At 52.3% G+C, this 195000-nt stretch carries 190 protein-coding genes, 13 tRNA genes, 6 rRNA genes, 1 pseudogene, 1 riboswitch and 1 other annotated feature (2 of these 212 only partly in view); of the genes and pseudogenes, 178 read left to right on the top strand and 32 right to left on the bottom strand.

Annotated elements, in window-relative coordinates; all coding sequences use genetic code 11:
• The 10 genes from K2F33_RS04020 to pssA form a co-directional block, all read left to right on the top strand.
• Nucleotides 1–1208, top strand: a 23S ribosomal RNA gene (locus K2F33_RS04020); it begins 1722 nt to the left of the window's first position.
• Between the two features lie 59 nt (nucleotides 1209–1267).
• Nucleotides 1268–1384, top strand: a 5S ribosomal RNA gene (rrf, locus tag K2F33_RS04015).
• Between the two features lie 383 nt (nucleotides 1385–1767).
• Nucleotides 1768–2955, top strand: coding sequence for a GNAT family N-acetyltransferase (gene eis / locus K2F33_RS04010; protein ID WP_263881030.1), 1188 nt, complete (start codon nucleotides 1768–1770; stop codon nucleotides 2953–2955).
• 404 nt (nucleotides 2956–3359) lie between these two features.
• Nucleotides 3360–3821 (top strand): CtsR family transcriptional regulator, encoded by a 462-nt coding sequence (locus K2F33_RS04005; RefSeq protein ID WP_076176703.1) that lies wholly within the window; start codon nucleotides 3360–3362, stop codon nucleotides 3819–3821.
• Nucleotides 3822–3850: 29 nt separating this feature from the next.
• On the top strand, nucleotides 3851–4375 hold the full coding sequence (locus K2F33_RS04000; protein WP_263881029.1) for a protein-arginine kinase activator protein McsA: 525 nt from the start codon (nucleotides 3851–3853) through the stop codon (nucleotides 4373–4375).
• 28 nt (nucleotides 4376–4403) lie between these two features.
• Nucleotides 4404–5462, top strand: a complete 1059-nt coding sequence (locus K2F33_RS03995; protein WP_116234482.1) for a protein-arginine kinase McsB — start codon at nucleotides 4404–4406, stop codon at nucleotides 5460–5462.
• A 77-nt stretch (nucleotides 5463–5539) separates the two neighbouring features.
• On the top strand, nucleotides 5540–7990 hold the full coding sequence (gene clpC, locus K2F33_RS03990; protein WP_076176706.1) for an ATP-dependent protease ATP-binding subunit ClpC: 2451 nt from the start codon (nucleotides 5540–5542) through the stop codon (nucleotides 7988–7990).
• Between the two features lie 227 nt (nucleotides 7991–8217).
• Nucleotides 8218–9585 carry a DNA repair protein RadA gene (radA, locus tag K2F33_RS03985; protein WP_089549786.1) on the top strand — a complete coding sequence of 456 codons (1368 nt, stop codon included), beginning with the start codon at nucleotides 8218–8220 and terminating at the stop codon, nucleotides 9583–9585.
• A gap of 13 nt (nucleotides 9586–9598) precedes the next feature.
• Nucleotides 9599–10675, top strand: a complete 1077-nt coding sequence (disA, locus tag K2F33_RS03980) for a DNA integrity scanning diadenylate cyclase DisA (protein WP_076176708.1) — start codon at nucleotides 9599–9601, stop codon at nucleotides 10673–10675.
• Nucleotides 10676–10729: 54 nt separating this feature from the next.
• Nucleotides 10730–11461, top strand: a complete 732-nt coding sequence (gene pssA, locus K2F33_RS03975; RefSeq protein WP_076176709.1) for a CDP-diacylglycerol--serine O-phosphatidyltransferase — start codon at nucleotides 10730–10732, stop codon at nucleotides 11459–11461.
• A 106-nt stretch (nucleotides 11462–11567) separates the two neighbouring features.
• Here the strand turns inward: pssA and K2F33_RS03970 are convergent, their stop codons facing one another.
• The gene (locus K2F33_RS03970) at nucleotides 11568–11963 is read right to left on the bottom strand and encodes a nucleoside triphosphate pyrophosphohydrolase family protein (protein ID WP_076176710.1); all 396 of its coding nucleotides are present in this window, start codon (nucleotides 11961–11963) and stop codon (nucleotides 11568–11570) included.
• A 227-nt stretch (nucleotides 11964–12190) separates the two neighbouring features.
• Here K2F33_RS03970 and K2F33_RS03965 point away from each other — a divergent pair, with 227 nt between their 5' ends.
• The 59 genes from K2F33_RS03965 to rpsI all read left to right on the top strand — a co-directional run bounded on the left by K2F33_RS03965 (nucleotide 12191) and on the right by rpsI (nucleotide 56169).
• Nucleotides 12191–13267 carry a PIN/TRAM domain-containing protein gene (locus tag K2F33_RS03965; RefSeq protein ID WP_076176711.1) on the top strand — a complete coding sequence of 359 codons (1077 nt, stop codon included), beginning with the start codon at nucleotides 12191–12193 and terminating at the stop codon, nucleotides 13265–13267.
• A 54-nt stretch (nucleotides 13268–13321) separates the two neighbouring features.
• Nucleotides 13322–14032: a 2-C-methyl-D-erythritol 4-phosphate cytidylyltransferase gene (gene ispD, locus K2F33_RS03960; protein ID WP_412973993.1), complete on the top strand. Its 711-nt coding sequence runs from the start codon at nucleotides 13322–13324 to the stop codon at nucleotides 14030–14032.
• Nucleotides 14029–14517 carry a 2-C-methyl-D-erythritol 2,4-cyclodiphosphate synthase gene (gene ispF / locus K2F33_RS03955; RefSeq protein WP_105441910.1) on the top strand — a complete coding sequence of 163 codons (489 nt, stop codon included), beginning with the start codon at nucleotides 14029–14031 and terminating at the stop codon, nucleotides 14515–14517. The genes ispD and ispF overlap by 4 nt, the downstream gene beginning before the upstream one ends.
• A gap of 75 nt (nucleotides 14518–14592) precedes the next feature.
• A complete protein-coding gene (gene gltX / locus K2F33_RS03950) occupies nucleotides 14593–16053 on the top strand; it encodes a glutamate--tRNA ligase (protein ID WP_263881027.1) in 1461 nt (486 codons plus the stop codon).
• Nucleotides 16054–16655: 602 nt separating this feature from the next.
• Nucleotides 16656–17336: a serine O-acetyltransferase gene (gene cysE, locus K2F33_RS03945; RefSeq protein ID WP_116234485.1), complete on the top strand. Its 681-nt coding sequence runs from the start codon at nucleotides 16656–16658 to the stop codon at nucleotides 17334–17336.
• A 38-nt stretch (nucleotides 17337–17374) separates the two neighbouring features.
• Nucleotides 17375–18781 carry a cysteine--tRNA ligase gene (gene cysS, locus K2F33_RS03940; protein ID WP_263881026.1) on the top strand — a complete coding sequence of 469 codons (1407 nt, stop codon included), beginning with the start codon at nucleotides 17375–17377 and terminating at the stop codon, nucleotides 18779–18781.
• Nucleotides 18778–19242, top strand: a complete 465-nt coding sequence (locus K2F33_RS03935) for a Mini-ribonuclease 3 (protein ID WP_145030018.1) — start codon at nucleotides 18778–18780, stop codon at nucleotides 19240–19242. The genes cysS and K2F33_RS03935 overlap by 4 nt, the downstream gene beginning before the upstream one ends.
• A 43-nt stretch (nucleotides 19243–19285) precedes the next feature.
• Nucleotides 19286–20032, top strand: a complete 747-nt coding sequence (gene rlmB / locus K2F33_RS03930; RefSeq protein ID WP_089549793.1) for a 23S rRNA (guanosine(2251)-2'-O)-methyltransferase RlmB — start codon at nucleotides 19286–19288, stop codon at nucleotides 20030–20032.
• Between the two features lie 5 nt (nucleotides 20033–20037).
• Nucleotides 20038–20559: an NYN domain-containing protein gene (locus K2F33_RS03925; protein WP_076176718.1), complete on the top strand. Its 522-nt coding sequence runs from the start codon at nucleotides 20038–20040 to the stop codon at nucleotides 20557–20559.
• 161 nt (nucleotides 20560–20720) lie between these two features.
• Entirely contained in the window at nucleotides 20721–21365 is a 645-nt protein-coding gene (sigH, locus tag K2F33_RS03920; protein WP_076176719.1) for an RNA polymerase sporulation sigma factor SigH, read from the top strand.
• Nucleotides 21366–21769: 404 nt separating this feature from the next.
• Complete coding sequence (rpmG, locus tag K2F33_RS03915) at nucleotides 21770–21919, top strand: 50S ribosomal protein L33 (protein ID WP_076176720.1); 150 nt, start codon at nucleotides 21770–21772, stop codon at nucleotides 21917–21919.
• Between the two features lie 21 nt (nucleotides 21920–21940).
• Nucleotides 21941–22129 (top strand): preprotein translocase subunit SecE, encoded by a 189-nt coding sequence (secE, locus tag K2F33_RS03910; protein WP_076176721.1) that lies wholly within the window; start codon nucleotides 21941–21943, stop codon nucleotides 22127–22129.
• A 22-nt stretch (nucleotides 22130–22151) separates the two neighbouring features.
• The gene (gene nusG / locus K2F33_RS03905; RefSeq protein WP_076176722.1) at nucleotides 22152–22685 is read left to right on the top strand and encodes a transcription termination/antitermination protein NusG; all 534 of its coding nucleotides are present in this window, start codon (nucleotides 22152–22154) and stop codon (nucleotides 22683–22685) included.
• A 66-nt stretch (nucleotides 22686–22751) separates the two neighbouring features.
• Nucleotides 22752–23177, top strand: coding sequence for a 50S ribosomal protein L11 (rplK, locus tag K2F33_RS03900; protein WP_076176723.1), 426 nt, complete (start codon nucleotides 22752–22754; stop codon nucleotides 23175–23177).
• Between the two features lie 83 nt (nucleotides 23178–23260).
• The gene (rplA, locus tag K2F33_RS03895) at nucleotides 23261–23953 is read left to right on the top strand and encodes a 50S ribosomal protein L1 (protein ID WP_076176724.1); all 693 of its coding nucleotides are present in this window, start codon (nucleotides 23261–23263) and stop codon (nucleotides 23951–23953) included.
• Nucleotides 23954–24025: 72 nt separating this feature from the next.
• Nucleotides 24026–24182, top strand: a sequence feature (ribosomal protein L10 leader region).
• A gap of 112 nt (nucleotides 24183–24294) precedes the next feature.
• Nucleotides 24295–24798: a 50S ribosomal protein L10 gene (gene rplJ / locus K2F33_RS03890; protein ID WP_076176725.1), complete on the top strand. Its 504-nt coding sequence runs from the start codon at nucleotides 24295–24297 to the stop codon at nucleotides 24796–24798.
• 65 nt (nucleotides 24799–24863) lie between these two features.
• Complete coding sequence (gene rplL, locus K2F33_RS03885; RefSeq protein ID WP_076176726.1) at nucleotides 24864–25229, top strand: 50S ribosomal protein L7/L12; 366 nt, start codon at nucleotides 24864–24866, stop codon at nucleotides 25227–25229.
• Between the two features lie 136 nt (nucleotides 25230–25365).
• Nucleotides 25366–25971, top strand: coding sequence for a class I SAM-dependent methyltransferase (locus K2F33_RS03880; RefSeq protein WP_263882282.1), 606 nt, complete (start codon nucleotides 25366–25368; stop codon nucleotides 25969–25971).
• A gap of 357 nt (nucleotides 25972–26328) precedes the next feature.
• Entirely contained in the window at nucleotides 26329–29874 is a 3546-nt protein-coding gene (gene rpoB / locus K2F33_RS03875) for a DNA-directed RNA polymerase subunit beta (protein ID WP_263881025.1), read from the top strand.
• An 83-nt stretch (nucleotides 29875–29957) separates the two neighbouring features.
• Nucleotides 29958–33572, top strand: a complete 3615-nt coding sequence (gene rpoC, locus K2F33_RS03870) for a DNA-directed RNA polymerase subunit beta' (protein WP_263881024.1) — start codon at nucleotides 29958–29960, stop codon at nucleotides 33570–33572.
• A gap of 159 nt (nucleotides 33573–33731) precedes the next feature.
• Complete coding sequence (locus tag K2F33_RS03865) at nucleotides 33732–33983, top strand: ribosomal L7Ae/L30e/S12e/Gadd45 family protein (protein ID WP_076176730.1); 252 nt, start codon at nucleotides 33732–33734, stop codon at nucleotides 33981–33983.
• Between the two features lie 143 nt (nucleotides 33984–34126).
• Nucleotides 34127–34549: a 30S ribosomal protein S12 gene (gene rpsL, locus K2F33_RS03860; protein WP_076176731.1), complete on the top strand. Its 423-nt coding sequence runs from the start codon at nucleotides 34127–34129 to the stop codon at nucleotides 34547–34549.
• 44 nt (nucleotides 34550–34593) lie between these two features.
• Nucleotides 34594–35064, top strand: coding sequence for a 30S ribosomal protein S7 (gene rpsG, locus K2F33_RS03855; protein ID WP_076176732.1), 471 nt, complete (start codon nucleotides 34594–34596; stop codon nucleotides 35062–35064).
• A 48-nt stretch (nucleotides 35065–35112) separates the two neighbouring features.
• Entirely contained in the window at nucleotides 35113–37194 is a 2082-nt protein-coding gene (fusA, locus tag K2F33_RS03850) for an elongation factor G (protein ID WP_076176733.1), read from the top strand.
• A gap of 119 nt (nucleotides 37195–37313) precedes the next feature.
• Nucleotides 37314–38504 carry an elongation factor Tu gene (gene tuf, locus K2F33_RS03845; RefSeq protein ID WP_076176734.1) on the top strand — a complete coding sequence of 397 codons (1191 nt, stop codon included), beginning with the start codon at nucleotides 37314–37316 and terminating at the stop codon, nucleotides 38502–38504.
• Nucleotides 38505–38827: 323 nt separating this feature from the next.
• Nucleotides 38828–39136 (top strand): 30S ribosomal protein S10, encoded by a 309-nt coding sequence (gene rpsJ, locus K2F33_RS03840; protein WP_005544556.1) that lies wholly within the window; start codon nucleotides 38828–38830, stop codon nucleotides 39134–39136.
• A 36-nt stretch (nucleotides 39137–39172) separates the two neighbouring features.
• On the top strand, nucleotides 39173–39796 hold the full coding sequence (gene rplC, locus K2F33_RS03835) for a 50S ribosomal protein L3 (protein ID WP_076176735.1): 624 nt from the start codon (nucleotides 39173–39175) through the stop codon (nucleotides 39794–39796).
• A 26-nt stretch (nucleotides 39797–39822) separates the two neighbouring features.
• Entirely contained in the window at nucleotides 39823–40446 is a 624-nt protein-coding gene (rplD, locus tag K2F33_RS03830) for a 50S ribosomal protein L4 (RefSeq protein ID WP_076176736.1), read from the top strand.
• Nucleotides 40446–40739, top strand: coding sequence for a 50S ribosomal protein L23 (gene rplW / locus K2F33_RS03825; protein WP_076176737.1), 294 nt, complete (start codon nucleotides 40446–40448; stop codon nucleotides 40737–40739). Before rplD ends, rplW begins: the two co-directional genes overlap by 1 nt.
• A 12-nt stretch (nucleotides 40740–40751) precedes the next feature.
• Complete coding sequence (rplB, locus tag K2F33_RS03820; protein ID WP_076176738.1) at nucleotides 40752–41582, top strand: 50S ribosomal protein L2; 831 nt, start codon at nucleotides 40752–40754, stop codon at nucleotides 41580–41582.
• A gap of 70 nt (nucleotides 41583–41652) precedes the next feature.
• Nucleotides 41653–41931 carry a 30S ribosomal protein S19 gene (gene rpsS, locus K2F33_RS03815; protein WP_076176739.1) on the top strand — a complete coding sequence of 93 codons (279 nt, stop codon included), beginning with the start codon at nucleotides 41653–41655 and terminating at the stop codon, nucleotides 41929–41931.
• A gap of 35 nt (nucleotides 41932–41966) precedes the next feature.
• Entirely contained in the window at nucleotides 41967–42299 is a 333-nt protein-coding gene (rplV, locus tag K2F33_RS03810; protein WP_076176740.1) for a 50S ribosomal protein L22, read from the top strand.
• Between the two features lie 13 nt (nucleotides 42300–42312).
• On the top strand, nucleotides 42313–42978 hold the full coding sequence (gene rpsC / locus K2F33_RS03805; RefSeq protein ID WP_076176741.1) for a 30S ribosomal protein S3: 666 nt from the start codon (nucleotides 42313–42315) through the stop codon (nucleotides 42976–42978).
• 2 nt (nucleotides 42979–42980) lie between these two features.
• Nucleotides 42981–43415 (top strand): 50S ribosomal protein L16, encoded by a 435-nt coding sequence (rplP, locus tag K2F33_RS03800; protein ID WP_076176742.1) that lies wholly within the window; start codon nucleotides 42981–42983, stop codon nucleotides 43413–43415.
• A complete protein-coding gene (gene rpmC, locus K2F33_RS03795; RefSeq protein ID WP_076176743.1) occupies nucleotides 43405–43602 on the top strand; it encodes a 50S ribosomal protein L29 in 198 nt (65 codons plus the stop codon). Before rplP ends, rpmC begins: the two co-directional genes overlap by 11 nt.
• 44 nt (nucleotides 43603–43646) lie before the next feature.
• On the top strand, nucleotides 43647–43913 hold the full coding sequence (rpsQ, locus tag K2F33_RS03790) for a 30S ribosomal protein S17 (protein WP_025336666.1): 267 nt from the start codon (nucleotides 43647–43649) through the stop codon (nucleotides 43911–43913).
• A 36-nt stretch (nucleotides 43914–43949) separates the two neighbouring features.
• Nucleotides 43950–44318 (top strand): 50S ribosomal protein L14, encoded by a 369-nt coding sequence (gene rplN, locus K2F33_RS03785; RefSeq protein ID WP_076176744.1) that lies wholly within the window; start codon nucleotides 43950–43952, stop codon nucleotides 44316–44318.
• Nucleotides 44319–44394: 76 nt separating this feature from the next.
• Entirely contained in the window at nucleotides 44395–44748 is a 354-nt protein-coding gene (gene rplX, locus K2F33_RS03780) for a 50S ribosomal protein L24 (protein WP_076176745.1), read from the top strand.
• Between the two features lie 31 nt (nucleotides 44749–44779).
• The gene (gene rplE, locus K2F33_RS03775; RefSeq protein ID WP_076176746.1) at nucleotides 44780–45322 is read left to right on the top strand and encodes a 50S ribosomal protein L5; all 543 of its coding nucleotides are present in this window, start codon (nucleotides 44780–44782) and stop codon (nucleotides 45320–45322) included.
• Between the two features lie 46 nt (nucleotides 45323–45368).
• Nucleotides 45369–45554, top strand: coding sequence for a type Z 30S ribosomal protein S14 (locus K2F33_RS03770; protein WP_013312154.1), 186 nt, complete (start codon nucleotides 45369–45371; stop codon nucleotides 45552–45554).
• A gap of 33 nt (nucleotides 45555–45587) precedes the next feature.
• Nucleotides 45588–45986 carry a 30S ribosomal protein S8 gene (gene rpsH / locus K2F33_RS03765; RefSeq protein WP_076176747.1) on the top strand — a complete coding sequence of 133 codons (399 nt, stop codon included), beginning with the start codon at nucleotides 45588–45590 and terminating at the stop codon, nucleotides 45984–45986.
• Nucleotides 45987–46016: 30 nt separating this feature from the next.
• Entirely contained in the window at nucleotides 46017–46559 is a 543-nt protein-coding gene (gene rplF, locus K2F33_RS03760) for a 50S ribosomal protein L6 (RefSeq protein ID WP_076176748.1), read from the top strand.
• A gap of 84 nt (nucleotides 46560–46643) precedes the next feature.
• Nucleotides 46644–47012, top strand: coding sequence for a 50S ribosomal protein L18 (rplR, locus tag K2F33_RS03755; RefSeq protein WP_076176749.1), 369 nt, complete (start codon nucleotides 46644–46646; stop codon nucleotides 47010–47012).
• 26 nt (nucleotides 47013–47038) lie between these two features.
• On the top strand, nucleotides 47039–47536 hold the full coding sequence (gene rpsE, locus K2F33_RS03750; protein WP_076176750.1) for a 30S ribosomal protein S5: 498 nt from the start codon (nucleotides 47039–47041) through the stop codon (nucleotides 47534–47536).
• Between the two features lie 12 nt (nucleotides 47537–47548).
• Nucleotides 47549–47734 (top strand): 50S ribosomal protein L30, encoded by a 186-nt coding sequence (gene rpmD / locus K2F33_RS03745; protein WP_076176751.1) that lies wholly within the window; start codon nucleotides 47549–47551, stop codon nucleotides 47732–47734.
• Nucleotides 47735–47781: 47 nt separating this feature from the next.
• Nucleotides 47782–48222, top strand: a complete 441-nt coding sequence (gene rplO, locus K2F33_RS03740) for a 50S ribosomal protein L15 (RefSeq protein WP_076176752.1) — start codon at nucleotides 47782–47784, stop codon at nucleotides 48220–48222.
• Nucleotides 48222–49520, top strand: coding sequence for a preprotein translocase subunit SecY (secY, locus tag K2F33_RS03735; RefSeq protein WP_076176753.1), 1299 nt, complete (start codon nucleotides 48222–48224; stop codon nucleotides 49518–49520). Before rplO ends, secY begins: the two co-directional genes overlap by 1 nt.
• An 86-nt stretch (nucleotides 49521–49606) precedes the next feature.
• Nucleotides 49607–50251: an adenylate kinase gene (locus K2F33_RS03730; RefSeq protein WP_076176754.1), complete on the top strand. Its 645-nt coding sequence runs from the start codon at nucleotides 49607–49609 to the stop codon at nucleotides 50249–50251.
• Between the two features lie 5 nt (nucleotides 50252–50256).
• A complete protein-coding gene (map, locus tag K2F33_RS03725; RefSeq protein WP_094600163.1) occupies nucleotides 50257–51009 on the top strand; it encodes a type I methionyl aminopeptidase in 753 nt (250 codons plus the stop codon).
• A gap of 10 nt (nucleotides 51010–51019) precedes the next feature.
• Entirely contained in the window at nucleotides 51020–51328 is a 309-nt protein-coding gene (locus tag K2F33_RS03720) for a KOW domain-containing RNA-binding protein (protein ID WP_076176756.1), read from the top strand.
• Between the two features lie 2 nt (nucleotides 51329–51330).
• Nucleotides 51331–51546: a translation initiation factor IF-1 gene (infA, locus tag K2F33_RS03715; protein WP_017692098.1), complete on the top strand. Its 216-nt coding sequence runs from the start codon at nucleotides 51331–51333 to the stop codon at nucleotides 51544–51546.
• A 155-nt stretch (nucleotides 51547–51701) separates the two neighbouring features.
• Nucleotides 51702–51815 (top strand): 50S ribosomal protein L36, encoded by a 114-nt coding sequence (gene rpmJ / locus K2F33_RS03710; RefSeq protein ID WP_026688601.1) that lies wholly within the window; start codon nucleotides 51702–51704, stop codon nucleotides 51813–51815.
• Nucleotides 51816–51836: 21 nt separating this feature from the next.
• Complete coding sequence (gene rpsM, locus K2F33_RS03705) at nucleotides 51837–52205, top strand: 30S ribosomal protein S13 (protein WP_076176757.1); 369 nt, start codon at nucleotides 51837–51839, stop codon at nucleotides 52203–52205.
• Nucleotides 52206–52224: 19 nt separating this feature from the next.
• Nucleotides 52225–52620 (top strand): 30S ribosomal protein S11, encoded by a 396-nt coding sequence (rpsK, locus tag K2F33_RS03700; protein WP_009589209.1) that lies wholly within the window; start codon nucleotides 52225–52227, stop codon nucleotides 52618–52620.
• Between the two features lie 135 nt (nucleotides 52621–52755).
• A complete protein-coding gene (locus K2F33_RS03695; protein ID WP_076176758.1) occupies nucleotides 52756–53700 on the top strand; it encodes a DNA-directed RNA polymerase subunit alpha in 945 nt (314 codons plus the stop codon).
• Nucleotides 53701–53733: 33 nt separating this feature from the next.
• Entirely contained in the window at nucleotides 53734–54099 is a 366-nt protein-coding gene (gene rplQ, locus K2F33_RS03690) for a 50S ribosomal protein L17 (RefSeq protein ID WP_076176759.1), read from the top strand.
• 260 nt (nucleotides 54100–54359) lie between these two features.
• Nucleotides 54360–55184 (top strand): tRNA pseudouridine(38-40) synthase TruA, encoded by an 825-nt coding sequence (gene truA / locus K2F33_RS03685; RefSeq protein ID WP_076176760.1) that lies wholly within the window; start codon nucleotides 54360–54362, stop codon nucleotides 55182–55184.
• Nucleotides 55185–55319: 135 nt separating this feature from the next.
• A complete protein-coding gene (gene rplM, locus K2F33_RS03680; protein WP_089549798.1) occupies nucleotides 55320–55757 on the top strand; it encodes a 50S ribosomal protein L13 in 438 nt (145 codons plus the stop codon).
• Between the two features lie 19 nt (nucleotides 55758–55776).
• A complete protein-coding gene (gene rpsI, locus K2F33_RS03675) occupies nucleotides 55777–56169 on the top strand; it encodes a 30S ribosomal protein S9 (RefSeq protein WP_076176762.1) in 393 nt (130 codons plus the stop codon).
• A 108-nt stretch (nucleotides 56170–56277) separates the two neighbouring features.
• Here rpsI and K2F33_RS03670 read toward each other — a convergent pair whose 3' ends face one another.
• Complete coding sequence (locus K2F33_RS03670) at nucleotides 56278–56511, bottom strand: hypothetical protein (RefSeq protein ID WP_263881019.1); 234 nt, start codon at nucleotides 56509–56511, stop codon at nucleotides 56278–56280.
• A gap of 335 nt (nucleotides 56512–56846) precedes the next feature.
• Here K2F33_RS03670 and K2F33_RS03665 point away from each other — a divergent pair, with 335 nt between their 5' ends.
• From K2F33_RS03665 to K2F33_RS03645, 4 genes are all read left to right on the top strand, one after another.
• Nucleotides 56847–57539, top strand: a complete 693-nt coding sequence (locus K2F33_RS03665; RefSeq protein WP_076176764.1) for a phosphoadenylyl-sulfate reductase — start codon at nucleotides 56847–56849, stop codon at nucleotides 57537–57539.
• Between the two features lie 33 nt (nucleotides 57540–57572).
• On the top strand, nucleotides 57573–58742 hold the full coding sequence (gene sat, locus K2F33_RS03660; protein ID WP_263881017.1) for a sulfate adenylyltransferase: 1170 nt from the start codon (nucleotides 57573–57575) through the stop codon (nucleotides 58740–58742).
• 69 nt (nucleotides 58743–58811) lie between these two features.
• Nucleotides 58812–59579 carry an N-acetylmuramoyl-L-alanine amidase CwlD gene (gene cwlD, locus K2F33_RS03655; protein WP_089549801.1) on the top strand — a complete coding sequence of 256 codons (768 nt, stop codon included), beginning with the start codon at nucleotides 58812–58814 and terminating at the stop codon, nucleotides 59577–59579.
• 72 nt (nucleotides 59580–59651) lie between these two features.
• Nucleotides 59652–60755, top strand: a complete 1104-nt coding sequence (locus K2F33_RS03645; RefSeq protein ID WP_076176767.1) for an Mrp/NBP35 family ATP-binding protein — start codon at nucleotides 59652–59654, stop codon at nucleotides 60753–60755.
• A 58-nt stretch (nucleotides 60756–60813) separates the two neighbouring features.
• Here K2F33_RS03645 and gerD read toward each other — a convergent pair whose 3' ends face one another.
• Nucleotides 60814–61533, bottom strand: a complete 720-nt coding sequence (gene gerD, locus K2F33_RS03640; protein WP_263881016.1) for a spore germination lipoprotein GerD — start codon at nucleotides 61531–61533, stop codon at nucleotides 60814–60816.
• A gap of 127 nt (nucleotides 61534–61660) precedes the next feature.
• Here gerD and K2F33_RS03635 point away from each other — a divergent pair, with 127 nt between their 5' ends.
• Entirely contained in the window at nucleotides 61661–62251 is a 591-nt protein-coding gene (locus K2F33_RS03635; protein WP_076176769.1) for a KinB-signaling pathway activation protein, read from the top strand.
• Nucleotides 62252–62281: 30 nt separating this feature from the next.
• On the opposite strand, the gene pdaB is transcribed toward K2F33_RS03635, so the two are convergent.
• Nucleotides 62282–63088, bottom strand: coding sequence for a polysaccharide deacetylase family sporulation protein PdaB (gene pdaB / locus K2F33_RS03630; RefSeq protein ID WP_076176770.1), 807 nt, complete (start codon nucleotides 63086–63088; stop codon nucleotides 62282–62284).
• A gap of 217 nt (nucleotides 63089–63305) precedes the next feature.
• On the opposite strand from pdaB, the gene K2F33_RS03625 reads away from it, so the two are divergent.
• The 31 genes from K2F33_RS03625 (at nucleotide 63306) to K2F33_RS03475 (ending at nucleotide 90788) form a co-directional block, all read left to right on the top strand.
• On the top strand, nucleotides 63306–63878 hold the full coding sequence (locus K2F33_RS03625) for a stage II sporulation protein M (protein ID WP_263881014.1): 573 nt from the start codon (nucleotides 63306–63308) through the stop codon (nucleotides 63876–63878).
• Between the two features lie 120 nt (nucleotides 63879–63998).
• Nucleotides 63999–64229 (top strand): hypothetical protein, encoded by a 231-nt coding sequence (locus tag K2F33_RS03620; protein WP_076176772.1) that lies wholly within the window; start codon nucleotides 63999–64001, stop codon nucleotides 64227–64229.
• 303 nt (nucleotides 64230–64532) lie between these two features.
• Nucleotides 64533–66085, top strand: a 16S ribosomal RNA gene (locus K2F33_RS03615).
• A 109-nt stretch (nucleotides 66086–66194) separates the two neighbouring features.
• A 5S ribosomal RNA gene (rrf, locus tag K2F33_RS03610) occupies nucleotides 66195–66311 on the top strand.
• 45 nt (nucleotides 66312–66356) lie between these two features.
• Nucleotides 66357–66433: transfer RNA gene (locus K2F33_RS03605), tRNA-Ile, on the top strand.
• A gap of 44 nt (nucleotides 66434–66477) precedes the next feature.
• A tRNA-Ala gene (locus K2F33_RS03600) sits at nucleotides 66478–66553 on the top strand.
• A 190-nt stretch (nucleotides 66554–66743) separates the two neighbouring features.
• A 23S ribosomal RNA gene (locus K2F33_RS03595) occupies nucleotides 66744–69672 on the top strand.
• Nucleotides 69673–69731: 59 nt separating this feature from the next.
• A 5S ribosomal RNA gene (rrf, locus tag K2F33_RS03590) occupies nucleotides 69732–69848 on the top strand.
• The 16S, 23S and 5S rRNA genes sit together here with 13 tRNA genes alongside, the layout of an rRNA operon.
• Nucleotides 69849–69855: 7 nt before the next feature.
• Nucleotides 69856–69931 (top strand) — tRNA-Asn (locus tag K2F33_RS03585).
• A 3-nt stretch (nucleotides 69932–69934) separates the two neighbouring features.
• Nucleotides 69935–70010: transfer RNA gene (locus K2F33_RS03580), tRNA-Thr, on the top strand.
• A gap of 7 nt (nucleotides 70011–70017) precedes the next feature.
• A tRNA-Glu gene (locus K2F33_RS03575) sits at nucleotides 70018–70089 on the top strand.
• Between the two features lie 125 nt (nucleotides 70090–70214).
• Nucleotides 70215–70290: transfer RNA gene (locus K2F33_RS03570), tRNA-Val, on the top strand.
• A 51-nt stretch (nucleotides 70291–70341) separates the two neighbouring features.
• A tRNA-Gln gene (locus tag K2F33_RS03565) sits at nucleotides 70342–70416 on the top strand.
• 4 nt (nucleotides 70417–70420) lie between these two features.
• A tRNA-Lys gene (locus K2F33_RS03560) sits at nucleotides 70421–70496 on the top strand.
• An 18-nt stretch (nucleotides 70497–70514) separates the two neighbouring features.
• Nucleotides 70515–70598: transfer RNA gene (locus tag K2F33_RS03555), tRNA-Leu, on the top strand.
• A gap of 11 nt (nucleotides 70599–70609) precedes the next feature.
• Nucleotides 70610–70684: transfer RNA gene (locus K2F33_RS03550), tRNA-Gly, on the top strand.
• A gap of 3 nt (nucleotides 70685–70687) precedes the next feature.
• Nucleotides 70688–70764 (top strand) — tRNA-Arg (locus K2F33_RS03545).
• 23 nt (nucleotides 70765–70787) lie between these two features.
• Nucleotides 70788–70861, top strand: a tRNA-Pro gene (locus K2F33_RS03540).
• A gap of 56 nt (nucleotides 70862–70917) precedes the next feature.
• A tRNA-Gly gene (locus K2F33_RS03535) sits at nucleotides 70918–70991 on the top strand.
• Between the two features lie 1221 nt (nucleotides 70992–72212).
• On the top strand, nucleotides 72213–75008 hold the full coding sequence (gene ppc / locus K2F33_RS03530; RefSeq protein WP_076176258.1) for a phosphoenolpyruvate carboxylase: 2796 nt from the start codon (nucleotides 72213–72215) through the stop codon (nucleotides 75006–75008).
• Between the two features lie 188 nt (nucleotides 75009–75196).
• Nucleotides 75197–75763, top strand: coding sequence for an RNA polymerase sigma factor SigW (gene sigW, locus K2F33_RS03525; RefSeq protein WP_076176256.1), 567 nt, complete (start codon nucleotides 75197–75199; stop codon nucleotides 75761–75763).
• Between the two features lie 119 nt (nucleotides 75764–75882).
• Nucleotides 75883–76497: a zf-HC2 domain-containing protein gene (locus K2F33_RS03520; protein WP_076176254.1), complete on the top strand. Its 615-nt coding sequence runs from the start codon at nucleotides 75883–75885 to the stop codon at nucleotides 76495–76497.
• Nucleotides 76498–76696: 199 nt separating this feature from the next.
• Nucleotides 76697–77527: a diadenylate cyclase CdaA gene (cdaA, locus tag K2F33_RS03515; RefSeq protein ID WP_076176252.1), complete on the top strand. Its 831-nt coding sequence runs from the start codon at nucleotides 76697–76699 to the stop codon at nucleotides 77525–77527.
• A complete protein-coding gene (locus tag K2F33_RS03510; RefSeq protein WP_263881013.1) occupies nucleotides 77520–78953 on the top strand; it encodes a CdaR family protein in 1434 nt (477 codons plus the stop codon). The genes cdaA and K2F33_RS03510 overlap by 8 nt, the downstream gene beginning before the upstream one ends.
• Nucleotides 78954–79005: 52 nt before the next feature.
• Nucleotides 79006–80346: a phosphoglucosamine mutase gene (gene glmM / locus K2F33_RS03505; protein WP_089549804.1), complete on the top strand. Its 1341-nt coding sequence runs from the start codon at nucleotides 79006–79008 to the stop codon at nucleotides 80344–80346.
• Nucleotides 80347–80948: 602 nt separating this feature from the next.
• A complete protein-coding gene (gene glmS, locus K2F33_RS03500; protein ID WP_076176244.1) occupies nucleotides 80949–82781 on the top strand; it encodes a glutamine--fructose-6-phosphate transaminase (isomerizing) in 1833 nt (610 codons plus the stop codon).
• Between the two features lie 816 nt (nucleotides 82782–83597).
• Entirely contained in the window at nucleotides 83598–84497 is a 900-nt protein-coding gene (locus K2F33_RS03495) for a LysR family transcriptional regulator (RefSeq protein ID WP_263881012.1), read from the top strand.
• The gene (locus K2F33_RS03490; RefSeq protein WP_263881011.1) at nucleotides 84482–85345 is read left to right on the top strand and encodes a LysR family transcriptional regulator; all 864 of its coding nucleotides are present in this window, start codon (nucleotides 84482–84484) and stop codon (nucleotides 85343–85345) included. The genes K2F33_RS03495 and K2F33_RS03490 overlap by 16 nt, the downstream gene beginning before the upstream one ends.
• Before the next feature lie 256 nt (nucleotides 85346–85601).
• On the top strand, nucleotides 85602–87299 hold the full coding sequence (locus K2F33_RS03485) for a type 2 periplasmic-binding domain-containing protein (RefSeq protein ID WP_263881010.1): 1698 nt from the start codon (nucleotides 85602–85604) through the stop codon (nucleotides 87297–87299).
• A 35-nt stretch (nucleotides 87300–87334) separates the two neighbouring features.
• Entirely contained in the window at nucleotides 87335–89221 is a 1887-nt protein-coding gene (locus tag K2F33_RS03480; protein ID WP_318671990.1) for a sensor histidine kinase, read from the top strand.
• 7 nt (nucleotides 89222–89228) lie between these two features.
• Nucleotides 89229–90788 (top strand): response regulator, encoded by a 1560-nt coding sequence (locus K2F33_RS03475; RefSeq protein WP_263881008.1) that lies wholly within the window; start codon nucleotides 89229–89231, stop codon nucleotides 90786–90788.
• Nucleotides 90789–90880: 92 nt separating this feature from the next.
• Here K2F33_RS03475 and K2F33_RS03470 read toward each other — a convergent pair whose 3' ends face one another.
• Nucleotides 90881–91720 (bottom strand): alpha/beta fold hydrolase, encoded by an 840-nt coding sequence (locus tag K2F33_RS03470; RefSeq protein ID WP_263881007.1) that lies wholly within the window; start codon nucleotides 91718–91720, stop codon nucleotides 90881–90883.
• Nucleotides 91721–91753: 33 nt separating this feature from the next.
• The gene (locus K2F33_RS03465; RefSeq protein WP_145029765.1) at nucleotides 91754–92404 is read right to left on the bottom strand and encodes a hydrolase; all 651 of its coding nucleotides are present in this window, start codon (nucleotides 92402–92404) and stop codon (nucleotides 91754–91756) included.
• 289 nt (nucleotides 92405–92693) lie between these two features.
• On the opposite strand from K2F33_RS03465, the gene K2F33_RS03460 reads away from it, so the two are divergent.
• Both K2F33_RS03460 and K2F33_RS03455 read left to right on the top strand, forming a co-directional pair.
• The gene (locus tag K2F33_RS03460) at nucleotides 92694–92879 is read left to right on the top strand and encodes a XapX domain-containing protein (RefSeq protein WP_076176227.1); all 186 of its coding nucleotides are present in this window, start codon (nucleotides 92694–92696) and stop codon (nucleotides 92877–92879) included.
• 25 nt (nucleotides 92880–92904) lie between these two features.
• Nucleotides 92905–94737, top strand: coding sequence for an amidohydrolase (locus K2F33_RS03455; RefSeq protein ID WP_263881006.1), 1833 nt, complete (start codon nucleotides 92905–92907; stop codon nucleotides 94735–94737).
• Between the two features lie 126 nt (nucleotides 94738–94863).
• Here K2F33_RS03455 and K2F33_RS03450 read toward each other — a convergent pair whose 3' ends face one another.
• Entirely contained in the window at nucleotides 94864–96102 is a 1239-nt protein-coding gene (locus K2F33_RS03450; RefSeq protein ID WP_263881005.1) for an MFS transporter, read from the bottom strand.
• Nucleotides 96095–96523, bottom strand: a complete 429-nt coding sequence (locus K2F33_RS03445; RefSeq protein ID WP_089549813.1) for a hypothetical protein — start codon at nucleotides 96521–96523, stop codon at nucleotides 96095–96097. The genes K2F33_RS03450 and K2F33_RS03445 overlap by 8 nt, the downstream gene beginning before the upstream one ends.
• Nucleotides 96524–96882: 359 nt before the next feature.
• On the opposite strand from K2F33_RS03445, the gene K2F33_RS03440 reads away from it, so the two are divergent.
• Complete coding sequence (locus tag K2F33_RS03440; RefSeq protein ID WP_263882281.1) at nucleotides 96883–97833, top strand: ring-cleaving dioxygenase; 951 nt, start codon at nucleotides 96883–96885, stop codon at nucleotides 97831–97833.
• A 69-nt stretch (nucleotides 97834–97902) separates the two neighbouring features.
• Here the strand turns inward: K2F33_RS03440 and katA are convergent, their stop codons facing one another.
• Together katA and K2F33_RS03430 are read right to left on the bottom strand one after the other, a co-directional pair.
• On the bottom strand, nucleotides 97903–99360 hold the full coding sequence (katA, locus tag K2F33_RS03435; RefSeq protein WP_263882280.1) for a catalase KatA: 1458 nt from the start codon (nucleotides 99358–99360) through the stop codon (nucleotides 97903–97905).
• 298 nt (nucleotides 99361–99658) lie between these two features.
• Nucleotides 99659–100968 (bottom strand): annotated as a pseudogene (locus tag K2F33_RS03430) (MFS transporter).
• A gap of 302 nt (nucleotides 100969–101270) precedes the next feature.
• Between K2F33_RS03430 and K2F33_RS03425 the strand changes: the two are divergent.
• Nucleotides 101271–101624, top strand: coding sequence for a winged helix-turn-helix transcriptional regulator (locus K2F33_RS03425; protein WP_076176215.1), 354 nt, complete (start codon nucleotides 101271–101273; stop codon nucleotides 101622–101624).
• A 106-nt stretch (nucleotides 101625–101730) separates the two neighbouring features.
• Here the strand turns inward: K2F33_RS03425 and K2F33_RS03420 are convergent, their stop codons facing one another.
• From K2F33_RS03420 to K2F33_RS03410, 3 genes are all read right to left on the bottom strand, one after another.
• Nucleotides 101731–102828 (bottom strand): TFIIB-type zinc ribbon-containing protein, encoded by a 1098-nt coding sequence (locus tag K2F33_RS03420; protein ID WP_263881004.1) that lies wholly within the window; start codon nucleotides 102826–102828, stop codon nucleotides 101731–101733.
• A gap of 12 nt (nucleotides 102829–102840) precedes the next feature.
• The gene (locus tag K2F33_RS03415; RefSeq protein ID WP_076176211.1) at nucleotides 102841–103914 is read right to left on the bottom strand and encodes an SPFH domain-containing protein; all 1074 of its coding nucleotides are present in this window, start codon (nucleotides 103912–103914) and stop codon (nucleotides 102841–102843) included.
• Between the two features lie 226 nt (nucleotides 103915–104140).
• Nucleotides 104141–105283 carry a tyrosine-protein phosphatase gene (locus tag K2F33_RS03410; protein WP_263881003.1) on the bottom strand — a complete coding sequence of 381 codons (1143 nt, stop codon included), beginning with the start codon at nucleotides 105281–105283 and terminating at the stop codon, nucleotides 104141–104143.
• 276 nt (nucleotides 105284–105559) lie between these two features.
• Between K2F33_RS03410 and K2F33_RS03405 the strand changes: the two genes are divergently transcribed.
• Both K2F33_RS03405 and K2F33_RS03400 read left to right on the top strand, forming a co-directional pair.
• Nucleotides 105560–105913 (top strand): glyoxalase superfamily protein, encoded by a 354-nt coding sequence (locus tag K2F33_RS03405; protein ID WP_076176209.1) that lies wholly within the window; start codon nucleotides 105560–105562, stop codon nucleotides 105911–105913.
• Nucleotides 105914–105941: 28 nt separating this feature from the next.
• Nucleotides 105942–107660 (top strand): ABC transporter ATP-binding protein, encoded by a 1719-nt coding sequence (locus K2F33_RS03400; RefSeq protein ID WP_192717493.1) that lies wholly within the window; start codon nucleotides 105942–105944, stop codon nucleotides 107658–107660.
• Nucleotides 107661–107783: 123 nt separating this feature from the next.
• Here K2F33_RS03400 and K2F33_RS03395 read toward each other — a convergent pair whose 3' ends face one another.
• Nucleotides 107784–108212 carry a MarR family winged helix-turn-helix transcriptional regulator gene (locus K2F33_RS03395; protein ID WP_089549820.1) on the bottom strand — a complete coding sequence of 143 codons (429 nt, stop codon included), beginning with the start codon at nucleotides 108210–108212 and terminating at the stop codon, nucleotides 107784–107786.
• Nucleotides 108213–108386: 174 nt separating this feature from the next.
• Here K2F33_RS03395 and K2F33_RS03390 point away from each other — a divergent pair, with 174 nt between their 5' ends.
• Nucleotides 108387–109847 carry an MFS transporter gene (locus K2F33_RS03390; RefSeq protein WP_200634434.1) on the top strand — a complete coding sequence of 487 codons (1461 nt, stop codon included), beginning with the start codon at nucleotides 108387–108389 and terminating at the stop codon, nucleotides 109845–109847.
• Nucleotides 109848–109959: 112 nt separating this feature from the next.
• Here K2F33_RS03390 and K2F33_RS03385 read toward each other — a convergent pair whose 3' ends face one another.
• The gene (locus K2F33_RS03385; RefSeq protein WP_116234377.1) at nucleotides 109960–110820 is read right to left on the bottom strand and encodes a CPBP family intramembrane glutamic endopeptidase; all 861 of its coding nucleotides are present in this window, start codon (nucleotides 110818–110820) and stop codon (nucleotides 109960–109962) included.
• 203 nt (nucleotides 110821–111023) lie between these two features.
• Between K2F33_RS03385 and K2F33_RS03380 the strand changes: the two genes are divergently transcribed.
• The 4 genes from K2F33_RS03380 (at nucleotide 111024) to K2F33_RS03365 (ending at nucleotide 117697) form a co-directional block, all read left to right on the top strand.
• The gene (locus tag K2F33_RS03380; protein WP_263881001.1) at nucleotides 111024–111452 is read left to right on the top strand and encodes a DnaJ family domain-containing protein; all 429 of its coding nucleotides are present in this window, start codon (nucleotides 111024–111026) and stop codon (nucleotides 111450–111452) included.
• A 104-nt stretch (nucleotides 111453–111556) separates the two neighbouring features.
• Nucleotides 111557–112759, top strand: a complete 1203-nt coding sequence (locus K2F33_RS03375) for an MFS transporter (RefSeq protein WP_192717528.1) — start codon at nucleotides 111557–111559, stop codon at nucleotides 112757–112759.
• A 61-nt stretch (nucleotides 112760–112820) separates the two neighbouring features.
• A complete protein-coding gene (locus tag K2F33_RS03370; protein WP_263881000.1) occupies nucleotides 112821–114452 on the top strand; it encodes an SWIM zinc finger family protein in 1632 nt (543 codons plus the stop codon).
• Complete coding sequence (locus K2F33_RS03365; RefSeq protein WP_263880999.1) at nucleotides 114449–117697, top strand: DEAD/DEAH box helicase; 3249 nt, start codon at nucleotides 114449–114451, stop codon at nucleotides 117695–117697. Before K2F33_RS03370 ends, K2F33_RS03365 begins: the two co-directional genes overlap by 4 nt.
• A gap of 201 nt (nucleotides 117698–117898) precedes the next feature.
• Here the strand turns inward: K2F33_RS03365 and K2F33_RS03360 are convergent, their stop codons facing one another.
• Nucleotides 117899–118846, bottom strand: coding sequence for a DMT family transporter (locus K2F33_RS03360; RefSeq protein WP_263880998.1), 948 nt, complete (start codon nucleotides 118844–118846; stop codon nucleotides 117899–117901).
• 142 nt (nucleotides 118847–118988) lie between these two features.
• On the opposite strand from K2F33_RS03360, the gene K2F33_RS03355 reads away from it, so the two are divergent.
• Both K2F33_RS03355 and K2F33_RS03350 read left to right on the top strand, forming a co-directional pair.
• The gene (locus tag K2F33_RS03355) at nucleotides 118989–120329 is read left to right on the top strand and encodes an aminotransferase-like domain-containing protein (protein WP_076176191.1); all 1341 of its coding nucleotides are present in this window, start codon (nucleotides 118989–118991) and stop codon (nucleotides 120327–120329) included.
• 28 nt (nucleotides 120330–120357) lie between these two features.
• Nucleotides 120358–121080 (top strand): AAA family ATPase, encoded by a 723-nt coding sequence (locus K2F33_RS03350; protein WP_076176189.1) that lies wholly within the window; start codon nucleotides 120358–120360, stop codon nucleotides 121078–121080.
• Between the two features lie 79 nt (nucleotides 121081–121159).
• On the opposite strand, the gene K2F33_RS03345 is transcribed toward K2F33_RS03350, so the two are convergent.
• Nucleotides 121160–122083, bottom strand: coding sequence for a LysR family transcriptional regulator (locus K2F33_RS03345; RefSeq protein WP_263880997.1), 924 nt, complete (start codon nucleotides 122081–122083; stop codon nucleotides 121160–121162).
• Nucleotides 122084–122221: 138 nt separating this feature from the next.
• Here K2F33_RS03345 and K2F33_RS03340 point away from each other — a divergent pair, with 138 nt between their 5' ends.
• The 12 genes from K2F33_RS03340 to pruA all read left to right on the top strand — a co-directional run bounded on the left by K2F33_RS03340 (nucleotide 122222) and on the right by pruA (nucleotide 132655).
• Entirely contained in the window at nucleotides 122222–122605 is a 384-nt protein-coding gene (locus tag K2F33_RS03340; protein WP_263880995.1) for a tautomerase family protein, read from the top strand.
• A 67-nt stretch (nucleotides 122606–122672) separates the two neighbouring features.
• Nucleotides 122673–123413, top strand: coding sequence for an SDR family NAD(P)-dependent oxidoreductase (locus K2F33_RS03335; RefSeq protein ID WP_263880993.1), 741 nt, complete (start codon nucleotides 122673–122675; stop codon nucleotides 123411–123413).
• A gap of 310 nt (nucleotides 123414–123723) precedes the next feature.
• Nucleotides 123724–123927 carry a hypothetical protein gene (locus tag K2F33_RS03330; protein WP_263880992.1) on the top strand — a complete coding sequence of 68 codons (204 nt, stop codon included), beginning with the start codon at nucleotides 123724–123726 and terminating at the stop codon, nucleotides 123925–123927.
• Between the two features lie 378 nt (nucleotides 123928–124305).
• Nucleotides 124306–124869: a class I SAM-dependent methyltransferase gene (locus K2F33_RS03325; RefSeq protein ID WP_263880991.1), complete on the top strand. Its 564-nt coding sequence runs from the start codon at nucleotides 124306–124308 to the stop codon at nucleotides 124867–124869.
• 82 nt (nucleotides 124870–124951) lie between these two features.
• Entirely contained in the window at nucleotides 124952–125869 is a 918-nt protein-coding gene (locus K2F33_RS03320; RefSeq protein WP_076176177.1) for an aldo/keto reductase, read from the top strand.
• A gap of 54 nt (nucleotides 125870–125923) precedes the next feature.
• Nucleotides 125924–126520, top strand: coding sequence for a YdeI/OmpD-associated family protein (locus K2F33_RS03315; RefSeq protein ID WP_076176175.1), 597 nt, complete (start codon nucleotides 125924–125926; stop codon nucleotides 126518–126520).
• 212 nt (nucleotides 126521–126732) lie between these two features.
• Nucleotides 126733–127350 (top strand): hypothetical protein, encoded by a 618-nt coding sequence (locus K2F33_RS03310; RefSeq protein WP_076176173.1) that lies wholly within the window; start codon nucleotides 126733–126735, stop codon nucleotides 127348–127350.
• Nucleotides 127351–127491: 141 nt separating this feature from the next.
• Nucleotides 127492–127818, top strand: a complete 327-nt coding sequence (locus tag K2F33_RS03305) for a thioredoxin family protein (RefSeq protein WP_076176171.1) — start codon at nucleotides 127492–127494, stop codon at nucleotides 127816–127818.
• Nucleotides 127819–128020: 202 nt separating this feature from the next.
• On the top strand, nucleotides 128021–129226 hold the full coding sequence (rocD, locus tag K2F33_RS03300; protein WP_263880989.1) for an ornithine--oxo-acid transaminase: 1206 nt from the start codon (nucleotides 128021–128023) through the stop codon (nucleotides 129224–129226).
• Nucleotides 129227–129232: 6 nt separating this feature from the next.
• A complete protein-coding gene (gene rocF, locus K2F33_RS03295; RefSeq protein WP_145142458.1) occupies nucleotides 129233–130132 on the top strand; it encodes an arginase in 900 nt (299 codons plus the stop codon).
• An 18-nt stretch (nucleotides 130133–130150) separates the two neighbouring features.
• The gene (locus K2F33_RS03290) at nucleotides 130151–131065 is read left to right on the top strand and encodes a proline dehydrogenase family protein (protein ID WP_263880988.1); all 915 of its coding nucleotides are present in this window, start codon (nucleotides 130151–130153) and stop codon (nucleotides 131063–131065) included.
• 18 nt (nucleotides 131066–131083) lie between these two features.
• Nucleotides 131084–132655, top strand: a complete 1572-nt coding sequence (gene pruA / locus K2F33_RS03285; protein ID WP_263880987.1) for an L-glutamate gamma-semialdehyde dehydrogenase — start codon at nucleotides 131084–131086, stop codon at nucleotides 132653–132655.
• Between the two features lie 176 nt (nucleotides 132656–132831).
• On the opposite strand, the gene K2F33_RS03280 is transcribed toward pruA, so the two are convergent.
• Nucleotides 132832–133287: a MarR family winged helix-turn-helix transcriptional regulator gene (locus K2F33_RS03280; RefSeq protein ID WP_076176161.1), complete on the bottom strand. Its 456-nt coding sequence runs from the start codon at nucleotides 133285–133287 to the stop codon at nucleotides 132832–132834.
• 555 nt (nucleotides 133288–133842) lie between these two features.
• On the opposite strand from K2F33_RS03280, the gene K2F33_RS03275 reads away from it, so the two are divergent.
• From K2F33_RS03275 to K2F33_RS03245, 7 genes are all read left to right on the top strand, one after another.
• Complete coding sequence (locus K2F33_RS03275) at nucleotides 133843–134472, top strand: TetR/AcrR family transcriptional regulator (RefSeq protein ID WP_076176159.1); 630 nt, start codon at nucleotides 133843–133845, stop codon at nucleotides 134470–134472.
• A gap of 119 nt (nucleotides 134473–134591) precedes the next feature.
• A complete protein-coding gene (locus tag K2F33_RS03270) occupies nucleotides 134592–135182 on the top strand; it encodes a permease (RefSeq protein ID WP_263880986.1) in 591 nt (196 codons plus the stop codon).
• A gap of 209 nt (nucleotides 135183–135391) precedes the next feature.
• Nucleotides 135392–136687 carry a homocysteine synthase gene (locus tag K2F33_RS03265; RefSeq protein ID WP_076176155.1) on the top strand — a complete coding sequence of 432 codons (1296 nt, stop codon included), beginning with the start codon at nucleotides 135392–135394 and terminating at the stop codon, nucleotides 136685–136687.
• Nucleotides 136688–137025: 338 nt separating this feature from the next.
• The gene (locus K2F33_RS03260) at nucleotides 137026–138327 is read left to right on the top strand and encodes a putative PEP-binding protein (RefSeq protein ID WP_263880985.1); all 1302 of its coding nucleotides are present in this window, start codon (nucleotides 137026–137028) and stop codon (nucleotides 138325–138327) included.
• 356 nt (nucleotides 138328–138683) lie between these two features.
• Nucleotides 138684–140648, top strand: a complete 1965-nt coding sequence (locus K2F33_RS03255; protein ID WP_263880984.1) for a heavy metal translocating P-type ATPase — start codon at nucleotides 138684–138686, stop codon at nucleotides 140646–140648.
• Between the two features lie 280 nt (nucleotides 140649–140928).
• Nucleotides 140929–141870, top strand: a complete 942-nt coding sequence (gene trxB, locus K2F33_RS03250; protein WP_076176148.1) for a thioredoxin-disulfide reductase — start codon at nucleotides 140929–140931, stop codon at nucleotides 141868–141870.
• Nucleotides 141871–141955: 85 nt separating this feature from the next.
• Nucleotides 141956–142189, top strand: a complete 234-nt coding sequence (locus K2F33_RS03245; RefSeq protein ID WP_076176146.1) for a glutaredoxin family protein — start codon at nucleotides 141956–141958, stop codon at nucleotides 142187–142189.
• A 173-nt stretch (nucleotides 142190–142362) separates the two neighbouring features.
• Here the strand turns inward: K2F33_RS03245 and K2F33_RS03240 are convergent, their stop codons facing one another.
• The gene (locus K2F33_RS03240) at nucleotides 142363–142560 is read right to left on the bottom strand and encodes a hypothetical protein (RefSeq protein ID WP_076176143.1); all 198 of its coding nucleotides are present in this window, start codon (nucleotides 142558–142560) and stop codon (nucleotides 142363–142365) included.
• 269 nt (nucleotides 142561–142829) lie between these two features.
• Here K2F33_RS03240 and K2F33_RS03235 point away from each other — a divergent pair, with 269 nt between their 5' ends.
• Nucleotides 142830–143480 (top strand): bifunctional 4-hydroxy-2-oxoglutarate aldolase/2-dehydro-3-deoxy-phosphogluconate aldolase, encoded by a 651-nt coding sequence (locus tag K2F33_RS03235; RefSeq protein WP_244879524.1) that lies wholly within the window; start codon nucleotides 142830–142832, stop codon nucleotides 143478–143480.
• Between the two features lie 256 nt (nucleotides 143481–143736).
• Complete coding sequence (locus tag K2F33_RS03230; RefSeq protein ID WP_089549839.1) at nucleotides 143737–144879, top strand: transglutaminase domain-containing protein; 1143 nt, start codon at nucleotides 143737–143739, stop codon at nucleotides 144877–144879.
• 174 nt (nucleotides 144880–145053) lie between these two features.
• Here K2F33_RS03230 and K2F33_RS03225 read toward each other — a convergent pair whose 3' ends face one another.
• Nucleotides 145054–146511 carry an amino acid permease gene (locus K2F33_RS03225; RefSeq protein ID WP_076176136.1) on the bottom strand — a complete coding sequence of 486 codons (1458 nt, stop codon included), beginning with the start codon at nucleotides 146509–146511 and terminating at the stop codon, nucleotides 145054–145056.
• 130 nt (nucleotides 146512–146641) lie between these two features.
• Nucleotides 146642–146848: riboswitch (Lysine riboswitch) on the bottom strand.
• A gap of 130 nt (nucleotides 146849–146978) precedes the next feature.
• Entirely contained in the window at nucleotides 146979–148115 is a 1137-nt protein-coding gene (locus K2F33_RS03220; RefSeq protein WP_263880983.1) for a virulence factor, read from the bottom strand.
• Nucleotides 148116–148554: 439 nt separating this feature from the next.
• Here K2F33_RS03220 and K2F33_RS03215 point away from each other — a divergent pair, with 439 nt between their 5' ends.
• Nucleotides 148555–149538: an MBL fold metallo-hydrolase gene (locus tag K2F33_RS03215; RefSeq protein ID WP_263880982.1), complete on the top strand. Its 984-nt coding sequence runs from the start codon at nucleotides 148555–148557 to the stop codon at nucleotides 149536–149538.
• A gap of 391 nt (nucleotides 149539–149929) precedes the next feature.
• Nucleotides 149930–151555, top strand: coding sequence for an ABC-F family ATP-binding cassette domain-containing protein (locus tag K2F33_RS03210; RefSeq protein WP_076176130.1), 1626 nt, complete (start codon nucleotides 149930–149932; stop codon nucleotides 151553–151555).
• An 84-nt stretch (nucleotides 151556–151639) separates the two neighbouring features.
• Here the strand turns inward: K2F33_RS03210 and K2F33_RS03205 are convergent, their stop codons facing one another.
• Complete coding sequence (locus tag K2F33_RS03205; protein ID WP_076176128.1) at nucleotides 151640–151825, bottom strand: hypothetical protein; 186 nt, start codon at nucleotides 151823–151825, stop codon at nucleotides 151640–151642.
• A 185-nt stretch (nucleotides 151826–152010) separates the two neighbouring features.
• Here K2F33_RS03205 and K2F33_RS03200 point away from each other — a divergent pair, with 185 nt between their 5' ends.
• From K2F33_RS03200 to K2F33_RS03190, 3 genes are all read left to right on the top strand, one after another.
• Nucleotides 152011–152889 (top strand): cation diffusion facilitator family transporter, encoded by an 879-nt coding sequence (locus tag K2F33_RS03200; protein ID WP_212986093.1) that lies wholly within the window; start codon nucleotides 152011–152013, stop codon nucleotides 152887–152889.
• 292 nt (nucleotides 152890–153181) lie between these two features.
• Nucleotides 153182–155029 (top strand): PQQ-binding-like beta-propeller repeat protein, encoded by a 1848-nt coding sequence (locus K2F33_RS03195; RefSeq protein WP_263880981.1) that lies wholly within the window; start codon nucleotides 153182–153184, stop codon nucleotides 155027–155029.
• Between the two features lie 291 nt (nucleotides 155030–155320).
• A complete protein-coding gene (locus K2F33_RS03190; protein WP_076176121.1) occupies nucleotides 155321–156154 on the top strand; it encodes a C40 family peptidase in 834 nt (277 codons plus the stop codon).
• 176 nt (nucleotides 156155–156330) lie between these two features.
• Here K2F33_RS03190 and K2F33_RS03185 read toward each other — a convergent pair whose 3' ends face one another.
• A complete protein-coding gene (locus K2F33_RS03185) occupies nucleotides 156331–156717 on the bottom strand; it encodes a hypothetical protein (protein ID WP_163883003.1) in 387 nt (128 codons plus the stop codon).
• A 249-nt stretch (nucleotides 156718–156966) separates the two neighbouring features.
• Between K2F33_RS03185 and K2F33_RS03180 the strand changes: the two genes are divergently transcribed.
• Entirely contained in the window at nucleotides 156967–157539 is a 573-nt protein-coding gene (locus K2F33_RS03180) for a hypothetical protein (RefSeq protein WP_212986090.1), read from the top strand.
• Nucleotides 157540–157675: 136 nt separating this feature from the next.
• On the opposite strand, the gene K2F33_RS03175 is transcribed toward K2F33_RS03180, so the two are convergent.
• Nucleotides 157676–157840, bottom strand: a complete 165-nt coding sequence (locus K2F33_RS03175; protein WP_076176112.1) for a DUF1328 domain-containing protein — start codon at nucleotides 157838–157840, stop codon at nucleotides 157676–157678.
• Between the two features lie 245 nt (nucleotides 157841–158085).
• Between K2F33_RS03175 and K2F33_RS03170 the strand changes: the two genes are divergently transcribed.
• The 11 genes from K2F33_RS03170 (at nucleotide 158086) to K2F33_RS03120 (ending at nucleotide 170045) form a co-directional block, all read left to right on the top strand.
• Nucleotides 158086–158589, top strand: a complete 504-nt coding sequence (locus tag K2F33_RS03170) for a DUF948 domain-containing protein (RefSeq protein WP_076176265.1) — start codon at nucleotides 158086–158088, stop codon at nucleotides 158587–158589.
• Between the two features lie 48 nt (nucleotides 158590–158637).
• Nucleotides 158638–159150, top strand: coding sequence for a hypothetical protein (locus K2F33_RS03165; protein ID WP_263880979.1), 513 nt, complete (start codon nucleotides 158638–158640; stop codon nucleotides 159148–159150).
• 92 nt (nucleotides 159151–159242) lie between these two features.
• On the top strand, nucleotides 159243–159587 hold the full coding sequence (locus tag K2F33_RS03160; RefSeq protein WP_076176109.1) for a YflT domain-containing protein: 345 nt from the start codon (nucleotides 159243–159245) through the stop codon (nucleotides 159585–159587).
• A gap of 214 nt (nucleotides 159588–159801) precedes the next feature.
• A complete protein-coding gene (locus tag K2F33_RS03155; RefSeq protein ID WP_263880978.1) occupies nucleotides 159802–160971 on the top strand; it encodes a PP2C family protein-serine/threonine phosphatase in 1170 nt (389 codons plus the stop codon).
• Nucleotides 160968–164627, top strand: a complete 3660-nt coding sequence (locus K2F33_RS03150; protein ID WP_263880977.1) for a response regulator — start codon at nucleotides 160968–160970, stop codon at nucleotides 164625–164627. Before K2F33_RS03155 ends, K2F33_RS03150 begins: the two co-directional genes overlap by 4 nt.
• Nucleotides 164628–164700: 73 nt before the next feature.
• On the top strand, nucleotides 164701–165561 hold the full coding sequence (locus K2F33_RS03145) for a CheR family methyltransferase (RefSeq protein ID WP_076176101.1): 861 nt from the start codon (nucleotides 164701–164703) through the stop codon (nucleotides 165559–165561).
• Between the two features lie 17 nt (nucleotides 165562–165578).
• Nucleotides 165579–167255, top strand: a complete 1677-nt coding sequence (locus K2F33_RS03140) for a response regulator (protein WP_263880976.1) — start codon at nucleotides 165579–165581, stop codon at nucleotides 167253–167255.
• Between the two features lie 112 nt (nucleotides 167256–167367).
• Entirely contained in the window at nucleotides 167368–167706 is a 339-nt protein-coding gene (locus K2F33_RS03135) for an STAS domain-containing protein (RefSeq protein ID WP_076176095.1), read from the top strand.
• A gap of 18 nt (nucleotides 167707–167724) precedes the next feature.
• Nucleotides 167725–168177: an anti-sigma B factor RsbW gene (gene rsbW, locus K2F33_RS03130; RefSeq protein ID WP_076176092.1), complete on the top strand. Its 453-nt coding sequence runs from the start codon at nucleotides 167725–167727 to the stop codon at nucleotides 168175–168177.
• Nucleotides 168174–168944, top strand: coding sequence for a sigma-70 family RNA polymerase sigma factor (locus tag K2F33_RS03125; RefSeq protein ID WP_076176089.1), 771 nt, complete (start codon nucleotides 168174–168176; stop codon nucleotides 168942–168944). The genes rsbW and K2F33_RS03125 overlap by 4 nt, the downstream gene beginning before the upstream one ends.
• A gap of 132 nt (nucleotides 168945–169076) precedes the next feature.
• Entirely contained in the window at nucleotides 169077–170045 is a 969-nt protein-coding gene (locus tag K2F33_RS03120) for a magnesium transporter CorA family protein (protein ID WP_263880973.1), read from the top strand.
• A 134-nt stretch (nucleotides 170046–170179) separates the two neighbouring features.
• Here K2F33_RS03120 and K2F33_RS03115 read toward each other — a convergent pair whose 3' ends face one another.
• Nucleotides 170180–170533: a DoxX family protein gene (locus K2F33_RS03115; RefSeq protein WP_263880972.1), complete on the bottom strand. Its 354-nt coding sequence runs from the start codon at nucleotides 170531–170533 to the stop codon at nucleotides 170180–170182.
• Between the two features lie 149 nt (nucleotides 170534–170682).
• Between K2F33_RS03115 and K2F33_RS03110 the strand changes: the two genes are divergently transcribed.
• Entirely contained in the window at nucleotides 170683–171024 is a 342-nt protein-coding gene (locus tag K2F33_RS03110; RefSeq protein ID WP_263880971.1) for a winged helix-turn-helix transcriptional regulator, read from the top strand.
• 431 nt (nucleotides 171025–171455) lie between these two features.
• Here K2F33_RS03110 and K2F33_RS03105 read toward each other — a convergent pair whose 3' ends face one another.
• From K2F33_RS03105 to K2F33_RS03090, 4 genes are all read right to left on the bottom strand, one after another.
• On the bottom strand, nucleotides 171456–171761 hold the full coding sequence (locus tag K2F33_RS03105; RefSeq protein WP_208629396.1) for a helix-turn-helix domain-containing protein: 306 nt from the start codon (nucleotides 171759–171761) through the stop codon (nucleotides 171456–171458).
• 138 nt (nucleotides 171762–171899) lie between these two features.
• Nucleotides 171900–172226 (bottom strand): DUF5665 domain-containing protein, encoded by a 327-nt coding sequence (locus K2F33_RS03100; RefSeq protein ID WP_076176078.1) that lies wholly within the window; start codon nucleotides 172224–172226, stop codon nucleotides 171900–171902.
• Between the two features lie 102 nt (nucleotides 172227–172328).
• Complete coding sequence (locus K2F33_RS03095) at nucleotides 172329–172769, bottom strand: YtxH domain-containing protein (RefSeq protein ID WP_089549860.1); 441 nt, start codon at nucleotides 172767–172769, stop codon at nucleotides 172329–172331.
• A 38-nt stretch (nucleotides 172770–172807) separates the two neighbouring features.
• Nucleotides 172808–173065 carry a GlsB/YeaQ/YmgE family stress response membrane protein gene (locus K2F33_RS03090; protein ID WP_076176073.1) on the bottom strand — a complete coding sequence of 86 codons (258 nt, stop codon included), beginning with the start codon at nucleotides 173063–173065 and terminating at the stop codon, nucleotides 172808–172810.
• A 335-nt stretch (nucleotides 173066–173400) separates the two neighbouring features.
• On the opposite strand from K2F33_RS03090, the gene K2F33_RS03085 reads away from it, so the two are divergent.
• Both K2F33_RS03085 and K2F33_RS03080 read left to right on the top strand, forming a co-directional pair.
• Nucleotides 173401–174408 carry an asparaginase gene (locus tag K2F33_RS03085; RefSeq protein ID WP_089549861.1) on the top strand — a complete coding sequence of 336 codons (1008 nt, stop codon included), beginning with the start codon at nucleotides 173401–173403 and terminating at the stop codon, nucleotides 174406–174408.
• A 209-nt stretch (nucleotides 174409–174617) separates the two neighbouring features.
• The gene (locus K2F33_RS03080) at nucleotides 174618–175352 is read left to right on the top strand and encodes a pirin family protein (RefSeq protein ID WP_263880970.1); all 735 of its coding nucleotides are present in this window, start codon (nucleotides 174618–174620) and stop codon (nucleotides 175350–175352) included.
• Between the two features lie 98 nt (nucleotides 175353–175450).
• Here the strand turns inward: K2F33_RS03080 and K2F33_RS03075 are convergent, their stop codons facing one another.
• Nucleotides 175451–175675, bottom strand: coding sequence for a DUF1128 domain-containing protein (locus tag K2F33_RS03075; RefSeq protein ID WP_076176065.1), 225 nt, complete (start codon nucleotides 175673–175675; stop codon nucleotides 175451–175453).
• Nucleotides 175676–175848: 173 nt separating this feature from the next.
• On the opposite strand from K2F33_RS03075, the gene yyaC reads away from it, so the two are divergent.
• The 5 genes from yyaC (at nucleotide 175849) to K2F33_RS03050 (ending at nucleotide 181666) form a co-directional block, all read left to right on the top strand.
• The gene (gene yyaC, locus K2F33_RS03070) at nucleotides 175849–176427 is read left to right on the top strand and encodes a spore protease YyaC (RefSeq protein ID WP_116234421.1); all 579 of its coding nucleotides are present in this window, start codon (nucleotides 175849–175851) and stop codon (nucleotides 176425–176427) included.
• A gap of 92 nt (nucleotides 176428–176519) precedes the next feature.
• Nucleotides 176520–177314 (top strand): alpha/beta fold hydrolase, encoded by a 795-nt coding sequence (locus K2F33_RS03065; RefSeq protein WP_076176060.1) that lies wholly within the window; start codon nucleotides 176520–176522, stop codon nucleotides 177312–177314.
• Nucleotides 177315–177508: 194 nt separating this feature from the next.
• On the top strand, nucleotides 177509–178162 hold the full coding sequence (locus K2F33_RS03060; RefSeq protein ID WP_076176057.1) for a DUF6483 family protein: 654 nt from the start codon (nucleotides 177509–177511) through the stop codon (nucleotides 178160–178162).
• Between the two features lie 39 nt (nucleotides 178163–178201).
• The gene (locus tag K2F33_RS03055) at nucleotides 178202–179383 is read left to right on the top strand and encodes a class I SAM-dependent methyltransferase (protein ID WP_263880969.1); all 1182 of its coding nucleotides are present in this window, start codon (nucleotides 178202–178204) and stop codon (nucleotides 179381–179383) included.
• A gap of 186 nt (nucleotides 179384–179569) precedes the next feature.
• Nucleotides 179570–181666 (top strand): O-antigen ligase family protein, encoded by a 2097-nt coding sequence (locus K2F33_RS03050; protein WP_263880968.1) that lies wholly within the window; start codon nucleotides 179570–179572, stop codon nucleotides 181664–181666.
• Nucleotides 181667–181848: 182 nt separating this feature from the next.
• Here the strand turns inward: K2F33_RS03050 and K2F33_RS03045 are convergent, their stop codons facing one another.
• Nucleotides 181849–182160 (bottom strand): dehydrogenase, encoded by a 312-nt coding sequence (locus K2F33_RS03045; RefSeq protein ID WP_076176049.1) that lies wholly within the window; start codon nucleotides 182158–182160, stop codon nucleotides 181849–181851.
• A 148-nt stretch (nucleotides 182161–182308) separates the two neighbouring features.
• On the opposite strand from K2F33_RS03045, the gene K2F33_RS03040 reads away from it, so the two are divergent.
• The 13 genes from K2F33_RS03040 (at nucleotide 182309) to K2F33_RS02980 (ending at nucleotide 194331) form a co-directional block, all read left to right on the top strand.
• The gene (locus K2F33_RS03040) at nucleotides 182309–182923 is read left to right on the top strand and encodes an undecaprenyl phosphate transporter UptA (RefSeq protein ID WP_263880967.1); all 615 of its coding nucleotides are present in this window, start codon (nucleotides 182309–182311) and stop codon (nucleotides 182921–182923) included.
• The gene (locus tag K2F33_RS03035; RefSeq protein WP_089549864.1) at nucleotides 182923–183489 is read left to right on the top strand and encodes a thioredoxin family protein; all 567 of its coding nucleotides are present in this window, start codon (nucleotides 182923–182925) and stop codon (nucleotides 183487–183489) included. The genes K2F33_RS03040 and K2F33_RS03035 overlap by 1 nt, the downstream gene beginning before the upstream one ends.
• Nucleotides 183490–183498: 9 nt before the next feature.
• The gene (locus K2F33_RS03030) at nucleotides 183499–184125 is read left to right on the top strand and encodes an MBL fold metallo-hydrolase (RefSeq protein ID WP_076176043.1); all 627 of its coding nucleotides are present in this window, start codon (nucleotides 183499–183501) and stop codon (nucleotides 184123–184125) included.
• Nucleotides 184126–184406: 281 nt separating this feature from the next.
• On the top strand, nucleotides 184407–184790 hold the full coding sequence (locus tag K2F33_RS03025; protein WP_076176040.1) for an ATPase: 384 nt from the start codon (nucleotides 184407–184409) through the stop codon (nucleotides 184788–184790).
• 479 nt (nucleotides 184791–185269) lie between these two features.
• Nucleotides 185270–185557: an Asp-tRNA(Asn)/Glu-tRNA(Gln) amidotransferase subunit GatC gene (gene gatC, locus K2F33_RS03020; RefSeq protein ID WP_076176038.1), complete on the top strand. Its 288-nt coding sequence runs from the start codon at nucleotides 185270–185272 to the stop codon at nucleotides 185555–185557.
• 30 nt (nucleotides 185558–185587) lie between these two features.
• Nucleotides 185588–187045 (top strand): Asp-tRNA(Asn)/Glu-tRNA(Gln) amidotransferase subunit GatA, encoded by a 1458-nt coding sequence (gene gatA, locus K2F33_RS03015; protein WP_145949832.1) that lies wholly within the window; start codon nucleotides 185588–185590, stop codon nucleotides 187043–187045.
• A 33-nt stretch (nucleotides 187046–187078) separates the two neighbouring features.
• Complete coding sequence (gene gatB, locus K2F33_RS03010) at nucleotides 187079–188518, top strand: Asp-tRNA(Asn)/Glu-tRNA(Gln) amidotransferase subunit GatB (protein ID WP_263880966.1); 1440 nt, start codon at nucleotides 187079–187081, stop codon at nucleotides 188516–188518.
• Between the two features lie 96 nt (nucleotides 188519–188614).
• Nucleotides 188615–189085: a GNAT family N-acetyltransferase gene (locus tag K2F33_RS03005; protein WP_212986070.1), complete on the top strand. Its 471-nt coding sequence runs from the start codon at nucleotides 188615–188617 to the stop codon at nucleotides 189083–189085.
• A gap of 30 nt (nucleotides 189086–189115) precedes the next feature.
• On the top strand, nucleotides 189116–189829 hold the full coding sequence (locus K2F33_RS03000) for an MgtC/SapB family protein (protein ID WP_145029884.1): 714 nt from the start codon (nucleotides 189116–189118) through the stop codon (nucleotides 189827–189829).
• A 148-nt stretch (nucleotides 189830–189977) separates the two neighbouring features.
• On the top strand, nucleotides 189978–190613 hold the full coding sequence (locus tag K2F33_RS02995; protein WP_263880964.1) for a hypothetical protein: 636 nt from the start codon (nucleotides 189978–189980) through the stop codon (nucleotides 190611–190613).
• Between the two features lie 62 nt (nucleotides 190614–190675).
• Nucleotides 190676–191947 (top strand): DUF4097 family beta strand repeat-containing protein, encoded by a 1272-nt coding sequence (locus K2F33_RS02990; protein WP_263880963.1) that lies wholly within the window; start codon nucleotides 190676–190678, stop codon nucleotides 191945–191947.
• A gap of 123 nt (nucleotides 191948–192070) precedes the next feature.
• Complete coding sequence (gene perR, locus K2F33_RS02985; protein WP_076176019.1) at nucleotides 192071–192496, top strand: peroxide-responsive transcriptional repressor PerR; 426 nt, start codon at nucleotides 192071–192073, stop codon at nucleotides 192494–192496.
• A gap of 122 nt (nucleotides 192497–192618) precedes the next feature.
• Nucleotides 192619–194331, top strand: a complete 1713-nt coding sequence (locus K2F33_RS02980; protein ID WP_263880962.1) for a glycosyl hydrolase family 18 protein — start codon at nucleotides 192619–192621, stop codon at nucleotides 194329–194331.
• Between the two features lie 83 nt (nucleotides 194332–194414).
• On the opposite strand, the gene K2F33_RS02975 is transcribed toward K2F33_RS02980, so the two are convergent.
• Entirely contained in the window at nucleotides 194415–194807 is a 393-nt protein-coding gene (locus tag K2F33_RS02975) for a DUF2614 family zinc ribbon-containing protein (protein ID WP_076176014.1), read from the bottom strand.
• A gap of 122 nt (nucleotides 194808–194929) precedes the next feature.
• Between K2F33_RS02975 and K2F33_RS02970 the strand changes: the two genes are divergently transcribed.
• Nucleotides 194930–195000: the 5' end (the start) of a nucleotidyltransferase-like protein gene (locus K2F33_RS02970; protein WP_076176011.1), read on the top strand. It continues 808 nt past the right edge of the window; the window shows 71 of its 879 coding nt (coding positions 1–71); the start codon lies at nucleotides 194930–194932; its stop codon lies beyond the right edge, outside the window.

The raw sequence follows: 195000 nt of genomic DNA, 5'->3' as shown, positions 1-195000 counted from the left end.
GGCAAAATGACCCCGTAACTTCGGGAGAAGGGGTGCCCCGGTAGTGTGAATAGCACGAGGGGGCCGCAGTGAAAAGGCCCAAGCGACTGTTTAGCAAAAACACAGGTCTGTGCGAAGCCGCAAGGCGAAGTATACGGGCTGACGCCTGCCCGGTGCTGGAAGGTTAAGGGGAGCGGTTAGGGGTTTACCCCGAAGCTGTGAACCGAAGCCCCAGTAAACGGCGGCCGTAACTATAACGGTCCTAAGGTAGCGAAATTCCTTGTCAGGTAAATTCTGACCCGCACGAATGGCGTAACGACTTGGGCGCTGTCTCAACGAGAGATCCGGTGAAATTTTAATACCTGTGAAGATGCAGGTTACCCGCGACAAGACGGAAAGACCCCATGGAGCTTTACTGCAGCTTGATATTGGATTTGGGTACGATCTGTACAGGATAGGTGGGAGCCTTTGAAACCTGAGCGCCAGCTTGGGTGGAGGCGCCGTTGGGATACCACCCTGATCGTATCTAGGTTCTAACCTGGTACCGTGATCCGGTATGGGGACAGTGTCAGGTGGGCAGTTTGACTGGGGCGGTCGCCTCCTAAAGAGTAACGGAGGCGCCCCAAGGTTCCCTCAGAATGGTTGGAAATCATTCGAAGAGTGCAAAGGCAGAAGGGAGCTTGACTGCGAGACCTACAAGTCGAGCAGGGACGAAAGTCGGGCTTAGTGATCCGGTGGTACCGCATGGAAGGGCCATCGCTCAACGGATAAAAGCTACCCTGGGGATAACAGGCTTATCTCCCCCAAGAGTCCACATCGACGGGGAGGTTTGGCACCTCGATGTCGGCTCATCGCATCCTGGGGCTGAAGTAGGTCCCAAGGGTTGGGCTGTTCGCCCATTAAAGCGGTACGCGAGCTGGGTTCAGAACGTCGTGAGACAGTTCGGTCCCTATCTGTCGTGGGCGTAGGAAATTTGAGAGGAGCTGTCCTTAGTACGAGAGGACCGGGATGGACGTACCGCTGGTGCACCAGTTGTTCCGCCAGGAGCATGGCTGGGTAGCTACGTACGGACGGGATAAGCGCTGAAAGCATCTAAGCGTGAAGCCCCCCTCAAGATGAGATTTCCCAGTATGTAAGACCCCTTGTAGACGACGAGGTAGATAGGTTGGAGGTGGAAGTGCAGCAATGCATGGAGCTGACCAATACTAATCGGTCGAGGGCTTATCCAATAAATATAAAACACAGATTCGTTTCGTATCTAGTTTTCAAGTGATCAAACACTTGAACGTTTGGTGGCGATAGCGGAGGGGTTCCACGCGTACCCATCCCGAACACGACCGTTAAGCCCTCCAGCGCCGATGGTACTTGGACCGAAGGGTCCTGGGAGAGTAGGACGTTGCCAAGCGAAGGACCACTGTTGATAACATCGACAGTGGTTTTTTTGTTCCCCCGCTCCTGTTGATAAGGGGCTTTTTTCATCCACAGGCTCCAATGTTTTTAACATTTCTTCATCTTAATTATGCACAGATAACGTTTTCGACTCCCCGTTTCGCCAAAAAACCATCCACAAATACACAAAATGATCCCCATAACCCACAGATGATCCTGAATAACCACGACAAGATCCTATTCTTTATATAAGTTGTCCCCAGGTAAACAGGATAGATTGCAGGATGGATTGACTTTGCACACAGGTTTTGCCATACTCGTCTTTGAATTCAATGATTGTCAGGACGATGAGGGTCTGACTGAATTCGCAGGCACATCCTTAATAGGCGAGGTGGAAGCATGGAAATCCGGAATTTACGGGAAGATGAATTTGAGCAAAGCACTCGGCTAAGCGAATATGCTTTTCAATACAAGATGACTCCCGAGCGGAAGCAGCTGGCCAAAGAACGATTTAAACCTGAGCAGGTGTGGGGCATTTTTGACGAAGATGAGCAACTGGCGGCTAAGCTGGTGTTAATCCCGCTTACGGTATCGGTTCAAGGTGAGACTTTTCCTATGGGCGGGATTGCGAGCGTTTCCACATGGCCGGAGAACCGCCGGCAGGGTTATATTAAGCATCTGTTGACGCACGCGCTGCAGCAGATGAATGAGAACGGGCAGGTCTTTTCCATGCTGCATCCTTTTTCCTACCCGTTTTACCGGAAATACGGCTGGGAAATGTTCAGCGAGTACAAGAAATATGTCATTTCGACCGATAAATTGCCGGCAAAGGTCACCACTGAAGGTGCGGTTCGGCGGGATATCAAAGACGTGGATGTTCTGGATACGGTCTATGCTGCATTTTCCAAACGTTATAATGGATTGATGGTTCGGACGCGGGAATGGTGGACCCGTTCGGTACTGGACGAGGATGGGCATACCGCGGTATATTATTCGGCATCAGGTGCGCCGGAAGGATATGTTCTTTATAAGGTGGAAAACAAGGAGTTTACCATCGATGAACTCATTTATGTCACGGATGAGGCACGCCGTGCGCTATGGACTTATATCGCCAATCACGATTCAATGGTGACGCAGGTGATCGTCAATTTCATGCCGATGGATGACAGTCTTACATATCATTTGGCCGATCCACGGATTAACCAGGAAATTATCCCATATGGGATGGCCCGTGTCGTAAATATGAAGAAACTCGTCGAAACTTATCCTTTTACAGCCTCCGGTGAGGGGAGAACTGAGCGTCTAACTATTCAGCTGACGGATATGTATGCACCTTGGAATGAAGGCGTTTGGAGCTGGGCGTTCTCATCGGACGGAACCGTATCGGTCACCCCCCTGGATTCATCTCAAGAACAGCAGGAGGAGGTCCTTAGCTGCGACATCCAGGCACTGACCGTCCTGCTGACGGGGTTCAAACGGCCGGCTGAACTATACCAATCCGGGCGAATTGCAGGCAATCGGAAGGCAGTGAGCATATTGGAAGAGCGGATCCCCGCTCGACAGACCTTGTTTATGGATTTCTTTTAATTATGGAATAAAATACCATGCCGTACAATTCTTATGAGCTGGGATCCGGTCAGAATGATAGCCCTCTGCATACGTTGCAGGGGGTTATTTCGTATCGGTGCGGTATAAAAAGAAGGAGAACGTCAAAAATGAAGATACACCCTCTTGGCAAAACGTGAGAATATGTTATAATTTAGATCAAAGAAAGTCAAAGTCAACGTAAATTCAAATGTATGTTTGTTTACCGTTGAACTCACAATAGTGAATGCGCAAGGTTTAGATCAGTTATAACATATTCACCGGGTTAAGATCCAGATTCGAGCCCACGACCATTGGTTAAGTTTAAAGGAGATGGTTTGGGTATGCGAACGGACTAACGAATGACCATGAAGGTCTTGACGTTTTAACGTAATGGAGGATGAACAATGCGTAATATCTCTGATATTATTGAACAATATCTGAAGGGTATTCTGCATGATAGTCCCGAAGGAATGATTGAAATTCAGCGCAACGATCTGGCTGATCAGTTCTCATGCGTTCCATCCCAGATCAACTATGTGATCAGTACACGATTCACGCTGGAAAAAGGTTATCTTGTGGAAAGCAAGCGCGGTGGCGGAGGGTATATCCGGATTCAACGGATTGAACTCCCGCAATACTCGGCGCTTCATACGCATCTCCACCAAACGATTGGGGAACGCATCGATCAGAACGTGGCCGAAGGGCTGATCTATCAGTTGGAGGAGGCACGCATCCTTAGTAAGCGCGAAGCGAGCATTATGCGCGCTGCGATATCCAGAGAGTGCCTGATGATCAAGCTTCCTTACCGGGATGAGATACGTGCTCGGCTGATGAAGGCGATGCTGATTTCTTTGTTAGGCAAATAGGCTTACGGAGAAAAAGGAGGTACATCGGTATGCTTTGCGAAGAATGTGGTAAGAGGCCGGCGACTCTCCATTTTACCAAGATTGTGAATGGTGAGAAGACGGAGTTTCATTTTTGCGAATCCTGTGCCCGGGAGAAAGGGGAAATGATCCCCGGAACCTCTGGCGGATTTTCTATACACAGCCTGCTGTCTGGTCTCATGGACATTGACATGGCCGGCAAAGGAGCGGCAAGCAGCGCCAAGGCTGCTCAATCGCTGAGATGTGAAGAGTGCGGGATGACGTACTCGCAGTTTAGCAAGATCGGCCGGTTCGGCTGCAGCTCCTGTTATAAGTACTTCGGCAACCGCCTGGACCCTCTGCTCAAAAGAGTTCACGGCAGTACCGTACATGTCGGCAAGCTGCCCAAGAGAGGCGGCAGCAAAATTCAAGCCAAACGGAAAATCGACGGCTTGAAGCTCGAGCTTCAGCAGCGTATTCACGAAGAGGAATTCGAAGAGGCTGCGAAGCTGCGCGACCAGATCCGTAAGCTTGAGAAAGAATTGTCGGAACAGTAAAGTTCACTCGAAGGAGGAGGAATGCGTGATGCCAAATCTCCGGTTTACCGAGAAAGCGCTGAGCGATTGGATGCGCGGCCAAGCCGATGCTTCCGAAATCGTCATCAGCAGCCGGGTTCGGGTTGCGCGCAACCTGCAGCATCTTCCTTTTCCGCTATTGGCCACCCGCCAGCAGTCGGAGGAAGTGCTCAAACGTCTGACGGGTATTCCCAGTGATCACCTTCAGTCTTTTGGAACTTTTTATACCGTGGAGCTCGACCACATCGATCCGCTGGACAAAAGGGTGCTGGTAGAGAAGCATTTGATCAGCCCTAATTTGGCGAATGAATCCCAGAACGGCGCGGTCATCCTCAGTGAGGACGAATCGGTCAGCATTATGATTAACGAAGAGGACCATCTTCGCATTCAATGTCTATACCCCGGTTTTCAAATCCGCCAAGCCTGGGAGAAGGCCTCGAGCATTGACGATAAATTTGAGGAATATATCGATTACGCCTTTGACGATAAGCACGGGTACTTGACCAGCTGTCCAACCAATGTGGGCACAGGCCTGCGGGCTTCGGTCATGATGCACCTCCCGGCGCTGGTGATGACCCAGCAGATCAACCGGATTTTATCCGCTGTTTCACAAGTTGGGCTCACCGTTAGAGGAATTTACGGGGAAGGCAGCGAAGCAATAGGTAACCTGTTCCAAATCTCGAATCAGATTACCTTGGGACAGACCGAGAATGAAATCATCGACAACCTCCACAGCGTCGTGCTGCAGATTATCGAGCATGAGAAAAATGCACGCACGCGGCTTATGAACGATTCCAGACTCCGCATTACCGACCGCATCAAACGGTCCTATGGGATTTTATCCTACGCGGAAGTGATGGATTCGAAAGAGGCGGGGCAGCGTCTCTCTGACGTACGCCTTGGAGTTGACCTCGGGATTCTTGAGGGACCGTCTATTTCGGTGATGAATGAACTGAATGTGATGACCCAGCCGGGCTTCCTGCAGAAAACCTACGGTCACGAGATGAACACCGAAGAACGCGATATTTACCGGGCGAAGCTCATCCGGGAAACCCTCGGAAAGCGCTGAGCCTTTATGATATACAGTATTACGATGAAGGACGCAAGTGGAGAAGCGATGATAAAACTCATGGAGGTGCAGGAGATATGATGTTCGGAAGATTTACGGAACGTGCGCAGAAGGTGCTCGCATTGGCACAAGAGGAAGCGGTTCGTTTAGGGCATAACAACATTGGTACAGAGCATATTTTGCTCGGACTGATCCGGGAAGGGGACGGCATAGCCGCTAAAGCTTTAATCGGACTCGGACTTGGCCTTGAAAAAATCCAGGATGAAGTGGAAACGCTCATCGGACGGGGGCAGGAACAGCCGACGAATATCGCTTATACCCCTCGCGCCAAAAAGGTAATTGAGCTGTCCATGGACGAAGCGCGCAAATTGGGTCATACGTATGTGGGCACAGAGCATATCCTGCTCGGCCTCATCCGCGAAGGTGAAGGCGTGGCCGCCCGTGTGTTGAATAATCTCGGCATCAGCCTGAATAAGGCGCGCCAGCAAGTGCTGCAGCTGCTGGGCAGCAGCGAAGCTGTATCCAGCCATCACGGCAACCAATCCAACGTCAGCACGCCGACGCTCGACAGCCTGGCCCGTGACTTGACTGCGATTGCCAAGGAAGGCAACCTGGATCCGGTTATCGGACGCAGCAACGAGATCGAAAGAGTCATCCAGGTCCTCAGCCGCCGGACCAAAAACAATCCGGTGCTGATCGGTGAGCCGGGGGTTGGTAAAACCGCCATCGCCGAAGGCCTGGCGCAAAAAATCATCAACAACGAAATCCCGGAAACGCTGCGTGACAAACGCGTCATGACGCTGGACATGGGATCGGTTGTAGCCGGTACGAAATACCGCGGCGAGTTCGAGGACCGCTTGAAGAAAATCATGGATGAGATCCGCCAAGCGGGCAACATCATCCTCTTTATCGACGAGCTGCATACGCTGATCGGTGCCGGCGGCGCGGAAGGCGCCATCGACGCATCCAACATTCTGAAGCCGTCGCTTGCCCGCGGCGAGCTGCAGTGCATCGGTGCCACCACGCTGGATGAGTACCGCAAATATATCGAGAAAGACGCCGCTCTGGAGCGCCGTTTCCAACCGATCACGGTGGATCAGCCGTCTCCGGAAGAAGCGATTCAAATTCTGTTCGGCCTGCGCGACCGCTACGAAGCGCATCACCGCGTGAAAATTACGGATGAAGCGATCGTGGAAGCCGTGAAGCTGTCGGACCGCTACATTTCCGACCGGTTCCTGCCGGATAAAGCGATCGACCTGATCGACGAGGCGGGCTCCAAAGTAAGGCTTCACACGTACACCATTCCGCCGAATCTGAAGGAACTGGAAAGCCGGCTTGAAGATATCCGCAAGGAAAAAGATTCGGCCGTGCAAAGCCAGGAATTCGAGAAAGCGGCAGCCCTTCGCGATACGGAGCAGAAGATCCGCGAAGAGCTGGACGTTACAAAGAACCAATGGAAAGAAAAACAGGGCCGTACGGACTCCGAAGTGACGCCTGAGGATATCGCCCAGGTTGTGGCCAGCTGGACCGGCATTCCGGTCAGCAAGCTGAAGGAAGAAGAAACGGAACGCCTGCTGAATATGGAGACAATCCTGCACGAACGCGTTATCGGCCAGGAAGAAGCCGTCAAGGCGGTCAGCCGCGCGGTAAGACGTTCCCGTGCCGGTCTGAAGGATCCGAAGCGTCCGATTGGATCGTTCATCTTCCTTGGACCTACGGGTGTCGGTAAAACCGAGCTGGCCCGCGCTCTGGCCGAGGCGATGTTCGGTGACGAAAATGCGGTAGTCCGCATCGACATGTCCGAGTACATGGAGAAACACTCCACGTCCCGGCTGGTCGGAGCGCCTCCGGGATACGTCGGCTATGACGAAGGCGGCCAGCTGACTGAAAAAGTACGCCGCAAGCCGTACTCGGTCGTTCTGCTGGACGAAATCGAGAAGGCGCACCCTGAAGTGTTCAACATTCTGCTTCAAGTGCTGGAGGACGGCCGTCTGACCGACTCCAAGGGCCGTGTGGTGGACTTCCGCAACACGCTGATCATTCTGACCTCCAACGTCGGTGCGGAAGCGATCAAGCGGAACTCCACGATGGGCTTCACGGCAGCAGCTGACGCCGGGGCCGATTACAACAACATGAAGGATAAAGTGATGGGAGAGCTGAAGAAGAGCTTCCGTCCGGAGTTCCTGAACCGGATCGACGAAATCATCGTCTTCCACTCGCTCGAAGAGAAGCACATCGCCGAAATCGTGACGACGATGACCGAAGAGCTGCGTAAACGCCTGCGCGAATTCAATGTCGACTTTACCCTGACGGATAAAGCCAAGGCATTCCTCGCCAAAGAAGGCTACGACCCGGCATTCGGTGCCCGTCCGCTTCGCCGGGCGATCCAGAAGCATATCGAGGACCGTCTGTCGGAAGAATTGCTCACGGGCCATGTGTCCAAGGGCGACTCGCTGATTATCGATGAAGAGAACGGCGCGCTGACGGTCAGCAAAAACGAAAATGTATCGGCCAATACACAGTCGTAAATGAGCCGGTGACTTCATACGAAGCTTGAAACAACAAGGGATTGCCCCGCCGGTTTTTATGGACCCGGCGGGTCGGTCCCTTTTTTGTTTGTATCGCAGTGATAAATCAATGTAAAGTTTTTGGATAGACTTTACGATAAATCTTAATAAATGGTAAACTTAAAATAATGCCAAAATTCTGAGGTAACGACATAATTAGACAAATTGGCTGCAGCAAAGGAGAGAGCATGGCCAAATCGAAAACGAAATTTTACTGTACCGAGTGCGGCTATGAAGCTGCCAAGTGGTACGGAAAGTGTCCGGGCTGCCAGGCCTGGAACTCGATGGTAGAAGAAACGGAAAGCATCATCAAGACGCAGGGGATGAATTCCCCGCTTTTTCATAGTAAAGAAAAGCCGCTTTCGATCATAAATATAGAGAGCAGCCAGGAAGCAAGGGTGCTGACCGGGATCGGCGAGCTCAACCGCGTTCTGGGCGGCGGGATCGTTCCCGGATCGCTCATTCTTGTCGGGGGCGACCCGGGCATCGGCAAGTCGACCCTGCTCCTGCAAACGTCGCACGCCCTGACGCAGTCCGGCCTGCGCGTGCTGTACGTGTCCGGTGAGGAATCGGTCCGTCAGACCAAGCTCCGGGCGGATCGCCTCGGTGCCCTCTCGCCGGAACTGTACGTTCTGTGCGAGACGAATATGGATCTGATCGAAGAGGCGATCGAGAGTGTAAAGCCTCAGTTTCTGGTGATCGACTCCATCCAGACGGTCTACATTCCCGAGGTGACCAGCGCGCCGGGAAGCGTGGCGCAGGTCCGGGAATGTACGGCCCGGTTTATGCGGGTAGCCAAAGGGCTCGGCATCGCCACCGTCCTTGTGGGGCATGTTACAAAGGAAGGGGCCATCGCCGGACCGAGGCTGCTGGAGCATATGGTGGACTGTGTGCTTTATTTTGAAGGCGAGCGTCATCATACCTACCGGCTGTTAAGAGCCGTTAAGAACCGCTTTGGATCGACAAATGAGATCGGCATTTTTGAGATGAACGAGGTCGGGTTGGTCGAGGTGGGAAACCCGTCGGAGCTGTTTCTGTCCGAGCGCCCGCTCGGCGTGGCGGGGTCCACGGTCGTGGCCAGCATGGAGGGCACCAGACCCGTCCTGGTCGAACTTCAGGCCTTGATCTCTTCCACGCATTTTCCGTCACCCCGGCGCATGTGCACCGGGATCGACCATCACCGGATGGGACTGATCATTGCGGTGCTGGAGAAGCGGATGGGCATGTTCCTGCAGAATCAGGATGCGTACCTGAACGTGGCGGGGGGCGTCAAGCTGGACGAACCGGCGGTTGATCTGGCCATCGCCGTCAGCATCGCCTCCAGCTTTCGGGATATTCCGACAAAGCCGTATGACGTCATGTTCGGCGAAGTCGGCCTGACCGGCGAAGTCCGGGGCGTCTCCCGTGTGGAACAGCGCGTCCGGGAAGCGGAGAAGCTGGGGTTCAAGCGGATTATTTTACCGGAGAAAAGTTTGAAAGGATGGAGGCACCCCAAAGGTATTGAAATCATCGGAGTGAGTACCGTTGCAGATGCACTAGCGGTCGCGTTAGATTAGGGGGCAAATGAAGATGAAAGAACCGAGCCAATTGGAGAAAATGAACGATTTATTGAAGCTCGTGGCACCCGGCACGCCGTTTCGCGACGGCCTGGAAAACGTGCTGCGCGCCAAAACCGGGGGACTGCTGGTGGTCGGCTACAGTCCCGAAGTGATGGAGGTTGTGGACGGAGGCTTCTCCATCAACTGCGATTTCTCGCCCAACTACTTATATGAGCTGGCCAAGATGGACGGGGCCATCATTTTGAGCGAAGACCTGAAGCGGATTCTGTATGCCAATACCCAGCTGATTCCTGACTCGTCCATATCTTCGATCGAAACGGGGATTCGGCACCGGACGGCCGAGCGGGTCGCCAAACAGACCGGCAAGCTGGTCGTGTCGATTTCCCAGCGCCGGAACATCATTACCTTGTACCAAGGGACGCTCCGCTACGCGTTGAAAGAGATCGGCGTCATTCTAACCAAAGCCAACCAGGCGCTTCAGACACTGGAGAAGTACCGGGCGGTGCTGAACCAGTCGCTGACGAACCTGTCGGCTTCCGAATTCGAAGAGCTGGTCACCGTACCCGAAGTGGTCAACGTCATTCAGCGCGTGGAGATGGTTCTGCGCATCAAGATGGAAATCAAGCGATACATCAACGAGCTGGGGAACGAAGGGCGCCTGATCAGCATGCAGATGGAAGAGCTCGTGAGCAACATGGAGGAAGAAGCCTGGCTCCTGTACAAAGACTATGCCCGTGACGACAACGATGAGAAGATCCGCGAGATGATCGCCGGACTGAAACGGGCGACCGACGACGAGCTGCTCGATATCCACTATGTCGTCCGTCTGCTGGGATATCCGTTGTCGGCGGCAACCTCAGAAGAGTCTGTAGCACCCCGTGGTTACCGGATCCTCAATAAAATTCCACGTCTGCCGAACGTCATCATTCACAACCTGGTGGAACGCTTTGAACGGCTGCCGCATATCATGATGGCTACGATCGAAGAATTGGATGAAGTGGATGGAATTGGCGAAGTCAGAGCCCGCAATATTAAAGAGGGACTGAAACGCTTGCAGGAACAAGTATTCATTGACAGACAAATTTAAATGCCATACAATCAATGGATGACATGGGGGTACTACGATATTTGAGGTGAGAAAATGTTTACGAAATCAATTCCGAACATGTGTACCTTGGGTAACTTGTTTCTCGGAATGGTAGGGATTATGCTGGCCCTCGACAACAAGCTGAGCTTGGCGGCCATCATGATTATCATTGCAATGCTTCTCGACGGATTGGACGGCCGGGTGGCCCGGGCGCTCAATGCACAGAGTGAGTTGGGCAAGGAACTGGACTCCCTCTCGGATGTAATTTCCTTTGGTGTTGCACCCGCACTTATCATGTACATTTCTTGTTTCCACGATATGCATCATGCGCTGATCTGGACGGTAACCGCCGTATTTCCCATGTGCGGGGCGCTTCGGCTTGCCCGCTTCAACGTCCAATCAGGCAGCCCGGGCTACTTTATAGGTCTGCCTATACCGGCAGCGGGCGGTGTGCTTGCAACATTATCTTTGTTCCGTGATGATATTTCCGCCCCCTATATGATCATCGCCATGCTGCTGCTGTCATACCTGATGGTCAGCACGGTCCGGTATCCGAACTTCAAGAAAATCGGTTTTCCGAAGAAAGCGATGATGTACGCGCCGTTCGTCATCCTTGCCGGAGTTGCGGTCGCCGTTACGTTCCCGGATCAGCTCTCCAAGCTGATTTTCCTGCCGCTGGTGCTGTATGCCGCTTACGGTGTGAAGGAGAACGTGAGAAGGTTGTCGCGGAGACGCCGGCGCCATCGCGAGCAGTCCGATAAAGTGTTCAACGACCACTCCTCATAAACGACGTCCTGTTTAATAGAACGGGATGCAAAAATAAAAAGCATTTATTTCCTGCCCGGAGCAGCGAGATAAATGCTTTTTTTGATGTATAAAAAAATCTTGTCTTCTATGACATGTTAAACAGACCGAGGGTAGAGCATTTTTGCGATTCCTTCCGGACCACTTCATCCATATTGATATCGAGCAGATTGCACAGCGCCGACATATAGAACAGGTTTCGCCCCAGCTCGGTGCTGATCACCTCACGGCAGTTCTCGCACAGCTCCCCTTGGACATGGGTCCGTACCGTTTCCTTGGCTTCCTCGAGGTTCAGTCCCGGAGCAAAGGTTTGTTTGGTGGCATGAAGTTCAATACAGCCGCAATCGGTAATCGCTTTGGCGACGGACCGGTTCACGGAGGCACTGCTTTGTCCATTCTTTGACAATACATCCAGCAGACTGCGGTGACGGAGCAACAGTTCGGAAACCTGATCTTGAAAGTCTTGTAAACTTGGTGTGCCCATGTAACCTATTCACCTCTAACCTCTAGTTTTTTGAATTGAACTTATTATATTCCAGTCAATTCCCCATTTTCAACCAAAAACGAGACTTCTGTAGGATGGTACAAAAGAAAGGTTCAGCCGTCCAATAAAAATTGGAATATACAGGATTAGGTTGCTGCAAAATGGACCATACTGCTAATGAAATCTGCAACTATTAAAAATATGGATTTAAGGAGGTGAGGGAACTGATGCTGAGGAAATCGATCACGGCATTTGCCGGATTATGCGGGGCATGGATCGGGTACTCGCTGCATCATGCAGCAGGCTGGTCGTTCCCTGGAATTGGAATTGATGATTCGCTGTGGGGCAGCCTGATGTTCGCTGTGGTTGGCGCAATTTTATTTATGTTGATTGGTTCCCTGTGTGCTCAAGCTGTATCGTATCGTCTGCATTCGTTTATCGCTTCGTTCTCGAACACGCCGATGAATGAACTGGCGGCCGGAGCGTCGGGTCTGATCGGAGGACTGCTGCTGGCTCTATTAATCTACCCCAGCCTTGCCTGGATTGGACATGCCGGGGATTTGCTGGCTGTCGGCGTGACGTTTGTGTGCGGTTATATGGGACTTCGGATCGGCTTGGAAAAGAAAGAGGAGCTCGCTTCCCTGTGGACTTCCGGCAAATGGAGCCGGGGCGAGCTGCCGGAGGAACGCCGGATTGAGGAGCATAAAATTCTCGATACGAGCGTCATTATCGACGGCCGGATCGCGGACATCTGCAAAACCGGTTTTATCGAAGGAACGATCGTCATTCCCGAATTTGTACTGGAAGAGCTTCAGCATATCGCGGATTCCTCTGACCTCTTGAAGCGGAACCGCGGACGCAGAGGACTCGATATTTTGAACAAGATCCAGAAGGAACTGGACGTCAGGGTGCTGATCTATGAAGGGGATTTCGAAGAAATTTCCGAGGTGGACAGCAAGCTGGTGAAGCTCGCCAAGGTGCTGCAGGGCAAAGTGGTGACCAACGATTTTAACCTGAACAAGGTGTGCGAGCTGCAAGGCGTATCCGTACTGAACATTAACGATTTGGCCAACGCCGTGAAGCCGGTCGTCCTGCCGGGGGAAGAAATTATGGTGCAGGTGATCAAGGACGGCAAAGAGCATGGCCAGGGAGTGGCTTATCTCGACGACGGAACCATGATTGTGGTTGAAGGCGGACGCGACTATATAGGCAATATGATGGAAGTGCTGGTAACGAGCGTGCTGCAGACCTCCGCGGGGCGGATGATCTTCGCCAAACCGAAACTGTTGGAAAAAGCCCAGTAAACGCGGTATGATGGGGGTATACTCTTTTTCGGTCAGTTGTTGAGGAGGCTTTGCATCGACTTGGGCACAGAGAATCAGGTGGGCGTCATTGTGGTATCCGCGGGCCGCGGCTCCCGGATGGGGACGCAGGAAAGCAAGCAGTACCTTATGCTTGAAGACAAGCCCATCATTATGCATACGCTTGACATTTTTGAACAAATGCTGCTGGTGAAAGAAGTGGTCCTGGTCACCGGTGCGGACGATATTCCGCGCTGCGAGCAGTGGATCCGGAATTACGGACTTGGTAAAGTAACCAAGGTCATCGCCGGCGGAAGCGAAAGACAACAATCCGTATACAACGGCTTGATGGAAATCGGCACAGAATGGGTAATGGTTCATGACGGGGTTCGCCCGTTCGTGGAACCTGAACACATTGAGGCATGCTACCGGAAGGCGCTCCAGGAAGGAGCGGCCGTGCTGGCGGTGCCGGTGAAGGATACCATCAAGCAGGTGAACGATTCGGGGACGATTCTGGCGACCCCTGATCGCCGGAGTCTGTGGGCCATTCACACCCCACAGGCTTTTCGTCTTTCCGATTTGAAAAGGGCTCATGAACGCGCCGCAGCGGACGGCTTCACCGGCACCGACGACTCCATGCTCGTGGAGCGGCTGGGCATTCCCGTGGCCGTTGTGGAAGGCAGCTATACGAATATCAAAATTACGACGCCGGAAGATTTGGAGTACGCCGCATTTATGCAGAAACGCAAGGGAGAGAAAAAGGGATGATACGTGTAGGACAAGGGTTTGACGTTCACCAGCTGGTGGAGGGCAGGCCGTGCATCATTGGCGGAGTCACGATTCCGTATGAGAAGGGGCTGCTGGGACATTCCGACGCGGACGTGCTGCTGCATGCCGTCGCGGATGCGATTTTGGGTGCGCTTGCGCTGGGGGACATCGGCAAGCATTTTCCCGATACGGATCCGGAATTCAAGGACGCGGACAGTTTGAAGCTGCTGCTGCATGTATGGGGCCTCGCCAAGGAGCGGGGGTACCGCCTGGGCAACATCGATTCGACCATTATCGCCCAGCGTCCGAAAATGGCTCCTTATATTCCGCAGATGGCTGAAGTCATCGCCAAGGCGCTGGATGCCGACGTGACACAGGTCAATGTGAAGGCAACTACGACGGAGCAGCTCGGATTCACCGGTCGGGGAGAAGGCATTGCAGCCCAATCGGTTGTATGCTTGATCCAAGATGTGCTATCATCTTGAAGGATTTAAGCTGGAATAGGGTAAAGTATTTCTGAACGGACTTTATTGATCAATGATATGACGGAGGGGATCAGGATGAGCAAAGTGCGCGTACGTTATGCACCGAGTCCAACCGGACATTTACATATTGGCAATGCCAGAACGGCGCTGTTTAACTATTTGTATGCCCGTAACCAGGGCGGAGAGTTTATTATCCGAATCGAAGATACGGACGTGAAGCGGAATATCGAAGGCGGCGAAGAAAGCCAGCTGAAGTATTTGAAATGGCTTGGCATGGACTGGGACGAAAGCGTCGATGTGGGCGGGGCGTATGGCCCTTACCGCCAGACCGAACGTCTGGACATTTACAAGAAATACTGGCAGGACCTGCTGGACCGCGGCTTGGCTTACCGCTGCTATTGCACCGAGGAAGAGCTGGAGAAGGAACGGGAAGAGCAGATCGCCCGCGGCGAGACGCCGCGCTATTCCGGCAAGCACCGTGACTTGACGCCTGAGCAGTGTCAGGCATTCGAAGCGGAAGGCCGGGTGGCCAGCATTCGCTTCCGGGTACCGGATAATAAAACGTACACGTTCAACGATATGGTCAAAGGCACGATTTCTTTCAATACCCAGGACACCGGTGACTTTGTCATTGTGAAAAAGGACGGCATTCCGACGTACAACTTCGCGGTGGTGCTCGACGACCATCTGATGGAAATTTCCCACGTGCTGCGCGGGGAAGACCATATTTCCAACACGCCGCGCCAGCTGATGATCTACGAGGCGTTCGGCTGGGAGCCGCCGCTGTTTGGTCATATGACGCTGATCGTGAATGAGAACCACAAGAAGCTCAGCAAGCGGGATGAATCGATCATCCAGTTCATCGAGCAGTACGACCAGTTGGGTTACCTGCCGGAAGCGATGGTGAATTTTATCGCCCTGCTGGGCTGGTCTCCGGAAGGCGAAGAAGAGATTTACAGCAGAGAAGAGCTGATCAAGATCTTCAATCCGGACCGCCTGTCGAAGAGCCCGGCCGTGTTCGATCAGAACAAGCTGGCTCATCTGAACAATACGTACATTAAGAATGCCGATACCGACCGGATTACGGAGCTGGCGATTCCGCACTTGCAGCGGGCGAGCCGCCTGCCGGCTGAACTGGATGAGGAGCAGAAGGCATGGACGCGCAAGCTGGTCGCTCTCTATCAGGAACAGATGACAGCCGCATCGGATATTGTCGATCTGTCGGAGGTGTTCTTCCGCACTCATCTGGAAATCGATCAGGAAGCCCTGCCGGTGCTGGCTGAGGAGCAGGTACCTACCGTATTGTCGGCGCTGCTGGCGAGGATCGAAGCTTCGGAGGAGTATACCGCTTCGTATATTGCCGCGCTTATTAAAGAGGTTCAGAAGGAGACCGGCGTGAAAGGCAAGCAGCTCTTTATGCCGATCCGCGTCGCGCTGACCGGCCAGATGCATGGCCGCGATCTGAACGAGACGATCTTCCTGCTGGGCCGCGGACGCGTGATCGAGCGGCTGAAATCGCAAATTAAGGGAGCATAAGTGGATTCTTTCTTGTAATCACAGCATATTCTAACCCATAAGCTCCCTGAAACACTTCTTGTCAGTAAGACGACTTATCGGCTATAATTACAAGCAAAATCATTTCGGCCCCGCTGTTACAGGGAGTGCCGAATGATCCAATGTGCGATCAGCGAAGATCAGGAGAAGTACATTGATCACGCCATTGACAGAGAGGGTGACCGCAAGGGAGGCGCAAGTTTTCCTTCAGGCTGGAAGTTACCTATTGGCCGGCAGTGGAAATGCACCTGTGAGCTGCATGGATGAGCGGAGGAGGATCTCCCCCGTTAGACTGTGCCGGACGTCCGCCGTTATGAGGACAGAAAGTGGGGCTTTTCGTTTGCGATGCAGTCTGCCGGAATTACCGGCGGGCACGTCAGCAGCAAGGCCCAAGCAGAGTGGGACCGCGCGTATAACGTCTCTGCAGCATGATGCTGCAGGGGCGTTTTTTGTTGAAAGAATCTTCGCTGGGCGTGTTGGGCTTCGATGAACAAGCGTCGATGATCGCTTTTGTTGTCAGAACGAGAAGGGGTTGTGCCTCCACGAAACGATGGAGAACAGAAGAAGCAAAGAGGGGAACGGATATGTTCAAGCACATGAAATCGGATATCCAAACCGTATTCGAGAATGATCCGGCGGCCAGAAGTCTGTTCGAGGTCATTTTCACCTATTCCGGGCTGCATGCCATCTGGGCTCATCGGGTTGCGCATGCACTGTACAAACGCCGGTGGTTTACGCTGGCGCGCGTGATTTCCCAGGTCAGCCGCTTCATGACGGGGATCGAGATCCATCCCGGAGCGAAGATCGGCAAGCGCCTGTTCATCGACCATGGCATGGGTGTGGTCATCGGGGAGACCTGTGAGATCGGGGACGACGTCGTCATTTACCAGGGCGTTACCCTCGGGGGCACCGGGAAGGAAAAAGGCAAACGGCATCCGACCATCGGCAACAATGTCGTCATTGCGTCCGGCGCGAAAGTGCTGGGATCGTTTACGGTCGGCGACCAGTGCAACATCGGAGCCAACTCGGTCGTTCTGAAGGAAGTTCCCTCGAACAGCACGGTGGTGGGCATTCCGGGAAGAATCGTGAAGCAGGACGGGCGCCGGGTGGACCGTCTCAGCCATCAGCTGCCTGACCCGATCGTCGACTCGCTGCGCAGCATGCAGCAGGAGATCGAACAGCTTCGCGGTGAATTGGAAAGACTACAAACGGAAAACAACCGGCTGCAGCAGGAGGAAACCCCGGCTGGAGCACGTTCGAAATAAAGAAGCAGCGAATTTCATGGATGAAAGGAAATGTGGATATGTCCCTTCAAATTTATAATACGATGATCCGGGCGAAAGAAGAGTTTGTGGCGAAGCAGCCGGGAAAGGTGAACATGTACGTGTGCGGTCCGACCGTATACGACTACATTCATATCGGGAATGCGCGTCCGATGATCTTTTTCGACGTCGTTCGCGCGTATCTGGAGCAGATCGGCAACGAAGTCAATTACGTGGTGAACTTCACGGACGTGGACGACAAGCTGATCCGCAAGGCCGAGCAGATGAACAGCACCGTGCCGGTGGTGGCGGATACGTTTATTAAAGCGTACTACGAAGACCTCGACGGGCTGGGCATTCATAAGGCGACGATCAACCCGCGGGTGACGGAGAACATGGATAACATCATCGCCTTTATCAAGGAGCTGGAAGACGAAGGCTTCGCTTACGAAAAAGGTGGCGACGTCTTCTACCGGACCGGCAAATTTGCGGGGTATGGCAAGCTTTCGCATCAGAAGCTGGAGGAGCTGCAGTTCGGCATCCGGATCGGCGTCGACGAGCGGAAGGAAAGCCCGGAAGACTTCGTGCTTTGGAAGGCGGCGAAGCCGGGTGAGATTTTCTGGGCAAGCCCTTGGGGCGACGGCCGCCCTGGCTGGCACATCGAATGCTCGGCCATGGCCCGCCGCTACCTTGGCGACACGTTGGATATCCACGGAGGTGGACAGGACCTGCAGTTTCCGCATCACGAGTGCGAAATTGCACAGTCGGAAGCTTTGACCGGCAAGCCGCTGGCCAACTACTGGATGCATAACGGGTATATCAAGATCAATAACGAGAAAATGTCGAAATCGCTCGGAAACGGCATTTTGGTCAAAGATCTGCGGGCCCAATATAAAAAAGAAGCGATCCGCTACTTCATGCTGTCCACGCATTACCGCAACCCGCTCAACTTCAACAGCGAGACGATGGATCAGGCGATGAAGAGCGTGGAGCGGATCGCCAACGCCGTCACGAATATGAAGCACCGCCTGGATACGGTGGCTCCGGACGGAAACGGTCCGGTCCGCGAATCCGTGCAGCAGAAGCTGGATGCGATTCTCGCTTCCTACTATGAAAAAATGAACGATGATTTCAATACGCCGGATGCGATTACCTCCGTATTTGAATGGGTCAGTGAAGCCAACCTGCTGCTTCAGGAGCCTGTGGCGAACCCTGCTGAACTGAAGGCGATGCTGGCGGCTTTTGACGAATTGAACGCGGTGCTGCGGCTCTATTTCGAGGAAAAGGCCGAGCTTCTGGACGAGGAAGTGGAGCAGCTGATCGCCGAGCGTGCCGAAGCCCGGAAGAACAAAAACTGGGGCCGCGCGGATGAAATCCGCGACGAGCTCGCGGCCAAGGGAATTCTGCTGGAGGATACGGCGCAGGGCATGCGCTGGCGCCGCAAATGAGCGGGGCGGACGGCAACGAACTGCTGCCGGAAAGTGCGGGAAGCTGGATGTTCAGCTACCCGCCATCCAAGCCGGCCCGGCTGATTCCGCCAATCGTCTTGGCTTATATTGGCGATGCTATCTATGAGGTGGCCATCCGCCAATATTTGATTTCCAAGACGAACCTGCGGCCCAATCAGCTGCACCGTTCGGCGACCGGACTTGTCTCGGCCAAGGCCCAAAGCCGGATTGTCGGCGCGCTGGAGGAGATGCTGACTGAAGAGGAGCGCGACGTAGTCCGCCAAGGCCGCAACGCCAAGTCGGGCACCATTCCGAAAAATGCCGACGTGCTGGAATACCGGCATGCCACCGCGTTCGAGTCCCTGATCGGATACTTGTACTATACCGGGCAGTTCGAGCGCATGCAGGAGTTAATCGACACGGGGATCAAGTTCATAGAGCAGCAGCCCAAGAAGAAATAAGATGGCAGGCCATCACAGGCAATAAGAATCAGGAGGAAAATCGATGGAGGAAGAAATCATTGCCGGGAAGCATTCGGTCACCGAAGCGCTTCGATCCGGGCGGACGATCAATAAAATATGGATTGCGGAAAATGCCCAAAAGCATCTGACGCAGCCGATCATTTTCGAGGCCAAAAAGCTTGGCGTCGTTATTCAGCAGGTGGACAAGCGCAAGCTGGACCAGATGGCGCCGGGCATGCAGCATCAAGGGGTGGTCGCGCAGGCGGCGCCTTATGCCTACGCCGAAGTGGAGGACATCCTGCAGGCAGCGGAAGCCAAGGGGGAGGCGCCGTTCATCTTGCTGTTGGATGAGATCGAAGATCCGCACAACCTCGGCTCCATTCTCCGGACCGCGGACTGCACCGGCGTTCATGGGGTAATCGTGCCGAAACGCCGGTCGGCACAGGTTACCGCGACCGTGTCCAAGACGTCCGCCGGCGCCGCCGAATACGTCCCGGTCGCACGCGTAACGAACCTGGGGCAGACCATTGAGGAGCTGAAAGAGAGAGGAATTTGGGTCGTCGGTACCGACGTGTCGGCTTCCTCCGAGATGTACGACACGAATGTGTTTGACGGCCCCGTCGCCGTAGTCATCGGTAACGAAGGGAAAGGCATGGGCAGACTGATCCGCGAAAAATGCGATGTTTTGGTGAAACTCCCCATGAAAGGTCAAATCAACTCGCTTAACGCTTCCGTGGCCGCGGGAGTCGTGATGTACGAAGTTCTGCGCCGGCGCCGCACCCAAGGTTAGCCGGAATGGCGGCTTTGCGCGATGTGCTTCTGGTCGATGGCTATAACATGATCGGCGGATGGCCGTCCCTTGCAGAGCTGTCGCAGATCAGCATGCAGGAGGCCAGGGACGAGCTGCTGGCCAGGCTGGCCGATTACCAGGCTTTTTCCGGAAGAAAAGTGATCGCGGTATTTGACGCCTACCGGGTGCCGGGTCTGGGCAAATCCTTTTCGCAGAGCAAGGTCCAGGTTTACTTTACGAAGGAGAAGGAAACGGCGGACGAATGCATTGAGCGTCTTGTTGGAGAGCTGACCCGGCGGAGCAGGCAGATTTATGTGGCGACCAGCGATTTGATCGAACAGCATGTCATCTTCGCGCGGGGAGCGCTTCGCTTGTCCGCCCGGGAGCTGTTGATCGAAGTGGAGAACAGCGAGCAGATGATCCAGAAGCGGATCAAGGAAGATCAGGCCAGATCGACGCGCAATACGCTGGACAGCAAGCTGTCGCCGGACATCCGCGAAATCTTCGAACGATGGCGGCGGGAATAGCCAACTTTTGTATGAAATGACAAATTTGCAGCTCTTGACATTTTTGCTATCGCTGTTCTTTTTTGGATAATCCGTGGTTGACGGCTTGGAGAGCATCATTTATACTGTTCGTATATTTCACGAGTAACGGGTACCTTGCGTTGCAGCCGGGGGGTTTCTTGGTGAGCGTCGACCTTAAAGAGTTAATGTTATCTGATTATGATTACAAGACGGATGAGGACGTAGTCGAATATTTCCGCGAGGGTGACAGTGAAGCGCTGGAGTACTTGATTAACAAGTACCGGAATTTCGTGCGGGCCAAAGCCAGATCTTATTTTCTGATCGGCGCCGACCGCGAGGATATCATCCAGGAAGGCATGATCGGTTTATACAAATCGATCCGTGATTTCAGAGGGGACAAGCAGTCCTCGTTCAAGGCTTTTGCCGAGCTGTGCATTACGAGGCAGATCATTACGGCGATCAAGACCGCGACGAGACAGAAGCATATCCCGCTGAATTCTTACGTGTCGTTGGACAAGCCTATCTATGATGAGGACTCCGACCGTACGCTGCTTGACGTGATTTGCGGCTCGCAGGTATGCGATCCGGAAGAGCTGATTATTAACCAGGAAGAGTTCGTCGGACTCGAGGACAAGATGTCCGAGATTCTGAGCGACTTGGAGCGCAAAGTGCTGATGCTGTATTTGGACGGCCGCTCCTATCAGGAAATTGCGGTGGATTTGAAACGGCATGTGAAATCGATCGATAATGCTCTGCAGCGGGTCAAGCGCAAGCTGGAGAGATATTTGGAAGTTCGCGACAATTGAACAGACGCTAAGGTGAAGAAAGGCTCGTAAGGAGTCTTTTTTTATTCACTCGGAAGTGCCGAGGTTTAACCTCTGGACGAATGAATCATACTGGTAAATGAATGCAGGCGGCTTATGATGAGAAAAAAAGGCTTGAAACGACAGGGAATCGTGGTTTTTAAACGCGTATTGACAAGGCCATTCTTTCGTTGACATGGTTTGACCCTTGTGATAAAGTGTTTTAGGTAGGCCTAAATTCGCGTGTTTTAATGAATGGTAGAGCAAAGGCTTCGGCACGAGCTTAATCGTTCATTTCGCAGGAACGGTTTTTTTTCTTTTCAGCGATGAAAAGTTTAGGCTGTTTCCTACTAGGGATCAATATTGACTCTTCTGAAATAGAAGGACGTCTTCGGGAGGTGCACAGCATGCGGGTAATTATCACTTTGGCTTGTACGAATTGCAAACAAAGAAACTATACGACTACCAAAAACAAGCGAAATCACCCCGACCGCATGGAGATGAAGAAATTTTGCAAGTTTTGTAACGAGCAAACTCCTCATCGCGAAACCAGATAGTTTTTTGGAGGTGTAGTCGGCGTGAAAGGTTTCAAGTCTCTGTTTTCCTTTTTCTCTGAAAGCTGGGCGGAACTTAAAAAAGTTCGCTGGCCTAATCGTAAAGAGTTGACGAATTACACGCTTATCGTACTTGGCACCATTGCGATCGTCACGATTTATTTTTGGGTTCTAGATATCGGCATTTCCGCTGTGATCGAAGCGATTATTTAAGAAGGGTCCCGGGTGGCTTGATATGGAAAAAAGATGGTACGTAGTTCATACCTATTCTGGGTATGAGAATAAGGTCAAAGCCAATTTGGAAAAACGCGTTGAGTCCATGGGCATGGAAGACAAGATTTTCCGCGTTCTTGTTCCGATGGAAGAAGAAGTGGTAAACAAGGACGGCAAGAAAAAGGTCGTCATGAGAAAGGTTTACCCCGGATATGTCTTGGTGGAAATGATCCAGACTGACGATTCCTGGTACGTTGTACGCAATACGCCAGGGGTTACGGGATTTGTCGGTTCGACGGGTTCGGGTTCCAAGCCGACGCCTTTGCTTCCGGAAGAAGTGGAACAGATTCTGAAGCATATGGGTATGGAAGAGCCGAAGCCGAAGATCGAATTCGATATTAAAGAATCCGTACGTATCAAAGTTGGTCCTTTTGCGAATTTTGTTGGCTCGGTAGAAGAAATTCTCGTCGACAAGAGCAAGCTGAAGGTACACGTCAACATGTTTGGACGGGAAACCCCGCTTGAGCTGGATTATACTCAGGTGGAGAAGATATAATGTTCTTCAGGTTTCTTGTGGGAGGGCCTCGAGGCCCGCTAACCACTTTTGAAGGAGGTGTCTTACATGGCAAAGAAGGTAATCAAGGTTGTTAAACTGCAAATCCCTGCAGGTAAAGCGAATCCGGCGCCGCCAGTAGGTCCAGCATTGGGTCAAGCAGGTGTCAACATCATGGCATTCTGTAAAGAATTCAACGCTCGTACCGCTGATCAAGCTGGTCTGATCATTCCGGTTGAAATTTCGGTATTTGAGGATCGTTCCTTTACGTTCATTACCAAAACTCCACCGGCTGCAGTTCTGCTTCGCGTAGCTGCCAAAATCGAGAAGGGTTCCGGCGAACCTAACAAGAAGAAAGTCGCTACCGTTAAACGCAGCACTGTCCGTGAGATCGCTGAGCAAAAAATGCCTGACCTGAACGCAGCTTCCGTTGAAGCAGCTATGCGTATGGTTGAAGGTACTGCGCGCAGCATGGGTATCACAATCGAAGACTAATCCGGTTTTTCTTGCGACACCCGGCCTATGAGGCCGGCACATGTGGGAGGAATATCCGCTAAAACCACAAAGGAGGAACAAACATGGCTAAACATGGTAAGAAGTATGTTGAAGCTGCCAAGTTGATCGACAGCGAAGCAGTATACGAGCCAGCAGAAGCTGTAGAGCTTGTGAAAAAGGCTGCGACTGCCAAGTTCGACGAAACCGTTGAAGTTGCAGTTCGTTTGGGCGTTGACCCACGTAAACAAGACCAAGCCGTTCGTGGTGTTGTTGTCCTGCCTCATGGCACGGGTAAAACACAACGCGTATTGGTATTTGCGAAAGGTGACAAAGCGAAGGAAGCGGAAGCGGCTGGCGCAGATTTTGTTGGCGATCAAGACATGATCAACAAGATCCAACAAGGCTGGTTCGAATTCGACGTCTGCGTCGCTACACCTGATATGATGAGCGAAGTCGGTAAACTGGGTCGTCTGCTCGGTGGTAAAGGCCTTATGCCTAACCCTAAAGCAGGAACAGTTACGTTCGATGTTGCCAAGGCTGTTCAAGAAATCAAAGCCGGTAAAATCGAATACCGTCTGGACAAAGCAGGTCAAATTCACGCACCGATCGGTAAAGTATCTTTTGATGCGGCCAAACTGAATGAGAACCTCAAATCTCTCATCGACGCACTCAACCGTGCTAAACCAGCTGCTGCAAAAGGTGTTTATCTGAAGGGGATCGCCGTATCCTCGACGATGGGACCAAGCGCACGCGTGAATACAGCAACCTTTAAATAAGTTATCGTTGACTCGTTCTGAGTTATCTGTTACTATATAAAAGTTGTTGTTTAGGTCCTTGTGACCGACCACTAAAGTTGAATATGCTTACCGTAGACAGTAGGTGCCTAAGGGCTTAATTTCCTACCGAGGTGTTGTGATAGAATATATATGATTTTCCTGCGCTTTGCCCGGACAATCATCATTCATCAGGCCTTCGTAAATCTACGGAGGCTTTTTACTTGCCTATGAAATCGGAGAAGCCAAGAGTACTCAGACTCGAAGCGGACTCCGACGTAGATCGAACTGGCGGCCGGCAAGTCCGGCTGGACAGTCATTGAAACTTTCAGGAGGTGTAGACATTGGCAAACGCAAAAGTGATTCAAGCGAAACAAGAAGCTGTAGATGCGGTAACTGCGAAATTGCGCGAAAGTGCAACGACAGTAGTGGCCGACTACCGCGGATTGAACGTTGCCCAAGCTACCGAACTGCGTAAGCAGCTTCGCGAAGCGGGTGTTGAATTCCAAGTGTTGAAGAACACTTTGCTGCGCCGTGCGACTGCCGCTGCTGAGCTGACTGAACTGGACGAAGTATTGACCGGTCCAACAGCTATCGCATTCAGTGCAGAAGACGCCGTAGCACCAGCTAAAATCCTTAACGATTTTGCTAAGAAGAACGAAGCTTTGAAACTGAAAGGTGCCGTGGTTGAAGGCCGTGTAGTCGGCGTTGACCAAATCAAGGCGTTGGCAGAACTGCCATCCCGCGAAGGTCTCCTTTCCATGCTCCTCAGCGTGCTTCAAGCTCCAGTTCGCAACTTCGCGCTTGCAGTTAAGGCTGTGGCTGAGAAAGAAGAACAAGGAGCGTAAGCTTCCCGTTCTGACAGCTTAAAAGTAAACAAAAAATAATTTTATTATAAAATGGAGGTTCAACCATGAGTAAAGAGCAAATCTTGGAATCAATCAAAGGTATGACTGTTTTGGAACTGAACGACCTGGTTAAAGCAATCGAAGAAGAATTCGGCGTAACTGCTGCAGCTCCAGTAGCTGTAGTTGGCGGCGGCGCTGGCGCAGCTGAAGCTGCTGAGCAAACTGAATTCGACGTAATCCTGGCTAACGCTGGTGCTTCCAAAATCAACGTTATCAAAGCCGTTCGCGAAATCACAGGTCTTGGCTTGAAAGAAGCTAAAGAACTCGTTGACAACGCTCCAAAACCACTGAAAGAAAAAGTGGGTAAAGAAGAAGCTGAATCCGTTAAAGCTAAATTGGAAGAAGCAGGCGCTACTGTAGAAGTGAAGTAATTCCTTCTCAGTTGAAGCACATAGCAAACCCCTTGATCATTCAAGGGGTTTGTTTTTGTAAAACCGCATCCCTTGTGACTAAACGACTAGAACCAGGGGATCCTGTGTAATGAAACCAAGGATTCGGAGGGAAAGCATGTCACAGCATTACTATTCCAACCAGCCCGAAGCCGGACATGACCGGCGGAGTCTGGAAGAGCGACTGCGGGGTGCAGTCTACAAGTTCACGAGCGATGCCGGGGTGTTTTCCAAGAAGGGAATTGATTTTGGCAGCAAGGTACTGATCGAAGCGATGGATATTCCGCAGGGGGCCGAGGTTCTGGATGTGGGCTGCGGGTACGGTCCTATCGGACTGGTGGCGGCAAGACTGGCCGGGGATGGGCATGTGACGATGCTGGATGTGAACAGCCGTGCAGTGGAACTCGCCAAGGAAAACGCCAGGCTGAACGGAATTACGAACGTGACGATTCTGGAGAGCGATCTGCTGCAGCAGGTAGAAGGGAAAGCTTTCGATGTCATCCTGACCAATCCGCCGATTCGTGCGGGCAAGGAAACGGTGCATCGGATTTTCGAGCAGGCGAATGAGCATCTTCGTGAAGGTGGAACTTTGTGGATCGTGATTCAGAAGAAGCAGGGGGCACCATCGGCAAAGGCGAAGCTGGAGAGCTTGTTCGCACAGGTGGAGGAAGTCACCAAAGATAAAGGGTACCGGATTTTTAAGGCTACAAAATCTTTTCAATAATATGCAATAGGACTATTGACTTGAAAAATCATGTGTGATATTATTATAAAATGTCAGTATTAGGATAGGCTTCTTGTCTTTAGTTGGCTGAAATGTCAATAGTTTTTATGCGGAGATATGCATAAAATAGGGCATGTCCACGTATAATATGTACATTTTGGGCAAATCTACTGGATATGAAGTCACTTCTATGTTTAGAAGGCAAGACCATGGATAAGTTGCTCTTTGTTCGAAAGCATTCGGGTAAGGGCTTTTCTTTATTTGTGGATGAATCCTCTGCATGAATCCATTATAAGGTTCCAAACAGAGGTTCGCAATCAATTTTTAAAGTGAGTAGACATGAGGGGTGAGTTAAAGTTGGCAGGACATCTTGTTCAGTATGGTCGACGCACTCGGCGAAGTTATGCACGAATTAATGAAGTACTTGAGATTCCGAACCTGATCGAAATCCAACAGAAATCATATGAATGGTTTTTGGAGGAAGGATTGCGCGAAATGTTCCAGGATATCTCGCCAATTCAGGATTTTACGGGCAATTTGGTGCTGGAGTTCATCGACTACAGCCTGGGCGAACCCAAATACACCGTCGATGACGCGAAAGAGCGTGACGTGACGTATGCGGCGCCGCTTCGGGTGAAAGTACGGCTCATCAACAAAGAAACCGGAGAAGTCAAAGAACAGGAAGTATTCATGGGAGATTTCCCGCTGATGACGGAGACCGGTACATTTATTATCAACGGTGCAGAACGGGTCATTGTCAGCCAGTTGGTACGCTCTCCTAGCGTCTATTTCAGCACGAAAGTCGATAAAAACGGTAAGAAAACCTACACTGCAACAGTGATTCCAAACCGTGGTGCCTGGCTTGAACTGGAGACGGATGCAAAGGACATCATGTATGTCCGGATCGACCGTACCCGTAAAATCCCGGTTACTGTTTTGCTGCGGGCGCTTGGTTTCGGCAGCGACGCCGAAATTTTGGACCTGCTCGGCAACGACGAATACATCCGCAACACGCTGGACAAAGACAACACCGATTCCACGGAAAAAGCGCTCATCGAAATTTACGAACGCCTCCGTCCGGGCGAGCCGCCTACCCTCGACAATGCGAAGAGCTTGCTGGTAGCGCGCTTCTTTGATCCAAAGCGTTATGACCTGGCCAATGTCGGCCGCTATAAAATCAATAAAAAGTTGCATATCAAGAACCGTCTGTTCAACCAGCGTCTTGCTGAATCACTGATCGATACCGATACCGGTGAGATCATTGCCGAAGCCGGACAAATGGTGGACCGCCGTCTCCTTGACGAAATTCTGCCGCACCTGGAGAAGAATGTCGGACACAAGACGTACCATGTTGCCAATGGTGTGCTTGATGCCGATGACATTCCAATGCAGAGCATCGACGTATTCTCCCCGATCGAAGACGGCAAGGTCGTTAAAGTGATTGCGAACGGTAATATTGATAAATCGGTTAAACATATTACGCCTGCTGATATTATTTCCTCGATCAGCTACTTTATTAACCTGCTGCATGGCATCGGTGACACGGACGATATCGACCACCTTGGTAACCGTCGTCTGCGTTCGGTCGGTGAACTGCTGCAGAACCAGTTCCGTATCGGTCTGTCCCGTATGGAACGCGTCGTACGCGAAAGAATGTCCATCCAGGATGCGAATGTCATCACGCCGCAAGCCCTGATCAACATTCGACCGGTTATCGCGTCGATCAAAGAGTTCTTCGGAAGCTCCCAGCTGTCCCAGTTTATGGACCAGACCAACCCGCTTGCTGAACTGACGCACAAACGCCGTCTGTCTGCACTCGGACCCGGCGGTTTGACGCGTGAGCGCGCAGGCTTCGAAGTTCGTGACGTCCATCACAGTCACTACGGCCGGATGTGTCCAATCGAGACACCGGAAGGTCCGAACATCGGTTTGATCAACTCCTTGTCTACGTTCGCACGGATCAACGAATACGGCTTTATCGAAGCTCCGTACCGTTGGGTCGATCCGAAGACGGGGGTTGTAACCGACCAGATCGACTACCTGACAGCTGACGAGGAAGACAACTATGTGGTCGCACAGGCAAACGCGAAGCTGAATGAAGACGGCACGTTTGCGGAGGATATGGTTATCGTCCGTTACAACAAGCAGTCCGACAACATCTTGCCGATGCCGAGCGAACGCGTGGATTACATGGACGTTTCGCCGAAACAGGTCGTGTCGGTCGCGACGGCGCTCATTCCGTTCCTCGAGAACGATGACTCCAACCGCGCCCTGATGGGATCGAACATGCAGCGTCAGGCTGTGCCGCTTCTTGTGCCTAAAGCTCCGCTGGTTGGTACAGGAATGGAACACAAGTCTGCGAAGGATTCCGGGGTATGTATCGTTTCCAAATATGACGGTGTAGTTGAACGTTCTTCCGCCAACGAAATCTGGGTGCGCCGCATCGAGACCGTGGACGGCAAAGAAGTCAAAGGCGACATCGTTAAACATAAATTACACAAATTTATGCGTTCGAACCAAGGCACATGCATCAACCAGCGTCCGATCGTGAAGAGAGGCGACGTCATCAAGAAGGGCGACATCCTCGCGGACGGACCTTCGACGGAAATGGGTGAATTGGCTCTTGGACGTAACGTAGTCGTAGCATTCATGACCTGGGAAGGTTATAACTACGAGGATGCCATCCTCCTTAGCGAGAAGCTGGTGAAGGAAGATGTATACACTTCGATTCACATCGAGGAATACGAATCCGAAGCGCGCGACACCAAGCTCGGACCGGAAGAAATTACCCGCGATATTCCGAACGTCGGCGAGGAAGCTCTTAAGAACCTCGACGAACGCGGCATTATCCGGATCGGTGCCGAAATCAGCGCCGGCGACATTCTCGTCGGTAAAGTTACACCAAAAGGCGTAACGGAGCTGACGGCGGAAGAGCGCCTGCTGCACGCCATCTTCGGTGAGAAGGCGCGTGAAGTGCGCGATACCTCCCTGCGCGTACCGCATGGTAGTGACGGGATTATCGTGGACGTCAAAGTGTTTACCCGTGAGAACGGCGACGAGCTGCCTCCTGGTGTAAACCAACTGGTTCGGGTGTACATCGCTCAGAAGCGTAAAATTTCTGAAGGTGACAAAATGGCCGGACGTCACGGTAACAAAGGGGTCGTGGCCCGCATCCTGCCGGAAGAAGATATGCCGTTCCTGCCGGACGGTACGCCTGTACAGGTCGTACTGAACCCGCTGGGGGTACCTTCCCGGATGAACATCGGGCAGGTTCTGGAAGTCCACTTGGGCTTTGCAGCCATGCGTCTTGGTATTCATGTGGCTTCGCCGGTATTCGACGGTGCCAATGAATATGACGTATTTGACACCATGGAAGAAGCCGGCATGCAGCGCAACGGTAAGACGCGTCTGTACGACGGCCGCACGGGCGAGATGTTCGAACGTGAAGTTACCGTCGGCGTCATGCACATGATCAAGCTGGCCCACATGGTTGACGATAAAATCCATGCCCGTTCAACTGGACCATACTCGCTCGTTACGCAGCAGCCTCTGGGTGGTAAAGCCCAGTTCGGCGGACAGCGCTTCGGTGAGATGGAAGTTTGGGCGCTGGAAGCATACGGCGCCGCATATACACTGCAAGAGATCCTGACCGTCAAATCCGACGATGTGGTCGGCCGGGTGAAAACCTACGAGTCCATCGTTAAAGGCGAGAACGTTCCGGAACCGGGTGTTCCTGAATCGTTCAAGGTTCTGATCAAAGAGCTTCAATCCCTCGGTATGGATGTTAAGATCCTGAGCGGTGACGAGCAGGAGATCGAGATGAAAGAGCTCGATGATGAAGACGAGGCAGCCGGCGATAAGCTGAGCCTCAACCTGGAAGGCGAAGAAGTCGGAGTGGAATAAAGACCGTGTGAAGGCGGGCGGGAATACCGTCCGTCCTCATTCACGGTTCAAATCATTAGGACTAGGTTAAGGAGGGTTGCTCCTTGTTGGACGTTAACAATTTCGAATTCATGAAGATCGGGCTTGCATCCCCGGAGAAAATTCGTTCATGGTCCCGCGGAGAAGTGAAAAAGCCGGAAACCATCAATTACCGTACGCTCAAACCGGAGAAAGAAGGCCTGTTCTGCGAACGGATTTTTGGACCGCAAAAAGACTGGGAATGCCATTGCGGCAAATATAAGCGTGTCCGTTACAAAGGCGTAGTCTGCGATCGCTGCGGCGTAGAAGTTACCCGCGCGAAGGTGCGCCGCGAACGGATGGGTCATATTGAGCTGGCAGCTCCTGTATCCCATATCTGGTACTTTAAAGGCATTCCGAGCCGTATGGGTCTCGCTTTGGATATGTCGCCAAGATCTCTGGAAGAGATCATTTACTTTGCATCTTATGTAGTAACCGACCCTGGAGATACGCCTCTGGAGAAGAAACAGCTTCTGTCCGAGAAAGAATACCGCAGCTACCGTGAAAAATACGGCTATGGTTTCCAAGCGGGCATGGGTGCTGAAGCGATCAAGAAGCTGCTGCAGGATCTCGATATCGAAAAGGAACTCGAGTTTCTGAAGGAAGAGCTGCGTACGGCTCAAGGCCAACGCCGTAACCGTGCGATCAAGCGTCTGGAAGTCATCGAGGCTTTCCGCAACTCCGGCAACAAGCCAGAGTGGATGATCATGGACGTATTGCCGGTTATCCCTCCGGAACTGCGCCCGATGGTACAGCTGGACGGCGGACGTTTTGCAACGTCTGACCTGAACGACCTGTACCGCCGCGTGATCAACCGGAACAACCGCTTGAAGCGTCTGCTTGACCTGGGAGCTCCGGACATCATCGTGCAGAACGAAAAACGGATGCTGCAGGAAGCGGTTGACGCCCTGATCGACAACGGCCGCCGCGGCCGTCCGGTTACTGGACCAGGCAACCGTCCGCTGAAATCCCTCAGCCACATGCTGAAAGGTAAGCAAGGACGTTTCCGGCAAAACCTGCTCGGTAAACGCGTTGACTATTCCGGCCGTTCCGTTATCGTCGTTGGTCCGTACCTGAAAATGTATCAGTGCGGTCTGCCGAAGAAAATGGCGCTGGAACTGTTCAAACCGTTTGTCATGAAAGAACTTGTAAACAAGGGCCTCGCCCATAACATTAAGAGCGCCAAACGTAAGGTTGAGCGCGTGAGTCCGGAAGTCTGGGACGTTCTCGAAGAAGTCATTAAAGAGCATCCGGTTCTGCTGAACCGTGCCCCTACGCTTCACCGTCTCGGTATCCAGGCGTTTGAACCGATCCTGGTGGAAGGTCACGCCATCCGTCTGCATCCGCTCGTATGTACGGCTTACAACGCCGACTTCGACGGTGACCAGATGGCGGTTCACGTTCCGCTGTCCGCAGAGGCACAGGCCGAAGCCCGTATCCTCATGCTGGCATCCGGCAACATTTTGAACCCTAAAGACGGTAAACCTGTCGTAACTCCTTCGCAGGATATGGTTCTCGGGTCTTTCTATCTGACCATGGACAACAAGGAAGAGAAAGGTTCCGGCATGATTCTGAGCTCCGTGAACGAAGCCGTATCGGCTTACCAACGCGGAACCGCAGGTCTGCATGCACGGGTAGCCATTCCGGTTAAAGCGCTCGGCAAAACGAGTTTTACCGACAAGCAGCAGGACGCAATGCTCTTGACGACCGTCGGACGCATCATTTTCAACGAAATTTTCCCGAGCAGCTTCCCGTACATTAACGAAGCAACCCGCGACAATCTCTTCAACGGAACGCCGGAAAAATATTTCGTCTATGAAAAAGGCGCTGACATCCGCGAGCGCATGTACGACCTGCCTATAAGCAGCGCTGTTGGTAAAGAGTATCTGGGCCAAATCATTGCCCGCTGCTTCGAGATTTACCACACGACGGAAACTTCCGTTATTCTGGACAAAATCAAGCAGCTCGGCTTCACGTATTCGACGCGTGCCGGCGTAACCGTTGCGGTATCCGACGTTATCGTTCCTGATGAGAAACAGGCGATCCTGAAGGAATCCGACGAGAAGGTTGCAGTCGTTACGAACCAATACCGCCGCGGCTTGATTACGAACGAAGAACGGTACGACCGCGTTATCGATATTTGGTCCAAGGCGAAGGATGACATTACGGACATCCTGATGAAATCCATGGACCGCTTTAACTCCATCATGCTCATGGTTGATTCCAAAGCACGGGGTAACAAATCGCAGATTACTCAGCTCGGCGGCATGCGGGGTCTGATGGCGAACCCATCCGGCCGGATCATCGAACTCCCGATCAAGTCCAACTTCCGTGAAGGCCTGACCGTCCTCGAGTACTTCCTGTCGACGCACGGTGCCCGTAAAGGTCTGGCGGATACCGCGCTGCGTACAGCGGACTCCGGTTACCTGACACGCCGTCTGGTAGACGTTGCCCAGGACGTTATCGTCCGCGAAGAAGACTGCGGTACCGATAAAGGCTTTACCGTCAGCCGGATTCAGGATGGTAAAGAGGTTATCGAGGATCTGTATGACCGTATTGAAGGACGCTACTGCTTCGAGACGGTTCGTCATCCGGAAACCAACGAAATTCTGGTTAACCGCAACGAGCTGATCGATTCGGATAAAGCGAACCTGATCGTCAACTCCGGCGTAACAAAACTGCAAATCCGTTCGGTACTCAGCTGCCGTGCCCGTCACGGTGTGTGTAAGAAGTGCTACGGACGCAACCTGGCCACAGGCAAATTCGTGGAAATCGGGGAAGCTGTCGGCATCATCGCGGCGCAATCCATCGGTGAACCAGGAACCCAGCTTACCATGCGTACGTTCCATACCGGTGGTGTCGCAGGGGACGATATTACCCAAGGTCTTCCGCGTATTCAGGAACTTTTCGAAGCCCGGAATCCGAAAGGTCAAGCAACCATCAGTGAAATCGACGGCGTCGTGAAGGAAATCCGCGAAGCGAAAGACCGTCGTGAAATCGAAGTCCAAGGTGAAGCGGAAACGAAAGTGTACTCCGTTACCTACGGTTCCCGTCTGCGCGTAAGCGAAGGTCAGGAAATCGAAGCCGGCGACGAGCTGACAGACGGTTCCATCGACCCGAAAGAAATGCTGCGCATTAAAGGCATCCGCGGGGTGCAGAACTACATTCTGCAGGAAGTACAGCGCGTATACCGTAATCAGGGCGTAGAAATCAACGATAAGCACGTCGAAGTAATGATCAAGCAAATGCTGCGTAAAATCCGTATCGTCGATGCGGGAGATACACCGCTTCTTCCTGGATCATTCACCGACATTCATGAATATGAAGCAGCGAACAAAGAAGCAATCCTGTCCGGAAAAGAGCCTGCGGTGGCTAAACCGGTTCTGCTCGGTATCACCAAGGCTTCCCTGGAGACCGATTCCTTCTTGTCCGCGGCATCCTTCCAAGAGACGACACGCGTTCTTACCGATGCGGCGATCAAAGGCAAGGTTGACCAGCTGCTCGGCCTGAAAGAAAATGTCATCATCGGTAAATTGATCCCTGCAGGTACCGGTATGAACCGTTACCGCAGCGTCAAGTTCGATGATCCGAACGCCGAAAATCAGGACTCCAAAGAGCTTGAAACGGCAACAGTAGAGTAATAGACTGCTATACAGGCGGTTTTGCGCGGAGGCGGCATGAAAAAGGGCTGCTTCCGCGAAAACTTTCCTGAAACATTCTTGACATCGCCTAATGCAAGTGCTAATATAGCAAAGGTGCGTGAGTAGTTAAGTACCCCTGTGCTTTTGGAGGATATTAAAATGTCTAATGATAAAGGATTACAGGATGCTCATGTCAAGATCGGTGCCAAACAAACGATGAAACTCGTAGAATTGGGCCAAGCCGCCGAAGTGTTTGTGGCGGAAGATGCGGAACACCGGCTCGTTTCAAAGGTTGAAGCTCTTTGCAGTAAGCATGGAGTGAAGATCACCTATGTGGATACTATGCATCATTTGGGTAAAGCATGTGGAATTGAAGTGGGCGCAGCGATGGCTGCCATCGTTAAATCATAGGGTAAGGAACGTTTTTGTTGGAGAAATCAACAGAGTTCTTCCGGCAAAGACTTTTCATTTGTTCTTTTATGAACCGCCTGGGTCTGTGGACTTAAAAAGAGGTTTGTAATGAGGATAACTATTATGGGAAGGGGGTGGCTAACATGCCAACAATTAACCAGCTAGTTCGCAAAGGACGTCAAGCTAAGATCTACAAGTCGAAGTCCCCTGCATTGCAGAAAGGATACAACGCTCTGAAGCGTGAAGAGACAGGACTTAGCGCTCCTCAAAAACGTGGTGTCTGCACCCGTGTAGGTACAATGACTCCGAAAAAACCGAACTCCGCGCTTCGTAAATATGCCCGTGTTCGCTTGACGAACCGCATCGAGGTGACTGCTTACATTCCGGGGATCGGACACAACCTGCAAGAGCACAGCGTGGTATTGGTTCGCGGTGGACGGGTAAAAGACCTTCCAGGTGTACGTTACCATATCGTTCGCGGTGCGCTTGATACTGCAGGTGTGAACAACCGGATGCAAGCTCGTTCCAAATACGGCGCGAAACGTCCGAAAGCTAAAAAATCGTAATTGATTTCTATAAGAATTCAAAGACTTGAGAAAGGGGGATATCCATGCCACGCAAAGGTCCAGTTAGTAAGAGAGACGTATTGCCGGATCCGGTGTACAACAGCAAACTGGTTACACGCCTTATCAACCGCATCATGCTGGATGGTAAAAGAGGTGTTGCCCAAAGCATCCTTTACAATTCGTTCAACCTGATTCAAGAACGTACGGGTAAAGATCCTATGGAAGTGTTTGAAGCAGCTATCAAAAATATCATGCCAGTACTGGAAGTTAAAGCTCGCCGTGTCGGCGGTGCCAACTACCAGGTGCCGATTGAAGTAAAACCTGAAAGACGTACGTCTTTGGGATTACGTTGGCTCGTGAACTACTCCCGCAACCGCGGTGAGAAGACAATGGAAGAGCGTTTGGCGGCTGAGATCATCGACGCTTCCAACAACACAGGCGCTTCCGTTAAGAAACGCGAGGACACTCACAAAATGGCTGAAGCGAACAAAGCGTTTGCTCACTACCGCTGGTAGGATTCGGCTCAACAAATTACACTTCAATTTTGAAGGGAGACTATTTTCATGGCAAGAGAGTTCTCCTTGAAAAATACACGCAACATCGGGATCATGGCGCATATTGACGCTGGTAAAACGACCACCACAGAGCGGATCTTGTTCTACACAGGCCGTACGCACAAAATCGGTGAAGTTCACGAGGGTGCGGCTACAATGGACTGGATGGAGCAGGAACAGGAGCGCGGGATCACGATTACTTCCGCTGCGACGACCGCTTCGTGGAAAGGTCACCGCGTTAATATCATTGACACCCCAGGGCACGTTGACTTCACGGTTGAAGTTGAACGTTCCCTTCGTGTATTGGATGGGGCAGTAGGTGTTTTCAGTGCGAAAGAGGGCGTTGAGCCTCAGTCTGAAACCGTATGGAGACAGGCTGACCGCTACGGCGTTCCGCGGATCGCATATGTAAACAAAATGGATATTATCGGTGCCGACTATCTGAACGTCGTTAACGACATGCGCGATCGTCTGCAAGCGAACGCAGTAGCGATTCAATTGCCGATCGGTGCGGAGAACGACTTCGTGGGCATCATCGACCTGGTTGAGCAAAAAGCTCATATGTACAAAGACGACCTGGGTCAAAACATTGAGGTGGTCGACGTTCCGGCCGAGTTCCAAGACAAGGTTGAAGAACTTCGCGCTGAACTGATCGAAAAAGTCGCAGAACTCGACGAAGACCTGACAATGAAGTATCTGGAAGGTGAAGAAATCACCATTCCGGAACTGAAAGCAGCCCTCCGCAAAGGGGTTTGCGAAGTTAAGATCTTCCCGGTTATCTGTGGTTCCTCTTACCGCAACAAAGGGGTTCAGCTGATGCTGGACGCTGTTATCGATTATCTGCCTGCTCCAGTTGATGTACCTTCGATTCAAGGTCACCTTGAAGACGGTACGGAAGTTGAGCGTCATTCTTCCGATGAAGAACCGTTCGCGGCTCTGGCATTCAAAATCATGACCGACCCTTATGTTGGTAAATTGACGTTCTTCCGCGTATACTCTGGTATCCTTCAATCCGGTTCTTACGTATTGAACGCTACCAAAGGCAAACGCGAACGTATCGGACGTATCCTTCAGATGCACGCGAACAGCCGTCAAGAAATCAGCGAAGTTTACTCCGGTGACATCGCGGCTGCCGTAGGCTTGAAAGATACCGGTACGGGCGACACACTCTGCGACGAGAAAGCTCCGGTTATCCTGGAATCCATGAACTTCCCGGATCCGGTTATCGAAATCGCAGTTGAGCCTAAAACCAAAGCCGACCAAGACAAAATGGGCGTTGCTTTGGGCAAATTGACAGAAGAAGATCCTACGCTGCGTGCTCATACAGATGAAGAGACCGGCCAAACAATCTTGGCTGGTATGGGTGAGCTTCACCTCGACATCATCATTGACCGTATGCGTCGTGAATTCAAGGTAGAAACCAACGTGGGTAAACCACAGGTTGCATACCGTGAAACCTTCCGTCAAGCTGCACGCGTTGAGGGTAAATTCGTTCGTCAGTCCGGTGGTCGTGGTCAATACGGTCACGTCTGGGTTGAGTTCGAACCTCTCGAAGCAGGTACTGGCAGCCAGTTTGACAGCAAGATCGTCGGTGGCTCTGTACCAAGAGAATACATCCAGCCTGCACTGAATGGTATTGAAGAAGCCATGAAGAATGGTGTTCTTGCCGGCTTCCCGCTTGTAGACATCAAAGCTACAATCGTAGACGGTTCTTACCATGATGTCGACTCCAATGAGATGGCGTTTAAGATTGCCGGTTCCATGGCGCTTAAAGCGGCTAAAGACAAGTGTAAACCTGTCCTGCTCGAGCCAATCATGAAAGTCGAAGTTACGGTGCCTGAAGAATACATGGGCGACGTAATGGGTATGCTGAACTCCCGTCGCGGACGTATCGAAGGTATGGATAACCGTTCCGGCGCTCAGATCATCCGTGCGAAAGTGCCTCTTTCCGAAATGTTCGGATACTCGACGACACTTCGTTCCGGTACCCAAGGACGCGGCGTGTTCTCCATGGAACTCTCCCACTACGAAGAAGTTCCTAAGAACATTGCTGAAGAAATTGTTTCGAAGTCCAAAGGATCTGACGAGTAATATCTGCTTTTGAGTTTTAAACCCTGACCGGTACGATTACATCCAGAACTGCTTGCATAAACACCGGTCAGTTCAAACATAAAACCTATATTCAATCCATTTAAGGAGGAATTGTTCAAATGGCAAAGGCTAAGTTTGAACGTACTAAACCGCACGTTAACATCGGTACTATCGGTCACGTCGACCATGGTAAAACTACTCTGACTGCTGCTATCACGACTGTATTGTCCAAAACTTACGGTGGTGCTGCAGTAGCATTCGATCAAATCGACAAAGCTCCAGAAGAGCGCGAACGCGGTATCACAATCTCCACTGCACACGTGGAATACGAAACACCTAACCGTCACTATGCACACGTTGACTGCCCAGGGCACGCCGACTATGTTAAAAACATGATCACTGGTGCTGCTCAAATGGACGGAGCGATCCTGGTTGTATCCGCAGCTGACGGCCCAATGCCGCAAACTCGCGAACACATCCTGCTCTCCCGTCAGGTAGGCGTACCTTACATCGTCGTATTCCTGAACAAATGCGACATGGTTGAAGACGCTGAACTTCTTGAACTGGTTGAAATGGAAGTTCGTGACCTGCTGAACGAATATGAGTTCCCAGGCGACGACACTCCGATCATCCAAGGTTCTGCTCGTGAAGCTCTGCAAAACCCAGACGGCGAGTGGGCACAAAAAATCATCGAAATGTTCAACATCATCGATGAGTACATTCCTCTTCCAGAGCGCGACACTGACAAACCTTTCCTTATGCCAGTCGAGGACGTATTCTCCATCACTGGTCGTGGTACGGTTGCTACAGGCCGTGTAGAACGCGGAACGGTTAAAGTGGGCGACGAAGTTGAAATCGTTGGTATCGCTGAAGAAACTAAGAAATCCGTCGTTACAGGCGTTGAAATGTTCCGTAAATTGCTGGATTCCGCTCAAGCTGGTGACAACATCGGTGCCCTGCTTCGCGGTGTAGACCGTAACCAAATCGAGCGCGGTCAAGTACTTTGCAAACCAGCTTCCGTTAAACCGCATACTGAGTTCACTGCTCAAGTATACGTTTTGACTAAAGAAGAAGGTGGCCGTCACAAGCCTTTCTTCACTGGATACCGTCCACAGTTCTACTTCCGTACAACGGACGTAACTGGTGTGGTTAACCTTCCAGAAGGAACTGAAATGGTTATGCCTGGCGACAACATCACTGTATCCGTTCAACTGATCGCTCCAATCGCGATTGAAGAAGGAACGAAGTTCACGATCCGTGAAGGTGGACGTACAGTAGCTGCTGGTGCCATCGCAACAATCAGCAAATAATTAAAAGGCAAATTGCCTTCTATATAGCAACGATGTGCTGGAACGAGTAACGCTGTGTTGTAAACGCAAGAGATACAGAGGAATCCTCTCCTGGCGGGAGGATTCCTTTCTTTATATATAGGAAGAAAAGAACAACAACACCTTTTCATTAAAAGCTTGCATTATGCCCATTCTTTATATATAATAGTGAATGTTGTTCTGAGACGTTGCGATGATGTGAGAGGTTACTGACACACCCGGCCCCTTTGCCATGGAGCGGTGGGTTAGAAAATTTTCACGGAGTATGTCCGATACCAAATTGGGCGATAGAAGGAGGGACTAAAATGGCAAAGCAAAAAATTCGTATTCGTTTGAAAGCTTACGATCACAGAATTCTTGATCAATCCGCTGAGAAAATCGTTGAAACTGCAAAACGTTCGGGTGCTGGTGTATCTGGACCGATTCCGCTTCCAACTGAGAAACAAATCATTACTATTCTCCGTGCGGTACACAAGTATAAGGATTCTCGGGAGCAATTCGAAATGCGCACACACAAGCGTCTGATCGACATTGTTAACCCAACTCCACAAACTGTGGATGCTCTTATGCGCTTGGACCTGCCGTCCGGTGTAGATATCGAAATCAAATTGTAATTCGAAATGAATTAAGACGGGAAAAGAGGTGTCAACATGAAAGGTATCTTAGGAAAAAAACTCGGAATGACTCAAGTATTTACTCCAGAAGGTAATGTAATTCCTGTGACGGTTATCGAAGCAGGTCCTTGTGTTGTTCTGCAAAAGAAAGATCTTGAGAACGATGGCTACGAAGCTATTCAAATCGGTTTCGCCGATAAGAAGGAGAAGCGTGCAAACAAGCCAGAAGCAGGACATGCTAAAAAAGCTAACACTGCACCTAAGCGCTACGTTCGCGAAATTCGCGGTGTTGACCTCGGAGCTTTCGAGGTTGGCCAAGAACTGAAGGCGGATGTCTTCGCAGAAGGCGAATTTGTTGACGTAACCGGTACTTCCAAAGGTAAAGGCTTCCAAGGCGTTATCAAACGTTGGGGACAAAGCCGCGGACCAATGGCTCACGGCTCGCGTTACCATCGCAGACCGGGTTCCATGGGCTCGATCCAGGCTAACCGTGTTCCTAAAGGAAAGCGTCTGCCAGGTCACATGGGTAATGCTACGGTAACTGTACAAAAACTTGAAGTTGTTAGAGTGGACGTTGAACGCAACGTATTGCTCGTTAAAGGTGCTATTCCTGGACCTAAAAACAGCTTCGTTAAAATTAACGAAACGGTGAAGAAATAATCACCTAAGGAAAGGAGGAACACATAATGCCAAAAGTAACCCTGTTTAATGTCAGCGGTAGCGAAGTAGGAGAATTGGAACTGAACGATGCAGTATTTGGCGTAGAGCCAAACGTACACGTGATGAACCAAGCGGTATTGCTGCAAAGAGCATCTTTGCGTCGTGGTACACACAAAGTGAAGGGCCGTTCTGAAGTACGCGGCGGCGGACGTAAGCCTTGGAAACAAAAAGGAACCGGCCGTGCTCGTCAAGGTTCGATCCGTTCACCACAATGGAAGGGCGGCGGTACTGTATTCGGTCCAACACCACGCAGCTACTCGTTCAAGCTTCCTAAGAAAGTTCGTCGTCTGGCTATTAAATCTGCATTGTCTTCCAAAGTGATCGCTAACAATCTGATCGTCCTGGACCAACTCGCTCTGAACACGCCTAAAACAAAGGAATTCGCAGCGATCCTGAACAATCTGAAAGTAGAACGTAAGGCTCTGATCGTAGCTCCTGGCTATGATGATAATGTGGCTCTTTCCGCACGGAATATTCCTGGCGTGAAATTTGTTGCAGCAGACGGCATTAATGTTCTTGACGTACTTCTGTACGACAAACTGATCATTACGAAAGAAGCAGTTCAGAAGGTAGAGGAGGTGCTCGCGTAATGAAAGATCCTCGTGATATTATCAAACGTCCGGTGATCACTGAACGTACGGCTGAATACATGGGCGACTTGAAGTATGCCTTTGAAGTGGATATCCGTGCGAACAAGACCGAGATCAAACAAGCTGTTGAATCGATCTTTAAAGTGAAAGTAACGAATGTAAATACAATGCGCGTCCCTGCTAAGCCGAAACGTTATGGCCGCTACAACGGTTACACAACCGAGTGGAAAAAAGCCATCGTAACGCTGAGCAAAGACAGCAAAGCGCTCGAGTTTTTTGAATCTGTAGAGTAAGGAGGAAATCACGTGCCTATTAAAAAGTATAAGCCGACATCCCCGGCTAGACGTAACATGTCCGTGTCTACTTTTGAAGAGATCACGACAAATCAGCCGGAGAAATCGTTGCTTGCACCGCTCAGCAAAACAGCTGGCCGCAACAACCAAGGTAAAATTACGGTTCGTCACCACGGCGGCGGACACAAACGTAAATACCGCATCATCGACTTCAAACGTACGAAAGACGGCATACCAGGTACCGTTGCTACGATCGAGTATGACCCGAACCGTACTTCCAATATTGCTCTGATCCATTATGCAGACGGAGAGAAGCGTTACATCATCGCTCCTAAAGGTCTGAAAGTGGGAGACAAAATTGAATCTGGTCCAAACGCCGACATCAAAATCGGTAACGCACTTCCAATGGAGAACATTCCGGTGGGTACTGTTATCCACAACATCGAACTGCAGCCTGGCAAAGGCGGACAATTGGTTCGCGCAGCCGGTACCGAAGCTCAGCTTCTTGGTAAAGAAGATAAATACGTATCCGTACGTTTGTCTTCGGGCGAAGTTCGCAGACTGCTTAAAGTTTGCCGTGCTACAATCGGTTCCGTTGGTAACGAAGACCACGAGCTGATCAAAATCGGTAAAGCAGGCCGCAGCCGCTGGCTCGGACAACGTCCTGAAGTTCGCGGGGTAGTTATGAACCCTAACGATCACCCTCACGGTGGTGGTGAAGGCCGCGCTCCAATCGGACGTAAATCGCCAATGTCTCCATGGGGCAAACCAACCCTTGGTTACAAAACGCGTAAAAAAGGCAAAGCTTCTGACAAATATATCGTTCGCCGCCGCACAAAATAATGCACGCTGTGCATAACTTTGTGAAGTGCCGAAAGTAACGAGAAGATTGGATGAAGGGAGGATTTTATAGATGAGTCGCAGTTTGAAAAAAGGGCCTTTCATTGACGGGTACCTGCTGAAAAAAGTAGAAGTGATGAACGAATCGAACAAGAAGGCGGTTATCAAAACTTGGTCCCGTCGCTCTACGATTTTCCCACAATTTATCGGTCACACGTTCGGTGTATACGACGGACGCAAGCACGTTCCGGTATACGTAACGGAAGACATGGTAGGACACAAGTTGGGTGAATTCGCTCCGACACGTACCTACAAGGGTCATACGGACGATGACAAGAAAACAAGAAGATAATTTCGAAGCTCTTTGTTTGAGAGGAGGTAAAACAAATGGAAGCAAAAGCACATGCCAGATCTATTCGGATTGCTCCTCGTAAAGTCAAGCTCGTTGTTGACTTGATCCGCGGTAAGCAAGTTGGTGAGGCCATCGCCATTCTCCGCCACACTCCGAAATCGGCTTCCCTGGTTGTGGAGAAGCTGCTGAACTCAGCGATCGCCAATGCTGAGCATAACTACTCGATGGATATTAACAATTTGGTTGTGAGCCAGGTTTTCGTTAACCAAGGCCCAACAATGAAGAGATTCCGTCCACGCGCCATGGGTCGTGCGAGCCGGATCAATAAACGCACCAGCCACATTACTTTGGTGGTATCTGAAAAATAAGGAGGGATAACGTGTGGGCCAAAAGGTAAATCCAGTCGGACTCCGTATCGGGATCATCCGTGATTGGGAATCGAAATGGTATGCTGGCAAAGATTTCGGTAATCTTTTGCTGGAAGATGTCAAAATCCGTGAATACCTGAAAAATAAATTGAAGGATTCTGCTGTTTCTCGCATCGAAATCGAGAGAGCGGCAAATCGTGTGAACGTCACTATCCACACTGCGAAACCAGGCATGGTTATCGGTAAAGGTGGTTCCGAAGTTGAAGTACTTCGCAGCCAAGTTACGAAAATTGCAGGCGGTAAAAAAGTTCACATCAACATCTCTGAAATTAAGCAAGCTGACCTGGACGCAGTCCTGGTTGCAGAAAGCATTGCTCAGCAATTGGAACGCCGCGTTTCTTTCCGTCGTGCATTGAAACAAGCGATCCAAAGAACGATGCGTGCTGGCGCTAAAGGAATCAAAACTCAAGTGGGCGGACGTCTTGGCGGCGCCGAGATCGCTCGTTCGGAAGGCTACAGTGAAGGAACTGTTCCACTTCATACGCTTCGTGCTGACATCGACTACGGTACGGCTGAGGCACATACAACTTATGGCCGTCTCGGCGTAAAAGTATGGATCTATCGTGGAGAGGTTCTTCCTACGGCTAAGAAACAAGCTGCTCAGGAAGGAGGCAACTAATCATGTTGGTACCAAAACGTGTAAAACACCGCAAGCAACAACGCGGTCACATGAAGGGTATGGCAAAAGGCGGAACTGAACTGAACTTCGGTGAATTCGGTTTGCAAGCTCTGGAGCCAACTTGGATCACGAACCGTCAGATCGAAGCAGCGCGTATTGCGATGACGCGTTACATCAAGCGTGGCGGTAAAGTATGGATTAAGATTTTCCCTGACAAGCCGATCACTCAAAAACCTCTTGAGGTTCGTATGGGTAGCGGTAAAGGTAACGTTGAGAAATGGGTCGCAGTTGTCAAACCAGGCAAGATTATGTTTGAACTTGGAGGCGTGTCTGAGGAAATCGCTCGCGAAGCGATGCGTCTCGCCGCTCACAAGCTGCCGATCAAAACGAAGTTTGTGAAACGTGAAGAATTGGGTGGTGAAGCAAATGAAAGCTAATGATCTGCGTAACTTGACCACTGCAGAAATCGAGCAAAAGATTGCGGGCTTTAAAGAGGAACTCTTTAACCTCCGTTTTCAATTGGCTACCGGACAGCTTGATAACCCAACTCGGATCCGTGATGTACGCAAGGAAATAGCTCGTGCTAAAACCGTCATCCGTGAAAGAGAACTTGGGATTAGTTAATAGATCACAGCCGTGCTCGTCTGTAATCAGGAAGGAGGCTAACTATGAGCGAAGAACGCAATGCTCGTAAAGTGCAAATCGGTAAAGTTGTCAGTGACAAAATGGATAAAACCATTGTTGTAGCCGTTGAAACTTACAAAAAGCATGATCTCTACCACAAGCGCATTAAATACACGAAGAAATTTAAAGCGCATGATGAGAACAACACAGCACAAATCGGAGATACCGTTAAAATCATGGAAACTCGTCCACTCTCTAAAGACAAACGTTGGAGACTGGTAGAAGTCGTTGAAAAAGCGGTTATCATCTAAAGATAGAGTTAGTTTTTCCGAAAGGAGGAAATTTCAATGATTCAACCATTTACACGTCTTCAAGTAGCTGACAACTCTGGTGCGAAGGAACTGATGTGTATCCGCGTGCTGGGTGGTACGGGACGTCGTACAGCAGCCATCGGTGATTTGATCGTTTGCTCCGTCAAACAAGCAACACCAGGCGGCGTTGTCAAAAAAGGTGATGTTGTTAAAGCTGTTGTGGTTCGTACGAAGCGTTCTGTACGCCGCAAAGACGGATCTTACATCTCTTTTGACGAAAACGCAGCGGTTGTTGTTAAAGAAGACAAAAGCCCGCGCGGAACTCGTATTTTCGGACCAGTGGCTCGCGAACTTCGCGACAAAGATTTCATGAAAATCGTTTCCTTGGCACCGGAAGTAATCTAATAGCTGATTCCCGGACAGTGAGCTGTTACGGGATCCCGATAAATCGCTGACATGCAGTCATAGGAGGTGTAACAAAATGCCGAAAGTGAAAAAGGTTCTGGAATCGCACAGCAACAAACTGCACGTGAAGAAAGAAGATACGGTTATGGTCATCAGCGGTAAAGACAAAGGCAAAAAAGGCCGTGTCATCGCAGCGTATCCTCGTGAAAACCGTGTGCTTGTCGAAGGCGTGAACATGGTGAAGAAACACCAAAAGCCGAACCAATCCAACCCTCAAGGCGGAATCATCGAGCAGGAAGCACCGATCCATGTATCCAACGTGATGCATATCGATCCGAAGAGCGGCAAAGTAACCCGTATCGGTTACAAAACGCTGGATAACGGTAAAAAGGTCCGTGTTGCGAAGAAGTCCGGAGAGGTTATCGACTAATCGAATCGTTTAGAAAGGAGGTTCATAATTCATGGCAGCAAGAATGAAAGAACGTTTTTTGAATGAAGTTACTCCTGCTTTGATGCAGAAGTTCAGTTATTCTACGGTAATGCAGGTACCTAAAATCGAGAAGGTTGTCATCAACATGGGTGTGGGTGATGCCGTATCCAACTCGAAAGTACTGGATGCCGCAGTTAATGATATGCAGCTGATTGCTGGTCAAAAGCCGGTAATTACTCGTGCTAAAAAATCCATCGCCGGATTCAAACTGCGTGAGAATATGCCGATCGGTGTGAAGGTAACACTGCGCGGAGAGCGTATGTACTACTTCCTGGACAAATTGTTCAACGTTACCCTTCCACGTGTCCGTGACTTCCACGGCGTGTCTACCAAAGCATTTGATGGACGCGGCAACTACACGCTTGGCCTCAAGGAACAACTGATCTTCCCTGAGATCGAGTATGATAAAGTTGATAAAGTCCGTGGTATGGATATCGTTATCGTAACGACGGCTAAAACTGACGAAGAGTCCCGCGAGCTGCTCGCTCAATTGGGAATGCCTTTTGCGAAGTAATTCGCAAATCCATTTCTCCGAAAATTTTTAGGAGGTGTCAGGCTAAGTGGCAAAAACTTCGATGAAAGTAAAACAACAACGTACGCCTAAGTTTAAAGTGCGTGCTTATACACGCTGCGAACGTTGCGGTCGTCCACATTCGGTACTGCAAAAGTTCAAAATTTGCAGAATTTGTTTCCGTGAATTAGCTTATAAAGGCCAGATCCCTGGCGTGAAAAAAGCAAGCTGGTAAGAAGTTTACAATCGGGAAGGAGGTTCACACAAAATGACTATGTCTGATCCAATTGCAGATATGCTGACTCGTATTCGTAACGCCAACACTGTGCGTCACGAAACGGTTGAAATGCCTGCTTCGACGATGAAAAAACAAATCGCTGACATTTTGAAGCGTGAAGGTTTCATCCGTGATGCAGAATATATCGATGACAACAAACAAGGGATTATCCGTGTTTTCCTGAAATACGGTGCCAACAATGAACGCGTCATCTCCGGTTTGAAGAGAATCAGTAAACCAGGTCTGCGCGTGTACACGAAGAGCAACGAAATTCCTCGTGTCCTCGGCGGTTTGGGTATTGCGATTATCTCCACATCCAAGGGAGTTATGACCGACAAAGAAGCTCGTCAATCCAAAGCTGGCGGAGAAGTTGTCTGCTACGTTTGGTAATACACGTCACAGAACAAGGAGGTGCAACACATGTCCCGTATTGGTCGCAAACCAATCGCAGTACCAAGCGGTGTGGATATCACACTGAACAATTCCGTTATTACGGTTAAAGGACCGAAAGGATCTTTGACTCGTGAACTTCATAAAGACATGAAGGTAACGGTAGAAAACAACGAAATCGTCGTTGAGCGCCCATCCGACAACAAAGCGCATCGTTCGCTTCACGGCACAACCCGCAGCGTTGTCAACAATATGGTGAGCGGAGTAACTGAAGGCTTTTCGAAATCTCTGGAGTTGGTTGGGGTCGGATATCGTGCAAGCAAGTCTGGAGATAAGATCGTCCTGAACGTTGGTTACTCTCATCCGGTAGAAATCACTCCAGAACCAGGTATCGAGTTCGAAGTACCTGCAAATACGAAAATCATCGTTCGCGGTATCGATAAAGAGCGCGTAGGTGCATACGCCGCTAAAATCCGTTCCGTTCGCGAGCCTGAGCCTTACAAAGGTAAAGGGATTAAGTATGAAGGTGAGCGCATTATCCGTAAGGAAGGTAAAGCAGGTAAGAAGAAATAAGCAGTTATTTCTTAAGCCTTCTTTACCCCGTGCGTCTTAAAGTGAAGCTGTCATGGCAAAACTGAAAGGAGTGAAAGGGAAGACATGATTACAAAAGAGGATAAGAACAAAGCTCGTCTCAAACGTCATCTGCGTGTCCGCAAGAAGATCCAAGGTACTGCTGAACGCCCACGTTTGAACGTATTCCGTTCTTCTAAACATATCTACGCTCAACTGATCGACGACGTAGCTGGCGTAACCATCGTTTCTGCGTCTACAGTTGATAAAGAGCTTAGCGGTTCCGTGAAAAACGGCGGCAGCGTTGAGGCTGCTCGTCAAGTCGGCGAACTCGTTGCTAAGCGTGCAAAAGAAAAAGGTCATACTTCGATCGTATTCGACCGCGGAGGATACCTGTACCATGGACGGATTCAAGCTCTGGCTGACGCAGCTCGCGAAGCAGGCTTGGAATTCTAAGAATTTCTAAAAAGGAGGTAAACGACTTGCGTGTAGATCCTAACACTTTGGAACTGACTGAAAGAGTGGTTAATATTAACCGCGTTGCTAAAGTAGTAAAAGGCGGACGCCGTTTCAGCTTCAGCGCGCTGGTAGTTGTCGGTGACGGCAAAGGCTGGGTTGGTGCTGGTATCGGTAAAGCAGGCGAAGTTCCTGACGCCATCCGCAAAGGCATCGAAGATGCTAAGAAAAATCTGATTCACGTTCCTCTCGTTGGAACATCAATTCCTCACCTGGTCACTGGCCACTTTGGTGCTGGACGCGTTCTTTTGAAACCAGCGTCTGAAGGTACTGGAGTTATCGCCGGCGGTCCTGTGCGTGCCGTACTGGAGCTGGCAGGTGTAGGTGACATCTTGACAAAATCTTTGGGTTCTTCGAACTCCATGAACATGGTCAACGCGACTTTGGAGGGCTTGTCCCGTCTGAAGCGTGCTGAAGATGTAGCCAAATTGCGTGGCAAATCTGTCGAAGAGCTGCTCGGTTAAGGAGGGAATGTCATGGCTAAACTTCAAATTACCCTCGTCCGCAGTTTGATCGGCCGTCCTGAAACTCAGCGCACGACTGTAAAAACTCTCGGCTTGCGTAAATTAAATTCGACGGTGGTTCATAACGACAATCCTGCAATTCGCGGAATGATCAACAAAGTGAGCCACTTGGTATCTGTTACTGAAATTGAAGGTTAATCTTGCAACAAGATTAACCTAGAAATATTAAGGAGGTGCAACGAACGATGAAGTTACACGAACTTTCCTCAGCTGCTGGATCCCGCAAAGAACGCAAACGTGTTGGCCGTGGTACAAGTAGCGGTACTGGTAAAACATCTGGCCGTGGTCACAAAGGTCAAAACGCTCGTTCTGGCGGCGGTGTGCGTCCTGGCTTCGAAGGTGGGCAAAACCCATTGTATCGTCGTCTGCCGAAACGTGGATTTGTAAATCCTACGCGGAAAGAGTATGCGATCGTGAACATCGAGGAACTGAACAGCTTTGCAGAGGGTACTGAAGTAACTCCTGAGTTTTTGGTGGAAAGCGGCGTCGTGAAAAACACGAAGAGCGGCATCAAAATTCTTGGTAATGGCGAAGTAACCGTAAAATTGACTGTAAAAGCAAACAAGTTCTCTCAATCTGCGGTAGAGAAAATCGAGGCTGCCGGCGGTAAAACCGAGGTGATCTAATGTTTAAGACCCTGAAGAATATATGGCGGGTTGAGGACCTACGCAAGAGAATCTTGTTCACCTTGTTTGTACTGATCATTTACCGTATCGGTTCATTCGTTCCTGTTCCAGGCGTTGATAAAACGGTCCTGGAGCAAACGAATCAGCAGGGTAGCGAGTTGTTTGGTCTCTTAAACACGTTCTCGGGAGGAGCACTACATCAGTTCTCCATTTTTGCCCTCGGGATCGTGCCGTATATTACCTCGTCCATCATCGTGCAGTTGTTGTCGATGGATGTCGTCCCGAAACTTGCCGAATGGGCTAAACAAGGCGAGCACGGGAAGAAGAAATCGGCGCAATTGACACGCTATGGTACGATAGTATTGGGCCTGATTCAGTCGTTTGCGATGGCCATCGGTTTTAACCGGTTGTACGGTACGCAAATGATTCCTAACGCCACCTTCGTGGATTACCTGCTCGTTGCGATCGTATTGACCGCAGGTACGGCATTCCTGATGTGGCTTGGTGAACAAATTACTGAAAAAGGAATCGGAAATGGTATTTCCATTCTGATTTTTGCAGGGATTGTCGCTAACATCCCGATGTATATCCGGAGTACAGCGAGCTCCAACTTTATCCAAGATGGTCAGGTATTTATGAATACACTCAAGACGATCATCATACTTATTGTGATCGTGGCGATTATTGCGGGTGTTATCTACATCCAGCAAGCGATTCGTAAAATTCCTGTGCAGTACGCAAAACGTGTGGTAGGCAACAAAATGTATGGCGGACAGAATACGCACATTCCGCTCAAGATCAATGCTGCGGGCGTTATTCCAGTCATCTTCGCCGTATCCCTGCTGCAGTTCCCTACGATTATTGCGAGCTTCTGGTCAACTCATGCTTGGGCCCAATGGATCCAAACTAACTTGAGATATGACTACCCTCTTGGTATGGTACTGTATGTTCTGATGATCATTGGTTTCACTTTCTTCTACACATTCGTGCAGATGAATCCAAACCAAATGGCTGATAACATGAAGAAAAACGGTGGCTACATTCCTGGCATTCGTCCTGGTAAAGCGACTGAGAAGTACCTGACCCGCGTAATGTCCCGGTTAACGATGACCGGCGCCATCTTCCTGGCCGTTATTTCTCTGCTTCCGATCGGTTTCGGTACGCTTGCCGGTCTGCCGAACTCGGTGAAAATCGGGGGAACTTCACTGCTCATCGTCATCGGTGTGGCATTGGATACAATGAAGACCATCGAAAGTCAATTGATTAAGCGCCATTACAAAGGCTTTATCAATAAATAGTAATAGGTCCCGGTGAAGTCCATTGAACTTCCCGGTGCTTATTGCGTTGTTTCTTGTAACGGTAGTGTTTGGAGGGAGAGAGAAACGTGAACATACTATTCATGGGCCCTCCTGGGGCAGGTAAGGGAACACAGGCGGAAGTCATTGTCAATGAATTCGGCATTCCCCATATTTCGACAGGCGATGCATTTCGTTTGGCGATTAAACAGGGAACTCCCATCGGGAAGAAAGCCAAAGAATACATGGATCAAGGACTCCTGGTACCGGATGATGTAACGATCGGCATTGTTGAAGAACGTCTGCAGCAGTCCGATTGCGAAAAAGGTTTTTTATTGGACGGCTTTCCAAGAACCCTTTCGCAAGCGGAAGCGCTGGATGAAATTCTTAGCAGACTGAACACGAAGCTTGATCATGTCATCAACCTGAAAGTAGACCGCGACAAGCTGATGGCGCGCCTTACGGGACGCCGGATCTGCAAGAACTGCGGTGCAACTTATCATGTGATTTTCAACCCGCCAAAACAGGAAGGTGTATGTGATAAATGCGGAGGCGAACTGTATCAGCGCTCGGATGATAACGAAGAGAGCGTAGGTACCCGCCTGGACGAATATATCAACAAAACAGCACCGCTCCTTACGTTTTATGAGAACAAAGGTCTTTTGCGTCAGATCGATGGGGATCAGGAAATCGGTACGGTATCCGATGAAATCGTATCGGTACTGCGAGGTTAATTGTAATGATCATTTGTAAGTCCGAAACGGAACTTGGCTTTATGAGGGAGGCCGGACGGATCGTTGCGGAAACGCATCGCCTTATGGCCAAACACATCGAACCGGGGATCACTACCGGAGAACTTGATCGGATTGCAGACCACTACATTCGCAGTCAACATGCGCTGCCGTCTTTTAAAGGCTACAATGGTTTTCCTGCCAGCATTTGCGCTTCAGTCAATGATCAATTGGTGCACGGATTTCCCGGCAAACGCAAATTAAACGAAGGCGACATTATTACGCTAGACATCGGTGCGCAGTACCGTGGTTACCATGGAGACTCCGCTTGGACCTATCCTGTAGGGAGCATTTCGGAGGAAGCCCAGCGTCTGCTGGACGTCACCGAAAGGTCTTTATATGCAGGCTTAGAGCTTGTCAAACCTGATGTGCGCCTGTTTACGATCTCGCATGCCATTCAACGCGTGATTGAAGATGCCGGCTTCTCGGTTGTCCGGGAGTATGTCGGGCACGGTGTTGGGGCAGAACTGCATGAAGAACCACAAATTCCGAACTTTGGCACGCCGGACCGAGGGCCTCGGCTTAAACCCGGCATGGTATTGGCGATCGAACCGATGGTCAATGCCGGATCAAGGTATGTTAAGACGCTGGAAGACAACTGGACGGTCGTTACGGTTGACGGCTCCCTGTGTGCCCATTTCGAGCATACGGTGGCTGTGACGCCGGACGGCATGGAGATTTTCACAAAACTGGATGTGTAGGTGATCGTTCTTGAGCAATCAAAGCAGCCCGCAAATCGGTCAAATTGTGAAGATCCTGAAAGGCAAGGATGCCGGACAGCTCGCCGTGGTCGTATCCATAGCTGACAGCAGATTTGTGTATATAGCTGACGGGGACAAACGAAAGTTTGACCAGTGCAAGAAGAAGAATCTATTGCATCTGGAGCCCCAAAAGTTTATCAGCAGTGAGGTTGTTGACAGTTTAAAAGAAAGCGGTCGGGTCACAAACGGAAAGCTGCGTTATGCAGTGATGAAGTTTATGAAGTCCACCGAATCCCAAGCTGAAGAGAAAGGAGACTGACTGTGGCCAAAGAAGATGTTATTGAAGTGGAAGGCACGGTTCTTGAACCATTGCCGAATGCAACGTTCAAGGTCGAACTGGAGAACGGTCATCAGATTCTTGCCCATGTTTCCGGTAAGCTGCGGATGCACTTTATCCGTATTCTGACAGGCGACAAAGTGGTCGTTCAGTTATCGCCTTATGATCTAACCAAAGGTCGTATAACTTATCGTAAATAGCAATTCCGTTTCCTTTAGGGGAAACGTTCAGGATGTTAAACATCCCGTTTGCAGCAATTAACGTAGTGAACATTTTATCCGGACCTGGTCCGGTTGACTCCGAGTCATCCTACGAAGAGAGTTTTGCTTGGCAAAACTTTAGGGAGGTAATGAACATGAAGGTAAGACCTTCTGTAAAGCCTATGTGCGAAAAATGCAAAGTCATTCGTCGCAAAGGTACTGTAATGGTTATCTGTGAAAATCCGAAGCACAAACAAAAACAAGGTTAAGAGAAGGGGGTGTAGCGTAAAATGGCTCGTATAGCTGGTGTGGATTTGCCACGTGACAAACGCGTTGAGATCGCCTTGACTTATATTTTCGGAATCGGTAAAACGACTTCCCAGAAAATTCTGAGCGAAACAGGCATCAATCCGGACACTCGTGTTCGTGATTTGACGGAAGATGAAGTCAGCAAATTGCGTGAAACGATCGACAAAGGGGTTAAGGTTGAAGGTGACCTGCGTCGTGAAATTTCCTTAAATATTAAGCGTCTCGTTGAAATCGGATGCTATCGTGGTGTGCGTCATCGCCGCGGTTTGCCGGTTCGTGGACAACGTACTAAAACCAATGCTCGTACACGGAAAGGCCCTCGTCGTACTGTAGCGAACAAGAAGAAATAATAAGGGGGGATAAAAGACAATGGCTAAACCGAAAAAAGTCGTACGTACTAAACGTCGTGACCGTAAAAATATTGAATCTGGCGTGGCTCATATCCGTTCCACGTTCAACAATACGATCGTAACGATCACGGATCCTCACGGTAACGCAATTTCTTGGGCAAGCTCCGGCGGCCTCGGATTCAAAGGTTCCCGTAAATCCACTCCGTTTGCTGCGCAAATGGCTGCTGAAACAGCTGCCAAAGCTGCAATGGAACATGGTATGAAGGCAGTTGAGGTTATGGTTAAAGGTCCAGGTGCAGGCCGTGAAGCAGCGATTCGTTCTTTGCAAGCTGCTGGTCTGGAAGTCAACCTGATCAAAGACGTAACTCCAATTCCTCACAACGGTTGCCGCCCGCCAAAACGTCGTCGTGTCTAATTGATAGTCAACCTGGGAATGTGGTATAAAACCGGCACAATCTGCTAATAATGGTTGTTTAGGCATACTACATGGATACACTTGAACAAGGTGACAGTTTCATATAGGAGCGACGTTTGAAGGAGGGGTACTTGCGTGATTGAAATCGAAAAGCCGAAAATTGAGACCGTAGACGTCAGTGAAGACGGAGCCTATGGAAAATTTGTGGTAGAGCCGCTGGAACGAGGATATGGAACGACTCTGGGGAATTCACTTCGCCGGATTCTGCTCTCCTCGCTGCCTGGCGCGGCCGTTACATCTGTTCAGATTGACGGTGTGCTTCATGAATTCTCAACGGTTCCGGGCGTCATGGAAGACGTAACGGAAATTATTCTGAACCTGAAGGCTCTTTCCCTAAAAATTCATTCGGACGAAGAGAAAGTGTTCGAAATCGATGCTGAGGGTGAAGGGGTCGTGACGGCAGGAGACATCCGGGCGGACAGCGATGTGGAAATTCTTAATCCGGACCTGCATATTGCTACACTGGGTCCTGGATCGAGACTCCATATGCGTATTTTTGCTAACCGCGGTCGTGGCTATGTCCAAGCAGATAAGAATAAACGTGATGATCAACCCATTGGCGTCATCCCGGTCGATTCTATCTATACCCCGATTAGCCGCGTGAATTACGGCGTGGAGAATACGCGGGTTGGTCAAGTGACCAACTACGACAAATTGACGCTTGAAGTATGGACTGATGGCAGCATCAGACCAGAAGAGGCGGTTAGCCTCGGCGCCAAAATTTTGACCGAGCATTTGATGCTGTTCGTGGGTCTCACGGACGAAGCAAAAGATGCGGAAATCATGGTCGAAAAAGAAGAAGACAAAAAAGAAAAAGTGCTTGAGATGACAATCGAAGAGCTGGATCTCTCCGTACGTTCTTACAACTGTCTCAAACGTGCCGGTATCAATACGGTGCAAGAGCTGACCACGAAAACCGAAGAAGATATGATGAAAGTCCGCAACCTGGGCCGCAAATCTTTGGAGGAAGTTCAAGAGAAGCTCGAAGAGCTCGGTTTGGGACTCCGTACAGAAGAATAGCATCTTAGGATTGTTAGCGAAGGAGGGGAAAACATGGCATACCAAAAGTTGGGCCGCGATTCCAGCGCACGTAAAGCTTTGTTCCGTGACCTGGTAACCGACCTGTTCTTATACGAGCGTATCCAAACGACAGAAGCGAAAGCGAAAGAAGTTCGCACGATCGCTGAAAAGCTGATCACGAAAGCAAAGAAGGGTGACCTTCATGCCCGTCGCCAAGTGGCAGCATTCGTTCGTCGTGAAACGGTAGATGGGGAGCAAGACGCAATCCAAAAACTGTTCAGCGAGCTGGCTACACGTTACGCTGAGCGTCCAGGCGGATACACACGTATCCTGAAGCTCGGACCTCGTCGCGGTGATTCCGCGCCTATGGTTTATTTGGAACTGGTTGACCGCGCGTAAACTGATGAGGATGAGGAAAGGGTGGAAGGAATCCATGATTCTGATCAAACCCTTTTTTTCACTTCTAGGGACGTGTATAAGGAGCTCCTGAAGGGAGCTTCTTTTTCTGAAAAGAAGCAGCCGGTTCATCCGAGCCAGAATACAGGAACGGCTCCGCCGTGATATCGCGGTGGGGCCGTTTTTGTGTAAAAACGTACGAATGGATAGGATTCCCCGTTCATCGGGAAACCATGCGGTATCGGATTCAGGAGGTTTTAGAAATGCGCAACCTATGCATGAAGGTCAGTTATGACGGTACAGATTACTGCGGGTTCCAGACCCAGCCGGACGGCAGCACGGTCCAGGATGCCCTGGAGAAGGCGATCAAGCTGCTGACAGGGGAAGAGGTCAAGATTCATGCTTCCGGGCGTACAGACGCCGGCGTGCATGCTCGCGGCCAGGTGTTTAACTTCATCACCTCTTCCGATATTCCCGTCGAGCGCTGGTGCATCGCCCTCAACTCGAGGCTGCCCCAAGACATTATCGTCTGGGAGGCGGCGGAAGTTCCGCTGGAGTTCCACTCCAGAAGGTCGGCTAAACGGAAGACGTACCGGTATACCATCAATGCCAACCAGTTTCCGGATCTGTTCCAGAGACGAACCCAATTCCATCATCCCGTCAAGCTGGACATTGCGGCAATGGCGGAAGGATTGAAGCATCTGATCGGGACTCATGACTTTACTTCCTTTGCTTCGCGCCATTCTACGAAGCCTTCCCATATCCGGACGCTGTATGAGGCCGAGCTCGTGGTAGATGATTCCATGTGCCGTCCAGGGACTCGGGATCAGGGGCTAATTCATATCTACGTCACAGGGAGCGGCTTTCTTCAGCATATGGTCCGCATTATCGTGGGAACGCTGCTGGAGATCGGGAAAGGCCGCAAGAAGCCCGGAGATATGCCGGCGATCCTGGAAGCCAAAGACCGGTCCAAAGCGGGGCCTACAGCCGTCGCCAAGGGACTGATTTTATGGAACGTCGAGTATGAAGCGGCTGATGAAAATAATTTAAAATCAGCTTGCGATTTGCCTGGGTTTACTGTAAAATAAAAGTTGTGTTTTCTTAATGGCTTTCCCACAGCCCCAGTTAAGAGATTCACATTCCTAACATGAAAATTAGCTTTTTAACAATGACAATTGAACGAAGATAAATGATTTTCGGACGAAACCAAGGAGGAACTATTCATGCGTACGACCTATATGGCCAAGCCAAATGAAGTAGAGCGCAAATGGCACATCATTGATGCCGAAGGCAAAACGCTCGGACGTCTGGCGAGCGAAACTGCGGCCCTGATCCGCGGTAAACATAAGCCTCAATTCACCCCTCATGTTGACACAGGTGACTTCGTTGTCATCATCAACGCTGAGAAGGTTCACCTGACAGGCAAGAAGCTTCAAAACAAGAAATACTACCGTCACTCCCTGCATCCAGGTGGTTTGAAAGTGACAAACGCTCAGGATCTGCTGAACAGCAAGCCAGAACGTGTATTGGAATCCGCTGTTCACGGTATGCTTCCTAAAACCCGCATGGGCGAGAAAATGAAGCTGAGACTGAAAGTATACGCAGGTACTGAACATCCGCATGCAGCACAAAACCCAGAAGTTTACGAACTTCGCGGCTAATTAAAAGGAGGACAGTTTCATGGCACAAGTACAATACTATGGGACAGGTCGTCGTAAACATTCGGTAGCTCGTGTTCGCCTTGTACCGGGTGAAGGACGCATTGTCATCAATAAACGTGATATCAACGAATACTTCGGTTTGGAAACCCTCAAACTGATCGTAAAACAACCACTGACTTTGACTGAAACGCTGGGACAATACGACGTGCTCGTTATTGCCAACGGCGGCGGCATTTCCGGCCAAGCCGGAGCCATTCGCCACGGGATCTCCCGCGCTCTGCTGAAAGCAGATCCGGAATACCGTCCAGCTCTGAAAAAAGCAGGCTTCCTGACTCGTGACCCACGGATGAAAGAACGTAAAAAATACGGTCTCAAAGCCGCTCGTCGCGCGCCACAGTTCTCGAAACGTTAATATTTACTTTTATGTACAAATCGCCCTGGCCATTACTGGTCTAGGGCGATTTTTTGTTGTCTTTAACGTAAGGATCATACCGCTCTGCGTAAAGTACTCTCAGCTGTTTTATTGGCTCAGCACGTTAATCGCGTCGTCCAAATTATGAATATCCCCCACGGCCGACTTGTGAAATACCTCATTGTGACAGGTGGCGCATTCCACATGAATGTTGCAGTAGTCCAGGCCATCATCATTTTTACCGTCCGTCCACCATACATTGAACTGATTGGATAGCTGGCTGCAGGTTTCGCAAAATAGCGGTCCGCTCACATTTTTCAGTTGATGCGAAGATACGATCACCAAGAACACCCCTTCCCAATAATCTAGTGTATATAGCCCAATGTTGCTGTGGCCCGATGCCCTCTGTACACAGCGGCGTATACATCTTGTCAGCCCCAAATCCCTTTACCGGATTAGTATGTCATCCCCAAAAGTACGTTTATGCATAGGGGAATGCGAAGAAATTGCCATACGAGCCCCTTATTCAAAATCTTTATTCCAAAATGAAAAAAAATACGGCGAAAAGGAATTGACAACCAGCGGTTTTACTTTATACTTGTGATTAATCATATTATTTCAGTAGGGATTATAGTGAATTACAAACGATACTTTTATTCAGAATGGAGGCATCTGGTATGAATTTGCTCGAAAAAGAACAATGGATCCAGAAACAAGCCGAAGAAATGGAACATGCTACAGCTGAAGAATTGATCCGACTTGCGGTGGAGACATTCCCGAACATTACGTTTGCCTGCAGCTTTGGTGCGGAAGACGTCGTGCTCGTTGATATTTTGCAAAAGGTAAGCCCATCGACCGACATCTTTTACCTCGATACCGATTTCCACTTTAAAGAAACGTACGAAACCCGGGACCGTCTGGCCGCGAAGTATGGCATTGAGTTCGTAAGAGTATCGCCGAAGCTGACACCCGAAGAGCAGGCGGCTGCCCATGGCGAAGAGCTGTGGAAATCCGATCCTAACGCATGCTGCAACATCCGTAAGGTAGAGCCTTTGACCCGGATCTTGTCCCAGTACGACGCTTGGATTACCGGCATCCGCCGCGATCAGGCGCCTACCCGGGCTAACGCCAAGAAGGTGGAATACGACAACAAATTCGGACTTGTTAAATTCAATCCGCTGGCTGACTGGACTTCCGACGACGTATGGCACTACATTCGTGAAAACCAGGTATTCTACAACCCGCTTCACGATATGAACTTTCCGAGTATCGGATGCATGCACTGCACGCGTGCAGTTGCCCCTGGAGAAGATCCTCGTGCAGGACGCTGGGCAAACAGTGACAAAATTGAATGCGGACTTCATAAGTAATAAATAACGGACCAGAAGAAGGGGAGCGAAAAGATGACAGCGATTCAGCCTCACGGAGGTACCTTGATTAACCGTATTGCTGAAGGCCAGGCCAGAGAAGAGCTGCTGCAGGCTGCGGCCGGATTTAAACAGATTCCTGTGAATACTTGGACGATTTCGGATATCGATCTGATTGGCGTAGGCGCTTTTTCCCCGTTGACGGGTTTTATGAATGAGCAGGATTACCAGTCGGTCGTCGACCGCATGAGGCTGGCGGACGGCACGGTATGGAGCATTCCGATTACGCTGGCTGTGGACGATGAGAAGGCTGCGGAACTCACTGTAGGCGACAAGGCAGCCCTCGTAGGAGCCGAAGACGGGGTGGTGTATGCCGTCCTTGATATCGAGAGCATTTACAGCGTCGATCAGACCGCTGAAGCGACCAAGGTATTCAAGGCAAGCGATTCCGAGCATCCTGGCGTCAAGAAGCTGTTTGAGCGCCCGTCGAACTATGTGGGCGGAAGCATTCAGGTGCTGAACCGTCCGAAACCGGCGAAGTTTGGCGAGTTTTATTTTGATCCGGCGGAGACGCGCCGTATTTTTGCAGAGAAGGGATGGAAGAAAGTTGTTGGCTTCCAAACCCGCAACCCGGTTCATCGGGCCCACGAGTATATCCAGAAGAGTGCGCTTGAGATCGTCGACGCGCTGTTCCTGAACCCGCTCGTTGGTGAAACCAAGTCGGATGACGTTCCGGCCAACGTCCGGATGAAGAGTTATCTGGTCCTGCTCGAAAACTACTACCCGGCCGATCGTACGTTCCTTGGCGTGTTCCCGGCCGCTATGCGTTATGCCGGCCCGAGAGAAGCCATTTTCCATGCGATGGTCCGCAAAAATTACGGCTGCACCCATTTTATCGTCGGCCGCGACCATGCCGGCGTAGGCGACTACTACGGCACCTATGAAGCCCAGGAAATTTTCTCGAATTTCACGGCGGAAGAACTCGGCATTACCCCGCTGTTTTTCGAACACAGCTTCTTCTGCAAAAAGTGCGGCAATATGGCATCCAGCAAAACCTGCCCGCATCCGAAGGAAGATCATTTGACCTTGTCCGGTACGAAGGTACGCGGTCTTCTGCGGGACGGCGTCTGCCCGCCACCGGAATTTACCCGTCCTGAGGTCGCTAAGATTTTGATCGAAGGGATGTCCGCACAAGTATCTTCATAAAGTACTATTTGTCCACCTCGCCCCATATAGATGTGTAGAGTCGATATGGGGAACGGAGGTGGATTTTTTATGTCCAAGCAGGGACGAAAGAAACAGGTGCTGTGGATCCGGGTAAGCACGGTCAAAAAAGCGCTGATCGGCCTCTGCCTGCTGGTTGTTTTTATTGCGGTGGCCACATACCAAATACCTGCCGCAAAGACGACGGGTTCCTTGGGTCTGCCCCTGTCGGGGAAAGTAATCGCACTGGATGCCGGTCACGGCGGGCCGGACGGAGGTGCTGTCAGCAAGCAGGGCGTGATCGAAAAAGACATTAACCTGGCGATCGCCTTATATCTGCGCGACTATTTGCAGCAGGCGGGTGCGATCGTCGTGATGACGCGAGAAGGCGACTACGACCTGGCCGGCGATACGAGAGGGTACTCCAAACGCAAGACAGAGGATTTGAAGCAGCGGGCCAAGTTCATTGAGGACAAGCATGCGGATCTGTTTTTGAGCATTCACATGAACAGCTTTCCGTCGAACCGATACCGTGGCGCCCAGACGTTTTATTATCCGAATCATCCGGACAACGCAGGACTGGCTGCATTAATTCAGGATGAGATTAAGCGGAACCTCGAAAATACGGACAGGGTGGCCAAAACGGTGAATACGGTATATCTGCTTCAAGCGCTGAAGATGCCTTCGGCTCTGGTGGAGGTCGGCTTCCTGTCCCATCCGCAGGAGTCGGAGTTGCTCAGGGATGAGAGCTACCAGCGCAAGGTCGCCGCATCGGTCTACAAGGGGGTTCTCCGGTATTTGTCCGGCGAGAAGGCGAAAGTGTCGTCAGAAAATCCTTGAGAATGGTATAATAGCACCTGAGGCTTTAGATGGAACTTAAGATGAATACTATAAAGCAGAGGTGCTGCCAGCATGTTATCACGTGAGCAAGTGCAACAGCTATTACAGCCAATCGTCGAGCCTGTCACAGGGAAGAGCCTGATTGAGCTGCAAATGATAAGAGATATCGTTGTGAAGGAAAGCCGGATTTCATTGTCGGTCATCACTTTAGACAAGCGTGAGGATTACGCCAAGGCGCTTGAGAGTGACATCCGGGAACGGCTTGGGGACGCAGAGGGTGCGGAGATTCACATCCGGATGCGGGAAGCTAACGAGCTGGAACGCGAGAAAATATTAGGCGAGTCGGCGCGCATGCGCCAGGAGGACGAGGATAAGCTCGTCAAGGGACATGCCGCCGGGCTGGAGCACAACCAGCTGCTGCAGGATCCGAACGTCCATTTTATCGCGGTAGCAAGCGGTAAGGGCGGCGTCGGCAAATCGACGGTGACCGTCAACCTGGCTGCAGCTTTGGCCCGTATGGGCAAGCGCGTAGGGCTTATTGACGCCGACATTTACGGCTTCAGCGTGCCGGATATGATGGGGATTGAAGAGGGGCCGGTGGTAGAGGACAACACCATTATCCCTGTGGAGCGCTTTGGCGTGAAGGTGATGTCGATGGGCTTCTTTATCCGTGAGAACAACCCGGTCATTTGGCGCGGTCCGATGCTCGGCAAAATGCTGCACCAGTTTTTCAGCGACGTCGGTTGGGGACAGCTCGATTATATGCTGCTTGACTTGCCGCCGGGAACGGGCGATGTGGCCCTTGACGTTCATCAGATGCTGCCGCAGAGCAAGGAGATCATCGTCACGACACCGCACGCCACTGCTGCTTTCGTAGCCGCTCGTGCCGGAGCGATGGCGCTTCAGACCAATCATGACATTTTGGGCGTCGTCGAAAATATGGCTTATTACGAGTGCTCAGACTGCGGCAAGCGGGATTACGTATTCGGACGGGGCGGTGGCGGACAATTGGCGGAAACGCTTCACACGGAATTGCTGGCGCAGCTGCCGCTTGGAGCGCCGGACAACCATGTCTCCGAACCTGACTTCTCGCCGTCTGTATATAAGGCAGACACGCCGACGGGTCAGATCTACAGTCAATTGGCCGCATCGATTGTTGCCAAGTGCGAGCAATAAGCTACACATTTGCATCATCACACCAAAAAAGCCCCGATCGGGGCTTTTTTTAATGCCGTTAACTTCCTCCACCGCCGCCCTCGCCGTTTTCCTTGCTGCCGCCTTCACTGCTGCCTTGGTCCCCGCCTTCTTGACCTTTACTCCCGCCTTTCTTTTGCGATTTCTCGACTTTAGGCTGGAGTTCTTGAGTCACGACATCCTTCAGCATGTTCATGACTTCTATTCTGAACAACGGGTTCTGCATGGCTTCCTGCATGACGGTCATTGACTGCTTGCGGTATTCAGGGGACTTTGTAATATCCAGGAACATTTTCATGACTTCGGGTGACTTCATAATATCGGCGACGGCTTGCTGATAAGTAGGATCTTTGATCAACTGCATATGCAGCTGCTTGTTCTGCGAGCTGATGGCTTTGGCGAAGTCCCCGGCAAACTGGGGATCCGTCATGATTTTTTCGAACTCTTTCTTGTACTCCGGAGCGGTAATGGTGTCTTTGACGGCCGTCCGGATTTGCTCTCCGGCTTGAAGGGACATCATCTGCATACCGAGCCCCGAACCAGAACCGGAGCCGCTGCTGCCCGAACCGCTGCCGCCGCCCTTCAGGGCATCCTCAACGGCTTTCTTGCCTTCATCGCTCTTCAGGATATCGACAACCATCGTTTTCATCTCTTTATAATCGCTCTGGGGCGGGGCATAGCTCTGTTCCGATCCACAGCCTGTCAGAGCCGCGGAAATACCGAAAAAAAGCGCACATAAACCGATAACCGGCCACTTCATCTGTGTTGTCCTCCTTTGCTTCAGATCCTGTTTGTAGTATGGCATCCGAAAATTCGAAATATGTCGAGGCATGGATGGTTTTTTATTGTGAACGTTGGTAAAATAAAGTCTTGGGGGTGCAGAATATTTGAACTTAAAAAGATGGATGACATTATTTTGGAAAACGCTGCTTGCCGGCTCCATAGCGGCGATTGTGGCCGGGGTGCTGCTGCAGTTTGGAAGCGGTATAATTAAATTTAAGGGGCCAGCGGATTACTTGTTTTATCTGGTCATTTTATTCGGGTACGGCCTGATGGTCAGCGTCTATTCCCAGCTTGGCTTCTTCGCTTATATGATTTTGAATTACACAGCCATCGGAGTGTTCCCTAAGAAAGTATGGCAGTACATACAGCTTGTCCTCGCGGTTCTGGCGCTGCTTGAAGTCATGTTTTTCCGCTCCTTCGTCGGGAAGGAGAACAGCCAGATTTCCGACTTGGTTGTAGGCATATCGATCCTTGTCGTAGCCATTGTTGTAGCTTATTTTAAGGCGAAAGCGACCAATCCGACGGCTTGGATACCAACGATCTTCTTCATGACCGCGATCACGATCGTGGAGCTGGTGGGAGGACTCAAGATTGGCGTAAACAACGCTACCGTCTTTATTCTGGTTCCGCTGATCGTCTGCAATGCTTACCAAATTTTAATCCTTCATAAAGTGTTGAACGCAAAAAAGAGCTAAGATCCTTAGCTCTTTTTTCTCTGCTCATCATTACATGCCGGCTGCGTCATCAATGGCTTGCTGCATCGCCGCCTGATCGTGGATCTCTTTTCCCTTGGTATCCGCTTGGCTGAGCAGATCGGACACGGTTACGAATTCGTATCCCTGCTTGCGGAGCTCATCAATGATGACTGGCAGGGCCTCGTGGGTCTGCTTGACCGAGTCGCTCGCATGGAGAAGCACGATGTCCCCGGGGTGTGCCTTCGACACTACGCGGTTAACGATATTTTGCGCACCGATGTTTTTCCAGTCCTGGGAATCGGTATCCCACTGGATGACCTTATAATTAAGGCTGTCTGCGATCTTCAATACCCGCTTGTCAAAATCCCCGTTGGGGAGGCGGAGGAGATTGGGTTCCTTGCCGGTCAAATCGGTTAATATAGAATTGGCGGTGATCAGCTGCTTGCGAATTTCTTCGTCGCTCAGCGTGCTGTAATTCACGTGCTTGTGGCCGTGGCTTCCGATTTCAAACCCGCTGTTTTTGATGTCATTTACGATATCCGGATGGCTTTTTCCCCAAGGGGAGGATAAAAAGAAAGTAGCCTTCTGCACATTCTTGTCCTTCAGAACCTTCAGAATGGGCTCTGCCCGCTTTTCCCCCCAGCTGATATCAAACGTCAGGGCGATCACTTTCTTCTCGGTAGGGACGCTGTAAATGGCTGCTGGAGCCCCTTCAGAGAATACCGTGATGTTGTCGCTCTCGACATAGATGATACCGATGGCAAATACCGCTGCGGCCAGCACGAGAAACGTGCGTTTTATTTTCCTGCCATTCAGCACATAGAAAAATGAATTCATATGCTCGTAAGCTCCCCTTTCCGTACATCAGCATTTTGCGCTGTCGTCCGTTATAGCAGAGGGTTTTTATAAATAGGCTGTAATGATCCCCCGATAACGAATTTCAGGAAAAATGCTCATGTAAAGCTTGTTTACTTCAATGTATGCTCGTACTTGGGACTTATTACTATGAGGAGGTAATCGTTTGCTTCGTTTGAGTACATTTATAAGAGACTTGATGTCGATCAAAAAAACCTTGTTGTTTGCCGTATTGCTTTTTGCTGCCGGAGTGGCGGCCGGGTGGATCAGTACAGGGGCTTTGGCCGAACTGGTGAACCAGCAGCTAAGCGGGTTGAGGGAGGTCAGCGGTAATCTGCAGAACTCTAAGCATCCGCAGTGGAGCTTCTTCGGGTTTATTTTCCTCAATAACAGTATTAAAGGCGTACTGATCATTTACCTGGGTCTTCTGGCGGGAATACTGCCCGTGATGTTTCTGCTGGTTAACGGAATGGTTATAGGTTATTTGGTACATAGTTTAAGCGCCCAAGGAGAGAGTCTAGCCGATCTAGTGATCAGGGGGCTCCTGCCGCATGGAATTATTGAAATACCGGCGATTATCATCGCGTGTGCCTACGGCATCAGAATGGGAAGCTGGGTCATCCGCGGAATCAATCCGAGAAGGAGAGCGTGGGGCAGTCAAGGTGAGGGAGTGCTGCGCAAATCGGTTACAGCAGCCTTTTGGGTCGTCATTCTGCTGTTTGCTGCCGCAATTATTGAAAGCACAGTTACCTATGCCTTGATGCAGAATTAGTATTTTGTAAATTGCGATTCATAAATTTCCCAAAAGTTGTGCATAACAGTAAGACGATAAAACCATTTCCGTTCCGATTAGGACGTTCAGGTATAAATCTACAGGGGGGCCAGTTCTAATATGTTGGGTATGCTATTTAACGAGAAGGAATGTAAGGAATTAGATTATGTGCTGCGGAAGGAGCTGGACGAGATGCTGTTCGACTTAAGCGATCAGCGATTGGATCAGGATATCCGTAATGCCATTGCGAACCGCTACAAGACTGTTTTTCGGATGTATGCCCGATTCGCTCCGCAAAAGGAGCTTTCAAAGTATGCGCGTAACAGCAAGCTATCACAATTTAAACAATAATGCTTGACGGCATTGCCTATCTTATGATAAATTAATTTTCGCTTCAGTTTTGAGTTTTGAAACGAAGCACAGTGCTTTTGCAAGGTTGATAGAAAGTGGTAAAAAACTTTTTAAAAAAACTCTTGCAAAACACCGAGTGAGTATGATATATTATAAAAGTCGCCGCTGAGATGCGGTGATGAGAAACGAAAGAGATTTTGATCTTTGAAAACTGAACAACGAGTGAGTATAAACGCGATGGTCTTATGACCGGAGCGATTGAGATTAAATCAATCTCGTCAGATTCAAAATGAGCTACAAACTTTCTTGGAGAGTTTGATCCTGGCTCAGGACGAACGCTGGCGGCGTGCCTAATACATGCAAGTCGAGCGGACTTGATGGAGAGCTTGCTCTCCTGATGGTTAGCGGCGGACGGGTGAGTAACACGTAGGCAACCTGCCTGCAAGACCGGGATAACCCACGGAAACGTGAGCTAATACCGGATATCTCATTTCCTCTCCTGAGGGAATGATGAAAGACGGAGCAATCTGTCACTTGCGGATGGGCCTGCGGCGCATTAGCTAGTTGGTGAGGTAACGGCTCACCAAGGCGACGATGCGTAGCCGACCTGAGAGGGTGAACGGCCACACTGGGACTGAGACACGGCCCAGACTCCTACGGGAGGCAGCAGTAGGGAATCTTCCGCAATGGGCGAAAGCCTGACGGAGCAACGCCGCGTGAGTGATGAAGGTTTTCGGATCGTAAAGCTCTGTTGCCAGGGAAGAACGTCCGATAGAGTAACTGCTATCGGAGTGACGGTACCTGAGAAGAAAGCCCCGGCTAACTACGTGCCAGCAGCCGCGGTAATACGTAGGGGGCAAGCGTTGTCCGGAATTATTGGGCGTAAAGCGCGCGCAGGCGGTCATTTAAGTCTGGTGTTTAAGGCCAAGGCTCAACCTTGGTTCGCACTGGAAACTGGGTGACTTGAGTGCAGAAGAGGAGAGTGGAATTCCACGTGTAGCGGTGAAATGCGTAGATATGTGGAGGAACACCAGTGGCGAAGGCGACTCTCTGGGCTGTAACTGACGCTGAGGCGCGAAAGCGTGGGGAGCAAACAGGATTAGATACCCTGGTAGTCCACGCCGTAAACGATGAATGCTAGGTGTTAGGGGTTTCGATACCCTTGGTGCCGAAGTTAACACATTAAGCATTCCGCCTGGGGAGTACGGTCGCAAGACTGAAACTCAAAGGAATTGACGGGGACCCGCACAAGCAGTGGAGTATGTGGTTTAATTCGAAGCAACGCGAAGAACCTTACCAGGTCTTGACATCCCTCTGACCGGTCTAGAGATAGGCCTTTCCTTCGGGACGGAGGAGACAGGTGGTGCATGGTTGTCGTCAGCTCGTGTCGTGAGATGTTGGGTTAAGTCCCGCAACGAGCGCAACCCTTGATTTTAGTTGCCAGCACTTCGGGTGGGCACTCTAGAATGACTGCCGGTGACAAACCGGAGGAAGGCGGGGATGACGTCAAATCATCATGCCCCTTATGACCTGGGCTACACACGTACTACAATGGCCAGTACAACGGGAAGCGAAGTCGCGAGGTGGAGCCAATCCTATCAAAGCTGGTCTCAGTTCGGATTGCAGGCTGCAACTCGCCTGCATGAAGTCGGAATTGCTAGTAATCGCGGATCAGCATGCCGCGGTGAATACGTTCCCGGGTCTTGTACACACCGCCCGTCACACCACGAGAGTTTACAACACCCGAAGTCGGTGAGGTAACCGCGAGGAGCCAGCCGCCGAAGGTGGGGTAGATGATTGGGGTGAAGTCGTAACAAGGTAGCCGTATCGGAAGGTGCGGCTGGATCACCTCCTTTCTATGGAGAATCGCTTCCTGCGATGGAAGCATTCAAATACAAATCTAGCCGGTTGGCTAGTTACTCACTCGTTGGTCAGTTTTGAGAGAGCAAACCTCTTTCAAACGCGTTTGGTGGCGATAGCGGAGGGGTTCCACGCGTACCCATCCCGAACACGACCGTTAAGCCCTCCAGCGCCGATGGTACTTGGACCGAAGGGTCCTGGGAGAGTAGGACGTTGCCAAGCGCAAACCCTTATGGGTTTCAAATGAATAATTCCCATACACGATATGGGCCCTTAGCTCAGTTGGTTAGAGCGCACCCCTGATAAGGGTGAGGTCGGTGGTTCGAGTCCACTAGGGCCCACCATATAAACTTCATTCAAGTGTAAGTCACTTATTGGGGTTATTTATGGGGCTATAGCTCAGCTGGGAGAGCGCCTGCCTTGCAAGCAGGAGGTCAGCGGTTCGATCCCGCTTAGCTCCACCAAATATTTGATCCTTGAAAACTAGATAACGAAACGAATCTGCGTTTTAGAAATATCCTTTTAGCTGCTTGTGTCTTCATTGAAAGACCAAGAAGTAAAAAGTAGCAGACGAGTGTTTGGATTGGTGAGCGACTTTGGCTTTGCGCGCAGCGCAAAACAAGAGAGCGAAGCAAGTCAAACAGGAGTCATTATGGTTAAGCTACTAAGAGCACACGGAGGATGCCTAGGCGCTAGGAGCCGATGAAGGACGTGGCGAACAACGATACTGCCTCGGGGAGCTGTAAGCAAGCTTTGATCCGGGGATGTCCGAATGGGGAAACCCGGCTGATGTAATAGTCAGTCACTCATAACTGAATACATAGGTTATGGTGAGGCATACCAGGGGAACTGAAACATCTAAGTACCCTGAGGAAGAGAAAACAAGAGTGATTCCGTCAGTAGCGGCGAGCGAACGCGGAACAGCCTAAACCGGTCAGCTTGCTGGCCGGGGTTGTGGGACGTCTCACATGGAGTTACAAAGGAATTGGTTAGGCGAAGAGGTCTGGAAAGGCCCGGCATAGAAGGTAAAAGCCCTGTAGCCGAAAGTCAGTTCCCTCCGAGACGGATCCCGAGTAGTGCGGGGCACGTGAAACCCCGTATGAATCTGGCAGGACCATCTGCTAAGGCTAAATACTCCCTAGCGACCGATAGTGAAACAGTACCGTGAGGGAAAGGTGAAAAGCACCCCGGAAGGGGAGTGAAATAGAACCTGAAACCGTGTGCTTACAAGAAGTCAGAGCCCTGTTTATGGGTGATGGCGTGCCTTTTGTAGAATGAACCGGCGAGTTACGTTCCCGTGCAAGGTTAAGGTGAGAAGCCGGAGCCGCAGCGAAAGCGAGTCTGAATAGGGCGATTAAGTACGTGGACGTAGACCCGAAACCGTGTGATCTACCCCTGTCCAGGGTGAAGGTGCGGTAACACGCACTGGAGGCCCGAACCCACGAATGTTGAAAAATTCGGGGATGAGGTGGGGGTAGCGGAGAAATTCCAATCGAACTCGGAGATAGCTGGTTCTCCCCGAAATAGCTTTAGGGCTAGCCTCGGTGAATAGAGTCGTGGAGGTAGAGCACTGATTGGGTGCGGGGCCCGCAAGGGTTACCAAGCTCAGTCAAACTCCGAATGCCATTGACTTGTAACCGGGAGTCAGACAGTGAGTGCTAAGATCCATTGTCAAAAGGGAAACAGCCCAGACCATCAGCTAAGGTCCCCAAGTGTGTGTTAAGTGGGAAAGGATGTGGAGTTGCACAGACAACCAGGATGTTGGCTTAGAAGCAGCCACCATTGAAAGAGTGCGTAATAGCTCACTGGTCGAGTGACTCTGCGCCGAAAATGTAACGGGGCTAAACACACCACCGAAGCTATGGCTTGATGCTTTGCATCAGGGGTAGGGGAGCGTTGTATACAGCGTTGAAGGTATACCGTAAGGAGTGCTGGAGCGTATACAAGTGAGAATGCCGGTATGAGTAACGAAAAGATCAGTGAGAATCTGATCCGCCGAAAGCCCAAGGTTTCCTGAGGAAGGCTCGTCCGCTCAGGGTAAGTCGGGACCTAAGGTGAGGCCGACAGGCGTAATCGAAGGACAACAGGTTGAAATTCCTGTACCACCGTAAACCGTTATGAGTGATGGGGTGACGCAGGAGGGTAGTGACGCGAGCTGATGGATGCTCGTCCAAGCAGTGAGGCTGGTGTGTAGGCAAATCCGCACACTTTAAGGCTGGGCTGTGACGGGGAGGGAAAATTACAGTACCGAAGGTCATGATCTCACACTGCCAAGAAAAGCCTCTAACCAGGTGAAGGTGCCCGTACCGCAAACCGACACAGGTAGGCGAGAAGAGAATTCTAAGGCGCGCGGAAGAACTCTCGTTAAGGAACTCGGCAAAATGACCCCGTAACTTCGGGAGAAGGGGTGCCCCGGTAGTGTGAATAGCACGAGGGGGCCGCAGTGAAAAGGCCCAAGCGACTGTTTAGCAAAAACACAGGTCTGTGCGAAGCCGCAAGGCGAAGTATACGGGCTGACGCCTGCCCGGTGCTGGAAGGTTAAGGGGAGCGGTTAGGGGTTAAACCCGAAGCTGTGAACCGAAGCCCCAGTAAACGGCGGCCGTAACTATAACGGTCCTAAGGTAGCGAAATTCCTTGTCAGGTAAATTCTGACCCGCACGAATGGCGTAACGACTTGGGCGCTGTCTCAACGAGAGATCCGGTGAAATTTTAATACCTGTGAAGATGCAGGTTACCCGCGACAAGACGGAAAGACCCCATGGAGCTTTACTGCAGCTTGATATTGGATTTGGGTACGATCTGTACAGGATAGGTGGGAGCCTTTGAAACCTGAGCGCCAGCTTGGGTGGAGGCGCCGTTGGGATACCACCCTGATCGTATCTAGGTTCTAACCTGGTACCGTGATCCGGTATGGGGACAGTGTCAGGTGGGCAGTTTGACTGGGGCGGTCGCCTCCTAAAGAGTAACGGAGGCGCCCCAAGGTTCCCTCAGAATGGTTGGAAATCATTCGAAGAGTGCAAAGGCAGAAGGGAGCTTGACTGCGAGACCTACAAGTCGAGCAGGGACGAAAGTCGGGCTTAGTGATCCGGTGGTACCGCATGGAAGGGCCATCGCTCAACGGATAAAAGCTACCCTGGGGATAACAGGCTTATCTCCCCCAAGAGTCCACATCGACGGGGAGGTTTGGCACCTCGATGTCGGCTCATCGCATCCTGGGGCTGAAGTAGGTCCCAAGGGTTGGGCTGTTCGCCCATTAAAGCGGTACGCGAGCTGGGTTCAGAACGTCGTGAGACAGTTCGGTCCCTATCTGTCGTGGGCGTAGGAAATTTGAGAGGAGCTGTCCTTAGTACGAGAGGACCGGGATGGACGTACCGCTGGTGCACCAGTTGTTCCGCCAGGAGCATGGCTGGGTAGCTACGTACGGACGGGATAAGCGCTGAAAGCATCTAAGCGTGAAGCCCCCCTCAAGATGAGATTTCCCAGTATGTAAGACCCCTTGTAGACGACGAGGTAGATAGGTTGGAGGTGGAAGTGCAGCAATGCATGGAGCTGACCAATACTAATCGGTCGAGGGCTTATCCAATAAATATAAAATGTAGATTCGTTTCGTATCTAGTTTTCAGGTGATCAAACACTTGAACGTTTGGTGGCGATAGCGGAGGGGTTCCACGCGTACCCATCCCGAACACGACCGTTAAGCCCTCCAGCGCCGATGGTACTTGGACCGAAGGGTCCTGGGAGAGTAGGACGTTGCCAAGCGGTATATTCCCTGATAGCTCAGTTGGTAGAGCACTCGACTGTTAATCGAGTTGTCACAGGTTCGAGTCCTGTTCGGGGAGCCATTTGCTCTCATAGCTCAGTAGGTAGAGTGCATCCATGGTAAGGATGAGGTCACCGGTTCGATCCCGGTTGAGAGCTCCATATTTGTGGCCCGTTGGTCAAGGGGTTAAGACACCTCCCTTTCACGGAGGTAACATGGGTTCGAATCCCATACGGGTCACTTTCTTGTTTTGTTCCACATAAGGTTCGTCGGATGTACTTTCGTTGGGACAAGCTTTGCTGCCTTTAAACGAAGGAAAGATCCGGACGGGTCATCGTTTTTTTTAATGGGTACATAGTTTGCATGGAGGCTTAGCTCAGCTGGGAGAGCATCTGCCTTACAAGCAGAGGGTCGGGGGTTCGATCCCCTCAGCCTCCACCATTCATGATATGAAATACTTAAAATTGGGCAGACTATAGTTATTCGTAACTTTGGGGATTAGCCAAGCGGTAAGGCAACGGACTTTGACTCCGTCATGCATAGGTTCGAATCCTATATCCCCAGCCAGTGAGAGCCATTAGCTCAGTTGGTAGAGCACCTGACTTTTAATCAGGGTGTCGAAGGTTCGAGTCCTTCATGGCTCACCAGTTTTATTTACAGGTTTTGCGCGTGTGGCGGAATTGGCAGACGCACTAGACTTAGGATCTAGCGTCTTTGACGTGGGGGTTCAAGTCCCTCCACGCGCACCACTTTGTTTAATGCGGACGTGGCTCAGCGGTAGAGCATCGCCTTGCCAAGGCGAGGGTCGCGGGTTCGATTCCCGTCGTCCGCTCCATATGCGCCCTTAGCTCAGCTGGATAGAGCGTTTGACTACGAATCAAAAGGTCAGGAGTTCGAATCTCTTAGGGCGCGCCATTTAACTGTTTTACAATAGATATCGGGATGTAGCTCAGCTTGGTAGAGCACCTGGTTTGGGACCAGGGGGTCGCATGTTCGAATCGTGTCATCCCGATACGCATGCACAGCTTCGTGCAAGTCATGATTGTTTCAAGGCTTGCACGGAGATCTGCGGGTGTAGTTCAATGGTAGAACTTCAGCCTTCCAAGCTGATAGCGTGGGTTCGATTCCCATCACCCGCTCCATACATAAAACATAACGCCGAAAGGCGTTTTTTTGTTTAGAGCGGTTGTGTGGGAGAGAACCTACGCAGCGTGGGTACGACCGTCCGTGCAGGCTTCGCTGAAAGAACCCGCTCAGGACGCGCGTCAACATCCACCTCTGTGGCGGGCCAAAGGTCCGCTTTTTCATCGAGATGTTGAGTATTCCCATCACCCGCTCCATACATAAAACATAACGCCGAAAGGCGTTTTTTTGTTTAGAGCGGTTGTGTGGGAGAGAACCCACGCAGCGTGGGTACGACCGTCCGTGCCGGCTTCATTGAAGGAACCCGCTCAGGACGCGCGTCAACATCTACCTCTATGGCGGGCCGAAGGCACGCTTATTTAATCGAGATGTTGAGTATTCCAATCACCCGCTCCATACATAAAACATAACGCCGAAAGGCGTTTTTTTATTTTGAGCGGTTGTGTGGGAGAAAACCTACGCAGCGTGGGTACGACCGTCCGTGCCGTCTTCAATGAAGGAACCCGCTCAGGACGCGCGTCAAGATCTAACGTCAATGGCTGGCCGAAGGTCCGCTTTTAAATTTGAGATGCCTTGAAAGGGCTGTTAAGGGCTGTTATGCACGATTACTAGGTATCTCTCTAAGGGGTTTACCTGCTTGTCTCTATAACCGCCTTATTTGCCCCTCTAGCCCTTTTAAATGGAGGGTTAATACCCACAGCAATTGCATTCTTAAAAATTTTTACTATGCCTAGTTAAGCAAGCTATACACAATCTATTATTGGTTATGCCCATGATTTCTTTATATGTGTTCTATGTTGATCAATGAACTAGCAGTTATGTTAACAAGAGAGCATAGTTAAATCAGCTGCTGTAATGAAAAGGTCCAAAGAGATTTTCCGTTAAACTAACCTCATGTTAAATATTAACGAGATGATTTGTTTAATGAGTTAAGTTATGTGGTAAATAGTGGTTGAAGCATCTGGGCTATGCATAAATAAACTCAATGCGGTATTTTATTTAGAATGAAAACCGCTGTATTATTCACAACATCTGTTAAACCATATGTCAGGAATTAGGCATGACTGAATGAAAATACATATTTTACATCGTGTTTTTACGCGAAAATCTGCGCTTTATTTAATAAAAGTGCAGATTTTCGATGTGATTTATTGTATGATGTTAAGAAAGTATGAACAAAGAGAAAGCAATACAGACGGGATAGAGACGGGAGGAGTAGCATGACTGAACTTACGGTAACCGCGAACAAAAGCAATTCAAACAACTTGCTGCGGCGTGACGTGCGATTCTTGGGGAACATACTCGGGGAAGTGCTTGTCCATCAAGGGGGCAATGAACTCTTAGATATCGTTGAGAAGATCCGTGAAACAAGCAAATCTTTACGTTCTGTTTTTTTGCCTGAATTGTATGAAGAATTCAAAAAGATGGTTGAAACCCTTGAGCCGGATATTCGCCATCAGGTGATTCGCGCCTTTGCGATTTACTTCCAGCTTGTGAATATCGCCGAGCAAAATCATCGAATCCGCAGAAAACGGGACTATGAGCGCTCAGCTGGAGAAAGCGTTCAGCCCGATTCGATCGAGATGGCCATCAAGGAACTGAAAGAGCGGAACTTTACGGTCGAAGAAGTTCAGGACATTATTGAGAGCCTGTCCTTGGAACTGGTAATGACCGCCCATCCGACGGAAGCTATGCGCAGAGCGATTCTGGATATTCATAAACGGATTTCCGAAGATGTCATGCTGCTGGATAATCCGACTCTTACGTTCCGCGAGCGCGAACAGCTTCGGGAGAAGCTGCTGAACGAAGTCATTACGCTGTGGCAGACGGATGAGCTTAGAGCCCGTAAGCCTACGGTACTGGATGAGGTCCGGAACGGAATGTATTACTTCCATGAGACGCTGTTCCACGTACTGCCTGACGTCTATCAGGAATTGGAACGCTGCTTGACCAAGTATTATCCGGGACACCTCTGGCACGTACCTACGTACCTGAAATTCGGCTCATGGATCGGCGGCGACCGTGACGGTAACCCATCTGTGACGGCCGAAATCACTTCGCAGACGCTTCGTATGCAGCGCAAGCTGGCTATTCGGGAATATCAGCGCATTTTAGTTGAATATATGCAGTATTTGAGCTTCAGCACTTCCATAGTAGAAGTTTCCAAGGAACTTCAGGATTCCATTGAACGGGACCGTGCAAATGTAACCGTTACAAAAAGGGATATTTGGAACAATGCGAAGGAACCATACCGTATTAAACTGGTTTACATGATGGAGAAAATCGCGAACGTTCTGGACGACAGTAAAAAAGGAACAGCCGAGTCCTACGCGTCGCCAGCGGAGTTTATCGAAGACCTGAGCATTATTGACCGCAGTCTTCGCTTCCATTTTGCGGACTATGTAGCAGATACTTATATCAAGAAGCTGATTCGCCAGGTGGAGCTGTTTGGCTTCCATACGGCGGCGCTGGATATCCGTCAGCACAGCCAGGAACATGAGAATGCGATGAAAGAGGTCCTGGAGAAGAGCAACATTACGCCGGACTATGCAGCGCTTTCCGAAGAGGAGAAGATTGAGCTGCTCACGAAGCTGCTGAGCGAACCGAGACCGATCTCGTCGGTATATCAGGACTACAGCCCAAGTACTAAAGAGTGCCTGGATGTATTCCGGGTAGTCAAGGAAGCACAGCAGGATTACGGTAAGGATTGCATTACCAGCTACCTGATCAGTATGGCTGAAGGAGCCAGTGACATTATGGAAGTCATGGTCTTCGCCAAAGAAGTCGGGCTGTTCCGGCAACTTCCGGACGGTACCGTAGAATGTACATTGCAGGCGGTTCCGTTGTTCGAGACCATAGAGGACCTGCACGCCGCTCCGGAAATTATGAGACGGCTTTTCAAACTGCCGATTTATCGTCAGAGCATTACGGCCCGGAACGACCTTCAGGAAATTATGCTGGGTTACTCCGACAGCAACAAGGACGGCGGCGCGGTTACAGCCAACTGGGAACTGCGGGTAGCTCTGAAAGAGCTGACGGCTGTCGCCAGCGAGTTCGGCATCAAGCTGAAATTTTTCCACGGACGCGGCGGATCGTTGGGTCGCGGCGGCATGCCGCTGAACCGCAGCATTCTGGCTCAGCCGGCTTCTACCATCGGCGGAGGCATCAAGATCACCGAGCAGGGTGAGGTCATTTCCTCGCGCTATTCGCTGAAGGGCATTGCTTACCGCAGTTTGGAACAGGCAACATCGGCTCTGGTGACGGCAGCAATCAACGCACGTTCGCCGGAAGAGGATGACGTAAACGAAGCCCAATGGGATGAGATCGTGCGCGAGATGTCCGAGGTTTCCCGGAACAAGTACCAGGATCTGATCTTCCGTGATCCGGATTTCTTGGCATTCTTCAAGGAATCCACGCCGCTTCCTGAAGTCGGAGAGCTGAACATCGGTTCGCGTCCTTCCAAGCGGAAGAATACCGACCGTTTTGAAGATCTGCGTGCCATTCCGTGGGTGTTCTCGTGGACCCAAAGCCGCTACCTGCTTCCTGCATGGTACGCCGCGGGTACAGGCCTCCAGAGCTTCTATCAGAACAAGGAAGAGAATCTGAAGGTGATGCAGGAGATGTACGAAAAGTTCTCCTTCTTCACTTCATTGATCGATTCCCTTCAAATGGCGATCGCCAAGGCGGATATGGTCATTGCCAAGGAATACGCCGGCATGGCCCGCAACGATGAGGCACGCCGCCGTATCTTCGGACTGATTGAGGAAGAGTTCAAGCTGACGTCAGAGCTGATTTTGAAAATTACAGGACAAAAAGAAATTCTGGATAATGTGCCTGTCATTCAGGAATCGATCCGCCTCCGCAATCCTTATGTGGATCCGCTCAGCTATTTGCAGGTACAGCTGCTCAGCGAGCTCCGCGGACTGCGCGAACAGGATGAGGATAATGCAGAATTGCTGCGTGAGGTTCTGCTCACGATCAACGGCATTGCCTCGGGACTCCGGAACACAGGCTGATGATACGATTACTTCAATAAGCATCCCTGAAGCCAGAATAGGAAAGCTCTGTGCCTGAACCCCAGGTGCTGCGGCTTTCCTATTGTTCTGTTATACGGCTTGTCTTGCTTTTTAGAGAGACTTCATTTACGATTTGAATGGAAAAATAAATTGTTGTCGTACCCATCAGCAAGTCTGGGGGAATCTTGATGGAAAATATAGAAAACCGGCTGACAAAACTGGCTCTGAAAGGAGACCAGCGGGCGTTTGCCGAAATTGTGGAACTGTACAAGGACAAAATTTATCATTTGGCTTACAGGATGCTGAACAACCGCCACGAAGCGGAGGACGTCGTTCAGGAGACTTTTTTACGCGTATATAAAAATTTGGACAGGTATGACCAGAATCAGAAATTCTCCACATGGATTTACCGCATCGGAACCAATCTATGCATCGACCGGCTGAGGAAAAGGAAACCGACCTATTCCCTTGATGCTGAGATGAACGACCAGGAAGGTATGGACGGGTATTCGATGATTCCAAGCGATAACCGGACGCCTGAGAGCGAGACGCTGATCTCGGAGACGCAGCAGATCATTTACGAAGCGATCGAGAGCCTTCCGGCGAAGTATAAGTCGGTCATGGTCCTCCGGTATTTGCAGGATTTGTCCTTGCAGGAAATCAGCGATGTGCTGGGAATGCCCGTAACAACGATTAAAACGAGGGTGCACCGGGGTCGCGAATTTTTGCGCAAAAAATTAGAGCCCAAATTATAGAAAACGAGCTTCGGTTTTGAAACTTCTTCAGAACCTGTACGTATTACAAATGAAACTGACCTGTGCCCCTGAACCGGGGAGATTGAATACATTCATATTAATGAAAGGATTGGCTCAGAATGGATTGCAAATTAGCCGTCTCTTTAATGCATGATTATTTAGATGACGACTTGTCCAAGGAGCAGCAGTTGGAGCTTAAGACCCATATGCTGTCCTGCCCTGACTGTCGGATGCAGTTTAAAGAGCTGGAACAGACGGATATGCTGATGTACTCACTGACGCATCATACGCCGTCTGCATCTCTTGAGCTGACTGAGCGGATCATGAATTCTCTCCCGAAGCAGAAGAAGCAGCAGCTATGGCTTACATGGGTCAAGAGACATCCGGCCATTACAGCCGCGGCTATATTTGTCTTAGTGATGCTGTTTAGTACCGTGAGCTTCTGGGATCAGGATACCCAACTGGTGGTTAAAGGCAGTGATCTGGATCAAGTTGTCATTGAAGGGAACACGGTCATCGTGCCTGAAGGCAAGAGTATTGCGGGCAATTTGACGGTAGAAAATGGAAAGACTCAGATCTATGGTGACGTCCAAGGTAATTTGACGGTCATCGATGGATCGCTGTACCAAGCCTCAACCGCCCATATTTCGGGTCAGGTGAAGAGCATTGATCAGGCGATGGACTGGATATGGTATAAAATCACAAACATGTTCTCTGATGTCGCCTATCGTTAGTAAATCTTGATATTTGTGGATATTGGCGCCTCTTTGGGACAAAGCGGGCGTCTTTTTTGTTGGCAATATTTATAAATGATTCCAATTTGAAACCGCGGCCGCTTGCAACCTGAAGGTGTACGTTATAACCTAGGTAATATAGGGGAAATTAAATGACATAGAGACCCATCATCATGAAGGGGAGTATGGGGGCCTAAGTATGAGTTATTTTGCGGACTTAACGTGGAAAGAGTCCATTAAAGATATCATTGACATCGCCATCGTTACATATATCATTTATCAGGTCATTTTGCTTGTCAGGGGGACCCGGGCGGTTCAGCTGTTGAAAGGGATTTTGTTCCTGGTCATCATCTGGGCGCTCAGTACATGGTTTGATCTGTACACCCTTAAATGGCTTATGAACCAGATATTTAACTTTGGCATTTTGGCGATCTTTATCATCTTCCAACCGGAGCTTCGGAGGGCGCTGGAGCAGTTGGGGCGGGGCAAGCTGTTTGGCCGCTCATCGGCGGAAGATGAACAGCTCAATAAGCTGATCGGCGAAGTCATTAAGGCCGTGAACTATTTGGCGCGCAGAAAGATCGGAGCGTTAATCGTATTTGAACGGGAGACAGGTCTCAATGAATATACGGAGTCCGGGATTCCTATGCAGTCCATGGTGAGCTCCCAGCTGCTCATTAACATTTTTATACCGAATACACCTCTCCATGACGGTGCCGTGATCATTCAGAACCAGCAGATCGCCGCTGCCGCCTGCTATTTGCCGCTGTCCGAGAATCCTTTTATCAGCAAGGAGCTGGGCACCCGGCACCGGGCGGCCATCGGGATCAGTGAAGTAGGGGATGCGGTGTCCATCGTCGTATCGGAGGAAACCGGACAAATATCGTTGGCCATTAACGGTCAGGTCGTTCGTGATATTAAAGAAGAATCCTTAATATCGAAACTGTATGAAGAGCTCCGTCCAAATTCCTCTGCGAAAGAAAAACGTCCTGTTTTCTGGAAGCGGAAGGGGAATGATAATCATGAATAAGTGGATCAATAACAACAATATTTCGAAAGTGCTGGCGCTTGCCGTAAGTATTTTGCTCTGGAGCATGGTTCATTTGAACGATGTGACGCCTACTCCAACCGCTAAAATTGATTCACGGATCATTGATAATGTGAAGGTACAGGCTTTTGGACTGGATGAGAAGAAGTATATTCTGAGCGCCATGGACACGGATCAGGTTCAGCTTGAGGTCAAAGGAAAAAAGTCGGACCTGCTCTCGATGTACTCGGAAGATTATAAAGTAAGGCTGGACCTGAGCAAAGCCAAAGTAGGCACCAGCACGCTGCCGCTGACCGTAGACGTTCCTTCGGGAATTGAGGTGGTCAACGTTCAGCCGTCAACCGTGACTGTCAATATTGAAAAGAGGGATACATCCTCTTTCCCTGTATCGATCGTGACGAGCGGGGAGCCGGCAGCCGGATATCAGATGGGCAGCATTACGATGGAACCGGCTACAGTGTCTGTTACGCTGCCTGAAAGCGACCTGAAAAGGGTCGATAAGATTCAAGGATCGGTATCCATTGATGGAGAAGACGCAACGATTAAGGAAAAGCGGGTGAAGCTGACCGCGTTGGACAAGCAGGGGAAGGAAATTGAGGGGGCGGTAATTGAGCCGTCAACCATCTCCGTGGTCGTACCGATTACGCCGCCCTACAAAGAGGTGCCGATCGAACTGCACTATTCCGGCCAACTGCCTGACGGCCTCGTGATTTCCAAGGCTCAGCCAAGCGTGACTACCGTGAAGCTGTACGGTTCTCAAGATGCGCTTGCGGGAATAAAGTCCTATAATGACGTCGATGTGGATTTGGGGCAGATCAAGGAAGCGGGAACAATGGTACTTCCTGTGGACTTGACGCCGCCGCAGGGTTTTGAGAAAATCGAGCCGAGCTCTATGGAGGTTGAAATCACCACGGTGTCCAACTCTCAGCGGGTGATTGACGACATTCCGATTAAGATCAGCGGGGCCGGCTCTGACGTGCAGGCCGCGATCAAGAGCCCGGCAAGCGTCACCATGTCGCTTAAGCTGAGCGGCGCTCCTGGACTGCTGAACAGCCTGACAAAGGATGACATTCAGCTCATCGCCAGCGTTGGTAACCTGAAGCCCGGTACGCATCAGGTGAACCTGCAGGTGGTCCTCCCACGCTATGTTTCGCGGGTGGATCAGGGAAATGCGCTAACGGCGACCATAGAGATCAAAGATAATGCTGCAGCAACGTCGACCCAGCCGGACTCGAAGCCTGAAGATAACAGCAAGGGAACGACCGACAACGGCAATAAAGGAACAGGCGGCAATTCAGGTTCCGAGACGGATTCGACGAACGTGGATGAGACAGACAACAATGGAACGGCGGGTGACACCACGCCGCCGGAAGGGCAGGAGCCACAGACAGATACCGGCTCACCCTGATCTGAACGAACTCATATAGTAACTAGAGATGCACTCAAAAAGGAGATCAATTATGGGGAAATATTTTGGAACTGATGGAGTACGCGGTGTTGCCAATAAAGAACTGACGGCCGAAATGGCTTACAGCATTGGACGCTGCGGCGGTTATGTGTTGACCGGGGACGTGGAGAAACCTACGGTTGTCATTGGTATGGATACCCGGATTTCGGGAGTTATGCTGGAATCGGCACTGGTTGCGGGTCTGCTGTCCATCGGGGCGCATGTTATCCGTGTAGGTGTTGTATCTACGCCAGCAGTGGCGTATATTACACGGTTGTTAAAGGCGGACGCCGGCGTTATGATTTCGGCTTCCCACAATCCGGTCGAAGATAACGGCATTAAGTTCTTCGGCGGGGATGGCTTCAAGCTGTCCGACGAGACCGAACTGAAAATCGAAGAGTTGATGGACGCAGCCGAAGATACGCTTCCGCGTCCGATTGGCAAGGATCTGGGCAATGTTATTGTCGATAATGAATCGAAATATAAATATTTGGAGTATTTGAAAACGACGATTTCCCACAGCTTTGACGGGCTGAAGATCGTACTCGACTGTGCCAACGGCGCCGCTTACGAGCTGGCTCCTAAGCTGTTTGAGGAACTTGGCGCAGAGGTGGTTACGATCGGCACCGAGCCGAACGGGTTGAACATCAACGACCACTGCGGATCCACCCACCCGGAAAAGCTGAAAGAAGAAGTGCTGAAGGCCAAAGCCGACCTGGGTCTTGCCTTTGATGGAGACGCGGACCGTTTGATCGCGATTGACGATCAGGGCGAGGAAGTCGACGGCGATTTCATCCTCTGTATCTGCGGTGACGCTATGAACAAGCAGGGTAAGCTGAACAACGGCACGATCGTATCGACCGTCATGAGCAACATCGGTTTTTATAAGGCGACCGAGAAGCTGGAGCTGAAAACGGCCAAAACGGCTGTCGGCGACCGCTATGTGATGGAGGAAATGCGTAAAGGCGGCTATAACTTGGGCGGAGAGCAGTCCGGCCACGTTATTTTCCTGGACTACAATACGACCGGTGACGGCATTCTGACCGCGATCCAGCTGGTGGATACGATCCAGGCTTCGGGCAAGAAGCTGAGCGAGCTGAGAACGATGATGCGCAAGTACCCTCAGGTGTTGGTAAACGTACGGGTAGAGGACAAGAGCAAGTATGAAGGCAATGCAGCTATTAAGGATGCTATTCAAGCCGTTGAGGGGATCCTTGGGGATAACGGCCGGGTATTGGTTCGTCCTTCAGGCACGGAATCGCTGATCCGCGTCATGGCTGAAGGTCCTAATAAGGAGGACCTGGATCAGTATGTCTCCCAAATCGTCGATGTGGTGAAACGGGAACTAGTATAACAGGTAAATGTTGGCTTTTTCTATAAAATAAAGCATAAATGCCATAGGCCGGTGAGACTAGAATTGCGGTTTCATCGGCTTTTTTACAGGGTATATAACGGGGACTCCGATTTGGGGCTATCAGCCCGATTGCAAAACGGAGATGACATGAATATAATTAGTAAATGTCATTACGAAACAGAAAGCGAGGGTCGTGAGGTTAGCAACAATAGCGCCAGAACTTGGGCTTGCGCGGGGAAGAATCTGAAGGAGCACGACGCTTCGGATTCACGGCAGCATCAAGTTGACGAGGTGGAGGTGTTCGAAATGTTCGGCGGGGACCTCCCGGTGATACACCACAGCCGTAAACTCGAAACGGAAAATGAACGGGCGACCGTTCACACAACGTTTCCAGTGGGTGTTAGAAAATAGTGATCATTTTTCATGAGTGTGCGGGCAAGCGCATAAGAGATGCGGCGATGCTAGGATGTACATTCGTGAATGCACCTTGTATAACTGAATACAATGTTCGTTTTCCTGTACATTCTGGCACCATGCTGCACCTTTATGCTCCCGTACGCTTCTAAAACCCAATTTGAAGAAGTGAACGGAGGATATTAACTATGTGTGGTATTGTCGGATATATTGGTAAAAAGGATACGCAAGCGGTATTGATCGAGGGTCTGAAGAAGCTGGAGTACCGCGGGTACGATTCTGCGGGTATTGCCGTGTTCACCAACCAGGGATTGCAAATTGCCAAGGCTCAAGGACGTTTGGCTAATCTGGAGTCCAAGCTGGAAGGGACACCGCTGGTGGGAAGTGCCGGCATCGGGCATACGCGCTGGGCTACTCATGGCAAGCCATCGGACGTAAACTCTCATCCGCATACGGACAACAGCCATAAATTTTCGGTCGTGCATAACGGCATTGTCGAAAATTATCTGGAGCTGAAGGATGAGCTGATCAGCCAGGGACATCATTTCGTGTCGGAAACTGATACGGAAGTGATTTCCCATCTGATTGCCCGCGAATACGACGGCGATATTGTCAAAGCGGTTCAGAAGGCCATCGGTTATATGCGCGGCGCCTTTGCCCTCGGTGTATTGACCGAGTACGAACCGGATAAACTCGTGGCTGTGCGTCAAGCAAGCCCGCTGATTATCGGGATTGGCGAAGGAGAGAACTTCATCGGATCGGATATTCCGGCAATTCTTCAATATACGCGTAAAGTATATATTTTGAATGACGGTGAGATGGCCGTATTGACGCAGGATTCTGTCGAATTGATGACCATTGAGGGGAATTTTATTTCTCGGGAAATGATTCATGTCGACTGGGATGCAGTGACGGCGGAAAAAGGCGGCTTTGAGCACTTCATGCTGAAAGAGATCCACGAGCAGCCGAAAGCATATCGCGACACGATGCGCGGACGGATCGACGAGTCGGGTAAAAAGGTTGTTCTGCCGGAGCTGAAGCTGACGGCCGATCAGATCAAAAATATCCGCAACATTCAAATCATTGCCTGCGGTACAGCATACCATGCAGGTCTCGTGGGACGCAGCGCGATTGAATCGCTGGTACGCATTCCGGTAGAGACGGACGTAGCGTCGGAATACCGTTACCGCTCTCCAATCGTAACGCCGGAGACGCTGGTCATCGTTGTCAGCCAATCCGGTGAAACGGCGGATACGCTCGCTGCGATGCGTGAAGCCAAAGCAAACGGAGCACACGTACTGGCCATCACCAACGTGGTGGGCAGCTCGATCGCCCGTGACGCCGACGACGTCATCGTGACGCTGGCCGGGCCGGAGATTGCTGTAGCATCCACTAAGGCGTATACTTCGCAGCTGATCGCGTTCTATCTGCTGGCGCTGTACCTCGCCGAGGTTCGCGGCACGCAGACGCCGGAAGCGGTGGCTCAGATCGTAGCCGCTATGCAGGCTCTGCCGGAGCAGGTGGAGAGCATGCTGGCCAAGCCGGATGCCATTAAAGCCTATGCAGAGCATATTTCCAAGCATGAGCACTTATTCTTTATCGGTCGCGGACTGGACTACGCGGTAGCGCAGGAAGGTTCGCTGAAATTGAAAGAAATCTCTTATATTCACTCTGAAGCGTACGCTGCGGGTGAACTGAAGCACGGTACGCTGGCGCTGATCGAGGAAGGCATTCCGGTTATTGCCCTGGCAACCCAGGAAGCCGTTCTGGAGAAAACGGTCAGCAACATCAAGGAAGTGAATGCACGCGGCGCGGACATCATGGCGATTACCCATGAAGAAAATGTCGCAGGTTTGCTGAAGTCGGTTGACCAGGCGTTTGCGATTCCGAAGACGCTGCCGCTGCTGACGCCGGCTCTGTCGGTTGTGCCGCTGCAGCTGCTGTCCTACTACGCATCGCTTGCCAGAGGCAACGACGTCGACAAGCCGCGGAATTTGGCGAAAAGCGTAACGGTGGAGTAAGGGGAGTAAAAGGATTGTCGACAACACGACCGACAATTTCTGTCTGGTGACATTAAAGTGAGTGCTAGACATTATTGTTGAGCCGTTACACCAGTATTTTTGCAATAGAGTTGGTGTCTCGACATCTTAAGATTATAGCTGAACAAAGCAAAGTTAATGGCTTCGTCCCTTGTTGGGGGCGAAGCCATTAGTTGTTTTAGAGAGTGTGACAACTCGCCATAGACAGGCTGATTTAAGCTCAAGGTCCAAGAGCGCCGATTTGGTGTAGCTTTTGTGCTGTGGCCAACAAAGTAATAAAAGTAACGGAATGATATTGGTTGTAACTTCTTAACTAAGTACAAAGGAGCCCGGAGTATTAAACTGGGCTCCTTTGTTGTTTCAAGGAAATCAAGGATATAAAGTAAAAAAACACTGTGTTTCGGAGGCTATCTCAGGGCCTATGTTACCTCTCAAGGGGCTTTTAACGCTTTCGAAGGAAACGGTGTGCCATTGACACCAAATGATCCTCTTAAGAGCCCTAAACTGGGCTTACGGCCAGCCTAAGATTTTATTATACCTTTCGGGGTTCCCCGGCCACCAACCCTAAAATCTAGTAACCTTCACCTGAAATGTAGCGGATATATTACATGATAGTTTCCTTCATATAATGTTTATTACAGAGAAGTTCAGCAATTACCACGATCACGCTCATGACCACCAGCGGATGAGCACTTCATACGGTAAGCAATAAGTAAGAGTACTGATCAGCAAGGATGGTGTCCGGAAAATCGCCAGGTTAAGAAACCGAAGAACAAATTAACAAAGGGGGGATACATTGTGGAATTACGTCAGCTTGAATATTTTATTCAAGTTTGCAAATCTGGAAGTTTGACCAAAGCTAAAGAAGAATTAGGTGTGACTCAGCCTACACTAAGTCAGCAAATTCGGGTTTTGGAAGATGAGTATAATATTCAATTGTTCGATCGGGTAAGTAGAGGAGTTGAGGTAACGGAAGCGGGAAAAATTCTCTTGAATAAGGGCAATGCCATTATGAATCTTCTTGAAGAAGCGCGAAATGAAATCGTTGGCCGAATCAACAAATCCAGAGAAACCATTTCTATTGGATGTTGTCCTGCTGAACTTGAATATCTTGCTCCTTACTTCATGAGATTTCATCAAAAGTACCCGAATATTTTATTAAAAATTATCGATGCAGAGGATGCCGAAAATAAGGTTTTGGAGCAAAGGGTGGACATTGGGATCACTGCATATCCAGTTTCGGATACTTCACTCATTTCGACTCATTTGTATAGACAAGAAATGGCGCTATTGATTCACTCAGAACATGCTTTGGCTAATAAATCTTCGATTCCTTTTCGATTTTTGAAGCAAATGAACTCGATCATGTTCCGAGAACAAAACAAATCATTGCTTGATATGTATTGTTTCTCAAGTGGGTTTGCCTTAAAGTCGAGCATAGAAACGTCCTCCACTTCAGTATTGATTCACTGGGTTCGTCATGGACTTGGAGCAGCTATTATACCCATATCTTTGCTTGAGAGCCTCAGGGATGATTCTTTGCGTATTGTCAAATTAGAAGGCCATATACCTCGTTGGGATATATCTCTTGTATATCTTCATTCCGTTACGATGAGGCCCATGGCACGTCTATTCATTCAAGAGATGGATTCCTATGTAAGAGAGGTTGAGGTGAATCTTCCATGTTCAGGCAATTAGAATGTTTCATTCAAATCTGCAAAGCAGGAAGCTTTACTAAGGCTGCAGAAGTGTTAATGATTTCTCAACCTACTTTAAGCCAACAAATCCGCTTTTTAGAGGTAGAAGTTGGAACCCCTTTGTTTCAGAGAGTTGGCAGAGGCGTAAAGATTACAGCTGACGGGGAAATACTTTACGAGAAAGCTCTTTCCGTCATGAGGCTCATTGAAGAATCGAAGAAAGAAACTCATGAGTTACGCTATGCTCGGGCAAATCAACTTTCGATAGGCATTTCTCCAGTGGACTTTAATGGTTTAATCCCCCGTTTTTTGAAATTCCATGAACAGTATCCTGACATTACAATAAAATTTGCCAGTACAGAAAATACATCACAGCAATTATTGAATCGTAGTATCGATATTGGCATTGCCGACAAATATGATCCAAACAAAGAAATTCATGCGATGCACCTGTATAAAGAAGAACAAGCATTGGTCGTTTATGCGGATCATCCATGGGCAGATCGAACCTTTATTTCTTTTCAAGAGCTAGAAAATTTAGAATCTTCCTTATTTGTTGGCGATAAAAGTTTAATCGAGCATCTTCATACATTCAGCGAGAAAATGAACAAATCTTTACAATCGAAATTTGAGTCCACTTCGACGGCTATTCTTCTTTCTATGGTACTGCAAAAGTTGGGGGTAGCTATTTTGCCTGTTTCATTAATTGAAACATTTTCTGGGCAGCATCTGAAAATGATTCGTTTCGTAGATCTAACGCCTGTACGTGAGATGAAGCTTATTTTTAAAAAGGATCATCACCATAATCCTTCTGTTCAGAAATGTATCGATTTTTTTCTGGAATCATAGATAAGGGAACTACAACATCATAGCTAATGAATGCGAGCCTAGACGAAGGAATATTTCCTGTCTTGCTCGCTTATTCGCGTTAGTCGGTATAGGAAATATCCCAAATATAGTAACCCTGCTTATCCGGTTAGACTCTTTCCTTTACCTGCTATAACCTTTATACTAGCAATACATTAAGGATTCTGAACGGAAATTGTCTGTTTTTGTGGAAATATATTAAATGATGGGATATTAAAGGCCGAAGGGGAATTTTTGAATGGGGAAAATGCGTAAACCGGCAATGCTGTTACTGGCTCTGATGATGTGTTGGACTTTGGCGTCTTGTTCCGGGAGCACGGACACATCGAGCAATGGCGCTGCTGATGATACGATTTTCAACGACAGTCTTAAAAAGGCAGATGCTTCTCAAACGAAGCTATCTCCAAATGAGCCCGCTTGGAAGCTGGATACGACACCAATAACGTTTGACTGGTATATCAATTTCGATTGGTTCACCGGTAAGTGGGGGGGCAACGTCGTTTCCGATTATATAACGAAGAAAACGGGTGTCAGTTTGAACTTTATTGTGCCTGCTGGAGACGCCGGGGAGAAGCTCAACACGATGATGTCAGCAAGGTCGCTCCCTGACTTCATCACGCTAGGCTCCTACGAGGATTCCGTGCAGAAGATGATCAATGGAGATATGGTGCTTCCATTAAATGAGCTGGCGGAACAATACGATCCTTATTTCTTTAAAGCTGCTGACCCAGAGAAGCTTAACTGGTACACACAGGCTGACGGGGATGTGTACAGCTACCCGAATGCATCTTCATCGCCTGCGGATTATCAAAAATACGGGAAGCTTTTTACGTCTAATCAGACCTTCGTTGTTCGGAAAGACATGTATGAAGCCCTCGGAGAGCCGGATATGAGCACACCGGAAGGGTTTCTCGGCGCGCTGAAGGCTGCGAAGGAAAAGTTTCCGGAAGTAGACGGCAAGCCGCTCATCCCGATTGGCCTTCATGAATTTACGGAAACCGGCAACTATTCGCTGGAAGATTATCTTCAGAACTTCCTAGCCATTCCGAAGCAGAAAAACGGCAAATTGTACGACCGTCGAAGCGACCCGACCTATTTGAAATGGCTGAAGATGTTTCGCCAAGCGAATGAGGACGGACTGATGCCGACAGATGTTTTTCTTGATGAGAAACGAGTGGAAAAGGACGAAAAAATATCGCAAGGGCGTTATTTTGCCATGCTGTATCAGTGGTCCGATTTTTCAGAGATTAATCAGGCGCTGTATCAGAAGGACCCGAATAAGGTCTATATCGCGATTGACGGTCCGGCGAACGATGCGCATGATGCGCCAACCCTTGCAGGAAACGGCATCTCCGGATGGACCGTGACGCTCATCTCGAAGAACGTCAAAGACAAGAAGAGGGCCATCGCCTTCCTCAGCTATTTGCTCAGCGAAGAGGGAAACAAGGACCTGTTCTTAGGAGAGAAGGGCGTTACCTACGATACGATTGACGGCAAAGATCAGTTCCTGCCGGAGGTCATGCAACTGCTTAATACCGATCGCCAAGCGTTCGATAGCAAATATGGCGGTTCTTATATGTACTGGATGCTAATGGATACGAACATGAATCTAGCATGGATGACGGGGATGGATGCCGAGCCTTCCAAACAAATTGCCGATTGGACTAGGGGCAAGACGGTTAGCACAAGCGAGTTCGAAAACCTGGACCCGGACCCGACAACGAAGGAAGGTATTGCGGTAGGCAAAAATACGCGGCTCTGGGCGGAGACGCTGCCGAAGCTGCTGATGTCGAAATCGAATGCCGAATTCGACCGACTGTTCGCCGAATTCATGAAAGCCACTACCGAGGATCCCGAGTATGAAGCCATCGCAGCAAGCCGCCAGGCGGCTTATGAACGAAATGTACAGAAGCTGAAGTCGTCGCTTAATCAATAGTTCGATAGAGGAAGCAGCAGGATGTGAAATAGGGAATGGGATTCGCGGCAATCCGTTGGTTATTGAAGATACGTGCATTTACGTTTAACCTTTCGCTTCAAGTCAAACTGATTTTGTCCTTTATATTCGTTATTTTTATACCGGTTGTTTTATTCTCTTGGTATACACTTAATGAAGAGTCCGCCAAGGCAATGAAGGAATTGTTGGAGAACAATAAGAATGTGCTGGAAGTAGAGAAGATCAACATTGAGAATAACGTAGAGCTGATGGGATGGACGGGTCAGCTTGCGTTATCCAATCGGGAAATGAATAATTATCTGCAAATCGAACAATTCCAGGATACGGCGCAAGTTCTTCATATAAAGAAGGACGTGGTCAACAGCTTTCAATATTTTCTGTTTAACAATCCGCGAATCGCGAATGTCCGGCTATTCACGGATAACCGCTATGTGAATGAGATTTGGCCGGTTATCCTGCAGGAATCGCGCATTCAGAGCAAGCCTTGGCATGATGACGTGATGAAGCAAGGCGGTTTACCCTGGTGGGAGATACAGGAGAACGTCGGCCTCACCGGTATGCCTTCCGAACAAATGCCGAACGAGCCCTTCATGACGTACTTACAGGAATTCAAGTATCCGGACAATACTACCCATAACGGGATTCTAGAGATATCGATGCAGTTATCCGATTTCTTCTCCCAAACGTTCAGCAGTGTACAAGATAAAAACTCCCAGCTGATCGTAGTCGCAAGGAACGGACAAGTTTTCAGCTTAAAGGATTCGTCCGTGTTCAAGCAGAACGGCGCGGAGGAATTGATAAGCAGCATAAAGCTGACGAGCCATACGGATTACGAGACGGTGCGGTTCAAGGTTAATGGACATTCCTACTTGGCTTTACAGAGCTACATCCCATCGATTGACGTACATCTGGTCAATATGGCTAGTCTTGAGGAAACCATGGAAGGCATTAACCATTCGAGGGTTCGTTATATCGTGCTCGTTTCATTACTGGCGGCATTTCTCGTTCTGCTGTCTTACTCGATGCAAGCGATCATTTTGCGCAGGCTTAAGGCATTAAGGGAATCGATGCAGCAGGTGAGAAACGGCAACTTCAACGTCGAGCTGCCGCCGATTACCGGTACCGATGAGGTAGGAGAGCTGGGCTTTCATTACCGTAAGCTCATTCTGAAAATTAACGAGCTCATTCAAGACCAGGCAGCTCGGCAGGCGGCAGGCAAAGAAGCTGAGCTTCGGGCGCTGAAGAACCAGATCGATTCCCATTTCCTCTACAATACGCTGGAGAACGTCAAGATGCTGGCGGAGATTGAAGGGCAGTATCTTATATCGGACATCATGACCTCGTTAGGTGGTATGATGCGGTATTCGATGGAATGGAGGCAGGATCACGTGATGCTCAGCGATGAGATCCAGCAGGTCCAGCATTATGTATCCGTCATGAACATCCGTTATGATGGCAGACTTGATCTCCAATTGTCTATTGAACCGGAATGCCTCAAGCAGGAATCGCTTAAAATGTCGCTGCAGCCCGTAGTCGAGAATGCAATCAAGCATGGGATGAGCCGCATGCATTCCAAGGACGGAAATCTTCTCATTACGATCTCTGCCGTCCGGCGTGATCAAGCTTGTGTCATAGAGATTACGGACAGCGGCCGCGGCATACCGGATGAAACGCTGGGCTTGTTGAATCAAATGTTGCGAATGGAAGAGCATGCTTATCAGGAGGTCCGGCAATTATTCGTTCGTAAGGAGAACGAGGACGGTAATGGAATCGGTCTGCGGAATGTGGACCAACGTTTAGTGATGAGCTATGGGGTGGAATATGGGATTCGGATCGAAAGTCAGGAAGGAAGCTATACACGCATAATCATGACTTTGCCGTACCGGGTCATGGGAGGGGGATAGGACATCTATGATTAGCTTGCTGATCGTCGACGACGAGAAGATCATTCGGAGGGGCTTGCAATCAGTCATTGAGAGGCAGTTCCCCGATCTGTTTAAATATCGATTTGCCGAGAATGGAGAAGAGGCGCTGGAGCTGCTGCGCCAGGAGCCTGCGGATATTATGTTTACAGATATCCGAATGCCCATTATGGATGGGATCGAACTGCTCGACCAACTGCAAGACCATCCGGTTAAACCCGAGGTTGTACTGCTGTCTGGCTATAATGACTTCGTATATGCGCAGAAAGGTATCCGCTTTGCTGTGAAGGATTATCTCGTAAAGCCCGTGATTCGGGAGGAGCTGTTTGCCGTCCTGGAGCGATTAATGCTGGATATAAAGAAAAGAGAAGAGCGAGCAGACCAGGCGGGCGAAGATGCCAGCCTTTTTGCTGCCGAGCTGGTTACGCTGCATTTAACCCAGAAGGATGTGGATGATGCGATCACACCGAACAAGCTGAGGCAGGCCGGCTTAAGCTGGTTGGATGCAGGATATACACTGGGCTTGGTTACGCAACGTGGTGGAAGTTCACAGCCAAGCAGTACGGATGCAGCTACTTTCAGGAATCAAATCGCTGAGCTGTTACAAGGGCATATGAATTGGATGCTGACGCGTGATGGAAAAGGCGGAACGATTATGATAGCAAGCGATCCCGATATGTTCTACCGGTTGGCGGAACAGTGGGGGTTAAGTGAGTATGAGACACAGCTGCGAATTGCGATTAGTGATTCCGTTCAAGGGATTGAGCAGATAAGGTGGGCATACAGTCAGGCGAAGCAAACTATGAAATACGGGATTCTGCTTCCAGATCTCGATGTGCTGGATTACGCTGGCATAAGTGATCGCAATGAGCGGTATGTCGTCCCTATGGAGTTGATTGGGCGGATATTGAATCTCCTTGGAATGGGACGCGGGGATGAAATCAAACAACTTCTGGATCAAATCCTCGATGTTCGCATCATTAGCAGCAGTGAAATCGGCTATCTGGAACGTATTAGTCAGCTGCTGAACGAGGAGCTGTTCGATAAGTTGTTCCGCATCTACGGGCTTAAGGTATTCGGTCTATTAATGAAGTACGCTCCTGTTGGTCACATCGGAAATTTCGATCGATTTGAGGATTATTACCAATCCGTCGAACAGCTTCTCGATCGTCTGGATCGGTTCATCCAAGATCGGAAAGAGCAGGTGCCAACGGAACAAAATACGATGCAAAAAGTACTCACCTACCTGCAGACGCATTATGCCGACAATTTAAACATGGCGGTGGTGTCCAACCATTTCTCACTCAATTACTCGTATTTCAGCCAAGCCTTCCAAGAATTTACCGGTGAGAGCTTCTCGAACTATGTTCGCCGGTTAAGGCTGGATAAGGCGAAGGAACTTCTGGTGCACTCCGATTTGAAGGTGTACGAAATCAGCGATCAAGTTGGATTCGAAAATGTGAAGCATTTTACGAGAATATTCAAGGATACCGAAGGCATCACAGCGCTGGAATTTCGAAGCCAGCGGAGACGGTTTGAAACCGAGTGATGAGAAAAGACTAAAACACAAATGACCCATAAGAGGGTCTTTTTTTTTTGTGAAAAAGCATCCTCTCATGGGTCAAAGTTCACACCTTTCAATCATTCAGCATTCAGAAAGTTAATTAAAGCTGTATTGAATTCTTCAGGGTGAGTCGCGTTTAGACCATGAGGTCCCCCTTCGATGACGACGAGCTGACTACCTGGAACCGTTTCGTGGGAAAGTTGACCGCTGACTTCAAGCGACACAATTGCATCGGAATCCCCATGGATAACAAGCAGTGGGATATTAAATTTTGCCAAATCGCCACGGAAATCCGTCCGGCCGAAAGCCTCAACACAATCCAGCGTCCCTTTTGGCGAAGCAGAAGAAGCAATTTCAAGGTTGTAATGGCGGAAAGATTCGCTAACCAGATCGGTTCGATCCCCTGCTTTAAAGAAATTGTGAGTGAAGTTGTCAAGGAAGGCGACACGGTCTTTTTTCAAACCGTCTAGGAAGCCTTGAATCGTGGCTTCATCCAGACCACCTTCCGGATGCTCGGCAGACTTGTAAAAGAACGGTGGAACCGCAGCGGCCAGCACGGCTTTTTTGACACGGCTTGTTCCGTATGTACCGATGTAACGGGCTACCTCTCCGCCACCCATCGAGAATCCGACCAGCGTTACATCCTTAAGGTCCAGCTGTTCGATAAGCTTATGAAGATCCGCTGCAAACGTATCATAGTCATATCCGTTCCACGGTTGGGAGGATTGCCCGAATCCACGGCGGTCATAGGTAATCACGCGGTAACCTGCATTGATGAGCGCTGGAACCTGATTCTCCCAAGAGCGTCCGCTCAGCGGCCAACCATGAATCAGAATGACAGGTTTGCCTGCGCCAACATCCTCAAAATTCAACTGAATAGGGTGCCCATTTTCTTCTCCGACTAATAATTTTGGCATGTTTCATTCTCCTCTGTTTTTTAATGATGATGATTAGTTGTGGCTCCCGCCCTCGTGGCCGCCAAACATCGTTTGGGCATATACAATGCCCGCGCCATAAGCACCGGTGTGCTCCTTAGCGATCGACATCACGGCGTCATAGGTTTCCTGGCGAGCCCAATCGCGTTGGTACTCAAGCATAACAGAAACCCAGGTAACGGGGATGGCTCCTGCTTGGATCATGCGTTGAACGGCCATGTTATGCGCTTCCGCAGTCGTCCCGCCTGAAGCATCCGTTACAATGTACACTTCATATCCGTCTTTAATAGCTCCAATAACAGGAAAGGCAAGGCAAACCTCCGTCCAGAGCGCTGCCATGACCAGCTTTTTACGGCCTGTTTTCTTCACGGCTTGTACCAGGTTGTCGTCTTCCCAAGAGTTCATTGTTGTACGGTCGATCGGTACCTGATCTGGAAATACCTCTTGAATTTGCGGATGAATCGGGCCTGAGAATGATTCTGCAGCCACCGTTGTAAGAATGGTGGGCACATTAAAGACTTTCCCGGTTTTGGCCAACCCAACCGTGTTGTTAATGATGGTTTGACGATCCGCGCTTTGAACACCAAAGATCATTTGAGGCTGATGGTCAATAAGAATAATTGCAGAGTTTTCAGCCGTCAGTAAATCTGTCTTGTCATTAAACATAGAGGATCCTACCTCCTAGATTTTGGTTGCAACAGGGCCCGATCCGTTGGAGTTTCTGCTGCATGTATTCAGTCTATGGAAATACCAATGTGCAAACAATCTTCAGTTTTCTATATTTTTCATAGGAAAATCCTATATACTTCGAAAGTTCTATAAGGAATATACATAAGCAATTCCTATGGCTGTTATAGAAAAAGCCATATTGTTAGTAAAAATGTCGACTTTTAGACTTATGGATAAAGGCAGTCTAGCAAGAACATCACAATTCGTATTAAAGGAGGTATTGACTATGAGCACAGGTTCTATAGGTTCTATGGCCTTAGCTCTTGCCGCAGGTATTGTCATTGGCGTTGTTTTTCAATCGCTTAAGATCCCGTCGCCAGCACCGCCTTTTTTAGGACTGCTCGGTCTCGCCGGAATGTTTGTAGGCCAGCGGTTGATCCCGTGGATCCAGCAATGGCTAAACCACAAATAATGCAATCTAAAAGGAGAGCGGAATCATGTCTAGAAAAACGAAAGATGTTGAGGCCAGTCTAGTCATTCACAATGCCAGCATCGTAACGATGGACGATGTAAATCCTACCGCATCGGCAGTTGCCGTTAAGGACGGCCAGTTTCTGGCTGTGGGTGATGATGCCGAAATCATGAAATATGTCGGATCCTCCACGCAGGTTGTCAACGCCAACAAACGAATGTTGATACCGGGCTTAAACGATTCACATATTCATCTCATTCGCGGTGGTCTCAACTATAACCTTGAACTTCGCTGGGATGGAGTGCCATCCGTAGCGGATGCATTGCGAATGCTGAAAAAGCAGGTTGATCGTACACCAGCACCTCATTGGGTCCGTGTTGTAGGCGGATGGACGGAGTTCCAATTCATCGAACGCCGGATGCCAACTCTGGATGAAATCAATCGAATTGCTCCGGAAACCCCCGTTTTTATTCTTAATCTTTACCGCCAAGCCTTTTTGAATAAAGCTGCCTTACGGGTAATAGGGTATACGAAGGATACGCCTAATCCGCCAGGCGGAGAAATCCAAAGGGACAGCCGGGGCAATCCAACAGGAATGCTCATCGCCAGGCCTAATGCAACGATATTGTACGCCACCTTAGCTAAAGGGCCAAAGCTTTCTTATGAGGACCAAATGAATTCAACCCGACTCTTTATGAGGGAATTGAATCGATTTGGTGTGACAAGCGTGATCGACGCTGGAGGGGGCTTTCAGAACTATCCCGATGACTATCAGGTGTTTGAGGAACTGGATAGACGTGGAGAAATTACGGTTCGCACGGCGTATAATTTATTCACCCAGCATCCCAAAAATGAATTAAACGATTTTAAAGCATGGACCGCTTCATCGCAGCCGTACACGGGCAGTTCTTATTATCGTCATAACGGTGCAGGTGAAATGCTTGTGTACAGCGCAGCAGACTTTGAGGATTTTGTTGAGCCTCGCCCGGAGCTTCCAGCTGTACTCGAAGATGAACTCTTTGAAGTTACCCAACATCTCGTTCAACAACGTTGGCCGTTTCGTCTTCATGCCACTTATGGAGAATCCATAACACGTTTTCTCGATGTTTTTGAACGCGTCAACAAAGAGGTGCCGTTCAAAGACTTGCGCTGGATTTTGGATCATGCCGAAACGATTCATGAGAAGGATTTGGAGCGGGTCGTCGAATTAGGAGGTTCGATCGCGGTTCAAAGCCGAATGGCTTTCCAGGGGGAATATTTTGTCGAAAGATATGGGGCAAAAGCAGCGGAGAATGCTCCTCCGATAACCAAGATGATGAAGTCCGGACTGCGCGTTGGTGTGGGAACGGATGCCACCAGAGTAGCAAGCTATAATCCTTGGGTGGCCTTATATTGGCTAGTGACGGGCAAAACACTGGGAGGATTAAGCCTGTATCCTGCTTCTAATCGTGTAGAGAGACACCAAGCGCTTCGGATGTATACGACGGGGAATGCATGGTTTTCAAAGGAAGAAGATGTGAAAGGGCAGATCAAACCGGGTCAATATGCTGATTTTACGATCCTTTCCGATAATTTCTTTCATGTCTCGGAAGAAGCAATTAAAAAAATTGAATCTGTCTTTACCGTCGTAGGTGGTAAGATCGTCTACGGTACCAGCGAATTTCAGTCTTTGTCGCCTCCAGCTCCAAAAGCCAGCCCAGACTGGTCTCCGCATAATGTCTTTGGCGGCTATTACAAGGGGCCGGAATATGGAGGTGGTGGATCAGGTGCCCATAACCCTAAACAGGTCCATCTTCATCATAAGTGTAACCATCATCACGGCAGCGGTTTCTGCGACTTGGATTGCTTTGTCTTCTAAAAGTAAACAAACCTAAGGTGATCCTAGTCAGACAAAAGGTACAGTCCCCTCATTGAAAATGGGGGACTGTACCTTTTGATTTAGAAGACTTTATCAGCAGCCCCGATCAAAACAGGAGTCATCTTTTCAATGATACTCAACGTTAGTTTGATTGGGTGGATGGATTGGGGTGGCGGCGGTTTCCTTTTTCTCCAAGCGAATGAAGAATGGGACAATCGTGCTTAGCAGCAGTAATCCGGCCAACACCTCGAAAGTGAACACATGACCTTTGATGCCGGTCAGATAAACCGAGACGATGGGGCCAAGTGAGGCTCCGATAAATAGCATAAACATATGGAAAGAAAGAGCGCTAGCCCGTAACTCTCCAGCTAAAGTGCCTATTAGAGACAACAAGGCGGGAAGAGCCATAGCTATGCCAGCTGCAAAAACAATACTCGCCAAGATTAAAAACGCAAGGTTCTCCCAGGCGCCTACCAGACCTAGGCCAATACCGGCCAAGATCAGACCGCAACATAGTACATTTTTTACGCCAAACCTAGCAACGAGCTTTCCATCAAACGGGGAAACGAGCATGCCGATGATACCGGCTGCGCGAACCCATAAGATTTCCTGGTGGCTCAGACTGAAGGGAGCGCTGCTTAGATAACTTCCAAGCGTAGAGAAAAAACCGACGAGTGCAATAAAGAGAGTTGAGGAAATGATGTAACAGAAGGGCAGGCTTTTTTTCTTGAAAATACCGCCAATGCGCTTTAACGGAGTAAAGAAATTGCCCTCCGGCTTCTGGATGATATCTTTGGGTATGCATAAGGTAATCAGAAAAAACGAAATAAAATACACGATGCCAAGGATGTAAAATACATATCTCCAGCTTAGTTCCAATATGACGGTGCTGCTATAGATCTGTCCAACGATACTGGCCATCAAAAAGGCGGTGCTTATAAATCCGAGGATCGTTACCCTTTTTTTCGTTGGGAACATCTCTATTGCGTAGGCTAACACAGAAGGGGGAAACATGGATGCTGCCAATCCTTGGATAACCCTCAGCACAATAAGCCACTGAAACTCATGGACCGTTCCAATAAAAGGGGTTGATACCGCGAGCAGGCATAATCCGGATATCATCATTCTTTTCCGTCCGTAGCGGTCGGAAAGCCCCCCGAACAGGAGTCCTCCGCCGGCAAAAGCAAATGAAAAGGCGCTTCCTGCCCAAGCTGCTTTGGAAGATGAAATCTGGAATACGTCCTCAAATAAGGGAAACAGGGGGATCGTTAAATATAGGGATGAGACGACAATTAATGAGCACCAGAATAGAATCAGGGTCGTAAGGTTATAACGTGGTGCCGCTTGCTTTGCTGGATTAATCAATCGTGATTCCCCTTTCTTCTGCAGGCGTCCCTTTTGTTACAGCTGCATTGGTTTCCTTCACATTTAAAAACACGTTGACAGCAAAAACAAGAATGCCGCTTCCGGCAACGGATTCACCTATACGTTTAATCGTGGATAACCATTCCTGATCATAGCCGTTTGCAATAAAGGACAGAGAGACTAACATGATTGGCAAACCTATGCCCTGCAACCAAAAGTGCCATTGGGCCAGACGGGACGCTGCGGCTTTGGGAAAGCGCAGATAAGTAAATCCGCAAAGGGCCAAAGTTGCCCATCCGAAAAGGTTGGTGTGGGCATGAACGCTAGTCAATGCAAAATTCAATGTTGCGCCCATGTAGATTCCAATGCCAATACCGAGAACAATATAAATAACAGCCATTTTTAAAAAACGTACTCCCATCCAAACTCTCCTTTGTATTTTACGAGATTCATTCTCCAGTCAAGGAGTTCTATAGATATTGAATTCCAAGAACCGGATATGTAACACAATCGTATAAACGGATGTTCGCACGATCAATATCGATATTTCTATGTCTCATATAGCTTTTTCTTATAATCATCGCAACGGCTTGGGAAAACCCTCGCCTTATTCGTAATGGGTTTTTCGTACAAAAGATATAGTAAATTCGCTATGCAAGTATAGAAATAATGGAATGGTTCGCTGCTGCTCTTTTCTCTATGATTTGAATCAGGAGTACTTTTCAGTTATTAGCAGGATCGAAAATACCTAACAGAAGGAGTCTGGGAAGGATGGGGAATATCATACAGAAAACGGCAGGCATCCATCATATTACTTGTTTCGTGAAGGACGCGCAGAGAAATGTAGATTTTTATGCTGGAGTTCTAGGTCTTCGTCTTGTAAAAAAAACAATTAACTTTGACGCACCCGAGGTATACCATTTGTACTTCGGCAATGAAAAAGGCAGCCCCGGAACGATAATGACGTTCTTCCCGCACGAACTTTCCCGCAAGGGCCGCATAGGAGGAGGACAAGTAGGTACAACAACGTACGTAGTACCCATAGGCGCAATTGATTTTTGGAAAGCACGCCTCACGGCGTTCGATATTTCCTTCACGGAAAGCACCCGTTTTTCTGAAAACTATATCGAATTTTCAGATCTTGACGGTCTGCAGTTAGAAATTGTTGAACGGGAAGACGGAGCGCTCAATACGTGGTCATTCGGAGGTATCCCGGCGGATAAGGCGATCAAAGGATTTGGGGGCGCCGTGCTATACAGTGTTGCATCCACCAAGACAATGCAGGTACTTGAGGACGTTTTAGGTCTTGAAAGGGTAGGGCAGGATGGCGACTTTATTCGCTATAAGGCTGAAGGGGACATCGGCAACCTCATTGATGTGAATGCGGAGCCCATGGACTGGGGGATCCCAGGTAGCGGCACCGTTCACCATATCGCGTGGCGAGCCAAGGATTTTGAAGACCATGATGCCTGGAGAAGCCATGTGGAAAGCAGCGGTTTACAGCCTACACCGATTATTGACCGGCAGTATTTTCATGCGATCTATTTTCGTGAACAAGGCGGCATTTTGTTTGAAATTGCGACGGATCCGCCAGGTTTCGCAAATGATGAGCCTGAAGATCATCTAGGCGAGGCCATCATGCTTCCTTCATGGTATGAAGACAGCCGCGCTGAAATTGAAAAGAACCTGCCACCTATTCAAGTGCGCGAATTGAAGTCAATCAAGCAATGAAACACCCATTTGATAACGTAAAAAGAGCAGTTACACAGGCTATGATAAGCTGTGATAACTGCTTTTTGTTTAATAGGATAAAGTCTCCATATCTCTTAAACCAAGCCCCGTAGCAACCGCATTTCCCCATTCAGGATCGGCTTTATAAAAATGGGCGATTTGACGAAGTTTGATTTCATCCTTTTCAACCGGTTTCATGGCATTCACAATATTATTTACCAAGCGCCCTCGTTCTTCTGCACTAAGTAACCGATACAAGTCACCAGGTTGAGTGTAATGGTCATGATGGTCATAAGGGACACTGTCGGCTGAACCGGATACCTCAAACGTAGCTGCCTTGTATGCTGCAGATTCAGTCGCCCCGTTGTAACTATTCGGTTCATAATACATTGAACTTCCTCCGTTGCGATCATAACGCATTTGACCGTCACGCTGGTTATTATTCACTTCGATAACAGGTTTATTAATAGGAAGCGTGTTATGATTTGTTCCGACCCGATAGCGGTGTGCATCGGCATAGGCGAATAAACGGCCTTGAAGCATTTTATCCGGAGAAGCTTCAATACCGGGTACGAAGGCTCCAGGAGAGAAAGTTGCTTGTTCGACTTCAGCGAAATAATTCTGCGGATTACGATCGAGGACCATACGTCCAACCTCGATAAGAGGGTAGTCTTTTTGCGACCACACTTTGGTTACATCAAATGGGTCGAATCGATAAGTATTTGCATCTTCAAGCGGCATGATTTGAACATACAACTTCCACGCGGGGAAGTCTCCTTTTTCTATAGCTTGAAACAAATCCTCAATGTGATAATCCGGATTTTCGCCGGCCAGTTTAACAGCTAGTTCGACATCCAGATTTTTAACACCCTGTTCCGTTTTGAAATGGTATTTTACCCAAACGCCTTGCCCATCTGCATTGACCCACTTAAACGTATGGCTTCCATAACCGTGCATATGACGTAAAGTAGCAGGGATACCGCGATCAGACATCAAGATGGATACTTGATGCAAGGACTCGGGAGACAATGACCAGAAATCCCATACCGCGTTTGGATTTTTTAGGTGGGTTTGAGGATGCCGTTTCTGAGTATGGATAAAATCCGGGAATTTAATGGCATCTCTTATGAAGAAGACAGGCGTATTATTTCCTACTAAGTCATAGTTCCCTTCTGCGGTGTAAAACTTGACGGCAAATCCACGAGGGTCACGCACGGTATCTGCAGAGCCAAGTTCGCCTGCAACCGTCGAGAAGCGGATAAATAAGGGCGTGCGTTTACCAACCTCGGATAAAAAGTCGGCTTTGGTATATGAGGACACATCGTGGGTTACTTCAAAATATCCGTGTGCACCGGCACCTTTGGCATGAACAACCCGCTCAGGGACACGTTCACGATTGAAATGGGCCAGCTTTTCAAGAAGATGGACATCTTGAATGAGTGTTGGACCCCGAGAGCCGGCAGTCATAGAATTCTGGTTATCTCCAACCGGGGCTCCCCAACTTGTCGTTAATTGGCCATGCTTGATTTCCAATTTAAATACCCCCAATATGTAAAATTAGTACATTAGGAACATCTTATTATCCATTTTGTATTTTGATCAATATCGGTCTATCTATATTTGACATAGTTATCGTTTATATCTTTTTAGAAGTCAGTGTAAGAAGAGGTGAAGAAGCTGAATTCCCCGCAGATATGAGAAATCCCCATGACAGATATTGACAAAGGCTTATTGATAGATACGAGTGGGAGGATTTAAGCTGTTACTACATAGATAAGCAGACAAATGAGAGGTCCGTCCTGCGATGCAGGGCGGACCGTTATTTTTAGCTGTTTACATATTTTTCTGCTGAGCGTTTACGAAGGCCGAGGGCGGTAATGCCAATCCCGAGAAGGGAAGCGGCAATCGGAACCATCATCGCTGTGTGGTAGCCGTCGAGCAGGGCTTGCGGGGATTTGTCCAAACCTGTAGCGCCAATCTGCACAGCGGTCACGACCGCCAAACCGAGTGCGGCGCCAAACTGGAAGGAGGTATTCAATAAACCGCTGGCGAGCCCCTGCTCTTCTTCCGCTATTCCGTCCGTGGCGGCGATGGTTAAAGGTCCGTAAGTCAGCGAAAAGGCGAGGCCCGTCAGGATCATCGTCGGGAACATCGCTGCATAGGTCCAGTCCAAACCGATAGGAAGAAAAAGGGCGTAGGCTAATGCAGCGAGGCAGAACCCGCCGAAAATCACCGGAATATTGCCGAAACGGTTTACCAGCTTGGGGGTCAGGGTAGGTGCGAGTATGGAATCGACACCGACGGCGAGCAGGGCAAGACCCGTTTCTAGAGATGACCAGCCGCGCAGTTCTTGGAGGTAGAGCACCGTCACGAATTGGAACCCGAAAAAAGAACCGGCAAACAACATGGCACCCAGGTTCGCCCGCACGAGTGAGCTGGCAGAAAATATGCCAAGGCGTACCAAGGGGGAAGCCGAGCGTCGTTCGATCGTTGCGAAGAGACCAAAAAGCAGGGCACTGCAGGCCAGGATTCCGGCGGTCCAGCTCCAGCCCAGGTTGGAGGATTCCACGACACCGTAAACCAGAAGCAGCATGGCCGCCGTGACGCTGACTGCTCCGGCCAGATCGAAGCCTTTGGAGGAGGCCTCCGGCCGACCAGAGGCCGGTATGAGGCGAATCGCGGCTAGAAGAATCACGAATGCCAATAGAACCGGACCAAAGAAAACCCAACGCCAGTTAATCTCACTTAAGATGCCGCCGACCACAAGACCGAGTGAAAACCCGGCGGCCGCTGTCCCGGCATAAACGAGCAAGGCCTTGTTACGTGCAGTCCCCTCCGCAAAGCTTGTCGTGATGATGGATAAGCCGGCCGGAGTCATGAACGCTGCACTAATGCCTGTAACAAACCGGGCGGTGATCAGCATCCAGCCTTCGGTCGATAATCCGCCTAACCCGGAGAAAGCAAAGAAAACCGTGAGCCATAGCAGAAACATTTTTCGGCGCCCGAACAGTCGGCTGCCCGGCCTCCCAGCAGCATGAAGCCGCCATACCCCAATACATAGGCGCTGACTACCCATTGCAGCGAACCGGTCGACATGCCCAGTTCAGCACGGATCGAGGGCAGAGCCACGCCCATCATCGACACGTCGATCCCTTCCAGAAAAATTGCGCCGCACAAAACGAACAATAAGCCCCAGGAAAGCTTGCCGGAACTTTGAGACGTTTGACCGTTTGCCTTCATTCGATATGTCCTCCTCATTATGAATAATCATCCATTTTCGGAACCGGCTCGATCGGGTCTGCCGATTTCCTTATTGGCACAAGGAGATTATGTATCATATAATCGAGGAACAGAAGTACGCACTTTTTTGTGTCATTTTCACCAAAAGGTAATATAGGAACCAAAAAGTACCTATTTTGATCGGGGGAAAAAGTGCCATGAAAACGAGTATGCCGCAAGCTTTTAATATACCGATAGAAGCGACCCTGGAAGTCATCGGGGGGAAATGGAAAACGCTCATTTTATGCCATTTAACCTATGGAGCGAAACGAACGAGCGAGCTGAAAAAGTTGACCCCGGGCATCACGCAAAAAATGCTGACTCAGCAGCTTAGAGAGTTGGAGGAGGATGGGGTCATCATCCGGACGGTATACAACCAGGTCCCGCCGAAAGTCGTTTACGAATTGAGCGAGCTGGGCCAATCCCTTCGGCCGGTCATCGATGTGATGTGCCAGTGGGGAGAGCGGTACATCCAGGGATCAACCGAGAACCAGGCAAGCTCGAACATGTGACGTAAGCCGCGGGGAAACTAAAAAAAGAGCTCAGCAACCAGGCTGAACTCTTTTTTAATTCTATTTTATGATTGGCGAATGTTATGAATCCGACCAACAGGCACATTTAGGATTGATAAAAATACAAAATAATGGCGGCGGCCACAAGCACGCAGAAAAGGGTGAAAAACGTAATTTTCCATCCGCTGCGCGGGACCTTGCCGCTGATGCTGCCCGTCTCTCCGTTGACCATATACCGATAAACCTTCTCCTTGTACGTGTAAGAGGCATTCCAAAGCGGCAGCAGGATATGCTTGTAGGTCCGCTCGGAGTATTGGGTATCGATGCTGAGGTTGCGCAGTTCGTCCCCGCCGATTTGCCGGCGTATCGAATCTTCCAGGCTGTCGTCCATCCGGGATACCGCGTCGCTCCAACCCTCACGCAAGGGCACGGTATACCTTTCGGCCACAAAACCGCTTAAATATTCAGGCTTGTATGGTCGGAGGTCCTCTAGGCTGAAATCGTCAAACTGCTCCATCAGGCGGGTGTCGTGCTGTTTGGAAGCAGGAACAAGCACATCGTTAAAAAATCGATCGTAGGAGCCGGATGTCCAGTGCCACACGGTGTACCGAACCTGCTCCTCGTACGTCTCTGTTTTCCCGTCAACCGTCCGGGTACGCGTCTCAGTGCGGTAATGATAGGTACCAACTTCTGCCGAATAGTCGGAATCGGTTTGGGCATCAAAGGTCCAGAAGGGGACATAAATGCCGGAAACATTCGAGCGGGTCTGCTGCTTTTTGAAGGCGCCCGGCACGAACCATTTTTTCTTCTTCCACTTCAGGAACAGGGCGTTCGCCTCATCCTTCGAGATGTGAAAGGGGATGATGGATTCGGGCCGTATGCTGTCCGGATCCCCTTGGGGCAGGACCTTGGGGGAGCCGCAAAAGGCGCATAGAGCCGCCGTCTGCGCGGCAGGAAGGAGCATCTGGGCCCCGCAGTTCTCGCATTGCACCGCCTGCTGCTCGGTCCCCCAGTCTTTCAAGGCCTGATCTTGTTCATCCGCAAAATCCAGCTCATATTCGGTAGGCTCGGACGGATAACGGGGCTGTTCAATGGGAGCCAGGCTTCCGCAATACGTGCATTTCATCTGCTGGGTTTCGGTATCAAAAATCATTTGCGCCCCGCAGCCCGAGCAGGGGAAGCGGATCGGTGCTTCGACGGACATAAGCGCTCTCCTCTACACTTTATTGCCGCAGCTCGGACAGAACTTCATCGTGCTGCTCAAGCTGCCCCCACACTCCGTGCAAAATTTTTTCTCCGGCCGCGGCGTACCGCATTCCGGGCAAAATTTCTCGGAGGGTTTGAGCCCGTGTCCGCATTGGGCGCAGGGCTCGGTATCAACGGGGGACGCCGGATGGGCAGGAGCGGCAGGCTGGGGCTCTACAGCATCCGCCGAAGGCTTCATCGCTTGATTGAACATTTGCCCCATGGCCATGCCCGCCCCGAGGCTTGCCCCGGCGCCAGCAAGCCCGCTGTCGGGATTGTTGGCTGCATCGCGAAGCGATTCGGCGGCCTGAAACTTCATGTACTGATCGAGATTGCCGGCAATGCTCATGGATGACTTCCGGTCGATCATTTTTTCGACTTCTTCCGGTAAGGAGATGTTTTCGATAAAAAATCCGGACAGGGACAGACCCATGCCATTGAAAATCGGCTCCAGCTTGGTCCGGAGGGCGGAGCTCAGCTCGTCGTACTGCACCGCAATATCCATGATCGGAATTTTGGCCTCGCCAATCAGGTCGCTCACACCGGATACGATCACCGACTTGAGATAACCGCCGATTTGATCCGAACCGAATGAGGACTGGGTCCCGAAGATTTCCTTAAGAAACAAGGCCGGGTCCTGCACGCGGAACGCGTAGCTGCCGAATCCCCGCATCCGGATAGCTCCGAATTCAGGATCCCGCATCATAATGGGGTTGGTCGTTCCCCATTTCTGATCCGTGAAATTACGCGTGTTTACAAAATACACATCTGCCTTAAACGGCGAATTGAATGCATATTTCCATGATTTTAACGCCGTCAGAACCGGCATGTTCTGCGTGCTTAAGGTATACGTGCCTGGGCCGAATACATCGGCGATCTGGCCCTCGTTCAGAAAAATCGCGGCCTGCGATTCCCGCACCGTCAGCCTCGCGCCCATTTTGATCGCTTTGTCGTAGACCGGAAACTGGTGCACGATTTCATTGGTGTTGTCCGTCCATTCAATAACCTCGATAAATTGGCCTTTAATAAAAGAAAACAAACCCATCGTTCAACCTCCATCTTGATTCCAATTATCTCCATTATACGTGATTCCGGTTTGTCCGTCTCAACGAATCGACGAAGGTTCAGCACCATACGCCACCATTGGACAAAATATGTCGGGGATGATAGGGGAAGTTTACACATTCTTATCTCTAAAAAAAGAACGACCTGTATGGCTTCATCCACACAGGTCGTCTTTATGTTCGCATCCGGAGAACCGGGATAGGCGACTATTCGAGATACATCCGCTTCAGCTTTGCCTGCTCGTCTTTGCTTAGCCCCAAGCCTTTTTCCAGGAAACCCTGAATCGAGCCGTATTTCTTCGTCATTTCGTCGAAAGCAGCGTTGATATATTCCGGGCGGACGTCCATTAACGCTTTGATGACTTCAATCGCATTCTCGTCCGTCAGATTAAACTGCTTTACCATGGCGTCCACAGCCGCCTTGTTGTATGCTTCGCGGTACTTGTTGCTGAGCATGAAATCCTGGACTACGGTTTCTTTCGGAACGCCGAGTGCAAGCAGCATCAATGCCGATCCGAGGCCGGTGCGGTCTTTACCTGCGGTGCAGTGCTGTACGAGCGCCGCGGATGCCGGATCCAGCATCATGTCGAACAATTTCACGTAAGCCGAAGGGGAGTCGACCATGTCGCGGTTGGCGGCGGTCAACACGTCGCCGGGCTTACCCATTTTGTCGAACTCGCCGCTCGCCATGAAGCTCATGATGTCGGTGCCGCTGCCGGATTGGCCGAAGACCGGGTTGCGGACATAGGCAGCGCCGGGAATCGCCGGATCGGGCTTGGATTTCACTTCTTCGTCCGTGCGGTAGTCCACGATCGTCTTCAGGCCGCTCTTTTGCAAATAGGCGATATCGCTTGCCGTGAGGCCGGCGAGCTCGTCCGAGCGGAACAGCTTGCCCCACTTGACCGTTTTGCCGTCCGCCGTTTTGTAGCCGCCGAGATCGCGGAAGTTGGTGGCGCCTTGGAGCGGCAGCAGACGCTCGGCGGTTGTGATGACGGCACCGCTCGCCGCCTTCACTTTAAAGTAAACCCGGCTGCCCGGATTCGGATCCTTCGTTCGCAGGCCGCCAAACGAGGCGTAGGTACGGGCAAGCTCCTTCCAGCCGCTATCCGGACTCTGGCTCCAGTAAACTTTAACCGGTCCCAGATTGGCGGTGGTCTGCCAGTGCAGCGTCAGCGTACCGTCTTTGGCCCGTTCCACGGCAGCCCCGGTAAAGCTGCCCTGCTTGGCCTTGGCTTGAATACCGGACGCGGGCGCTTTGCCCGCAGGTGCAGCTGCGCTGGCCGTGGCTGCCGACAGCGGCGCAGCCGAAAGCAGCAGGGCCGTGCCCAGCAGAATCGTTTTTTTCATCATGGTCGTTGTTCTCCCCCTCTGGTCTTAGAAAAATGCATGTTGTCCTCTTTATGATGGGGGAGAAGTGTTGGCATCATGTTATCCGAGCATTAGCGGAAGGTAAAATTGTGTCAGTATTTACATAAATCACGATAAAAGGTGTCAGATTTAAACGAACCATGATACAGAATTCTTGCGGATGTGGGTCTGAGCAGAGGAAATTCGGCATACAGGGAGGGGGTTCCCGACCAGTGTCGAATAGTTACCTTGGAAGTAAAAGGAACAGGGGGAATGGAGATGAAAGTAAAACGGATTGTCACGAACATTCGTACGGAGGATCTGGCGGCTGCCCGTACTTTTTACGAGGACGTGCTCGGTTTGGAGAAGTGGATGGACCACGGATGGATCGCCACCTATGGGACCGATGCCCGTATGGATGTTCAGGTCAGCGTCGCATCGGAAGGGGGCTCGGGCACCCCGGTGCCGGACCTGTCCATCGAAGTGGATGACGTCGACGAAGCTCTGAACCGTATGAAGCAGGCGGGCTTTCAGATCGAATACGGTCCGGCGGATGAGCCGTGGGGCGTGCGCCGTTTCTATGTACGGGATCCATTTGGGAAACTGATCAATATCCTGGCCCACAAGCCGTAAAATATCAACAAGGAAGTGTGATACATCCATGATTCGAAGGTTTTTCGCGTACTACAAGCCGTACAAGGGGCTGTTTATCCTTGATTTCGTGTGCGCGGTGTTCGCCGGGCTGCTGGAGCTGGCCTTTCCGCTGGCCGTCAGCCATTTTATCGATAACCTGCTGCCCAGCAAGGACTGGGCGATCATCGTCGTCGCCTGTCTGGCGCTGCTGGCCATTTACGGGCTCAATATGGTACTGCAGTATATCGTGACCTACTGGGGTCATATGCTGGGCATCAACATTGAAACGGATATGCGTAAAAAGCTGTTCGACCATATCCAGAAGCTCTCGTTCCGTTTCTTCGACAATCATAAAACCGGGCATTTGGTCGGGCGGATCACCAATGATCTGAACGACGTCGGCGAGGTGGCCCACCACGGGCCGGAGGATGTCTTTATTGCGGTCATGACGCTGATCGGCTCCTTTGCGCTGATGGCTTCCATTAACATGGAGCTGGCGCTGCTGACCTTTATCATTATCCCGGTCATGGCCTGGGTGATCATTCACTTCGGGGGCCGAATGACCACGACGTACCGGCGGCTGTTCGGGAACGTGGGGAATTTCAATGCCCGGATCGAGGACAATGTCGGCGGAATCCGCGTCGTGCAGTCCTTTGCCAATGAGGAGCATGAGAAGAAGCTGTTTGACGTCGACAACCAGAACTTCCGCCAGACCAAGCTGATGGCTTATAAGACGATGGCGAAAAGCATGTCGGTCACCTACATGATGATGCGGCTCGTCACCGTGTTCGTAATGCTGTGCGGCGCCTGGTTTTTCCTCAGCGGACGGATCGAGCTGGGCGAGTTCATGGCGTTCCTGCTGCTGTCCAACGTCTTTTTCCGTCCGATCGAAAAGATCAATGCGGTCATCGAAAGCTACCCGAAAGGCATCGCGGGCTTTCGGCGGTATTTGGAAATCATGGATACCGAGCCGGACATTGCGGACGCTCCGGATGCAGTGGAATTGGATCGGGTTGTAGGCAATATCCGCTACGAAGGTGTCACCTTCGGTTATGATCCGGCCAAACCGATCCTGAACAATATTGATCTGTCGATCCGGGCGGGGGAGACCGTCGCGTTTGTCGGTCCTTCCGGAGCGGGGAAAACGACGATCTGCAGCCTGCTGCCGCGCTTCTATGAGCTGGATGGGGGACGGATTACGATCGACGGCATCGATATCCGGGACATCAAGCTGGATTCGCTGCGGCGGCACATCGGCATCGTGCAGCAGGACGTGTTCCTGTTCTCCGGGACAGTGAAGGAAAATATCGCATACGGCAATTTGAATGCCACCGATGAGGAAATTTGGAAGGCGGCGGAGCGCGCATCGCTGGCCGAAGTGATCCGCTCCATGCCGGAGGGCATGGATACGGTCATCGGCGAGCGGGGCGTGAAGCTGTCGGGCGGACAAAAGCAGCGCTTATCGATCGCCCGGATGTTCCTGAAGAACCCGCCGATCCTGATCCTGGACGAGGCAACATCCGCGCTCGACACCGAGACGGAAGCCGCCATTCAGCAGGCGCTGACCGAGCTGTCGCAGGGGCGCACGACGCTGGTCATCGCTCACCGGCTGACGACGATCCGCAACGCAGACCGGATTATGGTCGTGAATGAACAGGGTATTGCCGAGGAGGGCATGCACCAGGAGCTGATTGCCGCCGGCGGCATATACAGCCGGCTGCACCTGGCTCAATCACAGCATTCGTAATATCGGATTGAACCGCATTTAGCGGAGGCATTGCTTGCGATATAAGGAAGCCAATTCTCCGAAGCGGATACTTTCCTTAATCCTCAAAAAGGAGCTCCACGATTCCCGTGGGGCTCCTTTACTTTATTCATCTTTTTGGGCCAAGCTGACTTTGTGCAGCAGCGAGATCAGCTGATCATGCTCCTCCGGGGTCAGATACCGGGCTAGAGTCCGGTTGGATTCATCCAGGATCGCATGCAGCTGAGGCTGTACTTCCTTGGCTTTGGAGGTGGGAAACAGCAGCTGGGAACGCCGGTCATCCGGGTCCGGCTTGCGCTCGATATAACCTGACGCCTCCAGCTGTTTAATGGAACGGGCCGTGGTGGCCTTGTCGAATTTCAACTGCTGGGTCAGCTGTTCCTGCGTAATTCCCGGTTGATGCAGGATGGCCTTCAGGAAGCTGTGCTGTCCGCCGCCGCCGATGCCGTAAGGAGCCAGTTCCTTGGCGAGCCTTTTCTGGTTCTGGCGATGGATGTAAGAGATCAGCTTGCCAATCGGTTCTTTGTCTGGCATTACATCGGCACCTTCTTTCATCATGAAGTGGAGGGACAACGGGAACGATAAACTCAAGTTCAGCAAATATTTTATCTCAAAATGGTTGCAAGCGCAACTAATATAAGGTACACTGTTACTGCCAATTAGTTGCGCGTGCAACTAATAATGATGAACAGGAGCAGGAGGTACCACATGAGTTCAATACAGCGGACGTATCAAGAGGATGCGAATATCCAGAAGAAGCGCTGGATCATCCTCATTGTTCTGAATTTATTTACATTTATGTCCACACTGGATGGAAGCATCGTCAACATCGCCCTGCCGGTGCTGTCCAAACAGATGGGATTGCCGATCGCCCAGATCGAATGGGTGACGACGGGGTACCTGATGGCGATCTGCGCGGTCATTCTTTTCTTCGGAAAATTGGGGGATATCGCAGGCAAGATCCGTATTTTTAAAATCGGCACGATCATCTTCATTATCGGATCGCTGCTGTGCGGGTTCAGCACAACGCTGCCGTTCCTGATCGTCTCCCGGGTCATTCAGGCGCTTGGAGCGTCGATGACCATGGCGAACAGCCAAGGGATTTTGACTGATATTTTTCCGGCGAAGGAGCGGGGGAGGGCGCTGGGGTTGATCGGCACGTTCGTTTCTCTCGGGAGCATTGCCGGGCCATCCTTAGGCGGCATCATCATTTCATCGCTCGGATGGGAGTACATTTTCTGGGTTAACGTACCGATCGGTTTGATCGCGATCATCATGGGGTGGAAGGTGCTGCCGGCGGATTTGATCCGGGTCAAGGCCAAGATCGACGTGCCGGGAAGCTCGCTGTTCGCGGTATTTATCATCACCTTGTTCGCAGGACTGCTGCTCGGCCAGCAGGCCGGATACGGCAACGTCTGGATTCTGCTCGCTCTTGCCGTCGCGCTGGTGGCGCTGGTCATCTTCCTTCGCACCGAAGCGGTTCGCAAGGACGCGCTGCTGGATCTGTCGCTGTTTAAAAATCCGCTCTTCTCCATCAGCATTCTGTGCGGCTTTCTCGTCTTTACGGCCAATTTCTGCTTCAACATCATCGCGCCGTTTTACGCCCAGAACATGCTGAATTTATCGCCGTTTGCCGCCGGCTTCCTGCTGATGCTCTTCCCGATCTGCATGGTCATCGTGGCGCCGGTGAGCGGCGCTTTATCGGACAAAATCGGCTCGGAGCTTCTCACCTTTGCCGGCTTGGTCGTGATGGTGATCGCCCAATTCGGCTTGGCCTGGCTGCATGAAGGAAGCAGCCTCGTGCTCGTCGGGCTGTGGATCGCCATGCTCGGCATCGGCAGCGGCCTGTTCCAGTCGCCGAACAACTCGCTCGTCATGTCCCAAGTGCCGCGCACGCAGCTCGGCTCAGCCGGGAGCGTCAACTCTTTGGTGCGGAACGTGGGCATGGTCGTCGGCATTACCGTAGCAACGACGATTTTGTTCCACGTCATGAGCCTCCGCGCCGGCCGGCGGGTGACCGGGCTGGTGCCGGGGCATCCCGACATTTTCTTAAGCGGCATGCACGCCGTGTTCAGCACGTCAGCCTGCATCTGCCTGGTGGCCGCCGCCTTGACGGGCTGGCGCATGTACCGGGCGAAGGCGGGGAAGCGCCGGGAGGTAAAGGCTTAATTTTTAAGATGAAAAGCCAGTTTAATACTGAAAACAACCGTCCGAAAAAGGACGGTTGTTTTTTAGGTATAGGAAATAGCGCAACAAAAACTTCAGCAAAATGGGTCCCGCATTACCCCGCGTTAACCTCGGACAGCTCACCGGGTGCTTTTTTAGCCCGGGTGCTTTTTCCAAGCTTGATCCAGATTACAGCCGCGCAGGCCGCCCATACCGCAATGGTAATGATCCCGCTCTCCCCGGCCACGTAAGACCAGCCCGAAGCTTTATCGAAGAACAACTGCTCCAGCCAGCTCCGCGACAAATTGATGACCATATGAATGACAACGACCGGCCAGATGCTGCGGCTGCGCCAGCGGACCCAGCCCATAAATACGGATAACGGAAAGATCATGACAGTAAACAGAACCAGGTTGATCCACACATTCCCGTCCGTATTGTATTGGTTCAGATAAAAAGGATAGTGGAAGCAGGCCCACACGGCGGCGGTGATCAGAATGGACTTTTGAATACCGCAAGTCTCGGTCAGCTTGGGCTGCAGATAGCCGCGCCAACCGATTTCCTCTCCGAAGGAAAAGATCAGCATGCTGATCAGCATCTGAGGAACCCAGGAGCTTTTGGTGATATACCAGGCATATTCGGAAACGGTGAAGCGGGCGGTGCCTTGGCTCAGGAATTCGGCTGACGGAAGTTGAACGATCCCGAAAGCCCACGCGGCAAGAAACCCGATTCCAATCGGGACGATGGACAAGATGGCGGCAAAATACCAGTGGAGACCGCCAAACGTGCCGAGCCCCGATGAACGGAGAGAATCTTTTCTTCCGGATACAAAGATCAGCATCAGCAGCACGGTGATCATTGGAGCAAGCTGGCTGATGGCGACGAGATTCATGCTTCCGGACAGATTGGCCAGCAGGGTAAGCAGCAGCACAGTTACACTGAATGCCGCCGCGGAGCGAACAGATGTTATTTTCATGAATAACTTCCTCTCTTGTTAGTTGTTAATGTTAGGGTAAGAGGCAATTATCAAGAATTTATAAAGCTCTGGCGGTAATTTACAGCCTTTTCGAAATACGACATGCTGAGGGAAGACCGGGGTATGCTACAATGGGGTTATACGATACGCGATAGGCACCAAATAACGGATCGGCGATCCTGGCATAAGGAGAGGTGACTGGGGTGGAACGGGAAGATCAGTACAAAGAAGCGAAAGATCAGGACGAAAAGGCCGAAGCGGAAGACCGCTACCAGAACATGTCCACACGTTACGGGCTGGTGGAATCGGCTATTGACGATTTTGCGAAGCGTGGCGGGTTTGACGATTTGCCGGGCAAAGGCAAGCCACATAAGATCGACGACGAAGACGTGTTCAGCAGCATTTTGAAGAAAAACAATTATCAGCCTCCCTGGGCCGAGCTGCGGAAGGAAATCGCTGCGGATTTGAAGCGTTTGGCTGACAATCCCCGCTCGGATCACGAGCTTCGGGCCGAACTCGAAGCGGTTAACGACAAAATCAGAACGTATAACCGGATCGTGCCGCACCCGATGCTGCAGAAGGGGCTGGTGTCCAGAGCGAATTTGGAGAATGCCTACCCCAAATGGGTTTAATGTTATAAAACGTTCATCCACTTTATGATTAAGGAGATTTATCATTGCAGACACAGGCGGAATTGAACGACGTGAAAACGGCCAAGCCGGCCGGCCGCAACTATATGCTGCAGCTGGCGACCGTTTTTATCGGGTTCATCATTTTTGGGTTTTCGGAAAATATCAAGGGTCCGGCGATTCCCCGCATCCAGGCGGATTTCGGACTCGACGAGCAGCAGCTTGGAACCCTGCTCTCGCTCAATTCGCTCGGGTATCTGCTGGCTTGTTCCTTCACAGGGTATATTACCCGCAAGATCGGGATCAAATGGGTCAGCATGATCTCGTTCGGGTCGATGGTTCTCTCGGGCGTCTTCATCTTATTGTCGCGAACATACCCTCTATTTTCGGCGTCCTATTTTTTCATGTACATCGGCAACGGCATGCTGGAAATCGGCCTGGCGATTCTGGGAGCGCGGATTTTCGTGCGCAATACCGGGACGATGATGAACTTGTCGCACTTTTTCTACGGGCTCAGCTCGATCGTGGCGCCGATGATCGCCTCAGGTTTAATGTCCGTTTCGATCATGGGCGTGACGCTCGGCTGGCGTGAGATGTATATGGTGATGCTTGCGCTGGCGGTGATTCCGATGATCCCGGCGCTGCTCGGCCGGTTTCCGGGCGACGATACCGTCCAGGAGGACCGGATCTCGCTGTGGATGCTGACCAAGGACCGGGCCTTGTGGATGATCGTGCTGCTGCTGACCTTCGGGGTCATTTCGGAAATGGCCGTGGGCAGCTGGCTGGTGAATTTTCTGGAGAAAAGCTATCACTGGGACCAGACCGCAGCTTCGGGCATGCTCTCGATCTTTTTCCTGTGTTTCTCACTGGCACGCCTTTTCCTGGGCCCGGTAACGGACCGGATCGGCTTTATTCTGTCGCTGATGATCCTCTCCGGCTTCTCGGGGCTGTGCACGTTCGCCGCCATTGTCAGCGGGGAAGGGGGCGCGTTCCTGTTCGCGGCCGCAGGCATCGGCATTGCTCCGATATATCCAACTGTTATGGCGGTTATCGCCAAGCGTTACGTGAAAGGAAGCGATACGGCCATCACCTTCACCGTCACCCTGATGGGGGTCGGCAGCGTGATCGGCAATTATCTGATCGGCGCCATCACGAGCGGCGTAAAGCATATTTTTGGTGCCGGCACCCCTGAAGGCCTGGTCCGGGGACTGCAGGCCGGATATTCGTTTATCGGCTTATGCGCCCTGATCTGCTCGGCGGTCAGCTTCGTGCTGTACCGGTATTTGAAAAAAAGAAACGAACTGCTGTAGGGAAAGCGTGGGGGTTCCTCACGCTTTTTCCTAACGCTCTCTCAGGAGACGATGAACAATCATGAGTGTGAACCAAACTATAAACGATATACAGTGGCAAGAGCTGATCCGCAGCGTTGCGGAGTATTATAACGACCTGACGATCAAACGCGGATTTCAATATTATAAACAGGGCCGGGTGGCGGAGCTGTTGATTGGCGGGGATGGCGAAATTGAGGCCGTGGTGAAGGGCGGGGAGGCTTACCGTGTCCACCTGAATCCCGAGTCGGTTCAGGACAGCCGCTGCAGCTGCCCGGTCGGGGAACGATGCAAGCATTCCATCGCCGCTCTCCTGGAGTATGTCAGCCGGCAGGGCCGGTCCGTGCATGCGATTGTCAATGCGCATACGACCGTCAGGCTCCAGCACCATCTGCCGGAGACGGAAGCTGAAGAAGACCTCGGGCCTGTGCAGCGGGGAAGTGCGGCGGATGCTTTAAGGGAGAAGGCGGCCCATTTGGCGGAGATGAGCCTCTCCGAATGGCACGCCTTCTTCAAGCTGTGCATCACTCCGCTGGAATTTACGAGCCAGAACTCGCACTATGCCCGAAACGCCATACATGCGATCAACGCCGTCAAGCCGGACCTGACTCCGGCCTTGGAGCAGCTGTATCAGCTCCATGCCAGGCTGTATATGCTGATCAAGCTGATCAAGCCAATTGTGCCGGGCGGACGGTCTCCGGCATTTTTGGGGTACCACGTGCAGGTGGCCGCGGATGAACTGCGGGGAGGCATGCTGCAGCTGCTTGGCGAAGGGATCGATCTGGCCGCCGAGCCAGATCTGTGGCCGCGCGTGACCAAGACGCTGAACTACCTGCGCCGGCAGATGCTGACGGAAACGGGGCAGCAAGGTTATCTGTTCGATATTTATGACCGATTCTGGCTGAAATGGATCCATCCGAACGTCACAGACACCCGGATGCATGAGGAAGAGATGCCGAAACTGCAAAGCGCCGAAGAGGAGCTGGGCGATACGCTCTCCCGGCTGCCGTGGATGCTCGCCCAGTCCCGTATTGCGTTCCTGATGGGGGAAGACCGGCAGGCCTGGTCCTGGCTGCAGGCAGCGGACAAGGCTTCCATCATCCCGCACGGCTTCCTGACCTCCTTTCTGGACGAGCTGTCCGCTTCGGGGGATTGGGCCCGCCTGCAGGAATGGCTGGTGCGGCTGGCTCCTCTGTTCAGCAATCACCGGAAGGAGCCTCTGCACGAATATGCCGCCTATTGGAACACCTTTGTCCGGCATGTGCCCGAAGCGGAGGAGTCCATGTGGCATACCCTCGCTGGGATGCTGCCGTATTCCAAGGAAGTTTATGAAGATAACCTGCTGGCTCACGAAAAATGGCGCTTGTGGATGGACGTGCAGCTCAGCTCCGGCAAGGACCCGCTGGAGTTTCGGGTCAGCGTGCTTGCGCCGATCGAGAAGCAGGCACCTGAGCTGCTGCTGCCCTTCTACCATCAAGGCGTGGAGCGGCATGTCCTCCTGAAGAACCGCTCCGGCTACAAAGCCGCGGTCAAGCTGCTCAAGCGTCTGGCCAAGCTGTACAAAAAATTGAAGCGGGAGGAGCGCTGGGAAGAATTCATCATCGTGTTTTCCAGCCGCCACAGCCGGCTGCGCGCGCTTCAGGAAGAGCTTCGGAAAGGAAAGTTGATCCCATGATTCCATACACCGACACCATCACGATCCACACCCGGCTCAGCGGGTACGGCGACGCGCTCATCTACGGCTCGACGCCAACGCGCCGAACCGTGCCCGGCATCGACCTGAAGCATAGGCTGTTCGCCTGGCATGAAGAGACTTTGTACGGTACGCAGCTGGACGTTCAGCAGGTGCAGGACATCGAGCTGGTCATTCTGCCGGCCGAGTACGTCATCGCGTTCTTCGCTCAGCTGGACCTGCTTGCCCACATCCAGTGGGCGGGAGACGAAGGGACCGAGACGTTGATCCGGCTCGCTCCTGCGCTGATGACCTGCGTTCGTGAAAAACGGTACAACCCGAGCCTGCCCGCGTTTCAGTCCGGCAAGCTTCAGTGGAACTGGGATGAATCCCGCCTGGATGCCGAAGCGCGGGAAGAGATCAGGGACCTGGGACCGGAGTTCGCCGAGGGGCTGCGCGCCGCGTTCTCTTCGCTGGTATTCAGCGAATGCTATGGAACGGAAGCGACGGCTTCCGACCTGCGCCGCGAGTACCCGATGCTCTTCGCGAGAGAGGGGGCCGTCGCCGGCTTGACCGAGCAGGCATGGCTCATCTCGATCGGCTGGAAAGCGGACGCGGCGCCGTTCCGGCCCGTGCTGCAGCTGCTGGAGCCGGACGAAGCCGAGCCCGTCTGGCGCCTTCAGCTTGTGCTGCAGGACAAGCTGGACCCGTCGGTGCTGGTGCCTGTCCGTCTGGATGCGGACGGACAGGCTTCCGGCGTGTGGCCGGACGTCTGGACGGCCCACATCCGCGAGCGCTCCGCCGGGTGGGCGGAGCATCTGCGCGCCAGCCTGCCGGCGAGCGTGCGGGCTGCGGAGCGCAGCGACGTGCTGGGCCAGCCGCTGTCCGACGCGGCGGCGTGGCAGTTTTTGACGGCGGACAGCCGCCGTCTGCTCGATGCGGGCTGGCAGGTGCTGCTGCCCGCATGGTGGGAAGCCGCCAGCCGGCGGAAGCCGAAGCTGCGGGCCAAGGTCAAGGCCGGCGAGGGCGAGGAGGCCGCCGCCAAAGGGCAGGGCAGCTCACTGTTCGGCCTGGACTCGATCATTCAGTTTGACTGGCGGGTGTCGATCGGCGACCTCCAGATTACGGAGGACGAATTCAAAGAGCTGGTCGCCCGCAACGAGCGGCTGGTTCGCTTCCGCGGCGAATGGATTACGCTCGACCCCAGCCTGATCAAGCAGATCGGCCAGATGATGGAAGGAGTCGACAGCTCGCAGGGCTTGTCCCTTCAGGACGTTCTGCATCTGCATCTCCAGCGGAAGGACGAGGACGCCGGCGCCCGGAAGCGGGAGGATGGCGAGGAAGAAGATGCGGACGAAGATCCGGATGAAGCGGCTCGGATCGAGCTTGAGGTGGAGCTGAACGAGCATCTTCTGACGCTCATGAACCAGCTCAGCCAGAAGTCGGCCTGGCCGAAGCTGGACGTTCCATCCGGGCTGCAGGCCGAGCTGCGTTCTTACCAGTACGACGGGTTCTCCTGGCTTGCGTTTCTGCGCCGGTTTGGGCTGGGCGCCTGCCTTGCCGACGATATGGGCCTGGGGAAAACCATCCAGTTTATCACGTATTTGCTGCACCTGAAGGAGACGGCGGAGGCATCCGGAGAACGGCGTCTGCCTTCGCTGCTGATCTGCCCGACCTCGGTGCTGGGCAACTGGCAGAAGGAGATCAGCCGCTTTGCGCCTTCGCTGAAGGTGCTGCTGCATTACGGCAGCCGCCGGTCGGGCGAGGCGGCGCTCCGCGAAGAACTACGCGAGGCCGATGTAGTCCTGACCTCGTACGCGACCGCGACGCTGGACCAGGACCTGCTGAAGGAGTTCGCCTGGGAATCGCTGTGCCTGGACGAGGCGCAGAACATCAAGAACGCCCAGACGAAGCAGTCGGCCGCCGTGCGCAGCTTCCCGGCCCGGCATCGGATCGCGCTGACCGGAACGCCGATCGAAAACCGGCTTTCCGAGCTGTGGTCGCTGTACGATTTTATGAACCCGGGATATTTGGGCAGCCTGCGCAGCTTCCAGGTCCGCTTTATTCAGCCAATCGAGCGGGATCAGGACGAGCAGCGGACGGCGCAGCTGCAAAAGCTGGTGAAGCCGTTTATGCTGCGGCGGAAGAAGAAGGATCCGCACATCCAGCTGGAGCTGCCGGAAAAGAACGAAATGAAAACCTATATCCACCTGACCGCCGAGCAGAGCGCCCTCTACGATCAGACGGTCAACGACCTGATGAACCGGGTGCAGAAGCTGGAGGGCATTCAGCGGAAGGGGGCCATTCTGTCGGCCCTGACACAGCTCAAGCAGGTCTGCGACCATCCGGTGCTCCTGACCGGGGAATCGGTCGACAACTTTGTGGATCCCGCGGATATGGCCGCGGTATCTGGCACGGCGGGCGCAGCGGCAGGCACGGACGGTGCGGCTGACTCAAGTGTCCTGCTGAGTGATTCAAACGCTCCAGGAGTTTCGGGTGATCTGGAGACTGCCGGAAAGCATGAGGCTGAGGGCAGCGAAGCGGCTATAAGTGATCGACGGGCTTCGGCTGGCACAGTTGATGCCGTTGGCTTGGCTGCGGAAACTTCAGCCGATGCAAAGGCGCCAGAGCATGAGGCTGCTGCACGGACAGCTGCTGAATCCTCAGGAGGTCAGCTCGACACAGAACGGCTTATCAGCCGCTCGGCCAAGCTGGAACGGCTGCTGGCCATGGTCAAGGAGCTGCGGGAAGAGGGCGACCGCTGCCTGATTTTTACGCAGTATATCGGCATGGGCGAGATGCTTAAGCGGGTGCTGGGGCAGGAGCTGCAGGAGCCGGTGCTGTATCTGAACGGCAGCACGTCCAAAACCGCGCGGGACCGGATGATCGAACAGTTCCAGTCACAGTCGCTGCCGGCAGCAGAGCAGCCGGGTGTGTTCATCCTGTCGATCAAGGCGGGGGGCGTCGGTCTGAACCTGACTGCGGCCAACCACGTCTTCCACTTCGACCGCTGGTGGAACCCGGCGGTGGAGAACCAGGCAACGGACCGGGCCTACCGGATGGGCCAGACCAAGGACGTGCAGGTGCACAAGTTCATTTCACTCGGCACGCTGGAGGAGCGGATCGACGAGATGCTGGAGAGCAAGCAGCAGCTCAGCGATAATGTCATTTCCAGCACGGAAAGCTGGATTACCGAGCTGTCGACCGAAGCGCTGAAGGACCTGTTTACGCTGCGGCGTGACTGGTAGGGATAGCAAGTGAGAAGCTGAGGGGAAGCTGGAGACATGTATCATTAGTTGGGGTGTGAAAAACAGCTGCAGGAAATTGCAGCTGTTTTTTTTTGCTGTTAGAGTGCCTGACACGCATGATCCTTGATTCCTGTGCTGCCTGTTTTGTTTTGGACTGCCTTCATGCCCAAGTGGCTGACTAAGGTTAAAGCCCAACACACATTATCCTTTGGAGCTCCCAAGCTCCTTGCTCTGATCCGCCCGCACTCCCTGTCGCTTCAGGTTCACACCCATTACGCCGCCGATAATCAGGACAGCTCCCACCCAGTGGTACCAGTCCAGACGCTCGTTCAGCAGCAGCACGCCGCCGGCGATCGTCACAACGGTGGAGAGGCTGCCGAAGACGCTGACGCGGGAGGCCTCCATGCGGGACAGGGCATAGTTGGTCAGAAACGAAGTCACCAGGGAGGACAACACGCCAAGGTACAGCACGGCCAGAAGAAATTTAGGTTCCAGGAACGGCGTGAAATACTGGCTGATCGTCCCTTGAGATACATGCTTAATCACCGATATGGCGTTGAAAAACACAAAGCCGAAGAAGGTGATGATGTAGGTCATATCCTTTGGACGCCAGGTTTTCGTCATCCTCCGGGCGCCTGTATTATATCCCGCCATGGACAGGGCGGACAGGAGAATCAGCAGAACACCGCCAAGGCTGGCGGAGGAGATGCTGATCCCGGGCACGGCGAAGATCAGAATAACACCGGCCACCGAAACCAGGGTGAACATTTTTTGGGCAAACGTCGTGTGTTCCTTGAGGAAGATTGCAGCCAGAATCATCGTAAACACCGGCACGACCGCCTGGACGATCCCGGCCACCGAGGACGAGGCGTAGAGCAGCCCAAATGCCTGCAAGGCAAAAAACAGCGAAGGGTAAAGAAGGGCCAGCGGAAGCAGCGCGGCTGTCCGGGGCATGACTTCCTTCACTCGGGCCCGTCCGGGAAAGGCGAACAGCGATGCCGCCAGAAAGGACAGCGTGAAGCGATGGGCAAGCGTGTCGAGCGGATCCGATACGCTGAGCGCGATTTTGACGAAAATAAAAGACAATCCGATGATCAAAGCGTTGATGAGCGCGGCCGCGACCGCTTTTTTATTCGAAGAAGCATTCATAAAGTCAGACCTCCCTAATCACTGCGCGCGCTTTATGGACCGGTCCTGTTGATGGTTTCATTTTACGGGGGGCGCGGCTGTGCTACAATATCAATAATCATCATCTGTACCGGTACAAAAGAGCGGGGGAGGAGGCGTTACGATGTATAAATACGCCGAGCTGATCAACGATTTGGAACTGCAAATCTCGGGTGACGCCTATAAGGAGGGGGACAGGCTGCCGTCCATCCGGGAGCTGTCAAAGCGCTATGATTGCAGCAAAAGCACGGTGATCCGCGCGCTGGAGGAGCTGCAGGACAAGCATTTGATTTATGCCGCCCCCAAGAGCGGTTATTACGTGATGAAGCGGTCCGGAAAAAAGCAGAATCCGGGAAACCGGTGGATCGATTTTACGGCGGCTGCGCCTGATCCGGATATTTTTCCGTATCTGGATTTTCAGCATTGTATCAATAAAGCGATCGATATGTACCGCAACGACTTGTTCATTTACGGCACGCCTCAGGGTCTGCCGTCCTTGATCCGCGAGATGCAGCGCCAATTGGCCTCTTACCAGGTGTTCACCGATCAGCGCGGTATCTTCATTACGTCCGGGGTACAGCAGTCGCTGGGGCTGCTGGCGCGTATTCCGTTTCCGAACGGCAGGCACCGGGTTTTGGTGGAACAGCCGTGTTATCCGCTGCTGATGGAGTACCTGAGGACGTACGGCATGGAAGCAGAAGGGATCCGGCGGTCGGGCGACGGCATCGATCTGGATGAGCTGGAACGGATGTTTAAGACCAGGGAGATCAAGTGGTTCTATACGGTGCCACGCTTCCACAATCCGCTGGGAGGATCCTATAACCGGTCGCAAAAGAAAGCTATCGCCCGTCTGGCGGCCCAGTACGACGTTTACGTTATCGAGGACGATTACATGGCCGATCTGGAGCAGGATGCCAAAGAGGACCCGATCTATGCGTACGACGATTCCGCACATGTCGTCTATTTAAAGAGTTATTCCAAGATCATATTTCCGGGCCTGCGGATCGGTGTGGCCGTGCTCCCGGAGGCGCTTCGGAACGATTTCAACCAATATAAAAAACTGTCGGACATCGACAGCTCGATGCTCTCCCAGGCGGCCCTGGAGCTGTACCTCAAGAGCGGCATGTTTGAGCGTCACCGCAAAAAAATGCGCAGCTGCTATGGGCGAAGATCTGCCCTGCTGCATGAAACGATCATGTTGCATGCAGGAAGTACGCAATCGTCTCACTTTACCTACCAGCCGGCCCGGCAGCGGGGTGTCCACACCTATCTGAAACTGGAGGATGCTGCCCGTGCCCGTCAGGTGATTCAGCGGCTGCAGAAAAAGTTCATTCGGGTCGAAACGGCAGATGCGGGTTACCTTGATTCGTTTGTGAAAGAGCCGCTTCTCAAGTTGAATGTGTCCAGCGTGAAGGAGCCGGACATCGAGTCCGGCATTGAGCAGGTGATTCGGGAGATCGGGTAGGACGATCCATGATGAAGGGAGAAGACCGATGTTTTTACGAAGCTTGACCATTCTGCGCAATGAACATACCAAGGGAAACGAGTATCCCTTTTCCATCCCGGCGCTGCGGAATTTGGAGTCCCTTTCGTTTCGGGGAAACGTCACCTTTTTTGTCGGGGAAAACGGGTCGGGCAAATCCACGCTGATGGAAGGAATCGCAGACCGGTGCGGATTCAACACGGCCGGCGGGAGCAGAAACAACGCGTATGAGGTGGATGCTTCCCAATCAGCGCTTGGCGACCATATCCGGCTGTCTTGGATGCCCAAAGTGACGAACGGGTTTTTCCTGCGTGCGGAGACGTTTTACCATTTTGCCAGCCATCTGGACACCATGCCTGCCAGCTTACGTTATTACGGAGGACGATCTCTGCATGAGCAGTCGCATGGGGAGGCCTTTCTGTCGCTGTTCAAGCACCGGTTCGGTAAAAAGGCTATCTACCTGCTGGACGAGCCTGAAGCGGCCTTATCTCCAGCGCGGCAGCTGGCGCTGCTGAAGGTGATCAAGGATTTGGAGAAAGAGGCCCAGTTTATCATCGCGACCCATTCGCCGATCCTGCTGGGCTATCCCGATGCGGATATCATCAATTTTGACGTCCATCCTCCCCAAGAGGTTCAATATGAAGATACGATGCACTATATCATCACCCGCCGTTTTCTTGAAAACCGGAAGCGTGTGCTGAGCGAGCTGTTTGAGGAGGAGGACGGGGACTGAAGCGGATATTCCATGTTAAAAGCCCATTTCGAGGAAATGGGCTTGTTTGCGTGGGCTCGATTGTTGCCATGGATCAAATCTATGCATTCCGCCGGATTGTCTCGGAGGGTTCCTCCGCCTCTGCCTGCGGCAGCCCCCGCTGCAGAGCCTCATATAGCTTGGAAGCGGCCAGGCGCGGCGGGTATTCAGCCGACCGGCATACATAACCGCAGGTGATGTTGACGGCATTGCCTTTAAAAGGACGGATTACTGTTCCGGCAGGTGCAGGCTGCAGAACGGTCAGCGGCACGAGGGCAGCGCCCAATCCGCTCTGCACGTAAAATTTCAGCGCAGCCATGCTGCCGATTTCCATCGCATCCATAGGCGGGCCTCCGGGCTCCTGCATGATCATTTCAAGCTTCCGGCGGTAAGGGCAGTCGGCCTGCGTAATCAGCAGGCGATGCCCTCTAAAATCGGCGGGCGTGACGAGCTCCCTGGAAGCCAGCGGATGATCCTCCGGCATGAGGACGACAAAATGTTCGGTCAGCAGCGGTTCATAATAAAGCCCGGCACCGAGCTGGGGAGGAGAACAAATCGCCATGTCCAGATCTCCCCGCAGCACCTGTTCGTTCAGCTGGGGCGAGCTGGCAATCGTCACGGATACCCGTATATTGGGGTAATCGCGCAGAAAAGAAGCGAGGATCTCCGGCAGCCGGTAGCTGGCAATGGGCTCTACGACGCCAAGACGGAGATGGCCTGCTTCCCCAGACAGCAGCTCCTTCATGGTGCCTTGAAGCTGCTCCACATCCTTGACGATATGTGCGCTCTGCTCGTGAAAAAGGCGGCCCGCTTCGGTGAGCTGAAAGGTTTTGCCCCGTTCGATTAACCGGACGCCGAGCTCCGACTCGAGCTTCTGGATTTGCATCGTGACGGTGGATTGGGCGTAATTCAATTCTTCGGCCGCCCGGTTAAAGCCGCCAAGGGCGACGATTCGGTGAAAGGTTTTGACAGCTTTCAGGTCCATGATATGTTTGCCTCCTGCTGTATAGTTCAATATTTTTGAATTCGTCGTTTATTTAATTCAATTATACAAATATGATCCCCGGGATTACAATATCATTGCCGGCAGAAAGAAAACGGAAGCTACAGGAGGTTATGGAACATGCCATTTGTGCGGATAGATGTAGGGCAGGGGCCCTCGGAAGAAGAACTGGCTGTGATCAGCCGCTCCATTCATCAGGCGATGGTGGACACGATCGACGTCCCGGGAGACGATTATTTTCAGGTGATTACCCGGCATGGGGCAGGGGAGCTGCTGTACGACCGCAGTTACTTAAACGTAGAACGGTCCGACGGACAGATATTTATACAGATTACGCTGAAAGAGGGGCGGACGCTCGCGAAGAAAAAGGCGCTGTATGCCGCCATCGCGGAAAGGCTGCAGCAATCAGCGGGCATCCGGCCGCAGGACGTCATGATCATTTTAACGGAAAATACGGCAGAAAACTGGTCGTTCGGCAACGGCATCGCGCAGATGGCCCCGTGATTGGATTTCGGAAAGACATCAATGAATCTCTGACCCCATTTAGGAATTTAAAAGGAGAGCTGATCACATGAACATTCAGCATAAAACAGCGGTCGTCACGGGAGGGGGAACCGGAATCGGGAGAGCGGTGTCCATTGAGCTGGCGAAGCGGGGAGCGCGCGTGGTCGTCAATTACTCCCGGTCGCGGGAAGACGCGGAGGAAACGGTTCGGACCATTCAGGAGGGCGGCGGCACAGCCGTTGCGGTCCAAGCCAATGTAGCTAAAGAGGCAGAGGTTCAGGCGATGGTAGGCAGAGCTGCCAGGGAGTTCGGTTCGGTCGATATTTTGATTAATAACGCCAGCATTACCCGGTATATTGCCATGAATGACCTGGAATCCGTGACCGACGAGGCGTGGGATGAGCTCTACCAGGTCAACGTGAAAGGGATGTTCTACTGCGCCAGGGCGGCAGCTGCCGAGATGAAAAAGCAAAAACAAGGCGTTATCGTCAACCTGGGGAGCATCGCCGGCATTACGGGCAGCGGCTCTTCGCTGCCGTATGCCGTGTCCAAGGCCGCGGTGCATGGTCTGACCCGCTCGCTCGCCCGGGCGCTGGCCCCGGAGATTCGCGTGAGCAGTGTCGCGCCGGGGGCGGTGGCGACCCGATGGTGGGCCGGGCGCGAGCAGCAGATGGAGCAGCTGGCAGGCTCCTTGCTGCTGAACCGGATTTCTTCGCCTGAAGATATCGCCCATATGATCTGTGCCGTGGTCGAACAGGATTCGCTGACCGGGCAGGTCATCACGGTGGATGCGGGGCAGACGATGTAAAAAGGATATCGCATCGGGCAGAAGGGGCGGCAGAATTGTAAAAGAGGCGAGCGGCCGGCCGTACGTCGCGAAAACAAGGGGATTTCGGGATCGTAGATGCAAAATCTTCCGCACCTCCGAAGTGTTTCACAATATATCCACATCATATCCACAGTAAATAATAGTATATCCACAGAATATCCACGGTATATCCACAGCATATCCGTTGCGTGAAGGACTCCAAACGAGGTAACCTGATCTTAGCTCCACTTGGAAAAGACGGATTACACCAGCCGCGGTTAATATCCGCGGGGTCAGGAGGGATTGCCCGATGCGCGAATGGATCGGCAAATGCCGCGATTGCGGCAGGGACATTTATTGCGAGAACGGTTTTTTGAATGGCGTGGTGCTGGAGGACCAGTCGTTGAAATGCTTCCCGTGTGCGGAGCAGGAGGATGCGGGAACCGGTGATTCGGAGCGGCAAAGTACAGAAACCGGTGATTCGGTACAGCATTCGGAGAGAGAACCGGATTAGCGCAGGATATACTGGCAGACCAGGAGTAACTTCCAAGTGGCAGCCTGAACAGGCTGCCTTTTTGCTTTGCATTCTCTGCATCTTTCCCATCCTTTGCATCGTCTATAATTTTGCATCGTTAGAAATACCCGCCCAATCCGAAGTTTTTCAGCCGATCTCAATCGGTCTCGTTTCCCCCGGCCTGAGCATCCATACCTGGGTCGTTTCCACTCCCTTGGACGCCTTGCTTGAGTCCTGCACAGGAGGAAGGCTTGGGGTCCGGAGTTTTCTCTGGGGCATGCACCGTTAGGCGATTGTGTCTCTATGGCTGATAATGGTAGGATGAAGAAAATAAGGGTGATACCTCATATGGGGATATCCGACAAGGAGGATGAGCAAGTGGCTGCAGAAGAGTACGACCCGACGCTGATCGCGCGGCTGGAGAGCCCGGAACGCCTGGAGAAGCTTCCCCCGGAGAAGCTGCTGGACCTGCTGGAGTTGTCCGGGCACGAGGACCTGCTGGATGTGGGGGCAGGCAGCGGTTACTTCACGTTTCCGGCGGCGGCACGAACTTCCGGAACGGTCTATGCGCTGGATACCCATCCGCAGATGCTGGACATGCTGAAGACCCGTTCGGAAGAGCGGGGCGTTACGAATATTCGGCTGATTCAGGGAACGGCAGAACAGATTCCGCTAGAGGAAGAAAGCGTGGACGTGATGATCCTGTCCCTCGTCCTGCATATTGCCGAGCCGCATGAGCAGGGATTGAAGGAAGTGCAGCGCGTTCTCAAAAAAGGAGGCAAGGCGCTCTGCGTGGAATGGGCTTACCCGGACAGCGAACCGCCGTCGGAACATCGCATCTCCTCATCGGACATGGCCCGCATGGGAGAAGAGCTTGGCCTCAAGGTGCTCAGCAGGCAGCCGTGGTCGGACAAGTATTACAGCATCGTTTTTCAAAAATAACATGTGTATCGCCCAGCGGAAGCTGTGCACCGCTGTGCAGCGCCAAAAATGCAAACCCATTCACAGGAGAGGTGGCTTGAGAATGAAATACAGACGGCTTGGAAAAACGGAATTGAAGGTATCGGTGGTCGGTGTAGGAACATGGCAGTTCGGGGGAGACTGGGGGAAGGACTTTAACCAGCAGGAGGCGGACGCCATTTTGCATAAGGCGAAGGATCTCGGCATCAACCTGATCGACACGGCGGAATGCTATGGTCCGCATCACCTGTCCGAGAGCCTCATCGGAAACTTTCTGAAGCGGGACCGCCGCGAGGACTGGGTTGTGGCTTCGAAATTCGGCCACCGCTGGCATGATCATTGGGAAAACGCCTGGTCTGCAGATGAGGTTCTCGTCCAGTTGGATGAATCCTTGAAAGCGCTGCAAACGGACTATATCGACCTGTACCAGTTCCACTCGGGCTCGGATGAAGTATTTCACAACGACGATCTGTGGACACTGCTGGACAAGCAGGTGCAGGCCGGGAAAATCCGCAACCTAGGCATTTCCATCGGCAGCAACGATAACCTGGAGCAGACTTCCCGGGCGACGGAGCTGAACGCCAAAGCGATTCAGGTCGTGTACAACCGGCTCGACCGGAAACCGGAAGAGCGTGTCTTTCCGTCCTGTACCGAGCAGGATCTGGGCGTCCTTGCGAGAGTGCCGCTGGCCAGCGGTTATCTAAGCGGCAAGTACAAGCCCGGCGCCGTGTTCCAGGATAACGTGCGCAAACGGCATGAGCGCGACAACATCGATGCCCGCCTCCGCGAGGTGGAGGAAATCCAGCGGACCGAGGTGCCCGAAGGCGTGGGCATGGCCCAGTGGGCCTTGGCCTGGTGCCTGCAGAACCCCGCCGTGGACTGCGTAATCCCGGGCTGCAAGAGCCCGGAGCAGGTCGAAGCCAATGCGGCCGCTGCGGACCTCGATATGGTCCAGGATACGCATCCGCGGGCGTGGAAATAAACAGGGAAGCAGGCGTTCGGCACAATCCTGATTAAAGGAGGAGCAGACCGACTTATGTCCAGTAAAACAGGAGAAGGGCGGGAAGAACTGCCCGTGATCTTTTTTGAGAGTCAGCAGGCATGGGAGGAGTGGCTCGAAGCGCATCATGCCGATTCACGCGGCATTCGGCTGCAGATGGCCAAGAAGGGATCCGGCATCCCATCCATCACGTATGACGAAGCATTAGAGATTGCACTCTGCTACGGCTGGATCGACAGCCGCAAGGAGGCCTGGGACGAGACGTATTGGATTCAGCGGTTCGGCCCGCGCGGACCGAGGAGCATCTGGTCCAAGATCAACAAGGAGAAGGCGGAGCGCCTTGTCACAGAAGGCCGCATGAAGCCGGCTGGTCTTGCGGCGATCGAGGAAGCCAAACAAAAAGGCCAGTGGGAGCAGGCCTATGCATCCCAGAGCCGGTCGCAAATTCCCGAGGATCTGGAGCGGAAGTTCGAGGAGCATCCGGATGCGGCAGCCTTTTTTGCGACGCTGGACAGCCGCAACAAATACGCCGTCTTATTCCGGGTCCAGAGCGCCAAGAAGCCCGAAACGAGGGCTAAACGAATCGACCAGTTTATCGACATGCTGGAAAAAGGCGAAAAAATATATCCTTAAATCGTGCATCAGTCCTCAGTCACCATGATCAGCCGAAGCCTCCGTCAACGACGGAGGCTTTGCCCGTTCTTTGACCTGCTGCAGGGCTTTCCTGCCTGAATATTACGGTGCTCTTCCGAATAGGCTGTTTATAGCTGAATCATCGGAAAAAGGCGGAAGGGGCGGGGCGGCCAAACCTGAATAGCCGCATCCAGAAAGGCGGGTTTTGCTTCATGCTGTTAAATATTAGCGTGGTGATGGTTTTGGTGTATACGGCGGTATGTATCGGGTATGTCCAAATTCACCGGCAGCATCTTTTAAACATGACCGGCAACATGGTGGCGATGACGACAGGGCTGATCTCCAACTTGACGATCGGGGTCATCCTGGGCATGATGTTTGCCGGCGACCTCGTACTGTCTACCGGCCTGTCGGTGCTGTTTTGCTTTGCGATTGGCTATTTGGTCGGCAAGCCGCTCCATCTGCTGGCGGTCATTGAGGGCATCGGCGGGGGGATCATGGGCGGACTGCATGGCGCTATGCTCGGCGAGATGATTCCCCGGGCAAGGTGGGACGTCATGCTGTTTATTATGGATGCGCTGTTTATTGCGATGACCGCCATGGTCATGTATTTGATCCATAACCAGAAATACAAAGCCCGGGAGGCTGCGGACGAAGAAGAGCGGACGGAAGGGGCTGGACAGGTGCCCGCTCTGATGCCGATCCGGCTGTCCTTTTGGATGCTGTATATTATCCTGCCGGTCGTGACCCTCTGCGCTGCAGCTATATTCAGCCATTCGGTCCCTGCCGGAGAAGTTCCGGTAACGGGGCATGAGATGCATTCCATGTAAGTCCTTTGCAAAATCGTTCATAAACGGATACAATACAGGTAACGGCTGAATTGTAATGATTTTGGTTACACTTACATCGCCGGGTGTCCGGCAGCCTGCCGGACCGCTGTATACCGACTAATGGACAAAGGGGATAGGATCATGGAACGTATTCAAACGGAAGCCCAATATAACGAACTGATTCAAGGGGACGGCATCACGGTCATCAAGTACGATGCAACCTGGTGCCCGGACTGCAAAACGCTCGATAAATTTATGCCGGACATCATGGCCAAACATCCGGATAAGAAATTTTATGCACTGGATGTAGAGCAGTTGGAGGACGTATCTTCCCAGAACGATGTGCGCGGCATCCCAAGTTTGCTCGTGTACAAGGACGGGAAGAAAATCGCCCATCTGCACAGCAAATTCGCCAAAACGCCTGGTGAAGTATCGGAATACCTTCAAACGCTGGAGTCCAAGCAATAATTTGCAATGAACCGAAGCCATCGGCCAAGCACCCCCGATTCACGGTAGAACGTGAAGACGGAGGGTGCTTTTTCTTTTGGAAAAGCCCGCCCCATCGGGTTATTTGGCATACACCCGTTACGGGATTTTTACAAACATGAAATGAAATGGAGAGCAATACACATAGGGTGAGAACATGATGCCAAGAGAAGGATGTGCAGCCATGGCAACGACAGACGAGATTCTGCAAATGATGGATGAGCACAGCGCCAACAATTACTATCCGCTGCCGATCGTCATTCATAAGGCGGAGGGCGTATGGGTTGAGGATTTGAACGGACATCGGTATATGGATATGCTCAGCGCATATTCCGCCCTCAATCACGGCCACAGGCACCCCAAAATCATGCAGGCGCTGCAGGAACAGGCCGGCAAGGTGACTCTTACATCGCGGGCGTTTCAGAGCGAGGCGTTCGGCATCTTTGTGAGCAAGCTGGCGGCATATACCGGCAAGGACAAGATTCTGGCGATGAACACGGGCGCCGAAGCGGTGGAAACCGCGCTGAAAATGGCTAGGCGATGGGGCTACCGGATCAAGGGCATTCCGGAGAATCAAGCCGAGATCATTGTCTGTACCGGAAACTTTCACGGGCGTACGCTGAGCGTCACCTCGTTCTCCTCCGAAGAGGCGTATAAACGGGATTTCGGGCCGTTCATACCCGGCTTCCGGATCATCCCTTACGGCGATGCTTCCGCGCTGGAGCAGGCTATTACGCCGAACACGGCGGCTTTTCTTGTGGAGCCGATTCAGGGTGAGGCCGGGATCGTGATGCCGCCTGAAGGCTATTTAACCCAGGTGCGGGATTTATGCCGCCGTCATCAGGTGCTGCTGATGGCCGACGAAATTCAGACGGGGCTCGGCCGGACGGGACGCCGCTTTGCCTGCGATTGGGAGGGCGTCGTTCCGGACGTGTACATCCTGGGCAAAGCCCTCGGCGGGGGCGTGCTGCCCGTTTCGGCCGTCGCGGCAGACCGGGAGATCATGGACGTGTTTGAACCGGGTTCGCACGGCTCGACCTTTGGTGGCAATCCGCTGGCTTCCACGGTGGCAGCCGCTGCGCTGGATGTGCTCGAGGAGGAGAAGCTGGCGGAGCGTGCCGAAACGCTTGGGCGCCTGTTTATGAAAAAGCTTACATCGATCTCCCATCCCGATATCGTCTCGGTCCGCGGGCGCGGCCTGCTGATCGGGCTGCAGCTGTCTGTGCCGGCAAGACCTTACTGCGAGGCGCTGGCCCGCATCGGCCTGTTATGCAAGGAAACCCATGATACCACGATCCGGTTTGCGCCGCCGCTCATCCTGTCCGAAGAAGAACTAGAATTTGCGCTCAGCCGGATTGGGGAGGTATTCACCGGTCAAGGGAGGGCGTGAAAACGTATGGGGCAACCAACCATTTCGATTATCAGCGTACCGTTCGGTTACGGGGCGGGACGGCCGGGAAGCGAGCAAGGGCCGGACAGCATCCTGAAGTTCGGTCTGGTCAAAAAGCTGGAGCAGCTCGGCTACGATGTGGACGCCGGGCGGAGGATCCAGCTGCCCACCAGCCTGACGCCCTATCCCACCACGCGTATGAAGCATGTGGACCAGGTCATGGCAGTCTGCTCACAGCTGGCGCGGGAGGCGGCGTCGGCGGCGTCAGCCGGGAGCATTCCCCTCATGCTTGGGGGGGACCACAGCATCGCCATGGGCTCGCTGGCAGGGCTCAGCCGGCATTACCCGAACATGGGTGTCATCTGGGTGGATGCCCATTCGGACCTGAACACCGAGATCACCAGCCCATCCGGGAACATGCACGGCATTCCCCTGGCAGCCGCCCTCGGCTTAACGCAGCTGAAGCTGACGCAGATCCTGCCCGGCGCCGTTCAACTGAAGCCGGAGAACTGCGTCATCATCGGCGCCCGTGATCTGGACCGGGACGAGAAGACGCTCATTCGCTCGCGGGGCATCACCTGCTTCACGATGTACGAGATCGACCGGCTGGGCATCGAGCATGTCGTGCAGGAGGCGCTGCGGATCGCCGGGACCGGCACGGACGGCCTGCACGTCAGCTTCGACATCGACAGCGTCGATCCGTTTGAGGCGCCCGGAACGGGCACGCCGGTCCGCGGCGGGCTCAGCTACCGCGAAGCCCACTTGGCTATGGAGCTGATGAGCGAATCCGGCCTCATCACGTCCGCGGATATGGTGGAGGTCAATCCCAGCCTTGACCGGAACAACCAGACGTCGAAGCTGGCGGTGGAGCTGCTCGGCTCCTTGTTCGGCAGCCGGATTTTGTAGGCGAAAGGAGGCGTCTCCTTGGAGAAAGCCATGAAGTCTTTGTTTTTGACGCTGGCCAAAAACCGGGCGGCGAACCGCTGGGCCAAACGGTACGGACTCCGGCTCGGGGCCAGGCGCTTCGTTGCGGGCGAATCGATCGAGCATGCGATCGACGCCGTCCGCAAGCTGAACGCCAGCGGGCGGATGGCCACCCTCGATTACCTGGGGGAGTTCACGAGCAGCGAGGAGGAAGTGCGCGAGACGGCCGACATGTGCCTCAAAACGCTGGATGCGATCCACCGGTCCAAGGTGCAGGCCAACCTGTCGCTCAAGCTGACGTCGCTCGGTCTGGATCTGAGCCCGGACCTATGCTTTGAGCTGATGCGGAGAATTTTGGCCAGGGCGCAGAGCTACCGACTGTTCGTGCGGATCGACATGGAGGACCACGCCCACTGCCAGCCGGCGATCGACATGCTGAAGAAGCTGCGGGGCGGGTATGACAATGTGGGTATTGTCATCCAGTCGTATTTGTATCGGTCGGAGGAGGATGTGAAGGAACTGGGCGCCCAAGGGGTCAATCTGCGCCTGGTGAAAGGGGCGTACAAGGAGCCCGCAAGCGTCGCGTATCCCCGGAAGGAAGACGTGGACGACAATTTGATTCGGCTGATCAAGATGCACCTGCAGTCCGGCGGCTACACGGCGATCGCCAGCCATGACGAGCGGATCCTCAGCGAGGCTAAACGGTTCATCGAAGAGGAGGGGATTCCGCGCTCCCGCTTTGAGTTTCAGATGCTGTACGGCATCTGCGAGGAACTGCAGCTGAAGCTTGTCGAGGAGGGCTACCGGTTCCGGGTATACGTCCCGTTCGGCGTGGACTGGTTCGGGTATTTCATGCGCAGGCTGGCGGAACGGCCGGCCAATGTCTGGTTTGTGCTCAAAAATACTTTTAAGTAAAAAGGGAGTGAGGTAGCCATGAACTCGTTTGCCTGGAGCGCCGCATTTCAAAATGAGCCCTTCACCGATTTTAACCAGCCGGAGCACCGCGAAGCATTTCTGAAAGCTTTGGCCGCCGTGAAAGGGCAGCTGGGACATCGTTATCCTGTCGTGATCGGCGGAAAAGAGGTTTACACGGAGCAGGAGCTGGTCTCGCGGAATCCCGGCCATGTGCGGGAGGTGGTCGGCCGGATGAGCCAGGCCGGTACCGACCTTGCGGAGCAGGCGATGCAGCAGGCGCAAAAGTCTTTTGCCACCTGGAAAAGAACGACGGCCACCGAGCGGGCGGCGCTGCTGCTCAAGGCGGCTTCCCTGCTGCGCCAGCGCAAGCACGAGTTTTCCGCCTGGATGGTCGTCGAGGCCGGTAAAAACTGGGCCGAGGCCGACGCGGATACGGCGGAAGCGATCGATTTTATGGAGTATTACGCCAGGGAAGCCGTCCGGCTCAGCGAGACGTCGCTGCACCAGCCGCTGCCGCGGGTGCCGGGAGAAGAGAACCGGCTCCAGTACATCCCGCTGGGCGTGGGCATTATTATCCCGCCGTGGAATTTCCCGCTGGCTATATGCGCCGGCATGACGACGGCCGCGGTGGTGACCGGCAACACCGTCCTGCTCAAGCCCGCATCGAACACGTCCGTAATCGCCTACCAGTTTTTCAAGCTGATGAAGGAAGCCGGATTCCCGGACGGGGTCATCAACTTTGTGCCGGGAAGCGGGGCCGTCATCGGCGATTACCTGACGGCGCATCCGCAGACCCGGTTCATCAGCTTCACGGGCTCGAAGGAGGTCGGCCTCCGGATCAACAAGCTGGCCGCGGAGCAGGCTGAGGGGCAGATCTGGATCAAGCGGGTCGTCGCCGAGATGGGCGGCAAAGACGGCATCGTGGTGGACGAGACGGCGGACCTGGAAGCGGCGGCAAAGGCCATCGTGGTCTCGGCCTTTGGCTACCAGGGGCAGAAATGCTCCGCCGGGTCGAGGGCGATCATCGTCGGGTCGGTCTACGATCAGGTGCTTGCCCGCGTGACGGAGCTGACCAACCTGCTGGAGGTGGGATCTCCAGAGGATAACGCGCCGGTCGGACCGGTCATTGATGAGAAGTCGCGGGACAAAATTTTGGAGTACATTGGGATCGGCAGGGAAGAAGGGCATCTCGTGACCGGCGGGGAACAGATCGGGGAAGCCGGGTATTATATCCGGCCGGCCATCTTTACCGATGTCCCGGTCAAGGGACGGATCATGCAGGAGGAGATCTTCGGACCGGTGCTGGCGGTCGTATCTGCACGGGATTGGGAGGAAGCGATCGAGATTTATAACGATACGGAGTTCGGATTGACCGGATCGTTCTTTTCGACGGACGAGAACCGGATCTCGGCTGCGCTGGAACGCATGCACTGCGGCAACTTGTATGTCAACCGCAAGTGTACCGGTGCGCTCGTTGGCGGCCAGCCCTTCGGCGGCTTCAACATGTCCGGGACCGACTCGAAAGCCGGCGGGCATGATTACCTGCTGCTGTTCACCCAGGCGAAGGTGACCTCCCGCAAGCTTCCTTGAGCGTGCACTTCCGTGGCGGGTCATGCCTGGATAAATGACAAAGCACCTTGACTTGCCGGCGTTTCGCAGCAATTCAGGGTGCTTTTAATTGGGTTGGTTCTCGAAAGTACAACGCTTCTAGAGCCCGTTCACTTCGGATTCGAACTCGTTGCTTCGGATCCACTTGATGAGGGGGATCACTGTGCTTGCCGCTCATTCCGCTGCAGCTGAATGAGCTCGCCAAGCTGACGGATGGTGTCCAGCAGATGCTCGGTTTCATCGTCCGTCAAATTTCCCAGTGTCTCGACGATGCGGACGGCGCTCATTTCTGCCAGCTTCTTCAGCAGCGCAGAGCCTTTGTCCGTAATCGAGATGTTAACGAACCGGCGGTCCTGCTCGCTGCGGCTGCGCACGATGAGCTCTTCCTGCTCCAGCTTGTCGCAGATTTGCGTAATGGCGCTGGTGGTCAGGCCGGTGACCTTGACGATGTCCGTTCCGCGCTGGCTGCCGCTATTTTGCAAATATTGAAGTATAAACGATTCTGTCGTGCTTAGCTTCACCTGGCGAACCAGACCTGCATAATCTATAATTCTAGGAAGTCTGTCCATCAATTCAAAATATCGGGTCGCGAGTTCTGTAGATGTAGAATGCAAATTAATCTCCCTCCTGGAGGCAACGGACAAGCCGGCTCGGCTCGAAACGTCCGTTCATGCATTTAATTGGTCCTAATGACATGTTAGTTTGATTTTAAGATACCGTCAACTTTCACCGGATGGGTTCCATGGGGACGGTATGTGCTTGACAAACCGCTTGTGGAAGATATATACTTTTCCATGCACTTATTAAAAGTAAGCTTATATCCAATAAGCTCTTACTTATCAATCGATAGGATTATGTGATCCGAATGTGCAACCATTCATTCGCTTAATTCGACATCGATTACTCTCTTTATAACTCTCAGGATTCCTTTTTTATGGCAGCCGCGACGCGGCTGCTCTTTTTTTTGCCTGCAAGTACAATAAGGCGCCCGGAGACCGTGTCTAGAGGAAGTTTTTCTTGCGGGATCAGGAAGCAGAAGCTCCGAAATTTATACTTTCTGATCTCCTAAAAAAAGGATTGACACAAAAGTAACCGCTGGTTATATTTATAACATACAGATTAAGTAACCGTTGGTTAGTTAAAAAAGACCGAAAGGAACAAACACCCAGATGCCCAGAAAAAAACAAGTTCGATCCGAACAAACCAAGCAGGACATTTTGAATGCGGCCGGCCGGCTTTTCGCGGCCAAAGGGTACGATGCCGTCACCATGAGGGAAGTGGCCAAGGAAGCGGGCTGCTCCCATACAGCGATCTACATTTATTTTGAAGATAAGGAGGCGCTGCTCCACGAACTGTCCATCCCGGCGTTAACGGAATTGCAGCTGCAGATTGAGGAGAAGGTGTCCGGAAAGCTGGAGCCGGAAGAAGCATTGAGGCAAATCAGCCTGGATTTTATCCGCTTTTGCCTGATTCACCGCAATATGCATCGCATCTTTTTTGAGGCACGCTCTGTAAGGGTGGACGAAGCGGAGCCCGAACTTGAGATTAACCGCGTCCGTAACGGGATGTTCCGTCTGCTGATGCAGGCTGTCCGGCAGTGTCTGGATTTACCGGAGGGAAGCGAGCGGCTGCTGTCGGCCACCCGGATTTATTTTTACCTGCTTCATGGCATTGTGGGCACCTATCAGCTGTCCGAAGAATCGGCCGAGGAATTGATGGAGCGTCTGCTTCCCACGTTTCGTGAAGCGATCGAGGTTTTGCTGCTGGGCTTCCGCGCACAACATGCGCCGGATAAATAACGATCCGCAAAGGAGAGGTTGATGGATGAGCTTTATCGTTCTGATGCTTTTGTTTACAGTGGTTTGCGGCTGGCTTGATTCCCGAATCGGCCGGACGACGAAAAAGGAGGGGAAGTAAGATGTTCGCAGGTCATTTTGGACTCGCCGCAGCGGCCAAAGCCGCAAGTCCCAAAACTCCGCTGTGGGCGATCATGCTGGGCACGCAATTGCTTGACGTCATTTTTGTGCCGCTGCTGCTTACGGGAATGGAGACAACCGTGGAAACGGATGGTGGAGGATACGGCGGAGCCGTTATCCATGCAGACTATACGCATTCGCTGGTCAGTGCGCTGATCATCGCCCTGCTTGCCGGCCTTGGGGCCTGGAGGCTATGGGGAAAGCGAAGTGCAGGGGTTATCGGCGGCGTGGTCTTCAGCCACTGGCTGCTCGATCTGCTGGTGCACCGGAGTGACATGCCGATTCTGCCGGGAAATCTGGGCTCATTGCCTTTGATGGGGTTCGGCTTATGGAAATGGCCTTTCATCAGCGGCGCTTTGGAGGTTCTTCTTATTGCCGTGGGTGCAGTCATGTATTATCGGTCAGTGCGATTAAGGGCACGGAACGCGCCGGAAATCGCCGGAGGCGCCTTTTCTGCCAAAGCGGTATGGGCTGCTGCGGTCATGGCCGTCCTGCTGATGGGCTCGTTTATATCCGATCTGATCGGGATTTGATCTTCCGGACTTTTGCTGAAATTTAGATTTTCTTGATCAGTCTGTCCATGCGCTGCGTTTGGGTCTCACGTTCTCGGACGTATAAATCCAATAAACTTTATCGGATTTATAATAATTTCCTTCTTTTCAAACCTCACAAAGTATGAGAAAATATGAAAAAATTCGCGTGTGGAATCATTTTCCACAGTTACATGAAGGAGGATCCACCTATGTCCGAGAAACGCCCATTATCCATTGAAACGCTCGCCGTCCATGCAGGCCAGGAAATCGATCCTGCGACTTTTTCGCGTGCCGTGCCGCTCTATCAAACGACGTCTTACGGATTCAAGGACAGCGATCATGCCGCCAATCTGTTTGCTCTGAAGGAGTTCGGCAACATTTATACCCGCATTATGAACCCGACCACCGACGTATTTGAGCAGCGCGTTGCAGCCCTGGAAGGCGGTGCCGGAGCGTTGGCGGTTTCCTCCGGACAGGCGGCGATCACCTTCTCCATCCTGAATATTGCCGGCGCCGGGGATGAGATCGTCTCGTCCTCAACGCTGTACGGTGGAACCTATAATTTATTTGCCAATACGCTGGCGAAGCTTGGCATTAAAGTGCACTTTGTCGATGCCAGCAACCCGGAAAATTTCCGCGCGGCCATTACGGATAAGACGAAAGCGCTGTACGCCGAAACGATCGGCAACCCGAAAGGGGACGTGCTTGATGTGGAGGCCGTTGCCGCTATCGCCCATGAGAATGGCATCCCGCTGATCGTGGACAACACATTCCCGAGCCCTTATTTGCTGCGTCCGATCGAGCACGGTGCCGACGTCGTCGTTCACTCGGCAACGAAGTTCATCGGCGGCCACGGCACGTCCATCGGCGGCGTAATCGTCGACAGCGGCAAGTTTGACTGGGCAGCCAGCGGCAAGTTCCCGGGACTGACCGAACCGGATCCAAGCTACCACGGCGTCGTGTATACGGAAGCTGTCGGCCCGATCGCCTACATTATCAAGGCGCGTGTACAGCTGCTCCGGGATATGGGATCGGCGATCTCCCCGTTCAACTCGTGGCTGCTGCTTCAAGGTCTGGAAACGCTGCACCTGCGGATGGAGCGGCACAGCGAGAATGCGCTGAAAGTCGCGCAGTTCCTGGAAAGCCACGATGCGGTAGAGTGGGTCAGTTACCCCGGGCTCGCAAGCCATCCTTCGCATGAACTGGCGAAGAAGTACCTGCCGAAGGGACAGGGAGCGATTCTGACGTTCGGCATCAAGGGCGGCACGGAAGCAGGCCGCAAGGTGATCGAGAACGTGAAGCTGTTCTCCCACTTGGCCAATGTCGGCGACTCGAAGTCGCTGATCATCCACCCGGCCAGCACCACGCACCAGCAGCTGTCGGAAGAGGAGCAGGTGGCCGCCGGGGTGAACCCGGAAATGCTGCGGCTGTCCATCGGTACGGAAGCGATTGACGATATTTTGCACGATCTGGAGCAGGCCATTGAGGCCAGCCAGCAAGCTTAAGCCATCCAAAGCTATATAAAGCTATAGAAGTTAAATCCCGTCCTTATCCTGATCAGCCGCCTCGTTTGAGGCGGCTTTTTGTGTTGTGAATCGTAAGCTTGCCCAATGGGGGCTCTCCGCCCGTAGGCTTTCCTTGGGAAACCGCGCAAATTCCGTATATTTCGCCCTTTCGGCTAATATTCTGTAGGGTATATAGATTGAACTCAAGTTTCGAATGAAAACCCTCATTGTAACGGCTTATCCAAGTCTTTCAACATGAATTGCTTGAGTTCATTCTGTACAGCAATTTACGCAAGTGGAAGCTCATTTATCTCTGAAGAGAGGGTGGACAGCCAAAAATGAAGGGTGAACGGTGTCAGAACAGCTTCTGCCAATTCGGCTCCTGCCCCGCACCTTGCGGTGTGGAAGCGGTTCACCAGCCGGCATGCGGACAAATGGGCGGGAGCGCTCGTGACCGGCGTTCCGGCAGGGAAGAGGAGAACGGCCGCCAGGAATCGGATGCCCCCCACTTGGAAGATGCCGGAGACTATGCAAGGGCGGGCTCCCTTCCCGAGATCGCATCCCTGGTAGAGCTTGCATCCATCGGCTCGATTACGAGGGAGAAGGCGCTTCTGTCCGCGGATTCCGAGCGGATTGGGGAAATCCTTCAGGAAGCGGAGGAATACCGGTCCAAGCCAGAGGAAGGCTCGACCCCGGAGATGCTGTTGGATTGGAGTGATTCCATGCGCAGTTTGCGGGTATATACGGAAGAAGCTCCTTACCTGTACCGGCAAAACGAACGCCTGGACGGAGCGGCCGGTTTAGTGCTGCTTCGGGAAGAAGAGTGGCTGAGAACCGGCCATCTGAAGGAAATTTATGCGGAGTGGCTCAATCGGGTTCCGGGAGTTGACGGCCGCGAACGGGAGATTCAGGAGCGGCTGATGAACCGGTGGAAGGGGCATCTGGTGAATCTCCTGCACAGCCTGCAGGGAGCGCCGCTGACGGTGGCTCTCGTGTCCGGACGCCTGAAAGACTACCGTAAGCTGAAAGGCGACGCGGCGCTGGACATTGATATGCTCCGGGATATTCAGCTGGAAGCCCTGTTTCGGGCCGCCCAGTCCTGCCAAATGCAAAGGATCGACTGCAGTCTGGAACTGCTGGTTCCTTATCCAGAGGACGGGGAGGCTTTTCATAGGATTCATGAGTTTATCGATCGGGTCGGCGAGGAAACCCTTTGTCACCAGCGCAGATCCTTAAGATACCGGGTCGGAGCGATGCTGGATTGGGACGTTCGCGAAACAGCGGCAGCGGAAATCGCCAGGTTCGCAGATTTCATCGTGATCAACGGGAAGCATGAAGGGGCCTGGCTGATGGAATACCTGGTCAGCGAAGAGGAGAGGGGAAAAGTGCTCAGTGCGGGCATTCCGTACAGCGTGCTGGAGGAACTGGTGTACAGCATCCGCCGGACGAAGCCGGCCATTCGAATCTGCCTCTCCGGGGCGGTAAAACCGTCGGATCTCGCTTATGTTTATCGTTTGGGACTGAACGCGGTCAGCACGGTTCCCTCCGAGCTGCCGGGCGTGCGGCTCGCCGCAGCGCAGTGGGAGCTCCTGGAAAGGCAGCACGAACTAAGGCGCAGATCCGCACAGGGAAGAACGTAGCATCGCGCTTTATAGGATAAATAATCAATAGGCTTAATGATTACTGGGGTGGGAAGGCCTGCTTCGGATTCATTAAAGCCTATTTTTTTGCGTAAAAAATAGCATCCCCGTTTACTTTTTATGGGAGGGCGCGTATACTGTAATTAACAAAAAGTTTCCTTAACACAAAATTATTGTATTGACGCAAAAATGATTATCATTCTCATTTAAAAACAACAATCGCGAAGGAAGAAAGGTTCGTCAGAGGCGTTCCGTTTCCATCCGCATACCATGCTGCTCCGGCTAGTCCGGAGCAGCATGTGCCATTTTAAGGGGACTAATAATGCTATTCATTCTCATTAGGAAGGTGATCACTCATGGAAAACATACGAAATGCTCCTGCTCAATCGATTCAGCGTCAGGCCAATCTGAACCGCCCAGGTCCCGGAAAGAAAGGGCGCTTTGATCTACGCTCGCTGATCCGCAATTCGGAAATGCAGGCGGCGCTAGCGAGCGGACTGCTTATGCTGGGCGGCTGGGCAGCCAGCTGGCTGTCCGCCCCGGCCGTCGTATCGGTCGTGCTGTATATTCTGTCCTATGCCGCAGGAGGCTGGCTGAAAGCGAAGGAAGGGGTCGAAACGCTGATCCACGAGCGCGATCTGGACGTCAACCTGCTGATGGTAGCTGCCGCGCTGGGCGCCGCAAGCATCGGCTACTGGAACGAAGGCGCCATGCTCATCTTTATCTTCGCCCTGAGCGGAGCATTGGAAAGCTACACTACCGAACGAAGCAAAAAGGATATTTCATCGCTGATGGCGCTGAAGCCGGAAACCGCGCTGCGGATTCAGGACGGGCAGATGAAGCACGTTCCGATTGGGGAACTGGCCATCGGCGACCTGGTCCTGGTCAAACCGGGAGAACTGATCCCGGCGGATGGAATCATCCAGAAGGGGAACTCCTCGGTGAACCAATCGTCCATCACCGGCGAATCGGTCCCGGCCGACAAAGCCGCGGGCGACGAGGTGTTTGCCGGAACGCTGAACGGGGAAGGCGTGCTGTACGTGGAGGTGTCGCGTTCCGCGGAGTCCACCGTTTTCGCCAAAATCGTAAAGCTCGTGGAGGAAGCCGAGACCGAGGTTCCGGATTCGCAGCGTTTCATGAAGCGGTTTGAAGCCATTTATGCGCGTATCGTGGTGGCGGCGACGCTGGTCCTCATTTTCCTGACTCCGTTTGTGCTGGGCTGGAGCTTTGGAACCTCCTTTTATAAAGCGATGGTGTTCCTGGTGGTAGCTTCGCCGTGCGCATTGGTGTCTTCCATTATGCCGGCAATGCTGTCTGTTATCTCAAACCGGGCACGCCGGGGCATTCTGTTCAAGGGCGGTGCGCATGTAGAGAACATGGCGCTGACGTCCGTGGTCGCTTTTGACAAAACGGGAACGCTGACGCTCGGAACGCCGCAGGTAACGGATTTCATTCCGGCGGACGGATACGACCGCCTGGAGCTTCTGGGTATTTGCGCATCCGTGGAACAACTGTCCGAGCATCCGCTGGCCAAAGCCATCGTGGTGAAAGCCGAGGAGGAGGGCGCGATGCTGCCTTCAGCGGAATCGGTGACCTCGCTGACCGGCTGGGGTATGGAAGGCTGGGTTCAGGGCAGACGCTGGCGCATCGGTAAGGCGGATATGCTGGATCAGGCTGACGCGTCCGGCGAACATGCCGCATGGCTCCGGCTGCGTCAGGAGCTGAACGCGGCCGGCAAAACCGTGTCCGTGATTTTGGACGGGGAGCGGGTTGCCGGGCTGGTCGCACTCGCTGATGTGATCCGCCCGCAGGCAGCCGCGGCCGTGAAGCAGCTGCAGTCAATCGGCGTCAAGGTCGCGATGCTGACCGGCGATCACAGCCTGACGGCAAACGCCATCGGCAGCAGCATCGGTGTTGATTACGTCTTTGCTGATTTGCTGCCAGAAGAGAAGGTCAACCATGTGAAACGGCTGCGCGAGCAGTACGGCCACGTGGTGATGGTCGGGGACGGCGTGAATGACGCGCCTGCACTGGCTACGGCCACCGTAGGCATGGGTATGGGGATGAACGGCAGCGGCACCGCACTCGAGGTGGCGGATGTCGTTCTGATGAACGACAACATTGAGGAGATCGCCTCGACGATTACGCTCGCCCGCCGCGCCCGGCGCATCGTCAAGCAGAACATGGTGTTTGCCGTGTCGGTGATTTTGCTGCTGATGGTCAGCAACTTTGCCGCCGGCATCGCCCTTCCGTTCGGCGTGGTCGGCCACGAGGGAAGCACGATCCTTGTCATTTTGAACGGGCTCCGTCTGCTGCGGTAAGTGCGGTGTCGAGACCGAAGCGGCTCATAAATGAAGGAACCTCCGAAGGAGAGTCGGAGGTTCCTTTTTTGCTCGGCAGGAAATTGTTAAACGATTTGTAAAAATTAAATTGTTCACAATTCAGGTGAAAGGCATGTATACTTGATCTATTGACATCTTATGAAAAATGTATGATAATGATTATCAGATAATAATTATTTTAAATTAAATGATAAATAGATCCCGGACGAACCCGCTAAGGGACGATGCACCGGGAACGGGAAGCTTGGAGGGAGATCCTATGTATAAATCCGTAATTATCGGGACAGGACCTGCCGGATTGACGGCAGCGATTTATTTGGCACGGGCCAATATGAGTCCGCTGATTATTGAAGGGCCGCAGCCGGGCGGCCAGCTTACCACGACGACAGAAGTTGAGAACTTTCCAGGATTCCCTGAAGGCGTGATGGGACCGGAACTGATGGATAATATGCGCAAGCAGGCGGAGCGTTTCGGCGCTGAATTCCGCACGGGCTGGGTGAACAACGTGGAGCTGGGCGCGCGTCCGTTCAAGCTTGACGTGGAAGGCATCGGCCATATCGAAACCGAGACGCTGATCCTGTCCACTGGCGCAACCGCCAAATACCTGGGCATTCCCGGGGAGCAGGAGAATGTCGGACGCGGCGTAAGTACCTGTGCGACCTGCGACGGATTCTTCTTCCGCGGTAAAGAAATTATCGTGGTCGGCGGCGGCGACTCCGCGCTCGAAGAAGCCGGCTTCCTGACACGCTTTGCGTCCAAAGTGACGCTGGTACACCGCCGCACTGAGCTGCGCGGCTCCAAGATCATGCAGGACCGCGTGCGTGCCAATGAGAAGGTGGAATGGGCACTTAACCGTACTCCGCTCGAAGTTGTGGCTGACGAGCGCGGCGTGAAAGGCCTCAAAGTGCTGAACAACGAGACAGGTGAAGAGGAACTGATCGAAGCAAGCGGCGTGTTTGTTGCCATCGGTCATCACCCGAATACCGGATTTTTGGGCGGCCAAATTACGCTCGACGAGAACGGCTACATCGTTGTGCAGCCAGGAACGACGGAAACGAACATCCCTGGCGTCTTCGCCTGCGGCGACGTTCAGGACACCCGCTACAGACAGGCTATTACGGCAGCCGGTAGCGGATGTATGGCAGCAATCGATTGCGAGAAGTATATTGAAAGTCTGGAGCACAGCGCAGTCGCTCTGTAATGGATGCATGAAGTGGACCGATCAGGCCGGCGCAAGAGCCTGTTGACATACACGACATTTTCACGATATGAGGTGACCTAAAGCGATGGAAAAAGTGATTGTATATACCAGCACCAACTGCCCGCACTGCCGTCAGGTGAAAGGATACTTGGCCGACAAGGGCGTCGAGTTCGAAGAACGCAACATCGAGCAAAACGATGAGTATGCACAGCAGGTCTGGGACATGGGCGTTCGCGCCGTTCCTTTGACCGTCATTGGCGAGAACCGCGTGCTGGGCATGAACACAACCCAGTTTGAAAAGTTTTTGAATCAACAATAATTTTCTGTTCATTCTATAACCGCTAAATTAGAGGTCGTCCCTTGGAGCAAAGATGCTTCCGCCGGGGCGGCCTTTTTTTCGTAGGCGCAAAAAATAAGGGATGACCGCCAAAGGCAGGCCGCGATCCGGGCCGCTCTGGGGTATCCCTAGGCTTTTTTACTTTTAAAACGCTGTCAAAAGAACAGTTTCCCGACCAGCTGCAGCACGAAGTAGATGATAATGCCCGTCGCGATGAGCGTGAATCCGGCCTTGGGACGGCCCTGAAAAAAACGCAGAATGGCCAGGCTGAACAGCGGGGCGATAATCAGCAGAAACAGCAGCACGGTCACGAATACCTCGACCGATATATTGGAAATATCCACGTAAGTCACGGACAATCTCTCCATTCCTAAGGTAAAATCATCGGGTTTACCAACGTCCACAAACAATCATTTCTATACAACATTCCTATTATATACGAAACCCGGCCTGCATTTCCGTAGATTCGGGGGAAAAATACGTCGATTTTTCGTCAAATCCTGTGCCAAGGACGAAATAAACGGAAGCATGAGAGATCCTGCCGAATTGACATGTCCGGGAAGGAAAACGCCTGTAAAGTCCGAATATACTAAGAAAAATAGATTCGGAAGGAATGAAACGCATGCATACATCACAAGCAATGCAGGAACTGCTGTCCGCAAGAATGGTTGCGATCGTCCGGGGGATCACCCGGGATCAGGCCAGGACGGCAGGTGAGGGACTGATCGCCGGAGGCGTCCGGCTTATGGAAGTTACGCTGAATACCGATGGGGCGCTGCACATGATCGAAGGCTGGCGCTCGGCATACGACGGACGAGCCTATGTAGGCGCTGGAACCGTATTGAACCTGGCCATGGCCAAGGAGGCGGTTCAGGCTGGAGCGCAGTTTCTGATCTCGCCCAATGTCGATCAAGCCGTCATCTCCTTTGCTCTGGAGCAGGGCATCGACGTATGGCCTGGTGCCATGACGCCGACTGAGATTGTGGCCGCTTACGAGGCCGGTGCCAGCGCAGTGAAACTGTTCCCGATGGGCAGCCTCGGAATTGGCTATTTGAAAGAGATCCGTGCGCCGCTGGATCATATACCTCTGATGGCTACAGGCGGGGTGACGATCGGCAATATTGCCGATTATTTCGAAGCAGGGGCGTGCGCGGTCGGGATCGGCAGCTCGCTGCTGCCGAAGGCGGAGCTGGAGTCGGGAAATGTCGAGGCCGTCCAGGAACGGGCCGCGGCGTTTGTTCAGGCGGCTGCCCGAACAGAAACGGATAAGTAATGGAGCGGCAAGAGGTGCTTTAAGCCAGCAGGAGGCAGCAGGTGTGCTGCATGGAATCGTTCGTTAGCCGGTCACAAACCGCCTCAGATGGCCGTTCGCAAAGCAGCATAGAAGCGTTGTGTCATAACTTGCCCATAGCTGGAATAGAGTCATTTGGAAGGGCCATTTTCATGTACGGGTAGGCTCGTTCGGCCATGGGATGACAAAAGCGGTACAGGTGTGGACCGGCATGATGGTCAGGAAGGGAGGGGGCCATATGATTGTAAAGCGCTTCTCGCTCGTTTCGTTGCTGCTCTTTGGAACGGTGGTTGCCGCCGCCGTTTCCCCGAGCATTGATTGGCAAAGGGTATATGCGGCCGCGACCTCTCCGGCGAATGTGGTCACGACCGTGGACGGGATTCAGGCGAAGCTGCTGGCCGCCATGAATCAGCGCCTGGAGAAGATTCAGTTTGTGTACCAGGGCAAGACGTCGGCCCTCAAGAGCCAGCTGAAGAGCGCCCTCGAACAGGCGCTGGAGAGCGATCCCTACATCAATTACACGATCGAAAGCTATGGTTACTCCTACAGCGGCAGCTCGAAATCGGCCACGGTGAGTGTGCAGCTCCGCTACCGGGAAACGGCCGCGCAGACGGCATACGTCGACCAGCGGGTGAAGGCGGTACTCGGCAGCCTGATCCGGCCAGGCATGAACGATCATGAGAAGATCAAGGCGATCCATGACTGGGTGATACTCCATTTGAAATACGATAGGACCCTTCAGAAATATACCGCGTATGACGGACTCAGCTCGGGCAGCACGGTCTGCCAGGGATATTCGCTGCTGACTTACAAAATGCTGAAGGAAGCCGGAATTCCGAATAAAATTGTGGAAGGCACCGCCGCCCCGAGAGATACGGGCGTGAGTCAGCTGCATGCCTGGAATCTGGTGCTTCTTGACGGCAAATGGTACCACTTGGACACGACCTGGGATGATCCCGCTCCGGACAAGGCCGGTGAGGTCGGTACGGGCTATTACCTGCGCACGGACGCGCAGATGAGGAAGGACCATGCATGGACCAAAGCTTATCCCGCTGCCATGACCTTGTATCGCGATACGCTGTCCGGCCTGATCCGGCAGGGAGGAAGCCATTTGGCGTTTTACCAGAAGCTGCAGGAACAGCTTGAGTACCAGCTGTATGATCCGGCGCAGATCGTATCGACATCCGCCCAGCTCAGTGCCAAGGCCAAACCGGTGGTCGCTGCGGGAGGGCACTCGCTGCTTTTCCGGTTCCACGGGGACAAGGAGCAGCTGCTCGGCGCCCTGCAGGATTTGTACCGGCTTGGGGTGAGCTCGATCTCATACACGCAAAGCCCGCTGGATGAGACGGAGGATTTGAGAATTTACGTCACTTGGAAATAGGCAAAGCGGTGTATTGGCAAGCGAGACTTGCCGCTATGCAGCAGAAAGCCCCCTCACTGCGAAGCCCAGGAGCTTGGCAGGAGAGGGCTTTTTGGCCATCTGGTATTTTGGGAAAGCCATCAGCACCTAAAAAAAGGAGACTCACATGTTCATTTGTGAGTCTCCTTTTTTATGTTACCGCGGGTCGTGGGTGGTCAGGTCGCACTGCTCCAGCGGGGTCAGCTTGGTTTTCTTTTTCCACTTGTAGCCGAACCATACGGCCAGGAACAGCGGAATGCTGACATACGTCACGAGAATGCCGTACCAGTCGATTTTGCTGCCGGTAAACGCTCCGGTGTTCTGTCCCAAGATCGCGATAATGCACAGGATAAAGGCAAAGATCGGTCCGAACGGGAACCAGCGCGCCCGGTAGGGCAGCTCGTCCAGGGAATGTCCCTGGGCGAGGAAAGCCCGCCGGAAACGGTAATGGCAGACGGCGATGCCGAGCCAGTTAATAAAGCCGCACATGCCGGAGGCGTTCAGCAGCCAGTTGTACACGACCCCGTCGCCGAACAGGGAGGCCAGAAACGCCAGCATACCGATCGCCGTGGTGATCAGGAGCGCGTATACGGGAACGCCGCGGCTGTTCAGCCGGCTCAAAAATTTAGGTGCCAGGCCGTCCTTGGCCATGGCATACAGCACGCGGGTGGAGGCGTACATGCCGGAGTTGCCCGCCGACAGCACGGAGCTCAGAATGACCGCGTTCATGACGGATGCCGCAAAGGCCAGACCCGCCTTTTGGAATACGAGGGTGAACGGGCTGACGCCGATATTGTTCAGATCGGTCTTCAGCAGGTTCGGATTCGTATAAGGAATCAGGAAGCCGATGACGATGATCGCCAAAATGTAGAAGATCAGGATCCGCCAAAATACCTGCTTGATGGCGCGCGGCACGTTTTGGCGAGGATTTTCGCTCTCCCCTGCGGCCACCCCGATCAGCTCGGTTCCTTGGAAGGAAAAGCCCGCCGCCATAAAGACGCCGACGAAAGCAAAGAATCCGCCATGGAAGGAGCTGCCGCCCAGGTTGAAGTTCTCGAAGCCGACCGGCTTGCCCCCCATGATCCCGAAGATCATCAGAATGCCGACAATCAGGAAAATAATGACGACCGCGATTTTAATAATGGCAAACCAGTATTCGGATTCGCCGTAGCCCTTGGCTGATAGAATATTGAGGGCAAACATGATAGCGAGAAACAGCAGACTCCACAAAAAGGAGGGAGAGTCCGGAAACCAATATTTGATAATGACCGTCGCCGCAGACAGCTCGGCCGCGATCGTGATCGCCCAGTTGTACCAGAAGTTCCAGCCGACGGCAAATCCGAAGGCCGGGCTGACGAAGCGGGTGCCGTAGGTGCTGAACGAGCCGGAATCCGGCATGTAGGTAGCCATTTCTCCCAGGCTTGTCATCAGAAAATATACCATCAGGCCGACGGCGGCATAGGCCAGAATCGCTCCGCCCGGTCCGGAGGAGGAGATGGCGCTGCCGCTTGCCAGAAAGAGCCCGGTGCCGATAGAGCCGCCGAGGGCGATCATCGTCATGTGCCGGGATTTCAGGCTCTGTTTGAGTGCCGTTGCCGGTGTTTTTAAACGCATAAAAAGAAATCATCCCTTCAAATATGAATATGACTTCATGGAGTGGAAGGGGAACAACCAAAAGGGACCCCAGGTATGAAGTACCCGCGGTCCCGATAAATGACGCTATGGCTTCCGCACCCGTGCTTCCATGAAAGATAGCTCATCACGGCGTCTTCATCTTCCTGCAGGAGGAAGGAACACCGCGACAGTTCTGTCCCTTTCGGAGAACAGACCCAGCATGCCAACCGTAGAGCGGGTTCGCACACTTCGGCGGAAGGCGCCCTTCGCTGTCGTCACCGGCGGCTCTTACGCCTCGGAACAGCTACTCATCGCTTCCGCAACCTCTACCTCACCTTGGACGGATGAGGTTATCTTTTACATATTTCTTTGTATTGATGTATTGAACACGTAACATCGTAACGTATTACGCTGGGAAAAGGCAATGGTTAAAGCTGGAACTCCGGAAGAGCCGTTCCCTGCAGTCTTCAGGAGCGGCTCCGCTTGGCCATCTGCTGCCACACGGTGCCTGCGGCCTGCTCGCCGGATTCGATGCGTTCCAAGGCCATCCGTGCCTGCAGGCTCACTTCGAACTCGGGATCGTTTACCGCTTCCTCCAGGGCATCGCGTGCTTCTTCCGTCCCCACTTCGTACAGGAAGCGGGCGGCGCGCCAGCGGACGATCTTGCTGCTGTCCTTCAGCGTCGCCTGCATCGCCGGCGTGGCCGCCGGGTCGCCGATGTCAGACAGCGTGTCGCCCGCCGTCCGGCGGACGGTCGGCGAGCTGTCCTTCAGCGCCTCGTACAGCAGCTCCATCGCTTCCGGCGTGCGCAGATCGCCGAGGTAGACGACCGCCAGGCGGCGGGTCTGCATCTTCTCGTCATGCAGCGCCTGACGGATGATCGGCAGCCGCTCCTCGGTCGGCTGCATGCCGTCCAGGGCGGCATAGCGAACCTTCCAGTCGGCGCTCTGCATCGCCTCGGCGAGCTCAGCGTCGCTCAGCTCGCGCCGCTCCTCTTCAAACTCGCTCTCGCTGGCGCCATGGGCGATCGCCTGCTCAATGACCTGCTTCAGCCGATCTTCAGGAAACGCCGCTTCAAGCTCCTGCTCGACCTCACCGGCGATATCCTCCAGCTCCCCGTAGCGGACGCCGTAATCCTTCAGCTTGCGCTCCTTGATCATCGTCGCCGCAGTGACTTCCATCACGGCTTTCGTGAAGCGGTCGGACAGCGCCCGGCGAACCTCCTGAGTGCCCGATTTCACGCGGATCTGCATCGGGATGCCCCGGAAAAACTGCACGAACACTTCCGCCTCGCCGTAGTGGCTGCCGGCTTCCACGTCTTCTTCCGTGAACTGGCTTGTCAGGCCCTCCTGGCCGAACCGCTCCTGCACTTCGCCAAGGATGGCGGACCAGTCCGCGCTGCCCTGGCGTTCCAAGGCGACAAAGTCAAGGGTATGGAACACGCTCTTGACCCCTTGGATATGCAGCATCTCCCGGATCCATGCCGGGGCGGAGCGTTCATTGTCAAGCGTATATGTTTTGCGGATACCGGGCTCCAGACTCTCATCCAGGTGCAGCTTCATAGAGTTCGGGCTCGGCGTTGGCTCAATAAATTTGATCTTCACAGATAAAGACCTCCTTCTTCTTCAACAACTTTTACTATTGAAAAAAATGATACAACTCATTCCTATATAGATGAATCCATCTATCTAAACTACAGTTTACCTCACTTTGCCCCCAAACATAAACTTTTTGCCGCGGATAGAAAACGGATGGAAAGACGACAATGACTAAGAGGTTACCAAGCTGCATAGAAGGAGCTGTACTGCCGCGTGATATTCACCATTTATTTTGCGCCGATGCTGATTGTCGTCGTGACGATGATGCTTTTGGCGCTGTACGTCATTCATTACTCCGACCTTCATGACGAATAATTCATAGACTTAGCGGCAAGCGAGCTTGGGATAGAGGGAAGCATTCGAGCGTCAGCGCTAGTGGTACACAGGGTTTCGGATCGGGTAAAATGGAATAAACAGCGATTACACCCGGGAAGGAGGGGGACTCTTGCCGAAGATCCGCTACAATAACATGGATAATGTCAGTACGGATAAAACGTTGAAGCAGTTCAGACAGTGGCGCCAGGAGCGGCGGCAGAAGAAAAAGGACTACAGCTTCCAAATCCCGAATATGCCGCCGGATCTGGAGTATCTGCACGGCAACCGGCAGGATACGTCGATTACCTGGATCGGCCACTCCACTTTTTTCATCCAGTATGAGGGCCTCAACATTATGACGGACCCGGTCTGGGCCAAAAGAATGGGCTTTGAGCGGCGCCTCGGCGCGCCCGGTCTCCTGATCGATGATGTGCCGCCGGTGGACATCATTCTCATATCGCACTCCCACTATGACCATATGCACATGGCTTCTATCCGGAAGCTGTACCGGGCGGGCACGACGCTGATCGTTCCGGTCGGCCTCCGCGCGAAGATGGTCCGCAAAGGGTTTCACAATTGCCGGGAGCTGAAGTGGTGGGAGCATATAGTCATCGGCCAGGTGAAGATCAGCTTCGTCCCGACGCAGCACTGGACGCGCCGCACGCCGTTTGACACCAACACTTCGCACTGGGGCGGCTTTGTGCTGGAGCCGCATGAGACAGGGGAAGCCGGTAACGCCGGAGCGGAAGACGGCACCAGGATGCTGCCGCCCAACGTCTATTTTGCGGGGGACAGCGGGTATTTTGCCGGCTTCAAAGAGATTGGCCGGCGCTTCAACCTGCATGTGGCGCTGATGCCGATCGGGGCGTATGAGCCCGAGTGGTTTATGACGTCGCAGCACGTCAATCCCGAAGAGGCGCTGCAGGCTTTTCTGGATGTGGAGGCCGATATGATGATCCCGATGCATTACGGCACGTTCCGCCTGGCCGACGATACGGCCCGGGAGGCGCTGGACCGGATGGAGGCGGAGCGGGTCCGACTCGGTCTGAGTGAGGAGCGGATTAAAGTGATGCATTACGGGGAGACGCTGACGATCCACCCGGAGCGGAGGTAGTTCCGGATACCGAACAGGAATCGGATACGTCGATAGATCCATACGAAACACCGGAAAGACCGCCGGGCGGCTTCTTTCCGGTGTTTTTGCATGGACCCTTCCCTTACACCATGGTGAATTCGAGCGGTTTGGACAATGGCCCCCATCCTTCTATGTTGGGGTCCTTTTGATTATCTCTTAGCGCGAGCGGGAATAGAAATAGATAAAAACGATTATATTGATAGAGATAGGCAATGATAGGACAAACGTCCGGGTAGGGGAAGGAATACCCGGGCTCGGCCGAATCCGCGGGCTATACTTTGTTCCTTCTATTATGAAATGGGCTTCGAACGCACGTTGATTTATGCTATAATGTGCTGAAGCCTACTAGCGAAAGGAATGGTAATACTTCATGATCAGTACAAGCGGCGTGACACTCCGTTACGGAAAACGCGCACTTTTTGAAGATGTAAATATAAAATTTACGCCAGGCAACTGCTACGGTTTGATCGGCGCCAACGGAGCCGGCAAATCGACGTTCCTCAAGATCCTCTCCGGCGAAATCGAGCCGAACCAGGGCGAGGTTCACATGACACCGGGCGAACGCCTTGCGGTGCTGAAGCAGAACCATTTTGAATACGACGAGTATCCGGTTTTGGAAACCGTCATCATGGGTCACAGCCGTCTGTATACCATTATGAAGGAAAAGGATGCGCTGTATGCGAAAGCGGACTTTTCCGAGGAGGACGGACTTCGTGCGGGTGAGCTTGAAGGCGAATTCGCCGAGCTGAACGGATGGGACGCCGAGCCTGACGCGGCTGCACTCCTGATCGGCCTCGGCATTCCGCGCGAGCTGCATGACAAGAAGATGGTGGAGCTCTCCGGCAACGAGAAGGTCCGCGTCCTGCTGGCACAGGCCTTGTTCGGCCGTCCGAACAACCTGCTGCTCGACGAGCCTACCAACCACTTGGACCTCGAATCGATTCAGTGGCTCGAGAACTTCCTGATGGACTACGAAGGCACTGTCATCGTCGTATCCCACGACCGTCACTTCCTGAACAAGGTATGTACGCATATCGCGGATATCGACTTCGGCAAAATCCAGCTGTACGTGGGTAACTACGACTTCTGGTATGAATCCAGTAAATTGGCGCTGGAGCTCCAGCGCGAGTCCAACAAGAAGAAGGAAGAGAAGATCAAGGAGCTGCAGGCATTTATTCAGCGGTTCTCCGCGAATGCTTCCAAATCCAAGCAGGCGACTTCCCGGAAGAAGCAGCTGGATAAAATTACGCTGGACGATATCCGCCCTTCCAACCGGAAATATCCGTTCCTTCATTTCAAGCCGGAGCGTGAAGCAGGCAAGCAATTGCTGACGGTAGACCGCCTCACGAAGACCGTTGAAGGCGAGAAGGTGCTGGATGAGCTGAGCTTCGTCGTGAACAAAGGCGACAAGATCGCTTTTGTCGGCCCGAACGGACTGCCGAAGTCGATGCTGTTCGAAGTGTTGATGGGCAAGGCGGAGCCGGACGCGGGCGAGTTCTCCTGGGGCGTTACGACGACACAGGCGTACTTCCCGAAAGACAACTCCGAATATTTTGACGGGGTGGACCTGAACCTGGTGGAATGGCTTCGCCAATTCTCCAAGGATCAGGACGAGACGTTCCTGCGCGGCTTCCTGGGCCGGATGCTGTTCTCCGGCGAAGAAGCGTTGAAGAAGGCGAGCGTTCTCTCCGGGGGAGAGAAGGTGCGCTGTATGCTGGCCAAGATGATGCTGAACGGCGCGAACGTGCTGCTCCTCGACGAGCCGACGAACCACTTGGACCTCGAGTCCATCACCGCGCTGAACAACGGGCTGATCGACTTCGACGGCACGATCCTGTTCACATCGCATGACCATCAGTTCATTCAGACGATCGCCAACCGGATCATCGAAATTACGCCGAACGGCATCATTGACAAAGTCATGACATACGACGAGTATCTGGAGAACGATGAAATCAAGGCGCTGCGCGAGCAGATGTATCCGCAGGAAGTTTAACGCTTCAAGCCATGAAAAAAAGCTGCCATTCCCTTAAGCGGGGGTGGCAGCTTTTCTGTGTTGTCCATAAAGCCTGTGGCTTGTTTAGGACCCGCCGGTGCGGCGGCGCTGATTGTTGGGCTTTTTCGTGTTTTGGCTCTTCATCGCGTGCGGGGCATTGCTTTGGAAGCCGCCGGGCTTGCCGCCCTTGTTCTGCTGCTTCTTCTGCTCCAGCTTCGCGCGGATGGCGTCGGCCAAATTGACCTTTTTGGCGTCCTGATTATCCGTCATGGGTAGGGTTCCTCCCTTTGGGGTTGTGTCCTTATTCTAGCTGTTTTTGCGGCTCCCCACAAGAGATGGGAGAGACAAAACCTCTTGAACATAAGCAACTATGTTTCTCTAGACCCACACGACTTTCGTTTGCTAGGATAAAAAAGTGCCTTTGGGCATGAAACGGTGAAAAGGGGCCAACGAACTTGGATCATATCTATGAAGATATCCGAAAAGGGGAACGCGGCGCCTGGATCAGCATTGCGGCGTATTTGATCCTCTCCGCGGGCAAGCTGGTCGGCGGCTACTTCTTTGCGTCCAGCGCCCTACTTGCAGACGGGTTTAACAATCTGACCGATATCGTGGCGTCGGCCGCCGTGCTGATCGGCCTGCGGATATCGCAGAAACCGCCGGACTCAGACCACCCGTACGGTCATTTCCGTGCAGAGACGGTAGCATCGCTGATCGCTTCGTTTATTATGGGCATGGTCGGTATTCAGGTGCTGGTGGAGGCGGCCAAATCCCTGTTTATGGGCAAAGAAGCCTCGCCGGATTTATGGTCAGCCGGCGTGGCGGCTGTCTGCGCTGTATGCATGCTGTTCGTCTATTTATATAATAGAAAGCTGGCCAAGGAGATTAAGAGCCAGGCCTTGATGGCGGCCGCCAAAGACAATCTGTCCGATGCGCTGGTCAGTATCGGGGCGGCAGTCGGGATTGTCGGGGCACAGTTCGGCCTGCCATGGCTGGATGTGGTGGCGGCGTTTGCCGTAGGTCTGCTGATCTGCAAGACGGCCTGGGATATTTTTCGCGATTCCACCTACCGCTTGACCGACGGGTTCGATCAGGAGGAACTCCGCGATTTGCGGGGCACCATTGCCAAAACCCCCGGCGTTGAAGGCATCAACGATGTGAAGGCCAGGGTTCACGGCAACCATGTCCTGGTCGATGTCGTTATTGTGGTTGACCCCACCCTCAGCCTGATCGAAGGGCATGCCATCAGCGACAAGATCGAAGAGCGGATGAAGAGAATTCATAATATTATGAACGTCCACGTCCATGTGGAGCCTCGGGAGAAAAGCTTGTGAAGGCCGGTTCCTTTGAAAAGCTCCCGTGTTCTTGATCAGCTTCAGTGAACAGCCGCAGTGCATAAGCATTGTGGCTGTTTTTGTGTCCGCCCGCTGCCTTTCGGAGAAATGGTCTCAGCCATGGGTCTGACGAAGTGTGAAAATAAAAATTGGAAAACGGTTCCAACGTAGCAGGTAATTATGAGGTTTGTGGGATATCCAGTTGGAGAAATTCGATGAATAATGACATAGATGGAGGGATTTTACAAATTCCTGTCTCAAATCATGCTTACGATGGAAAGGGGTAAAGGCTGTGAACAGAACGTTTTGGCGATTGTGGACTGCTTGCACTGCCGGATTGCTGGTGATGGTTGGGATGTGGCCCGGATTCAGCCTTGCGGCTGCCGAGCCGACGCGGTCGGCGATTGAATGGTCCAAGGATTACGGAAGCCAGTCCGGCGGAGAGGGGGTCATCCCTACATCAGACGGTGGCTATCTAGCCCTGGGCGACATCTATGACTCGTATCGAAAGGCCTATGTGGTAAAGCTGGATGGAGAAGGGCAGGTGGAATGGGAGCAGAAGCTGGCTTATTATGACTGGGGGTCCAGTACGGCATACCGGGCCATTGAGACCAAGGACGGGGGGTATCTCATTGCAGGGAACACGGGTGAAGAGTTTGAGCCGATTCGGCAGCTGTTCCTGATCAGGCTGGATGCATCGGGGAATGTGGTGTGGCAGAAGGTCCTGGATGCACAAGGATATGATCAAAACCCGAAAGCCATCGTCGAGACGGAGGATGGCAGCTTTTTGATCGCCGGAAGCGGAATCGTCCACTGGGTTGCTTATGACAGAGCTTATATCGCCAAGATTGATCAAAATGGGAATACGCTGTGGTACAACCAGTATAGTTTTTCGGGGAGCGACTATTTAACCGATCTGATTCCCGCGAGCGACGGGGGTTACATCGCTGTCGGCCACGCAGGTATGGTGGAATATGAATCGAGAGAACATGATGCGATGCTGGTAATGAAGATCGATGATCAAGGCAAAGAGGTGTGGTCGAAGCAAACGGTCGAGCCGCGCAGCGGCTGGACAGCCTACTCGGTCATTCCGGCCGAGGACGGAGGCTATATGATCTTGAGCCGTAAATCCGTTAACGGCAACGGCGTGCCGGTACTTACCAAGACGGATCTGACCGGACAGGTGCAATGGGAAAAGACATACCCGGATGGTGCCAATTCGCAGAATTTCAATCGTCTGGTCCAGACGGCAGAGGGCTACGCGTTGCTGGGTGAACATGTTACATACTTGGACTGGAGTTCAGAGTGGAAGCATCAATACAGCGTGTTAAGCGTCGATCGGAGCGGGGGGCTGATCAGCAGGGAATTGTTCAAGGGGCCTCCGATCTACAGGGTCGGTACCGCATCGGGAACTCCGGATGGAGGTTATATTTTCCCTGGAACCGTTCAGCGGGGAGACAGCGCGAAATTTCAGCTGATGAAGCTCACGCCGCCGGCGGACCAGCCGCCTGTTGAGCGAACACTAACAGGCATCGCATTTTTGGAAAAGGAAAAGAAACTGAAAACAGGTTCAAGCGTCTCCACGGTGCTGCAAGCGGTATATGATGACGGAACCCGAAGCGATTTGTCCAACGCCGCAGTCTACGTTTCGGGGGACGCTGCGATTGCCGAAGTCGACGCATTAGGCCGAATCACGGGAAAGGAGCCGGGAGACACCTATGTGGAAGCATCTTACGAGGGTTATACAGCAAGATTGAACGTGACTGTACTGCCGGAAGATACGGGCGAGTATGATCCCCTGAACGGCTATCTCGAGTTGGATTCGTCCCAATACTCGCTTTCGGAAGGTTCGACGCTGGATATCAAGGTTTTTTTGTATGACTATTCGACACAGACGAGATCGGATATTACCAAGCAGGTTCAATTCAGCAGCAGTCATCCGGACGTTGCCGAAGTGGACGGGGAAGGAAATCTGATCGGTCATAAGCCGGGCTTGACCCAGATCTCTGCTCAATATAAGGGAGGCCGGACGATGGCCTCGGTTCAGGTCGTCCGCGCCGCTGCTCCAATCGGCACTGACCTTCCGGATCAAGGCGGGACGAATAACGGGGAGGATCTGGAGAATTCATTAGTGGAATAATCGTGTAAAGTTTCGTCTGATGAAAACATGGATGAACAAGGCTGGCCTGAACAGGGCCGGCTTTGTTCTACCATTTGGCCGCTGCAGGCATTTCCTTAATGTTCCCTGATTTCCAGGGACCAGGTGTATTTAAGACCATAGACCTGTTTACTACCAACATTTGGAGTGTTTATTTGTGTAAAAAGGGCCATGCGGTTTCTCGATCCTCCTGCCTATAATGAGAGCAAGCGCTAAGCGGGCCGGCGTTCCCCGGTTTCTACAAGCGACTCAGACATCTCAAGGAGGAATGAAATGATTAACATCAAGAAAAGCTTACTCGGATGCCTGCTATTATCCGCTGCCATTTCTGCAGCCGTCATCATCCCGACCGGACATGAGGCTCAAGCGGCATCGGCATCCAGCCAGGTTCAGGCACAGGGCCAGGTCGGTGTTATCCAGGCCTCGGTGAATCTTCGGGACAAGCCTTCCCTGTCCAGCAACGTGCTCGGTTATGTGAAAAAAGGAGAGACCGTGCAGATTTTGGAGAAAAGCACGGCTTATTATTATAAAGTGAAAACTTCGTCGGGCAAGGTTGGCTACGTCAGCACCCGCGAAAAATACATAGCCGTTAAGGGCACCGGTTCGGCATCCCAGCCAAGTACCGGATCCTCTGAAGCGGCACCACCCGTCTCCGCGGAAAATACGAATGCCATGATCGAAAAGGTGATCCAGACCGGCATGAAGTATCTGGGAACCCCTTACGAGTTTGGTTCCAACCGGAATACGACGACCACGTTCGACTGTTCGGATTTTACCCGCCAAATCTTCAAAGAGGCTGCTGGCGTTGTGCTTCCGGCAGATTCCAGACAGCAGGGCTCCTGGGTGAAGGAAAACAGCGGAGCTGTATACAGCACGGACCAGCTGAAGCGGGGAGATCTCGTGTTCTTTATGAGTTACCGCGGATCCAGCGCTTCCGCCTATCAAGGCGTTGATAAGTCCAGCCAGCGGATTACCCATGTGGCGGTGTATCTGGGCGACGGCAAGCTGCTGCATACCTACTCCAATCAAGCCGGCGGCGTTACGGTATCGGATTTCAGCAACTCTTGGAAGCTGAGATTTCTGTATGGAGGCAGCGTTCTGAAATAAAGGTCGCGTAAATGCAAAGGACCGGAGAATTCTCCGGTCCTTTGTTGTCCCCCGCAAAGGTTTCGCTGTGCGGGAGGTTTGATGATATTCTATGTAGAAGGAACTAAATGACGCCGACACCCGTTAGTAAAACTCCTTAGTTCTTTCTAGTACTGGCATGTTGCTTTTTGGATGTCTTATTTTACGAGAATCCAGGCCGTTCCGAGCCACGTGTACACTTCCACCCACTCGCCGAGGAGCGATCCAACGCGGTTGCCCGTAGTGTCAACGACTTGCGGAGCAAGGACGCTTGCGACTTTACCGCCGGGCTCAAAGTAGAACGGTGTATTTACCGTCAGGATGAGAGGCACCGTAGGATTCGTTACTTCTTCTCCTGCCGAGATGATCGGCTCAGGTACCAGCTTGGTAGGTTCGGCAACGGTCTCCGACGAGCCTGTGGCCGAAGTCGTGGTGGACGGAGTGCTGTTCGTTGTAGACGTTGTGGATGCGCTGTCCGCGAACGCTGCGGTTCCCATGGAAGCCATTAATCCGAGTGCTGCTGCAATAGTGATGATTTTTTTCATAGACTGTGTTCCTCCTTGGAATAGTATGCTTCTACACTATCCAAATAACCCTCTTAAAGACAAATGAACCAAGTTATCTAGTATCGTAGAAAAAAAGATTGTTTTAGTTTACCATAAATATGGTAGAAGCGTCAGGGTGGATGGTACCAAATATCCCGGCTGCCTGCTTTTGAAGTAGGCCAAAAATAAAACTTTAGAAATGCGCCGAATGGTGGAGTGAACTTGCTTTTCGGCAGAAAGGGGGCGGACATGCGCCTAGGGAAGTTTTTGTTTCGGTTCATTATAACGATCATCATCTTGGTCATTATCGCCGCCGGCGTGCTGATCTGGTACATCGCTCCGGACCGCAAGCTGAATTTGAATTATACGGATCTGAATATCCAGGATAAAGCGATGCAGATGCTGAAGACGAAGAAACCGGAAATTACGCTGAACAACGAAGAGTTGAACGAGCTGGCTAAGAAAGAGCTCATCAAGCACATGGGTGATATGCCCCCGCAGGTTACCGTTACCGGAGCCGAGTTCCAGTTCCATGGGCAGGAGGTTACGGCGGATATTAACGGCAAGTGGGAGTTTATCCCTTTTGGTGCTGAGCTGACCTTCACGATGGATGCCGACGGCAGCGTCATTGTGCTGAAGCATGAATCCACGAGGATCAAGTCGATCCGCGTCCCGGCGGAGACCTGGGGGCTAGGCACCCTTTCCGTGCCGCTCAAGGAGCACTTGCCGGACATCCTTAGAGTGGACGATGTTCAGTTCTTGGATGACGGCGTTAAGCTGACGTTCAAGCTGAACTGGCTGGATCTGCCGTCGCTCTTTTAATGAAACAAAAGATTGCGGGCATTAAAAAAACCAAGCGCCTTCTATCCGAAGGACCGCTTGGTTTTTTTGCTCATTCTAACCTTTTTCTTATCTCTTTTGGCTTGTTCGTCTTCTCGTATCAGCTGCCCTTATACCGTTAAGGCGTTCGGCTGCGGCCGGTAAACAGGGAGATGATAAAGAGAACCAGGAAAATGAAGAACAGTACCTTGGCAATCGTAGCCGCCGCAGATACGATTCCGAAGAATCCGAAGATTCCGGCGACGATCGCAATAATTAAGAAAATAATCGACCATTTCAACATCTTGCTCACCTTTCTTTCCTGTAGAGTTTGGGCGATAAATGACTGGACATACGCCGATAAACCAGCGGGTCCCGTTCACCCTCGTAGTCATACTTAACCGGGCCCAAGGGGAATGAAACAAGCCCTGACTTTGGTAAAAAACGGCGCTGTTTCGTCATTTGGGCGATAGGGTAACTAACGCTTAAGTGAGCCTTACAGGAAGCATGGAAGGCATCTTGAAGAGACAAGAAAGAGAGGTTATGCACATGATTATGTCGCTCAGTGTCGCGTTAATCGCGGTCGCTTTTGCGGTTCTGGTCGTTTATCTCATTAAAACGCTGCTGGCCGCAAAGAGTTCGCTCGAGAAGACGACGCAAACTCTGCAGGAGGTTCAGCAGACGATCGACGAACTCAGCTATGAGATCAAGCAAATCGTCCGGCACGCCAACGATATTACGGCGGATGTCGAGCATAAGATGAAACAGATTGATCCGGTCATGAATTCGGTGAAAAATTTGGGTGAAGTGCTCAGCGAGTTAACCCTGGCTGCGAAACAGGCTTCCACAACCTTGATTCACAAGTTTAAGCAGCCCAAGCACCAGGTAGAATCCCGTCCGCGGCACATGCTTGCCTCCGCGTCGACGCCGGAGGAGCGCACGTTTGAGTCCTATTCGGCTGTATATGAAACGGGAGCAAAGGCCAAGCCTGCGGCTAACGTGGTGAAGTGGATCGACACCGCCGCGACGGTCTGGCAAAGACTGCGCCGGTAGGACCTATGGCTCAGGCTGGATCCATTGACAACAGAAAGGATGAGAATCATGTTGAAAATGATTACGCTGCTGCTTGGAATGCTGTCACCCTTGTCCTTCGTGTCCGCTGCCCAGCCTGACCCGGGCCATACGGCGAATGTCCAGGCTGTCCGGCAGACCGTTCAGCAAACCTCTGATCGCTTTACCGCGTTTGATACGATGAACGGGGTTTCCCTGAACGATACCAAGCAGGAGGTCCTCGCTCACAAGGGCAAGCCGCTGAAAGTGACGCCCGATCCGTTCACGGGCTGCTCGGCTTACGTCTACCAGGATGCGGCGGTCGTGCTCTGCGACGGCATCGTGGACTACGTTCATGTGGGAGCGGCTGCAGGGAAGATGCAAATCAACGGTTCCTGGATCCCTTTGAGCAAATACCGGGTTACCGGTGCTTTAGGGCAGCCGCAGTTCCGTGCGGAGGATGGTGACGTCTACCTTCGCGGACACCATGCCGTCAAGGTTTACACGGATCCGGAAACGGGAAGGCTCGCGGGAGTTGACTTTTTTGACCAAGCGAGTGAATAACCTGCCGTTTCCTGGAAACGGCGTTTCAACTAAACCCGCAGAGGTTAATTAGAACATGTACGGGATCAACAAAGAATAGGAGAGTGAGAACGATGAATTCATCAACCAATACCAAATCATTTGCGAAAGTTGTGGAAAACGGCGTCCAAGCGGTGGAAGAAGTCAATCAGCTGCGCAGCGCCGGTTATGTGTACGATGATATTTTCGTACTGGCCCATGACGGCGACCGGACCGACCGGATTGCGGACACGGCAGGGGCAAGTGAAGTTGGCATTAAAGAAGAAGGCATGTTTGATGCTCTTGCTAATCTGTTCCGTTCACGCGGAGATGAGCTCCGGGCCAAAATTACGTCGCTGGGCTTCACAGAGGCTGAGGCTCAATTTTATGAAAAGGAACTGGATCTGGGCAAGGTGCTGGTAGTTGCCAAAAAGGCATGAGGCCGGTATTTCCCGCATACAGAGCATGTCAAAAACATAGATAAGGAATGGGATAACGCTTCCCATTCCTTATCTATGTTTTTGGAACAAGTGGGATATCATGCCCCAAGTTCCAACGACTGATAGACCTTAGATGCTGAAATATTCACACGGTATGGTATATAGTATATAAATAGAGATTTCAACAATTTCATAGGATCGTAAGGAGAGGGTTATGAGAATATTAATTGTTGATGACAATCCGACTAACGTCATAATCATCCGGGAGATTTTAAAGAAAGAAAACTACCGGGATATCGATAAAGCCTCATCGGCAAGAGAAATGTTTGAAATTTTGGGAGCGGAAGGCTATGCCAAAGAGGGTCAGCCGAAGGCGTCCGATTTTGACTTGATTTTGCTCGATATGATGATGCCTGAAATGGATGGGATCGAGGCCTGTCAGGTGATCCAGAAAAACGAGCATCTCAAGGATATTCCGATCATCATGGTCACGGCGGTGGGAGATTCCAAAAAGTTAGCCGAGGCGCTGGATGCCGGAGCGGTCGACTATGTGACCAAACCGATCAACAAAGTGGAGCTGATGGCCCGGATCCGCCTGGCACTCCGTCTCAAACATGAGAAGGACTGGCATAAGGAGCGCGATCAGCGGATTCAGGAGGAGCTGAGATTGGCTGCGCTTGTTCAGAACGCGGTGCTGAGTCCCGCTATTGAGGACGAGCTGTTTGAGGTCCACGCCATTTATCAGCCTTCCGCCGAGCTTGCCGGTGATCTGTATGCCTGGTATTCCCTCGGCAACGGCCGTTACGGTGTCATTCTTTTGGATATGATGGGCCATGGCATCTCGTCGTCCCTGTTTACGATGTTCATCGCGTCGGTCCTGAAGGATACGGTAACGACCTATGTGGAGCCGGAGAAAGTGATCCAGGAGCTGAACCGCCGGTTCAACCAGCTTCACATCGAAAATCAGCTTGTCCAATATTATTTTACGGCGATTTATTTAGTTGTTGATACCTCGATGAAACGGATTGACTACGTCAACGCCGGGCATCCCCCGGCTTTATTTTTCCAACAGAACGGAGACATGCTGCTGCTTGACCAGGCATGCTGTCCGGTCGGCCTATTCGACAAGATGGACATCGATCCGCAGACCTTGTCTTACGAAGGGGAAGGCCATATTGCGCTGTACACCGACGGTTTGCTGGAGCTGGTCAAGGGCGATCATGACGAACAAATCGACTTTTTGGTCAGCCACCTGAAGCATTCGCATGAATGGAATGAAGAGAAGATGTACCAGGCATTTTTTGAAGACAACGGAACCCAGGAGCGGGAAGACGATAAATGTCTCGTCTGGATTTCGTTAAAAGAGGGAGCGAATGAAGAATGAAACTGAAGACTAAGCTGGTGATCGGCTTCGGTTCGCTCATGCTCATTTTGATTGCTTTGACGGTGGTCGGCTACGACCGCATGAATTATATGAACAAGCAAATGGATCGTATCTATGAGGACCGGTATTTGAAAGTGCGGTATTCCAGCGGGGTCCGGAGCGAAGTGAACGATATGTCCAGGTTCGTAATGAGCATGATGCTGAATCACAGCGTGGCGACAGATAACAGCAATTCCCAGATCAACGATATGATCGCCAAGGGCGAAAAAAATTTGCAGAAGCTGAATGCAACCACCACCTCTCCTGAGGAAAAACAAATGCTGAACCGCGTTCAGAAGGCGTGGTCGGATTACAAGGAATATATCAATAAGCAGTCCACCTTGTTATCCAAAGGGATGATAGAGGAGGCCAACACCTATCGAAATGAGAGCGGAACCCCGATCCAGCAGGAAGCGATAGACAGCATCAACGCACTGGCCGAATACCAGGACCTGCTGGTCGATCAGCAGATCAGTAATGCCAAAACGGCCTACAACCGGTCCGTTCAAATCACGACCGCCATTATGATTGCCGGTCTGCTGCTTGGACTTGCCGTTATCCTGTGGGTCATCTCCACCATCACAAGGGGACTCGGCGTCGTGAACATGATGATCAACAGCTTTGCCAAAGGCCGGATCCAGGCCATCCGCCGGATTAAGGTGACCTCAAGAGATGAAATCGGCCAGGTGGCCCATGTGTTCAAGGAGATCGCCGAAGACCTGGAAGAGAAGCAGGAGCTGGAGCAGAACTACCTCCAGGCCCAGAAGGACCAGAACTGGCTTAATTCCAATGCGAGCCGGGTTACCGAGCTTCTTCGCGGCATCAATTCCAGCCAGCAGGTGTCTCAAATGTTCATCAGCGAGTTTACGCCGGTGCTGGGCGCCGCTTACGGAGCTATTTATATTCAGGACGATGATAAAAATCCGAATATGCTGTCTCTTAGCGGAACATACGCCGGCCAGGGAGAACGCTCGCCGAGAGGCAGAGTTGAAATCGGAGAAGGGCTGGTCGGGCAGAGCGCTTTGGACCGCAAGCCGATTATCACCGAGCTGCCGGAAGACTACCTGTCAGTGGACTCGGCTTTTGGTTCGGCAAAGCCGGCTCATCTGCTGATCTATCCGGTCGTGTTTGAAGACGAGCTGCTCGGCGTCGTTGAAATGGCGTCGTTCGAACCGTTCAGCGAGCTGGCCAGACAGCTCTTGTCCCAACTCACCGTGAGTCTGGGCGTCATTATTAATAACATTAACCGCCGGGTTCGCGTCGAGGAGCTTCTGCGTGAATCGCAGGCGCTGACCGAGGAGCTGCAGTGCCAATCCGAGGAGCTGCAAACCCAGCAGGAGGAGCTGCGCCGCTCCAACGAAAATCTGGAAGAGCAGACCGAAGCGCTCAAGCGCTCCGAGGATTTGCTGCAGCGCCAGCAGGAGGAGCTCGAGCATTACAATACCGAGCTGATCGGCAAGACGCGTGCGCTGGAAGAGCAGATGCAGCAGCTTGAAGAGAAGAACATCGAGGTTGAAGATGCGAAGGCCAGACTGGAGCAGCAGGCGATGCAGCTGGCGGTGACCAGCAAATACAAGTCGGAGTTCCTGGCGAATATGTCCCACGAGCTCCGCACGCCGCTCAACAGTCTGCTGATCCTGTCGCAGCTCCTGTCCGAGAATAAGGAAGGAAACCTGAGCGATAAGCAGAAGGAATACGCTCATACGATCTACATGTCGGGCGCCGATCTGCTCAAGATGATCGACGAAATTCTGGATTTGTCCAAAGTCGATGCCGGCAAAATGGAGATCAACTCCGAAACCGTGCCGATCGAGGAATGGCAGAGCTTCGTCAACCAGAATTTCAAGCCGCTGGCCAATTCGAAGCAGGTTGCGCTCCACGTTCACGTGGACAACGATGTGCCGGATTCCGTCGTTACCGACGGACACCGGGTCAAGCAGATCCTGCGCAACCTGTTGTCCAATGCCTTTAAATTCACCAGCCAGGGTTCGGTCGTGTTCACGGTCCGCCGGGCGGATCCGGAAGCCCTGCCGGCTTATCTGGACCGGAACAAGGAATATATCGCGGCGGCCGTCAAGGATACGGGCATCGGCATACCGAAAGATAAGACCGACCTGATCTTTGAGGCGTTCCAGCAGGTGGACGGTACGACCAGCCGCAAGTATGGCGGTACCGGACTTGGTCTTTCCATCAGCCGTGAGCTGTCCCGCCTGCTTGGCGGGGGCATCGAAGTCGAATCGGTCGAAGGGCATGGCAGCTGCTTTACGCTGTATCTGCCGGTCACGGAGGAGAAGCCGGAGGCGTCTTCTTCCGCTCAGGACGAGGCTGCCGTTTCCAGCGAGCTGATGCTGCCCAAGCCGGCGCAGAACATGATGGATGAAGAGGAATCCGCCATCAACGCGGCGGAGCCTCTGGAAGACGACCGCGAGCGGATTGCCGATAAAGATAAGGTACTGCTCATCATTGAGGATGACATCAAATTTGCCCGTATTCTGATGGATATGGCGCGGGGGAGAGGCTTTAAGGCCCTCGTGGCGATGCAGGGCGATATCGGCCTCGATATGGCGAAGACTTACCTGCCGGATGCGATCATCCTGGACATCCAGCTTCCGGTCATGGATGGCTGGGCGATCCTGGGCGAGCTGAAAGGGGATTCGGCAACCCGTCATATCCCGGTTCACATCATTTCGGTATCGGATGAAGTGAAGCAAGGGCTGAAAATGGGGGCTATCGCCTACTTGAAGAAGCCTTCGACCAAAGCGTCCCTGGAGCATGCCTTCTCACATATTGAGTCGTATACCGAGCAGTCGCTGAAGCATCTCCTCATCGTTGAGGACGATGACATCCAGCGCCGTTCGATTATTGAGCTTATCGATCACGATGACGTGGCCATCACCGCTGTGTCCACCGGCAAGGAGGCGCTCAGCGAGCTGCGGAAGAAACGCTACGACAGCATGGTGCTCGATTTGATGCTGAGCGATATGACCGGCTTCGAGCTGCTGGATCAGATCCAGCAGGACGAGAACCTGGGCTACCTTCCGATCATTGTGTACACCGGCAAAGATCTCGACAGCAAGGAAGAAATGCGCCTGCGCCAATACACCGAGTCCATTATTATCAAGGACGTAAAATCGCCTGAGCGCCTTCTGGACGAAACTACCTTGTTCCTGCACCGGGTGGAAGCCAATCTGCCTGAGGACAAGCGTCAAATTTTGCAGAAGCTTCATAACAGGGAAGCGCTGTTTGAAGGGAAGAAAATCCTCCTCGTCGACGACGATATCCGGAACGTCTTTGCGCTATCGAGCGTCCTGGAGAATTATGGCATGGAGGTGACCTTCGCCGAGAACGGACGCGAGGCGATCGATATCCTGACCGGAGGCCAGCCGTTCGATTTGGTGCTGATGGATATGATGATGCCGGAGATGGACGGCTATGAGGCGATGCGGCAGATTCGCCAGATACCTCAGTTCCATAAGCTTCCGATTATTGCCTTGACCGCCAAGGCGATGAAAGAAGACCGCTCCAAGTGTATCGAGGCCGGTGCTTCCGATTACGTGAAGAAGCCGATCCAAACGGAACAGTTATTATCCTTGATGAGGGTTTGGTTGTATTCGTAAGGGCAATAACGGGGTAATAGGTAATAGCATTACATTTTCATCATTGAAGCAAACGTAAGCAGGAGGAAAGAGAATGGATTTGGGGCATACAGATCAGGACATCCCCGTAAAGGATGAGACGGAACGGGAAGATATCGAGCTTGAGCTTCTTCTGGAAGGCATTCACCGTTTATATGGTTACGATTTCCGCAATTATGCGATTCCGTCGCTCCGGCGCCGGATATGGCATTTTATACGCGCGGAAAGTTTAAGCAATATTTCCCAGCTGCAGGAGAAGGTGCTGCATCACCGGCCTGTTTTTGAGCGGCTGGTTCATAATCTGTCGATTCCCGTCACAGAGATGTTTCGCGATCCGAACCTCTTTCTGACTTTTCGAAAAAAGATCGTCCCCCTGCTGAGAACCTATCCGTATATCCGCATCTGGCATGCAGGCTGCTCCACCGGAGAAGAGGTCTACTCCATGGCGATTCTGCTGCATGAAGAGGGACTTCTGGACAAGGCGAGGATTTACGCCACGGATATGAACGACCGTTCCCTGGAGCAGGCGAAGCAGGGGATCTTCGGGATTGAGAAAATGAAGTTGTATACGAAAAATTACATTGAGGCGGGCGGAACCCGTTCCTTTTCCGAGTATTATACCGCTAAGTATAACTCGGTGATTTTCCAGCCCTTTCTAAGCAAAAATATGATCTTTGCGGAGCATAATCTGGCAACGGACCGCTCCTTCAACGAGTTTAACGTTATATTTTGCCGTAATGTGATGATCTACTTTAACGACACGCTCAGGGATCATGTCCACGGCCTGTTTTATGAAAGCTTAAGCCGTTTCGGAATTTTGGTTCTTGGAGCAAAAGAGTCGATACAGTTTACGGAATACAGTGATTCTTACGAACCGCTGGATCGTGTGGAGAAAATCTACAGGAAGATTAACTAGAGAAGTGGGAGGATTCCATGGGGTCTCAAGAACCGATTCATATTCTGCTGGTTGATGACCGTCCGGAGAACTTACTCGCCCTTGAAGCAGTGCTGGAGAGTGAGCAATATAATCTTGTGAAGGCTACCTCCGGTGAGGAAGCGCTCCGGTGCCTGCTGAAGGATGAGTTTGCTGTGATCATACTGGATGTTCAAATGCCAGGTATGGACGGGATTGAAACAGCCAAATTGATCAAGGCAAGGGATAAAACGAAGGACATTCCGATCATCTTCATTTCCGCGAACAGTAAAGAAGCCGAGCATTTATTCGCAGGTTATTCAGCCGGTGCGATTGATTATATGGTGAAGCCGTTTATCCCGCAAATCCTGAAGTCCAAGATTGAAGGCTTTGTGGAAATGTACTTGACCAACAAAAAGCATAAAACCCAGTCCATGCTGCTGCAGCAAAAAACGCAGGAGCTGGAAAAAGCCAATCAGGAGCTCATTAAAGCCAAAGAGGCAGCTGAAATCGCGGCCAAGGCCAAAACTGAATTTTTGGCGATGATGAGCCATGAAATCCGCACGCCGATGAACGGCGTGATCGGTATGGTGGATCTGCTGATGGAAACCGAGCTTAAGGAAGAGCAGCTGGAATATACGGAGATCATCCGCAAGAGCGCCGACGCACTGGTCACGGTGATCAACGACATCCTCGATTTTACCAAGATGGAATCCGGGAAAATGGAGATGGAGGAGCATCCGTTTGAGCTGCAAAACTGCATCAAGGAAGTATTCAGCCTCTTTTCTATGGAAGCAGGGAAAAAGGACCTGGAGCTGGTGTACTTTATCGATGAAGCCATCCCGCCCATCATTTACGGGGATATGGCCCGCCTGCGTCAGGTGCTGATCAATCTGATCTCCAATGCGGTGAAGTTTACGCATCAGGGCGGAGTTTATCTGATGGTGTCACTACGGGAAAGAGCCGAAGACGGCAGCCTCATGATCGAATTTGCGGTAAAGGATACCGGTATCGGCATTACGCCGGATAAGCAAAACCGCTTGTTCCAGCCGTTCTCCCAGCTGGATTCTTCGATGACCCGGAAATACGGTGGCACGGGGCTGGGACTGGCCATCTGCAAATCGCTCGTTGAAATGATGGGCGGCAGCATTAACGTGGAATCGACCGAGGAGAAGGGCGCCACATTTATCTTTACGATCCGGACGAGCGAGCCTGAATCGGATGACGGCATGATGGGCATGGGCGACGACCTGCTTGTTTCCCTGCCGTCTGCAAAAGACGAAGAACCGCTGATCCTCGTGGTAGACGACCATCCGGTCAACCAGAAGCTGATGGTGAGCATGCTGGGCAAGCTGGGATTGAGAGCAGAAGTGGCCGAGGACGGGCGGCAGGCGGTGGATAAAATCCGCGCCAATCCGGTGTACCGGCTGATCTTCATGGATTTGCAAATGCCGGTCATGGACGGTCTGGAGGCCACGGCCCTCATCCGCGAGATGCAGCCTCAGGGATACCGGCCGGTTATCATCGCCATGACCGCCAATGTGATGGAAGGCATCCGAAGCCGGTGCAGGGAAGCCGGGATGGACGATTATATCAGCAAGCCGGTCAATATGAAATCGGTGAAGGAGATTCTGATGAAGCATCCCGTGCCTGCACAAAGCAAAGGCTTGCAGACCTCCGATGCCAACTCCATGTGACGGGGTCCAATTATTGCCAGGCATAAGCTTGCGTACAAGCTGATTCAAACAGGGGAGTTTAGGGTTAACTGTTCTTATACAAGAAAAACAAAAAATTCGGGAGAGAATGTCTATGAATACGAATAAGAACGAAAAATTCAATGCAACGACAGAACGCCATGAAGGTTCCTGCACGGTCTACTTGAGCGGGGAACTGGATTTATCGGTGGCGCCCGACTTCAGGCTTGTCATGGAACCGCTTGTTGGGGATTCCGAGATCGATCTAGTGATTAACTTGAAGGATCTGAAATATATCGATAGCACAGGGATCGGCATTCTATTGTCCATATTGAAGGCCAGACATGGGATGGATGCCCGTTTTGTCGTGGAAGAGGTTCCTTCCCAAATCCAAAGGCTGTTTGACATGACGGGTATTGCGAAGTTTTTTGCCGCCAGTAGGAATTCCCAATAGGAAAGGATCGAAGACAGTATGAATGCTGAAGTTCAAAAAGTCGTGATAACATTACCGGCCAATGCTGATTTTGTAGATATCGTAAGATTGAACTTGTATGGAATCGCATCGAAGATGGGTTTTTCTTATGAGGACATTGAAGATATGAAGGTAGCCGTATCGGAAGCTTGTAACAACTCCGTTTTGTATGCTTATGGTCAGGAAGGCGGCATGGTGGAAGTAACGTTCGAAATCGGCAATGACCAATTGTCCATCAAGGTCAAGGACGACGGGGAGAGCTTTGACCGGATGAACCGTACCGAAAACACCGTGACATTGCATGACAAAGACCTTCATGATGTGGAAATCGGGGGACTCGGCTTCTACTTGATGGAGGCGCTCATGGACGATGTGATGGTAGATAATGAGGCCGGACGCGGCACCCAGGTGGTTATGACCAAACGGCTCATGAGAAGTGAGGAGAAAGTATGAATGATAAGGTGACTCCCCCCGAGTCCATGAGCGAGGCGGTCGGTCTGATCTGGGAATACCAGCAGACGAAAGACAACGATATCGCCACCGTGCTTATCCAAAAATATGAACCGATGGTCAAGATGGCCGCGGGTAAAATCGCCCGTAACCGCCCGGACCTCTATGAGGACTTGTACCAGGTCGGCCAGATGGCTCTGATCCGGCTGCTGCAGCAGTATGACATCAGCTTGGGCATTCCGTTTGAACCGTATGCCATGAAGAGCATGATCGGGCATATGAAAAACTTTTTGCGGGATAAGTCCTGGTATATCCAGGTTCCAAGAAGGATCAAAGAGAAAGGCGCACTCGTCCAGCAGGCTATTGATGAGTTAACCGTCAAGCTGGAGCGCTCGCCGGACGTCCGCGAAATCGCCGAATTCCTGGATCTCTCGGTGGAAGAAACGGTAGAGGTCCTGGCAGGACGCGAATGCTACCACTATGTTTCACTGGACTCTCCGCTGTCCCAGGAAGAAACGGGTGCAACGCTCGGTGAACTGATCAGTTCGGACGTCAACGACTATGATTCGGTGGAAAAACGGATGGACCTCCAGCAGGCGATGAGCCAGCTGAAGGAACAGGAACAGAAAGTGCTGCTGCTTGCCTTCCAGGATGGTGAATCCCAGCGCTCAATCGCCCAGAAGCTGGGGGTTTCCCAGATGAGTGTCTCGCGGATTCAGAAGCGTGCAACAGAAAAGCTGAAAGAAATCATGTCTAATTCATACCAATGACGGACAAGCTTATGTTATGTTTCGACTCAACCGGAAGTTCGTAAGGACACGCCAGTTCTCCCTTGAGAATATACGGCGTGTCCTTTTTGGTGAACAAAGATATGGATGGTGAGATAGAGGAGGCGGGGTCATATGGCGGCTGAGGTTTCAAGCAATATATTATCTTTTGCAGGCCACTGGACATGGCATGATCTGGTGGTGGAGGACTGGTCATCGGAAGACTTCAGGCAGCTGCAGGAGGCATGCCCCCTGATTGAGGAATGGCTGGAAGTCATCCCGAACATCGCACAGAACTATATGTCCGTCCGGTTTCCTAACGGCGTGGATGCCGTCATGTTCGGCACGCTGCCCTATTCGGTCAAAGCGGAAGTGGAGGACAGCGGTCATGTAGACCGGGTTCACTTTTACGTCCAGCGCGACAAGCTGATTACGATCAACCTGGATCAGAATACCCGCGAAATCATGGCTACCGAAGAACGTACGGCCATGCTGCACCAATGCCACAGTGCGGTAGACGGCATGTTCGTGCTGGCCCGGACGATTCTGCACTATTTTCATCTCGGGCTGGATCATTTCGAAGCGAACCTCCGCAAGCTGGAGCATGCGATGGAGATGGATAACCAGCGGTATTTGATGGACAAAATCCTGAACTCGCGGTTTGCTTTGCTGTATTGGAGCAATCTGTTTACGCCGTTTCAGGAGCTGATAGCGGCTGCCAGAGAGGGGTATTTGGACAAGCTGGAGAACAGCCGGCCGTTCATGCAGCTCCTGCACCGGATCGAGCGGATGGACCGGGCGTTCCGCCATTACGAAGATGAGATTGATACACTGATCTCCATCGATGATGCCATTTCGGCGTTCCGCGGCAACGAAATCATGAAGACGCTGACGATCCTGACGGCGATTTTTACTCCGGCCACCGTAGCAGGCGCGATCTGGGGGATGAACTTCGAGAACCTGCCGGGCATCAAGGTGCCATGGGGGTTCGTCGGGATCATGCTGATCACGTTCCTCAGCACCGCCATCATGTACCTTTGGATGCACCGGAAGGGATGGACTGGCGATTTGCTCAAGGTCAAATCCAAAAAATCGAAGATTTAGCATCCCGCCGAATATCAAAAACAGGACTCGAGTTAATCGGTGAATCCCGCACGACGGATAGATCCCCTGCAAGCAAACAAGTGCTGAGTTAGCGCACAGCCGTATGCTAGGAGGGGATCTTTCATTTAACGCCATTACCAGCGGCCGATAACGACTATGATTGCCAGCACCAGAAACACGATATTGATGCCAATCTCTTTATATTCCTTCCGACTCACATGGAAAGCGGCGCCGAGCAGTACAGTCACGGCCAGGCCGAGTGCAGCGATCGGTGTTAATTTTGGTGTAATCCCCGTGGCCAAAGGCAAAATCACCCCGAGAACCCCGGCCAATTCCAACAATCCGATCCCCCAAACGAGCGTTTTAGGTACGTCTCCAACCCACGGCCAGGCCGTTCGCGCTTGTTCATGCTGAAACGCCTTCATCCAACCGGAATATAGGAATCCGGCTCCCAAGATTCCTTGCACAATCCAAAGTACAACGTTCATGTCTTCACTGCTCCTTATCCTGGCTCTGTTTCGTCTTTAACCATGGATATATAATAGGGAGTAAGGGTGGGATGATGGAAGTAGGCACTTTAAATAAACGTAGTATCGAAAAATATACCTTAAACCAATCAAGGGATAGGAGGATGTGCGTGAATACTTATTGTAAGTTTGAAACGGCGCTGGATATTCTGATCGGGAAATGGAAGCCCGTGATTTTGCTCCGTCTGTTGAACCATGGAACGATGCGGTTCAGCGAGCTTCAGAAATCGATCCCGGACATCACGAAGAAAATGCTGACCCAACAGTTAAGGGAACTGGAGTATCACGATATCGTGCATCGTGAGGTCTATAAGGAGATCCCGCCAAGGGTCGAATATTCCATTACAGACTACGGCCAACGCATGACGCCATTGCTCCAGGCGATGAATGATTGGGGAGTCAATCACATTGCTCACCTGACGGAGCTTTATGGGGAAGAGCGGGCAGAGTGACGGGGCATTTTCTGCATGCGGCATCGTTCAAGGGAGCATTTCACGTAACGTAAGCCGGCAGCCGCCGGCTTTGTTTGTTTTGGATTAAGTCAAGAATGATTTATCGAGAGAATGCTATACGATGGTAATCGAATAGAACGAAAACAGGAAACGCCTAAAATGAAACAGCCTTAGTCCGGTGGAGTACCGTACTAAGGCTGCCTGGTTTATTCCTATAGCTGTCTACTTCGATGGGCGGAACACCAGTCCCGACCTTACGCTTGTCATTGCTTAAAGCTTCGTGTTCGCCGTGTTCGCGGCAACCGTCTCTCCGGGAAAGCACTCCATCTCGGTCAAATAGGTCACTTGGGGCTCCAGATCCTTCCTGCGGATCATTTCGATCATCCGGTTAACCGCCAGCTCACGGCTCGCAGGGGCGACGTAAAAGGTGGTCAGCGGCGGCTTGCCGCCTGCTCAATCGTCGCGAGGTCGTACATGTACCTGGGGGCGTCGGGGACGCGTCCGTACATAATAAAGCACAGCTTCGGCGTGACATCCGCCCCGTTGTACCCGAGTTCCCTGGCAGCCTGAAGGAGCCTTTGGCGCGTCTTTTCCGAAATCGTGCTGCCCGGCGCGTTATTGAGAACGAAGGCTGCGGCGGGCCCGGATCTCGAAGCCGGTCTGCGGAGCGCCCTGATCTGCCTGAAGGAGAGGGAGTCGGCTGAGACGAGCGCCTTTCTGGAGATCGAACCGGTCACCCTCGCGATGGACGGAGAACCGGCACCTTCATAACGCCAAAACGGATGACCCGGGATTCCCCGGAACCATCCGTTTCTTTTTAAATGAATCGTCGACTGACGTTCTTCTTATCCCTTAAACGATCATGAAACGATCCGTTACTGCGATTTGTATTGGGTGATGTAGTCCTGCAGGTTGGCAATGTATTGGCCGATCACCGGCATATCGACAAACAAGCTTAAGACGTATCCGAGCAGGCCAAGCACCACAAAGGTTCCAAGAGACAGGCCAAGCCCGCGGGACAAGCCGGCCGTAAAGTTGGTGATCAGCCGCTTCTTGGTGTTTGTATAGTTCTCGATCATATCTTGAAGCTCGGACCGCTCCAGGGAATCGGCAATCTGGTCAAGGCGGTTGTTCAGCCTCTTCACTTCGTGCCTTAGCTCAAAAGGATGTTCATCCACGTCATAAGGATTGGCTTTGCTCATCAGAATCCCTTCCTTCTTCAGCCGGTATTCCGGCTTTAATGATCACGGACCTGTGCACGAAAATAGCCAGCTGGTCAGCTGGCTATCGGGTGAATCGGCAGCTTAGTAAGAAGTCTTATTAAGCTCCCGGCGGATATCGCTGGATGCATCGGCTGATTTGTCCATGACATCCTTCGAAGCGCTTTTGACATCGTCTGCAACGTCGCCGGATGCGCTCTTCATGTCATCCGCCACGTCGGCCGAAGCCTGCTTGACGCTTTCCATAATCGTATTTTTGCTTTCATTGACGGATTTGGCGAGATCGGTCGTCTTGGACGATACCGTTTTGGCCAGATCCGTTGCCTTTTCTGTCACGACAGAGGCCACTTCCTTCGTCTTGTCGGTAACGACGCTCAGCTTGTCGGAGAGATCCCCGCGCAGCTCGCGTCCGGCCTTCGGCGCAAACAGCAGCGCCGCCGCCGCCCCCAGCAAACCTCCGATAAATACGCCCTTGAAGAAGTTGCTTCCGCTTTGAACCGGATATTCCGTCTCTGCTTTATTCATACCAATCACTCCTTAATTTATTATTGGTGTATATCAATTTAGGTGGTACGCGAGAACAAGCGGCTGATCAGGCCAAGGATAAAGACGAAGATCGCCGTCCCGAGAATCGCCGGAATTACGGCGAAGTTACCGATGACAGGACCCCAGTCGCCGAACAGCCAAGCTCCAACCCATGCGCCTACAAAGCCAGCGATCATGGCGCCGATCACGCCTCCCGGCATGTTGTGTCCTGCGATGGCATCACCGATAATCCCGATAATGATGGCCATGACGATACTGATGATAATACCCCACATGACGATCGCCTCCTTTTTATAAGGTTTGATAAAATTCTCTAAATGCGGCATAACCTGCTGTGACATGGTGTCAACGCGTCGATCTTACTTCGTATATAAACGGTGAGAAATGGTGTGAAACAACAGATGTGAAAAAGGAAGATAATCAGCGAAATATGGGGAATGCTTTCGAATACATGGGATATTATTCATGAATCGGCCATTTAAGTGGCTTTACAAATATCGTGGAGTGTCCATCTTTTTTTAAACCGGAAATGAGTCTGTAGGCAATCAACTTTATTATGCTGTGAATAAGTTGTATCATAGGTAGGCAACCAGAAAAGGAGAGAGGCTGTATGGACGCTTTATTGGTGAAAGAGTATCGGGCCGGAATCGTGGAAAGTACCCATTATGGACATATATGTATCGTAAATGATCAAGGCGAGGTGTACGCGTCGGCGGGAGATCCCCATTTTGTCACCTTTACGCGTTCGGCGGCCAAGCCGCTGCAGGCCATTCCCGGGATTCGGGCGGGGATCGCGGATTATTACGGGCTGACTGAAGAGGAAATCGCCATTATGGCCGCTTCCCATTTGGCAGAACCCCGGCATATCGAAGTGCTGGAGAACATTCAGCGGAAAATCGGGGTGGACGAGGAGCAGATGGTGTGTGCGCCGACATATCCTCTAAGTGAAGACAGCAAGGAGCACACCATTCGCGAACAAGGACGCAAGCGGCGTCTGTACCACAATTGTTCCGGAAAGCATTTGGGTGTGCTGGGCTACAGCCGGATGCGGCATAACCCGGAGGAGACCTATGCGGAACCGGATCATCCTGCGCAGCGGGAAATTCTGGATGTGATTGCGATGATGAGCGGCATGGAAACGGAACGGATCGGACTGGGAACGGACGGCTGCGGCTTTCCGGTTTTTGCGCTGCCTTTGTCCGCCATGGCTAACGCTTATGTGAAGCTGGCCTGCCCGGACCTCATTCCGGACGAACCGACGCGGACGGCCGTGAGAACGATCACAGCAGCCATGAACCATTATCCGGCCATGGTCGGCGGAACCCGCCGGGTGGACACGTTTATTTTGCAGGACCCGAACATTGTCGCCAAAGGCGGCTTCAAAGGCGTGTACTGTTTCGGTCTGAAAAAGGAGCGGCTCGGCATCGCCCTGAAAATACTGGACGGATCGGAAGAAGAATGGGGCTGGGTGGTCGAATCCATTCTCGAGCAGATCGGGTATGATAACCGCCGTCTTTTGGAGGGCCTGCGATCCGAATTTACCAAAGACATCTACAATGATGCCGGCCGGAAGGTGGGTCACGCCGAAACCGTATTTACGCTGGAGCGGTCCCGCTAGTGGCAGAGGTGCCTGTCTGGATTGATATATAGAAGTAAATGAATGCTCTTGGAGGAAATCCTTGGCCCCCGCTGCGCGCAGTGAGGGGCTTTTTTCATGCCCAAGCCGTCTTTGGCGGCTAGAACGAGGGTGGGTTGATTAGCCCCTCGAAGTTGGGGGTAAGAATTACATATTCCAATAACAAATGCAGTTCATGGAGGTGGATGGAAATGATTAAAGTAGTGACTTCAGCGGAGCGCCATACGTCGGAGCGGGGATGGATCCACAGCGAATTCAGCTTTTCGTTTGCCGATTATGATGATCCGAGCAATGCGCATTTTGGCTGCTTATTGGCCCATAACGACAATCAGCTAAGTCCGAAACAAGGCTTTAAGAAACATCCTCATCATGATTTGGAAATCGTCAGCTACGTCATCTCCGGCACGCTTGAACATAGTGACGACATGGGAAATCAGGTTCAGCTGCCGGCGGGGACCGTTCAAGCCATGAGCGCAGGGTCCGGTGTGATGCACTCTGAGACCAATCCGTCGGAAGAGGAGCCGGTCCGCTTTCTGCAAATGTGGTTCTTACCGTCCACACCAGGCCATAGGCCCGCATGGAAAGCTCACCATTTTCCGAGGCAGGACAGGCTTAACAAGCTGGTTCCGCTTGTCAGCGGATCGGCGGAAGGGTTGCCGAAGTCCCCGGATGCACTTCACATCCATGCCGACGTGTCCATCTGTTTTCCGATCCTGGAGACCGGGCAGGAATTGGTGTTCCCGCAAAAAGAGGACCGCAGGACGTTTCTGTTCCTGATTTCGGGTCACCTGGAAATCGGCTGCGACGACGGGACATTCCATCTGGAGCCCGGAGACTCGGCCAGGGTAAAAAAATCATGCGATCTTCATATTAAAGGAACAAGCAGCGAAGGAGAGTCTGAATTTGTACTGGTGGATATACCTTAATTGCTGTCCCTTGACGGAAAAGCCCCCGGATGTTCCGGGAATCGACTGATTACAGCGGTTCCGGACATCAGGGGGCTTTCGAAATGTAAAGGGGAGCCTTACGCTTTACGCAGACGTCCCAGCTCAGAGACCAGCGCTTCCACCTCGGAAATACTCAGATTGTCCTTGGACATCACCAGATCGTAGACGTCCTGGATGTCCTCATACCGGTCGACGGAGAACGCCGATGCATTCATGGCTGCGCCGCTGGCCATTCTCAGCTTCGTTTTAATGCCTTCAATCATATACTCTATATTTTCAGGTGTCTTTTGGGATAAATCCATGTCAAGCGCCCATCCTTTCCTGTGCCTAAGCTTGTGTTCTATTGTAGCATGTCTTTACGTCCGTTACTCTGTTTTTTTGTCCCATCCAGAAGCTCCCGTTTTCCAACCGGATCATTTTGCAGTAAAATCATTCTATCGAATGAAGAATGAACGAAGCAGGGAGGAGGCCAGGCATGTCATTTCAAGATCCCCACCATATCCGCGGCACCAAGCGCAGCAAGCAGATGAACGCGCAGGGGCTGACCGCGTTTTTCAGGCAGATTCATGAACGCCATCCGCTGGATAAAATCACTTTTGTGTGTATCGGCACCGACCGGTCCACCGGGGATGCCCTCGGCCCGCTGACGGGAAGCGGACTGGTCCTATACGGCGTCCCGAATGTCATCGGCACGCTGTCCTCTCCTTGCGACGCGCACAATTTGGAATCGGCCATCGCAGAGATACCGGCGGACCATACCGTTGTAGCGGTGGACGCCTGTCTGGGACATCCGGGTTCGGTCGGAAGCTACTTGCTGTCGGACGAGCCGCTGCTCCCCGCCAGATCGGTGGGCCGTATGCTGCCGGCCGTCGGGCATTACAGCGTGGCAGCCGTCGTCAATGTCAACGGGCCGCGGCCGTATTCGACGCTGCAGATGACCTCGCTGTACCAGGTCATGTCGATGGCCGGCCAGATCGCGTCTGCCGCGGCGGAAGGATTCGGACTCAGCGGGGCGGAGGCAGAGGCCCGTTTCAAGTTATGGCCTTTGGCTTAATAATATACATAATTAATATATGCTTCATTTTTGAAAATCTATTACGATCATACCGGCGAAATTCAAGCTGATATAGAAAGAAGGATGTCATCATGGAAAAATTGATTTGTGACGGTCATACCCTTTGTTACACCGATCATGGCCAAGGTGAGCCGATTGTGCTGCTCCACGGCTTCTGCGGAAGCTCCGAATACTGGGATCTTTTAGTTCCGCTGCTGTCGGGCAGCCACCGGTGCATCGCGGTCGATCTGCGCGGCCATGGGCACTCGGACGCCCCGCTCGGCGCCTACTCGCTGGAGCAGATGGCGGATGACGTCCTGAAGCTGCTGGACGAGCTCGACCTGCCGAAGGTGACGCTGCTCGGCCACTCGATGGGCGGGTATGTGACGCTATCCTTCGCACAGCGTTACGCATCGCGGCTGAACGGATTCGGCCTCATCCATTCGACGGGCTATCCGGATACCGAGGAAGGCAAGGAGAAGCGCCTGAAGGCAGTCAGCACGATCCAATCGGAAGGCGTTACTGCATTTATCGACGGGTTGATCCCCGGGCTGTTTGCACCCGATGCAGACCAGACTCATCCTGAGCTCATCCAACGGGCCAAGGAAATCGGTTATTTGACACCGCCGCAGGGAGCGGCTGGGGCCGCCCTCGCCATGCGGGAGCGCCCGGACCGGCGGGACGTTATGTCAGCGACGGTGCTGCCGCTGCTGCTGGTTGCTGGAGAATATGACAGCGTCGCGCCGCCGGAGAAGGTGTTCACGGTGGATAAGCCGAACGTGACCCAAGCCGTGATCCAAGGGGCGGGCCACATGAGTATGATGGAAGCCCCGAAGGAACTGGCGCGGGTCATCCTTCAATTTATGCAGCAGACGAAGAACGCATAATCCGTATGACTCAACCGGAAGCCGGACCCAGGCTTCCGGCTTTTTCTTTTCCCCGGGTCTACTCTATGCCGGCTCCGGTCTGGCTCTTTCCCTTTTTCTGATGAGTCCTGCAAGAACTGGCTTTGGCCTCCCGAATGCCTTACAATCAAAGGGAAGCTGACAAGCTGATCTGAAGGAAGGACGGAGGACGATCCATGTTCCGCAAAGATTACCTCGTACAGATGGTTGAAGATATGGTCGAAATGGTTGGTAAAGTGTTCGGATTGAAACAGCAGAAGAAATATGCCGAAGCCCTATGGGAAATCGACGATCTGCTCAGCAAGAACTTCCGTCTCAATACCCGTCTGTTAAATTCCTTATCCGTAGAAGATATTATTGATATGTTTCGCCTGGGCGGCGGCGTGGAGGCTGACAAGCTGCAGACCGTAGCCCGGCTCCTGCAGGAGGAAGGCGGCGTGTACAAAGACATGGGAGAGGCGGATGAGGCGCTCAGACGTTTCATGAAATCGCTCCACCTCTATCTATACGCCGATCTGAACGGGGCCCAGCGCTCCATGCTGCAGCTGCAGGACCGCGTGGCGGAGCTGAAGGACGAAGTGAAGGGATACCGTCTTCCGGTCAAGACCGAGAAGATTCTGCTGTCCTACGAGGAGAAGGAAGGCCGGTTCGACGAAGCCGAGAACGTGCTCTTCCGGCTGCTCGATCAGCGGGAAATCACGGAAGAAGAAGGTGTTTCCTTCTATGAAAGGCTGCTTGAACGGGACGACGAAGCCCTGAATCAAGGAGGGCTCCCGCGCAGCGAAGTGCTGGAAGGCATGGAGACGCTGCGGCGCAGAATCAATGCCTGAAGCGAGCCTTATCTTAAGTTGAAAGCGAGATGTACTCTCTTGGAAGCATTACGCAAATTGATTCACGACATCATCGGGGAGTCGACTTTGATTACTGCGACGTTAAGCCAGCTTCGCAAACGTGAGGGAATTTCTTTCACCAAAGTCCAGATCAAACCCGTGGAATTAAAGAAAAAAGTGCATTACCAGCTGGCTTATGTTCATCCCAACAAAGTGGTGCATCAGAATCTGACGGCCGCTGAGGCCGAGCAGACGATCATAGAGCTGTTCGAGCAGACCTTCCGGCAGGCGCTGATCTGCACGCCCGAGGCGGATTACCAGATTCTGATCAGCAAAAAATATAAAGTATCGATCCTGACCAAGTCCCCGACCAAAACGACGGCGGATCTGGCGCATAACCGCAAGAAGCAGTACGTGCTGGAAGAAGGGGAACCCGTACCCTTTCTGGTCGAGCTCGGCATCATGAACGAGCAGGGCAAGGTGCTTGCCCGCAAATACGATAAGTTCAAACAGATCAACCGCTTCTTGGAAATGGTTGAGGACATCCTTCCCTCTCTTCCTGACAGCCGCCCGATCACCATCGTGGATTTTGGCTGCGGCAAATCGTACCTGACCTTCGCCCTCTATCACTATTTGGCGGTCCAGGAGCGAAGGGTGCTGAATGTTGTCGGATTGGATCTGAAGGCGGATGTCATCGAACACTGCAGTACGCTGGCGAAAAAGCTCGAATATCAAAATTTGCGGTTTCTGGTCGGTGACATTGCGGATTATGACGAATTGGAGCAGGTCGATATGGTCGTCACGCTGCATGCCTGCGACACGGCGACCGATGCCGCGCTCGAGAAGGCGGTCCGCTGGAACGCCCAGGTGATCTTGTCGGTTCCGTGCTGCCAGCATGAGCTGTTCTCCCAGGTGAAGAACGACGCCCTGTCACCGCTCCTGTCGCACGGCATCCTGAAAGAACGCTTCTCGGCGCTCGCGACCGATGCCATCCGGGCCAAACTGCTGGACTTGATGGGATATAAGACGCAGCTTCTGGAATTCATCGATCTGGAGCATACGCCCAAGAACATTTTGATCCGCGCGGTCAAAGGCAGCAGCGGCAGCCGGGATCAATTGTGGCAGGAGTATACCGCGTTCCGCGATTTGCTCAGCGCTTCTCCTTACTTGGAGAAGGCATGTGCCGATTTGCTGCCCGAAGGCTCGCTCCGGCAGGAGTAAGATGAGAATGGCGCCCGCCAATCGTAAACAAAAATGCAGTTTAAATAGGCAGACGGTATGAAGCGCAGCTTCCATAATCGCAGTGCACAGGACGAAGGCTCGGCTTTTGGGCTGCCCGTTTCGGCAAGTTAGCTTGGGGAAATACTGGCTAACAGAACCAGGAATCGGGAGCGTGAGGAGTAGAGCATGAAAGAGTGTGCACGGTGGATGATGGGGGCTGCGCTGTTTGCCGTGATGGCGGCTGCGGTCTGGCGTTCCGGCTTGTATTTTTCGGCGGATCTATACCCGGTTTGGCTCGGCTTTGGCCTATTTTGCGCCGGGGCGGGCGGATGGGGGCTGTACCGGTTTAGCCGGGGCCAGACAGCCGTATGGCAACGGCTGAACCGAGTGGCCGAAGCGCCGCCGCTTGTGGGCTGGGTGCTGTGCAGTCCGTTTTTGATGATGCTTCTCTATGCCGTTCATGGGGCGATCGGTTCCGTATCCGTGCTCGGGGACGGGAATCAGGCGCTGCGCTGGGTGCTGTATGGGTCGTTCGTGGTGTTGGCCTGGGTACAGGGTTCGGACAAAAGGGGAAGGCTTGTGCTTGCGGCGGCATGGCATATGACCGGAGGTCTTCTTGCTATGACGGCGCTGCTTTCGGTGTACGGCTGGTTCCCGCTGCCTTATGCCATCGCCTATACGGCGGATCCCGAAGTGAGCGCCACCGGCGCGCGGCTGGCAGGCATGCTGCAGTATCCCAACACGTTCGGCGCCGTGATGGCGTTGTTTCTGCTCGAGCGGCTGTTCGCGCTCGGCCCGCTGCTGCAGCGGCATCCGGGAGTACCGCCCGGCCGCGTGCTCCTCGGCAGCCTGCCGCTGCTGCCGTACGCCGCCGCGCTCCTCCTCAGCGAGTCGCGCGGCGCCTGGCTGGCGGCCGGCGCGGCATGCGCCGCCGGCCTGCTGATGGAGCGGCGGCGCATGGCCGCGCCGCTCGTGCTCGCCGCCGCGCCCCTGGCCGGCGCGGCGCTGCTGTACCGCCAGCTGGCCGCGGCCAAGCTGGCGGCGGAGCCGTGGCCCGGCCTGCTCGCGCTGGCCGGGCTGTGGGCCGGCGGCATGCTTGCCGGCCGATGGCTCCTGCGCCTGCGCGGCGAAGCCGCAGGCGCGGGGCGCCGCCGCCTGGGCACGGCGGCAGGCGGCGCGCTGCTGGCCGCTGGTGCCGCCGTCGTCTTCGGCACCGTGCGGGAGCGCATCGTGCACAAGTTCGGCACGATGTCTGCCCGCCAGGCGATGGTCCAAGACGCCTGGGCGCTGGTGAAAGAGGCCCCCTGGCTGGGCCAAGGGGGCGATACGTGGCGCTTGTCCTACCGCGCAGTTCAATCGTCTCCCTATGTCGGGAGCCAAATGCACAGCGGGTACGTGGATGTGCTGCTGAACACAGGGCTCGTCGGACTCGCCCTGCTGACCTCCATGCTGGCCGCCGCCGGACTGCTGATCTTCAGGAGGTGCCGCCGCCTGCTGCCTTCCTACATCGCGTTCCTCCTGCACGGCGCAGTCGATATCGATTGGAGCTACGGGATGGTGTGGCTGCTGTTTTTCCTGCTTGCTGCCCAGGCTGCGGCTGAGCCTTCCTCCGTGGTGAAGAAGACCGGCGGCGTTCCAGCTTCACCGCCGGAGCGCATCCGCAGGCGCGTCCCCGCGCTGCTGTCCCTCTGGATTGTCATCGCTTTAGGGAGCTCCTGCCTGGCGTACCGCGGCTATATGGGCCACGCCGAGCATATGCAGGCGCTGAGGAGCCGCGACAACCAGGCAGCAGCGGCCCGCCTTGCCTCATCGCTGCGGTGGAATCCGGCGGACTATTCGGCCGCCCTGGATTTGGCCGGGCTTGTCCCGCCGCCTGCAGCCGAGGTCATCCTCCGCCGCAGCCTCGCCTATGCGCCGCATCATCCCGGGCTGCTGTGGGCTATGGCCGACAATGCCGGCCGGCGGGGCGATGCGGAAGAGGCTATTTATTGGACCGGCGCTGCGCTCCGCCGGGATAAATACAATGCAGGGGAGCGGACGCGCAGCTTGGAGTGCCTGTTGCAGCTCGCGCGGGCCGAGTATACCGCCGGGCATGAAACGGAGGCCCGGCGCATCGCCCGCTTTGGCTTCGGGCTGTACCACGATTACGCCCGCGCTGCGGAGGACACCCGGCTCCGGGTCATTCGGAATGACCGGGAGTTTGCCCTAACGTTCGAGGCCAGGGAATGGGGCAGGCAGCTTGCGGCTTTGTCCGGCGTGAGGGCTCGGTGGACGGTGGAATGACAGTATGCGGGGAGCCGGATGCAAACGGTTCGGCCGCTTCCTGGTTTGTGTCACTGATTTGCCTTTTCCTGGCGTGCGTAGGTGTTATTCCTTGCGGCGCTGAAAGGGGGCAGCCGTAATGAAGCCCGGCTGCCCCAATGGTGCGCGTTGCCCCGATGGCTGTTAGGCGGGTGGACCTAGCGTTACCCGCCGTAAGCATCACGGAACGCGCTGCTGAGCCTGCCCGGATCCAGCTGCCACAGTTCGGCGAGCTCCGGACAGACTTCTTTGTCCCACCAGTCGCACTGCACTTTGCGGTTGCTCCGGTTTTCATGAATCCATATGAGGTTGCCTACTACTTTGCGGTAGTACATCGCTTCCCCCTGTTTGACCAGATCTGCCGGAATATGCACCTTCATTCGCTTGATCGCCCGGTAGAGCTCGTTGCTGCATTTCCTGCGGATGCCGCGCGCCGTTGGCAGGGCGGCCTTTTTGTTTTGCGGGATCTGGGGCATCTGACTCACTCCTTTACCCACACCATATGCTGCTTTTTCCCGTGAAGACACCGGCGGGAGCAGATTGGGCCCCAAGTAGAAGTCATGTCCATCCCTGTGCTAGAATAGCTTTGAAGTAAAAGAGTACATTGGGGAAGTGGGGGCCGGCGTGCATTTTATATCGGATATCATTAATCAGTTATTTGACTGGATTCAAAGTCTGGGCTATTTCGGAATTATGCTGGGTCTGATGATCGAGGTTATTCCCAGCGAGATCGTGCTGGCGTACGGAGGGTTTCTGGTGTCGTCGGGCCATATCAACTATATCGGCGCGGTTGTTTTTGGAACGGTCGGCGGCGTGATCGCGCAGCTGTTCATCTATTGGATCGGCCGCTACGGAGGACGCCCGGTGCTGGAGAAGTACGGGAGATACATTTTCATTCATAAAAAACATATCGATTACGCGGAGGAATGGTTCAACAAATACGGGACAGGCGTTATTTTCACAGCCCGGTTCATCCCGGTGGCAAGGCATGCCATTTCCATCCCTGCGGGTATCTCCCGGATGAATCTCGGACGGTTTACGCTGCTGACCACCCTGGCTGTCATTCCTTGGTCCGCATTGTTTGTATATCTTGGTTACCTGCTCGGAGACCAGTGGAAAAATATCGATGAGAAGGCGGCTCCATACATAACGCCGATTCTGCTCATTGCGCTGGCGCTGCTGATCGTATATTTTCTGATTAAATGGATCAATAACAGAAGGAAGAGAGGCGTTCACTAATGGCTAAAAATGTGGCGGATTATTTGAATCGCGGGATTTCCCCCGAACAGTTCGTGAGCGGCATGCAGAAAAACCAGGAGGCTTTCAAGAACGGTTACGAGCAGTTTGCGTGGAGCGATGAAGGCGACAGAGAGTTTTTTGAAAGCTTGAAGTTCCGCGACGACCTCCGCGTGCTGATCCTGGCTGCTGATTGGTGTGGTGACGTTGTTCGCAACGTTCCGGTCGTATTCCGGGCGCTGGAAGCGGCGGAAATTCCGGTCGAGGTGTTTATTCTGGAAGAGAATTTTGATTTGATGGACCAGTATTTGACGATGGGCGGCCGGAGTGTGCCTGTGGTCATTTTTGCGGATACGGGCGGATACGTCTTGGGCACCTGGGGGCCGCGTCCGGCTCACGTTCAAAAGTTCATGGTCGAATTCAAACAGAACAATCCGGACCGGGAAGCTGCCGACTATCAGGACAACCTGGCGGTTACCCGCAAACAGATCGTCGAAGCTTACGGGGAAGGAACGGGCTTTCACGCCTCGATCATCAAAGAGCTGCGTGAACTGATTTCCGGATTTTGATCTGAGGCCATGCTGAACATCCGATCCTTTAGCCTCGGGCCGCTGGAAACCAATTGTTATGTCCTGACCGGCGACGATCCCGGCCGCGCGATCATCATTGATCCCGGCATGAATCCCGCTCCGCTGATCCGGCACATTGAGGGTCTCGAGATCGAAGCCATTCTGCTGACCCATGCCCATTTCGACCATATGGGCGGCGTCGACGAAGTACGCAAGCTGACCAAGGCGCCGGTATACCTTCATGACCTAGAAAGCGAATGGCTGGTGAACCCGAAGATGAACGGTTCGCAGAACTGGCCGCAGGTAACTCCGCCGCTGGCGACCGATCCCGCGGAATACAGCCTGGATGAAGGTCAGCAGCTGCAGCTGATCGGCCGCACGTTTACCGTCTACCATACGCCTGGACATTCGCCTGGAAGCGTCAGCTTCCTCTGCGGAAACGACCTTTTTTCCGGCGACGTCCTGTTCAAGCTTGGCGTTGGACGAACCGATTTGTACGGGGGAAGAGAAAGGGACCTGCTTGACTCCATCCAAAATACGCTGTTCTCGTTCCCGGACGACGTGAAGGTGTATCCCGGCCATGGCCCCAAAACCTCGATTGGTTATGAGCGGGCGAACAATCCCTATGTCCGTTAAGGATAGATTTCGATAGGGAGTCAGCATTTCCGACAATTTCTGAGCAAATTTGTCTGGACAAGCGGTTACAAGATTGATACAATGTGATTAATTTGATGAACCTTGTTACTTTCGCGAAGCACGCAAGCTGTGGCCCGATCCCGGTTTGCGTTCTTTTATTTTTGGGAGATTTAATCTCACTTTATTTTTCTCCATATATATTTTTTCTTCAGCTTTACATGTCTATGTTTTTCTAGTAGACTATACAGACAAATGAAAGACATACATCTAGGAGGTAGACGATGCTGCAATTAGGGGAGAAAATTGTAATCGTCGCGGACGCCTTTGAGCAGAACCTTCCTATTGGGGAATACGGTTATCTGATTGCCTATGACCGGAACCCGGATAATGCTTTTGATTACGTAATTCGGGTACCGAAGATTAATCGTAACTTTTTCGTGCCATCGAGTGATGTTGAGCCAGAAGAGTTGCTCATACAGCATGAAGTTGAGATGACCACGCGGGAAGCGCTGATCGATTACGCCCTTGCGACATATAACGAGAAGCTGTTTCATCAGATTATGAACGGCGAGCTTGAGCAGGATGAGAAGGAAGAAGAGACTGCGCCTGAAGTGCTCTCCCAGGCGGAATTTATCAAACAGGTAAATCTCCGCGCCTGGATTTAGAGGAGTCGGCTTATTAGCCGGCTCTTTTTTGCGTTTTAAGATATATAGCTAAGCTGAAAGCTGTTCACTCATTTATTTCGGCTTCTAACTTCGGAGATACGACATCCTTATCCGCAAGAAATCTTCCGCCTAGTGCGGTTTGTCTTCTTCGAATGTACGACGATAGACGTTTAAGTGAAAGGTATATCGGCAGGGGCTTCAGCCAAGGAATGATATAAGGCACCGGACAGCAACATATCGGTTCGTTTCAATTTGACCGGGTGCATTGAATCTTCCCCGGTTCTACAATATAATTAGAAACGTTATCCTGAGGCTTTAATCCTTTAAACACCAGCAGTCTGCAAGGGCATATCCATGCGTTTTTGCGGCTATGGAGCCGCGAATTCCGGGCTGCTTCAGGACAAGCTGCTTCGCTGAATCGGATCCGGATGGAATGCCGCAGGGATGCTTAGATAAGAAGGAACAAGGAGGAACCGCTGATGAGTATTACCAATCAAGACGTTCAGCATGTGGCCAAGCTGGCCCGGCTCAATTTCACACCCGAAGAAGAGCAGATGCTGACCGAGCAGCTGAACGCCATTTTACAATATGCCGAGAAATTGAATGAACTCGATACCGACGGTGTGGAGCCGACGACGCATGTGCTGCATCTCAGCAATGTAATGCGCGAGGATGAAGCGAAAGACAGTCTGCCGATCGAGAAAGTTATGGCCAACGCGCCTGAAGAGGAAGACGGACAATTTAAAGTGCCGGCTGTCTTGGATTAGCGGCTAATCATTGAAGGGAGGAGTATTCATTTGAGCCTGTTTAACCATACATTGCAAGAATTACATAACAAGCTGCATGCCAAGGAGCTGTCCGTGCAGGAGCTTGTTGACCAGTCATTTCAGGTCATCGCCGAGCGGGACGAACGCATCGGGGCTTTTTTGACGTTGAATGAGGAGGAGGCGCGGAACACAGCCCGCCGTCTCGACGACAAACTGGCGTCCGGTCAGCCGCGCGGCCTGCTCTTCGGCCTGCCTGCCGGAATTAAGGACAATATCGTGACGGAAGGCCTGCGCACGACTTGTGCGAGCCAGTTCCTGGCGAATTTCAACCCGGTCTATGACGCAACCGTGACACGCAAGCTGCGTGAGGCGGATGCCGTTACGCTGGGCAAGCTGAATATGGATGAGTTCGCCATGGGCGGCTCGAACGAAAATTCCAGCTTCCGGCCGGTCCGCAATCCGTGGGACCTGGACCGCGTGCCTGGCGGCTCCAGCGGCGGCTCGGCCGCGGCGGTGGCCGCTGGCGAAGCTTACTTTGCGCTCGGATCGGACACCGGAGGATCGATCCGCCAGCCTGCGTCCTACTGCGGCGTAGTCGGATTGAAGCCGACTTACGGCCTTGTTTCCCGCTTCGGGCTCGTGGCTTTCGCGTCCTCGCTGGACCAGATCGGCCCGCTGACGAAGAACGTGGAGGACTCCGCTTACGTCCTCCAGGCCATTGCCGGCCACGACCATATGGATTCGACATCAGCAAATGTCGATATTCCGGACTATCTGAGCGCATTGACCGGAGATGTCCGCGGCCTGCGCATCGCGGTGCCGAAGGAGTATATGGGCGAAGGGGTCGACCCGGCCGTGAAAGAGAAAATTCTGGCCGCTTTGAAGGTGCTGGAAGATCTCGGAGCCGTGTGGGAGGAAGTGTCCCTGCCGCATACCGAATACGCGGTGGCAACGTATTATCTTCTCGCCTCATCGGAGGCGTCTTCCAACCTCGCGCGTTTCGACGGCGTCCGCTACGGCACCCGTGCCGACCATGCGGGCAGCCTGATCGATTTGTACCACGAATCGAGAAGCAAAGGCTTCGGTCCGGAAGTCAAGCGCCGGATTATGCTCGGCACCTACGCGCTGAGCTCGGGTTACTATGACGCCTATTACTTGAAGGCTCAAAAAGCCCGTACGCTTATTAAGCAGGACTTCGACAACGTCTTTGAGAACTACGACATTATTATCGGGCCAACCGCACCGACAACCGCGTTCAAGCTGGGGTCCCAGGTGGATGATCCGCTGACGATGTATTTGAACGATATTTTGACCATTCCGGTCAGCCTCGCCGGCGTCCCCGCGATCAGCGTTCCTTGCGGACTGGCGGACGGGCTGCCGGTCGGCCTGCAGATCATCGGCAAAGCCTTTGACGAATCGACGGTACTGCGCGTCGCCCACGCGTACGAGCAGAACACCGAACATCATAAGCTGCAGCCGAAGCTGTAATCTCAGGCGGGACCAGGAGGGAGCAAGAACAATATGTCATCAACCAAATACGAAACAGTCATTGGACTGGAAGTCCATGTCGAACTGCATACCAAGTCGAAAATTTTCTGCGGCTGCTCCACCGAATTCGGCGCGCCGCCCAACACGCATACGTGCCCGATTTGCCTCGGACATCCCGGCGTACTGCCAGTTCTGAACCGTCAGGCTGTCGACTACGCGATGAAAGCAGCCATGGCGCTGAACTGTACGATCGCCGATGTGAGCAAATTCGACCGTAAAAACTACTTCTATCCCGATTCGCCCAAGGCTTATCAGATTTCCCAGTACGACCAGCCGATCGGCGAGAATGGCTGGATCGACATCGAAGTCGACGGCCGGACCAAACGGATCGGCATTACCCGCCTGCACCTGGAAGAAGATGCGGGCAAGCTGACGCACGTCGACGGAGGATTTGCGTCACTGGTCGACTTTAACCGCGTCGGAACGCCGCTTGTCGAAATCGTGTCCGAACCTGACATTTCGTCGCCGGAAGAGGCGAGAGCCTACCTGGAGAAGCTCCGCGCGATTATGCAGTACTGCGAGGTTTCCGACGTGAAGATGGAGGAAGGCTCCATGCGCTGCGACGCGAATATCAGTATCCGTCCGGTGGGGCAAAAGGAATTTGGCACCCGCGCCGAGCTGAAGAACATGAACTCCTTCCGCGGCGTTCAGCGGGGCCTGGAGTACGAGGAGTACCGCCAGGCGGAAATTTTGGACGACGGCGGCAAAGTTGTGCAGGAGACACGCCGCTGGGACGAGGCCGCCGGCAAGACGCTGTCGATGCGCAGCAAGGAAGAAGCGCATGACTACCGCTATTTCCCGGATCCCGACCTCGTCAGACTTCATATCGATGAAGCCTGGAAGGAGAGCATCCGCGCGACGATTCCCGAGCTTCCGGATGCCCGGCAGGCGCGCTATACTTCCGAATACGGCCTCCCGAGCTATGATGCGGGCGTCATTACATCTTCGAAGCCGCTGGCGGACTTTTTCGAGGACAGCCTGAACTATACAAAGGATGCCAAAGCGGTTTCCAACTGGATTATGGGCGACCTCCTCGGATACTTGAACAGTACCGGCCTGGAGCTGCCGGCCCTCAAAATTACCGGCCGCGGTCTCGGTGAAATGATCGGATTGATCGAGAAGGGCACGATCAGCAGCAAAATCGCCAAAACGGTATTCAAGGAAATGCTCGAATCCGGCAAGCTGCCACAGCAGATCGTCGAGGAAAAAGGACTTGTGCAGATCAGCGACGAAGGCGCGATCAAAACGATCGTCGAGCAGGTTGTCGCGGCAAATCCGCAATCCGTCGAGGACTTCAAGGCGGGCAAGCAGAAAGCGATCGGCTTCCTGGTCGGCCAGGTCATGAAGGAGAGCAAAGGCAAAGCCAACCCTGCGCTTGTCAACAAGCTGCTGGCCGAAATATTGAGCCAATAAAAGCTTGAGCTTCCCTTGGGGCTTGTCCGTGTGACAAGCCCCTTTGATTTAGCATTCATTTTCATTTTCGCGCATGCGCTCGAGGTGGTTCCGAATATGATAAACAGACTGTTTCTGGATGACGAGGACATGGTCGATCAGATCTGGCGTCTGCAGCATATGGCTTACCGGCTGGAGGCGGAGCGGATCGGGTTCCGCGATATTCCGCCGCTGATGGACACCCATGAAACGATACGCAAGTGTAAAGAGGATTTTTACGGATGTTTAAATGAGGACGGAGAACTTATCGGAGCGGTAGCAACGGAGCAGGAAGCGCCGGATACGATTACGATCAGCCGGATGATGGTTCATCCCGATCATTTCCGCAAGGGGATTGCGGGCAGCCTGATTCAACACGTGCTGGATCTTCATCCGGATGTTCCCTTGTTCATCGTGTCCACGGGAACCAAAAACACGCCGGCTGTGGCGCTGTACACCAAATACGGCTTTGTTCCTTTTGACCGGTACGAGGTAGCCCCGGGCGTGGAACTGACGACCTTTCACAGAGCGTCCGAATCGTCACAATAAATACCTCAGCAGAATGGGAGAGGTTGACCCTTGCAGGATCCATGGTATATCGATAATGTGCATATTTTGCTGCGTTTGCTGCTGTCTATGCTGCTCGGCGGATTGGTCGGTCTGGAGCGTGAGCGGTCCAACCACGCGGCTGGACTCCGAACTCATATTTTAGTGTGCATGGGATCGGCGTTAATTATTATGCTGTCTATTTACGGCTTCTCCGAATTCGTTCACGAGGTGAACATCCGGATCGACCCTGCCCGTTTGGCATCGGCCGTCATTACGGGGATCGGATTCCTGGGAGCCGGAACGATTCTGTTTACCGGTAAATCCATTACCGGTTTAACGACGGCGGCTTCCGTGTGGGTCGTCGCTGCGGTCGGCTTGTCTGTCGGCGCCGGATTTTATTTCGCGTCCGTCGCTGCCACGCTGCTTATATTACTGACGCTCGTGGTATTTAATAAGCTGGAGCAGCGTTATATCAAAGGGAGCAAGCTCCACCTGTTCACGTTCCACGCCGTTTCGGTTCCGGGGCTGCTTGAATCGATCTCGGAATTGGTGCAGGCGGAAGGCATCGCCGTGAAAAAATTGATTATCAATGAACGGAGTGCAGCCGCGCCCTTTGAGCTGGAGCCTCCCTCCACAACGCTTGAGATCTCGATGCACGTCCTGATCAAGCAGTCCTTTGATCCGCTGCATCTGGCTTCGCAAATCCGGAAGCTGGAAGGAATTACACTGGTGTCCCTAGACTGACGAAAACGCCGAAAGCTCCCGGGTGACCGGGGGTTTTTGCTTTGACAGGCCGGATAATCCAGATATTGACCTGTTAATTAGGGGACAGAATAGGGTACTATCAGGAAAAAGGACTCGGCCAAACCATTTAGAGAAAGGAGCTGCAAGCATGCATTCTGCCGGACGTCACTCAACAAATTCAGCGGACGAACCGCAGAAAGGTAAACGCCGGTTACGCATTTATTCCAAGGCGGAGCGGGGAGTCCGCAAGCGCCGGCTGTATTCCCGCAAGCGCAAATTTACCGCAGGGCTTCTTGCAGCGATTTGTCCGGGACTCGGCCATATTTATCTGGGATTGTACCGTAAAGGGGTTTCTCTTATATTCGCGCTGATGCTGGATGCGTCGGCGCTGCTCTATTTTTCTTCCATCGGCATCCAGATCAACGTGCCATTGCTTATTTTGCTCGCGCTTTTATTTCCTGTCGCTTATTTTTATAGCGTTTATGATGTGCTTCAAGCTGCGGATTATGTGATTTATCACCGGAGAAGGGCTGGGCTTGAGCTGCCGGATGAAGAGGAGACGGAACGGGCGCATCCCTTTGCCTTGGAACGCAGCATCGCTTTCGGCGTATATCTGGTTGCCGGCGGGCTGCTGATGATCGCCTTTTATCAGAAGCCCAAATGGCTTGGCATGTTTATTGAACAGTACGGACAAACCGCGGCTGCGGTCGTTTTGATCGTCCTTGGTTTGTTTTTCGGGCTTCGGGAGACGCTCCTGTTTTTAAACCAAAGACGCGGAAGATGAACCGCTGCGCCATAGCCTGATTTTATGGCCGTGCTGCAGCGTGGAAAGAGGTGATCGACAACGTGAACCGAAAACCCAAATTGCGGGTGGGGCGTTTTACTGCCGTGCTGCTGCTGGTTGTGACCGGTGCACTGCTGTTGACGGATGCGGTTCAAGGGACCGAATACATGCTGCTCCTGCTAAAATGGTGGCCGCTGCTGGCCGTCCTGTGGGGGGCTGAATATATTGTGCTGTACTGGTTTATGCGGAAATCGCGAACACCCGGCTGGGGGCGTTTCCGGCTGGATATCCGCGGAGTGCTGGTGGCCGTCCTGCTGTCGGCTTCCGTCTTTGTCGTCACCGAACAAGACCACTACCTTCACTTGTGGAATAAGGTCAGTCTGAATTTGACGGCGGCTGGTGTAGACTACAGTGAGGCTAAGGGTAAGCGGTTTGATAAGGACCCGATTTCGATTCCTGTCGCCTTCGAGACCCAAGCGGTGAATATCGACAATATTAACGGCGATATTTTGCTGCAGCGGGGACCTGTGGACGACATTCGGGTGGATACCGAGATGTGGGTGGATCAGATTACGGGGCCGGAAGCGGATGTGATCGGGCAGGAATCCACGGTTGACGTCAGCGACGGAAGCACCGTTACGATCCAAACCAAAGGCAAGGCTTACGGGCAATCCGGCAAAAGGCAGCCGCGGATGAACCTGACCATTACGCTGCCGGAAGACCGCCGCTTTAATTTTTCCGTCCGGACGATGAACGGCGGTATTACTTTGAATAATGTTGAGGCCATTGAGCAAATTACGCTGGAAAGTGCAAATGGCGAACTTAAGCTGAACCATATTCTTGGGCAGGTTAAAGGAAAAACGCTGAACGGGGCCGTTCAGGCCGCGAACGTTACCGGCTCGGTTGATCTCACGACCAACCGGGGGAATATGGAGGCGATCGATGTTTCCGATTCTGTTGCGCTGACATCCCAGGTCGGGAATCTGTCGGTCATTCGGGCCCAGGGAAAAATCAACGTAAGCACCAAGAACGGCAACATTTATGTGGATGACATCAAATCGGATTTGACGGCAGAGTCGCTCAACGGCGATATTACGGCAAGATCGAACTCCGTCGGCGGAAACTGGGACATCTACAGCGCTGTCGGGGAGCTTATCCTTGATCTGCCAGGGGAAGGCAACTACGCTATTGACGGAACGATCAGCTATGGCGATATTCATAATATGTTCCCCGAGTTTGTCGTGGACAAGAAGAGCATTACCGGCGAGATCGGCACCGGTGATTATACGATCCATGTCGAAGGCAACAGTGAACTAAATGTGAATAAATATTAGAAAAGGATGAACATGGAAGCTTTAACGGCTTCTGTGGGGCGGGGTCCGTTGACAAAGCTCAAAAGATAAACGTACAATAAAGTTATTAACGACTATGTTAAAACATTAAAGGCGGTGGGAATCATGTCTACGCGAGTCCAACATGCACTAGAACAACTGAAGGCAACAGGTGTTCGGATTACGCCCCAACGTCATGCGATTTTGGCCTATTTGATGGAGTCCATGAACCATCCGACGGCGGATGAGATATACCGCGCACTCGAGCCCAAGTTTCCGAGCATGAGCGTCGCGACCGTATATAACAATTTGAAGATGTTTATGGAAGCGGGAATGGTCCATGAGCTGACCTATGGAGATAATTCGAGCCGCTTTGATGCCAACGTGTCGGATCACTTCCACGTGATCTGCGAGAAATGCGGCAAAATTGAAGATTTCATGTATCCTTCCCTGAAGGATGTGGAGCATACAGCGGAACAGAGCACTGGATTCAAGGTCAAGGACTTGAGGATGGAGCTTTATGGGATATGCAGTTCTTGCAAAGAACAATGATTTTTGAAACGTGCGGACTCCTGCAAAGGATTCTTCACGTTTTTGTTTTTCAGGCAGAACTTTCCGATCATCCGGAACATACCGGAAGGCATAATGTGAATAAAATGACGGAGGATTAGCGAGTGAACAGAAGAAGACGCAGACGCCGCCCCTCAGCGGGGAGGCGCTTTACTATATTCCTGGGCTTGTGCCTGATCATTGCCGGGGCCTATCTGACGGTGACCGAAATTCTACCGAATCCTTTGCATGAAAAACCGGATTGGCGCGGCATGGACAAGCCTATTTTCGTGGAAGGGAAGCTTCAGGCAGAACCAGCCGAAGGAGCCGGAGAACAGCTGATGCTTCCGCTGCCGGTACTGCAGAAGGTGGTGGATCCGACGATTCGATATGAATCAGGGACCCAGTCCATCATTTTGACGACGCCGGTGCGGGTCATGCGGCTGCAGACAGGACAGAAAAAAGCGCAGCTGAACAACAAGCCGGTTGAGCTCCGGTTTGCTCCGGAGGAAAAGGACGGCGTGCCGTACATGCCGATTCAGCCGCTTAAGGAACTGTACGGGGTTAACATCCATGAGGATGCCACTACGGGTGCCGTCATTTTGATGAAAGCCGGGGATACCATCCAGATGGGGGCGGCCAAAGGCCAGCCTGACGATAAGGTGAAGCTCCGACAAGGGGATTCCATCCACTCGCCGATTCTGGCTGATATGAAGGGTGGTACCCCTCTGCGGATTTGGGATTCGAAGGGATCCTGGTATTTCGCCCAGATGGATAACGGCTACAGCGGGTATGTCCGCAAGGATGAAATCTCACTTGGGGACAAAAAGACGATCGAAATTCCGCCTATCCCGCCAACCCGGGCGGAGCGCAGCTGGAAAGGCAAGCCCGTCAACCTGGCGTGGGAAGCAGTCTATCAAAACAAACCCGATCCGGCCGTATTGGACGGACTGGACGGTGTCAACGTCGTCAGTCCGACCTGGTTCAGCATTATCGACGGCAAGGGCAACGTTCGCAGCAATGCGGATATGGCCTATGTGAATAAAGCCCATGCCCGTAAGATGGAGGTATGGGGGCTGATCAATAACAGCTTCGATGCGGACATAACTACGAGCGCGATGGCCACCTACGAAACGCGGCTGAATACGATCAGCCAGCTGCTGGAGCTGGCGCAGATGTATCATCTGGACGGGATCAACATCGATTATGAAAATGTAAAAACGAAGGACGGCCCCAATATTACGCAGTTTGTGCGTGAATTGAAGCCGCTGGCACAGGATCGAGGACTGATCTTATCGGTTGACGTCACGCCGAAATCAAGCAGCGAGCTGTGGTCCAAATTTCTGGACCGCAGTGCACTGAGCGAAGCCGCGGATTTCATTATGCTGATGGCTTACGATGAGCATTGGGCATCAAGTCCGGAAGCCGGCTCGGTTTCTTCCCTCCCTTGGGCGGAAGCAGCTGCGCGAAAGATCCTGGATGAGGACGACGTGCCGCCACAGAAGTTGATACTGGCCGTGCCGCTGTATACGCGGATCTGGTCGGAAGCGAGCAAGAACGGGAAAGTCGAAGTGTCCTCCAAAGCGGTCGGCATGAAGACCGTCAAAGATATTTTAGCCGAAAAGAAACTGAAGCCGAAGTATCTGGAAGACGTGAAGCAGCATTATGTGGAGTATAAGGAAGACGGAGTCCTGAAAAAAATATGGATTGAGGACGCGGTATCCCTGCAGGCGAGAGTGGACTTGGCCAAGTCGCTCAAATTGGGCGGCGTTGCGGCATGGACGCGAAGCTTCGGGACGGAGGATGCCTGGAAAGTGTTAAAAGGAATACAGCAGTAATTACCTTATTGAATCAGCACTTATACTTTATGTAATAAAAAACCGGTACAGCCTGTGATCAGGTCGTACCGGTTTTTTTGTATTTAATGATGATGCGGCGTTGCTTGGGCTCCCTGGCCTTGCTGAGCGGCTTGCAGCTCTTCGGGAGTAATATTCGCCTGGTTGGGATCCAGCGTCAGGATCGTGCGGCAGAACATGCAGCGGTCGGTTTTTCCGAGCATTTTGGTCAATTTGTGACATTCCGGACATTCGAGCTGCAGCGCGCTGGTCGACAGCATGCCGGCCCAGAAATATATTCCGAGGCTGCCCATCATGGAAATCAGGCCAATCACAAGACCGATGGCTGCGAACACCTTACCGGCATGTCCCCAAAATACGATACCGGCCGTCCCCAGAACCATCAGACCCATACCCAGCATCGTCAGCAGCAGGCCCCAAAGACGAAAAGCGTTAATTTTCGCTTGATTGAAAATCATGAATCTTTAGCTCCTATCATCAAATTTGTTGTATTTACAAAAAGAAGGAACTGACATGGACATGTAGAAGTATATTATAACTGAATTGGCTCACTTTCGCCAAGGAATGCATGGAGGGAGACGTGAATTTGTCCAATTTGTCCTTTTTTTATGGAGAGTCGGTTTATGTCGATGCCATGGGAACTATTATTTT

Source organism: Paenibacillus sp. PSB04, from assembly GCF_025809195.1.
GTDB lineage: Bacteria > Bacillota > Bacilli > Paenibacillales > Paenibacillaceae > Paenibacillus_AQ > Paenibacillus_AQ favisporus.
Note: the sequence above shows the minus strand (reverse complement) of the source record. Positions and strands in the feature narration are given on the sequence as shown.

Coding starts and splice junctions, on each gene's coding strand:
- rplK (WP_076176723.1), top strand. CDS start 22,752: ATGGCAAAGAAGGTAATCAAGGTTGTTAAACTGCAAATCCCTGCAGGT.
- K2F33_RS03095 (WP_089549860.1), bottom strand. CDS start 172,769: ATGAATAAAGCAGAGACGGAATATCCGGTTCAAAGCGGAAGCAACTTC.
- K2F33_RS03330 (WP_263880992.1), top strand. CDS start 123,724: ATGCGCGAATGGATCGGCAAATGCCGCGATTGCGGCAGGGACATTTAT.
- rpsQ (WP_025336666.1), top strand. CDS start 43,647: ATGAGCGAAGAACGCAATGCTCGTAAAGTGCAAATCGGTAAAGTTGTC.
- K2F33_RS03995 (WP_116234482.1), top strand. CDS start 4,404: ATGCCAAATCTCCGGTTTACCGAGAAAGCGCTGAGCGATTGGATGCGC.
- sigW (WP_076176256.1), top strand. CDS start 75,197: ATGGAAAATATAGAAAACCGGCTGACAAAACTGGCTCTGAAAGGAGAC.
- ppc (WP_076176258.1), top strand. CDS start 72,213: ATGACTGAACTTACGGTAACCGCGAACAAAAGCAATTCAAACAACTTG.
- K2F33_RS03395 (WP_089549820.1), bottom strand. CDS start 108,212: ATGCCAGACAAAGAACCGATTGGCAAGCTGATCTCTTACATCCATCGC.
- clpC (WP_076176706.1), top strand. CDS start 5,540: ATGATGTTCGGAAGATTTACGGAACGTGCGCAGAAGGTGCTCGCATTG.
- K2F33_RS03470 (WP_263881007.1), bottom strand. CDS start 91,720: ATGCCAAAATTATTAGTCGGAGAAGAAAATGGGCACCCTATTCAGTTG.
- rplM (WP_089549798.1), top strand. CDS start 55,320: ATGCGTACGACCTATATGGCCAAGCCAAATGAAGTAGAGCGCAAATGG.
- gltX (WP_263881027.1), top strand. CDS start 14,593: ATGAGCAAAGTGCGCGTACGTTATGCACCGAGTCCAACCGGACATTTA.
- rocF (WP_145142458.1), top strand. CDS start 129,233: ATGGGGCAACCAACCATTTCGATTATCAGCGTACCGTTCGGTTACGGG.
- sat (WP_263881017.1), top strand. CDS start 57,573: ATGACAGCGATTCAGCCTCACGGAGGTACCTTGATTAACCGTATTGCT.
- K2F33_RS03475 (WP_263881008.1), top strand. CDS start 89,229: ATGATTAGCTTGCTGATCGTCGACGACGAGAAGATCATTCGGAGGGGC.
- rlmB (WP_089549793.1), top strand. CDS start 19,286: ATGGAGGAAGAAATCATTGCCGGGAAGCATTCGGTCACCGAAGCGCTT.
- K2F33_RS03625 (WP_263881014.1), top strand. CDS start 63,306: ATGTCGATCAAAAAAACCTTGTTGTTTGCCGTATTGCTTTTTGCTGCC.
- K2F33_RS03360 (WP_263880998.1), bottom strand. CDS start 118,846: ATGAATGCTTCTTCGAATAAAAAAGCGGTCGCGGCCGCGCTCATCAAC.
- pdaB (WP_076176770.1), bottom strand. CDS start 63,088: ATGAATTCATTTTTCTATGTGCTGAATGGCAGGAAAATAAAACGCACG.
- K2F33_RS03665 (WP_076176764.1), top strand. CDS start 56,847: ATGAATTTGCTCGAAAAAGAACAATGGATCCAGAAACAAGCCGAAGAA.
- K2F33_RS03145 (WP_076176101.1), top strand. CDS start 164,701: ATGGATTTGGGGCATACAGATCAGGACATCCCCGTAAAGGATGAGACG.
- K2F33_RS03925 (WP_076176718.1), top strand. CDS start 20,038: ATGGCGGCTTTGCGCGATGTGCTTCTGGTCGATGGCTATAACATGATC.
- glmM (WP_089549804.1), top strand. CDS start 79,006: ATGGGGAAATATTTTGGAACTGATGGAGTACGCGGTGTTGCCAATAAA.
- gatC (WP_076176038.1), top strand. CDS start 185,270: ATGAGTATTACCAATCAAGACGTTCAGCATGTGGCCAAGCTGGCCCGG.
- K2F33_RS03045 (WP_076176049.1), bottom strand. CDS start 182,160: ATGCCCCAGATCCCGCAAAACAAAAAGGCCGCCCTGCCAACGGCGCGC.
- tuf (WP_076176734.1), top strand. CDS start 37,314: ATGGCAAAGGCTAAGTTTGAACGTACTAAACCGCACGTTAACATCGGT.
- rocD (WP_263880989.1), top strand. CDS start 128,021: ATGGCAACGACAGACGAGATTCTGCAAATGATGGATGAGCACAGCGCC.
- K2F33_RS03170 (WP_076176265.1), top strand. CDS start 158,086: ATGATTATGTCGCTCAGTGTCGCGTTAATCGCGGTCGCTTTTGCGGTT.
- K2F33_RS03510 (WP_263881013.1), top strand. CDS start 77,520: ATGAATAAGTGGATCAATAACAACAATATTTCGAAAGTGCTGGCGCTT.
- K2F33_RS03135 (WP_076176095.1), top strand. CDS start 167,368: ATGAATACGAATAAGAACGAAAAATTCAATGCAACGACAGAACGCCAT.
- rplC (WP_076176735.1), top strand. CDS start 39,173: ATGAAAGGTATCTTAGGAAAAAAACTCGGAATGACTCAAGTATTTACT.
- K2F33_RS03455 (WP_263881006.1), top strand. CDS start 92,905: ATGTCTAGAAAAACGAAAGATGTTGAGGCCAGTCTAGTCATTCACAAT.
- rplW (WP_076176737.1), top strand. CDS start 40,446: ATGAAAGATCCTCGTGATATTATCAAACGTCCGGTGATCACTGAACGT.
- yyaC (WP_116234421.1), top strand. CDS start 175,849: ATGTCATTTCAAGATCCCCACCATATCCGCGGCACCAAGCGCAGCAAG.
- K2F33_RS03210 (WP_076176130.1), top strand. CDS start 149,930: ATGATCAGTACAAGCGGCGTGACACTCCGTTACGGAAAACGCGCACTT.
- K2F33_RS03275 (WP_076176159.1), top strand. CDS start 133,843: ATGCCCAGAAAAAAACAAGTTCGATCCGAACAAACCAAGCAGGACATT.
- K2F33_RS03185 (WP_163883003.1), bottom strand. CDS start 156,717: ATGAAAAAAATCATCACTATTGCAGCAGCACTCGGATTAATGGCTTCC.
- K2F33_RS03065 (WP_076176060.1), top strand. CDS start 176,520: ATGGAAAAATTGATTTGTGACGGTCATACCCTTTGTTACACCGATCAT.
- K2F33_RS03160 (WP_076176109.1), top strand. CDS start 159,243: ATGAATTCATCAACCAATACCAAATCATTTGCGAAAGTTGTGGAAAAC.
- K2F33_RS03415 (WP_076176211.1), bottom strand. CDS start 103,914: ATGGGTTTGTTTTCTTTTATTAAAGGCCAATTTATCGAGGTTATTGAA.
- rplF (WP_076176748.1), top strand. CDS start 46,017: ATGTCCCGTATTGGTCGCAAACCAATCGCAGTACCAAGCGGTGTGGAT.
- rplQ (WP_076176759.1), top strand. CDS start 53,734: ATGGCATACCAAAAGTTGGGCCGCGATTCCAGCGCACGTAAAGCTTTG.
- K2F33_RS03155 (WP_263880978.1), top strand. CDS start 159,802: ATGAGAATATTAATTGTTGATGACAATCCGACTAACGTCATAATCATC.
- rpsI (WP_076176762.1), top strand. CDS start 55,777: ATGGCACAAGTACAATACTATGGGACAGGTCGTCGTAAACATTCGGTA.
- K2F33_RS03125 (WP_076176089.1), top strand. CDS start 168,174: ATGAATGATAAGGTGACTCCCCCCGAGTCCATGAGCGAGGCGGTCGGT.
- gerD (WP_263881016.1), bottom strand. CDS start 61,533: ATGAAGTGGCCGGTTATCGGTTTATGTGCGCTTTTTTTCGGTATTTCC.
- K2F33_RS03075 (WP_076176065.1), bottom strand. CDS start 175,675: ATGGATTTATCCCAAAAGACACCTGAAAATATAGAGTATATGATTGAA.
- K2F33_RS03405 (WP_076176209.1), top strand. CDS start 105,560: ATGAAAGTAAAACGGATTGTCACGAACATTCGTACGGAGGATCTGGCG.
- rplA (WP_076176724.1), top strand. CDS start 23,261: ATGGCTAAACATGGTAAGAAGTATGTTGAAGCTGCCAAGTTGATCGAC.
- rplX (WP_076176745.1), top strand. CDS start 44,395: ATGCCGAAAGTGAAAAAGGTTCTGGAATCGCACAGCAACAAACTGCAC.
- cdaA (WP_076176252.1), top strand. CDS start 76,697: ATGAGTTATTTTGCGGACTTAACGTGGAAAGAGTCCATTAAAGATATC.
- K2F33_RS03400 (WP_192717493.1), top strand. CDS start 105,942: ATGATTCGAAGGTTTTTCGCGTACTACAAGCCGTACAAGGGGCTGTTT.
- K2F33_RS03255 (WP_263880984.1), top strand. CDS start 138,684: ATGGAAAACATACGAAATGCTCCTGCTCAATCGATTCAGCGTCAGGCC.
- K2F33_RS03245 (WP_076176146.1), top strand. CDS start 141,956: ATGGAAAAAGTGATTGTATATACCAGCACCAACTGCCCGCACTGCCGT.
- K2F33_RS03485 (WP_263881010.1), top strand. CDS start 85,602: ATGGGGAAAATGCGTAAACCGGCAATGCTGTTACTGGCTCTGATGATG.
- K2F33_RS03140 (WP_263880976.1), top strand. CDS start 165,579: ATGGGGTCTCAAGAACCGATTCATATTCTGCTGGTTGATGACCGTCCG.
- nusG (WP_076176722.1), top strand. CDS start 22,152: ATGGAAAAAAGATGGTACGTAGTTCATACCTATTCTGGGTATGAGAAT.
- K2F33_RS03320 (WP_076176177.1), top strand. CDS start 124,952: ATGAAATACAGACGGCTTGGAAAAACGGAATTGAAGGTATCGGTGGTC.
- K2F33_RS03205 (WP_076176128.1), bottom strand. CDS start 151,825: ATGACGGATAATCAGGACGCCAAAAAGGTCAATTTGGCCGACGCCATC.
- glmS (WP_076176244.1), top strand. CDS start 80,949: ATGTGTGGTATTGTCGGATATATTGGTAAAAAGGATACGCAAGCGGTA.
- K2F33_RS03085 (WP_089549861.1), top strand. CDS start 173,401: ATGGACGCTTTATTGGTGAAAGAGTATCGGGCCGGAATCGTGGAAAGT.
- K2F33_RS03120 (WP_263880973.1), top strand. CDS start 169,077: ATGGCGGCTGAGGTTTCAAGCAATATATTATCTTTTGCAGGCCACTGG.
- K2F33_RS03165 (WP_263880979.1), top strand. CDS start 158,638: ATGTTGAAAATGATTACGCTGCTGCTTGGAATGCTGTCACCCTTGTCC.
- eis (WP_263881030.1), top strand. CDS start 1,768: ATGGAAATCCGGAATTTACGGGAAGATGAATTTGAGCAAAGCACTCGG.
- cwlD (WP_089549801.1), top strand. CDS start 58,812: ATGTCCAAGCAGGGACGAAAGAAACAGGTGCTGTGGATCCGGGTAAGC.
- rplD (WP_076176736.1), top strand. CDS start 39,823: ATGCCAAAAGTAACCCTGTTTAATGTCAGCGGTAGCGAAGTAGGAGAA.
- truA (WP_076176760.1), top strand. CDS start 54,360: ATGCGCAACCTATGCATGAAGGTCAGTTATGACGGTACAGATTACTGC.
- rpsS (WP_076176739.1), top strand. CDS start 41,653: ATGAGTCGCAGTTTGAAAAAAGGGCCTTTCATTGACGGGTACCTGCTG.
- K2F33_RS03235 (WP_244879524.1), top strand. CDS start 142,830: ATGCATACATCACAAGCAATGCAGGAACTGCTGTCCGCAAGAATGGTT.
- K2F33_RS03620 (WP_076176772.1), top strand. CDS start 63,999: ATGTTGGGTATGCTATTTAACGAGAAGGAATGTAAGGAATTAGATTAT.
- K2F33_RS02995 (WP_263880964.1), top strand. CDS start 189,978: ATGCATTCTGCCGGACGTCACTCAACAAATTCAGCGGACGAACCGCAG.
- rpsK (WP_009589209.1), top strand. CDS start 52,225: ATGGCTAAACCGAAAAAAGTCGTACGTACTAAACGTCGTGACCGTAAA.
- K2F33_RS03270 (WP_263880986.1), top strand. CDS start 134,592: ATGTTCGCAGGTCATTTTGGACTCGCCGCAGCGGCCAAAGCCGCAAGT.
- K2F33_RS03370 (WP_263881000.1), top strand. CDS start 112,821: ATGAGTGTGAACCAAACTATAAACGATATACAGTGGCAAGAGCTGATC.
- ispF (WP_105441910.1), top strand. CDS start 14,029: ATGATACGTGTAGGACAAGGGTTTGACGTTCACCAGCTGGTGGAGGGC.
- rpmC (WP_076176743.1), top strand. CDS start 43,405: ATGAAAGCTAATGATCTGCGTAACTTGACCACTGCAGAAATCGAGCAA.
- K2F33_RS03225 (WP_076176136.1), bottom strand. CDS start 146,511: ATGCGTTTAAAAACACCGGCAACGGCACTCAAACAGAGCCTGAAATCC.
- rpsL (WP_076176731.1), top strand. CDS start 34,127: ATGCCAACAATTAACCAGCTAGTTCGCAAAGGACGTCAAGCTAAGATC.
- K2F33_RS03970 (WP_076176710.1), bottom strand. CDS start 11,963: ATGGGCACACCAAGTTTACAAGACTTTCAAGATCAGGTTTCCGAACTG.
- K2F33_RS03965 (WP_076176711.1), top strand. CDS start 12,191: ATGCTGAGGAAATCGATCACGGCATTTGCCGGATTATGCGGGGCATGG.
- rsbW (WP_076176092.1), top strand. CDS start 167,725: ATGAATGCTGAAGTTCAAAAAGTCGTGATAACATTACCGGCCAATGCT.
- K2F33_RS03935 (WP_145030018.1), top strand. CDS start 18,778: ATGAGCGGGGCGGACGGCAACGAACTGCTGCCGGAAAGTGCGGGAAGC.
- trxB (WP_076176148.1), top strand. CDS start 140,929: ATGTATAAATCCGTAATTATCGGGACAGGACCTGCCGGATTGACGGCA.
- K2F33_RS03335 (WP_263880993.1), top strand. CDS start 122,673: ATGAACATTCAGCATAAAACAGCGGTCGTCACGGGAGGGGGAACCGGA.
- K2F33_RS03030 (WP_076176043.1), top strand. CDS start 183,499: ATGCTGAACATCCGATCCTTTAGCCTCGGGCCGCTGGAAACCAATTGT.
- gatB (WP_263880966.1), top strand. CDS start 187,079: ATGTCATCAACCAAATACGAAACAGTCATTGGACTGGAAGTCCATGTC.
- K2F33_RS03260 (WP_263880985.1), top strand. CDS start 137,026: ATGAAGGGTGAACGGTGTCAGAACAGCTTCTGCCAATTCGGCTCCTGC.
- K2F33_RS03880 (WP_263882282.1), top strand. CDS start 25,366: ATGTCACAGCATTACTATTCCAACCAGCCCGAAGCCGGACATGACCGG.
- K2F33_RS04005 (WP_076176703.1), top strand. CDS start 3,360: ATGCGTAATATCTCTGATATTATTGAACAATATCTGAAGGGTATTCTG.
- K2F33_RS03445 (WP_089549813.1), bottom strand. CDS start 96,523: ATGGGAGTACGTTTTTTAAAAATGGCTGTTATTTATATTGTTCTCGGT.
- secY (WP_076176753.1), top strand. CDS start 48,222: ATGTTTAAGACCCTGAAGAATATATGGCGGGTTGAGGACCTACGCAAG.
- K2F33_RS03050 (WP_263880968.1), top strand. CDS start 179,570: ATGAAAGAGTGTGCACGGTGGATGATGGGGGCTGCGCTGTTTGCCGTG.
- K2F33_RS03315 (WP_076176175.1), top strand. CDS start 125,924: ATGTCCAGTAAAACAGGAGAAGGGCGGGAAGAACTGCCCGTGATCTTT.
- K2F33_RS03005 (WP_212986070.1), top strand. CDS start 188,615: ATGATAAACAGACTGTTTCTGGATGACGAGGACATGGTCGATCAGATC.
- cysS (WP_263881026.1), top strand. CDS start 17,375: ATGTCCCTTCAAATTTATAATACGATGATCCGGGCGAAAGAAGAGTTT.
- K2F33_RS03420 (WP_263881004.1), bottom strand. CDS start 102,828: ATGTCCGTCGAAGCACCGATCCGCTTCCCCTGCTCGGGCTGCGGGGCG.
- K2F33_RS03365 (WP_263880999.1), top strand. CDS start 114,449: ATGATTCCATACACCGACACCATCACGATCCACACCCGGCTCAGCGGG.
- rpsJ (WP_005544556.1), top strand. CDS start 38,828: ATGGCAAAGCAAAAAATTCGTATTCGTTTGAAAGCTTACGATCACAGA.
- K2F33_RS03465 (WP_145029765.1), bottom strand. CDS start 92,404: ATGTTTAATGACAAGACAGATTTACTGACGGCTGAAAACTCTGCAATT.
- pssA (WP_076176709.1), top strand. CDS start 10,730: ATGTTTACGAAATCAATTCCGAACATGTGTACCTTGGGTAACTTGTTT.
- K2F33_RS03115 (WP_263880972.1), bottom strand. CDS start 170,533: ATGAACGTTGTACTTTGGATTGTGCAAGGAATCTTGGGAGCCGGATTC.
- rpmD (WP_076176751.1), top strand. CDS start 47,549: ATGGCTAAACTTCAAATTACCCTCGTCCGCAGTTTGATCGGCCGTCCT.
- rpsM (WP_076176757.1), top strand. CDS start 51,837: ATGGCTCGTATAGCTGGTGTGGATTTGCCACGTGACAAACGCGTTGAG.
- K2F33_RS03480 (WP_318671990.1), top strand. CDS start 87,335: ATGGGATTCGCGGCAATCCGTTGGTTATTGAAGATACGTGCATTTACG.
- map (WP_094600163.1), top strand. CDS start 50,257: ATGATCATTTGTAAGTCCGAAACGGAACTTGGCTTTATGAGGGAGGCC.
- rplN (WP_076176744.1), top strand. CDS start 43,950: ATGATTCAACCATTTACACGTCTTCAAGTAGCTGACAACTCTGGTGCG.
- K2F33_RS03100 (WP_076176078.1), bottom strand. CDS start 172,226: ATGAGCAAAGCCAATCCTTATGACGTGGATGAACATCCTTTTGAGCTA.
- K2F33_RS03490 (WP_263881011.1), top strand. CDS start 84,482: ATGTTCAGGCAATTAGAATGTTTCATTCAAATCTGCAAAGCAGGAAGC.
- rplP (WP_076176742.1), top strand. CDS start 42,981: ATGTTGGTACCAAAACGTGTAAAACACCGCAAGCAACAACGCGGTCAC.
- K2F33_RS03340 (WP_263880995.1), top strand. CDS start 122,222: ATGCCATTTGTGCGGATAGATGTAGGGCAGGGGCCCTCGGAAGAAGAA.
- K2F33_RS03350 (WP_076176189.1), top strand. CDS start 120,358: ATGTTTTTACGAAGCTTGACCATTCTGCGCAATGAACATACCAAGGGA.
- K2F33_RS03425 (WP_076176215.1), top strand. CDS start 101,271: ATGAAAACGAGTATGCCGCAAGCTTTTAATATACCGATAGAAGCGACC.
- K2F33_RS03090 (WP_076176073.1), bottom strand. CDS start 173,065: ATGTGGGGTATTATCATCAGTATCGTCATGGCCATCATTATCGGGATT.
- rpmJ (WP_026688601.1), top strand. CDS start 51,702: ATGAAGGTAAGACCTTCTGTAAAGCCTATGTGCGAAAAATGCAAAGTC.
- rpsG (WP_076176732.1), top strand. CDS start 34,594: ATGCCACGCAAAGGTCCAGTTAGTAAGAGAGACGTATTGCCGGATCCG.
- rplE (WP_076176746.1), top strand. CDS start 44,780: ATGGCAGCAAGAATGAAAGAACGTTTTTTGAATGAAGTTACTCCTGCT.
- K2F33_RS03645 (WP_076176767.1), top strand. CDS start 59,652: ATGTTATCACGTGAGCAAGTGCAACAGCTATTACAGCCAATCGTCGAG.
- cysE (WP_116234485.1), top strand. CDS start 16,656: ATGTTCAAGCACATGAAATCGGATATCCAAACCGTATTCGAGAATGAT.
- K2F33_RS03265 (WP_076176155.1), top strand. CDS start 135,392: ATGTCCGAGAAACGCCCATTATCCATTGAAACGCTCGCCGTCCATGCA.
- K2F33_RS04000 (WP_263881029.1), top strand. CDS start 3,851: ATGCTTTGCGAAGAATGTGGTAAGAGGCCGGCGACTCTCCATTTTACC.
- K2F33_RS03460 (WP_076176227.1), top strand. CDS start 92,694: ATGAGCACAGGTTCTATAGGTTCTATGGCCTTAGCTCTTGCCGCAGGT.
- K2F33_RS03180 (WP_212986090.1), top strand. CDS start 156,967: ATGCGCCTAGGGAAGTTTTTGTTTCGGTTCATTATAACGATCATCATC.
- fusA (WP_076176733.1), top strand. CDS start 35,113: ATGGCAAGAGAGTTCTCCTTGAAAAATACACGCAACATCGGGATCATG.
- K2F33_RS03375 (WP_192717528.1), top strand. CDS start 111,557: ATGCTGCAGCTGGCGACCGTTTTTATCGGGTTCATCATTTTTGGGTTT.
- K2F33_RS03190 (WP_076176121.1), top strand. CDS start 155,321: ATGATTAACATCAAGAAAAGCTTACTCGGATGCCTGCTATTATCCGCT.
- K2F33_RS03865 (WP_076176730.1), top strand. CDS start 33,732: ATGTCTAATGATAAAGGATTACAGGATGCTCATGTCAAGATCGGTGCC.
- K2F33_RS03520 (WP_076176254.1), top strand. CDS start 75,883: ATGGATTGCAAATTAGCCGTCTCTTTAATGCATGATTATTTAGATGAC.
- disA (WP_076176708.1), top strand. CDS start 9,599: ATGAAAGAACCGAGCCAATTGGAGAAAATGAACGATTTATTGAAGCTC.
- rplO (WP_076176752.1), top strand. CDS start 47,782: ATGAAGTTACACGAACTTTCCTCAGCTGCTGGATCCCGCAAAGAACGC.
- radA (WP_089549786.1), top strand. CDS start 8,218: ATGGCCAAATCGAAAACGAAATTTTACTGTACCGAGTGCGGCTATGAA.
- K2F33_RS03080 (WP_263880970.1), top strand. CDS start 174,618: ATGATTAAAGTAGTGACTTCAGCGGAGCGCCATACGTCGGAGCGGGGA.
- K2F33_RS02975 (WP_076176014.1), bottom strand. CDS start 194,807: ATGATTTTCAATCAAGCGAAAATTAACGCTTTTCGTCTTTGGGGCCTG.
- rplR (WP_076176749.1), top strand. CDS start 46,644: ATGATTACAAAAGAGGATAAGAACAAAGCTCGTCTCAAACGTCATCTG.
- K2F33_RS03060 (WP_076176057.1), top strand. CDS start 177,509: ATGTTCCGCAAAGATTACCTCGTACAGATGGTTGAAGATATGGTCGAA.
- perR (WP_076176019.1), top strand. CDS start 192,071: ATGTCTACGCGAGTCCAACATGCACTAGAACAACTGAAGGCAACAGGT.
- rpmG (WP_076176720.1), top strand. CDS start 21,770: ATGCGGGTAATTATCACTTTGGCTTGTACGAATTGCAAACAAAGAAAC.
- K2F33_RS03390 (WP_200634434.1), top strand. CDS start 108,387: ATGAGTTCAATACAGCGGACGTATCAAGAGGATGCGAATATCCAGAAG.
- K2F33_RS03305 (WP_076176171.1), top strand. CDS start 127,492: ATGGAACGTATTCAAACGGAAGCCCAATATAACGAACTGATTCAAGGG.
- K2F33_RS03150 (WP_263880977.1), top strand. CDS start 160,968: ATGAAACTGAAGACTAAGCTGGTGATCGGCTTCGGTTCGCTCATGCTC.
- pruA (WP_263880987.1), top strand. CDS start 131,084: ATGAACTCGTTTGCCTGGAGCGCCGCATTTCAAAATGAGCCCTTCACC.
- K2F33_RS03345 (WP_263880997.1), bottom strand. CDS start 122,083: ATGGACCTGAAAGCTGTCAAAACCTTTCACCGAATCGTCGCCCTTGGC.
- K2F33_RS03355 (WP_076176191.1), top strand. CDS start 118,989: ATGTATAAATACGCCGAGCTGATCAACGATTTGGAACTGCAAATCTCG.
- K2F33_RS03025 (WP_076176040.1), top strand. CDS start 184,407: ATGCTGCAATTAGGGGAGAAAATTGTAATCGTCGCGGACGCCTTTGAG.
- K2F33_RS03310 (WP_076176173.1), top strand. CDS start 126,733: ATGCTGTTAAATATTAGCGTGGTGATGGTTTTGGTGTATACGGCGGTA.
- K2F33_RS03175 (WP_076176112.1), bottom strand. CDS start 157,840: ATGTTGAAATGGTCGATTATTTTCTTAATTATTGCGATCGTCGCCGGA.
- K2F33_RS03035 (WP_089549864.1), top strand. CDS start 182,923: ATGGCTAAAAATGTGGCGGATTATTTGAATCGCGGGATTTCCCCCGAA.
- rplV (WP_076176740.1), top strand. CDS start 41,967: ATGGAAGCAAAAGCACATGCCAGATCTATTCGGATTGCTCCTCGTAAA.
- K2F33_RS03230 (WP_089549839.1), top strand. CDS start 143,737: ATGATTGTAAAGCGCTTCTCGCTCGTTTCGTTGCTGCTCTTTGGAACG.
- K2F33_RS03410 (WP_263881003.1), bottom strand. CDS start 105,283: ATGATGAAAAAAACGATTCTGCTGGGCACGGCCCTGCTGCTTTCGGCT.
- K2F33_RS03385 (WP_116234377.1), bottom strand. CDS start 110,820: ATGAAAATAACATCTGTTCGCTCCGCGGCGGCATTCAGTGTAACTGTG.
- rplL (WP_076176726.1), top strand. CDS start 24,864: ATGAGTAAAGAGCAAATCTTGGAATCAATCAAAGGTATGACTGTTTTG.
- rpsH (WP_076176747.1), top strand. CDS start 45,588: ATGACTATGTCTGATCCAATTGCAGATATGCTGACTCGTATTCGTAAC.